This is a genomic window from Francisella persica ATCC VR-331 (assembly GCF_001653955.1).
Classification (GTDB): Bacteria; Pseudomonadota; Gammaproteobacteria; order Francisellales; family Francisellaceae; genus Francisella; species Francisella persica.
The window spans coordinates 115344-346029 of the sequence record NZ_CP013022.1; the positions used below are offsets into that span (position 1 = coordinate 115344).

A 230686-nucleotide genomic window follows, 5' to 3' on the forward strand; every position below is an offset into this window, starting at 1 on the left:
TCATGACACCATTACACAAGCTTTTGAAAAAAGAGAATTTGCAACTGCAGTAAGAATGATAATGTCACTTGCTGACAAGGCAAATCATTTTATTGATTACCATAAACCATGGCAATTAGCAAAAGAACAAAATCAAGAACAAAAGGTACATCAAGTTTGCTCACAAGGCATAAATATGTTTAAGGTTTTAGCTGCCTACCTTAAACCTATCATCCCTACTATTGTTGCTAATGCAGAAATTTTTTTAAATACGGAATTAACAAATTGGAGTGATGCATCAAAGTTTTTAATAAATCATAAAATAAATAAATTTAAGCCTCTTGCAATTCGTGTAGAAAAAGAAAAAGTCTATAAAATTTTAGAGGAAACAGAGAAAATGCTAAAAAAACAGTAAATTCCACAATAAAAACAAACTCATAAACCAGATATCGCTGCAGAATGTAGTTTTGATAATCTTATGAAAGTAGATTTACGCATTGTAAATGTAGTTGAAGCGACAGATGTTGAAGGAGCAAGCAGATAAACTACTTAGGCTAATATTTGGGACCTATGTGGTGTTACAAAACAAATTTTCGCTGGTATAAAGTCTGCTTACAAACCTGAAGATTAAATTGGCAAGCACACTGTAATGGTAGCTAACCTAGTGCCTAGAAAGATGAAGTTTGGTATCTCTGAAGGAATGGTTTTAGCCGCAGGTGATGGTAAAGGTATATATACTTAAACCTCATCTGGTGCTCAAGCAGGTATGCGTGTAAAGTAAGACAATTACTAAAAAACTTACTACAATATATCGATAATTTTATTGCTATTCTTTCTAGCATTATTAAACTATCTTGATCGCTTTATCTGAATATCTCTAATACTGAGATTGCAGTAGCATTTAACTATTAGTTCTATTGAAATTGATATATTACTTTCAGCGTTTATGTGGTCATATGCTTTAGCTATCCTACCAGCTGGATACCTAGTCGGCCTGGTTGGTATAAATAAAGTGATGTTAATAAGTATGATTACATGGTCATTAGCATGTGTGCTTGTTGACTTGTTAGTAAGTTTATATTCAATTCTCATTTAAAGGCTATTATTAGATGTTGCTGAGGCACCTTTTTTATAGTTGCTACTAAAATGATTCAAAACTACACTTCCCAACTCTTCACAACGCTAGCTTATATCATCTATAGTAGCACTTGATCTGAGGATGGCTAATATTCTAGTCCTATATTAGTAAGGGCGCGGAATGTTTATTAACTTGGAACGATTGGCTTGTTTGTTGCCGTTATATAGTGGTTTATATATAAAAACAACGTATAGAAACAAACATAATTTATAGAATAATCCAAAAAGTATCAATAACAAATACCCTTTTTTTAAAAAAAATAATCCTTTTATGTATTGGCAATCTTCGTTCTTCTTATGCTTACTTGCTATTTCTGACTTGGCTACCTTTTTATTTCATAAAGTTAAAATAAGCTTATCCGAAATGAGTATAGCCACCTTAGTATCATTTATCTCTACTCTATCATTGCTTCAGTAATGATTGGTGGTATAATTTCAGACTTAATGGATTTAAAAAAGATTTTCTACAATTACCTCACGCTTAACTCCGATCATAATAGGTTGTCTCATAGCTTCTGTATCAATATTAGCAATACCTTTTATGATAATATTTTTCATAATTGTATGTGTAATTGGCATTACTATTTTCTGTCTTGGATTAAGAATTTCACCAACATGGGCTCTTGTGACAAATATCTCACCTCCACAGCTTTAGGCACCATTGATGGTGCTCAAAATTTTGCCAATTTTATAGGTGATGGCTTAGTTCCATTAATCACTGGAGTCACTCTTGATGTCATAAATAATAATTTTCTTATAGTATTTGTTTTTAGAATAAAATATATTCCTTTTAAAAACCTAAAGATCTATTTCACCAGCTCCCTGTCTTAGAATTTGATATGGTAATTCTAATAACTCTACAACAGTTGTTGGCTCATAGCCACAGTAGTCTGATTCAACTACAGCATCTAGATAATTCATTATTTGATTATCAACCTCAGCACAGTCTGTGACAACATACTGATAACCAGGTATTATAAAGCTACTGATAACTAACGGTTCACCAATTTCTGCAGATATTGCTTTTGGTACATAATGCTCACTAAATCTAATACCAACCGTATTTTTAGATTTAGTAACTAGTAATGATGATACCTTTTTTTGTCGCATTTAAAATAAAAGTATGTGGACCAGGTGTATACCTTTTTAATAATCTATAGGTATTATTATCAACTTTTGCATATTCTGATATCTCAGATAAATCTTTACAACAAAGCGTAAAGTTATGACTACTATCCAAATTTCTTATTTTGATAATTTTGTCTATACCGTTCTTTGATTTCATCCGACAAGCTAAAGCATACCCTGAATCAGTTGGTATAGCTATAACACCATCATTATCTAAAATATTAGCAAGCTCTTTTAGTTTAGAAAGATTATTACCATAACTATATAATTCGATTAACCTCTTCATAATTTCTACAACAACCGTTATACTTACTAAAATCAGTATACAAATACTTAGTATTTAATATCAAAATGAATAAAGTAATTAATGATTTGCTTCCTGCAATTGTATTTTTTGGTGTTTATAAGATATATGATATTTTTTTTGCGACAGCAGCACTAATCATAGTAACACTAGCACAAGTTATTTGGGAATGTATAGCTCACAGAAAAGTTGCTAAAACACAAATTTTTATAGCCATTTTAGTCGCAATTTTTGGTAGTGCTACCTTATATTTCCATAATGAAGAATTCATAAAATGGAAAGTAAGTATAATTAACTGGTTAATGGGTATTGGTCTAATAATTACTACTTATACAATGAAAGAAACACCTATGCAAAAAATTCTCAAAGATACCATTGATCTAAAACAACACAAATGGAAAGAAATCAATAATATGTGGGGAGCTTACTTTACCATTCTAGGTACACTTAATCTATTTGTAGCATATTTTTTCTCTACATATATTTGGATGAATTTTAAACTTTTTGGTCTTTTAGGCATAACTTTTGTATTTCTGATAATACAATCGATCTATCTATCAAAACATATTAAAAGATAATTTTAACATTTAGTTTGCAAAGCAATATTTCATAAATGTATAATTAGTGCACGACAGCTACAGAAGCAAAAGATGAGCGAAGAAACTCTAAATATTGATACAACCCCTTTAGTAAAAAATAAAGCCTACTCATATAAAAACATATTACGCTGTATTTGTTTAGTAATTATCCTTGCGATATTTTGTATTAGTGAGCTTGCGATACTATCAGCTATTTTTATAATATTCACTATTTCTTATGTTATTATCGCAAGCTTTGGAGCTATATATCTATCAGCACTAGGTATTAAAAATTTATCGAAGTACTATCAAGAAAAAAATAAAAATATCAGCAACAACTAAATTACTTTACTAACCCAGCTGCATAAGTACGTGCACCTATTAAACCGACATCAGTATTCACAATTATATGCACTGGAAAGTCTTTCATCACGTTTGACATTCTACCTTTGTCTCTAAACTTCTCTAAGAATTTACTCTCTTTTATTTGTTTGATAAGTCTTGGCGCAATACCTCCGGCGATGTAAAGACCTCTAAAAGGTAAACTTGTAAGTGCTAAATTACCAGCAACTGAACCATATATACTTAAGAATATATCTATCGTTCTCAATGCTGATGGTTCTCTATGTTCAATAGCATACTTAACAATTACTGCTGCCTTATCAGAATCTGAAACACTAAATAGCGCTCTACGTAACTCCATACATTCAGGTTGATCATATAAAGGATGACGCACTACATACTTATAGATATTATAAATACCATAGCCACTACAGAATCTCTCTGGAGAGATACGATGAAAAGTCTTACGCATAAACTTAAATAACTCAACTTGCTCATCATCAACAGGTGAGAAATCAACATGTCCTCCCTCTGTTTTGTAAACTCTTGGTTTATCGTATTTATCATAGCTGACCAAACACATTCCTAAACCTGTACCAGCACCAACTACAGCACATAAGTTGTCATCATCTTTTTTACCTTGTTGGAGTGTGATGATATCTTTTTCTCTATCGAGAGATTCTATACCATAACCAATCGCTTCAAAGTCATTGATTACTTTAACCTTAGTTTTGTCTATACCAAGACCTTCTGATATATATTGCTCAGAAACCATCCATGGTAGATTAGTTACCTCAACCTCACTGTTAGAGACAAAACCAGCTACAGCTAGACAAACAGAATCTATCTGATCTACCAAGTCTACCTCAGATAAAAACTTATTGATGATATCAGATAAACAATTGAAATTCGCTCCTTTATATTTTCTTATTGCTATACTTTGTGTCACACCACTCTCTAAAAGAGAAACTTCTAATCTAGTGTTAGTCCCACCGATATCTCCAGATAATATATACATCGTTATACTCCCTATTTAATGGTATCTTGCCGATACAAATAATTGATATTCTGCTATAATGAAATAATACTCAATATTACAATCTAGTTTAGATGCCTAAAGGAAATAAAACAACAGATTTTGGCTTTACACAAGTGCCTTGGGAAGAAAAACAAAAAAAGGTAGCTAGAGTATTCCATTCAGTAGCGGCTAAATACGACTTGATGAATGACCTAATGTCATTTGGAATTCATCGCATCTGGAAAAAACAAACTATTGCTAAATCTGCTATTCGTAAGGGTGATAATGTCTTAGATCTTGCTGGTGGTACTGGTGATTTAGCATATAAATTTTGTCAAATGGTTGGCTCACAAGGTAAAGTAATCTTGAGTGACATTAACTCTTCAATGCTTGAAGTAGGTAAAGAAAAGCTAACTAACAAGGGTTGTGTTGGCAATATTGAATATGTCCAAGCCAACGCTGAATGCCTACCTTTCTCTGATAATTATTTTGATTGTATTACAATATCATTTGGGCTTAGAAATGTTACAGATAAAGATAAAGCCCTAGCATCAATGTGCCGCGTTCTAAAACCTGGTGGGCGCTTACTTGTACTAGAATTCTCTAAGCCTATCATATCTTTGCTTTCTAAAGTTTATGATGAATACTCTTTCAAAGCTTTACCTTTTTTAGGTAAAATTATTACTAAAGATGCAGAAAGCTACAAATACCTAGCTGAGTCAATTCGTAAGCATCCTGATCAACAAACACTAAAACAGATGATGTATGATGCTGGATTTGATAATGTCGAATATCAAAACATGACTGGTGGTATTGTAGCACTACATATTGGATATAAATATTAAAATGCTAAAACTAGTAAATATAGCCTTAAGTCTTCTGCCTAAACTTGATCCTCAGGCAAGTGCTCTGCTATTACCTATAAATGGTAAAACTTTAAGTGTCAATATCGTTGATATTGATTTAATGATTACGCTTAAAGTAGAAGATTCTAAAATACATGCTAACAACGAGCCTACCAAAAACATTTTAAAAGGTAACTTAGCTTATATTTTAGAACTTATTTTCAATAAAAATCTACAAGAGTTAATAATAGCTGAAAAACTTGATTATCAAGGTAGCCTAAAAGATCTTAATGCTTTTAATAATTTTTTGAATGCTGTTGATATTGATTTAGTTTATAAAATATCTGAACTTATCAGTCCTGAATTTGCTGGAATTGTTGCCAAACCTTTTCAAAAAGTAAAACAATACTTTAAAACCTCACTACAAGAGACTATTGTCGATATCAAAGACTTCCTAACAGAAGAGAAAAAAACTCTGATATCTCAAAATGAGATTAATATCTTTTATAGCCAAGTTCAAAAGCTAAAGCAGACCACTGATAGAATAGAGGTAAAGCTAAAATTATTACAAGGCTTAAAAAATGATTAAAAAATTTCTAAGGCTTATATACATTTTTTATATTATAAATAAATACTGTCTACTCAATGAACCAATTAAAGCGACAAAAATAAAAACTCTAAGAGTCTTATTATTTCTGAATCCATTTTACTATTCTCCAAGAATAAGTAGACTCGAGCATGGTGTGCGTATTAGAGAAGCTTTAGAAAAACTTGGACCTATTTTTATCAAATTCGGACAAGCTTTATCAGTTAGAGCTGGTTTACTACCTCCAGATGTGATAAAAGAAGTCTCAAAACTCCAAGATAATGTCCAACCTTTTGATAATAGAATAGCTGCTGAACAAATTCAAAAAGCTGCAAAAAAACCTATCAACGAGATTTTTAAAAGCTTTGAAAGCTCTCCATTAGCGTCTGCATCTGTAGCGCAAGTGCACGCTGCTGTATTACAGAATGATGAAAAAGTGGTAGTGAAAGTGCTGCGTCCTGGAATTGAGAAAATTCTTAAACTGGATACTTCCTTGATGCTACTATTTGCAACTTTACTTAGTAAAATCAAAAAAATACGAAGATTTAAGCCTGTAGAGATTGTCAAAGAGATAAATCAAAGTTTTTTTGATGAGCTTGATTTAGTCCGCGAAGCGGCAAATGCTTCTCAAATTCGTAGAAATTTTGAAAACTCAACCATACATTATGTTCCTAAAATATATTGGGAATATACTAGTTCTACTGTGATGGTAATGGAGAGAGTTGGTGGCATAAGAGTTTCTGATATAGAAACCCTAGATGCCTTAGGTGTCGATCGTCGTCTATTAGCACAGCGTGGTGTAGAGATTTTTTATTCACAAGTATTTGATGACTGTTTTTTCCACGCTGATATGCATCCTGGTAATATGTTTATCGATGTGTCTAATCCAACTGATCCAAAATATATTTCAATAGATTTTGGTATCGTTGGCACTCTTAATCGTGACGATCAGCGCTACCTTGCAGGTAACTTCTCGGCTTTTTTAAAACGAGACTATCGTAAAGTTGCTGAGCTACATATAGAATCCGGATGGGTTCCAAGTGATACGCGTGTTGATGTACTTGAATCAGCAATTAGAACAGTGTGTGAGCCAATCTTCGAAAAGTCTATGAAAGAGATATCACTAGGCTATACTTTGATGCAACTTTTTGCAGTAGCTCGTCGTTTCAATATGAACATCCAACCTCAACTTACACTGTTACAAAAAACTCTTTTTCATGTTGAGAGTCTTGGACATAAACTTTGCCCTGAATTAAATATTTGGGAAACGTCTCGACCAATCCTAGAAAAATGGATGAAAGAGCAAATGGGTCTAAGAGGTTTCTACCATCGCTCAATGGAAAATATGCCTAGAGTTAGTGATAAACTACCAGAATTACCACGCATGGTTTTTGATATATTACAACAGGCAGAAATCAACCTAAAAAATGCTACTTCATCTGTACAAATTAATGACTTTAAAAAGCCTAAGAAAAAATATCGATTTGCTTTAAGTTGTGGAATAGCTTTGACAACCGTCGGAGCAATATATACTTTGAATAAAGATACAACTCCACTAATTAAACTACAAAACTTTATTAGTAATCACAGTACTAGTTTTATAGTTATAGGAGTTGCATGCTTGATTTACTATAGTTTTAAAAAGGAGAAATAGGTGCTAGATTGTATTTTTTGCAAAATTATTAATGGTGAAATACCATCTAAAAAAGTTTATGAAGATAAAAACGTTTTTGCTTTTCATGATATCAACCCAGCTGCTGATGTGCATGTCCTTGTTATCCCTAAAAGACACATTGCTAGCTTAAATGATCTAAACGAACAAGATCAAGAGCTTATGGGTAAATTTATGCTTAGTATTCCCAAAGTTGCTAAGCTAATGGGATTAAATGGTTTTAAGACTGTATTTAATACTGGTAAAGAAGGGGGACAGATGGTTTTTCATATTCACGCTCATATCTTAGCAGGTAGAATTAAATCTAAACTTCCAGAATAATTAATTTTAAAAAACCAAAATTCTTAAACTAGATCGCTAAACTTAGAACTGGCGATGGAAAAGAGTTATTTGAAAAGCTATTTACATGATGTAAACCTTATGCAAAACTCATAGTTGATAAACTAATAACCACTACTACTGATAATTTTTAGTCATCTACTCTATAAATCTTTGTAATCTTTATTTGATTATTATTACAAAGCATTATTAATAAGATTTATTTATAATTAGACTATCTAAGTCTTACTAGTGTGATTATAGTTTTTTGAATTTTACTTTTTTTGAAATAGTCTCAATAACTCATTAAGTGTAGAACTGGTAGTTCAGACATCATAAAATACAAGTAAATTCTTTGCTTATAATTGGTTTGATTAAGCAGCATCTACATTTTTGAAATGCTGCTGTACCATACCATCATCCCACAAATGCCTAGTCAATTTGAAAAAATCTCACCAGCTAACAAATCTTTATTAAACTTAAATCTCTGCAGCAAGAACCTAACTTCTGAAGAATTTAAGTAAATAAAAATAATTAAATCTTGAATTAAGCTCTATTTGTTGTTTTAGTTGTTGTAATAAACTCTCAAATCATTAGCAGATTACTTACATAATAGGCAGTTTTGATTAGAGAGTATTTTGATGGTTTTTGTTATAATTTTCATAATTTAATTATAAAAGAAGTTTTTATATGTTCAATTATAATCTTTTTCTTAATAGACTATCAAAGAGAAAACTATATTCTCAATCTTTTATCAAAAATGAAATTGCCCAAAGACTACTCAAGCGTTTGGAATTTATAAAGCTAGATCCTAAAGATATCTTAGTTACTGGTTATAGTGATAATGATTATTTTGAGAAATTACACAAACGATTTCCTAATGCAGATATTCATACCAATCAAAACTTTAAGCAACAGTTTGATATTATTCTCTCAAACTCTATTATTCACTTAACAGATAATTTATCTCAAGAGTTAGATAATTATTATCAGCTGATTAATGATGATGGTATTTTACTCTTTTCAACTTTTGGCAATAAATCATTTGCGACACTGAAAGAAGCTTTTGCATGTGTCAGTAACCACAAGCATACAAATAGCATGATTGATCTTATAACTTGGGGGAATATGCTACAAGCTAGCCAATATAAAAGCCATGCTATTGAGTCAGATCTTATCACATTTACTTATGAGAATATAAATATTCTTTTTGAAGATATAAGACACCTAAATGAACCACTAGCTGATACGAATATGCAATTTGGCTTAACTGGTAAAAATATGTGGTATAGTTTTATTAAGAAATTTAAACAAAATTTACAGTTAGAAATAGAAGCATTGTACGGTTATGCCATATGCAAGTCTCAAGATAATGCTCTAAAACCTCAGGTAAACCCAAATAGAATAAGCTTAGAAGAGCTAAAAAAACAAATTACTGATTTTAAGAAAAATTCTCTTAGCAATACATAACAGGCATAGTAGATAATTGCTGCCAATCGTAATTAGAACATTTTATTGGCTTTTTTAGTGGCTGACAATATGTTCTCCATGTACCACCACCATAAGTTTTCATAATCAAACATTTTTTAAAACGCTGCTGTTCACCACTTAGCAACCCTACAGTAGTAATTTGCTCGATAGAATAACCATCCGATAGTTTATACTTAAAATGCTGGCTATTTTCATCGTTATCTATTTGCTCAAATGTTTTATCTATTTCTTCAGGGGTACTAACATTATTTAAAAGACTTTTATAATTTTTTAATTTATATTCGTCACTATATTTTTTGACATTCTCATCAATATAATCTTTAGCTGACTTAACTTTATAGTAACTTTGCAAGTTTGTAAAATCTTGATCAATATTATAATTTTCTTTAATCATATTACGCGCCTCAGTTAAGACACGCGCTGCTGATTTTTTAAGTTTTTGCTTTTCATGTTTAGCTTTAGTTGCAAGTTCAAGATTGAAAGCATCTATCTTTTTTTTAGTTTCTGATGGAGCATTATCTTTTATGATCTCTTCAGCTTCAGCTAAAAGCTTTTCATAATTATCATCACTAGTATAAACAAGACTACTCAAAGCATCACCATAATCATTTGATTTTGGCGCTTCATTTTGTTTAATAACAGAACCAATAGTCATGTGATTTTGAGTTAACAAAGCAGAATCATTATTTATAGAAGTTTTAGAAGAATACTGACGTAGTGTGGTGGTATCTTTACTACCAATATTGACTGCTGGTTGAGCATTAGTAGTAATTGTATCAGCTATAGAAATACCGCAATACAATGACATAATTATCAAAGAAGATAAAACTTTTTTTTTCATAATTTGTCAAAAAAATTTTTCCTATGCAAAGTATAATAGATATTATACATATAAGAAAGAGCTTTTATCTAAAGCAATTTAAATAACAATTTGCTCCTCGTGTAACTTGATATTATAATGCTCTAAAACCTGTTGTTTTATAAACTCAATAAGGTCTAAGATATTCTGACCGCTAGCATTACCATTATTTACGATAATGCCTCCGTGTTTTGGTGATATTTGCGCATCACCAATTTGCTTACCTTTTAACCCTAGCTGCTCTACCATAACACCTACTGGCATATTTGCTTGTGGTCTCTTAAAAACACTACCAGCCGTAGGTTTTTGTGGTAAATTAGATAACCGGCGTGAATAAATATAATCTAGTTTTGCTTTTATCTCTTGTTTTAATTTGTGCTCAAACTCAAACTCTGCTGATAAAATACAAATATCTTTTATATACTTAAAAATTGAATATCTATAACCATATTCAATATCTTTTTTTGGATATTTTTTTATCTGTTTGGTATTAAGGTTAAGTATTGTGACACTTTTGACACAAGTGTATATCTCATCACCATATGCACCAGCGTTCATAATCAATGCTCCACCGACACTAGCTGGCACATCATAAAAAGTCTCAATACCACTTAAGCCAGCACGATAGGTAGCTAATGCAAGATCCTGTAATAATACTCCAGCTTGGACATTAGCATAATTATCAATAATATTAAAAGAGTTGAATTTTTTAGTGAAAATCACAAATGCTACATTATCATAATACTCTTTAGAAAAAATGACATTACTACCGTTACCAAGGAAAAATAATTTCTGATGCTTATTAATAATATCTAATAGTTCTTGGTTATTAGTAGGAAAATAAACATATTTAGCAAAAGACTTAATACGATATGTATTATATTGTTCTAAGGATATATACTCTGACATTAGTCACCTAAACATTATCATTTAAAATCTCTATTTGCATAAAATGAGACATATTTTCTATAAGATTATTATATCCTCTAAATATCTGGTGAGCATTATTAATAATCGAAAATTCATCTAATAATGATCCAGCCATCAAGCATGCCATACCAGCGCGCAGATCTTTGACACTCATCACCGCTGGACGTATATCATCTAGATTTTCAAGTGGCTTGATTTTTATAAGAGTATTATCAATAGATATATTAAAACCCATTTTACGAATTTGATAAACATAATTTATACGCTCAGGGTAAACCATATCTTGAATAGTACTAGAGCCATTTGCCATAAATAACATCACCACGTATATTGGCTGTAAATCAGTAGGAAAATGTGGAAAAGGTGCAGCAATTATATCAACACCTTTGATACGACTATCCTTCCCAAAAAACTTAATACTGCAATTAGCTTGGTCATACTCCCATTTAGCTCCAGCATTGACCAATTTTTCTAGCGGTTTTTTGATATTGTATATATTTTGGGTATTAATATTTGTAATTGTAACATTTGTTTTATACAAATATGCCATAGCAGCATAAGTCATAGCTTGAATACGGTCAAAAATAATTTCAAACTCACAGCCGTTTAATCTCATGACACCTAAGATTTTTATTTTTCTGCTATCCGCATTAAAATCGATATTTGCACCACATTGATTGAGATAGTCTATTAATGTAACAACCTCAGGTTCTAAAGCAACATTTTTAAGTATAACCTCAGAGTTACCAGTTACAGCATACATTATCAAATTCATAGTTGCCCCAACTGAAGGAAAAGGCATCTTAAACTCTGCATTTTTTTCTTCTTTGTAAATAACTTCTATATGATCATCAGTCAACTTGACTTCAGCACCTAACGCTTCTAAACCATTTAGATGAATATCAAAAGGCCTTTTTTCACTAAAACTACAACCACCAGGAAAACCAATCTTAACACGACCTTTTTTCTTAAGTAATGATCCTAAAAGCATCAAAGAACAGCGTGTTTTAGATGTCATATCTCCACATAGTTCTAAAGTTTCATTTGAAATGCCAGTCGTATCAATAGTTATATTCTCACCCTTTTCGATAACTTTAGTACCAACACTTTCTAAGATCTCTTTAGCACCTTTATAGTCTAAAAGAGTCGTTGGAACATTAGTAAATTTTGTTTTAGTATCTGGAATTAAGCTTGCAAAAATTAAATGTAACAAAGCATTTTTAGCACCACTAATATTAATGGTTATTTCATCAGCAATCTTACTTAATTTTTTTACTCTTACTGCCTTCATCTTTTGATCTCTTATTTTTTCTATCTGCAAAAGGGTTTTCTGATTGCTTAAACTCAAATACTATTGGAGTACCACGGAAATCTAAAGCTTCTCTAAAGAAATTTTCTAAGTATCTTTTATATGAGTTTGGCAATCTACTTACTTGGTTACCATGTATCACGATAACCGGCGGATTGTGGCCTCCAACATGGGCATACTTAAGTTTAATTCTAAATTTACCTACCATTGGTGGTGAATGCGCCTCTACTGCAAGCTGCATTAAACGCGTAGCATCAGCTGTAGTTATTTTTTTATTTGCACAAGTATAGGACATGTCGATTGACTCAAAAATATGACCAACATTAGTACCATGTAATGCTGAGATAAAGTGTATATCAACATAATCCTGTAGGAAAAAAAGCTTTCTTTTAAGGTCTTGTTTAACCTGCATACGATCATCTTCTGTCATACCATCCCATTTATTTACAGCTAAGACTAATGCTCTACCATTTTTAATAGCAAAATGTATCAAACTTAGGTCCTGATATGAGATACCCTGCCTTGCATCAACTACTGCAACTACAACATTTGAATCTTTTATTGCTTGTAATGTTTTTATTACTGAAAATTTCTCTAAAGTTTGTTTTACCTTACCTCTTTTGCGCACACCAGCTGTATCAACTATAGTATACTTCTGACCATGGCGCTCAAACGAAATACTGACACTGTCAATTGTAGTGCCTGGCATATCAAATACCACAACTCTATCTTCACCAATCATTCTGTTTGTAAGTGTCGACTTACCAACATTAGGTCTACCAATTAATGAAAAATGGACACCTTGACGTTGTTGTTCTTTATGCTCTTGTGTTTGAGTATAATCTTGATAGTATTCGTTTAATGGTTTTTTCAGAAACTTATCAACTAGCTTTTGTGTGTTTCTACGATGTGCTGCAGATATTGCAAATACTTTATCAAAGCCAAAACTATAAAATTCAGCCATTGCTCCTTCTTCTTCGGTACCATCAACCTTGTTCACCACAACCACTACTTTCTTATCTTTCTGGCGTAAAAGACCGGCAACATACTCATCTCCAGCTGTCAATCCAGCCCTACCATCAACTACAAAGAAAACTAGATTTGCCTCATCTATAGCGACTTGTGATTGTTTAGTCATAAACTCATCAAAGCCTACATCTTTATCTGAGATACCACCAGTATCAACTACTAGATAATCCAAACCATCGTATTGTGCTTGCCCATATTGACGATCACGCGTTACACCTTCAAAGTCAAATACTAAAGCATCACGCGAGTTTGTCAATACATTAAAAAGAGTAGACTTACCAACATTAGCTCTACCCACAATTGCAACTAAAAAAGACATTGTTACTAGATAATTTCATAATTTATAATATTTACCGATAATCTTACTCTATTTCAGAATTTTTATAAAGCAAATCACTTAAGGTAAAAAATAATTTGCAATTTAGAATAATAATTATGAATCTAGAGTTACAGAATATGTAATCTTTGAAGATGTAACGATAAGGGGTTATAATATCCTTATCAAAATTACTAATAAATTATCTTCACTTTTATAACAACTATACTGAGCATCAATTTTAACATGAACATCCCAGTAGCTAATGTTATTTCAAAACAGTTTTTTTTTGCTTTACCTGATTGAATATAATAAGCAGTATTTCCCTCAAATGTTGCTTTATAACTAAGCTCTTTAGACATTTTCACATGCATCACAGCATTAGAATTATTTTGGATTTTAAATTGAACACTAACTTGTGTTGCATACATAGTTGAATTAACTGCTAACATACCAAATAAAATAATATTTTTTATTTACTTACCTTCCCAATTATTTATACAATTACCTGAAGCCATTATGATTTCATTATTAGTATGGTTTCCTCTTTGAAAGAAAAAACATTGATATTTATTCAAACAGCTACTTTTTTATACATGTACTCCTTATTACCTCCTATGTTTCTATCATGATCATAATTATTTGACATGATAATAAATATTTATCAATATGAAAATATCAATAAGTTATTTAAGAGTATATTTAATATCAGATTTGTCATTATGAATATATTCGCAGACAAGTTTTATGATGAATATAGAGAGACTATAGTAAGCATTTGCAGACATACTCTAAAGTATATTTACTATCACTCAGAGAGCTAATTCATAAACATATGGCTTGTAATAGTAAATTATGTTTTACCTAGTAATTTCCTAATCTTCGCAATTAGTTATTAGTTAGTAAAATAGACTATCTAAGTACCACTCCTAGATATAAACCGAAATATCTAGTGTAAGTGTATTAATCCGCTGCCCATTGTACAAGCTCTGCCATGAATACTCTGGACCAATAAGAACATTGTCATCAAAGAATGATCGTTGCGTAGATATTAGAATTTGATCCTTAATCCCTGAAGGTGCTAGAAAAAAGCTCCCTCCAGCAGATAACGGCATTGGAATGTTATCGGCATTATAAGAGTGGCCATAACTAGCGTTAATATTCTGACCGCTACCAAATAATCTAAAAGTGTATGCTGCTTGTACTGTAAAAGCTCCTGCAAATGCATTACTACGACCATTCAACTGTGTGCTTTGAGTTGTAGTAGTTGCCCAGCCAGCACCAATATTTAAATTTCCTGGTAAGAAAGGAATACTCTCAAAGTTTATAGCTGTATCAATATTAAACTCTCCGACACGCTTATCAATAAAGTTAAATTTATTATTAGCACCACGAATATCATGCATATAACCCAAATTAAAACCTACTTGGGCTAGATTTGGAATACTTACAGCATCAAAATACGCTACAGAGAAAGTCGCATGGTTTTTTGCATCAAAAACAGTAAAGTTAGCATTTAAGGTATCACCGTGATAGTTAATTGCTGCATTGGTAACCCTAAGTGGTCTAAACATATTCGCAGTGATACCACTTGTCCAAGGGCCACCACCTCCAAACGAGCCAACTGAAGGCCTATATTTACCAACAGATATAAATATTGGTGTTGTATCAAGATTACCAAAAATTACAAATGCATCCTGCAGATTATAGTTATTATTCTGGTTAGCAACAAAATCCAAATTAGCTGTGACATAATGACCAAGATTCGCCAAAAAGTATAGCGTCGCACTAGTTAAGTATATATTCTCGCCATTAGCTGGAAAATTTCCACCATTTCTAGTTGTAATATTAGTACCATTCCAGATTTGTACATCAGCTTGTATAAATCCACCGAAGAAAATTGAGTAATCATCAAGGAAAGCTCTCTGCCTTAGGATACTTGAGGCAAAAAGGTTACTTGGTAACTGCCCAATTGGTACCATATTATTACTCGAGAATGAACCAACATATGAGACCTCACCTTGGGTGGTAATCTTAACCTGATTACCAACATCTACCTCTCTATCACCATCAGGTAAGCTTAAAGTTACTTGTTGCTGTAAATATCGTTCTCTAACTTTTGTGCTTTTGTAGAAATCATTAAACTGATCACTAGAGACTTTTTTCTGTGAACCTAGTCCCACAACAGTATCATCAGTTTTTTTTTTTGATTATTAAGTTTAGATATCTGAGCTTGTAAGAGCCTAATTTTATTAGCCAGTTTAGTAATTTCTGTAGCATTTAATTGCGAAGAGTCACTAGCTTGATTAGCTGTTACATAACTAATGTCTAAGAAAAAAAATAATAATGTGATAATGACTAAAAGCTTTTTTTTAAGCATTCATACAATATACTTTTTTTATACATATACAGACATATCTAGCGTAATTGTATTCATATGCTCACCAGTATACAGTCTTTGATACGCATATTCAGGGCCAAACAAAACATTATCATCAAAGTAAGCACGCTGAGCAGAGAAAATAAGCTGTTGTTTAATACCTGCTGCTGTTTGACCGAAACTTGGCGAGGCATTTGCTGTCGCCATTGGAATGGCTGCAGCATTATATGATTGTCCATACGTAACGTTAAAGTTAGTATTTCTACCACCAAGCACTAATGAATAGTTGGCCGCCCCATACCATGCACCAGCTAATACATTGCCTCCATTACCATTAAAATCTTCTTTATTTGTTGTACTTGCCCAACCAGCACCTAAGTTTAAGAACCCATCCCAAATTGCATAAGTTAAGTTACCATCGACGTTTAAAGCACCAACATTATCACCACTACGATTTATTTTTTTCAATGAACTTGCGATCGAAGGATTATCAGCTCCTGCAATATTAAAGACATAACCAATGTTAAAACCAACTGCCAAATTTGGTGTCCAACTATCAGCATAGAATAAACCGGTTGAGAAGTTTGCATGCTTGTCATCTGAACCAAATACTGCAATATTGGCGTTCCAAACTTGGTCTTTATAGTCAACAGATACGTTGGTAACGTTACCTGGTGATAAGAATTTTGTGATACCACTTGTCCAGGTACCACCACCACCATATGTACCGACTGAAAGTTTATTTCTACCAGCAGTTACGAAGAATGGGGAAGTATCTAAGTTACCAAAAATTACAAAGGCGTTACCTAAACTAAACTGCCCTGACTCGTTAGTATCAAAGTCAAATTGTGCTGTTACGTAGTGACCTAAATTTGATAAGAAATAAAGGTTAGCATTAGTCAAATATATATTTTGACCATTACCAGGATAAGAATTTGCTTCAGATCTAGTTATGCTACTACCAAACCATGCTTGTGCATCAGTTTCAATAAAGCCACCAAAGAATACTGAATAATCATCAAATTTTTCTCTTTGACCTAATAATGTTGAAGCAAAAAGGTTAGAAGAAATCTGCCCGATTGGTATACTATTGTTACCAGAGTATGAACCTAAGTAAGTAACTTGACCTTGGGTTGTAATTGCCGGAGCTCCACCTACGTCAATACCACCTTTTTGGTTAAATACACCTCCTAATGCCTGATTGCCTAGGTTGATGATTGAGTTACTCGCATCGACATTCTCCATAATATCTGATGAAGTCTCACCACCAATTAAAGCCTGACTTAAATCTCTACTTTCACCATTTCCGCCAAGCGTACGAGGGTTTTTATTACCATCAACCCTTGAACTATAAGTTGTAAACTGTGAACTACCACCATTAGATGTATTTTCTAATCCACTACCACTATTGCCTTGTTCTTTAAGCTGCTGCAACTGTAATTGAAGTTGGTGTACTTGTTGCTGTAACTTTAATAAAAGTTCTCTATCATTTAGATTTGATCCTGTAGCTCGTGCTGTTGAAGGTACTGCACTAGCATTTGGATCTGGCTGACCTAATGTTTGATCACCAATACTAGTAGCTCCAAAAGGACCTCCTTGTGAAACAACTCTAGGAAAATCTTCAGAAGAAGCTAAACCAGTACAAGCTAATAAGCTACTAACCAACAAACAGGCTTTTTTAAATTTATGCACCACAGTAAAACTTCCCCTTAATAAACCAGCAAACCAAAGAAAATCTCGCTGAGTTTAGCACAATTATGTGCTTGGTTTCAACAAATTTTGCACCTTTTAAAAAGTAAATTAATAGCTAAATATTAATATATTGTGTAAACTGTTTCTAAGTCTTAGAATCACAAACTGATTTAGATTGGCATATATGGTGCATATGTTGGTGTCCATGATGATAAATTAATTAATCTCTCAATCTCTTCATCAAGCTCGGTCTCGGTTAGATCTTCTAGATCTATATCAACGCCATGCACACCCTCTAAAATTGCCTGCTTAGCTACTGCTTTTGTAATCTCTTTAGTAACATCAACTAAATCTGTTATCCTAGCTAGTAATGGTTGAGTAATATCCTCATGGATTACCATTGGTGATAAATCACTTAATTTGTAGCAAGCTGCTCTAATCATACCTTTTGTAAGAACTCGGGCATGTACAGCCACAGAACCTAAGCCTAAACCTGGGAATATAAAGGCATTATTTCCTTGAGAAATACGATATTCACGACCATTATATGTCACATCAGGGAATGGGCTACCCGCTGCAATTAATGCATTACCATTTGTCCATTTAATAATATCTTCAGGTAATGCTTCACAAAGAGATGTAGGGTTAGATAAAGGCATAATAATAGGGTAATTATTATTTTTTGCCATAGTTTTAATAATTTCTTTAGTAAATGACCCAGGCTGACCAGAAGTTCCAATTAAAATAGCACATTTTGTATTTTTAACTGTTTCTTCAAGTGTAATATAATTAAAGTCTTCAACTTCCCACTTATCAATTTCTTCGCTAGTTTTAACAAAAGGCTTCTGCTCTGGTGTAATTCTCTTTGCTCTTAGTCTATTACAAACTAGACCATATCTATCTACTAGATAAATACTGCTTCTAGCTTTCTCAATAGAGACTCCAGCTCTGTCAGCGATTACATCAGCAAGCTGCCTAGCTATCCCACAACCAGCACTACCAGCACCAAAAATAACTACTTTAATATCACATATACCACTTAATGCTTCTTCAGTGGTTATTTCACCTGCATTTATTCTTATGGTGCTTGCCGTTTTGACAGCAGCTATACAGTTAGCTGCAGCAACAATACCTGTACCTTCAATATCATCATTAAATGTACATAGCTTATCTTTATATTTTTCTAGAATACGCGTAGCATTATCGCGACCTAAATCTTCCCAGTGTAAAAACACATTTGGAAATCTAGCTTTAATTTGAGTAACAAACTCTTCAATAAACTCATCATAAGTTTCACCAGAGACTCTTGGTAAACGTATACCCAAGTAACCTGAAGCACTTAATAAAACATCGTTATTTGTACCCATATCAAGCTGTATGGGTAAAACTCTTGCTGGATCTATACCACTTGCAGCTACGTAGACCATAATCTTACCAATACTAATATTCATACCACCGATGCCTTGATCGCCAATCCCAAGAATTGCCTCACCATCTGTAACAAGTACTAGATCAATACTATTGTACTCATATCGCTCTAGTATTCTAGCAATATGTTTTTTATGACTTATAGAGATAAATAAACCGCTTTGTTTTCTAAATTGACTACTATACTTTTCAACTGCCTCACCTACTGTTGGTGTATATATAACCGGCATTATTTCTTCTAAATTCTCACGCACAAAGTGGTAAAATAGTGTGGTGTTTAAGTCATGAAGCCTATTTAAGAATACATATTTTTCAAGAGAGTTAGGTTTCAAGTCAAGCTGTCTTCTTACTCTAATAGCCTGCTCTTCGAGACTTTCGACTTTTTCTGGTAGGTAGCCTATAAGATCAAAAGCAATTCTTTCTTCTTGACTAAAAGCAACATCCTTATTTAAAACCCTATTATTTAAAAGCTGTCTACCTGTAAGATTAGTTTCTATTGCAAAAACTTTACCGCTTTTATTTCTTAACTTTCTTATTCTTTTTTCACGTCTTTCCATGACCCAGACCACTTATAAAATTTTACGTTACACTATAACAAAAACATCTAACAAATTAAGTATCTATCAGTAGTTGCTTTTTTTCAACAAAAAATGAATACTATACGCTATTATACATTTTCAAATGTAATTTGCTTTAAACCCTTCTATTAATCATAATGAAAATTATTACAGACTTAAATAAAACCAAAGATCCTTCACCAAAAGCAATAGCTATTGGCTCTTTCGATGGCATCCATCTAGGTCATCAAGCAATCGTAAAAAAACTCTTAACTATAGCTAAAGAGAATAACCTAGTACCCTACATTTTATTCTTTGAACCTTTACCTAAAGAGTTTTTCTTAAAAGAAAGAGCTCCGTTAAGAATATATGATTTTAGAAATAAAATAATCAACTTACATAAGCTTGGTGTAGAGTATATAATTTGTCAAAAATTTAATACAAAATTTGCAAATATTACTGCAAAAGAATTTATCGAAGAATTTCTTGTCAATAAGCTCAATACCAAATATATAATTGTTGGTGATGACTTTAAATTTGGCAAAAACCGTGGTGGTGATTATGAACTTCTAAACCAATACTCACAAACCCATGATTTTAGTGTTGATAAGGTTTCTACCTTAAATCTAGATAATCACCGTATTAGTAGCAGCGATATTCGTCAAGCTATTACAAATCATGATTTGGCAGAAGCCAACAAGCTCTTAGGTGCATCAATAAAAATTAACTCCCGTGTCATACATGGCAAAAAAAATGGTAGAAAAATTGGCTTTAATACTGCCAATCAGAAATTACCTAAAAATTCGGCTCTCAAGGGAGTTTATCTAACCAGAATTTTTATCGATGATGAGGTTTTCTATGGAGTGACTAATTCTGGTACTAGGCCAACTATCGATGGTAAGAATAATCTTATTGAGACCCATATCTTTAATTTTAATAGGGATATTTATAGTAAACATATCACCACAGAAATAGTAGGTTTTATCAGGACAGAAATGAAGTTTAATTCTTTTGAAGAATTAAAATCACAAATATTCAAAGATATTAAAACTGCAAAAAAATTAATAACTACATTATAGACTATTAACATAATCAGCTTTGTACTTTATAATTTAACTTTAAGTAATTTTAAATTTCTCAATATAAACTTATTATTTAATACCTAAGGAATAATCCACATGAGTGACTATAAAGACACCTTAAATCTCCCAAAAACATCTTTTTCTATGAAAGGTAACCTAGCTAATAAAGAACCAATCATTTTTAACAAATGGGAAAAGCAAGGTATTTATAAAAAAATTAGAGAACATTTTGCTGGGCGTGAGAAATTTGTCCTTCACGATGGTCCACCATATGCTAATGGGAATATTCATGTTGGCCATGCAGTAAATAAAATTCTTAAAGATATAATTATCAAGTCAAAGACCCTAAGTGGTTATGATGCTCCTTATATTCCTACTTGGGATTGCCATGGCTTACCAATTGAGTTACAAGTTGAGAAAAAACATGGCAAGGCTGGACAAGGTATATCTGAAGAAGATTTTAGAAAAAAATGTCGCAGATATGCTAAAAAACAAGTAGAAATCCAAAAAAAAGATTTCAAGAGACTTGGTGTTCTAGGTAACTGGGAACATCCATATCTAACTATGAATTTTGATTATGAAGCTAATATAATTAGAACATTAGCTAAGATTATTAATAATGGTCATCTAAGCAAAGGATTTAAACCTGTACATTGGTGCACTGATTGTGGTTCAGCACTTGCTGAAGCTGAGGTTGAATATGCTGATAAGGTTTCCCTTGCTATCGATGTCAAATTTAAAATCAAAGATAAAGACAAACTTGCACAAGCTTTTGGTTTAGATTCGTTAAATCATGATGCTTTTGCAATTATTTGGACAACTACTCCTTGGACACTTCCTGCTAACCAAGCAATTGCAGTAAACAACCAACTAAACTACAGCTTAATTAAAATTGATGATTTTTATATTATCTTAGCTGAAAATCTAGTTGAACAAACACTGAAAAGATATACCATAGAAAATGATCAAATAATTGCTACAACAACTGGCGATAAACTAACTGGAATTATAGCTGAGCACCCTTTCTACAGTCGTCATGTGCCAATTTTACATGGTGATCATGTCACTGATGACGCTGGTACAGGGATAGTACATATAGCTCCTACTCATGGCGTTGAGGATTTTTACCTAGGGAAAGAGCATAACTTATCTATGGACATTTTTGTCAAAGGTAATGGTTGCTATAGCGAAAATACCAAACTATTTGCTGGAGAATTTATATTTAAAGCTAATAATAGAATTATCGAACTTCTTGGTGAGAAAAAGCGCCTAATGAATTCTAATAAGATCAAGCATAGCTATCCTCACTGCTGGCGGCACAAAACTCCTCTTATATTTAGAGCAACGCCACAATGGTTCATAAGCATGGAAAAACAAGGATTGCGTGATAAAGCACTACAAGCTATCAAAGAAACTAGCTGGGCGCCTAGCTGGGGGCAAGCACGTATAGAAGGCATGGTTAAAGATAGACCTGACTGGTGTATATCACGCCAAAGAACTTGGGGAGTCCCGTTACCTTTATTTATCCATAAGGAAACTGAAGAGCTACATCCAAACACTATTGAAATACTACACAAAGTCGCTGAGAAAATTGAAAAAGGTGGTATTGAAGCATGGTTTAATGCTGATGAAAGCGAATTCATTGCAGAAACTGATCAGTATAAGCCTGTCAAAGATACCTTAGATGTTTGGTTTGATTCTGGCTCATCTAGTATGTGTGTACTAGACATAGACAAACGCCTAAGCTATCCAGCTGATTTATATTTAGAAGGATCTGACCAACATCGTGGCTGGTTTCAAACATCGCTTTTAGTAGCAATATCTGCTAAAGGTAGCCAACCGTATAAAGAAGTTTTCACTCACGGCTTTGTAGTAGATGAGCATGGCCGTAAGATGTCTAAATCTCTTGGAAACGTAACATCTCCTCAAGATATCTATAACACTCTTGGCGCTGATATCTTACGTCTCTGGACAGCTTCAACTGACTATAAGAGTGAAATGGCGATATCTGATCAAATCTTAAAAAGAACTGCGGATACTTATCGTAGATTGCGTAATACTGCTAGATTCTTACTTTCAAACTTAGATGGGTTTAACCCAGCGACTGATATTATTGAATTTGATAAATTAGTTAAGCTAGATCAATGGGCAATAGCTAAAACCAAAGAATTTCAGGATAAAATCATTTATGCTTACAATAAATATCAAACTCATACAGTCGCGCAGCTAATACATCATTTCTGCTCTATTGAAATGGGAAGTTTTTATCTAGATATCATCAAAGATAGGCAATATACTACAAAAACTAATGGACATCCACGCAAGTCTGCCCAAACAGCTATTTATCATATTGTCCATGCTCTTGTAAGATGGATGGCACCTATACTTTCATTCACTGCTGATGAAATCTGGGAAGCTACACCAAAGACTACTGACCTACCAATCCAGCTTTGTGAGTGGTATACAGAACTTAAATATTTTGACACAGATTCTGAACTAGATCTAGAATACTGGGCAAAAATCCAAGAGATACGCTCTGAAGTAAATAGAGTACTTGAGATTAAAAGAAATGAAGATGCTGTCAAATCATCTCTAGAAGCTGAAATTACAATTTATGCTGATAAGGATAATTATAAGTTACTAGAAAAACTTGGTAATGAACTTAGGTTCTTACTAATATCTTCAAAAGCAAACCTAAAAGTAATTGAAGAAAAGTCATGTAAGTCAATTGCTGCTAATATCCCTGGCTTATCTATTGAGATAACTAAAATTGAAGAACCTAAGTGTGAAAGATGCTGGCATCGCAGCCAAACAGTTGGAGAGAATCAACAGTATAAAGATATCTGTAGTCGTTGTGTCGAAAATATAACTACAGCAACTGGAGAGTCACGTGAATTTGCTTAAACCAAAATTGAAATATTTTATCTTAGCAATTTTGATTATTTTAGCTGACTTATACACTAAATATTTAGCAAATACACATATAGAGTTTGCTAAATCTGTAAAAATAACTAGTTTTTTAAATCTTACGTTGTTATATAATCATGGTGCAGCATTTAGTCTTCTAAGTAATGATCAAACATCATGGCAGATGATAACGTTTTCAATAATTTCACTGGTTGCAGCAATTGTTCTTATTTACCTAATTGTCAAGCAACCAGTTACTGAGAAACTTAATCTATTTTCTTTTGCACTTATTCTAGGTGGTGCTCTAGGCAACTTTTACGATCGTGCTTTTCAAGGCTATGTAATTGATTTCTTAGATTTTCATATCGGCAACTATCACTGGCCATCTTTTAATATAGCTGACTCAGCTATTACATGTGGAGTTATACTCTTGATAACGGCATCTTTGTTTACTAAAAAGAAATCATAATGACTTTTTATAGTCAGTATATAATTGGCGCGCTTTGAATTCATTGCCGCCATAAGATATATTGTAGATTGTTTGACCCATTTTTGAATCATGTTCCATAATAATACCAACATATTTTACATTAGGAAGAGGCTTATTAACCTCGGCAATAATCGTAGCTATCAAAGGTAATTTTTCATTTACCATAATTGTATAGCCATTAGTTTTTAAATAGCTGACTAACTTATTATATCTATTATTAAAATCAACACCATCAAGACGAATAATTTGATCTGGATAATTTGCTACTAAGAATCTTACTCCATCGATATCATTTGTATGCTTACTAAAATCAATTTGTTTAACCACACTATATCTTGTTAGTTTCTCATAATGGGTAATATTATCCTCTAAATCACTTTTTATAGTACATGAAGCCATTACCAAACTTGCCAAACAAAAGGGTAAAATTTTCTTGGACATATTTAGACCTAATAACCTAAAATATTCAATACTGTAATTATAACCACAAAGTAGCTATTTTATAAGCTTTTCAAATATACAACTAACAAAACATAACAAATCTTTATTTATTATAAAAATATCCATACAATATATAAAAAATAATTAGCTAAATAAATGTCTAAAAGTTCTAGTACTAAAAGATGGCTACATGAGCATACTTCAGACTACTATGTCATCCAAGCAAATAAGCTTGGTTACCGTAGTAGAGCAAGTTTCAAAGTCATTGAAATACAATATAAGTATCAATTATTTAAACCAAATATGTTTGTCGTCGATCTTGGTGCAGCTCCAGGTGGCTGGTCTGAGCAAGTGATAAAATATATAGGTAAAAATGGTAAGTTTATTGCTCTAGATCTATTAGAGATGGCTCCAATAGCTGGAGTAGAATTTATTCAAGGCGACTTCTCTAGTTATGAAACTTATCAAAAACTCAATACTCTTGTTAACAATCAAAAAATTGATTGTGTTATCTCTGATATGGCACCAAATCTAAGCGGTAATAAAACTTCAGATCAAGCAAAATCAATATATCTGCTTGAGTTAGCTTTGGATTTTGCCAATATGAACCTTAATAAAAATGGTTGTTTCGTTGCGAAAGTTTTTCAAGGTAAAGGTAGTGATGAATATCTCAAGCTAGTAAGAGAGTCTTTCAATAAAGTTATTCAGTTTAAACCAAAATCTTCAAGAGCAAAATCACGAGAGTTCTATATAGTTGCAACTGGATTTAAGGATTAATTTATCTTTAAAACATATGATTTAAAATAGAGTTTTAAGATTGGTTTACTTTAATAGTTTATTTTTAAAAATCTCCTACAAAGTTTTCTTCAAATTTGTCAAGTAGATAAATTATATAATTTTGGCGCTATTTCATTTAAGTATTTATTTCTTTCTAAGATTTTATCCATAGTAATACCATAATTTTTCCATGTACCTCCATTATTATTAAAATTTTGTATTTGCTGGAACTAGTCTGCGAGCTATCAAACCCCAGCTATAGCTGCTATAGCTTTTGTCCTTGAGATCAGTTAAAACTTTAGCTATTTTTTTGAATTGCAGTAAGTTCATTTTGTCTCTATGAGTGTATATGACTACAGCAAACGCAAAAGTATCGCCACTATGCATCTTGATAGCTTTAGCAATATCTAAACTGACATTAGCATACTCCGCCAAAATGTTAGCAGTCATGGCAACTTGCCAACTTTGTTCGGCACTACCTTCATGACGATTGCTATTACATGGCGACTAAGTTTGGCGATAAACTTTTTTTAGTTTCTCAAGTTCACTAATAAACTCAAGCTGAGCTATTAAATTTTAACTCATCATGTTTCCATAAATCAAACATTTTACTTGCAACCAACCTATTAGCTTTTGCTGTTGGATGGCAATAATCCCAACATAAATACTTCTCTGGATCACCCATTATCTCTATATCATATTGAATATTACCTAATGAATCCGCACCACCATAACTATCGACACAGGCATCAGTAACATTTTCAAATCCATATTTAGCTGGGTTCTCAACACAATCATTTAATAAGCTATAAAAATCAAAAAGCTTAAGATTTATATTTGGAAAAATTGCTTGTAATTCTGCAACACGATTCATTAATAAACCATTCTGTAGATTAACATTTATTTGCATATATGATTTAAAAAATTTACCCACCCAGTTAGATAGATAGTCTTTATATGCTGGTGCCTTAGTAACATCTGGAATATTCCACAATATTATATTCTTAGCTCCCATTTTTATAGCTTTTCGGACAATCTTATTAAGATCCCGAGCTACTCTAAATTTTGGTACTAGGTTTATATATGGAATTTCATTGTAAAGCATAAACATAAAGTTATTCGCCCCACCGTTTATAACGACAAGATCATCATCAGCAAACCTACCTTCTTCATTTTCAAACTTGACAATTTGTTCAGATACAGCAAAAGAATGATATCTTAGTAATGATGATGGGTTCGTACCATGTGTCAAAGCACCTCCTATCGCATAATTTTTATGCTTGATCTCTGATAGCTTCTGATCTTTGGCAAGCATTTGAGCTAAAATCTCTGTTGAGACTAGTCCATTTGAAAATCTGCCATCGTGATATGGCTTACCTGGTATATCTAGTGTTTTCATGATATTACCATTATCTAAAAGACTATCTCCAAAAACTACCAGCCTATTTATTTGTCGCATATTTAATCCTTGTACTCAAAAAAAATTAACCATCCAATGGGATATTATTAAACTATTATTTCTAATCCTTAGGCTTTCTAAAACCTGATGAAACTCATTTTTTATATCATTTTGATATTTTTTGATAAGTGTATGGGTATGAACCTTAAGCATTTCTGGATGAGTCTGTATGCCTAGAATATGATTATTTATACAAAACATTTGAACTTTACAGTAATCGCTCGTACTTATAAGTTCAGCTTCCTGCGGTAATTTTAAAACCATATCTTGATAGTAAAACAACAAACTTAAATAACTATGAAATGGCTCCATACATGACTTTCTAGTTAAAATATAAACATTATGCACACCCACTGCAAACCATTTAGGTCCTCGTTCAAATCTACCACCTAGGGCTTGAGCTAAAATTTGATGTCCAAAACAAATACCTACGATCTCCTTGTAACTATCATGAAGTTTAACTATTGCTGCTTTTAACTTAACAATCCAAGCTAGATTATCAAAAGCTGTAGCTTTACTTCCAGTTATGATAAAACCATTGTATATATTATAGTCTTGGGGATACTCCTGTATAGTTATATTAAAAATATCAAAATCAACCACTACAGACAACTTTAAAAAAAATTAGCAAACATTTCTGTATAATTACCACCAGCAATTCCATGACGATGTTCTTGGATATGGTCTGTTTGTAAAATTGCTATTTTCATGTGATTTTTTATTATTAATTTATTAATGCATCAAACAGTATTTTTTTGAACTCTGGTGTTATTTCAAAAGTATATGTATAACTTTTCGTTCCACAACGTGAACCTTTTATTTTTATGAGGTTACCATCTTTAGTGATATCTTTGATAGTTATAATATCGATTTGTGTACTATCTAAAATTTCGGTTTTGCGCTTCCAATTATCTCTATAACGAGTAATTGCACTACGATATGAACCTGATATCTTATTCTCTAGAGCTTTTTTGACAAACTCTTGGGCCCCTTGTGGTATCTCTTCAGCAAACTTCTTAAGTTCATACAAAGTTCTAACATCTTCAATAATACCTCTATTTGATAGCTCACGAATATTCTCATCAGCATCAGCTATCTTTAGGCGCATAGATATCCAGCTGTTATCTCTACCTAATACCTTAGCTATATCAGATTTTTTGACATTTTTATTCTCTATCAAATATCTTAAGGCATCAGCCTCTTCAAATGGGGAAACATTTTCTCTTTGATCATTTTCTAAAAGCTGTAATAGCACAATATTTACATCAGACTCTTCTTGTCTAACTATGCATGGTATCGTTGTCAAACCAGCTTGCTTAGTTGCCAAATATCTTCGTTCACCAACTATTATATAATGAATCCCATCAGCTTTTTTATCTGTAACGATGATTGGCTGAATTACACCATTTTCTTTAATACTATCTGCTAGAGAATCAATATTTTTGAATGTTTTGCGTGGTTGATTAACATCTGGTTTTACTATAGTCAAAGGTAACTCAAAAAGCTGACCAACCTTGCTTGCCTGCTCATTTAAGTCTTGTAACTGCATTGCTCTGAGGATATCTTTTTTCTCTTGAGCGATAGTATCATGAATCTTTTGATTAATTTTACGGTTCATTAAAGAAACTTTTTTAGCCATTATCCTCTCCAAAGAACTCAACTATTTCTCTTGCAAGTTTTTTAACCTGTATATGAACTTTGCTTTGCTTAGCATAGTCACCGACATAAACACCTTCAGCTTCAGCTTCTATAAACTTAACACTTTGAGAAACATAAGCATCAAAGAAATTACCATCTTGTTCAAAAAACTCCCATAAGCTTTTTGCCATATTTGATTGGATTTGTACTCTGTTAGCAAAGAATTTATAAGGTTTTTCAGCAGTTATAGCCAAGTCTTTTGCCTCTATAAGACCTGATAAGTCCATACCGCTAGGTGAACATGGTATAACTACCAGATCAGATAATAATGCTGATTTTAATGCGGCAGTTTGGAAATTAGGTGGTGTATCAATTATAATAAAATCTAAGTCTTGCTTAAACTCAATAACTTTTTCCCGCACATTTTTCTCATCAAGACTATAGACAAAATTACCTAGTTGATCATTTTTAGCCATCCACATGTAAGCATCAGGCTTATCCTTATCCATATCAATTATGGCAACTTTATAGCCAAGTTCTTTTAAACCACAGGCGATATTAATTGCTGTTGTAGTTTTTCCTGAGCCACCCTTTTGCTGTAGCAAAGAAACTACTTTTGCATTTTTTTGCTTCATTTTTTTTAAACCTTAAAATGTACAAATTATTTTATTTATATAAAATACTTAGCAAATTATAGTCTATATTTGTCTGCTATAAAACTAACTTTTGTACATTAACTATTGATAAGCTGATTGTTTTCTTATATTTTATTAATTCATTATTGAGTATTCACACAAATACTCTTTTTATAAAAGATTATCTCAAAGGTTTAAAATGGCAAAAAATTTAGTAATTGTAGAGTCTCCAGCCAAAACAAAGACTATAAAAAAATATATTGGTAGTGAATTTGAAATATTAGCATCATTTGGACATGTACGCGAAATACCCTCCAAAGATACCTCTATCGATGTAAATGATAATTTTAAAATTAAATTCACAATTAGTGAAAAAAGCAAAAAACATTTAGATGCAATAAAAAAGGCGGCAAAAGGTGCGCAAAATATCTATCTTGCTACTGACCCAGATAGAGAAGGTGAAGCTATATCATGGCATGTACAAGAAGTATTAAAAAGTGCATGCTTACTTAAAGACAAAAATGTTTATCGTGTCACGTTTAACGAAATCACAAAATCAGCTGTGACAAATGCTATAGCAAATCCAAAAGAGTTATCTATGGATTTAGTTGATGCTCAAAAAGCTCGTCAAGCACTAGATTTTCTTGTTGGTTTTAATCTCTCTCCATTGTTATGGCGTAAAATCACAAGTGGTCTATCAGCAGGGAGAGTACAAAGTCCAGCACTAAGAATGATTGTTGAGCGTGAAATAGAGCGTGAAAAATTTGTCAAACAAGGCTATTGGAGCCTAAGAGCAGATACTTTAAAACAAAAGCAAATATTTGCAAATCTAATTGAATTTAACAATAACAAAGTTGAACAGTTCACTTTTACAACTGCAGAAGCTGCCGATAATGCCAAAGCTAGTATTCTAAAAGATGCTAATGGCTTTTTGATAGTTGATGGTATTACTGAGAAAAAAACACGCAGAAGCCCATATCCTCCTTTTATAACATCAACGTTACAACAAGAGGCTTCAAAAAAACTTGGTTTTACTGCTAAAAGAACAATGTCTACAGCACAAAAGTTATATGAAGGTATAGATCTAGGCAATGGTGAATCTGTTGGTCTTATCTCGTACATGAGAACAGACTCAACAAACCTTTCTAACGATGCTGTCGATGATATAAGGAACTTTATTCAAGCAAAGTATGGCAAGGATATGTTACCAGCTAAACCAAGAGTTTTTGAGAAAAAATCACAGAATGCTCAAGAAGCGCATGAGGCTATCCGTGTCACATCTGCAAATAAAACTCCTAAGTCAATAAAGCAGTTTTTAACTGCTGATGAGTTTAAGCTCTACAGCCTAATTTATAATCGAACTATTGCATGCCAAATGAAGCACGCAACTTTAAATAGTACATCAGTAGATTTAATTACCAAACATGCTCAACATAAGTTTAAAGTTACTGGTACAGTTATTGTCGATGCAGGATTTTTGAAAATCTACAATGTTGAGAAAGATGAAGATGACAAAGATGATAATGAGGAAATAACTCTACCAAAATTTGAAAAAGGTGAAAAAATAACACTAAATGATGTTATTATAAAAGCTCACTCAACAGAGCCGCCACCTCGCTATACAGAAGCATCTTTAGTTCAAGCATTAGAGAAATATGGTATTGGTAGACCTTCAACCTATGCAACAATCATCTCAACTTTACAACAAAGAGAATACGTTGAAGTAGAAAAACGCCGTTTTATCCCTACAGATAAAGGTCGTATCGTAAATAAGTTCCTAACTGAATATTTCAAAAAATATGTTGAATACTCTTACACGGCAGGCTTAGAAAAAAAGCTTGATGATATTGCTCATCACAAAAATGATTATCTAAGTGTGCTAAATAACTTCTGGCACCCTTTCATTGAGAGAATTAATAAAATTTCTGAAGATGTATCACGTAAAGATGTTGTGCAAGAAAAGCTTGATGAAGACTGTCCTGAATGTGGTAGTAAGTTATCACTTAGGCTTGGGAAAAATGGCAGATTTATTGGCTGTACAAACTACCCGACTTGCAAATATACTCGCCATATAGATATTGATAATAAAGAAGTTGATAAAGAGGAGCCTATAGTTGTAGAGGATAGAAAATGCCCTAAGTGTAGCTCTGATTTGCATATCAAAAAAAGTCGCTATGGTAAGTTTATTGGTTGCTCAAACTACCCTGAGTGCAAACATATGGAACCTATTGAAAAACCTAAAGATACTGGTGTGGTTTGCCCTAAGTGTAATAAAAATCATATTGTTGAGAAAAAGTCTCGTAAAGGTAAAGTTTTCTACGCTTGTGCAGGATTCCCTAAGTGTAAAAATGCTTATTGGTATCTACCAATAAAAGAAGAGTGCCCTAAATGTCACTCACCAATACTGTTACACAAAACAACCAAAAAAGATGGTGAGCAGAAAGCTTGCCCTAATAGCGAGTGTGACTACGCTGTACCATTTGAAACTAAATAAAAATATACTTTCGAGCTTAGATCCTATCGATATCCCATAAATTAAAATAACTTATCATATCCACAAAGGTGGAAATATAAGTGGTAAAATTGCAATACAAAATTATACTAGCAAATATTGATAATCCAAATACTATATAGCTTGAACTATTACACCTATATATTGTCTAGGCTGCTTTACAAAAATAGATAAACAAAACCAAACACAAAGACATAACCAAATAAGCCTAAAGATGTTTTAAACATTGCATTTATCATCCCATCAATCATTCCAGCTGTGAGCATCATCACAAATATACATTGATAAGGATTCAAGCATATTTCTAAAAATTTTTTGTATAAGTTTTTAAGAGCTGTAATAATAACTACAGCAGCAGATATAAATACAGGAATACCCAACTGTGACCATATTTCTAATAACAGATTATGTGGATAACCACCTGGGCGTTTAGTAATTGCTATATAATTCCACTGTCCTACCCCCAAGGATGCTCAACTCCTACCCCAAAATTCTTTCCACAGAGGAATTCTACCACTAAAGCCTACTCTTATAAGATCTGCTGGGGATTTAACATTTGAAATATCTGCAATAGCTATAAAATAATTATAGAATAACTCTAGCAAACTACCACAAACTAAAGTTAGAACAAGTGTTATAAACGCTATTTTAAAATAGCTTCGCGCAAAAACATAAAGCAATGGCAGTATAACCACATACTCTGCAAATATTGTTCTAAAAGTATGATTTATTAAAATAAACCATGCTAGAGTTAAAGCTATAAATGAACTGAGTTTATATATAGGTTTTAAATCAATAAACCAAGGTAAAAGTAGCAATGACATAAACCAGCTAAAATAATTATCTAAAAAGCGAGGATTTAGGCAGTTATATATACAATAAAACTTTTTGAATATTACCAGCAATATATGATCCATATATAGAGTAGTTAGCTAATAAAGATAATTGTAAAAATAAATATCCACCAAAGAATATTAAAGATAGTCAAATAATTGTATTTAGAATTATCCCTAATATAAACAGCTATAAATTAGAAGGTGATATCGCAAAAGCCGATGATATAATCCCTAATATGAAGAATAAAGCTATTGCATATCTAAGCACGCGACTAAAACTACTAAATAACTTGATCATCTCAGAAAATATTTTTTTATGTATAAGAACAGTTACACTAGCGGTACAAAGTACTGTATAGAAAATATAATATCTATATATAAATAAGTAAATATTAGCTGTTAATATATCGTTAAAATAGCGCTAACAGTACTATCTGATGATATTTTAACTAAATTCAATACAGTATAATGCATAAAAGGCATTTTAAAAAACAAAGAAAATTGCTAGAGTTAAAAAATAGAAAATACAATCAGCGTAATATATTTTTTTAGGTAATTTCTCACTAATTACCACACAAGGTTGAAACTTAGTTATGATAGTTTAGTAAAAATATCAACTTAGTTCTTATAAAAAATTATTTTACTTCGAAAGAAGCCTTAGCAAGCTCTGAATTATCTGACTTATTGACTACCATTGCTGTCCATGTACCATCACAGACTTTATCATCACTAAGAACACTTTGACTATCAATAGTATAATCCTGGGTTTCATTAAATTTAGTAATAGGAAATGATGTGTTATAACAATTAGTATCTTTAGGTGCTACCCATGTTAGATATATAGTTCCCTGTGGTGCGCCATTCCAGTTTGTTATTATCATAGCATCAATTTCATGTGTTGCAGCTTTATATTTTAATTTTAGTGTAGCTGTTGGCTTATCCTCAGAAATAACTTCACCATATTGATCTGGATTATCAAGATTATCATCAGGGTTAACCTTTATGGAATTATCAGAATCATAAAGCTTATCAATAAAAGCATTATATTTACTACAGCATGATAAAGTTACTGTCATTAAAGTAAAAAGTAAAATTTTTTTCATTTGCATTACCTATTATATTTGTTTTATTGAGTTTGTCCTTGATCAGCACCAATCTCTTTTTTTATTTCTTCAATTTCTTGAGTTGTTTTCTCAACACTTTCTTGAGTTTGCTTTGCTTTCTCATCTAGTTGTTGAGATTTCTCTTTATAGATATTTGCATTCTTAATATAGCGCTTTAACCTTTTTTGTAAATGTACCGAATCTTGAGCACCCCTTATAAGCTTTTCTAGAATAACTTTTCTAGCTTGCAAAGTTTCATCTTTATTATTTGTATATGCAGATTGAAGCTGATTAAATTCTTGTTCTTTCTGTTCTAAAATGTTTTTATATTTGTCAGTAAGTTTTTCATACCTTTCTGCTCTTTGCTTAGCTTCATTTGCCTCTTTCTCAATAGTAGTCATCTCTTTTTGCATCTGCTGTTGATTTTTTTCTAACTCATTTAGCTTTTCGCTTTTTGATACACAACCAGCTAATATAAAGCTAATAAGAGTAACTATTATTAACAGATAAGTGAAAATATTCTTTTTCATAAAATTAAACTCTATTAATAGATAAGCTTATATTTTAACAGCTAGAGTGTCTAAGTAAAGAAGATTAGTATCATAATAATAAAAATAATTGTACTATTTAACTTGTAACTTTAACTCACTAATTTGCTGCGATATTTTTACTGCTTGATTAGCTTGTTTTTGTTAAATTGCTTTTAAAGTATTCTGTGCCTGATAATCATTTACTAGTGTTCTCTATTGGTTTACTTTATCATCAACATTGACATATTTGCAGGGTTCTTTGAATTAACCCTTTACTGACAGCTATACACGATCACTATTATGATATTTAAAATTACTATATAGTCTTTAATATTTGCAATATCATCTGCTAAGCTATTAGACTATTTTTGTATTTGATCCGCTTCAGTTCGATATTTGGCAATTTTTGTACGTAGACTATCTATCTTTGTGAGATTTTATGATGCTTGATTATTTAAACCATTTTGTGTTTGCTGTAGTGCTGTATCTGCTTAGCTGTATTTAATGCACATGAACTAAGTCAAATTAGCATAGATAATGTCACTACTAAGAATATAATATTTTTTTAGGGAAAAGCCAAAATTATAACTAAAAATTAGGTTCCATGAACAAAAATTTATAATTAGTGGCTAATAATGTAGTTAGACATAATTTTCGAAGTTAAATAAATCAAGCACAAATAAAATACCATATTCCTGAATCTAATTACTCACCTATATTACTTTTTTTTACAAGTTCAAAATCTTATATATACAAAAACTTAGGAACATTTTGTGAGGCTGTATTATTATGTACTTAAAACTGGTATGCAATCTTCATTGAGCGTAAAATAACGCTTGTATTAGTGTGGTTAGGAATTAATGGCAATGCCAACAATACCTTTTAGAAATAACTATACTAAAGAATATAGTATTGATACTGCCTTACCTAATAAATCGATAGAAAACTTCTTTTCTAAAATTAAGCACTTTATATGAGTAATTATCTAAATCTGATAAACCTTACAGTGCTTTCTTAGGGTATTATAGCTCCTGCTAATAAATTTATTCAACTTAGGTAAATTTTGTTCACAGAACCTAATTATAATATTATTTATTTGAGAAAAAGAATTTTATATTTCAAGAAATTAAACATTTATTGAGTCAGAAGCTATTACTTCTTTATCATAAACTACATTAGCTGTCCATTTACCAACACAGTAATTGTTGCCTTGTTTAACTGTCACAGTTGCCCAAGTCTTATCATTCTTCTCAGCGTACTTAGTGATTGGGAAGCTAGTATCATGACATTTAGAACCTTCAGGAACTTGCCATTGTAATCTTACACTTCCTTGCAGGTTATTGTTATATGTTGTATATACAGTTGCTTTTATTTTATCCTGACCAAGTCTTTTTAAATTTATTTTTGCAGTTGGTTTAGCTAAAGCTGTTGACGTAGCTGCTTGTTCAGCAGTATCTTTAGCTGGTGCTTTTGAATCATCAGAACAATATAAACCTAAAATAGAACAGCTAGATAAACCTGAGATTGACAAAGATAAAAGACTAAACTTGATTATTTTTTTCATATGGACACTCCTATTTTTTGCACATTCATATATACTCAAGCTTGAGTATAACATTAATTACAATAAAATAAATAACTGTTTATTAAATGATTATACAGCTAACATTACGATTTTCATTGACAAGTAAGTTATATGTCTTACAAGCAGTATCACTAGCCATAAAATCAACACTTTTACCTTCTTTTGCAATTTGATTAATTATTTCAATAGGAGGTAAAAGTTGTTTTTCACCAGTACCTATCAATATTATTTCGGGATTAGCCGCTAAGATAATGTCAAGATGACTTTTTTTGATACTTTGGATATCATCAATTCTATCTTGATACGCTAGCACTTGTGTAGCTGATAGAATCAACGGATGGTTATACTCACCTATATTAAGTATAAACCTACCTTTGATATATTCTTTAAAAAAAACTGGTGCTTGTATTTTTTCTTCTTGTAAAGTCATCATAGCAAAAAAACCTTGATTATAATAATATAGTTATATATAAGATTATAAATTATCAATAGTATACACTAAACAATATTTTGAAGCGACTATGAATTCTATAATTGAAGACTCTAACTTACCTAAACTTGCTGAATTTAAAGTAGATGAAGTAAAGCCTGCAATAGACTATCTCTTTAGCAAAGCAAAAACTAACCTTGAAAAAGTACTACAAACTCAAAATCCTAGTTGGCAGACATTACTAAGACTAGAAGAAGATAATGAAAAAATAAGCCAAGCATTTTCAACGATCTCACACATGAATGCTGTTTGTAATTCCAAAGAGCTGCGTGAAAGTTATGAATATGCTATAGCTAAGCTTACAGATTATTATACCAAGTTAGGACAAAACAAGGATTTATATAACCTCTACAAACAAATACAAAAAGATAATTTATCTAGTGAACAAGCTCAAGCAGTGCGTAAAGCTATTATCGGATTTGAACAATCAGGTGTGAATCTTGATGAAGTTAAGAGAAAAAGATTACAACAAATCTCTCAAGAACTAGCTCAACTAAGCACCAAATTTGAAAATAATGTACTAGATGCAACTATGGATTGGCTCTATACTACTAATGATGAAAAAGAACTTAAAGGTCTATCAGAAAATACTATAGAATCAGCAAAAGCTAAGGCTAAGCAAAAAAATATCGCTGAAAAATATGCTTTAGGTATAGACATCCCAACATACTTGGCTGTAATGCAACAAGCAGATAATCGAAAACTTCGTAAAAAATTCTACAAAGCATATTGCACAAAAGCTTCAAAAGAAGCTGATAATAAAAGATTTGGCAATGATGAAATTATTGAAAAAATCCTAAAATTACGTATCGAGAAATCTGGAATACTTGGCTTTGACAGTTATGCTGAGAATTCTCTTTTTACAAAAATGGCTGAAACTCCTGAACAAATTTTAGAGCTATTAAATAAGCTTCTAGAAAAATCTCTACCTCAAGCAAAAAAAGATCTCAATGAATTGCGTAGATTTGCCGAAGATGCTGGACTTGTTGATACACTGCAACCTTGGGATACAGCATACTATTCTGAAAAACTCAAAAAAGCCAAATTCAACTTTACAGAAGAAGAGTTAAGAGAATACTTCCCACTAGAAAAAGTACTAGAAGGATTATTTAAAATACTTAAGCACATATATGCTTTAGAGATAAAAGAAAATACTCAATATGCAAAATATATAACTGAGCAACAAACTTTTGATTTTTATAAAAATGATGTATACATTGGTAGCATAATTTGTGATTTCTTTGCTCGCGATAACAAACGCGGTGGAGCATGGATGGATGGTTCTCGTACTGCCTTTATTAACTCTAGTGGTTCAAAACAAAATCCAGTTGCCTATGTTAACTGTAATTTCATGCCAACATCAAAAGATGGTACAAATCTAACTCACAATGATGTTGTGACACTCTTTCATGAATTTGGTCATGCTTTGCATCATATACTATCACAAGTAACTATCCCTTCTATATCTGGCACAAATGGTGTCGAGTGGGATGCTATTGAGTTACCAAGCCAATTTATGGAAAATTTCTGCTGGTGTGAAGAGGGATTAGCACTTATATCAGGATCACGAGATGGTAAAACACTAAGTAACAAACAAATAGACAAACTTGTAGGTACTAGGCACTTTCATTCAGCGTTGATGATGGTTAGACAACTTGAATTTAGTATATTTGATATGAATATTCACCATAAAAAACTAACAACCATAGCTGAAGTACAAAAAGAGCTAGATAATATCAGAGCAAAAATAAATCTACTACGGGTACCTAATTACAACAGATTCCAAAATAGCTTTTCACATCTTTTTGCTGGTGGCTATGCTGCGGGCTACTATAGCTATAAATGGGCGGAGATCTTATCTTCGGATGTATTTTCGCGCTTTGAGCAAGAGGGAATACTTAGCAACAAAGTTGGTAATGATTTATTAGAAAATATTATTTCTAAGGGATCATCGCGTGATGCCATGGATAACTTTGTCGCATTTATGGGTAGAAAACCAAACGAAGAAGCACTACTGAGACATAGTGGCATTAGTTAATTTATTAATTTTGTGCCATCCTTAACTTGTTTGAGGATCTCACAATACAGTGAACTGATCAAATTTTTATTTAAAAGATAGAAACATTCTATCACTATTAATAAATCATGCAGACAACAAAAATTGGTAACAAAGCTAAATTAAAAGCGTGTAAATTTCTGCAAACTCAAACAATACAAATTCTAGCTCAAAACTTCAAAGCTTTACCGTATGGTAAGATAGATATAATTGCCTTAGATAGGGGTACATTAGTATTTGTTGAAGTAAAATATCGTAGCAAAACTAAGTTTCCTCAAACTGAAGAAATGCTTACCTATAGTAAGCATCAAAAACTTATAAACAGTGCAAATATCTTCTTACAAAAGAATCAACCAATTTCAAGATTACCAATGTTGTTTTGATTTAATAAGCAATAAATGAAAATGGTATTAATTGGATAAATGATACTTTTGATATTAATTATTAACCTAAAAGGCTGTTGCGGATGTAGTGCTAGATATATACAAATTATCAAACATTATTGAAAACACCTCTAAACTTTAAAACTGCCAGTCTAAAAATTTCAAAAAAATCAATCAAAATATAATTACTTTGAGTAGTATTTCACACCTCTTTTAATTTTCTCTTTACCATTTTGTTGACGCCAATTATTAGTATCTCTCAAGCTATATGCACAACCACAATATTCTTGCTGATAGAACTGTTCTTTTTTAGAGATTTCTATCATTCTGTATGACCCTCCCTGTTTACGCCAGTTAAAGTCCCAATAATAGATATCACCAAAAAGATCTGCTGCTTTTTTACCAGATTTATTTATCTGATTCATATCTTTCCACTTAGATATCCCTAATGTACTGGATATTACAGAAAAACCATTTCTACTAGCATATTCAGCTGTTTTAACAAACCTCATATCAAAACACATTGTACAGCGAATACCTTTTTCTGGCTCATTCTCCATGCCTTTAGCTAGCTCAAACCACCTATCTTTATCATAATCAGCATCAACAAAAGGCATACCAAGTTTCTCAGCAAATCTTTTATTTTCTTCTTTTCTGATCATATACTCTTCCTTTGGATGTATATTAGGGTTATAAAAATATATTGTAACCTCTAAACTAGAAGCAGCCATTGCTTCCATCACTTCACCAGCACAAGGTGCACAACAAGAGTGTAATAATACTTTCTTACTTTTATTAGGAGTTTCAAGAACTGGTCTTTTATAATTATCTAATAGGTAATTTTCATTCATCATGATTTTAAATTCCTTTTATAGATTCTCAGATAATGCAATTAACTTTTTAGCTTGCAGTAGCTGATATTCATCAGTTTCATCATTTAAATTAAGGTTTAAATGACCAACTTTACGCCCTTTGTGGGGTGCTTTATTATAACTATGAATTTTAACTCTATCTAAAGCTGCTAGATCTTTTGTCGCTGGCATTGCACCAATGCAGTTTAGCATAACTGTCTTACGACTAGTTGTATCACCTAGAATCAATCCAGTAATAGCACGCACATGATTCTCAAATTGTGATGTAACTGCTCCATCAATACTCCAGTGACCACTATTATGCACACGCGGCGCTATTTCATTGACAATTAGCTCATCACCCTTGACAAAAAACTCAATCGCTAAGGTACCAACATAAGCAAACTCCTTGACTAGAATTTTAGCAATTTGCCGTGCTTTTTCGACAAGTATGCTATTTTCAAAAGGAGCTTCAGATTCAACAATAATACCTTGTTTATGAGTATTTTTAGCTAATGGATAAAAGGCAAGATTACCATTAAGATCAGCTGTACATATTTGTGAAACTTCATAATCAAAATCAACAAAAGCTTCATAAATAAGTCCATGTGGTGCATCCCTGAGTGCATCCCATGCTTTAGTGATATCCTCTTGAGATTTAATCATAAACTGACCTTTTCCATCATAGCCAAATCGGCGTGTTTTAAGTATAGCTGGTAGGCCATATTCACTAATAGCGCTTTCAAGTTTTGCCAAACTATCAATATTGATAAACTTTGCTGTAGCAATATTACGATCCTGCATAAAAGATTTCTCAAGTAAACGATCCTGAGAAATAGCTATAGCCTTAGCTGATGGATATACATTTACATCATGATTTATCGCTTTGATAAGTTCATAAGATATATTTTCATTTTCAAAAGTTATCACATCAAACTGCTTTGCCCAAGCTACAATATCATTTACCTTTGTTAGCCCAATATCTGTGACAGTTTTGACCACTTCTTCGGCACAGTCTCCTGCCTTACCAAGGCAATGAAATTCTAAACCTAAAGACGTACCTGCTAGACTTAACATTCTTGCAAGTTGCCCAGATCCGATAATACCTATTTTCATTATTAATGCTCCCTAGGATCAGGATTATCCAAAACAAATTGAGTTTGCTCAGCTCTAAACTCAGCTAATGCTTTTGCAATATTTGCATCTGTATGTTGCAATATACTCGCAGCAAAAAGTGCCGCATTTTTTGCTCCTGCCATACCAATTGCAAAAGTAGCTACTGGAATGCCAGCTGGCATCTGTACTATTGATAATAAACTGTCTTGTCCATTAAGTGTACTTGATTTAACTGGCACCCCTAATACTGGTAAGGCAGTTTTTGCAGCAACCATTCCAGGTAAATGTGCGGCATTGCCAGCTCCTGCTATTATAACTTTAAGACCTCTATCTTTAGCAGTTTCGGCATAAGTAAACATCTTATCTGGAGTTCGATGCGCAGATACTACTTCACACTCATAACTAATGCCCAAACTATCTAAGATATCACAACACTCTTTCATTGTGTTCCAATCAGATTTAGAGCCCATTATTACACCAACATCTACGCTCATTTTTTATTTCCTCTTAGGCTAAAAAATATGTTATCCTCTATATTCCTAGAATATCAACTAATCATTAATACTCAAAACATATTTGCGATTAAAGCTATTATCAAATATTAACACTTGTTTGAGCGTGCGATCTTTGTAACTACCAATATTTGAGAATTTAGCGATAACATATCTAGCATTTTTATATGTTTTTTTTACAATCAAAAAGTATGTCATCAAAACTTACGCTATTAAGTGACGAAATAGTGCATAAACATTTAAATTCATTCTTTTAAATGCCAATTTCTAATAACTTCAACCCAAGCTTCACTCTCCAAAGCTTGCACCTTAGCCTTTAGGCTCTCGGCAGTATCATCTTTAGTAACATCACACTTAAGCTGTAGAATAATATCGCCACCATCAACCTCTTCAGTTACTTGATGAATAGTACACCCAGAAACACTATCACCAGCAGCTATTACCGCTTGATGTACTGCCAAATCCATTAATCCAGCATATTTCGGTAATAATGATGGATGAATATTTAAAATTTTACCTTTAAAAGCTTTGATAAATATAGGGCTTAGAATACGCATAAAACCTATCAGTAAAATCAAGTCAGGATTGTACTTATTGATTTCGCTTACAAGCAGCTCATCATACTGCTCTCTAGATACGCCCTTAGATATTATAAGCTTAGTTACGATATCGTGCTGTACTGCTCTTTGTAAAATATAAGCATTTTGCTTATTTGAGATTACTATGCTTATCTGAGCATTTAGTTGCTTATTTACTATCGCATCTATTATAGCTTGCATATTAGTTCCACGCGTAGAGCCTAATATAACAAGATTTAGCTTAGACATTATTTATTTAAGCTCCTGATATTTATTACCACGCAGCAAATTCATGTGTTTGATACGCTTATTGATAAGCTCTTTGGTACCAATATCTGGACGATGAAATAGTTTACCGTAAATATTTTTAACAGCATTTTCTGCTTTTTGTTCAGCTTCAGCAATCGTATCACCTAAGCCAAGTACAGCTATTGCTCTAGAGCCTGTACCAATTAGCTTGCCATCTTTATAATCAACAGCACCCAACAAAAGCTCAACATTATCAGGGCATTGCGAAATATCTATATCAAAGTTCTTAACTGATTGATTTGGGTAACCAAGAGGTACTAGATACTTACATACGCTCGCTTGATTTTTAAACTTAGCTTTTACTGTATCAAGTGTACCTTGTGTAATAGCTTTAGCAATCTCAACAAAATCTGTCTCTAATAAGCTAAGTAAATTCACAGCTTCAGGATCACCAAAACGCGCATTATACTCAATCACTTTAGTAGCATCCTTAGTTGCCATAAAGCCGCCATAGAGGATACCTTGATATGGTTCACCAAACTTATCGGCTAAAGCTTTGATAATTTTTTCATTGATTTGTTTTGCTGTTTCAATATCAGAATCAGATAAAAAAGGTAAACTGTGATTAGCATCAGAATAAGTACCCATACCGCCGGTGTTTGGACCTTTATCACCTTCATGTGCACGCTTATGATCTTGCACTGCTGGCATATGAATAAAATTTTTACCATCAGTAAATGATATTAGAGAGAACTCCTGACCAACAAGTTTCTCCTCTATAACAAACTCTTTTCCTGCATCTACTAATGACTGACAATGTCTAATAGCCTCATCAAGGCTATGTAAATGATCACCCCATACCAGTACACCCTTACCACCACACAAACCATCAGCTTTTATGACAAATTTATTTTTATACTCATTTAGAGTCTCTTCGACTCCATCCATTGTCGAGAACTTTTTAAAGAATGGATTAGCGCCAATACCATAGTCACGGATCAAATCTCTAGTAAAACCTTTCGAAGTTTCAATTTGCGCTAATTTTTTGGTTGGTCCAACTACACCAATCCCCTCTGCCTTGAGTACATCTGCTAGACCTACTTCAAGTGGTGCCTCAGGACCGATAATTGCAATATCAATATGCTGTGATTTTGCATACTCAAGCACTTGATTACAATTACAAATATCATCGAGATAGCCTTGTGCTAACTTTTCTATCCCAGGATTAATCGCTGTGCTTATACAAAAAAGCTTATTTGCAATAGTGCTTTTGTTTATAGCTTCTGCTATCGCGTGCTCTCTACTTCCTGATCCTATTAGAAGAATATTCACTGTTTTCTCCATACTCAAATAATCTGTAACATTTTTAACAATACGCTGATTTACATTTTCTAAATCTCTAGGCACTTCAAACTTTTGCCCTGTTATCATTTCAAAAAGAGTTATATATTTTTGTGATAATTCTACAACTAGCTCTTGTGGTGCTTGTGGTAAAACTTCATCATTATATGGATCACAGTTTTTTGCAAACCATAGTCTAAAAAATTCCTTATCGATATTTTCAGGTTCTTGACCTTTGGCAAACTTCTCGGCATAGCTATCTTTTAGCCAAAATCTTGAGCTATCTGGAGTGTGAATCTCATCGATTAAAATAATCTCCCCAGTTTTCTCATCAATGCCAAACTCATACTTAGTATCTGCCAAGATTAAACCATGTTCTAAGGCTTTTTTTTGCCCGAACTCAAAAAGTTCTAGAGCTTTTTGTGAAGAAAAATCCCACTGCTGTTGAGTTAACCAACCCTCTTTGACTATATCCGTTGCTGAAATTAGGCGATCATGATCTTGCTCTTTTGTTGTCGTGGTTAGAATATTATGCGGTAACTTTTGATTCTTCTTTAAACCTTCTGGTAGGAAATTTCCACAATATTCGCGACTACCATTTTGATAATGTGTCCATAAAGATGTCGAAGTCGAACCAGTTATATAACCTCTGACTACAAATTCTATCGGTAGTACTTTTGCTTTTCTCGCGATGACAACATTTGGATCTGGAGAGGCTATGAAGTGGTTTTTGACAATATGCGCAGTTTCCTTGAACCACCACAATGAGGATTGCGCAAGAATTTGCCCTTTAAATGGAATAAAACCTAAAGATCTATCAAAAGCAGATTGTCTATCTGTAGATATCAAAATACTCTTGTCATCAGTAAAGTACATATCTCTTACTTTACCTATATATTTATTTTTAATATCAAGGTTTGTTGATTTTAGAACATTTTTTATATTATTAGCAATGATTTGTTTATCAAGCATTAGATAATTTCTACCTTCCCTGAGTTTGTGATTTTACCAATTTGATATAGTTTTGTATTAGTATGCTTTTTAGCTAAATCTTGCATCTTGTCAAACTGATCTTGGCTAGCCATTATAGCCATACCAATACCCATATTAAATGAGCGATACATTTCAAACTTGCTAATATCGCCTATTCTCTGCATTAGCTTAAAAATAGCTGGCGTTTCAAAACTATCTTTGACAATTTCAGCACCTAATCCTTGTGGTAATACGCGTGGAACATTCTCAATAAACCCACCGCCAGTTATATGTGCCATACCTTTGATACCAACACCATTATCCAAGAAATCATTAATAATATTAGTGTAGTTAATATGTGGCTCAAGTAGCACATCACCAATAGTTCTACCCTCTAACTCTGGATAGGTATCAGTATGTTTGTTAGCCGCTACATCAAAAAATAGCTTACGTGCAAAAGAATAACCATTTGTATGCAGTCCTGATGAGCTAAGACCAAAGATAATATCACCCTCTTTGATATTCTCACCATTAATAATCTTATCTCTATCAACTATACCCGTGATAACACCGACCATATCAATCTCACCAGCTTGATATACTCCAGGCATCTCAGCTGTCTCACCACCTATTAAAGAGACACCACACTCAGCACAAGCTTTTGACATTCCTTTAATAAGTTCTTCCATAATCACATGGTCAAGCTTATCATGCGCGACATAATCTAGAAAAGTAATTGGCTTAGCGCCCATTACAACGATATCATTCGTTGCTGCTGAGAAAAGATCATAACCAAGATTCTCAAACTTGCCACACATTATTGCAATTTTTGTCTTAGTACCAACCCCGTCTATAGACTGTACTAGTACAGGATCTTGATAGTTGTTTATGATATTTTTTAGTGAATATAAAGAACCAAAGCTACCTAAGCCTGTCAAAACATCTTGGGTAAAAGTCTTTTTGACATGATCCTTCATCATTTCTATAGCTTGATTGCCATATTCGATATTTACACCAGCATCTTCATATTTTAGGCCTGCCATTAGTTTGATTCCTCGTTTTGCTCTTTGCAACATTGAAAAGTATTATATAAAAGTTCAGTAATTGTCATTGGTCCAACCCCTCCAGGTACTGGAGTAATTGCTACGACCTTATCTTTGACAGCGGCAAAATCAACATCACCAACTATCTTACCATCAACATGGTTAATACCAACATCGATAACTACAGCACCCTCTTTGACCATATCAGATGTGATAAAATTAGGCTTGCCAACTGCAACAATTAGGATATCTGCTTTTGTAGTATGTGATTTAAGATCAGTTGTAAATCTATGACAAGTTGTCACAGTAGCTTTAGCATTTAGTAGTAGCTGTGATACTGGTTTACCTACAACGTTACTTGCACCAACAACTACTGCATAGGCACCTTCTGTTTTTATACCATACTCTCTTAGCATAGTCATGATACCTTTAGGTGTACAAGATTCTAGGCATTTTTTATCTCTAAGCTGTAGCCTACCAACATTTGTAGGATGAAAACCATCAACATCTTTTTCTGGTTTTATACTATATATCACATTGTTTTTGTTGATATGTGCTGGCAGTGGTAACTGCACTAAAATCGCATGAACACTACAGTAATTATTTAGCTGATTAATCAGCTCCAAAAGCTCTGATTCTGTCGTATGCTCTGGCAGTGTAATCACTTGTGAATCTATACCAACTTGGGCACAAGCTTTTTCTTTCGAGGCAACATATGTCTTACTCGCCAGGTCATTACCAACAATTATTGCGACCAGTTTTGGAGTTATTGCTGTATTATGCTTATATTCTTGGACTTTATTTGCTAATCTCTCTCTAAGATCCTTTGAGAGAGACTTACCATCGATTAAAATCATTATGTGATAACTTATCGTATATACTAAAAATGATAGTTAATATGATAACAAATTTTAGGCTATCTTTGGGATTTTTTTGAGGGTATTTTCTACAAAATATCTTTAATTTTTTAAAAAAATAAGCTATTAGCTGCTTTAGTTGAAAAACTAAGTAATTTCTCTGTTTTTCATCCAATAGTAGATATATGCTGTACAGTAGCAACCAAAAACAACCCCAAAAATTACATCGCTAGGGTAATGTGAACCAACTATGATTCTACTACCAGCAAATATAACAATTAGCACATACCAAAGATACCTTAGTTTAGGGAAAATATAAAAAAATGCTATAAACATCGCCCCAACTGTGATTGAGTGTCCTGACGGCATACTTGCAAAATCATAACCTGGTGCATGAAAATGTTGAAAGTAATGTGAGCCATACTCCAAGAAAAATTTAGGACGTGCTCGCCCTATTATCATCTTAAGTATCTGTCCCAAAATACCACTAATAGCTACAGTCGCTAATATAAAGCCAGCGTGGGCTGATACCTTATTAAATAAAGTTCTAGCGCTAGTAGATAATTTTTCACTATTGCTAAACAAACGTGCTAACACTATCACGCCGCAAATTATCAAGATATACTCTGCCTTACCAACATCAGTAATTTTACCAAAGATTACACCGACAACACTTGGCATAGAACGCTTGATATAGTTCTCAACCGGTGTATCTAAATTATAGTACGCAAAGATTACCAAAATTAATAATGGTATAAATGTATACTTTAACTGTAGATATGTAGGCAATTTATCATTGTGTAGCTTTGGTTTTCTAAAAATATCTTTGAAGCCTTGAAAATTTGCTTGTAATCTTTGTCTGAGCATATATAAATAGTTTCCAGTTAATAGATAGTTACAAGCTTAGTATAACAAAATAATATTATTTCACTAGTCTACAGCTAATCCATCATTAATAGTAGTATAAAAATTTACTATATTAAAATTACTGTGAAATCAATTACTCAGCATAATCAAAATAAAAATCTTCAATAAAATCAATAGTTATCATGAAATACTTAAATAAATTCAGCAGGACTTTTTATGCTTGATGAACTACTATTGATTAACTACTATATCAAATCCTAGTTATAGCTAATACGCAAAGGTTATGATTATATCATCAATGATGTTTTTTATATTTAAAAGGCAATTACTAATGGTTGTTTTTTGTATCAATTCCCTAAACTTTATCTTTTAAAACAACCCAAGAGCCTGCTCCTACAAAAAATTATAATTATAGAATTATTAAGAAACACCTAATCAGTGTTGTGATCGTCTCTTCTTGCAAATAATAAAAGTAAATTTTAATCATAATTTATTTTTATTAATTAATTATAAATGTTTTACTATGCTTATAATTTATAAATATACTAAATCAGTAACACCTCTATGTATAAAATTATCATAAAAATATAGTCAAATTTAAAATAAATCACTTGCATGATATATTTTAAAGAATATAATTAAAGGCATATGGTAAAAGTGTCTTTATCGTATTATTTAGATATATAAACAATATAGAATAAGGAAAACAAACTATGAAAAATAAAATGCAAAAAGGTTTCTCACTAGTTGAGCTAATGGTAGTGATCGCGATTATCGCTATCCTAGCAGCTGTAGCTATTCCAATGTATTCTAACTACACTATACGTGCTCAACTTGGTGCAAGAATGGCACAGCTTGGTGGAGTTAAAGCAGAAGTTGCTGAGGGGATTGCAAATAACAATGGCTCAGCAACTGGAGTAACTGCAGCAAATCTTCCTTCAGGTGCAAGTGTAGCTGATGGAGTGATAACACAAGTTACTTCTGATATAGTATCAGGCTCATCAATCACATTAACACCTACTGTTGGTAGCGGCGCAATTACTTGGGCTTGTAATATCTCAGGAGTTACTTCATCTCAGGCACCATCTAGCTGTACTACAAACTAAAAATAATGTTTGGTGTAAGAACTCTAGTCACCTACGTGGTTCTTTTTTATATTTAAAATCTTGTCCTAATTTCTATTTTGATCTTTTTCATATAATCATATTTGGTGTATTTTTTAGATTTATTACAAACTATGCAAAGACAAAAGCAAACAGGTTTCTCACTAGTTGAACTAATGGTAGTTATCGTGATAATTACGATCTTAGCAGCAGTGGCAATAACAATCTACTCAAACTACAAAGAACGTGCCGTAATTATTGAATCTATAAATATTATTGGTAATGTAAAAGCTAATATAGAAGATGATATTAACAATAATTAGAAATATATCACAGCAAATTTATATGACACACCTACTGGAATTAGTGTAATAGGTAGCTCATCAGGCGCTACTATTGATATAAACCTAAATCAAACTTAACCAAAATATTTTACTGATAATAAGGATGTCATAAGATTAAGTGGTACAGTTATTGGTAGCATTTTCAATGGACTTGCTCTCACAATGCAAATGCATCAACATTAACAACTAGTAATGTTCCACACACCTGTGCAAGTACTTTTAGCACTTAGATTTTTATACTTATTCTAGTCTTCTCTCTAACCTAAGAATAAGTAGTCATGCGGAATTTATTTCAGTAGCACATTAAGTATTTAGTATATTGAGATCTGTCAAACTAGTTGAAGATGATTGGTTTGGAGCTGATTGTATCACTTTTATAGTGAATTAGCGAAATTCAATTCAAAATTTCTGATATAAATTGTATATGGGAGATTATATATCTACCCTATATACTAAAGCGCCTAAATAAATTCGAGCCCTAACTGCATAAACCACAAACCAACAGACCCATGTGTCATAGCACACAGATGACAAAATCCTACTTTTCTATTTATTAGAATATGACTAGATTAATATTATCAATCTGGCAATAGCTGATTTTTTTTATTAAAAATAGCTAAAATTCTCTAGCTAATATTACTTAATTGATAATAAAAATCATTAAGTGAATTTGCTATCTTCTTAATATATAAGATTAGTTTTTTATCAAATGTAAGCGTGTGATAACTGCAAAATACAAAAAAGCTTTTCACTTACAGAATTACTTATAGTTATAGCTATTATAGGTGTTTTGTCGATAATGATTATCCAAGCATATTCAAATTATGTAACCAGAACTAGGTTTAACAGAGGCACTGATACTTTTCTATGGTTATAAAAAGACTATCAACACAAAACATACCAAATAGCTCTGACTCCAAGGATAGAAGGCAGCACATTTAATTGGTCATGCTCGGGATACTATAGTTGAAGAAGAAGCTAGCTATGATAACAATTATAATGGTCAAGTTTTTTGGATTTGTTGATATTAATGAAGTCCTATGCCCTAGCAGTAGCTTACTCCCAACAGGCTGTAATGGCTACAGATAGCATCAAAATACTGAGCATATAAATCTCAAAGAAAAACATTAGATAATAAGCTTATAAACAGTCATAACAATGCTCTAATTACATAGCAACATAGAACAGCTGAAGCAAGTAGCTCAAGATCAAATACAGATCTAAGAAATAATATGGAAACTGCTGAAACTAAGGCTGATAATATTTTTAGTACTATAAAAACAATACCAAAATATGGCTAATTATTATAACACATAGATTACTATCAAGACCTAATAAATAGTGTCCAATATTCACTATCTAGCCAAGCTGATATTGATTAATAATAGCAACGCCCAAGAAGCAGCCACCTTATTCAATTAAAAAAATATCTATAACCAAAATAGAGAAAGTGCTAACCAAGACATAGCGCACTACAAGATCATCAGAGAAATGCTACCAGTTCGATTAATGGTATTTGATGCTGACTACAATAACGCTTATGAGCAATATAACAACACAATTGACCAGGTACAATAATATATTAAAAAGAAATTGAAACAAAGCAAACTGAAGATGATAAAACAGGTGGTTTCAGGCAAATTAATGACAAGTATATTTAGTTGATTTAATAATTACTATAAAACAAGTTCTTGAAATAGTAGCAGTTGCAACACTAAATGAATGGCATTTTTATATAAAATCAAGTCCATTTATAATAAAACCAAATCATCAACTCTAGCAAACTCTTTGGTATTGTTTGTAACTAATGGAACATTTAGAAATTCTACATACGCTATCGATGATATACCAATATCACCAGTTTCATATTTAAGGAAATATTTCTAATTTAGTTAATATATGTACATATATATTACATTACTTTAATTTTAAAAGTCTATCTAAATTCTAACTTTGGTTGATCAATACCACCTTCCAATATATCATCGCTAAAATCTTCTAACCCAGCAAAGACCTTCTGTCAGTTTTTTGGTGGCTCTGTAATTATTATTGAATTACCGATACTTCTTTTACATTAAGCTGCATTTCTTTAGATATTCTGACAGCTTAGGCTATCACCATTTCTAAAAAATTTTGTTAGAATTTTAATCTCCCTCTTTTATTACGTTATACATTTGAATAACTAATACTCAAAATGTATTTTAATCAAATTATCGCTATAGATTTAAAATCTTTCATTCTACAACTCGATCACAGAATTGATCAAAAAAACTACCACACCAGGCTTACGAATGCCAATCCTGCATATACAAATATAATTTTGTTTTAGAGACCTAGCAATTCTCTAGCATGCGATAGAGCATTTTCTGATATATCTACACCACCTACTATCTTAGCAATCTCTACTATACGCTGCTGTTGATTTAGCTCTATAATCTTGGATTCTGTAGTATCTTTGATATATTTCTTAGATACATGTAGATGTATCTGTCCTTGAGCAGCAACTTGAGGTTGATGTGTAATACATAGGACTTGTAACTTTTCAGATAATTTCTTAAGTAGCTTACCAACTATCTCTGCAGTGGCTCCAGAAATACCAACATCTACTTCATCAAAAACTAGAGTTGGGTATGATCTTTTCGCTGCAGATACTGCCTGTATTGATAAACCAATCCTACTTAGCTCACCACCTGATGCTACTTTTTTGATAGGAGCTAATTGTTCACCAAGGTTAAAATTAATCATAAATTGGCATTCATCTATGCCCTTTGAAGTTTTTGCTTGAGCTGGTAAAATCTGCACTACAAAACTACCTTTAGGGATATTAAGTGAACGAATATTTTTCTCAACTTGCTTTGAGAATTCCTTAGCAGCCTGTTTACGTGCTTGACTAAGCTGACTAGTATATTCGCTATATTGCTGTTGTAGGTTTTGGTTTTGCTCATGTAGCTGCGTTAGTCGTGCACTATCTTGACTAAAACTATCTAACTTAGTCTGCAACTCTTGGATATACTGATACATATAGTTAGGCTCAATCTTATGCTTGCGCGCAAGATCATATATCTGGCTCATGTGTTGCTCTACTTTTGCTAATTCCTCAGGATCATGCTCTAATGATTCTAGTTGGTTTTGTGCTTCAGCATAGCTTTCTTGGGCATACACTTTGGTTTGAGATATCAGCTCTTGGAGATTTCTAAATGACCCTTCATCTAGCTTTGCTACTTCTTTCTCAAGTTCTGTCAGCATTGCGATTATATTTATCTCATCATCATACAATAAACTTGAAATATGATTAAGACTATAGCCAATATCATCAACACTTGATAAACTCTTTTGGCGTTGCGCTAACTGCTCAAATTCATTTTCACTTAGCTCTAGAGTAACTAGCTCATCTAGCTTATACTCAAGTAGTTCTCGCTGACTATTTTGCGTGGCTATGCACTCTTGTAATTCAGCTATTTCAGAATTTATTTTTTGTAGCTGGTTAAATGAGTTTGTGACTTTTTTTAGCAGCTCATCATTATTTGCAAAGCTATCAAGCAAGCTTAACTGTGATTTAGGATCAAGTAAATCTTGATAGGAATTTTGACTATAGATGTTTATCAGCTTATCTGAAACTTTTTTGACATATGCAGCCTTAACAACACTACCATTTATAAATAAACGACCCTGCTTAGATTTATTAACCACACGCCTAAAGATACACTCCTCATTTTCATAATCAATAAAAAGCTCATCTAAAAGGCGTTTTGCTTTTTGATTATCCTTGATGCAAAAAGTAGCGGAAACTTCTGTTACCTTATCATCTTGTAGAAATGTCTTTTCTAATCTTGCACCAAGCACAAAACTAAGCGCATCAAGAAGAATCGACTTACCTGCACCAGTTTCACCAGTTAAGACTGTCATTCCCTTTCTAAAATCAATTTCTGTAGATTTTATAATCGCAAAATTTTTGATTGATAAATGTAGTAGCATAGATCTGTATATGATTAATATTACAACTAGTTTAATATATATGCTCTTGTCTACTTATACAAGTAATAAACTGACCATTTTATATTTAAAAACTAACATAAACCTTGAACTTTATTTTGAGAAAAATAGTTTTGGAGCTTGCTGATGTAATTGTGACTTAAACATAAGTATTTTTTAGTTTCTATAAGTTCATGTAAGTCTAAATACATATCTATAAACATAAAACGTCTAGATTGAGTGGTTTTGATATTCTCAACCAATAAATAACTTTCTGCAACTTGTTTTGCAATTTGCCTAATTTGGTTTCTAAATTCAATATATGGAGCAGCATCTAGTAAATGCGAATATGATTCTTTAGTAAGCTTTATTGGATTTATAATATACAACCTATAAATATTGCCACTTAGGGTCAACATATAAAGCTAACTTGATATAACATAATTCTTCTAAAATAAAACCTATAGATATATTTAAATTAGTTACTCCAATTCCTAATAACGCATCAATTTTCCACATTAATACATCACAAAACAAAATCTTTGCACTTGTTTTTTTAGCTATTTTATTAACAAATAAGAACATAAAAATACATACAATAGTGTCTACTATTTCTAATGAATAATGATATTTTGGTTTTATTGAGTAAAAATATATAAATATCTCTATAAGAATAACACTAAAAGCGATAAGTATACAAACCAAGATTAAAGCATAATAAATATAGGCTCTAATCTATAGTAACCATAGTGATAGTATTTATTTGCAAGTTGGTTAATCTTTCTTAAAACATATATTGATACAGCATAAATTAATATTGATATAACAGAGTAACTAGTAGTACTGTCAAATATTGAGCGTCGTACACTGTATATTATATAAAATAAAGCATAAATAGAAGCAGCTATCAAATCTGTTTTTAAAGTTGTTTTTCTCTAATTTCTCATTAAAGGTCATAAATATTTTATTATCTATAAACAAGATATATCAATATTTGATTATAAACTTAAGTTATAACTGATTATTTATTTAGTATTAGAAAAGTTAATAACTACAGCAATAAATTAAATATTAATAAATTAAATATTTTTTACCTGAAAAAAATATATTATAATCAGTTGTGGCCTATTTGACTAATATAAAACATAGAAGGATTTATTAGATGCAATTATCAAGAAGAGTCAAGGCAATGCAAGCCTCTCCAGTACGTAAGTTAGTGCCGTATTCTATTCAAGCAGAGAAACAAGGTAAAAAGGTGTATCACCTTAATATTGGTCAGCCTGATATCAGAACTCCTAGTGAGTTTATGAATGCTATTAGAGCTTACGATAAGGAGACTATAGCCTACTCTATAGCAAGTGGTGAGCCACGCTTAATCAAAGCTATCTCAAAATACTATAAAAGATTTGATATGGACTTTACCGATGATGAAATCTTAATTACTAACGGTGGTTCTGAAGCGCTAATATTTGCTGCTATTGCTACTTGTAATGCTGATGATGAGGTACTTGTACCTGAACCTTTCTATACAAATTATAATGGTTTTACAACTGCGGTTGATGTGTCTATCAAACCAATTACCACAAAAGCTGAGGAAGGTTTCCATCTACCATCAAAAGATGAAATCCTAGCATGCGTAACTGATAAAACACGTGCTATCATGATCTCTAATCCTGGTAACCCTACTGGTGTTGTATATACAAAACAAGAACTAGAAATTTTAGCAGAAGTAGCTAAAGAAAAAGATCTATTTATCATCAGTGATGAAGTATATAGAGAGTTTACTTATGATGGGCTTGTATGTACATCTTTTGGTAATATTAAAGGTGTTGAGAACCATGTGATTATTGTTGACTCTGTATCTAAGCGCTATAGTGCTTGTGGTGCTAGAATTGGATCACTTTGCTCAAAAAACAAAGAGTTTATCAAAGAAGTTACTAAGCTATGCCAAGCTAGACTATGTGTGCCAACCCTTGAGCAAATTGGCTCAGCTGCTCTTTATGAGGTATCACAAAACTACATAAAAGAAGTAAATACAGAATACCAAAAAAGAAGAGATATCACCTTTGAAGCTCTTTCAAAAATAGATAATGTAGTTTGTAAAAAGCCTACTGGCGCTTTCTATGTGATTGCTAAACTACCAATCGATGATACTGAAAAGTTTGCACTATGGTTATTAACAGACTTTGAAGATAACCGCGAAACTGTTATGATTTCTCCTGCTGCTGACTTTTATGCGACTAAAGGTCTTGGTAAAGATGAAATAAGAATCGCTTATATTTTAGAAGAGAAATCACTAAAAAGAGCTCTAGATCTTTTAGATAAAGCTATCAAAGCTTATAACAGTAAATAATTACTCTTTTCAATATTGCTTTTTAAAAATATCTTTTAAAAAAATCTAAAAAGTAACAACAGTTCTAATATTGTTGTGCATTTCGGCAAAACCTTTATTAATATCACCAATCTTGATATTTACCATAATAAGATTATCAATATCAATCTTACCATCCATATAACAATCATTATGCCACCAAATGCTGAACTTTTCCATGTACACCATGTCACAATCTAAACTGGTCAAGTAGATATCTCTTCGCCAACATCTGTAACTATAATAATCACACTAACTCCCCAACATTTATATTCTAGAGCTTGACGCATTACTTTTATATTACCGATACACTCAAAGCTATAATTAGCACCACACCAAGTCAAGTGGATAAGACGTTGGACTAAGTCTTCATCAATTTCATTAGGATTAACAAAGCCTGTCATACCGTACTTTTCTGCTAATCATATTGTTGATATATACTCCAACTATTTGTCCTGCACCAACAAGTTTAGCACCTTGATTACATTTAGGCCAATACCTCACCCTAAGCCAAATACAACGACACTTGAGCTAGCTTCAACATTAGCTGTCTTAACTACAGCACCAATACCAACACCACAGCCTATATAGCAAACTTTATCTAAAGGCGTATCTTTACGAATTTTAGCAACTGCAATCTCTAGTAATACCGTATATAGTTTGAAAATGTCGAACAACCCATATAATGATAAATCTCTCTGCCATCTTGAGTAGTAAATCTTGAGCGCTACCATCTAAGCATAACTCATCTACCTTGAGTTTGTCTAATTGATTGGCATAGATTATTTATGGTTAAGTTAATACTCACACTCTCTACACTCAGGTGTGTATAATGCTATGACATGATCACCTGGTTTGACAGAGGTGACATTTTCCAACTGCTACTTACCTCTCACCAGAACCTTCATGAACTAATATAGCAAGAAAAAACCCTTCGGGATTTCTACCTGATAATGTATATGACACCAGTATGGCAAATTCCAGTTGCTTTGATCTTAACTAAGATTTCATTATCTTTGGGTAAGGCACATGTACAATCTATACAGAAAGTTGCTCAGATGCTTTATAAGCTATAGCAGCTTTAGATTTTAGCATCATAAGATTCTCTTAAATACTTTGAAAAAACTTCTACTAAAAATATTGTAGATGATTAGAGTAACAATGAATATTTTTTTACGGTTTGGAAGGATTAATTACGGTTATAAATATCTTCTAAACGTACAATATCATCTTCACCAAGATAATCACCAACTTGCACTTCTATAATCTGAATATCATTATCTGTGAAATTCTCAAGCCTATGTATAGCCTCTTTAGGTATAAATATATACTCACCAACATTATATTCACGCACATTATCATCTACTGTAATAGTTGGCCTACCAGTTACAACTACCCAGTGCTCTGCTCTCTTGAAATGCTTTTGTAATGAAAGTTGCCCTTTTGGTTTTACAGTAATTATTTTTGTTTGGCTTTGGTTAGTAAAACTAATTGTTTGATAAGTTCCCCATGGGCGCTCATAGACCTTGCCTAGTTGATTTATTGTAGACATTTCAACCTTTCTTAGTTAATGTAATTCGATTTCGATATCATTATACAAATAAATATTTGATAAATTCAAGTAGGCAAAAAGTACATTTTTTGTTGACAAAGCAAAACCAAGTCTATAATTCGCTTACCTTAGCTGCTTTGGAGTAAATTATGGCACTTGCTAAAACTCTAAAACCTCGCCATATAGAGCTAATAGCTTTAGGTTGGTATTATTGGCTCTTGTTTATTCTTAGGTACAGGTTATGTCTTATCAGAAGTTGGACCAGCTTTTTTTTTTAGCTGATATTCTAGCTGGCAATTATCGCACATGTGGTGACTTTGTGCTTAGCTGAGCTAACAGCCAATTCCCCAAATTCTGGATCATTTATTTACTATGCTGCTAAATATGTATAGCTATCTATAGCATGTGGCATGTGCTGGTCGTGTTGGCTTAACTAGATAATTTATATCCCTTTGTATTACTGACGGAATAATTATGCATACATTTCCTGCAGTACCTACCTATATGTGAGCTACTTTGTTTGGTTTATTTATAATAATCATAAATCTTACTAAAGTGAAAATTTTTGGCGAGATTGAATTTTGGCTGGCACTAGTAAAAATTATAGTTCTTGGTTTATTTAGTATAGTTGAGATACCGATATTTTTTGACATCATCAAAAATAATACCGGTAGCGCACTAGAGACACTTATATAGTTGGAGAAGGTGTTTTTCCCCCTAAAAACAAACTTATCTTAATAACAACTATGGTGGTACTACTATTAAATTTCCAAGGTTCAGAAATTATCTTATTAGCTACAAATCTGATAACTACGATAAACAAATGCTAAGAATAGCCAAGCATATTGCAATAAGAATAGTTGGCCTGTATGTAAATCTCTTCATGGCAACAGGTGAACTTAAGTGATTCTGTGTTTGCTGCAGAGCTGCAATTATCATTTAGATAAATTTGGCCACAGTATTTGTATTTGTGGTTCTTATAGCTGCGTTTTCTTGTGCTAACAGTAGTTTTTATGTAGCTGTTCGCTCATTATAATTATATGGCTTATCTAGAGTAAGAATGGCTCAGAGCATATTTAGAAAGCTAAATTCAGTATTGCATCACACTATGCAGTTTATATAAGTAAACTAGCTGTATGGACATTTTTGATACTTTCGTTTAAATTATCGGCTTCTTGCTTTTACCAGCCTACTAGCAATGTCAGGATTTACGGCGATAATTTGTTGGATTTGTATATGCTTGTCGCAATATAACTTCAGAAAACAGCTTATACAACAAAATGCTACTAGCAAGATGCTATTTAAAGCATATCTATTTTCTTATATTTCATTTATTCGGTATATGGTTTTATGCTTAATATTAACATAAGAGGTGCTTTATTGGTGTTCCAGTAATGATTATACCTTGTTGTATATATTTTTCATATCTAAAAAGAAAAACACTAAGTTAATTGAGGGTTCTATTTCCTTTAAAAAAGTATTTTAAGCATACTGATAAGGTTCTACGTCTGCTTATAGTTTGTAACTCACTTAAGCCGATATCTATCTGAATATGACCTTTCTTAGGATGTACTAGATAAGTTTCCATAAGCTTATCACACTATATCAAATTAAAACCGCAATTAGAATTTGTCTCTTTTGGAATAGTTGAATGATGAACTCTATGCGTATCAGGAGTAACTATCATTAGTCTTAAAACTCTATCAAACCAAAAACGAATATTACCATGATTAAATAAAGAATTACCATTTAGTATAATCTCAAAAATGATCACTACTAATGCTAACGCTCCAATAAGACAAATAGCAGTAAATTTCAACATTGAATACTATTTAAAGGTTGAAAACACAATCTAGTAGTCACATCATAGTCAAAATCAAGATGATGCACCTTGTAAAATCGCCATAACAATGGTAAGTAGTGAAATAATACATGCTGAAGGCATTATTATAAAATCCAAAGCTAAAAAAGCTATCACTACTTTAACCCACATTGGTATAGTTATAATTTAGTAAGCCAAAATTATAGTGTTGACAAAATACTACACACCAACAGCAGCAATAGAAAATGACAACCTCAATAACATCGTATTTAAAATAATAAGAAGTAAGTTATTAACCCAAATGAGTTTGCTTAGAAATCTAGCTTACGCATTGGCGCAAGCAGCCCACAATGATACTATAAAGAGTATAAATAAGAAACAACCTAAACATGCTAATAATTCATAGTTTAGTATGCTATAACTCCACACCACATTCTAGCACCACCACCGCCTAAAGATTGTGGCTTATCGGAGTAATTATCTCCTCCTATATGAATCATCAAGCTATGACCAACCAGTTCATTTAGAGAATCTAATCTTGGTGCTACGACAGGCTCAGTTGCTGTACCATCTACATTGACAACTAATACAGGTAAATCTCCCTTATGACCATTCTCATTATATGGGCCAAGGTGTTTTTGAGTATTATCTGGATCCCAATGCCCACCTGCTGCCATGCCATTATTTTTACAACTAGGATTGATATGTATATGCATACCATGAGTAGTACTAGCAGGTAAATTATATAAATGTGGTGTAATCAACATTCCTTCTTGCTTATCATCATGAATATATGGTGATATTGTAATTGTACCAACTGCTTTATTAGTACTAACATCTCTCATATGTACAATTAGCTCACCACCATGAGAGCGATCATAAGATTTATTTGCTGACAAAATTGTACAGTCTGCTAATACAAATGTAAGCATACTTAGACCACACAACTTATAAAAATTAGTCATTTCACCCCCCACCAAAAAAATTTAGTCCATAGGCAACTTAATCATACAAATATTTTAAAATATTATCTATATTTAAAACGCAATTAAGCGCTAACTATTATCTGCAAATCTAATCTATCATGCTAAAATATTCATAATCATTAGTCTTGAAGATTATAATCTTATGAAAAAACTTATACTCGTAGCTTTATTTATTCCGACTATCGTATTAGCCAATAATCAAAACTGGCAAAATTTTGATAAAACACAAGCATTAGGTAAACTAACTAGGCTCCAATGTTATGTAACCCAAAAAGGTGGAACTGAGAGAGCATTCAATAATAAATATTGGAATAACCATAGACAAGGTATATATGTCGATGTTGTTTCTGGAGAACCACTTTTTAGTTCTACTGATAAATATGATGCAGGAACAGGTTGGCCAAGTTTTACTAAACCTATTGATAATTCATTTATAAAAACAAAAACTGATAATAGCTGGTTTATAACTCGAACAAAAGTTCTCTCAAGATATGCCAATTCACATTTAGGTCATGTTTTCGATGATGGACCTCAACCTACTGGTAAGAGATACTGTATGAATTCTGCAGCTCTTAAATTTATACCTAAAGAAAATATGAAAAAAGACGGCTATGGCAAGTACCTATATTTATTCAGTGAGAAAAATTCAGACAAAAATTGACAATAGTTGTCAAAAAACTAATACATGGTATCATTAAATTAACTTATCAAAGCTGGAGCTAAACTATTAATACTCAACTTTTTGGACAAATAATACTTAATGCTTTTTTTGTGCTTTACTCTGTTCAGTTTGTTCCACAAATTATACATAACTTCAAAAATAAACAAGCCTTGTCAAATATTAGTATTTTGACACAGTTTGGTATTTTTATTACAGTCTTATCTAATATTATTGAAACTATCGGCTTTGGCTATGATTGGCAATATGCTGTCGTTGCTATTATCTACTTACTTGGAGTCTGTATACAGCAGTTACAAATATCTATCTTTTACAAAAAAATGCCTGAAATAGTAAATATCAGTTTTATTATATTATTTGCTATAGCCATGCTAGCAATGGGCTCAAACTATCATATAGTTTATCAGTTCGCTGACTATATTGGTTTTGTAGTTAATACCCTATACTGGATTCCACAAATCTTTAAAAACTATAAACAAAAAAGATCCGATGGGTTTAGTTCAGGATTTATATTAATTGCATTCATTGGAACATGTCTTTACATAACTAGTAGTTTTTTACTTTCATGGGATTTAATCTTCAAGATAAATGCACTTATAATGTTTCCTATTATAACAGTCTTAGTAATTCAAAAATTTTACTATAGGTAAAATAGCTATCTCTTAATCTTAACAGTTATACGTTTGTGCATTAATAATGTTAATAATAAATCAATTATTTGTAAAAATCAACAGTAGATAGCAAAAAATTGCTGAGTATTTATGTTATTATAAAAAAACAAACTACTTATAATTATCAATAATGTCAGGAAATACTTTTGGTAAAATTTTCACCATAACAACTTGTGGCGAAAGCCATGGTAACTCACTTGCAGCTATTATTGATGGCTGTCCTAGTAATATACCTCTTTGCGAAGCAGATATTCAAATAGAGCTAGATAGACGCAAACCATGTCAATCAAAATTCACCACTCAGCGTAAGGAGCCTGATGAGGTTAAGATAATATCTGGCGTTTTTGAAGGTAAAACTACCGGCACACCTATCGGTTTAATAATAAAAAATCAAGATCCAAAATCAAAAGACTATAGTGAAATCAAGGATAAATTTCGCCCTGGGCATGCTGATTATACCTACTTCAAAAAATATGGTATTCGTGACTATCGCGGTGGTGGTAGATCATCAGCAAGAGAAACAGCAATGCGTGTTGCATCTGGTGCGATTGCAAAAAAAATACTCAAGCATCATGGCATCGAAATTTATGGATTTTGCTCACAAATCGGCAGTCTTAAAATAGATTTTATCGATAAGGATTTTATAAATCAGAATCCTTTTTTTATCGCAGACAAAAATGCTGTTACAGCTTGTGAAAATTTAATTAATAGCATTCGCAAACAAGGTGATTCTATTGGTGCTGGAGTCACTGTAGTAGCAACTGGTTTAGAAGCAGGGTTAGGTAGGCCAGTTTTTGATCGACTTGATGCAAGTATTGCTTATGCGATGATGAGTATAAATGCTGTCAAAGCAGTTAGTATTGGTGATGGCTTTGACTGTGTTGCACAAAAAGGTAGCCAACATCGTGATGAAATTACTCAAGAACAAGGTTTCTTATCAAATCATGCCGGTGGTATATTAGGTGGTATATCAACAGGCCAAGATATAATCGCTAAATTAGCATTCAAACCAACATCAAGTATTCTACAACCAGGTAAAAGTATCGATATGCAAGGTAATGATACCACTATTATCACCAAAGGTAGACATGACCCATGCGTTGGTATTAGAGGTGTGCCAATAGCTGAAGCAATGCTAGCATTAGTTTTAGTAAATGAATTACTAATTACGCGATCTTATAGGGATTAAGTATGAGTGAAAATGAATTTTCGAGCTTACTAATTGATTGGGGATATATAGCTATCATGTTAGGGGTATTTATCGAAGGTGAAATATTTTTGATTATGGTAGGCATCGTAACTGCAGCAGCATTATTTAGCTATCCTCTAGTGATTATAGCTGCAACCTTTGCTGCGATTTTACATGATAACGGTTTATTTATATTCTCTAAATTCATGGGTAAAAAAGTCTTTGAGAAAAAAGTATCATGGCACTATACAGCCCCAAAATCACTAAAAATTTTAGATAAATACGAATCTTTAGCAATTCTCAGTATTAGATTTTTATATGGATTACGCACTATCACTCTACTTGTGGTTGGACTTAGTAAAATAAGTAGAATTAAATTTATCTGTCTAGATAGTCTCAGTAGCCTTATCTGGTCAACAATATATATTTCATTAGGCTATCTATTTGGTAATACTATTCTAAAATTTGTTGATAATAGTTATATAAAAGATTGTATATCACATAATAAACACTTATCAATATTTATACTTATCTTACTTTCAAGTATTATATATCTTAGCCATAAAATATTACGATCACAATCAAAGAGGCGTATTAGATGAGCAGATTAGATCTTCTAAAAAAAGTAACTCCACAGAGTAGTAAAAAACCTCAAAGTTCAAACAAAAGAAATCCTCGTGGAGGAATTCTATCTGAGAAAACCCAAAAATCACAACAGCACATGGATGATTTAAACGATGGTAATATTAGCTAAAGATAATTTTGAGAATGAGCTAGAAGATGCTCATATCACCCAATACCAGATAGATAATGATATAGATGATGGAGAATCTCAAAAAAATATCAACGTAATTGAAATTGATCTTGATCAAAGTGAAGGATTAAATATAGATCCAACTTTGATTAATGAAGATTATAACTATAAGCAAAAATCATCACCAGATTACCATTATACTGATGGTAGTGATGTTGATTATGAAGATAGTGGTATAGTTGAAGGTAATATCAGTGTTTACTATAGTGAAGAAGATATAAAGCTTGAGCTTGAGTACTCGTTTGATCAGCGTGAACAGCTCTATAACCATTATGTTAAGTTAATCAAAGATGGAGGCATGGAAGTTAGTAGCTCAAAAACACTCTATTTACATGATATTATCAGAATATCTGTAACTTTAACTGAGCTTAAAGAACAAGTAGGATGTGAAGCAAGAGTTATCTCGGTATTTAATCAAAGTATTACTTCATCAATTGAACAAAATAATGACAAGTACCGTCATATTGTACAATTTATAGGCCCTAATGCTCCAGAAACCGAAAGAGTACTTTCAAAGTATTTATTAGGATATAAACCAAAGTAAATAAATTATGGCTAAACAAAAAACAGTTTTCATATGCCAAGAATGTGGCGCCATATCTCCACGCTGGCAAGGTCAATGCCATAATTGTAGCCAATGGAATACTTTTGTAGAAGAACTTAAATCAGATCCTAAAAAAAAAACACCAAGCTCTCGTGCTGGATTTGCTGGGAGTATTTCTAAAGCAACTTCATTATCAGCTATTAAAGGTAAAGAACATTCTCGAGTACCTACACATATCGGTGAATTTGATAGAGTGTTAGGTGGTGGTATTGTCAAAGGTTCAGTAACTTTGATTGGTGGTGATCCTGGTATAGGCAAGTCTTCGATACTAATACAAATAATGTCTTTTTTATCCTTGCAAAAAAAAGTTCTATATGTCAGTGGTGAAGAGTCTCTCGAGCAGATAGCACTTCGCGCTGAGAGACTAAATCTTGCTAGAGATAACCTACTGGTAATGTATGAAACTAATATCGAACAAATAGCTAGCTATATGGTAGAGCATAAATCAGAAGTTGTAGTAATAGATTCAATCCAAACAATGTATAATCCAGAGATTCAGTCAATGGTTGGTGGTGTTTCTCAAATAAGAGAATCAAGTGCTTATATCACACAAATTGCCAAACAATATGAGATAGCTGTGTTTTTAGTAAGTCATGTAACAAAATCAGGTGAAGTTGCAGGACCTAGAGTGCTAGAGCATATTGTCGATGCAGTGATATTTATAGAGTCACAGGATAACGGTAGATATCGGATGATGCGTGCAATTAAGAACAGATTCGGTGCTGTCAATGAGATTGGTGTGTTTGTAATGACTGACAAAGGTATGAAAGAGGTAAAAAACCCCTCTGCAATATTTCTAAACAATGGTCGCACTAATCTGATTGGCAGTGTGGTAGTTTCGGTATGGGAAGGAACTAGACCATTGTTAGTTGAACTACAGTCACTTGTAGTGGATAAAAATATAAATCAACTGCCACATAGGTTATGTGTCGGTATCGACAGTAATCGCCTAATGATGATATTAGCTATTATACAACGCTATATGCATATTGATTTATATGATAAAGATGTCTTTCTAAATGTAGTTGGTGGTATAAAGATTAATGAAACTAGTATCGACTTAGCACTGATCTTAATTATCTACTCTAGTATCAAAGAAATAGAAATTCCTCATGACATGCTTATAATGGGAGAAGTTGGTCTATCTGGTGAGATTCGCCCTATTCCGTATGGTGTTGAGAGAATAAATGAAGCCAAAAAGCATGATTTCAAGAAAATTATTGTGCCACAGGCAAATGTTTCAAAATCACTAAAAACCGAAGATATTAAAATTATTGGTATAACCAATTTAAACCAAATAAAAGATATAATTATAGGTTAACAAAATGGAATTTCTAGCAAACCTTAATTTTTTAGATATTTTGTTAATAATAGTCATCTTAATATTAAGCCTATTTGCTGCTGTTAAGGGACTATTTAAAAATATTGTATTATTAATACTTATGGTATTTGCTGTTATTATGGCTGAAATCTTAGCGCAAAAAATCCAGCAAGTATATACCAGCTCAATAATTGAAGATCCAGGCACATCTTATGTAGTATCATTTGTTTTGGTTCTATTGTGTGCTTACTTGATAATTTTTGGAATTATGAAAGTGTTTCTGCGCAATAATAAGGAAAAAGAAAGTCTCTCAAATACCTTATTTGCTTTTTTTATTGCTCTAGTGCGCTTTAGTTTCGTATTTGCTATAGTTTACTCAACGCTAAACTCTTTTGATACTATCAAAGATAATTCATTATGGCAAAACTCTACTTTAGTTCAACCACTTGTAAAGGCCGGTAATTATGCTTTTAATACCAAAGTCAAAATGCAACAAAACAACCTTAAAGTATTATGTACAAAAACAATTACAGGTGATTAATTAATTTTCATTTTTTAGCTGGCGAGTCATAAGCTCTTTGACGATACCTCTAGGATAAGCAGCTTGATACAAAACTCTATAAGTAGCGAATACTAAAGGCATCTCAACATTGTGCTTTTTAGCAAGGTTATAAACTGCTTTTGTAGTGAAATAGCCCTCAACAACATTATTTACTTCTTTTAACGCTTGCTGTATAGTCATGCCCTGACCTAAATAAAGTCCAAACCTACGATTACGCGACTGATTGTCTGAACATGTCAACAATAAATCTCCTAAACAACTAAGCCCGATAAAAGTTTCTGAGTTTGCGCCTAACTTAAGTCCTAACTTTTTTATTTCAACAAGACCACGAGTAATTAGTGCAGCACGAGCATTAACACCAAACTCCATACCTGCAGCAATCCCAGCTGTAATTGCTAAAACATTTTTGACATTACCACCAATCTGAGCGCCGATGATATCAGTAGTTGTATAGCATCTAAAATTCTCATTACTAAAAATCTCTTGAACATAGCGCGCATAATCAATATCTTTTGAGGCTACTAATACAACTGTTGGGAGTTGATTAGCCAACTCTTTAGCAAAGCTTGGTCCTGTTAATAAAGCAAACTTTGTATTTGGTAAGATATCTTCAGTTATTTCACTTAATAACGCACAACTATCATGGCAAAAACCTTTTGTCGCACTGATAATATATTGCTGTGGTAAAATACACTCTTTTAACTCTAAAATAGTATCCTTAAAACCAGAGCTTGGAGTCGCAATTAATATATTATCAAATTTACTAATACTAGCTTGCCAATCTTGAATAGCTTTTAACCTAGCAGGAAATTTCTCTATACTTGGTAGATATCTATGATTATTATTATCCTTTAGCATTTGCTCGTTATGTTCAGCTTTCCATGAGTTAATTCTTACGTTATGTCCTCTATAAGCAAGCTGTAATGCTAATGCTGTACCCCAAGCCCCTGCTCCTAAAACAAGTATATTTTTTTGCATACATTAAATTCGTCAACTCCTTTACTTCTTAATATATTCTATAGTTGCTAAAGTGTAAACACTTCTATTTTATAACTTTTTATTATCATATAAATAAAATTAATATATTTAACTTCAGTAACATAAATGAAATAATACTTATAGCTATTTTTATTAAACATTATTTAAGAAGGTCAAAATAAAAAATTATATTAGTAGCAATGACAATTTTTAGCATTATTTTAGTATCATACTGTTATAAATTACAGCCGATAAATAGCTTCTCTGTTCAATATTTTCTAGAACAGGTATTAATTATTATCTTCATAATTTTTTCTAATATACTTTAAAAAATAAGTTACTATTTGACTCAAATTCATAAGCTAAAACTCAGTATGCAAATAAATAAACATAAGTGTCTACAAGGAATATATCTGATTTAAGTAATCATATCTATCTCTATAATTTTATTTATATTAACTGCTTTTCACTTTTAATCTCCTCATCTATTATTAATAACACTCTTGCAGACAAAAAAGTTGAACTTATAGATGTTTTAGTTAGAGAATCGAGGAATATTCAATATTTAGGTTTTTTACAACTCATGAAGTATGGCTTTTCCTCAAAGTGATGTTGATGGAAATCTAGATTTAATTAGATTTGAAGCAAGCAATACTGATTTTGATATATCTATTTCAAAAGAGACTAAAAGAGCTAACCAAGACTAACACCATTTAAAATAAAAACCACTAGTAAATAATATACTTTCCAACGAAATTAAAATACAACATAATTATAGATAGAATATTGTTTTTACCAATAAATATAGTCGTGGTCTAAATGTTGTTGAGCTTCTTGTAGCAATGACTATAAGTCTTATAGCATCTTCTTAAAAATGTTAAAACTTTTTATAGCAATTCGGCTCAAAGAGTAAATACTGATATAAATGAGATGACTGTTAAACAAGCTATCTATGATAGTACTGTAAACTCTGGATTATCGTATGCATATGGTACAAATACTCAAATATATATCAACAATACTTGGGATGATTTATCTGAACATAAATTTTTTATAGATTCATCTAATACAAAGATTGGCAATATATCTCCAAATATTTCAAACTATCTACAGACTTGACTTAGGTACTAGCTGTTTTGGCACCTGTTATCAAAGTACCGTTATATTATGATAAAAGCTGAAACATCATCTAATAATTTAGTAAACTTAACTCTTTATCTTGACTCTACTAACAGTATTAATGCTAGTGACTACTTAACATTATTAATAATAGTGGTCAAATTGATTTAATCAAAGTTTCAAATGTAGGTGAGTCGAATGATATAACATTATCTCAGCCTGCTACTGGTCAATATATCGTTGATGATTATGTCGGCAAATTTGATAGATTTTAACACCATTTACAAAAAAATTAAAATCTGGTCTGGTGTAACAAATTGACAAGAGAATTTTTTAGTAATATTATTTCGTCATTTAGCAAAATATAGTTATAAAAATGAAATTAGCTCATATTGTCGACTTACAAAAAGCTTTGGGAGATGAAACTAGGATTAGAATTCTCATGGTTGTTTATCAACATCAGTTATGCCTTTGCCATTTAGCACATATTTTAAAACTTGCTAACTCAACCATATCAAAACATCTAGATATACTTAGGCGTAGTGGTTTTATTCACAAACGTAAACAAGGTAGATTTCACTATTTCTATTTTAATTCTACCTACCAGCAACAATTAAACTGGCTTTTAGATATCCTTGCAGATGATGAGACGATTCAGTCTGATCAAAAACTCATAAAACAGCTAATAGCTCAATAACTTGAGTACCTCTACCAGAGATACATGCAAAGGAGAATATCCTATGAATAATACACAACAATATTTGAACTTCAAGGTATATGGTTTAGATTGTATCGAAGAAGTCAACATCATAAAAAAAGCGTTAGGTAAGAAAATCGCCGATCAGCATATGCAGTTTGACCTACTTAATGGCAAACTTTCAATCAATTCTAGCGATATCTCTACAAAAGAAATTATAGCTTTGATAAACAAATCGGGACTAAAAGCATCAACATGGGATGAATATATTTCAAAAAATCACGATACTAATTTTTACAATAAATATTCAAGATTAATTACAACGTTAATTAGTGGTATCTTTATTGTTTTTGGTTATATTTATCATGGTTTATCTAATGGTTTTATATATGCTTTTGTTGCTAACTATAGCTCTACGCAGCTAACTCCTTTCATATCACAAATATCTTATTTACTAGCTATAGTATTTGGTAGCTGGTTTGTTATACCTAAAGCTTTAGCATCATTTAAAATACTTAGTGCCGATATGAACCTATTGATGCTAATTGCTATAGTTGGTGCGATAATTATTGGTCAACTCTTTGAGGCTGCTGTAGTGAGCTTTTTATTTGCCTTTTCACTTTTACTTGAATCATGGAGTGTCAATAATGCTCGTTCAGCAATCACCAAACTTATGCAACTAACTCCAGATAAAGCTTTAGTTTACTGCTGCCACAATAAGCAATTTGAAGAAAAACCCATAGCAGATATAAATTTAAATAAAAGGGTTATGATAAAGCCAGGTCAAAGGATTGCTTTAGATGGAGTTATTATCAGAGGTAGCAGTTATATAAACCAAGCACCAATCACTGGTGAATCAATTCTAGTGGAGAAAACAATCAATGATGAGGTTTTTGCAGGAAGTATAAATGGTAGCTCTACTATTGAAATAAGAACAACAAAAACTACTGATAATTCATCAGTTGCAAAAATAATCCAAGCTATTGAACATGCTCAATCAAAACGCTCTAAAGCTGAAAAATGGGTCGATAAGTTTGCGAGAATTTATACACCTACAATGATAGTATTAGCTTTACTAATAGCCATCTTACCACCTTTATTGCTAGGGCAAGCTTGGCTTAAATGGATATATCAAGCATTAGTTATACTTGTAGTAGCTTGCCCTTGCGCATTGGTAATATCAACACCAATTTCTATAGTTTCAAGCTTAGCAAAAGCTGCTAGAAATGGTATTTTGATAAAGGGTAGTGAATTTATAGAAATACCAGCTACACTTAAAGCTATTGCTTTTGATAAAACTGGTACATTAACTCTAGGACAACCTAGTATTACTGAAATAGTCGTAGCTGAGAACTTTTCTAAACAATACTTAATCACTATAGCAGCAAGTCTTGAAAGCACAGTTGATCACCCAATATCTAAGGCTATTTTAGACTATGCTAATAACAATAATATAATATTCACACAAGCCAGTAATACTCAAGTTATCAGTGGTAAAGGTGTAACTGGAAAAGTTGATAATAATAGTTTTTGGCTTGGTAATCATGCTTTTGCCCATGAAAAACAGCTTTGTAATAATAGCCTGTTACACCAAAAAGCTACAGAACTTAGAGATAACGGTTTGACACTTACATTTATCGGTAATAGTAAGGATATAATTGGTATTATAGCTATACAAGATAAGATAAAAGCCAATATTAAGAGCTGCCTAAGACAATTAAAAAGTCTAGGAATTAAACAAACAATTATGCTTACAGGTGATAATACTGCTACTGCAAAAGCTATTGCTACACAAGCTGGAGTTGATAGTTTTTACGCTGAACTACTACCACAAGATAAAGTTATTAAGATTGATGAGTTAGTTAATGACTATGCCAGTGTTGCAATGGTTGGTGATGGTATTAACGATGCTCCAGCTCTAGCAACAGCAAACTTGGGAATAGCAATGGCTGCTATTGGTAACGATATCGCAATAGAAACAGCAGATATTGCTTTGATGACAGATGACATCTCAAAGCTTGCTTGGCTTATCAAACATTCAAAGAAAACATTAATGATAATAAAACAAAATATAAGCTTTGCTATAGCCATAAAAGCTATTTTCATATCTTTAGCTATGCTTGATTTAGCTACTTTATGGATGGCGATAGTTGCTGATATGGGTGCTACCCTAATTGTGATAATAAACTCACTGAGATTACTAAAATAAGTTATATATCATACTTCAGCTATAATGGTAAAAATGTCTAATATCTTTCATAAATTTAAATAAAATAAGCTAACATTTTAGCTCAACATTACTATTAGGATCAGTAACTCTACGTGTAAAAGCTATATCTACGCCAAAAATCTCCATAGCAATCCAGTAGTAGGATAATATATTCTCACATCAATACCATCAACACTAGGCACTAGTTGCTCAAAACCTACTGCATAGATAACTTTGTTATACTTGTATAGATGTTTATTTATCTCTTTATCTATTGATAGGTATCTTTAAACCCTGCTATCAAGATTTTGAGAAATATTCTCTCTAACCCATTTAGCTATCTCACCCTTTAAACCAGAATTATCATACAAGATCCAACCTCCATATTAATGGCATATCTTAAAGGTTGACAATAGAAATTTGCGACATCATCAATTCCAATTTCAAGTAAGTTTCTAATAATTATAATTGCTTAATGAGATGAACCAAAAACTGTAACATTATCATCTTCGAGAAGTCATTTTTTAGTTTAGAAGATGCTAAAGCCTTAGAAAAAGAGGTATTTCTTTGGTAATCTCAAAATTATGGGTATTTAAAGATTTCGCTCAAAAACTTGTAGCTAGGATAACTTTCTTAGCCATATAAATTTCTCTCTTACCATATACCAAACGCCTTGAGCTATTTCCATATCACTAATAGTGTCAAAACTATAATCAATCTCTTGCATTAGGTTATTTGTAATTCACTGTAATGGTTCGCTAACATCTTAATTAATTGCGTAAATTCTTGTTTAGAATAATCATTAATAGCAAATTTCTGGTTTTTTGCATATTCAAAAGCTTGTGTTTAATTTTAAAAAATTAAGAAATATCAAAATTACCGACACTGAAATTTAGATCTAACCAAAGTACATCTTAGCTTTTATGCCATTATCTAAAAGCTGGCCATCAACAGCTATACCAGCAGGACCTGCACCAACTACAGTCCATTTGTTATTATGAGATTTTCATGCAACTTATCAATATTTTTACCTAGAGACTATTTATAACCAAGTAATTTAATAAGTGCTTAAATAAATACTTAGTAATATTGAATATCAGAAAATCTTATAATAGAATCATATAGCATAGGCTTTACTAAATATATAAAAATGCGTATCACTCTAAAACAACTTCAAGTCTTTGTCAATACTGCAAAATCAGAATCGATTAGTGCTGGCGCAGAAAAATGTTTCATTTCTCAGGCAGCGGCAAGTATGTCACTGTCACAACTTGAAAACATGCTTGACACAAAACTATTTGACCGTGTTGGTAAGCGTATGAAGCTAAATTCCAATGGTAAAAGTCTCATAGCTAAAGCTATTAAGATTTTAGATGAGATAGAGGAACTTGAAGCATTTAGCGCTAACAACACCCAACTATCTGGGAAAATAGTTATTGGCGCAAGTACAACAATAGCTAACTATATTTTACCTAAATATATTGCTATGTTTAGAAAACTTTATCAAGATACTGATTTTGAAATTCTCTCTGGTAATACTAAAGAGATTATCAATAGCGTTGAATCACTAAACTGTGATGTTGGTTTTGTTGAGTGTGAGTGTAATAGTCAGATAATAGCTACAACTTTATGGACAAAAGATAACTTAAAAATAGTTTGTCGTGCTAATCATCCATTATCTAGCAAAAAAAATCTAAACATAAAAGATTTACTAGAATACGAATGGGTTACGAGAGAACAAGGCTCTGGCACATTTGAGATATTTTTAAATGCTTTAGCAGATAAAGTTTCTAGTATAAAAAAAATAATAACTTTACGCAGCTCAGAAGCGATAAAACAATATATCGCCTATAGTGACTGTTTAGCCTGTATATCTGCAGTTATTACAACCCAAGCTTTAGATACAAATAAATATAGTATTCTTGAGACCAAAGATCTTGATCTAACAAGAAATTTCTACAAATTACTACATAAAAAGAAATATCATACTGCTCTAACACAAGCATTCTGTGATTTTATAGAAGAAGATATTAAATAGTTGCGATATAAAGCTTGAAAATTTTAATATTTAGCGCCATCTTTAATAAACAAACATATTAAATCTAAACCTAAGGAGATAAAATGTCTATAGGAATAATTCTACTTATAATAATAGTTATAATGGCTGTATATGTTGTTATGACGTACAATAAGCTAATTACAGAGATTGAGACTGTTAAGAACTCTGAAAAACAAATAGATGTTCAACTAGATCGACGTGCTAAGGTATTTGACTCGTTAGTTAATGTGGTCAAAAAATACATGGATTATGAGCAAACAACCTTAAAACAAGTAGTAGCGCTAAGAAACCAAGCTAACCTTGCCAAAGAAAATGGTGATATCCAAGAAAGAATAAATGCCGAAAATAAGATTTCTGATCTTGCTAAAGGTATAAATGTACAGTTTGAAAACTACCCAGAATTAAAAGCTAACCAAAACGTAATTCAGTTACAAGAAGAAATTACTTCTACTGAGAACAAACTTGCTTTCGCTAAACAAGCACTTAATGACTCAATAGAAATATATAACGCGCATAAAAAGTCTTTTTTTGCTGGAATTGTAGTTAGTATATTTAAAAAGCTTAATGAAGACTTTATTTACTGGAATATTTCGGAAGAGAAAAAACAACAACTAGAAGATTCAAGAGTGAAACTATAAAAAATGTCGGCTGCTAATAATTTAGAATATGGCTCTGTAAATTGGCGAGAAATTGTACGTAAGAATACTTATCGCACTTATTTTGTAATCGCAACATTCCTTGTAGTATTTTTCTTGTTAGGAATCTTTGTCGATACAATATGGCGCTATGGTGAATTTGTAAATACTTACTACAGTAGATATGGTATTGAATTACCCATATCAAAAGTATTTTGGGCACTGGCAACATTTCAAATACCTCCTTACGCTACTATGATAATCTCTGCTGTAGCAGTAGTTTGGGTATTTGTTACATTTAGTCTGTATGACAAAATAATGCTCTCAGGCACAGAGTATCAAGAAATCACTGCGAATAATCAAGATCCTCTCGCGAGGCGTGTCTATAATGTAGTTGAAGAGATGAAAGTAGCTGCTGGAATGCGATATATACCGAAAGTGTTTCTAATAAATGCTAATTATATGAATGCTTTTGCGTCAGGATACTCAGAGAAATCAGCAATGGTAGCTATCACTACAAAACTTGCAAATGCGCTTAATCGTGATGAATTACAGGCTGTTATGGCACATGAGCTAACCCATATTAGAAACCAAGATATCAAACTAAATCTATTTACTATTGTTTTATCTAATATGATGCTTATTATTATGGATTTCTTATTTTACTCAGTGCTTTTCTCAGGTAATAGTAATAATAACAACCGTAATAATACTGCATTTTTTATAATAATTATGATTTTAAGGTATGTGTTACAGATCTTCACTATATTTATGATGCTATTCTTAAGTCGTACCCGAGAATACATGGCTGATGCTGGTGCTGTTGAACTGATGCGTACCAATATGCCAATGGCAAATGCGTTGATAAAGATCGCAAACGATAGTAAATCTGTAGAAGTTCAATATAGCTATAAACATAATACAAATGAAAATCTACGTCGTGCATCATATATTTTTGATCCTCTTAGTGCCGGAATTAGCAGTGGTGATATGTCTGATTTGTTTTCTACTCATCCATCTATTGGTAAAAGACTCGCTTCCATTGGTGTTAAACTTAGATAAGACAAGTATAGTTTACCATCAATAAAAAACCTCTTAATACCTAGTTTAGCCTGCCATTAGCAGAGAAGTACGCTATAATTGAGTATGTAAAAAACAGGTTTAGATATGGTTAGAAAATATATTTAAAGCTTTTACAGAAAATTTAAGGAGTAACAATTTCTGAGCTTGTAATAGCTTTGACTATAAGTTAGTATTTTAGCGGTATTTGCAACTTCTATCTAATCCAAACTATGCAATTAGAATAAATATAGCCAACCAAGTATCTTTAGTAACTGCATATGCTCGTCAAGTGTATGATCTAAAATAAGATGGCAAGGATTTTTACCTAGACTTTGATCATCCTATGATTAATGATTATGGTGCAGTTACCAAAAATATAGGGTAAATCAGGAGCTAATATCATTAAAGTGAATGCTGAAATTATGATACGCCCAGAAGCAGTAACCCCTGATTCGGTACGCTAACGCTGTATTTTCTATGGTGATGATTTATGAGAGTCAAGCATACCTAACCAGTGTATATTAGGCTCAAATGTTTTCTTTAGAACACTAAAAGATAACAATACGATTAGCGCTGAGGAAAATTTTGATTTGAATAATAACCCTCCTATAGCTAATAATTATTTAGGTATAATTGATAAAGATCACTCCTGTAAAGATTGTTTAAGCTATAATTTCTAGTTGAAATATACTATAATGGCTAAGAATTTTTACTCAAAACTATATAATTCCAAACAACAAACATTAACAAACCACTAAAGAAGTAAATAAATGTCAGAACAAAAACCACGTAAAAAACTATCATTAGGCGATAGAAAAAAACCATCTACAACTAGAGTACCTAGTCTTAGTGCTAATCTTAAGACTAAGCTACAAATAAAAAAAGAAGATAACATCCAAAACTTTTTTAAAAATACTAATAAAGAGTTTAGCGATCTTTATCAACAAAGACAAATTCTTGAAGAGCAAATCAAGCAAATAGAGCAGCGACTACTGTTCGCTAAGAGTGAACCATTACAAGATTTTTTATTTGAATTAAAATCAAAAGATTTTGAGCTACTTATAAAAATTAATTCTTTTATAAATACTCTCTAATTTTTCAATTAGTAGATTAAATGGATTGCAACTTTTATAGATTAGAATACTGTTGCAAAAATCTCCTTGATACCTTTTTTAGCAAGTCCAAGCATTTTTGCAAACTCTTCTTCAGAGAAATCTTTGCCTTCTGCAGTACCTTGAATCTCAATTATGCCACCATTTGAATTCATCACCACATTCATATCAGTTTCTGCGTTTGAATCTTCATCATAATCAAGATCAAGTACTGGCTCGTTATTGTAAATACCGACAGATACTGCCGCAACTTGTGATAATAGCGGATTTGTATATTCCTCTAGCATAGCATTTTCTTTCATATATTTTATCGCAGCTGCTATAGCTAGTGATGCTCCAGTTATCGATGCAGTACGCGTACCACCATCAGCTTGGATCACATCACAATCAACCTTAATAGTATTTTCCCCTATAGCTTTAAGATCAACACTAGCACGCAATGCTCTACCTATTAGGCGCTGAATTTCTTGAGTCCTTCCAGATTGCTTACCACGCGCTGCTTCTCTATCCATACGAGTATGAGTTGAGCGCGGTAACATCCCATATTCTGCTGTTAGCCAACCTCCTCCACTATCTTTTTTAAATTTTGGTACACCTGCTACTACAGACGCTGTGCAGATAACTTTAGTATCACCAAACTCAATAAGGACTGAGCCCTCTGCATGCTTTGTAAAATTATGTGTAACTTTTAGATTGCGTAGTTGATCATTATTTCTACCACTTGGACGCATTTTAGAATCCTTTTAATTTAATTTCCTAGCCTTATAAGTGTATAATTATACAAATCGAAATTAAAATAAGAAACCCTAACTTTAAGGTATTCCTAATATATGAATATTATTAATAAATATAATTTAACCAAACAGCAAAGATATTGGCTTAGTGATGCTAAAAACCTAGTTAAGAGCTTATCTAAATTCTATGGTGAGATTAAACTAGATCAAATTTCACAACAATTTACTGATTTAAATGCTTTCGAACTATCTCTCTTAGCAATTCAAAGCGCGCTAGTAAGACAAATTACCCTTTCAAGTATTAATCAAAGCTTAGTTTTTGCTAGAACAATTATTCCTGATAATACTTATAAATATTTTACTCAAGAGTTAGATAACCTTGGTACTAAACCTATTGGTGACAATTTGCTCTTTGATAAAGATAAATTTGCTAGATATGAATTTATAATTCGTGAACTAACAGCTGAAGATTTTTATAATGAAACTTGTAGAAATATAACTGAAAAAATATTCTCACGCAGCTCTATATTTGAATATAAAGATAACCCAAAACTTAAATTTTTGATTACAGAATATTTTCTAGTTTTACCAGAGCAATACTGATTATGAATCAACAACAACTAAAAGCATATTTTATACTGATGCGGCTACATCGCCCTATTCCGATATTATTGATTTTATGGCCAACACTTACAGCACTAGTCTTAGCAAGCCGTGGGATACCAGATATTAAGTATCTAGTTATTTTCACTATTGGTGCTGTAGTGATGCGTACTGTAGGTTGTATTATTAATGATATAGTAGATATAGATTTTGACAAACATGTAGCTCGCACCAATACTCGACCTATAACAAGTGGGCAACTAAGTATTAAAAATGCTATTTACCTTTGCCTAATTCTCATATTAGTTGCTTTTATTTGTGTGCTTTTTTTAAATATCTTTACAATCTTATTATCTTTTGTGGCTTTGTTTTTAGCTATTCTTTATCCTTTTTGTAAGAGATTCTTCGCTCTACCACAGTTAGTACTCGGCTTAGCCTTTAATTTTGGTATTTTTATGTCGTTCTCAGCTATACAAAATAAAATACTCCTAGAAGCCTGGATATTTTATCTATCAACAATTTGTTGGACTATAGCTTATGATACTATTTATGCACTAGCAGATAGAGAGTTTGACCTAGAGATAGGTATAAAGTCATCTGCTGTTTTATTTGGTGATAAAGTATTTAAATATATCTTCTTATTTAATTTTTTATCTTTGATTCTTCTAATAATTCTTAGTATTTATTGTAATTTTAATATATTTTTTTATCTAGGTGTTGTTGTTTGCAGTTTATTTTTCATGAGAAATTATCTTTTATACAAAAAATTAGACATCACTAACTGTATCAATGCTTTTTCTGCTAATCACTGGGTTGGTTTGGTAATTTTTATTATTGTATTAGTACAGTATCTTAAATAATTTTTTCAAAAAATAAAAAAGGCTAGAATTAATTTAAATCTACCATAGTACACCTTAGTTACCTAAGTCAGCTTTTTTTTTATTAGTGTTTAAACCATATGAAAATATTATTAACCTTTGAACAAAAAACTATAGTTGGATATAAACAACTATTTATGAAGTAGTTTTAAAGTTATATATTTCTTGCTTACTTTTCTAAGTAATCCTAAAAATTTAAAATAAAAACTAGGAAGTACTGATACATAAAGTTACAAATTATAAGAAAGTTATTGTTAGAGCTACTTTTTTTTCTGTATTATGAATTATGATAATATTACTTGTAGCTTCAAGTATCATCAAATTACCAGCTATAGTACTAGCCTCTGCTGCTAATACCATAATCTCTTTGTCAGTTGCACCTAAGTGACTAAGCAGTGGTAAATAAATAGCTACTAATGGCACATTTGAAATTAACTGACTCAGCACAACACTTACCACTAATATGATAGGAATATAAACAAGGTTTATATCAAGGTTATTTATATATAGCTAATTTAAAAAATCAACTTTTCCACACACTCGCCATTAATACAAACATTGCTGCAAAGAAAATTAAACTATGCCAATCTACTTTAGTTATTATCCCATAACTCTGCTTTTACTAAAAAGTAAAATCGGTAAGGCTACAATAACAGTAATATAAACTAATTAATTTGTATTTGAAGATGTAGAGATGTCAAAATAATTTTAATTAAATATTAAACTATATTCAAAGATACTTTAGCTAATAATGCTAATTTTAGATCTTTATTAATTCGTATACGGGATTAAGTTGATAGTTATTATTAAAGTTGTTTTTTGTAGAAAATTTTTATCAGCAGGAATGCTGCAAACAAGTTTATCGATGTTAGAATACAAAAAAAGTTATAAATGAATTATCTAAATTAGCTTATGTCACAGTAAGGTAATTTTGCGTATTACCCAGAGGATTCATCACACTACCTATTGTCATAGCAAATGCTAATGTCAATAAAAGTACTTTGAGATTAATAATAGTCAAATTACCATTCGTAACAAGTGCTGAAACTAAACATGCTCTAAAAAAATATATAATAGTTGATTAATGTTTTTTGTTCTTTAAAATATTTTATAAATACAAATAACTAATATAACCACTCTCCTTAAATACCATACCAATCTCACAAACATACTAAATAAAAACATCATTACATCTAAATTTATCGACTTCAAGGCATTAGCAATAGAAATTTGGTGTGTGATTTAAGATAATAATTGCACCTAAAAACATTATTTGCCAGATTTAAGCTTTATATTACCAATTTGTCTAATTGCAATAAGTAATAAAAACACCAATTAAAACTATTACAATGATTATAATGTTATTTTATAGCCTTTTAATATTTATTAATAAAATACAATAGACGCAATATAATAAAAATGGTGGAGAGGAAGAGATTCGAACTCTCGATAGCCGTCAAGCTATACACGCTTTCCAAGCGTGCTCCTTTAACCACTCGGACACCTCTCCAAATAAATATTCAGTATACAGTAAAAGCCTATATTTTCAACTTTTAGATAATAATTACTCCACCAGAAACAAACATCAACGTTATAAATAAATTCTTTAACAGTTCGGTGAGATTATCCCTAAGTAGTTGACCACTAGAAGACTACCAGCAAAGCAAATATACCAGATTATAGCAGTAACGGAATATTTAAATAACCAAATGTTGATAGTACATCGATACTAACTCCATAGGTGAGTACAAATGCTGCAATTGACGAGTTTATAAGCATATAGACATATAGACACTAGTTATAGCTATAGTTTTTTATAGCTGTACCAATTTTTATAAAAAACATTGTTGCAAGTGCAGTTGAGATTGCTAAGACACTTTAAACACCGCAAAAACTAAAAATACTATATCTAGCACTTCTCGATAGTTTTACAACCTTATTAAATTATGTAATATTATCTAGACACGACTACCAAACAACAATATTGCAAAGACTACGTTTTAAAGATCAGTGTTTAACTAATGCTCCTATTGATAGATATACTGGTAACATTTCAACTCTTCCAAATGCATATTACCATTACAATAGTGCTTGTAGCTATTAAACTTTTAAATATAGACATCCCACAACAAGCATAGCTATTTGCATAGTAAATTCAAACCACTATGATAAAATAAAATGTGGGAATAGCTAATCAAACCATGCTCCAACACAAAGTAACTTAGAAATAAAACTAGCTACGAAACCAACAATTACCCATAATACAATTAACATATATTTTCCTTATGATTTATTTAAGGTAGTTATAGACAGTAGCTATACTAATTATTTAGTGCATTAGCAATATATTTAGCATTTTTACCATCTAACTCACCTTATTTATTTTTTCATAAAAAGTATCTCTAAACATGCTTAGTTTCTGCTGTGACATTTGCATATCATTGTTTTTTTATAAATATATTTATTAAGTTTTGATATCTACTACACATACTCAAAAGTATCTTGAGATATCACAAGCAGCTCTTTAACTCTAACATTTTTTAGCTTTTCGGCTTCTGATATTGTCGGTGGCACGGCTTTTGATTTTGCCACGAATATCTGGAATGATATAAAAAGTACAAGTATTGTTATAACCTCCTGAAATTTTCAGATATGAGTAATGTCTTGGAGTTAGCTTAATACCTTGTGGTGGTACTAAAGATACAAAATCATTAGCAAAAACAGGTGCATGAGTATATACCAGATTCGATTGGATTTTCATAATTTTGATAACCTGCTTCTGGATGTTTTTCTTTAATTAGATCTGCCTTATTACCTAAACAACAGGTTACCAAAACTTTATCCATTCTAAGCAACTGCTTCATCAATAACTTCTAACAACTCATCAATATCATAGTTTATAAATCCATAAGTATTAACAACCATATTAGCGTTATCATAGCTATCAACTAGGTTGAATGCTCAGCTTTAAAATTAATTATAATACGCTCCCCAGAGTCAACAAGGTTTTTATGGCAGCCAAGTTGACAAAACCAATTTTATGGATTTTAACCATAATACTTAATTCAAACAAAAAATTATAAGACTATTTTAGAACAATTTAAGATAAAAAATAGTAAATAAGTTTAGATTTAGATTAGTGTTTAATTTGATAATTGCTTTCATCACATTTAGCACCAAAATCAATCTCTGTTCTTCTATCTAAGTAAAAAGCTTTTTCAGATGCTTTGTACATACATGAGTCATTGACACCATCTTTACAGAACTCATCATAGAACTGAGTTGGCTCTGCAGCTAGTTTCAACTTACCATAGCTTACTACACAGATTTGATCTTTATTAACATTCTTATCTAGTAAGTAGTTATATACAGCTTCAGCACGTTTCTGACCGAGGTTAAAGTTATATTTCTCACTACCTCTTGGGTCAGTATTGCCAGATAGCTTAATTGGCTGATCCGGATGAGCTATTAGATAGTCTGCTGTTTTATTAAGACACTCTTTAGCATCATCAGTGACATTATAGCTATCAAAGCCAAAGTATACTGATCTACAGTTAATGTTCATAAGTTCTTTTTTCATTTGCTCAACCTGATCTGAGCTCATCTTATCAGAACCATAAATCTGCGAAGATATCTCTAGAGCTTGTGAACTATCTACCCCAGAATATTTACCTTTGATTAAATCACTATCTGGTCTCATACTAAAGCAACTTGTCAAAATAAGCATGGAACCTATAACTGCTAAGTTCATAATATTCTTTTTCATAATTTTTAACTCCTCTTATTTTTTAACTATTATCAAAACCTGAAACAACATAATTACTACCACCATCAGCAAACACTATATTACTTACACCATAGTTATCAGCTGATTTAAATGTACTAATAAAACCACCACTACTTTCATTAAGAGAAGAACCGTCTAAGCTAGCATTTGCATTAGGCATTGGTCCCTTATACCATGCACTAACTGTGACTAACAAAGTGAAAAGCTAATCAAACATATCTTAACTTAATATAAGCTAGCACATTCATCACTTAAAAGTTTTTTGGTGACCAACTTGGTGATTGTATTAGAATATTACCATTATCAGCACTTTCAATATTAAAATGATTATCACCATCTAATGATACCATATCTAACGAGCTATAACCTCTAGGGTTGGTTGATATATAAGTAATCATATCACCATATGGCGAAACTATCGGCGAACTATCTGCTTTGCCAGTTGTCAATGTAGTAATATTTCCACTAGCTAAATTAAAATCAGCAATTTGTGTGCCACTTGAGCGTGAGCTTTGGTTCATAAATACTATATTTTTGCCATCTGGAGTATAGTTTGGCTCATATGCCTGATATATTTTTGTACTTAATATTGATGATTGTGGATATTTTGAGTTTACAGAGGCTACATAAATATTTGGTCGACCATCTCTATCAGATGTAAACACTATGCTTTGACCATTTGGAGAGAATTTTGGTGCTGTGTTTATACCATTTATAGTGATTCTCTTTAATTCTTTTGTAGCTAAATTCAAGATGTAGATATTAGTTTGATCAGAATATCCTTCCGATAGCGCTAAAGCGATTTCTTTACCATTTGGTGAGAACGATGGTGCACTATTTATACCTTTGTAATTAGTTAAACACGTGACTTTACCAGTTGCTATTTCTAAAGTATAGACACCCATACTACCACCACTATAACTTGAGTAAACGATATATCGACCATCATTTGACCATGATGGCGTTGCTATTGGATTATCAGTTTGTCTTAGCACAACATGCTTATTATAACCATCATAGTCAGATATAATAAGCTCATATAATCTACCATATCTTGCATAAGGATTACTTACCTTCACATATGCTAACTTAGTTTTAAAAAAACCCTGCTCACCTGTAAGCTTATGATAAACATAGTTAGATATCTCATGTGCTAATGTTCTCATTAGAGCAACATTTATGTTTTTATAAGTAATTGCTTGGAAATAACTTGTGTCATTTCTCTTAAGTATTTGTACTTCTACAGTATAATTGTTATATGAGTTCTTTGTATATTTTGTTAAAACAACATAGTCAGATTTTAGGCTCTTCCAAGGAATATATTGCTTTTGCTTAATTTCATACTTAATCGTATCATTACCTTGTAATTTAGCATTATGGTTTAAGTCTGCAACTATTACAGAATTTACCTGCTGCGGAAACTGATCGACAACATTATCACTAACAACTGTAACTAGCGGCTTTTGAATTACTCCAGTAGTTACCTCTGCAACAAGATCGGCATAGAGATTAGAGATAAAAAAAACAAATATCGAAAAGCTCACAATGATTTTTCTCATACTATTCCTCTTTAACTTTGTTTAAATATAAAACTTATATTTTCTTTTTGTATAGTTTTTCTTGCCACATTATTTGTAATCACAGGCGGTGTGGTATTCTTAATTGCATCAATTAATGATTGATCACATCTATAATTACCAGATGTGCCTGTAAGATTAATAAATTTACCATTTCTAATAATTGCTCGAGGTAAATCATAAATTCCTCTACAAGAATCTTTAATCCAGTTAGCACCAACTCGATCTTGATACTCAGTAATATAGCTAGAAATAGCTGATTGCGCCTGATTTTGCTCAATTTGTTTCCTAGCAGCGGCTTCTGCTCTAGCTTTTGCTAATATCTCTTGACGAGCTTTTTCTTCAGCTTGTTGTTTTGCTTTACGCTTTTGTTCAGCTTCTTTTTGCTTTCTTTCTTCTGCTTGGCGTTTTGCTGCTAAAATAGCTTTTCTTTTAGCTTCAAGTTTTACTCTTTTTTCAGCTTCAGCTTTTTCCTTCATCTCTTGCTGATGACGCTTTAAAGCTTGTAATTTAGCTTGTTTTATATCTTCTTTTGCTTGTTTTAATTCTTGCTGATGACTTTCATAAGCAGAGATTTGTTTATTTAACTCATTGCTACTTATTGAGGTGGCTTGGATAATCTCAAATTTCCTTGGCATATTTGAAACTTGCGCACTCAAAGATGCCTGTGTTGATTCAAATCTTAGGCTGCTGACAAAAGATAAAATATACAACAAAATTATCAAAACAATATGGATTAATATAGCCTTAACTAAAAATGGATTCCCATCTATTTGCTTGTTACAGAACCTTAAGAATTTATGATAATTAAGATTTGCCATCTTCTGTGACTAACCCTACTTTATCAACGCCCACCCTTTGAATAAGAGCCATAGCTTTTACAACTTCACCATAACTTGCACTAGTATCCCCTCTCACATAAACAGGCTTACCATGATTTTGCTGTGACAAACTCACTACTGCATTTGCTAATGCTCCTGAACTTAAAGGTGTCTTAGGATCATTAACTCCTTGATTGATAAAATACTCACCATGTTTATTTACTGTAACAACTATTGGCTTGCTATCGTTTAAAGGTATCTTTTCTGATTGTGCTTTAGGTAGATCAACCTTTACACCTTGAGTTAAAATAGGTGTTGTAATCATAAAAATTACTAGTAGTACCAGCATAACATCAATGTAAGGTACTACATTGATTTGGACCATAGGTCGCTGTTTTCTAAAAAATCTTTTATTTCTTTTTTTCATAAGCAAAAGTCTTTATTACAAGCTTTCTTGATTTTGATGTTGTATTTCATCTCTGTGTGCTTCTTTTAGAAGTAAAATACACAAATCATCTTGAAATGACTCATAGCTTGATAAAATATCATCAACTTGGTTAGATAATTTACTGTGACCAATAACCGCAGGAATAGCAACAAAAAGACCTAATGCCGTAGCTATCAAAGCTTCAGCAATATGTGGTGCAACTACCGAAATTGTTGCTTGCTCAACGCCACCAAGCGTGTTAAACGATGACATAATACCCCATACAGTTCCAACTAGACCGATATAAGGTGCTACTGCTCCTATTGTTGCTAGTGCTGGAAGCTTTCTATCTAGCTCTTTTGCTTCTTGTGATATTGCTATACCAACGGTCCTTTCCATACCCTCTAGTATAGTATCACCTCTTAACATGCAAGTATCTTTAAGGTTATTAAACTCTCTTAAACCAGAACAAAATATTATTGATTTACCAAAAATATTTTCTTTATGTTGTAAATAATAATCGTATAACTTTTGGATATGATGTCCAGCCCAAAATAGCTTATCAAATTGCACCTGTTCATTTCGGTACTTTTTAACACGATTATTAACTTCAAACATGATTGCCCATGAGTATACTGACATTATAACTAAAGCTAACATAATAAGTTGAACTATAAAGTTTGCATGTAGTACTAGCTCAACTAAAGAAATAGAATTATCCATAAAATATTCCCAAAAAACTATAATTATTTATTTTCATAAGTACACTGCAGTTAATTATACGAAAACTACTATCAATTATAAACCATTTAATGCATCTAAAAATATAAATCTGTTATTATATAAAGCACAAAACTTTATAACATATATTATGAAAAAAACGTCTTTATTAACTTTAGCTATAATTACTACAGCTTTAATATCATGCACAAGCTTACAAGACAATTCATTTGGTTATGTAGCTCCACCACCAACTCAACAAGACATAGAATCAAATGAGTCAGGCCATATACAACAACCTTGAGGTGTATCAGCTGGGATTATAGCTGAACAAGCCACCCAAGCCATGATGCTTTTATTACGATCAAAGAATAAATAACTACTTCTCAACGTCTATTATTTTTTTGCCATCAACTGATGACTCTTCATTTAGATTACTATTTTTAATCTTAGCTTTACATCTATAATGAGATATAGGACCTGATAAAGCATAGCCTATCATAATCAAATAAAGTAATTTATCAGGCATCGTAAATAACATAAGAATAATTAAAATAAAACAAATCACATACAACTTACTGATATTACCTTTACCATCACTATCTTTAAAACTTCTGAACTTAATGTCACTAATCATCATAAAAGCAAGATATAATGCTGTAAATGTAGTTAAAATAACTGTTATAAAAGCATAATCACCAACAAATGTTCTTTGCCCCATCCAGATTAATCCTGATATAGTAACAGCACCAGCTGGGCATGGCATACCATAAAAGTATAAATGATACTCAATTATACTTTCCTCTGAATTATCGCCAGCAGGCATAGTATCAAACTTAGCTAACCTTAATGCTACAGCAAGTAAGTATAAAAACGAAATAGCGGCACCTAAGGCTCCGATGTTATGCAAACTCCAAAAATACATAACTAAAGCTGGAGTAGCTCCAAATGAAACCACATCTGCTAAGCTGTCTAAAGCAGCTCCAAATTCAGTTTGAGTGTGTGTATATCTGGCTACTCTACCATCAAAGGCATCTGCAAAACCTGCTAAAAGCATATACATCGCAGATGAGACAAAATTACCATTAAAAGCTGCTATAATTGCTAAGAAAGCAAATAGTAAACTAGCACTAGTAAATAAACTAGGTAGTATATATTTTGATCTTTTCATATCTATATTTTCTAATAACCACATAATCTTTTACCTTATATTTGTCTTAATAAATCAGGTCTTAACACTTCTGCTCCACGCAAGTATATATGTTTAATATCTACTTGAGTTTTTCTAGTATTATATGTCAACATAACTCTAATACAATACTCTAAAGCTCCATCACACATCATCTGCTGGCAATCTATTAAAGGAACATCAACCAAACCAAGCTCACGCGCTGCAACAGCTGGAAACTCTGATTTGATGTCAGTAGTAGCGGTAAACACAATATTTACAATATCATTAGTATTAACATCATTATGTCGAATAATTTGTTGCAAAAGCTCTTTTGTCGCACTTATGACATCTTGTCTAGTATCTTTATCTATAGTAGTAGCTCCTCTGATTGATCTTTGCATATTATTCTATCTTATCTGTGCCAACCTTTTGCTTTAAAAGTCTTGGTAGTGGAAAATAGACTTCTTCTTTAATACCCTCAAATTCCTCAACCTCAACTTCTGCCGAGCAAACTTTTGATATCTGGCTAATTATTTGCTGAACAAGGTATTCTGGCGCAGAAGCACCAGCACTGACACCACAGACTTTTTTATTATCGAACCACAACTTATCAACATCTAAAGGATTATCGACAAGATAAGCATCTATGCCTTCTAATGTAGCCAACTCTTTTAATCTATTAGAGTTAGAACTATTTTGTGAGCCTACCACAACTAAAACATCAATACGTTTGAGCATTGCTTTTATAGCTGTTTGACGGTTTTGCGTTGCATAACAAATATCTTCTTTTTTAGGTCCTTTAATATTTGGGTATCTGTCTTTTAAGGCTTGTATCATTCCCTGTGTCTCATCTACCGACAAAGTAGTTTGAGTCGCATAGTAAAGGTTATCTGGATCTTTTATTTTTAGTTCAACAAGCTCTTCTTCACTTTCTATAAGATAAATTGCACCTTTTTTGCTATGATACTGCCCCATAGTACCTTGAACTTCTGGATGACCTTTGTGACCAATTAAGATACATTCAGCATCATTCTTACTTGCTAAACGCACTCCTCTATGTACTTTGGTAACTAAAGGACATGTTGCATCATAAACTACTAGGTTCTTCTTAGCTGCATCTTCTTCAACTTTAGAAGAAACTCCATGAGCACTAAAAATACATACAGCATCATCTGGCACTTCATCAACTTCTTTGACAAAAATTACACCTTTATTCTTAAGAGAATCAACAACAACCTTATTATGAACAACCTCATGACGCACATAGATAGGTGATTTTTCAACTTCTAAGACTTTCTCTACGGTCTCGACAGCACGACTTACACCAGCACAAAAGCCTCTTGGGTTAGCTAGTAATATCTTCACCTAAATCCTCCTCTTTGTCTGCCACATCTAAAATCTTAGCTTCAAACACGATTATCTGACCTGATAGTGGATGATTAAAATCTACAGTGACATCTTGATCATTAATTTCTGTAATCAATCCTGGTAACTTAGAGCCATCTTTTTGGCTAAAAGAAACTATAAGACCATCCTCTAACTGCATATCTTTAGGAAACATATATTTTGGTACCGAATAGATACTTGCAGGATGTTTCTCACCAAAAGCTTCTTCTGGCATTAGAACCACTCGTTTGGTTTCACCAATTAATGTTCCAACAAGTTCATTTTCTACTTTCTCAGTAAAACAGCCTTGCCCCATCTCAAATACAAAAGGTCTGTTATAATTTTCGGTATCTTCAGCAATAGAGCCATCTTTAAGTCTAAATTTAAAGTGCATTTTTACAAAACTATCTGGTGTGATTTTCATGCTATTTACTTATATACTTTTTACACTACAAGATACCATATTTAGGTGGTTTAGTCATCTTTTTGTTTGCATCGAGACTAGTTTTTTATATCTCAATAGATTATTAAATTTAATTAGAGCTACGACAAATATCTACTCACACTCACAAGTTTATAGTAAACTTAAAATTATAAAATATTAATTTTAGGTTTTATGACATGAAAAAATTACTAAAGCTATGCTTAGTAGTGTCATTATTTACAACACTTTTAGCCTGCCAAACACTAGATGGTGATAAAGATAAAAATAATGGTTCGCTAACATTTCCAACCTTAGAGCCATGTACTGCTGAGCTGCTTCAGTCAAGTAAATCATTTATATGTGTAAAAGAGCAAACAGGACCAAATCTGATTGAAACAAATATAAAATTTGAGGCTGATAGTTATACCTTAAACGCCCAAGCTAAAGAAGTTCTAAATAAGCTTTTTGCCTACTTAAAATTAACTGATGCAACAAGATTTACAATTAGAGGCTATGCTGGAAAAGTCGAATCAAAAATTTTGACAGATCAAAAAATTTTAACCGACTACAATATCAGATTATCAAAAAATCGCGCGATTAATGTTGAAGACTATCTTGTAAATAAAGGTCTTAATTCTAGTGATGGAATTACTATCAAAGCTCTAGGCTATCAAGATCCTATCGCACCAAATGATTCAACTTCAAGTAGAGCTATAAACCAAAGAGTTGAAATCACTATAAAAAATAGAGCTATTGAGCAAATTGACAATATTGAAAACCATTTAGAGCATGTCAAACCTGCTGAATATATAAAATTCTTCTCAAATGTTTACCTACTTAATGATGATCAATTAAACAATGTTTCTAGAATATATGATTCTAGAGAGAAACGTCCAATACTAGGGATTAACTTTAAAATTTTTGCCGATAAACAATATACAGCAGCCAAAGATAACAATAACTTCATAATAATATCTGAACCAAAACCAATATCTGCATTTAATGCTGATAAAAAAGTTTATAGATTAGGTACAGCAAAATATGATTATACTTTCAAAGGTATAACAGCGATGACAATATCTAACCTTACTCGTGAAGCTAGTGTCGGTGATTATGTAATACCTAATGATATTGTTTCACAAAAACTACCAGAACAAACTTTTAAAATGAAAAGTAAGGTAACTGCTAATATACTTGAAGATGTAATGAACACAAATACATTCTCATCATCTTATAACAGTATACTATTGAACAAAGGTGAAGCCGATGGCTTTAAAGTCGGTGCTGAGGTTATTTTATATGAGCCAGAAACTAGAACTGACGGTTTTCCAGTCCCACCTAAATATATTGGCTATGGTTTTGTCTATAGGGAATCTCAACACTATTCTATAGCTCTAATTATAAATTCATTACAAGAAATTACAAGTAATTCAATGGCCACAACTATCTTATAATGATTTAATAATTACTACCAAAAGCTTAATTACGCTTCCTATTACACTTTACTTTGATAATATAAGATTCTTTTAAAAGCTAGAGAAAATACTTAGAATATTTATGAGTGATTAGCTTCTAGCAACAAAAATCAAATAATCACGTATATAGATAGTCGTTATCAATACAACCTCAGACATATAAGCAACCCTCATTTGATACTACATTGTAGAGGTAGTCAGCAATTAGCCATAGTTGGTGATATCTAGCTACAGCAAAAATGTCATAGCAAAATGTGCAGAACTCAAAGATTCACAGCTGTCTATAATATCTGGTCTAGCGTATGACATAGACACTCTAGCTCATAAATATGCTATAAATAACAACTAACACTATTGCTTTAGTAGTCACTGGTGTAGATGTTGTAATATATAAATTCAAATAGAGAGCTTTATAATAATCAACTCTGACGGACTGATCTGATAGTCTCAGAATTTCCCTTAGGAACAGGTGTATTACGCTATAACTTCTCCACAGAGAAATCGTATAATCAGTGACTTATCTAGAGGAGTAGTTGTAGTAGCCGCAAGTAAGAGTATTTCTTTGACAACTGCTGAACTTGTATTAGAGCAAAACAAAGAAGTTTTTCCATACCTGGTAGTATCTTTAGCACTACTAGTCAAGGCTGCAATCAACTTATAAAAAAAGGAGCTAATTTTGTTTGTAACATTAATGATATCGAAGAAATAAATATAATCTCAAACACTTCACAAATATCAACTACTGACAACCAAAATAACAAAATCATCTCCCTAAGTGAATCTAAGAAAACAATTTTAGATAGCATAGATAAACTAACTACAGTTGATAAAATCATTATCAAAATCAAAACTTCCATATAATCTAATTAACATCAATTTTATTTGAGCTATAGCTTAAACCATTAATTGAATCTATTCCTGGCGGGTATATAAAAGGATTTGGTAAAAAATTAATCACAATAAGTAAAGGAAGTATAAATATAAATGTATAACAGTATAGTAGGTAAACAAGTAAGGCCTAATGCTAAAATACACAAATGTCCTAATATTTTGTAAATTACAATTAGACTATGGAATATATAGGAATTTCGATAACTAAACCTACAAAAGCCTTAGAACTTGTAAAAGCAGCGATAAAAACCTAATCACATCTCTAATTGTTACCAATAAAAAGCTTGAGGCACTAGCTAAAATCCTTCAAATATTTCGGGAAACTATTGTTGTTACAGACTAATTAACAAATATTGAAAAACTAAACACGCTTGGAGAGCAACTACAATATGCTTATTGATATTGATGCTGTTTACCCGTACAGGTATAAGTTTTACTGTCGCTTTAAAACTTGCTATAGAGAGTAGCTATCGAGAAAATTATTTACAGATCAAGGGAATACAATGCTATTCTGGTCAATTACAACACATCAAATATATGCAAAAATTAGTACTACAGAACAACTTTTAAACAACGCTGGTCAGCTAAAAGCACAAATAGAAATACAGGTCATCTAATACAATAAGGTTCTGGAACCGGCACATATGAAATCGACTACGATATAAAAAATGTAACTGGAGTACAACCTGTTATAGAAATGATAGTGCCTTACTGTGATCCAACTATTAACCTGTATGATGGGTTTTATGTTATTGAGAATGATATAGTCATTGATACATAGGATATAACTTTGCGTGGCAAAGTAAAATAAATAATCAAAGTAAATAGACTTTTTTACTACTAATCTCTAGAATATAACTTTTAGCTATTTAGCTAAAATATTGTGTTATATAACATAGAGTCATTTTAAAAGGCACATAATGCATCGATATAAAAATATTTTTAGCTGGATTATCCTCATTTTAGCAATATATTAGATCATCGTCGTTAATCTCAAAATCTTAGCAACAACATGATGCCTATTAATAAGCTAGTTACTAGTACGATTCTAATCTCTGCTTTTAGCAAGTATAACAATGTGATTATTTACTCGCTCTTTTGTAATTGCTCCTGGAATGGTGATGAATATTTTCTTAGTATATACCCCATCTAAGTTACCACTTACTATGGCAAACTATTTTAGTAGCAACTTTCTGATCAGGAATAATATTTAGGTGCTGGAATTGGACTTTTTATCGCCTATATTATTGTCTTTATAAATAGTGGTTTTAACCTCTAATAAGGTCTTATTAACCCTTAATAGCTTAAATGTACATACATTACTGTTTATAACATGTTTAATTATACTGATAATATTTATTTATCAAAAAAATTCCTGCGCCTATTATTAGTTATTATTCTTGGATACATGCTTTGCTTACCTTTAGAATATTTTTCTCAGCAAAAAATAGTATCTTTACCTACACACATAATAAGCCTATCTGATTTCTCTCTTATTGACAAAATCGATTTTATTGAATGGTTAAAATTTGCTATTTTACCAACGATTTTTACATTTTGTTTCTTAAGCTTATTTAAGTACTGGCAGTATATAAAATCTATATGGTAGTATGGGTAAAGAACATAAACATCAGGATAAAGAACTCAAAAAAACTTTTCTAGCTGTTGCTACAGAGTAAAAAGTAACAAAGGTTAGGTTATTCTAACTCCATTTTTCTTCATATTCTTTCTTATTCCAGCCAGTTCTAGCGTAGTTACCATCTACAACTAACGGTCTTTTGAATAATAAAGCATCTGTAACTAGAAGTTTAAATGCTTCTTCTTCTGATAAACTATCAAATTTCTCTTTAAGACCCATTTCAGCAAAAAGCTTACCGTTAGAATTAAACAGATCAATAGTTTCAAAACCACCAATTTGTTTTATTTGCTGCATTTCTTGCCAGGTTGGTTTTTCTTTGTTAAGGTTAACATACTTAACTTTTTTACCCTTTTCTTCAAAGAATTTAAGTGCGTTTCTAACACTAGTGCAATTATTTATTCCAAATACTTTTATCATATTTTACCTCCTCACTACTATTCAAAATATATTGTATCTTGTTTATATGCTTCTAAAGCAATATCAAGCTCTGTTTTTGTAAGCTTATGTGATAGCTTTGGTAACTTATCAATTTCAAAAAAATCAACTTTCTTAACTTCAAAATTTGGCTTATTTTTACCACCAATAATTTCTGCTAAAAATACCAGACTATAAACGTTATATATCTCACTTTGAATATATTTATTTCTATCCATTAAAGCTAAAAATTTGACTACCTTAATATCATAACCGGTTTCTTCTTTGACTTCCTTGACACATGTTTCAACTGGTGAAAGATCAATATCACACCAACCACCTGGAATGGTCCATTCATTTGGAGTATCAACATCTTCAGTCATCATAAGTTTATTATCTTTAAATATAACCACACGCACACCAGGTTGTGGTGTAGGATAATACATCTCCCTATAGATATTATAAGGCTGGACATCTGATTTAATATATTGATGCAGCATTTTTGAGCTTAGCTCTAAAAGCTCATGGTAATTATCTAAAGCATATGGACACTTTGAATAAACAACTCCTACATGAGCTATTGCTTGGACTTTTTTTATAAATTCAAATATTTTATCTTTCATAATAACTTAATTAGTATATACAAAACTCTTACCTATCCAGGATTATTTACACTTGATATTTGATAATTATCACCAAGTAATTGTTTAATAACCTTAAGCCAGAATTTAACTGCATAATTAGCAACTTTTATTTGCCTCACTTGCCAGCAACCTTTATAACTTTGAATAACACACTGCGCAAAGACACTACTAATTTTTCCTTCTAAAACTAGATAATATAAAAAATTCAGTTTGAACTGTATTACAAACCTTGCTGATTAGTCATTTTAGCAGTTAAAGGAGCAAATTCTGCTTAATACAATTTGTGGATAAAGTTATAATAAATATGATTATTACTTTGATCTATTTCTATAATATCCATTAAGCACTCACATTTTAATATTAATATCTATAATAAATCAAATATCATGATTTTTATCTTGATACTATCTTATCTTGCTTAGGCTTACCAATAATTACTGCTATCGTGCCTAGTACAGATACTGCTAAATCAACAAAAAATATTTTTATAATAAATACCAAACCTTGCATAAAGTTATTAAAATTTATTTATCTCAGCGATTTTGCTTTCCAAAGTTTAGGACCCTGCTGATGAGCTGAAACTCCAAGAGAGTCAACAGCAACTGTTACTGGCATATCCTCAACTTCAAATTCGTAAATTGCTTCCATACCAAGATCCTCAAAAGCAACGACCTCAGCTTTTTTGATAGACTTAGATATCAGATAAGCAGCACCACCTACACCCATGAAGTAGATAGCTTTATTTTTCTTGATTGAGTCAATAGTTGCCTGACCTCGCTCTGACTTACCTATCATCCCCATAATACCAGCTTTCTCAAGCATAAAAGGAGTGAATTTATCCATTCGTGTAGCAGTAGTTGGACCAGCTGGACCAACAGCCTCATCATCAACTGGATCTACAGGACCAACATAGTAGATCAACCTATCTTTAAAGCTTACAGGGAATTCTTCTCCAGCGTTATACATATCTTGTAAACGCTTATGTGCAGCATCACGACCAGTTAAGATCTTACCACTAATCAAAACATTATCTCCTGACCTTAATGCCTCAATTTCTTCTCTAGTAACTGTATTAAGATTTATTCTCTTAACATCATCATTTTGTGTTCGTTCGATCACTGGCCAGTCTTCTATCTTAGGGGCTGGTAAATCAACAGCGCCAGAACCATCTAAAACAAAATGAACATGACGAGTAGCCGCACAGTTTGGAATCAAAGCAACCGGCTTACATGCAGCATGTGTTGGATATTCTTTAATCTTAACATCTAAAACGGTTGTTAAACCACCTAGACCTTGAGCTCCTATACCAAGAGCATTAACACAATTATAAATATCTAGTCTTAATTGCTCTGTTTCATTTTGTGGACCATTTTTGATAATATCTTGGATGTTAATCTCTTCACTAAGAGATTCTTTAGCCAAAAGCATTGCCTTTTCTGCAGTGCCACCAATACCAATTCCAATGATTCCAGGCGGACACCAACCAGCACCCATAGTAGGAAGCATTTCTTCAACCCAATCAATGATGCTGTCACTAGGATTTAGCACTTTAAATTTAGATTTAAATTCAGAACCACCACCCTTTGCAGCGATATCAACCTCAATTTTATCACCATGAACTAAATCAATATGTACGATTGCTGGAGTATTATCTTTGGTATTTTTTCTAGCTCCATGGGGAGGAAAAACCATAGATGCTCTTAATGGATTATATGGATCATTGTAGCCTCGACGCACACCTTCATTAACAAGTTCAGTAATCGTTCTATCCGTTTTATCAAGTTTAGCATTCATACCAACCTTGACAAAAGCACATACCATCCCAGTATCTTGACAGATCGGACGCTTACCGATTGCTGACATCCTTGAATTTATTAGAATTTGCTCCATCGCGTCTTTTGCTGGTTTTGACTCTTCACGCTGGTATGCTTCATACACAGCATTAATAAAATCTTTTGGATGATAATAAGATATGTATTGTAATGCTTCTGCAACACTATTTATTAGGTCTTTTGCCTTGATAACAGCCATTTATTAAATCCTCTTGTTTTAAAACTGATTCTCATTACTTATTATAACAGTAATAGTATAATTTTTAAGCTAGTTTATCTTTTAGCATAAGCCAATAAAATTATGGTTATTCTGGTTTGATAAAAGATCTAGTTAAGCATTACATTCGTATGTAATAACAATCACCAATAACCATTGTAACTTATTAACTAGACAGCATAATGCCGCTAGCAGGATAATCAAGAATATTATTAAGTAGGTACATTTATGCAAAACTTAATTAAAGTGATAATAAAGCGTTGATATTAATATTTTTTTAAAATAAACTTAAACTTCCATATAATTTACTCTTTTATCAAACCAGCGTTTAATTAGTTTATCAACTAGCTCTGGATAATCTTTCTCTATCAAACTAGCAAGTGTTAGAACTTTATCATAATTATCATAATACTCATTAATATCAAAAGTTTTAAAAGTTGATATTCCTGACTGTTCCTTACCAAGGACATCACCAGCACCACGAATTTCTAGGTCTTTTTCTGCTAAGTAAAACCCATCTTGAGATTCTCTTACTAATGACAATCTCTTTTTGCCAACCTCGCTAATTCTATCACTATAAAGCAGAATACAATAGCTTTCTTTAGTTCCTCTACCAACTCGTCCGCGAAGTTGATGAAGTTGTGATATACCAAGCCTTTCAGCATTATCTATTATCATAATAGTTGCATTTGGTACATCAACACCAACCTCTATAACGGTTGTTGCCACAAGTACTGCGTATTTTTTAGCCTTAAATGCAGCCATTTCCTCTATTTTATCTTTAGATTTCATACTACCATAGACAAGACCAACATTTTCTTTACCCAAAGCTTCAATTAATTCTTGATATAAGGTTTTGACATCTTGCAAAAAGTCCATATTTTCAGACTCTTCAACTAATGGACACACCCAATATACCTGCTCGCCGCGTGATACTGCTTGTTTAACCTTTTTTATTAAATTCTGTTTTTTAGCTCTATTTAACACAATTGTAACTATTGGTTTACGCTTAGGTGGTAACTCATCTAAAATCGATAGTTTGAGATTACCATATAAAGTCATTGCTAAAGTTCTAGGAATAGGTGTTGCTGATATTATTAATTGATGTGGTGTTAGATTGCTAGTAGTTGATGATGACTTATTTATTAATGCTAAACGCTGCTCAACACCAAATCTATGCTGTTCATCTACAACTACTAAACCTAGGTTGGCATATTCTACTCGCTCTTGAAAAATCGCATGAGTACCAACAATCACACAATATTTTTCATGCTTGATTTTCCCTAAACTTTCGCGAGTTTGTTTTACTGATAATTTACCTAATAATGGGACGACCTTTACATCAAAATTAGCTAGAAATTGAGAGAGAAAACTATAATGTTGCTCAGCTAAAATTTCAGTAGGCGCCATTATAGCAACCTGATAACCAGATTTAACTGCAGCATATGCTGCCATAGTTGCAACAATAGTCTTACCAGCTCCGACATCACCTTGTAAAAGTCTATTCATCGCTTTAGGTTGTTTAATATCATCAAGAATTTCTTTGATTGCTCGCTGCTGAACACTAGTTAGTTGATATGGTAACTTTTTATAAAATTCGTTTTGCTGTATTTTCGTTAAATATAGTTGTGGTGCTTGCGCTTTTACAGTGTTTTTACAAATATTTTGCTCAGCTAGTTTATAAGCAAGCATCTCTTCAAATTTAATAGAAAATCTCGCTGTGTTTAAGTGTCTCTCATCAACAGAATTTGTCAAAGCGTGGACATAATACAAGGCATTATAAAAACTGATTAAATTAAACCTGCGCAACAGCTGTGCGGGGATAATATTTGTAACCTTATTTTCTTGCAACATTTTCAAAATAATCCTAGAAATCAATCTATCAGGAATATTTTTAAGACGATAAACGGCTGAAAATCGTAGTTTCAAAGCACTTTCACCATCTTTGACAATAGCCCATTCTGGATGAACCATTTGTGGATTTAAAGATAATTCAACCTTACCATAACAGCGTACATACTTAGACTTCTCAAGTATCGTTATCTGATTAGTGTAAAATCTAAATAATATTACACTACAAAAACCTGTATTATCGCTGACATTAAAGCGCAAAAATTTTTTACCAATTTTTTTATATGTAACATTAGTAACTCGTCCTTGGATCAAACTTTTCTTACCTGCAACAAGACAATTAATAGGCGTTATAACACGGGTATCTTTATAGTCTTTTGGGAAAATAGTTAATAGATCATTTGGATTATGTAAATTATATTTAGATAATGCCTTGATAGTTGCTTCACTGACCCCACTAAAATTAACAAACCTCATAAGATTTATCTAACAACAAGTAAACTAATTAAAATTTTAGCATTTTAGTGTTTTAAATACATAATTTAAATTGCCAAATCAAACATTTATTGTTAAATTCTAAGTTATCAATACCTTTATTATTTATTATCTAAGTTATGAACAAACAATTTGTTGCAATCTCAATAATAGCGGCAATTTTATTACTCAGCGCATGTGGTCAAACCGGCGATTTATATCTTCCTAAAGAAACAAACCTCAAATCAGGATCAACTCTTGCAAAATCTGATTCTAGCACGATGAAACAAAATCAACAAAGTAGTTCTGATTAAGCAAATGATAACTATAATGATTCGAAGTTGATAATGATACAACACCTTCTTGTACGCAATAATAATCCAAGCCCTAGTGAACTATTCGAAGGAGATAATAACTTCAGCTATAACAACATATATTCAGAAATCTATGACAAAACAACAAAACTTATTTTAATATCACTGGTTTACTTTTAAACCAAAAAATAATAAAATCGTTGAGATATTAGTGTAAAAATAATAAAATTTGCCCAGGGAGGGTTTCTAAATGTCTAAAGTTTGTATAGTTACGGGTAAAAGACCGGCTACTGGAAATAATGTTTCACATGCTCAAAACAAAACAAAAAGAAGATTCCTACCAAATCTTCACACACATAGATTTTGGGTAGAAAGTGAAAACAGATACATAAAGCTAAAAGTTAGCTCTAAAGGTATGAAAATCATCGACAAGAAAGGTATTGAAACTGTTCTTAGCGATCTTAGAGCTAAAGGTCATAAAATTTAATAAAAGCTTTTTAATAAGGAAAATACCATGAGAGAGAAAATCAGATTAGTTTCTTCTGTGAAAACAGGACATTTCTATACTACTACAAAAAACAAAAGAGAAATGCCTAACAAAATGGAAATCAAAAAATATGATCCAATAGTTCGCAAGCATGTAATGTATAAAGAAGCTAAAATAAAATAATGGAGATAACCTGCTTAATCTTAAGGCCTTACATATGAAGCAAGCTTTTCATTTTAAAGGTGGTAGTTATACTATCAGTGCTATTAACATTAATGTAACTGAATTTACTCAGATTGAGAGTTTATTGAATTCAAAAATTTCTCAATCTAAATCATTTTTTCATAATACCCCTTTTGCTATTGATATTCGCGATATTGATCAAAATGAGAAGTGCTCAGTTAACTTTTTAGAAAAAGTAATCGCCACCTTTAAAGCTAACGGAATGATTCCTATAGGATTTGTTGTTGGCAACAGAGAACTAAAAACAAAATTAGCTAAAGCTGGCCATAATATTTTAAAAAGTGGTAAATCCAAAGAGACTAATGTCGACGAGGACAAAAATTTTACTGCTGCTAAAATTGTTACTACCCCAGTACGTACTGGTCAATCGATAAATGCACGTGACTGTGATGTTATTGTTACTGCAAATGTCAATAATGGTGCTGAAATTATTGCTGATGGCAGCATTATTGTGTATGGTAGAATTGGGGGGAGAGTAATTGCTGGTAGTTCTGGTAACAAAGATGCTAGAATAATTTGTAAGGACCTAAGAGCAGAACTAGTATCAATAGCAGGTAAGTATGTCACACTAAATAATGAAAGCATACCTGTAGAAAATACTAACACTGATGGATATATAGTCTATCTACAAGACGATAAGATACATATAGAAGGTTTTTAATTTTTTTAAAAAAATTTAAATGGAAGAGGTTTAGGCTAAAATGAGTGAAAAAAAACAAGGCAAGGTATTTGTAGTTACTTCTGGCAAAGGTGGTGTTGGTAAAACTACTTCAAGTGCCGCTGTTGCATATGCTTTTGCTAAAAATGGCCTTAAAACAGTGGTTATTGATTTTGATGTTGGTTTAAGAAACCTCGATCTTATAATGGGGTGCGAGAGAAGAGTTGTATATGACCTGATAAATGTTATCAGAGAAGAAGCAACTATCAACCAAGCTATTATCAAAGATAAAAGAATCGATGATTTATACATTATTCCAGCATCACAGACTAGGGATAAAGATGCTCTAACTGAAGAAGGCGTTGATAGACTCATTGAAGAATTAAGGAACTCTTTTGATATCATTTTATGTGATTCTCCAGCAGGTATTGAGAAAGGCTCACTAATGGCTATGAGATGTGCAGATGCTGCAATTATAGTAACAAATCCTGAAGTTTCATCTGTTAGAGACTCTGATAGAATATTGGGTATGCTTTCTAGCAAAACTCTTAAAGCTCAAAGAGAAGGTGAATTTAAAGAGATTCATTTACTTCTTAATAGATATGATGCAGCTAGAGCAAGAGCTGGTTCAATGCTTAAAGCTGAAGATGTTAGTGAAATACTATATACGCCTATCGTTGGTATTATTCCAGAGTCTAAAGACATACTAGAGGCTTCAAATAGTGGTCACCCAATCACACATTTCAATGATTCTATTGCCGCCAAAGCATATTTCGATGCTGTAGACAGAATGCTTGGTAAAGATGTACCAATGAGATATACTGAACAAAAAACCAGTTTCTTCAAAAAATTGATAGGTAAATCATAATATGCTAACTAAACTTTTTGGATTAGGTAAAAAACAACAGAGTGCTTCAGTAGCTAAAGAAAGGCTACAGATCATCGTTGCTCACCAAAGAAATGAGTTACATCCAAGATCTTCTAAGATAAGTAGCCACTTACTTGCAGAACTAAAAGATGAAATAATTGAAGTTGTTAAAAAATATGTTGCTTTATCTGAAGAAAATATTAGAGATATTGATCTAAAAGTCGAAGATAGTAGCAAAAATTCAACCATAGAAGTTAATATTCCTTTTAACTAATACTATTTTTGATAATGTGTAATATTAATTTCAAAAATGTCTCTTTTTATAGAGGTAGCCACTGCATTTATGACAATATTACTTTTACAATTCCTGCTAACAAAATAACTACAATACTAGGACCTTCTGGTGCTGGTAAGACTACCATATTGCAGCTCATAGCTGGACTAATTAAACCAGCATCTGGTAAAATTTATATTAATGGTACAACTATTGAGAAAAACACTAAAGAAACCCAACTAGAAAAACTACGTTGCAGAATGGGCTTTCTTTTTCAGTCAGGTGCCCTTTTTACTCATTTGAGTGTTTATGACAATATAGCTTTTCCATTACGTAAAAATACTAATCTTGATGAAAAACTTATAAGAAATATTGTACTACTAAAGCTTCAAGCTGTCAGATTAGCACATACAATTAATATGATGCCAAGCGAGCTTTCTGGTGGTATGGCGCGTAGAGTAGCTCTTGCAAGATCAATTGCCATGGATCCTGATATTATGATGTATGATGAACCTTTTACAGGGCAAGATCCAGCATCATTTAATAAATTACTAGAATTGATATCTACCTTAAACGAATCTTTAAATATGACTTCATTAATAGTTTCACATGATATCCAAGAGTCTTTGAGCATATCTGATCACATTATTATAGTAGGCAATAGAAAAATTATAGCTAGCGACTCGCTGAAAAATATAAAAAACAGTAAAAATCAACAGATACGAAATTTTTTATTGGATCATAATTATGATAACCATAATGATTTAGAAGATTTTTTTTTAAAAAAAGAGCTTTTAAGGAGATAGTTTGTGACAATATTCAGCAAAGTATATATTCTTACACTCTCTTTGATATATAACTTAGTAAAATCTCTTAGCTTAATAATTAGAATACTTATTAGTAAATTAATTATTAGAGATTGTATTATTCAAATAAAGGCTGTTGGAGTTAACTCAATTATTATTATATTTACATCTGGTGTCTTCATAGGATTAGTTTTAAGCTTACAGGGCTACCATACCCTATCAAAATTTGGAGCCCATTCGTTATTAGGAGTTATGGTTGCACTTAGTGTGCTTAGAGAACTTGGACCAGTAGTTACAGCGATGCTTTTTGCTGGACGAGCATGTAGTTCAATAACTTCAGAAATTGGACTAATGAAGGCTACCGACCAAATCAATAGCCTCAAGGTTATGAATGTTAATCCAATTAGATTTATATTATCTACAAGGTTTTGGGCTTGTATGATAAGTGGTCCAATCTTAGCACTTATCTTTGCAACTGTTGCTATACTTGCATGTTTCATACTTGCAGAGGCAGCTTTAGGAATTAGCTACGGAGAGTTTTGGAGCAATATACAATCGTCGGTTACAACTTCAGATATATCTAATGGAATTATAAAAAGCGTTGTTTTTGCTTTTATAACTGCATGGATAGCTTTATACCAAGGTTATTATTGTATACCAGACTCAAACGGCATAGCTAAAGCTACTACAAAAACCGTTGTTTATTGCTGTATGAGTGTTTTGGGTGTAGATCTTATTTTAACATCGATTATGTTTGGAGGAGTTTGATGAGGAACAAATATTTTGAGACCTCAGTAGGAATTTTTATAATAGTAGGAATACTGTGTCTATTATTTCTAACACTCAAAGTCAGTGGTACATCATTTAAGACATTTAATACACATGAATATACCATTACAGCAGAATTTAAAAATGTAGGTTCATTACGCACAAATGCTTCTGTAAAAATAGCTGGAGTAGAGATTGGCAGAGTAACTAAAATCACTCTTGAAAAGAACTATAATGGCTTTATGGCTGTTGTGACTATGGCAATAAATAGTGACAAAAAAATCCCTGCTAATTATTCTGCATCAATTGCTATGTCAGGAATCTTAGGTGATAATTATGTTGCCTTAAGCTCACCTAGTGAAGATATAATGGCTATAGCTAGTATAGCTGATTCTAATAGATCCTCAGAGCAAGGTAAATATCTACATCAAGGATGTGTAATACCATTAGAAAATACTGAATCAGCAATTGATTTAGGATCTTTAATTAATACTTTTGTTGCAGGCAAAGATGATGATAAAAACAAAGAATAATAAACTACCGCTTTATAAATATATTTTTTGTTTAAATCTAGGGCCATAAATTAACTTTGAGAGCTTTCGGTTATGCTACGTAAAATTTTGGTTTTTTTATCTTTAATAAGATTAACAATTTCAAGTGCTTGGGCAATAGAAAACCCTGTTGATATGCTTAACAAAACCATTGTAAAAACCCAAAACAAACTTATAAAAAATGTCGATGAGTATAAACAAAATCCATACAAGCTGCTATGCCTTGTTGATCGCGAAATCATTCCAGTAGTTACTCCTAGTGTAATTGCTCAGCTTGTTGTTGGAACTCCAAAATGGAAAAAAGCAACACCAAGGGAACAAAAACAGTTCATACATTCAGCTACAGAGATGCTGGCATTCATGTATGCTAAAAATGTTGCATATGCTGGTAAATATAAACTTACATTATTACCTTTTAATAAAAATGATATAAGCTGGGAGAACAAGCCAATTGTTATCGTAAATGGTAAAATTACAAACATATATAATAATCAAAGTTCAGATTTTGCTGTAAAAATGTTCCAAAAAGATGATAAATGGCATATCTATGACTTTGATGTAGCTGGTGTTAGTATCCTAAAAACATATCAACAACAATTCGCACAATATCCAAATATTGTTGAAATGATAAAAGCTGCTGAAAAAGTCACAACTAGGATTAAAGAAAAAACATATCCTAAACTTTTAGATGGAAACTATAATCTTCAAAATATACAATGATAACTGTAGATAATAATAAATGGACTATAGAAGCAGATTTAACATTTAAAACCGTTGCTGATATATATAGACATTTTAGAAAAAACTTAAAAAAATTAGATAAAACTTGGATTATCGATTTTGCCAAATGTGATAGGATTGATAGCGCAGGCCTATCACTTATAATTGAATATATAAAATATGCTCAAAAAAATAATATACAAATCATATTTAAAAATATTGACCAAAAGACACTTGCTTTAGCAAAGGTACATGGTGCTAAAACTATTTTAGAAGAATATATTGATTAATATATCAGGAGAAAAAATGACAAAGGAACAACTTAAGGATATCTTAGAGAATTCACTAAAAAACTGTACAGCAGATGTTCAAAGCGATGATAATGTACACTTCTCAGCAACTATAATTGCTGAAGAGTTTAATGATATGCCTAGTAAAGTTAAAAGACAACAATTAGTCTATTCAAAAATAAATAAATATATCCTTTCTGGTGAGCTACATGCTATAGCGATGCAAACTATAGCTACTAATGAAGCTAAATAAGTTTTTTATTTTTTTCTTCCTTATTTTCTATCCTTGATTTTTATAGAGCTAAAATACTACTAATATAAACTAAAGATACGCTATATAAACTTTACTTAGTATGTGAAAAATTTTTTTTGAATATCAATAAATCAAAAGCTAACCCTACTCCGCTAAAGTTTAAACTGCTGATGCTGGGGAGTCTGCATCTGGAAGGTCTGCTTTGGCGTCTCTGACTTCTGTTTTTAGCTCAATAGCCTTACTTTGTGTTGTATCATCATTATCAACATTAGCTAAGGCTTCTTCAACTTGTGAAGCTTTATTAATCTTACTAATACTACTCTTTAATATAACTGGAGGCTCTGAAGATTTGACCTTAATACCACCTGTAGTAGCAATTTGTGCATTGACATTATCACTATCTAATCCTAGTACACCTAATACTGCTTGGTCAGTCTGAATAGTTGCATTATCTTTGTTTAACTGTTGTTTTAGTACTTTAGCCAAACCATAATCGTAGTTTTGTAGATAAGCATTTCTCATCGCTATATAAGGATCTATAGATACTTCTTTCAGATTTAAATATGATGGCAAATAAGATACTCCTTGGTTAACATAATATGCACCTGTTGTACCGACACTTACTCCCCAAGCTATCGCAGGAGCTACAGGAGCAAAGAAAAATATATAAGTTAACGGGTTAAATAAAGCATCAACCCCTGTAGTAATATCCTCTAATGTACCTGGACCAATAAGAGGCCACACTACATAAGGTGATGTTTCATTATCACTATATACACCCCATTTATGCAATGTAACAGCAAAACTTTGATGATATCTCATCGGTTTATTAAACCAACTATCAGCAACATCAAAATAACCTGCTATACCTAAAGTAGTATTTATCAAGAATCTAAAACTATCATCACCAGCATAATCCCATTCACATTGGAACATATCATTTACAACTCTAGCAGGTTCAGCTAAGTTTTGGAATATATTGAATATTCCACTCTTGAAAGAGTCAGGAACAACTTTATCGTACGCATTAGCAGCAGGAGTCAAAGTCTCATAAACCTTATCATTAAAAGCATAAATTGACCTATTATAACTCTCAAAAGGATCACGATTATCAATATTAGTTTTCCAGCTCGAACAACTACTCAAAGTCGCACTTAATACTGATAATAGTAAAGCAGACTTAGCACTTAGTTTCATCGAAATTATTCTCTTATTTAGGTTTGCAAAAAATACAAGAACTATTATAGTAAATTAGTGTATAAAACTCTAATAAAAATTTTCTTAGTAGTTTATCTTTGATATTATTTAGGGAATAATATTACAACTCTCAAAATTATATGAGAAACATAGATAATAATGAAGTTGATAAATTCTCTCGTTTAGCTAGTAGTTGGTGGAATCCTAATGGTGAATTTAAAACTCTACATCAAGTTAATCTACTAAGATTAGAATTTATCAAGAAATTTACCGATCTTAATAATAAAAAAATTATCGATATTGGTTGTGGTGGCGGTATACTTAGTGAGTCACTCGCAAAAAATAGCAATGATGTTTATGGTTTGGATGCATCTTCACAAGCTATAAGTATAGCCAACGAGCATTCTAAGCAGAATAAGCTCAAAATTAACTACATAAACTCAACTGTAGAAGATTTTGTCATACAAGGCAATTTAAACTTTGACATTGTAACTTGTATGGAAATGTTAGAGCATGTTCCAGACCCAGAGAGTATCATAGCTTCGATCGCAAAGCTAATAAAAAAAAATGGTTTATTTTTTGCCTCTACTTTAAATAGAAACCTTAAATCATATCTGTTATCAATCGTTGCTGCTGAGTATATTCTGAAAATGGTACCTCAAGGCACACATCACTATAACAAATTTATCAAACCTTATGAACTAATAAAAACAGCAGAGAAATATGGTTTTACAGCACTAGAGATAATAGGTGTGCATTACAACCCACTTACAAATAATTTCAAACTCGGTAGTGGCGCTGATGTTAACTATATTATAGCTTTTAGAAAGATATAAAGATGCAATACAACTATTTAAACTATCCATAATGATCTCCCTCCTTCATTATAATCTACTTTGCATACCGCAAGTTAGCTACTGGTAAACAGCAGATAATTTATTTACTCGATCAGTTTAAATCACAAATAATTTTATGTACATAACTTTATAACAACCTTGAAGTAGCTAATGGTAAAATTAATTGGTGGTTAAATGAAGTAAATAAAGTCAATAAAAATAATATATTTTCTCCACAGCTAAAAAAATTAACAGAAGTTTTTGACCAAGCAATTCTCTAAGCCTTTCTAATAATAACAGTAGTGCTACACAAATAGACTTCAACCAAAATTTCTCAAAGAATTTCTTAAATATTGAAACTCTCAAGGCTTTATACCTAAATGATTTTGCAAAAACTGATAATATCAAAATAGAACAAAATGCTAATAATGAAATAGTTAGACATATTTTCTGTATGCCTAAGCATTTTTATAATCAAATCTGCTTTGATCATAAAATCTCATAAACTATGTCTAGTAAAGTTTTCAAAGACATAATTACTCAGTGGCTAGCGCTTTATAAAAAAACAACTCTTGATAAAAAACTTAAACCATTAGAAATGGTTAATAAAATCCATTATAAAGTAGTGACAAAATCATCTTAAGAATATCGATAATCCTTTTAGGGAAGCTCTCAAATTTTCTCCTTTGAATTTACTTTTTTACTCAATATAAAAAAACTATACTTTTTGATATTCTTTTTTAGCTTTTTACAGCTTTCTGCTACGACGATATCTAATAATTATAATTTTAGTAATCCTACACCACCATATTTAGTTAGCATTAATTTCTATCCTAGTATCAATACTAATCTAAAAATCGAGCCTAAAAATAAACCTAATTTTAAGACTCAAGCTCAGAATTAAATTCGTTATTAACATGACCAGTAGCTTGTCTTTTAAAACAATAGTTTTAAAAGCTATTTCGTAAATAATTAATAGGCCTCAATAATATATTTATCCTAAAGCTAGAATATTCAAACTACTAATTTCTTTAGTATTTTTAGCTAGAGATTATATTGCCAATCAGGACTACTTATGCATGTAGTTAAATTATATCGGTATTTTAAATATAGGATTTTTTTATAATAAAAATTAAGTGCAATCCTTATTGGTGTGACATAAATGGTTGGATTCAGGCTGGCTATTTAGCGCACAACTTACAGCAAAAACAGCAGGAAATTGGGCTTCCCTAGCTTAGATATTAGCTGCGATTATGATTAATGATGTGGTCGGATTATGTTTGGTGAAATTAGCATCAGTATTTCCAGTAAGAGGTGCTACAACAAGATCAAGCGTGTTATAACATAATATATCTTTGCAATGCTATTTGCTTGTGCTAACTGGTTTGTGGTATCTTGTTAATGATATCTACAGAAGCTCAAGCAACAGCACAATATCTTGCTGGAATTAAAGTTTTTTAATGGCTAATTCATAATAGCATTATATCAACTTACGGAATGTTATTATCTTTATTTACATAATTATTAACTTCTATAGAGTCCAAACTACTTGCAAGTGTAAATAATTTGTATAACAGTCTTCAATCTTTATTGTATTGCTTTCACTCATAGTGCCAAGCATCTTTTAATTTGTGCTGGCTCCTTAATGTTTTCTGACAACTAGCCTGCTCTGATACTTATTGTGACATGGTTTAATATTATTGACTATATGACAGCACTGATTAGTATGGGGAAGATTGCTCCTAAAGCAAGAATATTTGGTATGATTGTGTTCGTACTACTAACCATGCTACTAATACTGTTGAGGTGGAGACTAATATTCATCTAAATATAATTCTTGTTATTCTTATGTAGAGCTTCGGTGCTTTTGAGTATTGTAGAATTGGTTTTAGGAGTTTAATAATTCTAGTTATGCCTTTCATAATCTTTACTATATATCATACACCCTATTGATCATACACATTTTGAAGATCTAATTGGAAAGCTGTCTTCTATCTAATAGTTACAGACAAACTCTATGTAACTTATTGTACTTTTAAATATCAATAATTTTAAATATTACTATTAACAATGGGGGCACTATTATTAAAAAGCCAAAAACAACTTGGTTACTCAAAGTCACAGTTGAAACAAGCAATAATGAAACACAGTTGTGACAGCTATTTGTATAAATCCAAATATCGCTGATGCTACACCTACCTAAATGTTAATGTCCATTTAAGCATATACCATATGTAGCTGTATACTGAAAATTTACTACAAAATACTAATAAAAAGCACACAATACTAAGATAACTAGAGTATTTAGGCCAAATATAAAATATGACAAAGCAAGTCATAAACCACTTAAAACTGATAAACAACCACAACAAATTATAACCTTATTTATATATGATCTACTGATTGCATTTTTAAATAATATTAAAAATATTGCTGAAGGTATAATTACTTCAGCAGATAATAAATGAATATTCAACAGCAGAAAAACCTAGTTTAATCTGAAAGAAGAAAGGGGAAAGTGTTGCAAAGATAAAAACCAATTATAATGCTAAACTACTAAATATAGCGTTTAGAACAAAAACCTTATAGGTTAAATACTCCTTTTGTATGCTTCTAAGACTTTATAATTACTTTTAGAATAGCTTTTTAAAGATGTAAATATTTTACAATTTAAACTGTAATAGTTAGCACCATTATTGAGTGTAAGGCAAAATTACCACGCCAACCAATAGTTACTTGAATGATACCTCCATTAATCGAACGTTTCATTGGGAAATTATACACAAAATACTTGCAACACAAAAAACTAAGTACCCAGCCAATAGCGCCAGCTTATGCCCATACTTATCTGATAAGTAACCAAAGCCTAAACATCAAGCAGGTCATATAAAAGAAATATACTCCTACTATTAGCTTAATATCTTTAGCGGATGCTTGAAAATATTCAACAATATGTGGCACAATGATGGTATAAAGCTATCTGTAGAAATTGCGACATTACATCAAAAAGATAGATTATTAAAACGACTGTTTCATCAGAGAATATCTTCTTAAAAGGATCATTAGACATATGCTAAGTTCAGTAATAATAGATTCTGGAAAGATTATAATATAAATTTTATTTTTGGAAATATTTTTTAAATGAATCTTTATACCTGACTAACTCAGCATAAGTAAGTAAAAATACTCCATCACCACCATCAGCAAAACTTACCCATGTGAATGGAATATCTGGACACATCTCCATTAGTGCATATTGACTATTACCAACCTCAACTATCAAAATACCTTTTTCTGTCATATACTGATCTGCCTCTAGAATGATTCTTTTTGCAAGATCTAAACCGTCATCTCCAGATTCCAGAGCAAGCTTAGGCTCATAATGATATTCCTGTGGCATACTATCTAAATCTTGTTTATCAACATAAGGAGGATTTGAAACTATCAGATCAAACCTTTGTCCTTGAAGGTTATTGAATAAATCAGATTTAACCGCCTTGACTCTACTATCACTTAATTGGTGCTTTTTGATATTATGATTTGCTACTGCTAAAGCACCATCAGAGATATCGACCAAAGTTATGTTCGCCTCTTCAAAAACATTACTACAAGCAATACCTATACAACCGCTACCAGTACATAAATCAAGCACACTTGTGACATCATCAATATCGTTAATCCATGGTGAAAATTCATTGCGTATAAGCTCAGCTATTGGTGATCGTGGAATAATAACTCTCTCATCAATATCAAACTCCATACCAGCAAACCAGGCTTTTTTAAGAATATAAGGTAGTGGCTTACGCATACATGCTCTTTGATAAACATAGTCGATAATTGTTTTTTTCTCCTCTGTAAGAAGTCTTGAATCAACCATATTGCTATCAATATCATGTGATACATTTATAGCACTAAGTACCAAATGCACAGCCTCATCCCACGTCGAATCTAAGCCATGTCCAAAATACACATGATTTGCTGTCATCTCAGAAATTGACCAACGGATATAATCTCTGATCGTATGTAAATTATTTATAATATCTTGTTGTTTTTCTTGACTATACATTTATTAACCTTTCTTCCATATAGTACCAGTTGCACTATCTTCTAATATTATTCCTTGCTGTTGAAGCTGTTTTCTTATCTCATCAGCTCTAGCATAATTTTTGGCTTTTTTAGCTTGAGCACGTTCAGCTATAAGCTCTTCAATTACACTAACATCGACACTATTACCTTGCTTAAAATATTCTTCGATATCAGTAAATAAAATACCCAATACATCACAAAGCTTACGTAATAAGAAAGCATAGCCGCTAGCTTTATATTTATTTGTTGTTTTAAGAGTATTTATCTCTTTAGCTAAGCTAAATAAAACAGTCAAAGCTTCTGGAGTATTGAAGTCATTGTCCATAGCTTTGATAAATTTCTCTTCATACTCACTAGCATCATCAGGAAGATTTACCTCAATTGGCTCGATATCTCTAAGAGCATTAAATAATCTCTCAACAGATGCTCTTGCATTATCAAGATTCTCTTTTGAGTAATTAATCTCGCTTCTGTAAACAGTTGAAGCTAAGAAGTATCTCACAACTTCAGGGTGGTACTCTTCTATAACATCATTAATTGTAAAGAAATTATTCAAAGATTTAGACATCTTCTCAGCATTAACTCTTACCATACCAGAATGTAACCAGTAATTAACAAAAGTACATTCATTGCAGGCTTCTGATTGAGCTATCTCATTTTCATGATGCGGAAATCTAAGATCAGAACCACCAGCATGGATATCAAAAGTATCTCCTAAAAGTTTCTTAGCCATTGCAGAACACTCTATATGCCAACCAGGGCGACCTGCTCCCCATGGTGATTCCCAAGCTGGCTCACCTTCTTTTGACATTTTCCAAAGTACAAAATCCATTGGATTTTCTTTTTCTTCTACAACACCTACTCTTGAGCCCTGCTCTAGTGCTTCAAGATTTTGCTTACTTAACTTACCATAATCAGCAAATTTAGCCACTCGATAAAAGACATCGCCATTTACTCCTTGATAAGCAAAGTCTTTCTCCACAAGAGTTTCAATCATAGCTACCATTTCAGGAATAGTCTGTGTTGCTCTTGGTTCTTTTGTTGGGCGAAGAATATTAAGCTTATCAAAAGCGTCATACATTGACTTAATAGTCCTCTCCACTAACTGGCTAATAGACTCACCATTTTCATTAGCTCTTTTGATAATCTTATCATCAATATCTGTGATATTTCGCACAAAAGTGACATCGAACCCACGGTACCTAAAATATCTATTAATTACATCAAAAGCAATATTTGTTCGAGCATGTCCAATATGACAATCATCATACACTGTAATACCACAAACATACATTTTGATTTTTTTAGGTTCAACCGGTTTAAATTCTTCTTTTTTGCCAGATAAAGAGTTATAAAAAATCATAAAGTAAAAAGTCCATCTTTTGAATTTTATAATTATAAGCTACCAGTATAACCAAATTTTAATATTTTTTGGAAAAAATCTTAGTGCTGAAAATTTTTATAGACCTAATTAAAATATTGCTGAATATTATTTAAAACATCTAAGGCTACTACAACTGCTATGAGCAGCACAGCCATAGTCAAAATAAATCCTACGAATACATATAGTGGACTTTTTTCTAAAGTATAACTTGAATCTAGAGCTTCGACATGAAAAACATCATCAAGTTTTCCTAAATCATTTATAGCATCTTTTACTGAAGCTCTATAAATTATTATTAAAGTTGTCATACTCAATATCTTCTACAATTATGCTAGTTCTACAAGCACTATCATTACGCCTTGATAATACAACTAAACTTGGCTGTAAATTATCATGCTGATAATACAGCTCAATGCAACAATATTTACTGGTGAATCAACAACCTCTACAGGTGTCTATAAATCTAGTATCGCCCTTGTTAAAGTTATTGATAAACTCATTAAGTGTCATCTTTAAAATATATAAATCTCACCATAACATATAGCTAATAATAACTGTCAACAACCTTTGTTAAGTTGTCAATCAATATTAATTTTATAATCCTTAGCTATATTAAAACCACCTAACTTATAACTTTGGGTTTACCATCATTTAGCGATACTAATATCAAATCATATTCTTTCTCGATAACACCAATAAATCCACGCTGATTATTGCTGATTTGTTACTCTTGATTTAGGTGATAAAACTGCTGTGTATTATTCATCTTTAGTTATATCAATATATGGAACATCAATTGGTACAAACTCCAAATCATAATTAATCAATTGAATGCTGAGGTAGATCTTTATAGATAATATCTTTTGTTAACTTAAGATTGCCTTTATAAAAATAATCTATGGATTATATCGTTACTTATAGTAGAAGGTTATACATTATAAAGTAAAACATCAACATATGTATTAGAGAAAATAGCTAAGCTGCTTTTAAATAAATTTTCAAAAAAATGCCACAATATTATGTTTTATCTATGTTGATTGAGCATTTGGCAAATATATCTTAGATATATTATTGCTCTGCTGTTATCACAGCTTCTTGTTAAGTTAAACTTTTGATACCTAAAAAACCACATAGACAAAACTTAATACAGTTACTAAGACAACAAAACTAAATATCATTATAGATGATAAGTAAAAAACCTAATAGTTTTGTGGATTTTTTTAATTTCATATTCTCTATAACAAAATTATTTCATTTAATCTAAACGATATTTTCAGAGCTTTAGTTTTTAAATAATCAAGATCTGTATCTAAAGTTATATATCTCAAAGCTAAGTTATCTTTATCAATTAGCGCATAACTTATATTAAGATCATACACTCCATCTACAAGTTGATATGCCACAGCAGCAGCGGAACCTTCTCTACTAATACCATATACAGTTAATAAATTTATTTTTTGTGAAACTTTGAGATCATGTGTTGCTGCTATGTAGAATATCTGGATACTAAATTTACCGACATAATCACCTCTATCAAATTAATTAGCAGGGGCAACAATTACTAACTCTATTTTTATCTTTATCAATCACGATACCTTGACAATATAAACATAATCATTATTACAAAGTACTAAATAATCACTGCTATGCAATCGCTAGTAGCTAAAGATAAATTCAAATTTATCGCCCTTGAAGAAGCCAAGCTTGTGAATGATTTTTCACTCTTTATCGATTATATAGTTAGTATCATATTGATACAAAAAACCTTTACTTTTCATCCAAAGTGTCTTTGATAAAATTTGTTATTTCAGAGATTTTGCCTATTCTAATATCTGAACCACTACAGATAAAATTAGCATTTTCTTGATTATCTGCTGTTGTATTTATATATTGTTGTTTTATTTAACCATACTTACATGATAGTTCCGGATTGATTATCGCATCATAAAATATTTTTTGGTAACTAATATTTAATATCTTGTTCCGTCTCTTGATAATTATGTTTTGCTGAGAAACAAATATTTACAGCGGTAACTATTGACTATAGCTGATATAGTAACTGCTCCCATAAGCTCTACTAAAGTAAAACCTCTAGTAAAACTACTGATAATTTTTAGAACATTGTGCCATATTTTATTACTTCTTTATAAACCATAATTCCAAAGTTTTTATTTATACCAACAAACTTAACTAGCTTTGAGTTTGATGATTTTGCTTGTAAAAAGTCACTAATTACCTACAGATATATGATTAAATTTTCCTGTCAAAATATATTGAGATATTTTTTATCTAGCTGCTGTACTAGCTTAAATCTTCTTCTCAACTATAACAAATATCTTAATTGCTGCATTTTATAACTAAAAAAGATGAAAAAACGCAAATAATATTAAACAGGATGAAATTATATTCTCTAGCCAAAACCTAGCTTTTATAACTTAAAAATTAAAACTTTTGCAATATAGTATTATACTTTTTTGCTAAATAACTTTTGCTAGTTATTATTTTTTATCTTTTAAGCTACCATTATCAAATCAATACGTCTTAAGTATAAATTTATCACGCTGCCAGACAGTATTAGTAGAGATTTCCTCAGCTAAAACAGTATCAAGCAGGATATTCTGATAAATCTATATCTACTAATCTTTCTATCGCATATACTGGCAAGTTAGCCTTTATCAAAAATATATTAATGGCTAATGTAATCCATAGCTCTTTTACCAAATGAAACTCATCATATATTCTACCGATCGATTAGTATAGCAATAGATTATCTAGAGTGATAAAGCCAACAAGTTGATTTTTCTTATAAACTAAAGCAAAGTGTAGCCTACCTTGTTGGAATTTGTGTAACACATCTATTAAGCAATCATGGTATGATATTTTTAATATTGGACGTAAATCTTGTTTTGCTAGCTTTGGTATTTAAAGCACATAAAATATCTTTTGTATGAATAAAACCAATGATATTTTTGTCTTTTTGATAAACTAAATATCTTGTATATCAAAACATCTTTGATAATCTAAAGTTTATCACGATTAGATAAATCGTAATCTATTCCGATCATTTCTTTGATTAGTAACATTTTATATATAGAATGTAAATGAGCAAACTCAACCATTCTTAGCAAAATATCTCAATGTTATTCTGTTAGAGGTTTAAGATAGCTACTTTTTAGAATCACTTTAATTTCATCTGTAGGGTATAACCATACTCAGCTTCGGCACTGAGTCTAGTTTTAAAAGCTCTAAAAGTCTATTGTAGCATTTAAATACTCATATAAATGGGGAAACAGCACCCAATAAAATATGTACAAAAAATGCATGTCAGTAATGATAATCTCTCAGTTTGTCTAATCGCCATATATTTTGGCATAAGCTCACCTATGACTATATAAAAAATGATATAAATGCAAAATATGTCTTAAATGCAATAAATGTTGAAAGTTTTAGTGATGCAATATCTAAAAATACCCGCAATGGTTCGATAAGCCTAGAAAAGTTAGCATCACCTACACAGCCAAGCCTAGTGAAGCTACAATGTAATCCAGAGCATGCAAGCAGAAAAATAAATATTAATTATAATATATCTTATAAGAATTTTACCTTTGTAGTGTTTTTTTATTGCGTAAAATCTCAACTTGCGAACTTCTAAGATTAACTAATGAAAATTTAGCTATAACAAAAAAAGTATTTAATAGTACAAATCCAAAAGCTATAGTGATATAAATTATATTATCGTAGCAAATCATAATAATTTAGCTAATATTTTGCTCTACCTAATACCATAATACATAAGACAGTATTTAAGAAAAGTAAAATACTTGGCAACATACATAATAAATACATATAAAAATCTGGCTGCGAATAAAATTTACAAACAGAATATACAGCCACAATCAAACCAAATACCGAAAAGCTTAGCTTGCCGATATTATCATAAATAACTTTTGTCCAACCATCTACTTTATCAAAAACCTTACTTGTTGGTTTCCACCCTTGCGGATTATTAAGATAATAGTTTATTTCTGCTTTAATACCACACCAAAACACAAATGATGACAGCATAAACATTGCCATGTAAATTTGTGAGATTTTACTCAAAAAGTTGCCCTTTATATCTCCATATAAATAATACCAAAAACTTAAAATAAATAATGGCAAAAGTGTCACATTGACAATTGATACAAAAGCTGAGTTGCTTCTTGGGAAAAGCACCAATAATAATGCAAATATTGGAAATCCAGATGCGACAACTTTGAACAGCAGATATAGCATATCTAACTTTACCCTAAAGCATAAGTTTGAAGAACTAACAATATTTGACATATATTTATGCATTACTTGCATACCACCAAAAGACCATCTTAGCCACATCTTCTCAAACTCTTTGAGAGATGTCGGAACCCATTCTCCAGTTTTGAGAAATACTGGTTTACTGATAAAACCTGCCTCATAACATCTAAATCCTGCAGCAATATCTTCAGTCACCATTACTTGGGATCTGTGGCACTCTTCCCACTTAGATATTGCTTCTAGAGCCTCTCTACTCCATATACCATTATGGCCTTGATAATTACAATAACCATACTTACCAACAAACTCATTGAAATAGCGAATGGTATTTTGAAAGATACTTGCAACTTTGGTAACTAAATTTGTACTATAATTAGTACTTTCTATCAAAAAACTAACGAATCCAAGTTTATAATTTTGTTTAAACTCAGGCAAGGCTACTTTTAGAGCATTTTTGGGTAATGTCGAATCTGCATCTAAAAATAATATATAATCAAAACAAACATGTTGCATAGCAATATCAAGATTACGCGGTTTAAAACCTTCCATACCACTTCTATGGATAAACTTACAGCTGATTCCATCAAGCATATTATGTTGGTTGACATATTGTCGCCATCTAACAAAATCTTGATGATTTAAATCACTATTATCAACAACAACTATTTCTAGTTTTTCTGTTGGATAATCTAAATTATACGCCGAATCAAATGTTAATTTACAAACATCAAAAGGCTCATTGCGTGTCGTCATAACTATAGAACATTCAAGCTCAGCAGCCTGCTCGACAAAAGTTTTTTTTGAAGCTAAAAGACTATCAATAAAACAATGAATACTTAAAATTATTCGATATCCCAGTAAAAAAAAAGTTGGCAATAAGATAAATAAGATCAGTATTGATATAAATGGATGGTAGTCAACACTCAGTAATACTTTTGTGGCACAAACTACAAAGGCAAAACTTAGCACCACATAAATAATAGTTATAAAATTAAACTTTCGAGATTTAGAGGTGATAAATAGATAAAAAACAAGGCATAATAGTAACAATAACATAACTATTCCAGCAAAAGCCTCACCAGCTACGGAAAAGCAATACAGTACTAGCATAGTCAATACAAATATTAGTGTTTTTTTCATAAAAGATGATTAAGGTCAAATGATGAGAATTTTACTTGAAAAAAATTAGACTAACAATAACAATTTTATAACGATTGTTTGTATTTTTGATACTCTAGCTGAACTGATTCTTCTGGCTTAGAAGTTAACAAGCTAAATACAATTATGCATATACTACTTAGTGCAAAGCCAGGGACCATTGCATATACCTGAAAACACCCACCTAAATGCTCAAACAATGGCCATATTAAAACAGCGAGTGAGCCTGATAATATTCCTGCTATAGCTCCACTTTTGTTCATCCTTGACCAAAACAGAGAAAAAATCATTACAGAGCCAAATGAACTACCAAGACCAGCCCATGCAAAGCCAACTAGGTTTAAAATAGTAGTATTCGGATTATATGACAAAATAATTGCCGCTATTGTTACTAAGAGTACTATTAATCTACTAACATTTAGCAGCTCTATGTGACTTGCTTTATTACGAACTTTAGTATATACATCAACCGAAAAGGCGCTAGATAATGATAGCAGTTGTGCTGAAGAAGTACTCATTACTGCGGATAATACTGCAGCTAATAAAACACCTTCCATCCATGGATTAAAAAATCCTGCTGATAACTTCAAAAATACAGATTCTGGATTTGCAATTCCATCTTTATAATATGCTGCTCCTAAAATACCAACACAAGCAGCGCCAAGCAATGCTAAAATCATCCATGTCATACAAATAAACATCGCCTTTGAGGTTTTACTCGGATCCTTTATCGCCATAAAGCGTACTATAATATGTGGTTGACCAAAGTATCCTAAACCCCATGCCAAAAGAGAGATAATCATAATTAACGGTACACCTGATTTAACGTCGTAAAATCCCTTGATATCAATATTTGATAATACCAACCCAATATTGGCACTACCAATATCAAAATACACTACAATTGGAACAACAAGCAAAGCTAATAGCATCAAACTGCCTTGAAAGAAATCAATCCAAGATATTGCTAAAAAACCACCTACACATGTATAAATAAATATTATTGCTGCCGTAAGTAATAACGCTTGATGATATGAAATACCAAACATTGAACTAAATAATACTCCACCGGATACAAAACCTGCTCCGATATATATAGTAAAAAATATTACCACAACTACAGCAGTTAATGATCTTATTATCCCTTTGTTATCATGAAACCTATTTTCAAAATATGCAGGTATGGTAATAGAATCTTTTGCTATTTGAGTATATATTCGTAATCTTCTAGCGATAACACTCCAGTTTATAAATGCCCCAATTGTCAATCCCAACGGTAGCCATATTTGGTTAATACCTGATACCATAAAAGCGCCAGGAAGTGCCAATAATAACCATGATCCCATATCAGAGGCTCCAACACCTAGTGCAGCAATTGGTGCGCTTAGAGAGCGTCCACCTAGCATATAATCTGAGACTTTTTTAGTTTGGAAGTATGAGTATACACCTATAGCAAAAATGATTATTATGTATATAATAAACGTGATCCAAAGTATGTTATTTTGACTCATTAGTAGATTTTTCTTAAAAGAAGAATTACTTCAATTTAACATCTTTAGAAGCTTTTTAAAAGTTTGTTTAGGAAATTTATAAGAACTTTTTATCTAAAAAATTATAAAAATACTAGCTAAAGTTTTTCATCTAACTATCATGATTATTGACTTACCACACTAAACAACTAAGTTGTAAAAAACTAAAGCTATTGACTATCACATTATGACATAAACTTTTCGATACCATCTTTGAAGTCAAAGCTGTGTTCTGCGGTTATATGCCTGATTGTTTTTGTTGTAGAACGCATAACTACACTATGTGTAACTGCATAAGAACCTCTGCGTGTGCTATTAACTCTTTTGACACCTTGAAGCATATTACCATCAGTTACTCCAGTTGCAGCAAAAACAATATCTCCAGATGCTAAATCATCTATATCGTATTTTTTGTTAAGATCAGTGATACCAAGACGATGTGCACGTTTTATTTCTTGATTATCATTGAATACTAATCTTGCTTGCATTTGTCCCCCTAAGCATTTAAGTGCTGCTGCTGCAAGAACACCTTCAGGTGCACCACCAGTACCAATATACACATCTATACCAGAGTTTTCTGTTGCTGTAGCTATTACACCTGATACATCACCATCATTTATAAGTATCACCCTAGCACCACATTCACGAGCCTCTTTGATAATATGCTCATGTCTAGGCCTATCCATAGTACATACAACTAATGCAGACATATGTACACCTTTGAATTCAGCAACCCTCTTTAAGTTATTTGTTACAGAATCATCTAGGTTGACTATACCCTTAGGCGCATTAATACCACCAACAGCAATCTTTTGCATATATACATCAGGAGCATTTAAAAAACCACCTTTGTCTGCCATGGCTAAAACTGTAAGTGCGTTAGCACCACCCTTTGATGTAATTGTAGTACCCTCTAGAGGGTCCAAAGCAATATCAACCTCGCAGCCACCTGCACCAACTTTCTCACCAATATACAACATTGGTGCTTCATCAAGTTCACCTTCACCAATCACAACTGTACCATCAATATCAACCTCATTAAGTGCTTTTCTCATTGCATCAACGGCAGCTTGATCAGCAGCAATTTTATCACCTCGACCCATCTGGCTCCATGATGCTAATGCTGCTAGCTCAGTAACTCTGACTGCTTCAAGTGCTACTTTTCTATTCATTTATTTTGGTCCTTTTTGTTTAAAGTTTATCGACTATTGGTGTTAAGAAGTTTTCTATTACTGTCTTAAGCTCTATAAGCTTACCATTAAAAAAATGTCCTACCTGATTCATTTTAACCAAAGTTAAATCAGATTTGATAGTTTTAAGAGTAAAATCAAAAACAGAGTTTGGATTAACTATATCATCATCTACACCCTGTACCACAAGCCATGGAATATCTCGTGGTTGAATAAATTTAGTTAGATCAAACCTATCTACAGCTGGCGCTATTGTAATTAGGCTTACAAGATTATCTAGACTACCTAAACCCTTATAGGCTATAGCACCACCAAATGAGAAGCCGCATAATATTATTTTTTTTGCTATTGTATTGTGTTTAACCCAATCACATACTGTAAGCAAGTCTTCTAACTCACCAACTCCATCACCATACTTACCTTGACTCTCGCCAACACCACGATAATTAAATCTATAAGACTCTATATTAAATTTTTTCATTGCTCTAGCAATGGTGGTGACAATCTTATTATGCATGCTACCTTGAAATAACGGATGAGGATGACATATCACGGCAACAATGTCTTTTTTGGCATCTTTGACTTTATCGTGAGCTGCTTCAATACGACCAGCTTGACCTTGAATAAAAAAAGTGTTCATAATGTTATAATATTAAGATTCTCTAGTAAGGTAGCAATCCTCTAGTTTTATCAATTTTGTCTTCTTAATAAACTTATATGCAAAATATAGTATCACAAATGCAAAGAAACCTATATAAGTTGATACAAACTCTAATATTACACTAACCCAAGTTCTACCTTCCATAGTTAACATTGTGATACCTTGACCAACAATTACCATACTTACCATAACTAAGGCAATAATAGGCGCCCATGGAAAAAACTTTGCCACATAAGGCAAATCTTTTAAGCTTTTACCTTGCTTGATATATGCTCTTCTGAAACGATAGTGGCTAAGCGCAATTGTAAACCATGCGATAAATCCTGCCAAACTTGAAACATTCACTAACCATGTAAATATATACCCACTACCAACAAAAGATACGAAAAAAAATGACGAACCTATAACTGCAGTAACCAAAAGAGCAATCATTGGCGTACCTTTTGAATTCGTAGTAGCAAAAAACTGAGGGGCTTGCTTAATTTTACCTAAATGCCATAGAACTCTTGTTGCACTATACATACTTGCATTACATGCTGATATTATCGCAGTTAAGATTATCACATTCATAATAGTAGCAGCAGAACTTAAGCCAACATTTTCAAAAACTATTGTAAATGGGCTAACAGAAACATCATTACTCATCCCAGCTTTTATCAAAGATGGATTATTGTATGGAATTAAAAAACTAATAATCACTACAGCAAGTATGTAGAATATAAATAAACGCCAGAATGTTTGTTTGATTGCATTTGGTATTGATGTATTTGGATCTTTAGCCTCACCAGCAGTGACACCTATAAGCTCACTTCCTTGAAAAGAAAAGCCTGCAATCATAAATACTGATATAAAGCCCCACCAGCCATTATGAAAAGGAGCATCTCCAATATGCCAATTTTCAAAACCAACACTTGTATGATTACCTACTAGACCAAGTATTGACAAAAAGCCAACAATTATAAATATAATAACTGTCGAGACTTTTATAAAAGACAACCAGTACTCAACTTCACCATATATCTTTACTGAAAATACATTTAAAGCAAAAACTAATACAAAGAAAAAGCCACTCCATAACAGAATTGAGCTGTCTGGAAACCAATATTGCATAATTAACGCTGCAGCAATAACCTCTGTAGCAACTGTAATAGCCCAATTAAACCAATAGCTCCAACCAGTACTAAAACCTAATGCTGGATCAACATAGCGTGTAGCATATTCACAAAATGTTCCACTAACAGGACTATGAGCAGCCATTTCACCAAGACTCGCCATCAAGAAGTAAACCATTATAGCTATGATTACATATGCCAAAACAGTTCCTCCAGGACCGGCATCTGCAATTGCTCCACCAAGTGCTACAAATAAACCAGTACCAATACAGCCCCCCAGAGCTATCATTGACATATGGCGAGTATATAAGTCTCGTTTAAGTTTCTGCGACATCTATTTTACTTCCCTCCGAAAGATATTAATCAAAAAAATAAAGAGCTCAGTATATTTAACTCTTTACAATTCAGGTAAGCTTTGGAGAAATTGAGAAATAAATTTAAGTGACAAAATAGGACTAGACTAGAGGATTAAATCTCTCTCTACATATTCCAAATCTCCGCCATAAAAATAAAACCCAAATCCATTACAATACCTTTGTTAATATATTCAACTTTTAATTATCTATGTTTATGAGATATAAATCAATACTATTTTTTATGATACATTAGTGCATAAACCATCCATGTGGAGATATACACAAATATGCCACAGAAAACAACATCACTAAAAAAGTGTCCCCCCTGAGACATTCTCATCAGTCCTAAACCTCCACCAGCAAATAATGCAGCTACAAATACAACAAGCTTTTTTCTCCTTCTAGCTACTAGTGGCATAAATGCAAAAAGCCAAAATCCCATTGAAGCATCACCACATACAAACGAGCAGTTTTTGTCACATTGTGAAGATATAAAAAACGGCGGTTGAAAAATTTTATCACCCTTAAATTGCTCAACCATCACTGGTCTTGGGCGCCCCCAATGATCTTTAAACACATAATTAACAACAAAGCCTGGACCTATCCATAAGCACACCGCTATAAATAATATAGCTTTTCTATGCTTAATCTTAAACTTATCGATAAATAGAGATCCTAAAAGAAATAAAATCACTATGATTGAGAAAAATATTGGGAAAAATCTGGCAAACCAATGCAAAAAACCTAAAAATCCATCATAGCCACCAATAAATTGATGTGCCGATGAGTTATAAAAATATCCCTCTAATTGTATATCTAGATTTGGAAACATAAGAAAGAATAACCATGCAAAAAAACAAACAACTAAACCTAATATGATATGAAATCTTGCCAAAATATACCCCTTTAAAACTTCAAGCTTAATAAATTTAGTAGTATAGTCTAACATTTTTAGATTTTTTTTTGTTAAAATTATCAATTGGTTTTACTCATTAAGTATAATTAATTTTAGAAAAATATGGCAGATAACAACATAAACAAAATAAATCATGCTGTTGGTAGGTTAAAGGTAACTCTAGTAGTTATTTTAACAGCTAGCATAATATATCTTTTCATCGCATTGTTTAGCTTTAATATTAATGATCCAGGCTGGAGTAGTGTTTCATCTGAAACCACAATAAAAAATTACGCTGGTCCAGTTGGTGCATACATAGCAAGTTTTATACTCTCAGTATTCGGTGTTATCGGCTTTATTTCACCATTTTTGCTTATTGATTTTGTCAGAATTCTCCTCATCAAACGAAAACAACAAAGTCTTAGCTATCTTTTATTTACAATAAAAACTGTTGGAATTATTGTTTTTATACTATCTTGCTGCGGACTTGCTGAGCTTTATCTTAGTTTTGCTAACTACTGGGTGCCTCAGCGCTCAGGTGGCATTCTAGGTTATGAAGCAGTTAAGATCACCATTAAATATTTAGGATCAGTAGGTGGCAGTTTTGCATTATTAATAGCATTATTCGTAGGTCTAACGCTATACTCAGGTACAACATGGATATACATTTTCAAAAGCTTAGTAGTATTTGTTGCCAAAGTATTTAGTTATATCACAAAAGCAAAACCTAATAATGATAAAAGTATCCCAGATATAAGTAGCTTTGAAACTTTTGAAGGGAAAAGTAGCCTAACAAGTTCATTTAGCAAAGATAATAAAGCAACATCAATCGCATTTGAAGATAATCAACAAACTCATAAAAAAGATATTTTTAGAGAAGTATTAGATAATACAAAAGTAACAAATGAGCTTTCATTCAAAGATCCTAAAGCTGAACCACTACAAAAATCAGATTTAGAAATAGCATCATATTCAGATTCAATCTTAGACCTAGATGTCGACTTAGATCCAGAATTACCATCACAGTCAAGTAGTAAGACTAAACCAGCAATGACAAAAGAGCAACTGAAAGAGATAACAACGACATCTCCCCCAACAAGCTCAAGTGCTAGTAAAGCCCTCAAGAAAAATATGCTCCCATCATTAGATCTACTTATAGAACCAGAATCAAAAAAAATTGTTATTTCTCAAGCACAGCTTGATGAGACATCTTCACTACTTGAACAAACTTTAAATGACTTTAATATTAATGCAAAAGTTGTTGCAGCATACCCAGGGCCAGTAATCACAAGGTATGAGATAGATCTTGCAAGAGGTACAAAAGTCAGCAAACTTACAAATATTGCTCAAGATTTAGCTAGAGCTCTATCTACTACCTCGGTTAGAGTTGTTGAGGTAATTCCTGGTAAACCATACGTAGGCTTAGAACTACCTAACCTAACTAGGCAGATGGTGCGTATCAAAGAGGTACTGGCATCACCTGAATTTATAAAGTCTAAAGCCACTACCCTAATGGGAATAGGTGTAGATATATCTGGTAAACCGACATTTGCAGAACTTGCAAAAATGCCACACCTTTTAGTAGCTGGGACAACTGGTTCAGGTAAATCTGTTGGTGTCAATGCCATGATTCTTAGTATGCTATACAAATGTAGTCCTGATGAGCTTAAATTCATCATGATTGATCCAAAGATGCTTGAACTTTCAATCTATGATGGAATACCCCATCTATTAACACCAGTTGTTACAGATATGACAGAAGCTGCTAACTCTTTACGCTGGTGTGTCAAAGAAATGGAGCGGCGCTATGCTTTAATGTCAGCAGCTGGAGTAAGAAATATTGCCTTACTAAATGATAAGATTGAACAAGCAGAGAAAGCTGGTAGGCCTCTCAAAGACACCATGTTTATCAAAATGAATCCTGAAAGAGCTCATGAGGCACCATTACTGACAAAAATGCCATATATTGTTGTTGTTGCAGATGAGTTTGCTGATATGATTATGGTTATTGGTAAAAAAGTTGAGGAATTAATTGCCAGACTTGCTCAAAAAGCTCGTGCAGCTGGTATTCATATAATTCTAGCTACACAAAGACCTTCAGTTGATGTTGTAACTGGACTAATTAAGGCAAATATTCCCACTAGGATGTCTTTCCAAGTATCATCAAAAATTGACTCTAGGACAATACTTGATCAACAAGGTGCAGAAGAACTTCTTGGGCAAGGTGATATGCTTTATCTTAAACCAGGTTTTGGTGCTCCTATGCGTATTCATGGTGCTTTTGTTGATGATAATGAAGTCCATAGGGTTGTAGAGTCTTGGAAAGAATATGGTGAGCCAGAATATATTGAAGATATCTTAGAATCATTAGAAGAGGCTGAAAATGGAACTTCAGCAAATAGCGGTAGTAGTGATGACCCACTCTATAATGAGGCAGTAGAAATTGTTATTAAAACTCAGAAAGCATCAATCTCTGCGGTACAGCGTAAGTTAAAAATAGGCTACAATCGTTCAGCAAGATTAATGGAGGAAATGGAAGAAAATGGCATTGTTTCAGAGATGAATCAAAACGGTATGCGTGAAGTTCTAGTAAAGAGAGACTCTTAAATGAAAAAAATAATTATATGTTTGATACTTATTTTTAGCATAAGTATTAGCTTTGCTGATGCAGCTAGTAATCTTATAGAAAAGATAAAAAATATTAACTCTATGACTGCCAACTTTAATCAAAAGCTCATAGATGGACAAACTAGCAATAGTCTTAACTCAAAAGGCAACATGAGCCTCAAAAAGCCGCAATATTTTAAATGGGTAACAACGTCTCCAAATAACCAAAAAATTGTCTCTAATGGTACAAAGCTGTGGATCTATGATGGTGATTTAGATCAAATTATCATAAAAAAAGTTTCTAGTAATAATATTTCTCAGTTTCCTTATCTAATTCTTTTATCAAAAAACACCAGTAATATCAACAAACTCTTTACTGTCAAAGAGCAAGATAACACTAGCTATATTCTAAAACCTAAAAATGATCAAATGATTAATAGCATAAAGATTAAGTTTACCCCAAATAATCAACTTAAATATTTAGAGATTTCAACCTCACTAAATCAATTTACCAAAATTGAGTTTACCGATGTAAAAACTGATGTATATATAAGTGATACAAGTTTTGATTTTAAAGCACCTGAAGATACTGATGTAATTGATGAAACCAAATCTACATAAAGGTTTATCTACTCGAACATATAAGCGCTATCAGCTCCACTAGCAGCTAACCAAATACAACTATTTAGCGATATAATTAATCCAACAACTATTAATAATATATATTCTTAAACAACAAACTAATTAGCAAATAGATTAACTTATAAATACACTTATGCTAATAACTTATAACAACGCTATTTAACTTATAACTCTTTTTTTTAAAAACATAAATATTTTAAAAAATATCTTGTTTAGCATTAATTATAACCATATATCTTTACAAGCTATCCAACCTTCATACTTTTCATTTATATAATATTTAATAGGAAGTATCAGATATTATAACTAGCGAGTTCTTTATAATAAGCAAGACAAAACAGTAGTAGAACACCAACAAACTGTTCATTATAAAGCCAATTATTGCACTAGTAAAAAAAGTTTACTTAGGATAATTAATTAGATAATGGTAATAATGCATAGCCACGCATATGTTGAATAGTTGTAATCTTCCAAAATAAAGTACCAACCACACCTTTAGGAAAGAACATTAAAGTAACTAAAACAACATATTAGAAAGTATTTAGAAACCGTGTAACACACCTTAAAACTATAAATTATAAAATAAAAAGAGAAAATATCCTAAGGTCAACAAATTAATAAACCAAGTATTTAAAGATTTTTTCTACATAAGGAAGTTAAAGCTCTGAAATAAATGGTTGCATATTTTACATACCATTTAATTTCTGAATTGTATTTAGAAATACTTTTTAAACAATAACTTAAAAAATAAATAGTAATACACCACAAGTATTAGTGGAAGAGAAAGAATCCATACAAAAGATAGTACCTGCGACAAACTATGTATTCTAATAACATCTAAGAACTTAAAAAACAATGTACAGTTCTGCACTCTGGCAAAAACATAGGTATATATTACAACTCCAGCAAAAAAAGTTATAATAAAAACACCAAGCAATAATATTTTTATGAAAAAAGATTTATTTATCATTTCTATATACATCCAAATTTAACATACTGTTTTACACGTAACATTCTTAAAGCCGTAAAAATCAGCATAAGCCTGATTATTATAAACATTTTTATCTGGTGTAATATCATCAACAAATACCGTTGGTGATATATACGCGGATATACATGGTAAGTTAAGATCTGTTATTCCTATTTGTTTATATTGAGAAACTAAAACATTTCGCTTTTGTTCAAACTTATAGAAACACAAGCTTATATTTAAAATCAGATATAATTGAATAATAAGCATTATGACAAAAACAAGAGCTAATTTATTTAAAGCACGATATAGATAATTAATAAATAAACTACTATGATTATAAATAAGCATATAGCTAGCTATAAAAAAGATAGTATTGTAGATAATTAATACTCTTTGATTTAAGTCATAAGATTTCGCAACTGGAACCAAAACAAATAAAGATAGTAGAAGGGTAACTGAGTATATTATTGCTGTTATTTTTTTGACATTTTTGTTAGTAAAAACCAATATAAAAAAAACTATTATCATCACCAACAATATAAGTGTGTATTGTGGAGTAAATATTATTTCATAAATTAAACGTAGAATATTTTGTAAAAGTGAAGAATGAGTTCCTGAGGATATATGTTCTAACCTAGCATAATTTCCAGGTGCTGCTACCAATATAATCCCGCCAATTGCACACGATACAAAAAATGCAACAACAGTATCATTTATAACTTTCTTACTAGTCACTCTTTCAAAAAAATATGCTAAACAAAGTAGGATGCTCACACATACAAATATTTCATTATATAAACCAATGATTGATCCAACAAATATTCCTAGAACTAAGCTGCTTTTATTCTTCACTATTGAAAAATAATAAACAATAATTAGCAAAGTTAATCCCCAAAAATACTGAATTGCTCCTGTTTTCCATAATATATTAGCTATAAACCCTGTTTGATAAAAAACAAAAACAAAGAAAAAACTAAATACTATAAAATCTTTTGATAATATATTGCCACGGTCAGAAGTAACTATTTTAAAACTAAGTAACATAAACACATAGAATGCTATAGAATTAATAAGATTAACCAAAAACAAAGATAATCCTATATATTTCTTACTCATCAATAGATAAATTAGAGCTTGAGCAGAGACCCTACCTGTCCAAGTCATATAGTCAACTTGAATAGAGTGAACCATAATTATTAACCCTTTTGCTAAAGTATCTGTATTAGCTCTACCAAAATCATCTGCTCTTAGAGGTTGCAAATAGTTTAATAGCAGAAAAAATGCAACTGTAAAAAAAGATATAATAACAATCACAAAATATTTTTTTTTCATAGATTTTATAATTATGTTTAGATATATAAGTAGTATTATATTCTATATAATTAATAAAAGTTGATTTTTGAAATACCAATAAGAAATGAAAATTTTTATAGAATCTAGATTGAGCATAAATTATGATAACTACTCACTATCAAGAAAACTAGCTTTTGGCTTTGCTTCTCTATTGAAAATATTTCGATGCTTCAATATTTCTTTCTTTTGTGACTCAGATTTCTGTGAATTTGCTTTATCAAACTCTTGTAAAAATCTATCTACTTCACTCACATACGCTCTATCTTTTTTATTATCAAACAAATGAGCTAAGCGCAACACAAGTTTCATCATACAATGACCTCTCTTAGATACTAATTATAAATTGCCTTTTAGCTTATGAGTAATTATACTAAACTAAACATCAAAGTCACCCATAAAAATTAACTTTTAAGTATTAGTAGATTATGTTAAGTCAAAAACCAAAAATAATTGGTATATTTTTAATGTTCCTCAGTCTTACCATGCTTAGTCCTTTATTGGTTGACTATATATATGATGAAGATAATGCTTATCCATTTGTATTGAGTCTTACAGTAACATTTTTATGTGGTTTTTTGCTTTGGTTTATTTCGCGTAAATCAAATAAGAAACTGTCAAATAGAGATGGTTTCCTTATAGTTACACTCGTTTGGATGTTTGTAACAATTTTTGGTGCAATACCATATATGTCATTTCCCGGTCTAAATCTATCTTTTACTGATGCAGTATTTGAGTCTGTTTCTGGATTTACCACAACTGGTGGTACTGTGATTGAAGGACTTGATAAACTTCCTCATAGTATTTTATTTTATCGTCAACAAACTGAATTTTTCGGTGGTATGGGTATTATTGTTCTATCAGTAGCAATTCTGCCTTTACTAGGTGTAGGTGGTATGCAGCTATATAAAGCAGAGGTATCAGGCCAGTGGAAAGATGATAAAATTGTACCTAAAATCTCAAGTACTGCCAAAGTACTTTGGATGGTATATCTATTACTTACCTTTTTATGCTTTATCTCTTATCTACTTGTTGGTGTAGAACCGTTTGACGCAGTATGCTATACATTCTCAACAGTATCAACTGGAGGTTTTGCACCTTCAGATGCGAGCATGACCGACAAACCATTTGGAATGCTTGTTGTATGTGCAATTTTCCTTTTTTTAGGTGCTACTAGTTTTAAAGCTCACTATATAGCTCTGTCAAAGTTTAAAATAAGTCACTATTTTAGAAATATTGAGTTTAAAGCATATTTCTATTTCTTGTTTTTTACTTCATTTATTGTATGTATTACCATGATTGCCTATACAAATGATCTTTCAAATGTATTCTCTATAATTACAAATAGTATCTTTCAAGTAATATCTATCAGTTCAAGTGCTGGCTTTGTTGCTGATAATAACTATTACTTATGGCCTAGCTTCTTGCCGATTATGCTAATGTTTATTGCTATAATTGGCGGTTGTGGCGGTTCTACTGCTGGTGGTCTAAAGATGATTAGAGCAATTCTATTCAAAGAAAAAGCTATACTTGAGGCTAAACGCATAATCCATCCACAAGGAGTTTTTACTGTTAAACTAGGTAATATCAATATATCAGAACAAGCTCTTAATAGAGTTTCAGGATTTATTTCTGTTTATATTATAATTTTCGCTGGTGGTTGGCTAGCTTTGCTAGGTTGTGGTCTAGATATCACCACAGCGTTCTCAACAATTGCTACTACTTTGTCGAATGTAGGTCCAGGACTAGGTGATATCGGCTTAAATTTCAGAAACCTCCCTAAAGAATCACTATGGATATGTGACTTTGCGATGATTGCTGGGCGTCTCGAGATATTTACAATCCTAGTGTTGTTTATGCCAGATTTTTGGAGAAAATAAATAATAATTAAAGACATCCAGACTCAACTATAATAAGATAAGCTACCAACCCTATCATACTCAATAGCATTTGCATATGTGGTAACTTTGTAGTCTATATTAGAATCTTTACCTTTACATTCTAGCTTTAATAACTCATTTCTACCAGATAGATAAGATGTGAATGAACTAGTTTGGGTAATTTCGCCTTGCTTACCCTTCGTATCTGCAGTATAGATAAATTTACAGCCTTGGTTATCACCAATATATATATTTACAAGAAATTCAGTTGGTTTTTCATCAATAACATTAAAAATTCCGCGTTTCTTAGTATCATAACGAAATCCAAAAATATTGTATGCGGTTAACTTCTTTTTTGAGTAGCCATGCTTTAGCAAAGGAAGTTCTCGAGCTTGATAACTATCAGTTGTGCAACTAATCACCAACGAAATCATAAACATGGCTATAACTATTTTTTTAGAAAAAACTACTTTTGTTATTTTTGAACACATAGCTATAACAGAAATTTTAAAGATACTAGATAAAAGAATAAACTTAAAAAAACTAAGAGGCAATAAATTTTAATTTATAGTGATTTTTATTGATTATTCCTAAGTATCAACTTTCTCTTGTTGTTGCTGTTTCTTATACTCATAGTAGTCTTTCATTGTTAAGCCTTTAGCTCTAAATTCAGCTTTCTCAGCTATCTCATCTAGACGCTTCTTGGAGTACTCAACATGCTCAGAAGAATAGTCCTCAACTGGCTGACCCTGCAGGTTAAATCTTTGTTTAAGCTCAAAAACTGCCTTATGATAACGCGTATCACCAACATAACGGCGTAATACATTTCTAAGCACCATCTTATCAACTGGCGCAAAGTGCTCATTTTGGTAAATTATTTCCATTTCTTCGCTTATACCAATTTTAAGTGGTTTTTTATTAATCGGATCAAAACATTTTGGAAAACGATGGCATAACCATTTAAATAATTTAGCCTCTTCTTTCTGTCTTTCTTTCTCAATATCAACGATTACTAAGATTTCTTGAGTATCTTCAAGTTGTGGGTTTTGAAGTTCATTTACTATCTTATTATTTATTTTATGACCATACTGTGGAATACGAATAAAAGAAGTATCTATCTCTTCAATTTTCTTAGCCGCTGCATACTTAGGAATACTCTTGTTCTTTGAAATATTTTTATCTCTAGCTTGCTTCATTCTAGAAGTTTTTTCTTCTATATTAGAAGAGCCACCCAACAAAGATTGTAATAGTGAAAAATCATTTAATTTATTTCTACCTTCAGACATTTTTATTTTTATGTAATAGTTATGTAGGGAAAATCCTTTTATACACTTAAGTTATATCGTACTACAAAACTAATATATTTAGCAAGCAATAAAACATCACCAATAATTTTTTTTACTATCAATATTAATTAATATTGACAATTTGCATAAATCACATATAATACCAGTCATCTTTTGTGGCTATGTAGCTCAGTTGGTTAGAGCACAGCATTCATAATGCTGGGGTCACTGGTTCAAGTCCAGTCATAGCTACCACTTATTTTCTAGATTCAAAAATTGACTAGTTTTAAGATCAAGTTTGTTTCTTTAGTTCCATTTAATAGGACCAGTCTAAAAATAAAAAAATTATTAATAAATTTCAATAACCATTGAAAGTAATTTTCCGCTTCTCATTTCCAATAGCCTCATAACACTTTATAGCTGATATATTAAAATCAAAAACTCTAAGATTTATCTTTTCTAAATTAAGGTTAATTTTAGTATATTTCAGAAGCTCTTGTATCATAAGCTTTCCAAATCCTTTTCTTCTCTATGTTTATTAATTATTAGCAACCTAACAATACTTGCGTGACGTTTCTCTAAATCTTCCTTCATCATCTAATAATATTTAAAGAGTAAATTATATTTATTTACCATTATATTATTTAACTGATTTCTATCAAGTGTATACCTATAATTAATCCCAACAAATTGATATAGAAATCTTATATATTCACCACTAAACTCTGATAAAAGCTGAAATATCGCTCTCTGTGATTTTTCTAATCTATCATAAATTTCTTTTATTCCTTAACCGAAGGCAAAGCATTTATAATTTCAGAAGTTAGATTATTAAAACCTTTTAGCGAATTCGGTGTAAATATTACTTTTGATTTGCCTGATTTTGTCATATTCTCTAGTGTATCTAAATACTAATATATCATAACCAAAGATGAAATGTATTCAGAAGAAACTCCTTTTCCTGTACTTTGTTTGACATTTTACTATAGATAACGTAAGCCTCTAGCTATTGCTTTACGTTGCTCTGCAATACCCTCACTAAGGAGTTTCATTGATTCTTTTGACCTTCTGCCCCTTTGATTTTGATAAGCTTCTCAGTTTCAGCTTTTGCCCTTGTTGACTCAAATTACCTTTGTGTGGCATTAATCTAATTCATATAGCGTTTAACGTTCTCTTCCGGATAAACAACAAGTGATTTAATTATCGTATAACCATAAGTACTCATATCTTCAGCTAACTCTTTTTTAATCATCCAATGCTATTGCATTTTTATATTCTCAAAAAAATTATCTAAACTCATACAAGGCAATGATGACCTAATCACATCAAACGCATATGATTTCATATAAGCCCTGGTATTCGTCAGTTTATAAAAAGCATCTACAGCTTTTGACTCTTCAACCAAAAACTGTACAGAAACTTTCATATATACAAAAAAATTGTCTCTAATTTTCGTCTCAGCTACGATATCAAGCTGCTGAACTCTTAAACTCACTCTTCCAGCTATTCTCTCGATAAAAGTTAAAACCTGCTCTTTGAATTCTCACAAACTTACCGAATCTTTCAATTACATTTACAGATTATGTTTCACTATACTTACTGAGAAAGCCAGTAAAAATAGATATTAAAAAATATTAACCAACCCATAGACATTCTCCTATCTCCTCATACTATTTTAAAATCTAATACAGATAAAATTGTTATATCTTTCTTTAAAACCTGTAGGCTATTATCAAACGGTTGAAAACATTCAAAATGCAAAACAATTTTATGATGAATCTTTCTAAACTTTTTGGTAAGTTTAAGCTTAAAGTTATCCATACCACCCCATTTTGAGTTTTGTATATCTACACTCTCATGATTATAGCTATCATCATCAATGTGATCATAGTCTGGTTGGATTTAAAACATCTGTAACCATATGTAGAGTCTACCGGAAGCTCTATATTAAAAGTATGTTGTTTACTACTTTAAACAACTGGCTTTGTATAAAGTTTATCAATTTCTGCTTGAGTTATAGTTCAAGGAAAAAATAACAAAAAAACTAAATATTCGTCGCATATTTCAAATACAAACTTATCATCTAGATAAAATTATTATACAATTACAGCTGTTACAAATATTACATGTTAATTTTTCATAAAATGGTACTAGAAAAATTTGAACTTGAATTAGTATCCTTTAAAGATATTACGGACAAAGTCAGACACTTTGTTTTCAAAAGAACAGATGGTAAACCTCTTAATTTTATCGCAGGACAGTTTATTACTTTCTTACTTACGGATCAAGAAGGTAACATAAAGCGTAGAAGCTACAGCTTAGGCTCATTACCTTCTGAAAATATGTTTTTAGAGATAGGTATGACTTATGTTGATGGAGGTATCGCAACAGATATTTTTTTTAATATGAAAGCTGGTGATACAGCAGCTGCGATGGGACCAGCTGGTAGATTAATCCTAAAAGATGAAAAAATCAGAAAACTGATTTTAGTTGGTACTGGTACAGGTATTGTTCCATATAGAGCAATGTTTCCAGAGCTATTAGCAAAAGCTGATAGTACTGAAATATATATTCTTTTAGGTGTGCAATATCGCAAAGATGCACTTTACCAAGATGATTTTATCAAGTTTGCTAAAAAACATCATAATATTAACTTTAAACTATGCCTAAGTAGAGAAACTCAAGATCTGAAAGATTATGAAATTTTAGGATATGTGCAAAACCAATTTGAGAAAATAGGTTTAGATCCGGGAAAAGATGTTGTTTATGTTTGTGGTAACCCAAATATGATTGATGAATCATATGAAATGCTTACACAAGCTGGCTTTAACGCTAAAAATGTTCGCCGTGAGAAATATATTTCTTCGAATTAAACTTGATAGTGTGGATTATTTAGGCTAAAATCGTTGTGCTATTCTACTAAAAAATTACTAAAAAATGTGGTGCTTAGATGATAGAGTATAAGTGGCGATGTCAGATTATAAAAATAAGGAAACTATAAAATGAAACAAGAAATTCATCCAAAGTATGCTGAAGTAACTGTAACTTGTAGCTGTGGTAAAACTTTCATTACAAGATCAACAATTGGTAAAAAAGAAATGAGCATCGATATCTGTTCAGAATGTCACCCGTTCTATACTGGTAAGCAAAGAATAGTTGACACTGCTGGACGTGTTGATAAGTTCAATAAAAGATTTGGCGGCATGAAAAAAATATAATTTTTTTTCATTTATCGTAGTAAACTAAGCCAGTCACGTGCTGGTTTTATTGTTTTTTATCTCAAACCTAAAAAATAGTATTGATTTTAATATTAACAAGCTCATTAAACAGTTGTCGAAATGCAAAACCAACTTGTTTTATAAAACTTTTATTTATTAATCAAGAGTCTTTTGAAAGAGTATTTAGCTAAACCACTATAAAAGCAATATAAACAGCCAATAATAGTCATTAATAAACTCGTTTGAAGAATCTATTAATAACTTATATTGAGATACTTTACCTTGCTTACGAGATTTCTATGATGGATTATCTATAAAACCATATGTGATAGTAGAATTTTTATCAAAATTACACTCTAACTAGTAATAACCCTTTGAGGATTCATAGTATTTATTGATATATTCATCTAAAGATAGTTTATCATTAGCGACTAATTCTTTTTCTGTAGCAATAGATTGACTAGCTTGCTCTTTTAACTTAGTTGTAACTGCAGATGAAAGTTCATAACTTCTAAATTGTTGCGATACTTGGCGAGATATATTTAGGACAAAATTTTTATAACCATGCTGTCTAGCTAATTCTATTATTCTAGCTGAAGGCGTTTGCCATACATCTAATACTTTACGCTTTTGTATTTCAACAGCATCTAAGTATTCTTTAGGCATCTTCTTAGCTACTGTCTCAATTTTATCAAATAGTTCTAAAGCATAATCTTTTAAAAGTATTTCACTATTATCATCAAGTTTTTTAAGCTTAAGCCGTGGATTACGCCCATTTATTGCAACTGCAGTTAAATTTTGTTTTGCCTGTTTAATAATATTTTTATGATATCTTTTGGCATCTTTTTCTAGACAAGCCATCAACATTGCCTCAACGAAAAGCGCTGTATCTTTACTTATACCCACTGGCTCAAATGGATCGACATCTAGAACTCTAACCTCGATATACTCAACACCGCGGTTATATAATGCACAAGCAGGTCTCTCACCTCTTTTGGTAATTTGCTTAGGTCTAATTGTGCTGTAATATTCATTTTCTATTTGTAAAATACTATCATTTAGCTGTATCCTTTGTCCTTGAGAATTATAAAGACCTATACGTTTATAATCAGAAAAGACATCATCAGTCGCTTGTATTAGATCTTTGACGTATGCCTTAACATTATCATATGATATTGCTAAATCTTTTTGTGCTGGGCTTGTATAGCCAAGATCACTCATTCTCAAGCTAGTAGCGTATCTACCGATATAAAACTCATTATCTAAAGCTAATAAATAATCAGTTTTATTATTAATAGAAGTTTTAGCACATATAGGACTAGCACCGAAAAGATACGGTAAAAGCCACATACACTCAAAATAGTTATTAAGCACATCAAAATAAATATCAGATGTTGATATTTGCTTTTTAGCAGCAATATTAGTAATTAAATCTTTATCAAAAGATAAATTATAATGTACCCCAGAAATTATCTGCATTATTTTACCATATCTAGCAGATAATCCTTTACGATAGACACGCTTCATTTGCCCTGAGTTTGAGCTACCAAAATCTGCTTCCTGTATATCATTAACATTAACAGACAACGGCATACTAGTATTGAGAATAATTTCTTCACTGGGCATATTCTCTAAAGTAAATGCTGAAAGTTGATATAGTTCATCAATTGCATTGTCTACATTATAATGCGGTTTAGTTATTAGCTCAAGCAAATTTTCAGAAAAATCAACAGTAATACTGCTATTAGTCAATTTATGACCTAAACCGCCAGGATGATGAGAAGTTGCGAAGCTACCACAATTAGTAACTCTTAAGGTTTCTCTTTCTATTCCACGTAGATTATTTATTTTTTTAAAATCGTACATTATTATCCTAAATAAGTTTTTCACTAATGATTATAAACTAGTTAATAAATTATTGATCTAGTGTTTTTAAAGATTTCATCCCTCCTAATAGCAGCATAGTTACTAAGTAAACACATATTCCTATAAACACTATCAAAGCTATACTCTTGAGTCTACCAAACATTGATAATGTAATCCAATAACTATCACTTAGATTAAATAATTTTAATACCAAAACCATAGATGCACTGGCAACTATAATTTTAATAATTGTCATAAAAGGTAAATAAGTTACAATAAATAGTTTAAAGTTAAAATCGCAAAGTACCCAGAGTTGGATAAATAAATTTAGTAACGCCATAGATGAACTAGCTGATGCCAAATAGATAAAAGCATATTTATCACCACTAAAAAAATGCACAATAAATATATCTAAGCATATTGTCGTTATCAAACATATTAAACTTATGTAGAAAACTATTGTTGTCTTATTTTGTGCATAAAGTGCTGAGACAATAACTCTAACCACTACAAAACAAAATAATGATAGTAAATATCCAAGCATTGCTAAATAAGTAAAATCAACATCATTTAAACTAAATTCACCGTAATAAAATAATGAAATAACTATAGGCTTTGCTAGTACAAATAAACCAACTATAGCTGGGATTGTCACTAACAGTGTAAATCTTATAATCCATGCCAAAGTCTTAAAAAACTTCTGTTTATACCTTTTGCAATCGATTAAATATGGAATCATTACCGTAGCTATTGCCGTACCAAAGACACCATACAAAAACTGATTGACTCTATCAGCATAATATAACCAAGCTAGACTTCCCGAGAATAAAAATGATGCAAAAAATGTCTCAACAAGCCCATTAACCTGTAGTATTACAGTACCAAGAAAAGCCGAAGGTAGTTTACGCAAAAAAATCTTTGCGCGATTATCTTTAACTAAACAGATATTACTACTAAGATTAATTTTACCTATTAATTTTATAAGGCTATATCCACCAATAGTCACTTGAATAATACCTGCTAACAAAACAGCATAAGCAACACTATATATAGGTATACTACATTTTGGTGATATAACTATTCCTAAAATCATCACCACATTCAGAACTATTGGCAATAATGATGATACAAGATACCTACTGTAGCTATTTAAAATTGCTGATATTACACCCATCACACCGTTAAAAAGTAGGTATGGTATCATTATTACAAACATACTTTTTATTAACGTCAAAACACTCTCATCATCAACTAGACCATATGCATAGATACCAACCCAGATATTACTAAATACTATTGCTAATAGTGTAACAACAAGCAAAAACAATGCTATAAAATGTAAAATCGTTATAATAAAGTTTTTGTTTCTCTGATTAATCTTTCTATTTAGAAATGGATTAATAATTTGTGTTAGTGTTCCAGATGATGTTACTTTACGCATAAACTCAGGGAATCTAAAAGCTACTAAAAATGCCTGTAACGCTATACCACTACCAAAAAAGCTTGCTAATAGTAAATCTCTAACAAAGCCAAGTAGTTTTGATAAAAATAGAAAAATTAAAACGATTAAACTATTATAGAAGAATTTTTTCATTTTTTATTAAAATAGATAAGCTCTATTTATAATCTGTCTCACTCTTCCAACTACTTCTCAAATTTTGTTGCTCTTTAGTAGCTAGCTCTAACTCTTGCTTTGATAATTTAATTTTAGATAATTTCTGTTGTGCTTGTTTAAGACCATTATCAGAAATATCTGGCATACAGTACTCATTAAACTGGCTCCAGAATTTAAGTGCTGGATTTTTATATAGCTCAACAGCTTCTGCTAAATAAGCATATTTATTTATTTTATTATCTGTCAAGTCTGCGATTACGACGAATGCCGGAGCATATGGCTGTTTTATTGCCTCGCGAGCATACTTATAAGCAAGTTTATTATTACCTTTTGCCATATATGCTTTTGCTAGACCAGTTTCTACAGGAGAGATATGGTCTAGCTCATATGCTTTTTGATACCATTCTATCGCAAAATTGGAACTCTTTGGTAAACCTGCCAAACCACTTAAATACGTATCACCAATTAACGCTCTACCAATCGATATACAGTATGGATAGTTTTCTATAAAGACTCTTTCATTATGTATTAGAAAAGCACTACGTGCATCTAGACTACCATTGGCAAGAGCCAACTTATACCACTTATAAGCTTTAGCAAAATTTGGTCCTGGAACATTACCTGCTCTGATATAAAGGTTACCTAGCTGATTTTGCGCAATGTCATATCCCAAATTAGCTGATTTTATGATATACCTCATACCTTTTTTCTGATCTACATTAACATCATCTGCACCAAAGAAATATAACTCACCAATTAAATACACTAAATATGAGTATGATCTAGCACCTTCTGGATCTTTTGGAGTACCATTTTTTTGATAAAAATTTACTGCCCATAGTGCATCTTCTAGAGCTACTTTATCACTTGAATCAAGCTGAACATTTGCTTCTGCTAGAAGACCTGTTGCACGTGCGTCAGTTTTCAAATATGGTTTACAAGACTCCAAAACTTTTTCATAATCTTGATTTACACCATCTTTATAACATTGCTCTAAAGTTGCATATGATGAACTAAAAAAAAATATTAATAAAAAAGCAATTATAAATCTAGCTTTCATCTATTTCTCCTGCAATACAAAAACATCAAGTGTCACATTTTAAAAAGTATAATACACTTTTACATAATATTTACAGGGATTTTTAGTAAAAATCGACTAGCCTACTACCTTGAGATAAATATTTTATATGTATCTTAGTCGTATTTAGTGGTAAAAAACCTTTACCTTTGTCAGGCCATTCGATAAAACAGATACCATTTTGATTAAAATAATCACACACACCTATCAATTCTAACTCTCCTGGATCAGCTAACCTATATAAGTCAAAATGATAAATATAAAATTTGTCGAACTTATAACTCTCAACTAGGGTATAAGTAGGACTTTTAACGTTTCCACCATAGCCAAGCGCCTTGAGTATACCTTTGACAAATGTAGTTTTACCTGCACCTAAATCACCGTACAAATAAATAATTTGGCCAGGCTGTAGCTGTTTAGCATACTCTTTGGCAAATTGATACATTTGATCTTCCCCATTTACTAGTATACTTTTCATAATGTCTTATAAACTCTCCTGCTAATACAAAAGATCCAAATACTACCGTGGCTGTATCTTTTTTTGATAGATAAACACTGTTTAAATCTTTGTTATAATCTACACGAATTATCTGTTGTAATTTAAATTCTTGTTTTATCTTTTCAAGGTCAGCTGCTCTTTGATCTAAATATTTAAGGTCTATCACATCCCACTTATAGATATGCTCTTTAGCTATATTAAGCACTTCGCGTATATCTTTACTTGCTAAAATACCAAATATTGCCTCATAACGAATATTTCTATCTGCAAACTTACTCTTTAAAAGTTCGAACAAATGACTAACAGAAGCGGGATTATGGGCAACATCAACAACAACATAACTGTTATTTAACGAATCATGCTTTAGTATTGCGAATCTTGCTCTTGCTCTTATACCCTCAAGATTTGGAATATATGCTATCTGCATTCTATAAAAAAGATATTCTGCTATCCCCATGGCAATATTATAACTATGAGCAAAACACTGTTTTGAGCTATACTCATAGCTATTTTGATAAATTATTGCGCCTACTGTTTGTACATACTCATAAACACTTTGTGGCATTTGTGAACCTAGAAAAAGCGGAACTTGTGACCTTGATATTCTAGCCTTCTCAAAACCTATATTATCAAGAGTATCGCCCAATATCTCACAATGATCAAAATCAATATTTGTAATAGCTGTTATATCAGCATCAATTATATTTGCTGCATCTAATCTACCACCAATACCAACTTCTAAAATAAGATAATCAAGCTCTAATCTCTGCGAGTAGATACAAAGGCATAAAAAAGCAATCTGATAATATGAAAGGCGATATTTAGGTGTTAATTCTTCTAATCTCTCTAGTATCTCTAAAAGAACACTATCACATATTGGTTGCTTGTTTAATGATATTCTTTCATTAAATTTTAAAACATGTGGTGAAGTGTGACTTAAAACATTCTTATTATTTGTTACAAGAAGCTCTTCTAGCATAGCTACTGTCGTACCTTTACCGTTAGTACCAGCTATAGTTATAACTTTAAACTTCTTAGCAAAATTAAAGCTATCAAGAATTAGTGATAAATCAAGAAGATCGCAATAGCGAGCATCAGGCTTAGCCATTAATTTAGCTATTTTAATTTCGACGCTCATTTTTTTGATTATGAATTAAACTTGTTGTTCGGACTTATATTCTAAAGGTTGAGAGTAGTTTATTTTTTTAAGGTTAGGCACTAGCTTATCTATTAGTTTAGCAACTTCGCTTCTTAAGTTTCTACGATCAACAATCATATCAACCATACCTTTCTCTACCAAAAACTCACTTCTCTGGAAACCTTCAGGTAGTTTTTCTCTTACAGTTTGCTCAATTACACGTGGACCAGCAAATCCAATCAAAGCTTTTGGCTCTGCAATATGGATATCACCAAGCATTGCAAGTGAAGCCGACACACCACCAGTCGTTGGATCTGTCAAAACCACCAAGTATGGTAGTTTAGCTTCTGCTAATTTTTGTAAAGCTGCGCTCGTCTTTGCCATCTGCATTAGCGAAAACAATGATTCCTGCATTCTAGCACCACCACTTGCTGTGAAACAGATAAATGGTACTTTTTTCTCAATAGCAAGCTTGACACCTCTAACAAACTTCTCACCCACTACTGAACCCATAGAACCACCTAAGAACATAAAGTTAAACGCCACAGAAACTACAGGAAAACCTTTCACTGTGCCTTCCATTACTACTAAAGCATCTTGTTCTTCAGTTTTCTTCTGCGCCTGAGCTAACCTATCCTTATAAGTTTTTGTATCTTTGAACTTAAGCATATCGACAGGTGAAACATTTGCAAAATGTTCTTTTGTACTATCTCTATCAAAAAATAGGTTGAGTCTATGTCTAGCAGATATTCTATAGTGATAATTACAGCTTGGACATACTGACTTATTGTTATGTAGCTCTTCTGAATACAGAGTTACACCACAGTTAGGGCACTGACTCCAAATCCCAGATGGCATATCTTTTTTCTGTGCTTCTAAACCAAGACTCCTACCAATTACTCTAGTTAACCAACTCATTCTCAATATCCTCCTAAATATTATTAGACTAGATATATCTTAGCCAAAAATCTCAGTATAACTAAAGAAATATCTTATCTCTTGTGCTGCTGTATCTTCTGCATCTGAGCCATGGACAGCATTTGCATCAATACTATCAGCAAAATCAGACCTAATAGTGCCTGCTTTAGCTTCTTTAGGGTTTGTTGCCCCCATTAATTCACGGTTTTTTGCAATAGCATTTTCACCTTCTAAAACCTGTATCATCACAGGACCAGAAATCATAAACTCAACAAGTGCACTAAAAAAAGGCCTATCTTTATGTACAGCATAAAAGCCTTCAGCTTCTGCTTTTGACAAATGTTTCATTTTAGCTGCAATAATCTTTAATCCTGCTTTCTCAAAACGGCTATAGATCTCACCAATTACATTTTTCTCTACAGCATCTGGCTTAATTATAGATAAAGTTCTTTGTTTAGTCATTTTAAATTATTCTCCAATATTTAATTAAGTCAAATTATAACACTTTTATTCATAGAAATATCAAAACTAGTAATTAATTATTAGAATTTTCGGTAGCTGCCTGAATATAGGATTCAAATAATTTATGTCCATATCTTGGTGTAGAAGTAAACTCCGGATGTGCTTGACATGCTATAAACCACTTATGCTGAGGAATTTCGATAAGCTCCATTAATTTATTATCTTCAGATCTTCCTGAGAAAATCAAACCTGCTTCTTCAAGACGCTCAACATAGTTACTATTTACCTCGTAGCGGTGACGATGTCTTTCGATCACTTCATCAGCTTGATATATTTCTCTAGCACGCGAACCTTGCTTTAAGACACATTTATAGCTGCCTAGACGCATTGTTCCACCTAAATCTGAATTATGTGTTCTTTGATGAACTGTACCGTCTTCTTCTTGCCATTCTGTTATTAATCCAATTACTGGATTTGCTGTCGTTGGCTCTAGTTCACTAGAGTGAGCATCCTTTATGCCTAAAATATTTCTAGCATATTCTATAACAGCCAACTGCATTCCTAAACATATTCCCAAAAAAGGAACCTGATTTTCTCTAGCATATTTTATTGAAGTTATCTTACCTTCAACACCTCTACTACCAAAGCCACCTGGCACTAAAATAGCAGCAACATCTTTGAAGTACGATTCAACATTACTCTCAATAACATCTTCAGAATCAACAAATTTTATTTTTACTTTGACACCTTTTTTATAGCCAGCATTATAGAGCGCTTCATTTAGTGATTTATATGCCTCTGTTAATGAAACATACTTACCAACCATCGCAATAGTGACTTCACCTTTGACATTTCTAATAGTATTTACAACACTTTGCCATTCAGATAAATCAACTTCTTTAGTATGTAAGTTTAAAAGCTCAACAAGCTTTGCATCAAAACCCTGTTGATTATACTTAAGCGGAACTTCATAAATAGTATCAACATCTTCTGCTATAAATATACAGTCCTGATCAACATTGGTAAACAGTGCAATTTTACGCCTTTCACTATCATCAAACTTCTTCTCACATCGACAAACTAGTACATCAGCCTGAATTCCAATACCTCTTAACTCCTTAACAGAATGCTGTGTTGGTTTTGTTTTGAGCTCACCAGCAACTTTTATATAAGGTAAAAGAGTTAAATGCACAAATAGCGTTCTACTTTTACCTAACTCTATTCTTAGCTGTCTAATCGCCTCTAAAAATGGCTGTGACTCGATATCACCGACCGTTCCGCCAATCTCAACAATAGCAACATCGACATTATCTGCAATCCCACTACAAATACGTCTCTTGATTTCATCAGTGATATGTGGAATTACTTGAACAGTAGCTCCTAGATAATCACCCTTACGCTCTCTTTTTAAAACACTTTGGTAGACCTTACCTGTTGTGAAATTATTTGCTTGAGTCATCTTATTGCGAATAAAACGCTCATAATGACCTAAATCAAGATCAGTCTCTGCACCATCTTCGGTTACAAAAACTTCACCATGTTGCAAAGGACTCATAGTGCCAGGATCAACATTGATATATGGATCAAGCTTCATCATTGTTACATTAAGACCACGACTTTCTAAGAGAGTAGCCAAAGATGCCGATGTTACACCCTTACCAAGCGAGGATACCACCCCACCTGTGACAAAAATAATTTTAGTGTTAGAATTCATTTGGATACATGAAAATATAAAAAAATCATGGAAGATAATTATAACATTTTTAGAAAAATGTTGCCATTTAAAATACAGTATTATTAATTAACTTTTACTAAATGATAAAATAAAAGATCACCTTTATATCATTATAACTAGACTACCATAACTTAGAGTCCAACCTCTATCAAAACAAATAGGACAACTATAAAGCAAAACATTTTTAAATAGTATTTTAAAAAATATTCAAGTAATGATGTTTTTATACTCATTTGCTAGCAAATACTGATAATCTAAATACACAACTCAATAAATAAATTTCACTAATGAGAAGTTTCAGAGAATAGTTACTATCTTATGGTTAGTATATGTTGTTGTAGAACTTGGTTATTAACATACTAAAGACTGTAACAATTTTTACAATCCTAGAGATTTAAACTAGTTTGTTTGCAGTAATTGATAAAATAAGTTGATTGATACTATCGAAACTATCAGAACTATAACCAAACTCACCTTAAACTGTTGAAGGGGTAGCAACCTCTTTAGGTTGATGGGAGTTCTTAACCAACATTAATAAGTCAAGTATAGAATCTTTATATAGCTAACATCTAAAAAATATGTCAATCCAAGAGGTTCCGGATCAAGTCTGGAATGACTATTTTGAAAAAAATTCCCCTCCGCTAGAGGAGTCCCTATAAGATTGGAGGAATCAAAGATAATTGAAGAGGAATCAAAGATAATTGAAGCATTAGAAACCGTTAAAGTTTATAGCATAAGCTCACTTTGACAAGCTCTGTGGACTGATAAGTTTTAATATCAACTTTTTAATAAAAATTATTTAGAATTTATAGAATTAAGAAACAATAAAAGAAAAACTTACTTGATATACTTATTCATCAACTTAACAAAAGCCATTGGATCTTCTATCTTAGCACCTTCAACAAACATTGCTTGAAGAAGTAATAAGTTAGAGATATCTACAAAGATTTCTGTATCAGCTTCATCTTTTAGCTTCTGCACTAAATTATGCTCAGCGTTAAGCTCTAATATAGGCTTCATACCTACACCAGGCATAAATGTCTGCCCAGCTTCTTCCATCATCTTCTGCATGTGTAGACTCATGCCATAGTCATTAACAACCACGCAGCTTGGAGAATCTGTTAGACGCTTAGATAGGCGTACATCATCGACCTTATCTTTAAGAACTTCTTTAATCTCTTTTAGAACCTTCTCAAAGTCTTTTGACTCTTTCTCAAATTTCTCTTTGTTCTCTGGAGTTTCAAATTTATCAATATCAATATCACCCTTGATAATTGACTTCATATGCTTACCATCAAACTCAGTTAGAGTAGACATCATCCACTCATCTATTCTATCAGACATTAGGATTACTTCGATACCCTTCTTCTTAAATGCTTCAAGTTGAGGATTATTCGCAGCAGCCTTATAGCTATCAGAAGTGATATAATAAATAGTATCTTGACCTTCTTTCATGCGTGAAATATAGTCAGCTAATGATACTGTTTGCTTAGAGTCACCACTTTCTGTGGTAGCAAATCTTAATAGACCAGCAATCTTCTCTTTATTTGAGTAGTCATCTGAAACGCCTTCTTTAAGAACCTGACCAAAATTATCCCAGAACTTTTGGTATTTTTCTTTATCTTTACTAGCTAGCTTCTTGAGTTCGCTTAGAATTTTAGTAGTTATCGCTTTTTTAATCTTATCGATAACTTTATTATACTGTAGTATCTCGCGTGATACATTTAGCGGTAAGTCAGCAGAATCTATTACGCCTTTTACAAATCTTAAGTATGGAGGTAATAGCTCCTTATTCTCCATAATAAATACTCTGCGTACATACAGTGATAAACCGTAGTCCTTATCTCTATTCCAGAAATCAAAAGGTTTATTTTGTGGAATATATAGTAAGCTATTATACTCAAGGTTACCTTCAACTTTATTATGTATCCACACTAGAGCATCAGCAAAATCATGTGAAATATACTTATAAAACTCCTGATATTCTTCATCAGTTACTTCATCTTTTGATCTTATCCAAATGGCTTTAGTATTATTTACCGTTTCATATTCATCTTTGATAGTTTGTTTGCCATTCTTATCATACTCAACCTTTTTCATCTGAATTAGTGTATTGATACAATCTGAGTACTTATTAACTAAACCTTTAAGTACATGATGTTCTAGCAAGTCTAAATGCTCTTTTTTGATATGAAGGATTATCTCTGTACCACGTTTTTCTTTAGTTATTGTTTCTACTGTAAAGCCATTTTGTGCATCAGAAACCCACTTAGTAGCTTGCGCTTTATCTTGACCAGCTTTTCTAGTTTTAACAGTAACCTTATCAGCAACTATAAATGATGAATAAAAACCAACACCAAACTGACCAATAAGCTCATTATCTTTGCTTTTATCACCAGTTAGGCTTTCTAAGAATTTCTTAGTTCCTGACTTTGCAATTGTACCAAGGTTTTCGATAACCTCCTCTTCAGTCATACCTATACCATTATCGATAACAGTGATAGTTTTAGCAGACTTATCAAAATCAATTTTGATTGCATAATCAGTATCACCTTCACTTAATTCTGTATTATAAATACTCTCATATCTAAGCTTCTCTATGGCATCTGAGCTATTAGATACTAGCTCTCTTAGAAAGATTTCACGATTTGAATATAGCGAATGAATTACAAGATGAAGTAATTTATCTACCTCAGTTTCAAAAGTATATTTTTTTTCTGACATTTATATAACCCTCTCTTGTTATACATTTATAAAGAACTCTAAACAAGTAACTATATGAGAGTTGTAGCTAATTTTTCAAGTATTTTTTTACATTTATATTTACACACAAACATGTAAAAACTAGAAAAATTTATCAAAACAAAAGAATTATTTTTAAGGAATGAAACTTAAATAAAATACAAAAGAACTACTCTTCGTCGGCAGCTTCTTCAACTTGTTGTCTATCTACTAATTCGATATAAGCCATAGGTGCTTTATCACCGAATCTGTAGCCACACTTAAGAATTCTAGTATAACCACCAGCTCTTTCTGCGTAACGGGCACCAAATTCTTCAAAAAGTTTAGTAACCGCAGCTTTATTTCTTAAGAAATCAAAAGCCTGTCTTCTTAAAGCAACTGATTGAGCTTTGAACTCATTTGAGCTAGTGTTTAGTTCGTTTCTTAACTTATGCTCTCTCTTAGCTAAAGTTACTAAAGGCTCAATGATTGTTCTTAATTCTTTAGCTTTTGGTAAAGTAGTTTTGATAACCTCATGATTAATCAAAGAAGCTGACATATTCTTAAACATAGCTTTTCTATGACTACTAGTTCTACCAAACTTCCTACCTTGCTTGCGATGTCTCATAGTAATTACTCCTTTATAGTTAATATTATATGATTACTATATTGTTTATTTTCCTTCAACTAGATCTCTGAAATTGTCGATTTGAACACCTAGAGATAAGTTATTATCTATTAAAATTTGTTTGATCTCATTAAGAGATTTCTTACCTAAGTTAGGTATCTTCATAAGCTGTGATTCTGTATACTGTACTAAATCACCAAGATATTTGATGTTCTCTGCACGTAGACAGTTAGACGATCTAACAGTCAGCTCTAAATCATCAATTGGCTTAAGAAGAATAGGATCAATATTAGAACCTATTAATACATCACCTGTTTTACCATTACTAGGAACTCTAAGAGATACAAATACTGATATTTGCTCACAGAAATACTCTAAAGCTTTCGTAACAGCTGCTAGTGGCCCTACAGTACCATTTGTCTTTACAAATACTTCCAGAGTTTCACTATTACCATTATCAAAAACCTCAAAGGCAACTCTCTTAATAGGATTAAAATCAGCATCTACAGCTATATCACCAACTTTCTCAAGTTCTGTTGGTATAGCAGATAGTATTCCTACATTTCTACCTACACTTACAGTAGCAGTTAAGCTAAATGCTCGTGGGTTTGTCAAAGTAGCTATTGGCTGCTCTTTATTTATTATTTCTACACCCTGAGTTGTCTTAAAGTCTCCAGCGGTAACTACGCCTGATTTATTTACGTATAGTTCCAAATCTAGTCTATCTATACCTTTATCAAGTTTTATCGCAACTTTCTTCAAATTAGAAACAATTTCAACAACATCTTCTTTGACATCTTCTAAAGTAGAGTACTCATGCAATACATTAGCGATGTTTAATTTAATTATAGATGCACCTGATAGTGAAGATAATAAAACCCTTCTAATAGAGTTACCAAGGATATGAGCCATACCTTTTTCTACAGGAGAAAGTTGAACTTTATAACCAAAAGCTCCTAAATCTTCTTTAAGCTGTATATTAGGTACAAATTCCTGCTTTGAATTATTATTACTCACTAAAAAATCTCCTTGATATAAGGCTATAAACGAGTCAATAAAAAATAATAATAAAATTACTACTTAGAGTAAAGCTCGATGATCAATTGTTCATTTATGTCTGCTGGTAACTCAGATCTATCTGGTGAAGATGTCATAGTACCTTCTAATGAATCAGTATTAACATCAATCCAAGAAAGCTCTTTTCTATGTCTAGCAAGTTCTACAGCATTTTGAATTCTTAGTTGTTTTTTAGCTTTTTCTCTGACTGCAACTACATCACCAGCTTTTACTTGAGCAGATGGAACATTGCAAATATGTCCATTTACCATGATACCTTTATGAACTACTAACTGTCTTGCTTCTGCGCGCGTAGCCGCGAAGCCCATTCTGTAAACAACATTGTCTAATCTCGACTCTAACAGCTCTAACAATGTAGCACCAGTGTTACCTTTTCTTCTGCTAGCTTCGATATAGTATTTTTTAAATTGTCCTTCTAAAACACCATACATACGACGCACTTTTTGTTTTTCTCTTAACTGTAAACCATAGTCAGACATACGCGCTCTTCTTGCTCCATGCTGACCTGGCGCAGTATTAATTCTACATTTTTCATCGTTAGCTTTTATACCACTTTTTAAAAATAAGTCAGTACCTTCTCTTCTAGAAAGCTTACATTTTGGTCCTAGATATCTAGCCATTATTAATTTCCCTTTTAAATATTAAACACGACGTTTCTTAGGAGGACGGCAACCATTATGAGGTAATGGAGTCACATCTGTTATGCTTGTTACCTTTAAGTTTTTAGCATTTAAAGCTCTAACAGCAGAGTCTCTACCTGAACCTGGTCCTTTTACTAAGACATCTACGTTTTTTACACCATACTCAAGAGCCATATCAGCAGCTCTCTCAGCTGCAACCTGAGCAGCGAAAGGTGTACTTTTCCTCGAACCTCTAAAGCCACTACCACCAGAAGTTGCCCAAGATAAAGCATTACCTTGTCTATCTGTAATAGTTACTATAGTGTTATTAAAAGATGAGTAAATATGAGCAACTGCATCAGTAACTACTCTTTTTACTTTTTTCTTTGATGATCTAATAGACTTAGCCATATAATCTACCCTTTAATCTTATAATTATAATTGTATTTACGCCTTAATTGGCTTTCTTGGACCCTTACGAGTACGTGCATTAGTCTTTGTTCTTTGTCCTCTTACAGGAAGGCTACGACGATGTCTTCTACCTCTAAAGCATCCTAAGTCCATAAGTCTTTTTATGTCCATAGAAACTTCACGGCGTAAATCACCTTCTACCGTAAATTTAGCAACCTCTGTTCTTAAAGATTCAACTTGCTCTTCAGTCAAATCTTTGACTTTAACAGTTGGATTTACATTGCAAGACTGGCAAATTTGTTGTGCTCTTGTTTTACCTATTCCATAAATTGAAGTTAATCCTATCACTGTATGCTTATGAACAGGAATATTAACACCAGCTATACGAGCCATCTACTTCACTCCTAATAATTATTCTTAATTTTGTTGCTATCTAATGCAATTTCTAACTTGCTAGGATAACTTTTAAAAAACAAATAATCAAGCTTTATTTAAACTATGCTTGACTGACTAACCTTGTCTTTGCTTATGTCTAGGTTCTGTGCATATCACACGAACTACTCTATTGCGCTTGATAAATTTACAGTTTCTACACATTTTTTTAACTGAAGCTCTAACTTTCATTACAATTTCTCCAAAATTATTTCTCTATTTTTTCTTACCACTAAGATTTGCTTTTTTAAGTAAAGAATCATATTGCGTTGACATCATATGCGATCTAACTTGAGCCATAAAGTCCATTATAACAACTACCACAATCAGTAAAGACGTACCACCAAATGTGAATGATAATCCTTGAGCAAAGAACTTCACTACAAAAATTGGCAATAAACATATAGCTGCAATATACAGTGAACCAACCAAAGTTAATCTAGTCATAACTGCATCTATATACTTAGCTGTTTGCTCACCAGGTCTCACACCAGATATGTAAGCGCCTGATTTCTTTAAATTATCTGCTGTCTCTTTTGGATTAAAGACTAATGAAGTATAAAAGAAACAGAAAAATATAATTGTCGCAGCAAAAACTACTGTATAAACTATACTGCCTGGTTGCAGCATTTCCGCAACATCTGCTAACCAGCTAAGTGAGTTATAGTTAGATAACCACCCAAACAACACGCCAGGAACCATCAATATTGATGATGCAAAAATCGCTGGAATTACACCTGCCATATTTAGTTTTAATGGTAAATGACTAGTCTGAGCAGCAAACATTTTTCTACCCTGCTGTCTCTTAGCATAGTTTACTGTAATTTTTCTTTGAGCACTTTCCATAAATACTACAAATGCAATAACTAATAGTAATAAAATTAAAAGCACCCATACAGACAAATAAGATATCACATGCTGACTTGCTTGAGATAGAGTGTTTGAAATTTCAAATGGTAAGTTAGCAACAATACCTGAGAAAATTAGTAGTGAAATACCATTTCCAACACCTCTTTCAGTAATTTGCTCACCTAACCACATCAAAAACATACTACCTGTTGTAACAGAAACAATAGTCGTCAAATAGAATAACGCTATATTGTTTGTAGTTACTAAGCCATCTTGATGTAATACAAATGCAACAATACCAAATGATTGTACTATAGCTAAAGTGAGAGTTAAATATCTTGTGTATTGAGTGATTTTCTTTTGACCAGACTCACCTTCTTTTTTTAGCTCTACAAATTTCGGATATATAGCGGAAAGCATCTGAAAAATGATAGATGCCGAAATATAAGGCATCACACCCAATGCAAAGATACTCATTTGGGTAAGAGCGCCACCAGAGAACATATTAAACATACTTATCAAACCACCAGACGATGAGTGTTGATTTGAAATAATCTCCACCAACTTAGTAGAATCTATATTTGGTATAGGAATATACACTCCAAGTCTAAATACCAAGATAGCAATAACTATAAAAAATAGTCTAGATTTTAATTCACCTGTTGTACCAGAAACACTATTACACTTTGACATATCTTTAATCTTACTCTACTTTACCACCAGCTTTCTCGATAGCTTCTTTAGCGCCTTTTGTACAAGCTATACCTTTTAGGCTAGCCGCTTTTTTGATCTCTCCACCAGCTATTACTTTTACTGTCTTGATATCTTTTCTAATAAGACCAAAATCTTTTAAAGTATCTAATGTAATCTCATCAGCAACGACATTATTTAATTCATGAAGTCTGATCTCAGCAACATATCTTTTAGATGCAGAAGTAAAACCAAATTTTGGTAGTCTTCTTTGTATAGGCATTTGTCCGCCTTCAAAACCTACTTTATGATAGCCACCTGAGCGCGCTTTTTGACCTTTATGACCTTTACCAGAAGTTTTACCTAAACCACTTCCGATACCACGACCTAGCCTTTTTGGAGCGCTTTTTGAGCCAGCAGCAGGAGCAAGTGTATTTAATTTCATTATTATACTACCCCTCTATCTTAACCATATAATATATTTTGTTAGCCATACCACGATTCTCAGGAGTATCTAGCACTTCTACTGTGTGATTGATTTTTCTTAGGCCCAAACCTCTAGCTGAAGCTACTTGGTTTTCTTTACGACCAATTAGGCTTTTTACTAAAGTAACTTTAAATGTTTTTTGAGTCATTTCTAATTACCCCTGAATCTCTTCAACAGAAAGACCTCTTTTCTCAGCGATCTCTTCTGGTGATTTAATTTTTGTCAAACCTACAATAGTTGCTCTGACAACATTAGCTGGATTAGTTGAGCCATATGTTTTTGCTAAAACATTGTGTACACCAACTGCTTCAAAAACAGAACGCATAGCACCACCAGCAATAATACCAGTACCAGCAGATGCTGGTTGCATGAATACCCTAGAAGCGCCATGATTAGACATCACAGGATACCACAATGTATCATTGTTTAAGTTTACTGATACCATGTTCTTTTTAGCGTTTTCCATAGCTTTTTGGATAGCAGCAGGTACTTCTCTTGACTTACCTCTACCAACACCAATTCTACCTTTACCATCACCCACAACAGTTAAAGCAGCAAAGCTCATAATTCTACCACCTTTTACTGTTTTTGAGTGTCTTTTAACACTAACTAACTTTTCAACCAGCTCTTCGTTTTTTTTCACTTCATTAGACATAATGAATAATCATCCATATTTTATTTATTAAAACTGAAGACCATGCTCTCTAGCAGCTTCTGCTAAAGCTTTAACACGTCCATGATACTTATATCCAGATCTATCAAAAGCAACCTGTGAAATACCTTTTTCTTTAGATCTATTAGCAATGATTTTACCGACAATTGCAGCAGATTCTACATTACCGGTATATGTACATTTTGCTTTAATATCTTTCTCTACAGTAGATGCAGCAGCCAATACAGTAGAACCATCACCAGAAATCACCTGTGCATAAACGTGTCTTGGTGTTCTATAAACACAAAGTCTAGTATGACCAAGCTCTCTTAATTTAATTCTAGTACGCTTACTACGATTTAAACGAGCAGTTTTTTTATCCATAATTATACTATCCCTTACTTAACTACTTCTTCTTAGCTTCTTTCTTCGCTACATATTCATCTTCGTAACGAACACCTTTACCTTTATAAGGCTCAGGCTTTCTAAATTCTCTTATCTCTGAAGCTACCTTGCCTAAAAGCTCTTTATCAGCACCTTTTAGAATAATTTCTGTAGGAGTTGGAGTCTCAGCTGTTATACCTTGCGGCAACTTGTATACTATAGGATGTGAGAAGCCTAAAGTAAGATTAATCTCGTTACCTTGTGCTTTAGCACGATAACCAACACCAATAATTTTAAGCTTTTTTTCAAAACCCTTGCTAACGCCTTCAACCATGTTACTAAATATTGCTCTTGAAGTACCAGACTGCGCAATAGCATTTTTACTGTTATCATTTGGTGTTATAGTTGCAACATTATCAGCAATGTTAAAAGTCACATCAGTAGAAAAAGTCTTGCTTAAAGTTGCTTTTGCACCTTTAACTTCAACCTTGTTACCAGCAGCAACATTGATCGTAACACCGCTTGGGATAGTAACAGGTTTTTTACCTATTCTTGACATATCAATCTCCTTCCAAACTTAAGCCACGTAGCCAATTATTTCGCCACCCACACCAAGATCTCTAGCCTTCCTATCGCTTACTAAACCTTTTGATGTGGAAATAATAGCAACACCATAACCACCATATACCTTAGGTAAGTCTGCGTGTGACTTATAGATTCTCAAACTTGGTCTAGAAACTCTTTTGATCATTTCAATAACAGGAGCACCTGCATGATACTTAAGTTCTATTTCAATAGAAGGATGACCAGCTGCAGTTGTAACTTTTAAACAACTTTTAATATAACCTTCGTTAACTAAAAAATTCGCGATTTCCATTTTCATCTTTGAGAATGGTACAGAAACAAATTCTTTTTCAGCAGAAAGTCCATTTCTGATTCTTGTAAACATATCCGCAATAGGATCTTGCATACTCATAACTTAAATTCCTTATTACCAACTAGCTTTCTTCAAACCAGGAGCATCACCTGCCATTGCATACTCTCTAAGCTTATTACGACATAAGCCAAATTTTCTGTATACAGCATGTGGTCTACCTGTAACCTTACATCTTCTTTGAACTCTAGAAGCTGATGAGTTTACCGGTAACTTTTGCAGTTTAATTTGAGCTTCCCATTTTTGTTCTTCAGTAGAATTTATATCAAGAATAATAGCTTTAAGCTCAGCTCTTTTTTGAGCATATTTAGCTACTAATTTTTCTCTCTTTAATTCTCTCTGAATCATTGATTTTTTTGCCATTTAAAAACCCCAATTTAAATTAAGACTTAAAAGGAAAACCAAATGCTTTTAGCAAAGCTCTTCCTTGGTCATCATTTTTAGCTGTAGTAGTTATCGAAATATCCAAACCTCTTATAGAGTCAACTTTATCATAATCAATTTCAGGGAAAGAAATTTGCTCTCTCATACCTAAGCTATAATTACCTCTTCCATCAAAAGACTTAGTACTTAATCCCCTAAAATCTCTAATTCTAGGGATAGCAATTGTTATAAGTCTATCTAAAAATTCGTACATACGATCACCACGCAGTGTAACTTTAGCACCAATAGGCCATCCATCACGAATTTTAAAACCAGCAATTGATTTTTTAGACTTAGTAACAACTGGCTTTTGACCAGCAATAGCTGTCAAATCATTCAATGCAAAAGTCATAATTTTCTTATCTTTTGCAGAATCACCCACACCCATATTAAGAGTAATTTTCTCAATAGTAGGTACTTCCATTATATTATCTAGCTTAAGCTCAGTTTTTAACTTAGCGACAAGCTCTTTTTGATAAAAATCTTTTAATCTTGCCATAAAACCTAGTCCTATAAGTCTACAAGCTCGCCACTAGACTTGAAATAGCGAACCTTTTTCTCATCAACAAACTTATAACCCACTCTATCTACTTTCTCAGTAGCTGGGTTAAAGATAGCAACGTTAGATGCATCGATAGGAAGCTCTTTTTCAACAATACCACCTTCGATACCTCTATTTGGGTTAGGCTTAATATGTTTTTTAACAACATTTATACCTTCAACCAAAACTAAAGAACCGCCTCTAGCAAATGACTTAACAACTCCTCTGCGTCCCTTATCTTTACCAGCGATAACTATTACATCATCGCCTTTTTTTAATCTATTCATTATCTACACCTCAATAAATAACTTATAATACTTCTGGTGCTAAAGATACAATCTTCATAAACTTCTCCGTACGAAGCTCCCTAGTAACAGGGCCAAAGATACGAGTTCCAATCGGTTGTCCGTTAGCATTTAGAAGCACGGCAGCATTGCTATCAAAATGAACTTTAGAGCCATCCTTTCTACGTACACCTTTAGCTGTTCTAACAACGACAGCATTATATACAGATCCTTTCTTAGCCTTACCTCTTGGAGAAGCTTCTTTCACAGTTACTTTAATAACATCCCCTATAGATGCATATCTTCGATGAGAGCCACCCAAAACTTTTATACACTCCACCCTTTTAGCGCCACTATTATCAGCAACTTGGAGTTCTGTTTGCATTTGAATCATACAAATAACCCTTATTTATTATTAATATAAGACTGCAGAGTAATTTTGCAGTCTGATAAATATATCAATAAACAAAAATAAAATCAAATTTATTATTTTTCTCTATGGATAATACCGACTAAACACCACTTCTTAGTTTTTGAATATGGTCTAGTTTCTTTGAACTTAACAACATCACCTTCTTTACATTCATTATTTTCATCATGAACATAATATTTTGTAGTTTTCCTAACAAACTTACCATACAAATGGTGCTTAACATATCTTTCAGCTCTGACAACTACAGTTTTATCCATAGCTACACTAGAAACTTTACCTTCTAACAATCTAATTTTATTGCTCATCTTTCAAGGCACCTATTTACTCTTTTCTGATATTATTGTATTTATACGAGCAATATCTCTTTTTGCACTTTTAAATAAGTGATTCTTTTTTAATTGCCCTGTACCCTTCTGCATACGAAGAGAAAATAATTGTTGCAATAACTCAATTTTCGCTTCTTGCAATTGGTCAATACTTTTACATCTATAATCTTTTAAAGTATCTTTTCTTTTCATTACATCACCTGCTTTCCAACAAAAGTTGTTGATACTGGTATCTTAGCTGCTGCCCTTGCAAAAGCCTCACGAGCCAACTCTTCTTTAACACCAGTAATCTCATATAGTACGCGACCCGGTTGAATTTGAGCCACCCAATATTCAACTGAACCTTTACCTTTACCCATACGAACTTCAAGCGGTTTCTGTGTTATAGGCTTATCTGGGAAGATTCTAATCCAAACTTTACCACCACGCTTGATATGACGATTAATCGCTCTTCTCCCTGCCTCAATTTGTCTAGCAGAGATTCTACCTCTAGATGTCGCTTGAAGACCAAACTCACCAAAGCTTACTTTATTACCTCTGTGAGCCAAGCCTCTATTACGCAACTTCTGCTGTTTACGAAACTTTGTACGCTTAGGCTGTAGCATCATTTAGCTCCTTTTTTATTATTTTTCTTTTCAGCGATTTGACCTGGAAGGATTTCACCCTTGTAGATCCAGACTTTAACACCAATAACACCATATGTTGTTAAAGCTTCCGCTGTAGCGTAATCCACATCTGCTCTAAATGTTTGTAGAGGAACTCTACCATCTCTAGCCCATTCAGAACGAGCAATTTCAGCACCACCTAAACGACCACTAACCATGACCTTGATACCTTTAGCACCTGATTTCATAGCAGCTTGCATTGCTTTTTTCATTGCTCTTCTAAACATCACTCTTTTCTCTAACTGTTGAGCAACGCTATCAGCAACTAATTTAGCATCGATTTCAGGCTTACGCACTTCTTCAATATTTATCTGAACTGGAATACCAATCAGCTTGTTAACTTCAGCACGTAACTTCTCAACATCCTCACCCTTCTTACCAATTACAATACCAGGTCTAGCTGTGTAAATTGTAATCTTAGCATTCTGAGCAGGTCTTTCAATCTGAATCTTACTAACTGCTGCTGCTGCAAGTTTTTTATGTAAAAACTCTCTAACCTTAATATCTTCATTAAGCTTAGTAGCGTAGCTAGAAGAGTCAGCATACCACGTTGAACGCCAGTTTCTTATATAACCTAAGCGAATACCATTAGGATTTACTTTTTGACCCATTTTTACTACACCTCTTATTTTTTCTCAGCAACTTTAACAGTTATATGTGAAGTTCTTTTTAGAATACGATTACCACGACCTTTTGCTCTAGCTTCAAAACGCTTCATTGTAGGACCTTCATCAATGAAGATAGTTGACACAACTAAAGAATCAACATCCATACCATCATTATGTTCAGCGTTAGCAACTGCAGAGTTTAAAACACCTTTGATTAATATAGCAGCTTTTTTATTATTAAAAGTCAAAAGATTAATAGCTTGCTCTACAGGTAGATCCCTGATCTGATCAGCAACTAATCTACATTTCTGAGCTGAGATTCTTGCAAATTTTAACTTAGCTTGTACTTCCATGTATCTTAACTCCAACTATTTCTTCTTAGCTTTTTTATCAGCTGCATGACCATGGTAATTACGAGTAACAACGAACTCACCTAGCTTATGACCAACCATTTCTTCAGTCATAAGAACAGGTACGTGCTGCTGACCATTATGTACAGCTATAGTTAAACCTATCATATCTGGCACAATCATTGATCTTCTTGACCATGTTTTGATTGGCTTTTTAGAATTACTTTTTTGCGCTTCAAAAACCTTCGTTAAAAGATGATGATCCACAAAAGGTCCTTTTTTTAATGAACGAGGCACAACATTCTCCCTAATTTACTTAAGTTTTTGAACAATCAACTTATTAGAACGCTTATTTCTACGCGTCTTATAACCTTTAGTTGGGACACCCCATGGCGTAACTGGATGTCTACCACCAGAAGTACGTCCCTCACCACCACCATGTGGGTGATCTACTGGGTTCATAGCCACACCTCTTACAGTAGGCCTTATACCTCTCCAGCGCTTAGCACCAGCTTTACCTAAAGATCTTAAGTTATGCTCAGAATTAGATACCACACCTATAACTGCTCTACAGTCTAAAAGCACTCTTCTCATCTCACCAGATCTTAGACGAATAATCGCATACGTATTATCCTTACCAACCAACTGAGCAAAAGTACCAGCACTTCTAATCAACTGTGCACCTTTTTTAGGCTTCATCTCAATATTGTGTATAACTGTACCTAAAGGTATATTTCTAAGTGGCATACAGTTACCAACAGTAACATCCACTTTCTCACCAGACACTACAGACATATCCTTCTTTAAACCTTTTGGCGCAATGATATATCTTCTATCACCATCAGAATAAAGGACTAAAGCAATATTTGCACTACGGTTAGGATCGTACTCAATTCTCTCAACCTTAGCTATTATGTCATCTTTATTTCTCTTAAAGTCTACAATACGGTAATGCTGCTTATGACCGCCACCTTGATGACGAACTGTAATTCTACCCGTATTATTTCTACCAGCTTTACTTTTCTTTACCTCTACTAAACCTTTAAATGGCTTACCTGTGTGTAATTCTGTATTCTTTACGCTCACTACGTGGCGACGGCCAGGTGAAGTAGGTTTAGCTTTTTTTATTTCAATCATGATTTATAAACCTTCTTTAAATTACTCTGCACCAACAAAACTGATATCATGCCCTTCAGCAAGCTTCACATAAGCTTTTTTCCAAGCCTTTGTCCTACCTTCAACACGACCAAATCTACGCGCCTTACCCTTAACGTTAAGGATATTTACTGACTCAACTTTAACCTCAAACAGCTGTTCTACAGCATTCTTGACATCTTGCTTGTTTGCAAATCTAGCCACTTCGAACACTACAGTTGAATTTACATCTGAAAGACCATAAGTTTTATCAGTAACATAAGGTCTTATAACAGTTTTTAATATTTTTTCTTGAAAACTCATACTAACTTCTCCTCTATTTCTTTTATAGCTTTTTTAGTGAAAACAACGTTCTCAAAGCATATTAAAGAAACTGGATTAATTTCTACAGAATCACATACTGCCACACTCTTAAGGTTTCTAGAAGATAGGTATAAATTCTCACTAAATTCTTCCACGCCAACAACAAAAAGTACATCTTTAACTCCTAAAGAGTCAATCACTGATTTGAACTCTTTTGTTTTTGGAGTTTCTAATATTAACTCTTCAACAACTGTCATTCTGCCTAATCTTAATAGTTCAGATAAGATTGACTTAACCGCACCTGAATACATCTTACGATTAATTTTCTGCTTATAACTCTTAGGCTTAGCCGCAAATGTAACACCACCTTTTCTGAAGATAGGTGAACGGATAGTGCCAGCTCTTGCTCTGCCTGTACCTTTTTGTCTCCAAGGCTTAGCACCTCCACCAGAAACTTCTGATCTAGTTTTTTGAGCTTTTGTACCTTGACGAGCGCCTGCCATGTAGGCAACAATAACCTGGTGAATTAAAGCTTCATTATAGTCAGCTGCAAAAACACCTTCTGCAACACCTACAGATCCAGCCTCTTGACCAGCTAAAGATTTTATATTTAAGTCCACAACAACTCTCCGGTATAATTAATATTTATCTACTAATTTTTGATAGCTGGAGTAACGATAACATCTCCACCAACTGAACCAGGAATACCACCTTTTAAAAGCAATAAACCATTTTTCGCGTCCACTCTCACAACTTCAAGAGACTGAATAGTAATGTTCTCGTTACCTAAGTGACCAGCCATCTTCTTGTTTTTAAAGACTCTACCAGGTGTTTGATTTTGACCTGTAGAACCATGAACTCTGTGAGATAGTGAGTTACCATGAGTAGCATCTTGAGTTGCAAAGTTATGGCGTTTAATACCACCTTGAAAACCCTTACCCTTTGACACACCTCTTACATCTACCTTTTGTCCTGCTTGGAACATAGTAGCATCAAAAAATGAACCAACTTGATACTCAGCTGTTGCATCAACAGTAAACTCCCATAAACCTCTACCTGGTTCAATACCAGCCTTTGCATAGTGACCAGCCATAGGCTTATTTACATTTGAACGCTTTTTAAAACCAGTAGTTACTTGAACAGCGCTGTAACCATCCTTCTCAACAGTCTTAACTTGAGTAACTTTGTTAGGCTCAACTTGGACTACCGTTACAGGAATAGAAACACCATCTTCAGTAAAAATACGAGTCATACCACATTTGCGACCAACTAATCCTAAAGACATTATTATATCCTCTATTATTATTATACCAACTCTGCGATTACGATTGACCACAGAGACCTATATTTTTAAAGCAACATTATATTAGCTTAAACTGATCTGAACATCAACACCTGATGCTAAATCTAGCTTCATAAGAGCATCTACAGTCTTATCTGTAGGTTTAACAATATCGATTAATCTCTTGTGAGTTCTAATCTCATATTGATCTCTTGCTTTCTTATTTACATGTGGAGAAATAAGAATTGTAAATCTCTCTTTGCGCACTGGTAAAGGAATAGGTCCTTTAACTTGAGCCCCTGTTTTCTTAGCAGTATCAACAATTTCTTGTGTAGAAACGTCAATCAACTTATGATCAAAGGCTTTCAATCTAATTCTGATACGTTGATTATTTATAGCCATTTTAATTAATCCTTAAAAAAATTATGAGTTACGTGACTTGATGATTTCATCAGCAATGTTATTTGGTACTTCAGCGTACTTCTTAAACTCCATAGAGAATGAAGCTCTACCTTGGCTTATAGAACGTACATTAGTAGCGTAACCAAACATTTCTGCTAAAGGAACTAGAGCGCTGATAACTCTACCACTTGGGTTCTCATCCATACCCTCAATAATTCCTCTTCTTCTGTTTAGGTCACCCATAATGTCACCTAGGTAATCTTCTGGAGTCACAACCTCAACTTTCATGATCGGCTCTAGGATACAAGCATTAGCCTTCTTAGCACCTTCTTTAAGCGCCATAGAACCAGCAATCTTAAACGCCATTTCAGATGAGTCAACATCATGATATGAGCCATCATATAAAGTAGCCTTAACGCCAATCATAGGATAGCCCGCCAGAACACCATTATTCAACTGCTCTTCTATACCTTTAGCAACTGAACCGATATATTCTTTAGGAACGACACCACCAACAACTTCATCAACAAATTTGAAGACTTTAGCTTCACCATTCTCATCAACTTCATCCAAAGGTTCAAACCGAACAAAAACGTGACCATACTGACCACGACCACCAGATTGACGCACGAATTTGGACTCTTGCTCTACTTTTGATCTAATTGTTTCTCTATATGCAACCTGTGGATTACCAACATTAGCTTCAACTTTAAACTCACGTCTCATACGATCAACAATGATATCCAAATGAAGCTCACCCATACCAGAAATAATTGTTTGACCATTTTCTTCGTCAGTTCTAACTCTAAACGATGGATCCTCTGCTGCAAGCTTACCTAAAGCTATCGACATTTTCTCCTGGTCAGCTTTTGACTTAGGTTCTACAGCAACAGATATTACTGGCTCTGGGAAATCCATTCTTTCTAAAATCACTACATCTTCTTGATCACAAAGAGTATCACCAGTTGTAACATCCTTTAGACCAATACACGCTGCAATATCACCAGCACGCACTTCTTTAATCTCATCACGTTTATTAGCATGCATCTGTACGATGCGACCCACACGCTCCTTCTTACCTTTGACCGGATTATAAACCGCATCACCAGACTTAAGTACACCTGAATAAACGCGGATAAATGTTAGGTTACCAACAAATGGATCGGTAGCAAGTTTAAATGCCAATGCAGCGAAAGGCGCATCATCAGATGATGGTCTAGAAGCTGGCTCACCATCTTCAGTTTCACACTTAATAGCTAGAACCTGGTTTGGCGCTGGAAGATACCTAACAACACCATCAAGAACTGCTTGAACACCTTTGTTCTTAAATGCTGAACCGCAGAATGCAAGAACAATTTCATTATTAAGAACTCTAATGCGTAGACCTTGGTGGATTTCATCCTCAGAAAGCTCACCATCCTCAAGATACTTTTCCATAAGTTCTTCAGAAGACTCAGCAGCTGCCTCAATCATCTCCATACGTAATTTTTTAGCCCTATCCTGAAGCTCTTCAGGGATATCAATAAGCTCATAAGTAAGACCCATGTCTTCCTCATTCCACATGATCGCTTTCATTCTGATAAGATCGATCACGCCTTTGAATTCTTCTTCAGCACCAATGTTTAACTGCACAGGAACAACATTTGCTTTTAATCTTGTTCTGATTTGACCACAAACTCTTTCAAAATCTGCTCCTGATCTATCCATCTTATTGACAAATACGATTCTAGGTACCCCATACTTGTTGGCTTGACGCCAAACAGTTTCTGATTGTGGCTCAACACCTGATGAACCACAGAATACTACGACCGCACCATCTAGAACACGTAAAGAACGCTCAACTTCAATTGTGAAATCAACATGACCTGGAGTATCAATAATGTTGATACGATGCTCATCAAACTGCTGATCCATACCAGACCAGAATGTTGTTGTAGCAGCAGAAGTAATTGTAATACCTCTTTCCTGCTCCTGCTCCATCCAGTCCATAGTAGCAGCACCATCATGCACCTCACCGATCTTATGCGATAAACCAGTGTAGAAAAGAATACGCTCAGTAGTAGTTGTTTTACCTGCGTCAACGTGGGCGCAGATACCAATATTTCTATATTTCTCTAAAGCTGTCTTACGAGGCATCTCCTATTCTCCTATTACCATCTAAAGTGAGCAAATGCTTTGTTAGCTTCAGCCATCTTATGAGTATCTTCTCTCTTCTTGACAGCAGCGCCTCTACCCTCTACAGCTTCTAGAATTTCTGCAGCGATCCTATCACCCATAGTATTTTCTTTTCTCTTACGCGCTGCATCAATAATCCATCTCATACCCAAAGTTTGACGACGCTCGGGTCTAACCTCTACAGGAACCTGATATGTAGCACCACCCACACGGCGAGACTTAACCTCCACCATTGGGCTAACGTTTTCTAATGCTTTTTCAAAAACTTCCACTTCATTAGCTGAAGCATCTTTTGCTTTGATCTTATCGAATGCTCCATATACTATTTTTTCTGCTACTGATTTTTTACCACTTAGCATAATATGGTTAACAAACTTAGCAACAACCTGACTCTTATACTTAGGATCAGGTAGAATATCTCTTTTAGGAGCTCTATTTCTTCTAGACATTTTTATACCTTCTTCAAATGTTAAATTTTAAACACAAACTAAGACTTAGGACGCTTTGTACCATACTTGGAACGACCGTGCTTACGATTATTAACACCTGAAGTATCTAAAGCACCCCTAACAATGTGGTAACGCACACCTGGCAAATCTTTAACCCTACCACCCCTGATAAGCACAACACTATGCTCTTGCAGGTTGTGACCTTCGCCACCTATATAGCTTGTCACTTCAAATCCACTCGTTAATCTTACACGAGCCACTTTTCTAAGTGCTGAGTTAGGCTTTTTAGGGGTTGTAGTATAAACCCTAGTACAAACACCTCTTCTTTGAGGACATGCCTTTAACGCAGGAACCTTAGACTTAACAACCGATCTCTTACGAGGGTTGTTCACCAACTGATTTATAGTTGCCATTAGTTATTTATTCTCCATTTTTTTTATCAGTTTTTATATCAAATCAATCCAAACACCTGATAAGAGCATTTGCTATACAAAAATAACATTTAGAAAATAAATAATAACAAAAAAGCAAAAAAAAGCAAAGAAAAAGTAATTAATTATCAGAAGCACCAAAAACTGATTTAAAAGCTACATAAAGATAGTTACACATAGAATAAATCGTTAGTATAACAGCAATATATAGCATCAAGAATCCTAAAAATATAAACCAAGTATTGAAACTTGCATAGTCTATGGAATGCCTAAAATCTATAGCTGGTTTGATTAAAAATATAAATAATGCTGCCATTTGTGCCGTAGTCTTTACCTTACCCCAGATACCAACTTTAACAACACTACGCTGCCCTAGCTCAGCCATCCATTCGCGTAATGCTGAAACAAGAATTTCCCTGCAGATCATCGCAATAGCAGGAATAGTAGCCCACCAATAAGGATACATCTCTATAAACAAACAAAGTGCAGTAGCAACAATAAGCTTATCAGCAACAGGATCTAAAAACGCACCTAGCTTACTAGTTTGTTCCCATTTACGCGCTAAGTAACCATCTAACCAATCAGTCGCCGCTCCAAGTAAAAATAAAGTTGCCATAATACCATGATGATGTGGGAAATCAAAATAGTAACATATAACTATAAAAGGTATTAATACCAAACGGCCAAAAGTCAGAATATTAGGAATATTAAAAAACATAAATCAAACCCCTGTATGTCCAAAGCCACCAGCAGCACGTGCTGTCTGCTGTGAAAACTCTTCGACAATCTCAAAACTTGCTTGTATTACAGGAACAATAACTAATTGTGCAAATCTCATCAATGGCTCTATTTCAATAACCTCTTGCGCGCGATTAAAACAAGAAACAATAATCTCACCTTGATAATCAGAATCTATAAGCCCCGTACCATTACCCAATACTAAACCTTTTTTATGACCTAAGCCAGATCTTGGCAAAATCATTGCTGCATAATTTGGGTTAGCAATATTAATAGCTATGCCAGTTGCAACAAGTTTACATTCACCCGGATTAAGAAAAACACTCTCAGAAATGCACGCTCTTAAATCAATAGCTGCTGAACCTTCGGTCTCATATCTAGGTAGTTCTTTTATAACTTCTTTATCTAAAAATTTTAACTCTATTTTCATACCCTCCCCCTAAAAAACAAAAACCCCAGCTAAGTAACCAAGCAGTACAAATATTGGTAAAGTTGGCATATATCCATCTAATCTATCAAGCACACCACCATGCCCAGGTAAAACGTTACCACTATCTTTGATACCAGCTATACGCTTCATCATACTCTCAAAAACATCACCAACAACAGATAACACCATAATTAAAGCGGATACTATCACCATATAAACGTACTGACCAAAACTTAAATTCATGTAGATAAGAAAGATCACCGCAACGACAACAGCACAAACCAAACCACCCCAAAAGCCTTCAATAGTTTTATTTGGACTAAGTCGTGGCAACATTTTACGTCTACCAATAGTCTTACCAATAAAATATGCACCACTGTCAGCGGCAGCAATCACCAAGATAAACATAAATATCCACGTAACGCCATTAGCATGCAAAACATACAATGATGCTACAAAAGGCGATATAGTAAACAGTCCCATAACAAGCATTTCATTAGTGGTTATTGTATCAATTTTCTGATGCTCATAGCTAGCTAACTTATAGATCGTATATAACCAAAATATTGGGAAAATATATTGAAGATATACAAAAAATTGCGCAACCACAAAAACCACTATCGTGAATATAATAAGATTCTTAAGTATTGCCTGCTGATCAATCTTTGTAAGTTTTAGCCATTCATATGCTGATAGCAAAGCAACTAGAAATACACCAACGCCAAATAAATAGTCTGATGCAAAAACTAAAAAACTAAAAACTACAGCGACCAAAACTATACCAGTCACAATTCTTTCTTTCATATACCCCTCTTAATTAAATCTGCTCACCACTTTTGCCAAATCTTCTTTGACGAGAATAAAAGTACTCAACAGCCTTGCTTAACTCTTGCTTAGAAAAATCTGGCCACATAATGTCTGAAAAATACATTTCTGCATAGGCTAATTGCCATAACATAAAATCACTTAGACGCACCTCTCCGCTTGTACGAATAAGTAGATCAACAGGCACATCACCGCCAGCCAAATACCTAGCAAAATCCTGCTGATCGATTTCATCAACACTAAGTCTACCAGCATTGACATCTCTAGCTATAGATCTAGCAGCCTCAACAATATCCCATCGTCCAGCATAATCAACAGCCAGCCTAAGTTTCAAACCTGTATTTGTCTTAGTTAATGATTCACTATACTCAATCATACTAATAAGTTTATCAGATAGTCGTGTTCGGTCCCCTACAACACTAAGGACAATGTTATTATCATGCAACTTTGTGGTTTTATCTCTTATAGTTTTGTAAAAAAGATCCATAAGATCAGTGACTTCTTGAGCTGGTCTTAACCAGTTATCTCGACTAAAAGCAAAAAGAGTAAGCATTTCAATATTGTTTTCGACACAGTATTCTATTGCCGCATCAACACTCGATATTGAATTTCTATGACCAAATATTCTCGGCTTTAATTTACTCCTTGCCCATCGACCATTACCATCCATAATAATAGCAAGATGCCTTAGAATATTTTCTTTAGCCGATGTCATAAACACTATGAAATAAAATTAAATTAGATAAATGATAAGAAAGAATAAGAAAAAATACAAGTTATTATTGGGAAATCTAAGTGAATTACACAACCATTAGATCTTGCGCTTTTTTAGCAGCAAGAGCATCAGCTTGGGCAATCATTTTATCAGTAATCTTCTGAATATCATCCTCAGCTTTTTTAGCTTGATCCTTTGTAATTTCTTTTCCTTTCAGAAGTTCTTTGATATCACTATTAGCATCACGACGAATATTTCTAATAGATACTCTACTTGCTTCTGTTTCAGATTTGACTAACTTAACCAACTCTTTTCTTCTTTCCTCATTTAAAGCGGGCATAGGAACTCTTAGTGAATCTCCTAAGTTAGTAGGGTTAAGTCCAAGATCAGAAGTTAAAATAGCTTTTTCAATCTTGCTTGATAAACCTTTTTCCCAAGGAGTAATTCCCAAAGTTCTAGCATCAAGTACAGTTATATTAGCCACTTGAGATATTGGTGTCTCAACTCCATAATAATCTATTGTAACATGCTCCAATAGATCTGGATGTGCTCTACCAGTTCTAATTTTTGCCAAATCATCAGCTAAAACTTCTAATGATTTTTTCATTCTATTCTCAGCATCTTTTAGAGTATCACTTATCATAAATAATTCCTTTTTCTTTAATTAGTCTAAAGTAACCCAAGTGCCATATTTTGATTCAGTAACCGCATCAACCAAAGCATCTGTCTGATTTAAATTAAATATATATATCGGTATACCAAAATCCCTACACTGTGTGAAAGCTCCTAAATCCATAACATTTAGTCCTTTACTCACAACTTCTGCATAGGTAACTCTATCAAAACGTTTTGCATCAGGATACTTATTTGGATCTTTATCATAAACACCATCAACAGTCGTAGCTTTCAATAAGGCATCTGCACCAATCTCAACAGCTCTAAGGCTAGCTGTAGTATCGGTAGTTACAAATGGATTGCCAGTGCCACCAGCAAAAATTAAAACCTTTCCAGCATCCAACAATTGGTTAAACTCATGCGCACTTGCCACCCTAAGTAAACCATCGACTCCTTTTGCTGAAAAAGCTTCTGCCGCAACACCTTCACTGATAAGCATATCACGCAAAGCTAAAGCATTGATCATCGTAGCTATCATCCCCATCGAATCTGCGGTAGTTCTTTTTATTTTGTCACCAAAGTTTGCCCTACCACCTCTAAGAATATTACCTCCACCAACAACTATAGCAATTTTTATACCCTGATGAGTAAGAGTTTTAATTTGATCAATTATAGTTTGAGTAGACCCAACATTTATACCAAAACCTTGAGCTGCTGATAAAGACTCTCCACTTAACTTAAGAAGGATTCGCTTAAGTTTTGATTTTTTTTGAGAACATTCTGACAAATCATTAGACATATATTAACCTTTAATTTGACTCATCACCTCAGCTGCGAAGTCTTCTTCTTTCTTCTCGATACCTTCACCAACATCTAATCTGATAAAGTTAACTACTTTAGCACCTTTATCTTTAACTAGCTTTTCAACTTTTATGGTAGGATCTTTAACAAAATCTTGACCTAGAAGAGCAACTTCATCTAAGAATTTACGAATTCTACCAACGATCATTTTCTCAATAATCTCAGCAGGTTTACCACTCTCTTTAGATTGAGCTGTAAAGATCTCTTTTTCTTTAGCAACAATGTCAGCTGGCACTTGATCACCAGATACAACCATAGGGTTTGCAGCAGCAACATGCATAGCAACGTCTTTAGCAAGATATTCATCACCACCTTCTAATGCAGCAACCACACCAATCTTACCACCGTGAATATAAGCACCTAAAGTGTTAGCTTCAACAGTCTTAACTCTACGCACTTGGATATTCTCACCAATTTTAGCAATTAAAGATTTTCTAGCTTCTTCAACAGTTTCACCATTTGAAGTCTTAGCAGCTAAAACCTCTTCGATAGTCTTAGCGTTAGCAGCATGAGCAGCTTTTGCAACTTCTTGAGAAAATGCTTTGAAAGTCTCATCTCTAGCAACGAAATCAGTCTCTGAATTGATCTCAAGCAAAATAGCCCTACCATCAGCAACATAAACTTCAATAACACCTTCAGCAGCAACGCGTGAAGCTTTCTTATCAGCTTTTGCTTGACCAGAAATTCTCATTTCTTCAGCAGCTTTTTCAATATCACCAGCAGCTGCTACTAGAGCTTTTTTACACTCCATCATACCTGCACCAGTTCTTTCTCTAAGTTCTTTTACTAATTTAGCAGAAATATTTGACATTGTTTTATCCTTGTTTGTTTCTTATGCTTGAGCAGCTTCATCAACTTTTGATTCAACTATTCTATCTAGACCTTGAGCATCAATAACAGCATCAGCAAATTTTTTCATATAGAAAGATATTGACTTAACAGCATCATCATTACCAGGAATCATGTAATCAATACCTTCTGGGTTTGAGTTTGTATCTACGATTGATACAACTTTGATACCTAGTTTTTGAGCTTCTTGAATAGCAATATACTCTTTGTTGCTATCAATAACAACGATTGCATCAGGTAAACCACCCATTTCTTTAATACCACCAAGAACTTTCTCTAATTTTTCAATAGTTCTGATATTTTGTAGCATCTCTTTTTTAGTTAAAGATTCTAAAGTACCATCTTCTCTCATTTTTTCTAACTGAGCTAATCTCTTGATAGATTGTCTAACTGTTTTGTAGTTAGTAAGCATACCACCTAACCATCTGTGGCTCACATACGGCATACCACATCTTTTAGCTTCAGCTTCAATGATATCTTGCGCTTGTCTTTTTGTACCAACAAATAGAATTTTTCCACCATTAGCAACAGTTTTACCAACGAAGTTAACTGCAGTTTGGAAAAGTGGAACTGTTTTCTCTAAGTCAATAATATGTACACCATGGTTAATACCAAAGATGTATTCTTTCATTTGTGGATTCCAGAAAGCTTTTTTGTGCCCGAAGTGAACACCAGCAGATAACATTTCTTTCATTAAAGACATTTTTATTTTCCTTATTTGGGTTATATTTACTAGTATCTTAGTTATGCCAAACATCCTTAAGGACACCCTTTAACATAAACATTAATCAAGATACATGATTTATTAATTAAACATCACTTATACTTAAAACATATAGTACAAGCTGTGAGATTCTATCACAGTTGATTTATAAATTACAAATGGTATTTTATCTTATCTTTTAGGTGCTAAAATATCTCAAAATAAATAATTTAAATTATAAAGTAACAAAAATGATTTCACTAATAGTAGCATATGACAAAAACTATGGTATCGGCAAAGAAAACACTCTAGCGTGGAAACTTTCTGATGATCTTAAAAATTTCAGAAAGATAACTGAGAATAACTATATAGTAATGGGAAGAAAGACTTTTGAATCAATTGGTCACCCTCTGCCAAACCGTAAAAACATCATATTGACAAGAGAAAAAAATTATAAGCATGATAAATGCCTTATCGTTAACAGTACTCAATATATTCTAAATTTTGCTAAGTCAAAATCTCACTATGAAATATTTATAATCGGTGGTGCGCAAATATATAGAGAATTTTTGCAGTATGCTGATAGATTGTATATTACAGAAGTTGCTGCTGAAATGCGCAATCTTGATGCTTTTTTCCCACAATGGGACAAAGCAAAATTCAAGCGTATTGGCCACAAAAAATTTAGTAAAGATGATAAAAATGAGTTTGATTTTACTTTCAGTGTATTTGAAAAGATTAAAGATTTGTAATTTAGTCAGCTTGTTTCAGTAGAATTTTAAGCAAAAATAATTTAAGTTGAAATTACATCTTAACTTTTAAATCATAATGTCAGCTCAAGTTTCAGATACCGTCTTAATGATTTATCCAGAATACTTTACCTTTAATTCAAAAAAAACAGATAGTGATGATATTTTTATAAGATCAGTTAATAAATGAGAAAGCCATCCATGCTTTAGCTCTAAATTAGTCCTATAAAATGGTTAATAAGATCTATAAATATAAAAGTCAGTATCATTAAATAACCAAAAATACAGCTGATGCCATATTCACAAACGACTCTTTTTACACATATAAATCAACGGTTAAGGATATATTTTTATATACCAGATGTATTTAGAGAGTCGTAGATACGAAGTATAACCACAACAACTTTTGTAAACTCTAGAATTGTAACTTAAAGTAAAATATAAGCTTAAAGATTTTCATGGCGATCACTCAAAAGTACTTGAGGACAATGCTGCAATAGTTTAGAAGTGAAAAATAAAAAAGTAAAATATATTTTTACTTTTTTATTTACCAACAACAACATATATGGAACTTATCGAATAGCAAAAATAACTTATAGATCTCCACTGTACAATACTTCCATGTCATGTAAAAACTACTGAAGATGTGGTGGTACTACTAGATGTATGATAGCAGCGATACTAAAACTATAAACTAATACACACAAACCTCAAACTTTAATGTTATTTTTGTTATTTATTATGATTGTTTGGTATCCCGTAGGGGATTCGAACCCCTGTTGCCGCCGTGAAAGGGCGGTGTCCTAGGCCTCTAGACGAACGGGACTTAAGACTTAAATAACTGCTCCAGCGATATATTGTGTATTATAATGACTTTTATAGTTTAGTCAAGAGCTTTTGTAAAAAAAATAATTAATTATTACACTCACAAAACTACTATCACGATTATGATCAACAGTAGTTGATGAATAAATTTTACTGTCAGCTTCGATATAATTGTCTAAAGAAGCCGAATATATTTTAGCTGTAGGTAATTGATCTATGACACTAGTTATCAGAACATTCTCCATCTATCTAAAATTAGATATAAATTACCACAATTTACTTTGCTACTTTAAAACCATAATAATTATCGTGAGATTGATATTGCATAGATAAACTTGCTTGTATCTTTTTGATGCAATATAATATGGTCATAAGTCTAAAATGATCAGCAAAATTTATATCTTTTAAATATGAAAGCAACATTTGTATCATTAATATTTGTCGGATTTCCTGATAATTGTGGGTATAGCTCACCATCAAAATATACACCGTAACCACCACTATGATTTATCAGATCAGTATTAGAATAGCCAAGCTTAGCAAATAAATTAATTGCTGTTGAAAACCCCAAGCACAAAAACAGCATTAATAGGTTCTACAGTGTAACTTTGTGTTTGGGCTACACCATTGATAATATAAATATTTGGCTCAACGCCAATATACCCATGCCGCTGTAATATCTTGAGGCAAATCCGGTTTGTTGTAGCTACTGATCATCGATTTACCTATAGCTGGCAAAGAATTTACCAATTATTATCTAGAGGTAAAATTACATAATTACGCTTGGTGGTATTAAATCGAATACTCTATGAGTAGTTTTTAGTTTGCTTTGATCATTATTCTTGATTAATTTATCTTTCCAATTTGCTGTATGTATATTGCAAATTTATTGGATCAAGGCTTAAACCAACACAGTCAGCTAAGTTATTACCAATAATGGTTATTTGCATAACTTGCTGTAGCAAGCAAAAAAGCTAAGTTTTTTGATTTTTATCACTTGCATAACTCTTTAATTGCTTTAGTAAGTCTAGCTACTACTTTATCTTTACTAAGAAGTTTTAGAGTAATACCAATATCTGGTGATTGCCCAGAACCAGTAATAGCCACACGTAACGGCATGCCAACCTTACTCATATCAACTTGGCACTGCTTGGCTGTTGTACTAACTACATTATGTAAAACATTAGTATCTTGCCATTGCTGAGAATCTAAATAGCTAAAGTTAATCAAAAGTTTGCTAAAGATCTTAGCTGTATCTGCTTTGATATATTTTTTTACAGCATTTTCATCATAACTGATATCATCATTATAAAAATAACTAGACTTTTCTGCTAGCTCAACTAATGTATCAACTTTTTCTGCCATCACAGCTACAAGCTCTTTTAAAACTGGACCATTGCTAATGTCTAAACCAGCCTTAGCAAAGTGATACTCAACTTCTGTTTGAATATCATCAAATTTAGACTTTTTGATATAGTGCTTGTTCAGCCATTTAAGTTTTTCAAAATCAAAACGTGATGGTGATGCACTAATATGCTCTAAATTAAAAGCTGCTATCATTTCTTCGATAGCAAAAATCTCTTGATTGCCATGTGACCAACCAAGTCTTACTAGGTAATTAAGTATTGCTTGTGGCAAATAGCCATCTTCACGATACTTCATAATATTGACAGCGCCGTGACGCTTAGAGAGTTTTGCTCCATCTTGACCAAGTATCATTGGTATATGGGCAAATACTGGCACATTAGCATTTAGCGCTTTGTATATATTGATTTGCTTAGGAGTGTTATTAATATGATCATCGCCACGAATGATATGTGTAATAACCATATCAACATCATCAACGACAACACAGAAATTATATGTCGGTGAGCCATCTGCTCTTTGGATAATCATATCATCAATATCATGATTTGAGATCACAATTCGACCTTTAACTGCATCATCCCAACTAACCACTCCATCTTTAGGGTTTTTGAAGCGTACTACAAAGCTCTCACCCTCTTGTGGAATATAGTTTGCATCACGACACTTACCATCGTAGCCAGTTTTGAGATTATTTGCCTGTTGATACTCTCTTAGCTCTTCTAGTCTTTCTTTAGAGCAACTACAGTAGTATGCTTTACCATCTGCGATAAGTTCTTGAATCACTTCTTTATATCTATCAAAGCGCTTTGTTTGATAGTAAATTTCGCCATCATTTTTTAGCTTCAACCAATTCATGCCATCTAAAATAGCATCCACCGCTTCCTGGATAGATCTCTCTAGATCAGTATCCTCTATTCTTAAAATAAATTTACCATTGTTATTTTTTGCATATAACCAGCTGAATAATGCCGTACGCACACCACCAACATGTAAAAATCCTGTCGGGCTTGGCGCAAATCTTGTTGTAATCATAACTTAAACACCTCAGAAATAAAATTGCTTAAAGATTAAACTAAAAAAATAATTGTTTCAAGAATTAAAATTAGTGAACAAAAATAGTGATAATTTTATATTAGCATCTTGGTTATTTATTAAAAACTAACTTCTATAATCTGCCACCTTTAGCCATTTTATAAGGATCAATAACTTTATCAAATTCATCTTTTGACAAAAATTTAAGCTCCTCATTCGCCTCAGCCAAAGATATATTTTTTTGCTCGGCATAATGAACCATTTTTGCTACCTTATCGTAGCCTATAACAGGACTAAGCGCTGTTACTAACATTAATGAGTTTCTAAGAAAATAATCAATTTTTTGTTTGTTTGGTTGCATCCCAACTAATAAATACTTAGTAAAGTTTTTACAACTATCTGAGATTATCCTAATTGATTGTATAATATTAAAAATCATTAATGGTTTATAAACATTCATCTCCAAATAGCCAGCACTACCAGCGATACCAACTGCAACATCATAGCCTATTACCTGTGCAGCAACCATTGCCATAGCTTCACATTGAGTGGGATTAACTTTACCAGGCATAATTGATGAGCCAGGTTCATTTTCCGGAATTAATAACTCATGAAAACCAGCTTTTGGACCGCAACTAAGTAAGCGAATATCATTAGCAATCTTAAATAATGAATTAGCTAAAGTTTTAAGCTGACTCATAACAGCAACTAAAGCATCATGTGAGCCTTGTACTTCAAATTTATTGGTAGCTGAAACAAAAGGCAATCCAGTAATCTTAGCAATATTACTAGCGGCAATCTCTGCAAATCCTACTGGAGCATTTAAACCAGTACCAACAGCTGTACCACCAAGAGCAAGCTGATATACATATTTCAATGTTTCTTTGATTCTTTGAATATTATTTTCTAATAATGCTACATAACCAGAGAACTCTTGACCTAAAGTTAGTGGTACTGCATCTTGCATATGTGTCCTACCGATTTTGACAATATTGTCCCACTGCTTTGTTTTTTCAGCTAATTGTTGTTGCATATACTCAACAGCAGGTAAAAGTCTATTATTTATCTCAACTGCAGTAGCAATATACATTGCACTTGGAAAAGCATCATTTGATGATTGAGACATATTAACATCATCATTTGGGTGGATAGGATTTTTACTCCCTTTTTTGCCACCTAGAAGCTCTATGGCTCTATTTGAAATCACTTCATTAACATTCATATTTGCCTGAGTTCCACTGCCTGTCATCCATACATGTAATGGAAAATGCTCATCAAGCTTAGATGCAATTATCTCATCAGCAACTTCAACGATAATTTCTTTTTTAGCTTGTGCTAAGATACCTAATTGATGATTTGTCATAGCTGCGGCTTTTTTGATAATTGCCAAAGCTTTAATAACTTCAACAGGCATCAGATCATTACCTATAGAAAAATGCTCTATAGAACGCTGTGTTTGTGCACCCCAATATTTGTCATTGTCAACTTCTATTTGACCAGTACTATCTATCTCCACTCTACGCAAAACTTATCTCCTTAAAACCCTAACTGTATAGCATAGTAACTTATATAGCTACTAGAGCTAGCTAGCTAAGATAACATTCAAAAGGTATAAAAACAAAATATCATATCACAGCAAAATCTAGCAATTGCAGCAATCAATTGTTTTAACTAGATTTTAAATTAAAAAATATTAAGTTCTTTTAAAAACCATCTAGCAATACCCTCAATCACAGCTGGAGCCATAAATTAAGTATTATCTAAATCAAACCATTTTATCGATAATATTTCCGCATATGGTATTAATTCGTTGAGTGAATTTCACCAGTATAACAGTGAACAGATACAGTATCTGTTCTATCATGATTATCTGTAACAACTTCACCAAGGTAGTGTCTAGATCTGGTTGTTGCATTTGTATATTTAGCTCCTCATTAAGCTCACAAATAATAGCTTGTAATAGTTTCTCCATCATCTATCTTACCACCTGGAAAATACCAAATAGTATTATCACGTACTCTTACAAGAAGGATTTTATTATCCTTGACACAAACTAAATCCGAAGTTTTTATACTTTTTTTTACTATTGTATATTTTTGAATATTAATGATTACAAAAAAATAAAAATATCTCTAGCCTAAAAAGCATTGTTAAAATTTTTTCTATAAATATATACTGATTGAAATTTTAAAGATTTTATTTTTAATATGAATATAGTCGAATTGCTAAAAGCCGTTATACAACAAAAGCTTATAATCCAACAAAAAAGTTAACAGCCTAACTCATTCAGCAGATAAAAGATATCCTTAGATTTACATCATCAAGTGTAAACTCCCAACCTTGGCACTTTATCCTAGCGACTTCTGATCAAGCAAAAGCTAAAATTGCAGAAGCAGCTGAAAATATTCATCCTAAAAATGTAGCTAAATTTTATAACCTAATTAGGTCACAATAAATTACTTAAAGATTAAACTAAAAAATTAATTGAATATTAAATAATTAGTTAGATGGCTTGTTATAAACGAATATTGTGGAAGTATAGAAAGATAAGTTTTATCATTAAATTCTCTTAAAATATAAGAGAGTGTCTTAGTGATCCAATCTTTTGGAGCCACTTGACGCTAAACTTTGGATTCTTTTTACTTTCTTATATACTTGGCGTATTTCATACAATCCTTGCGCGTCAAGTAGTGATATATTTGATATCTGGATCAAATTCAGCATACTCAATAAAATCATCTATAAAATTAGAATATTCCTCTTATCTAAGTACTTAGGCTTTTCAATAACTGCAACATATATTTTTTAATAGTGGCAAAAGTTTTTTTTCCTTAAATTTTATAATGTTGATAATCAATTAAGTTTATTTTCATGATATTCCTTCAACTTTTGAATATTTCCTTAGTAATATTACTTACCAAACAACTCTGTCTTATGACTGTCAGTTGAAACTGATGTATCCATTATAATTTTATAGATAGGCCAGGTTCATTAATTCATGACATATAGTAAAAATAGCATCGATTTTGCATAACTTTCTATTATTTGGATCAAACTTTTTATTAGATGATTTATACTTTTCTAGTTTATGATTTTCTTTGTAATTATACATTTTATATCTTCTAAAACTGCAAATTTTCCTCCTACTAATTCATCTAGAACATCTCTGAATTCTTCTTTTGAAAGATCTTTTAGAAAAAAAATTTCCATCACCAAGAGAAAAATTTGTTTTTATTACATTCCTCATAAAACTTATATATCCTCAAAATTATCATCTATATTTTCTCCTAATATTAATAAATTAATATTAATAAATTTAGGCAGATATTCTCTTGTATCATCATAAGCCCAAAGTGCAACTCTCTGAAAAGCTTCATCTTTATCAAGAATATTAGGTAAATCAATAATATTACCACTCTTTTAAAGCTCTACCATAAACTCAGCTTGATCATCGGAAAAAGCTTTTTTAAAATTCTTTCCTATAATCAATATTGTTAGAAAAAAAGATTTTATACACAACCATCTTATTTTTTCCAATTTAGAATCTGTAATGATGTAATAAATAGCAAAACTTTGCCATAAAAAATTTGCACTGAAAAACATAGGTATCATTAGGCTTGCCATTAACATTTTCACGTAAATACCCAACTAATCTTTATATCGAAAACTTTTTCTTTAAGAGTCATTATAGTATCTCCATCTTAAGAAGATTCAGTATAAGCATCTCCAAAAAAATTATATATCCTTCGAATACTATATTCTCATCAGAATTTAAATGATATATTACTAAGATATTTAAGATTTTCTTCCTTTATAATTAAGTTCATATCTATTCCTTAGGTACTCTACATATTTTTGTATCAAAGCATTAATAATTACAGGAGTATCTACATATTCTAAACTTTTCCACGTAGCATATTTTAAATCTCTATCAGCACTACCTGCATTTATCTTACTAACCTACATACCTTTTATTTTTTTAATTGAATCTACTATAGGTAGAGCATCTACTTACAAAGACCTATTTATATTATTAATATAACCAGTCTCCATGCTTAATAGCTACATATTTTATATCTTCACTCCAAGTATTATATTGCCCAGTTCCTACTATTTTATCTAAAGTGGATAACTAGTTTTTAACATTAAATTCTCTATTAAATATTCCACCATACTTAAGTTCTTTTTAAAGACGATATGGTTTTAAAATGGTTCAAATTTGGCAATCGTTGTATAAATCTAAAAGCTGGCTAAATTCTTTTTGTTGTTCCTCAGGAATATATTATAATTACCGTAAAAAAATTCCTAACTAAATATTCTGCAGTTATCATAAGTAAGTCTGGATAATATACCTTAAATTAAAAAATAAAAGAGAATATTACGTAGAAATTACTATAGGTTTGTTAAAATCTAGACAAAATACCATATATAAAAAAATAGTATAGATAACCTAACCCAAAGCCTCTTTCTTCTCTAAAGTCTTAGCATAAAGCTCTTGATACTTAGCAAGCTTTTCTTGCTCTGCAGCAACTACAGCCTCTGGTGCATTTGATACAAATCTTTCATTAGATAGATTCTTTTTAACTCTAGTTACTTCGCCTTTTAGCTTGTCTAGCTCTTTATCTAATCTTGCTTTCTCAGCTTCAATATCAACCAAACCTGCTAATGAGATATTTAGTTCAAGCCCCTCAACAATTTGTGATAAAGATGTTGGTGGATTATCATTAAACTCAATATTATTTACTCTCGCTAAAGCTTTTATAAATCCTTCAGTTTGCGCTAGATACTCTTTATCCTTATCTGCAACATCTTTAACAATTAGAGAAATCTCTAAAGATGGCTTGATACCCACTTCACTACGCATATTACGCAAAGTAGTTACAACATTTTGTAGCCATGTGATAGTTTTTTCAGCTTCTGGTGCCTCTAAATCTTGATTAGCTACAGGATAAGATACATCCATAATTGTATCTTTAGCATCATCTAAGTAGGCTTTTAACTGCTGATAGATACTCTCTGTAATAAATGGTATAAGTGGATGCGCTAATGCTGAAATATTCTCTAAAACCTTAGTAAGTGTATATTTAACACCATTTTTTTGGCTTTGAGATAGTGACTCATCTTTCAAAGCAACCTTAGCAAACTCTACATACCAGTCACAGTACTTATTCCATACAAAGTCATAAATAGTATTTGCCACCAAATCAAAACGATAGTTAGCAAGGTGTCTATGTACATCTACAATTGCTATGTTCAAAACACTCCAAATCCACTTATCAGCAATACCTAACTCATAATCATCACAAATCTTATAACTATCAAGATTCATCATCACAAATCTTGAAGCATTCCAAAGTTTGTTACAGAAATTGCGATAACCCTCAACTCTCGCAGTATCAAAGCTAATATCACGCGATGTAGAAGCTAATGCTGCATAAGTAAATCTCACTGCATCGGCACCATAAGCATTAATACCTTCTGGGAACTCTTTCTTAGTCACTTTCGCAATCTTTGCTTTCATTTGTGGTTGCATTAGACCCTTAGTTCTCTTCTTAAGTAACTCATCTAGCGAAATACCATCTATCAAATCTACAGGATCTAAAACATTACCTTTAGATTTTGACATCTTCTGACCTTCGCTATCACGGATAAGACCAGTAATATAAATATCTCTAAACGGCACATCATTCATAAAGTACATGCCAAACATCATCATTCTAGCAACCCAGAAGAAGATAATATCAAAACCTGTTACCAGCACACTTGTTGGATAATATTTTGCAAGCTCTGAAGTCTCCTCAGGCCAGCCTAGAGTACTAAAAGGCCATAGTGCCGATGAAAACCATGTATCAAAGACACCTTCATCTTGCTTGATAGCTACATCATCATTTAGATTATATTTAACTCTAATATCAGCTTCATCCTCACCAACATATATATTACCATCTTCATCATACCATGCTGGGATTCTATGCCCCCACCATAGCTGCCTTGACACACACCAGTCTTGAATATCTCTCATCCAAGCAAAATAGGTGTTTTTCCAGTTATCTGGCACAAATCTTACATCACCCTTCTCTACAGCTTCGATAGCTGGTCTTGCAAGTACATCAGTTTTGATAAACCATTGTTTAGTTAAATATGGCTCTAACACTTCTCCTGTTCTATCACCTGTTGGTACTTTAAGCGTATGTGGCTCAATCTTATCTAAAAGACCTAAAGCTTCCATATCAGCAACTATTTGTTTACGCGCTTCAAATCTATCTAAGCCTTGGTATTTTGATGGTACATTGGTATTTAGAGTTGCATCATCAGTTAAGATATTTAGCACAGGTAGATTATGTCTTTTACCTATTTCATAATCATTAAAATCATGAGCTGGGGTGATTTTGACACAACCTGTACCAAAATCTTTCTCAACATAATCATCAGCAATAATTGGAATCTGTCTATCTGTAAGCGGTAGATTTATCATCTGACCAACTAAATGCCTATATCTCTCATCTTCGGGATGAATTGCCACTGCCATATCACCAAACATTGTCTCAGGACGAGTTGTCGCAATTATGACTTTCTCATCACTATCAGCTACCGGATAGACAAAATACCAAAGCGAGCCTTGTTTATCTACTTGAGCAACTTCTAGGTCTGATACCGCTGTCTTTAGCTTAGGGTCCCAATTTACTAGTCTCTCACCACGATATGCTAAACCATCTTCATATAGTTTGATAAAACATTTCTTAACCGCATTAGAAAGACCTTCATCCATTGTGAATCTCTCACGATCCCAATCTGGAGATGCTCCAATTCGACGCATTTGCAATGTTATAGTGCCACCTGATAGCTCTTTCCATTCCCAAACCTTGCTAACAAAATTTTCACGCCCTAAGTCATTTTTTGAGATCCCTTGAGCATTAAGCTGTCTTTCAACAACCATTTGTGTAGCGATACCTGCATGATCAGTACCTGGTTGCCATAGAGTATCTTTGCCAGACATTCTGTTATAACGGATAAGGATATCCATAAGTGTTATCTGAAAACCGTGTCCCATATGCAAAGTTCCTGTGACATTTGGAGGCGGTAACATTATTGTATAAGTATCTTTTGAATCAATATTGCCACAAGCAAACTTACCTGTTGTTTCCCAGTTTTGGTAGTTTGACTGTTCAATTTCTTTAGGATTGTAATTTTTATTAATTTCTTGAGTCATTTATAACGCCGTAAATATCTAAGTTTATAGAAAAAATTAATGTCAATAATTTTAGCAAAGTTATTTTAAAAGTACTATTATTGACTAATTAAATAATATTAATTGTGTGTTATTAATAATCCTCTTATAGCTTACTAACTATATTATCTTGAATGGTAGTTATCTCTAGATTAGATTTTTTATAGTAAACATACTTTTTACGCGAAGCTTGCAATGCTCTATCTTCTTGATATACAAACTCTTTTAGCTCTTTGACTTTAACTCGCTGTGGATCGACAGCTACTTCCATAATATTGATTAAAACATCATACCCTGTTGTGATAAATAGATTATCAGTAATAAGTATTGGAATATTTTTATATTGGTTATACTCTCTAGCATTTATAGCACAATGATGCGGTATAAAAGAGTCTTGCCCATCTTGCCATAGTTTATCATCAAGTTGTTTCGCAATACCTGTAGGCGCTAAAATTGCGATTGTCTTTTGCAAACTATATTCTTTGACAACTACGACAATTAAGACATCTAGGATTTGATCAATATTTTGTGTTTGTAAAACTCTAAACTCTACTTTCATCGTAAATATAGTTACTCCAAAAAAATTAAATTTAATCAAAAATATTATTTGTGATACTTAAAATTCTACTTTTAATTTACTAATAAACTCACTACCTAAGACAAAGAAACTAGCTATAAGCATCAATTACCGCTTTACCTAAAAGCATCACAGACACTACAAATATTCTTTCTGCACTAATAAGTAATATTGATGAAGCAGCTTGTAGATAATACCATAAAAGGCATAATAGTGAAAACTACTATATAATGGAACAAATGATAAAATAAACAGTAATATCCCTAAATAATATTTCCTGTTTTTTTTCATAAAACTACCTATTGCTTAGTTATAGATGTTTGTATAGATATTTTTAATGCTTGTGCAGTATCATCAGTACTCATACTATAGGCATATCTGTTTTGTATATAACCTGCTGTAGTACTTATGGTACATGTATAAATCCAGCTATTTAGGATATTCTTTGCTGAGTATTTCTAGTAGGTGATACTTACATAGAAACGTATATACCAATCTGTATTTAGATATATATGTTGGAATACATTGTACTTGTATTGCCACTTGAATTTGATAAATTGGTAGCTTAGAGAAATAAGCATTTTCACCAGTTGCTGATATCTTGATATTTTTAGGCTGATAGTTATCATTATGAGCAAATCCTAGCATCATCAAACTTTATTGCTACTCTTTCAATAGATATTGCCGCTCAACCACTTGCCTCACTAACAGCAATAATCACATCATGGTTATATTCTTTAATTAAGCTGTCCAACCTATCAACAGAGTCCTTAAATGAAACTGGAAGTTGTTTTTTGATGATTTTAGCTCCATCTATATTATTAGGAATTTGCTTAACTGCTCGCCATGGGTTTATCTTCTAACCATCAAAAGAAGCAAAACCTGTTATAAGTACAGTTTGTTTGCTGAAACAGCAAAAGCTAATAATATAATTGCTTAATAAAAATTTTTTCATTATCACCTACTCATATAAACCTTTAACTAAATTATCAGATTTTGTTTTAGCACTTTTAGTTATATTTCTGATTAAATTTAGTAGCTCATGATAGTGATTAAAATCTTTTGCAGCATATATTGCAGCATTTAGCTCTTTTAAAATATCTTTTAGCTGTGGAAATACTTCTGCAACCTCAAGTAATGAAAATATTTGCTTATCAACTTTAGTATTTGCCCAGCCAATAATTGCTCTTTGTAGCTGAATATTGTCTTTGTTAGTACAAGCTGTTTTTATCTCTTTTAAGACAGTAACTTTTTGTTGTAGCTCAGCTTGCTTTTCACCAGCTTTAGTAGTGACTTTTTTTGTGACTTTACACTTTATAAGCAATATAAATGTTATAAACCATAAGATAAAAAGCCCTATGGCAACATCACGCCAAAAAGTATCTTTAATGATCTTTTGTACAACTTGTAAAGATAATGGCTGACCATTAGCAACAAAACTAGAGCTTGGAATATTACCTTTTTGAACATCAAAAGTTTTAGCATCTATACTGGCTACTTTTGATTTATGATTGTCAACATCAAACCACTTAAGCTTGATTGCTGGAATAGTTGCTTTGCCTTGTTTAACTGGCATATAACCAATTTTATAGGTAGCAATACCAGTTAATTGACCAGCCTGCTCGATATCTTGTAGCTCTGGCTTTTCAGGGTAGACATTAAAATCATCAGAGGATTTGAACTCTAGCTTTGGAATATCATTACTTAAGACGCCTCTTGCTTTAATATTGACAGTTCTAGTTAGAAGCTCACCTTCTTTTATATTTTTGTCAGTAGACCAATTATCTCTAACTTGCACATCAGCTGCTGGAAACCAATCATTGATACTTATGTCATTTGGAATCGGTTTAACCTTGATAAGTTTTGCCTCTGTCGAGAAATATTTTACTCGAGTACCTAGCTGCCCGAAAGTATTTGGAATTGTTGCTTCCAAAACAATAGCTGGCACACGTATAGTTCCTGTAGTATTAGGGATTATCAAAAAGCTTTCTTCAACAACATCATAAATCTTACCATTAATACGTTTTTGATAAGTTTTTCTATGATTAGTTTGTTTTATCTCAGAATTTTTTATATCAAACGGCTTAGGTTGCAGGCTTAGAATAGGTATTGCATAATATAGTCTCAAAGTATATAAAACTGGAAAATTAACATAAGTTTCATCTGTAGCTAATGAACTTATAGCAAACAAATCCTGATAATTACTCTCCTCATCATTTGAGAGCTTGTTATCAACCTCTATACTTATCGGCTTTGTAATTTGGTCACCAACTTTGATTTCTGGTATTGTTAGCTCACCAGTTTTATTTGGCATAAGAGTTACAATCATTTCAAATTGAGAACTCTGTTGGCCATTGATAATAGTTGTTTTACTACTAGTTCTAGTGTTATAGACGGTAAAATCTTTATCTAAAACATCTAAATCTGGCTGTGTATCAAAGTTATCCAAATGCAACACTAATTCAAATGTCTCACCTTTTTCAAGATGAGTTCTATCAACACTGGCTGAGACATTAGCATAAATTAGATTCAAAATAGCTACTGATAATATAAATACACTTATTAGTTTAAACAACTTAGTTTTCACACTTGTCTCCTATCATTCTCTGGTAGTCACGTGCAAATTTATTTTTAAGAAGTCCACCAGGATCATCATCTATCATTGATAAAAGCTTATTTGCTTCCTTATTATTAAGGTCTTTTTGGCGCTGATCGATTTTAGCTTGCTCATTCTTGTTTTGTTGTTCTTGTTGATCCTTATTATCCTTATTATCCTTATTATCCTTATTATCCTTATTATCCTTATTATCCTTATTATCCTTATTATCCTTATTATCCTTATTATCCTTATTATCCTTATTATCCTTATTATCCTTATTATCCTTATTATCCTTATTATCCTTATTATCCTTATTATCCTTATTATCCTTATTATCCTTATTATCCTTATTATCCTTATTATGTAAATTCTGCTGTTGTTTTTGCTGTTTTTCTAACTCTTTAGCAATCTCTAAATTATTTTTTGCATCTTCAAAATCTGGTCTTTTTTCGATAGCTTGTCTATAAGCATCTATCGCCTTGGCGTACTCTCCAAGATGAGTAAGTGAGTTTCCCTGATTATATAACCCCTTTGCTGATCTGTCTTTTTTAAATTCTTCATAAGCTTTTTGATAATCTCCAGCTTTATAATAAGAAACTCCTTTCCAATTACTATTTTCAAAAGCATGAACAGCCTTTTTAACATCACCGTTATTATAGTAATTCATACCCTGTTGATCTTTTGTCAACCATAAATCACCCCACTTAATTGCTAGGCAAATACTTGGCACTAGTAACAAAATAACCATTAATTTTCTTAACGACATACTCTTTCCAAAATACCTCTTCTAAAAAGAAATATACTCAAAATAGTCACCAACCATATAAAATATATACCCTCATCTTGCCAAAAAATATTTGCTGACTGCTCTTTTGACTCTTTTGTGCTGCTTACTTGCTGTTCTGATAATAAGCTTTTAATATCACTATTACTAGCTGTTAGCGTCACTAATTTTCCAGACCCTGCCGTTGCTAAAGTTTCAAGCTTATTTAAATCAATACCAAAGTATTGAATATTCCCATGACTATCTTTTAGATAATTACCTTTTTCATCCTTAGCTATCCCTCCCATAGGAGTTCCTATCGCATAGACATCAGTTTTTATTCCTTGTTGTGCAAGCTGCTTTGCTGCACTTACTGCTTGTGGAGATGGTGATGAATCTGTTATTAAAATTATTTGTCCTCTCTGTGCTCCAGCTTGGTCAATTAGCTGCGCTGATTTTTTAAGAGCTTTATAGATATTATGCCCTTGTACTGGAACTATATCTGAGTTAATTACCGTAACAAGAGCTTCAATAGTATTAGCGTCTGAAGTAAGCGGTGATACCACAAATGGCTCACTTGAGAAGACTATCATACCGACTTGTCCTTCCTTTATCCAACGCAGAATGTCAAATATCTTATACTTAGCTCGCTCTAGTCTACTTGGTGAAATATCTGTAGTATCCATAGATTGCGAAACATCTAATGCTATAACTCTTGATATGTTTTTTTGGTAAACTGGCACATCCTTATATTTCCAAGTTGGTCCAGCTAAACTAAAGATAGCGACAACCCAAATAAACAAAAATATCAATGGTATAAGTGTTTTTTTAAATGCTGATTGCTGACCAACTAGTATATGCTCTAATAAATGGCTATCACAATATTTAGCCCAGCCGTTTGCTTGTGATGAATGCTTCAAAAGCAATATCACAAAGATCACGGCAGGAACAATAGCTAAAAGCCACCAAGGTCTTAAAAAATGAAAAGTCATTTTAATATACTCTCCTGCGTTTTAACCATATAGTTGCCATAATAAAACTCAAAATCAATGCTAGACCAAGACTCCATGGATACAAATATGTCACTTGTCTAACAACAGTTTTATCGGATTCTATTGGCTCAAGTTTATCTATTGACTCATATACTTTCTTAAGATCACTACTATTTTGTGCTCTAAAGTATTTACCTCTAGTCATTGCAGCAATTTTCTCTAATACAGTTGTATCAAGGTCATCAGAAGTATTTATCAATCTTTGGCCAAAAGTAGTCTCAACAATCATTTGACCACCACCTAAACCAATAGTATAGATCTTTATATGATATTGTTTAGCAATTTCTGCCACTTGCAGTGGTTGTAGTGTACCAGAATTATTCTCACCATCAGTTAGTAAAATTAGAGCCTTAGAATCACCAGGATATTTTTTGAGATGTTTAACCGCTAAGCCGATGGCATCACCAATAGCTGTCTGTGGTCCAGGTAAGGCAATACTAGCATCATCAAGCATTTTTTTGACTGTAGCAATATCAAAAGTTAATGGCGTTTGTAGATATGCTCTAGTTCCAAAAAGTATCAAACCAACTCTATCACCCTTTCGTGTATTGAGAAACTGATTAGCTACACGTATCACTAGATCAAACCTTGACTCCATTTGTCCATTAGGTTTTTTCATATCTTGGATAGCCATACTTCCAGATAAATCTATAGCCATGATTAGATCTCTACCACTTCTAGGTAAACTAATCGGTTTACCTAACCATTGTATACCTGACCCTGAGATAATCAAAAGTATCCAAATAGCGCTTAGTAGATACTTAAAATAATTTGCCATCTTGAAATTATATTTACTAGCATGACCAATTTGAGATTCTAGTTGTTCAAAAAATGGCGTTTTCAAAGCTAACTGTTTATCTTGCCTTGCTCTTGGGAGTAACCAATAAGCCAAAAGTGGTAAAATAATAAGAGCCAAAAAACATGGATATTCTATATTTATCATAGAACTCTCCTTAACCACTGTTCTGCCACAGCCATAATTTCATTTAATGTCGCTCTATCTAGCTCAACTGGTTTATAGCTATTCTCAAGCATATTAGCTTTAGTATTTTTGAAATTTTGTTGCTTAAATTTTGCATCTAAAAATTCAAGCCACTGCTGACCATGCAAGGTTTTAACTGATTCATTAGAAAACTTTTGTAAAGCCACTCTTTTTAGATATACTGAAATATCTTGTAGAACTTCTCTAGGCTTTTGCTGATAAGTATTTTCTATAGTTTTTCTAAAATCATTTATTACTGAATCTTTATACTGCTTTATTTTTTTGCGCAAATGTAAAAATACCACACTAACTATAATAACCAAGATAACTATTGCTAAAAGTAGCCACCAACCATAGGCTAATGGCCACCATTTAGAAACTTTGTCTGGCAAATAAATATCCCTTAATTGCTCTAAAAGATTATTAGTTTGCATAACTAGCTATCCCATAATTTATTGTTTTAATTAAATCATCATTTGTTGCTACTTCAATAAAGCCTGTTTTATTATTACGCGAAAAATCTTTTATCTCAGTATATCTATTTTGATATATTTTTTTATAAATCCTACTTTGCTGCTCACTAACACTATCTAGAGCAACTCTTCGCTTACCATCACTGAAATAATAGGTATCTAAGGCAGGTAATTCTTTTTCTATAGGATCATAACTAAAAATATTGATTATGGCATTTTTAGCACTTAAAAGCTTAAGATATTGTTTTGCCTCTTGATTAAAACTACTAAAATCGCTAATCACGATAACAACACTATTACTACGAATTTTTGCATAAAGAAACTTTATAACATCTGCAAGCTTTTTATCTGAATTTAGCTGATACTGTTTGGTATCACTAGCAACAAAATTAAACATTTTCACTAAAGCTGACTTATCTTGTTTAGCAGCATAAAAGTTATAGCCTTTATCATCAAAAATAATACCGCCAACTTTATCATGCGCACCTAAAGCTCCAAAGCCAAGCAAAGCTAAAATATTTGCCGCCTTAACACTTTTAAAGCACTCTTTAGTACCAAATTTCATTGTAGTATTTTGATCTAAAATAAAATAAAGGTTACGCTCACGCTCCTCATGGTAAACTTTGGTATATGGTTTACCAAGTCTTGCAGTCAAAGCCCAATGCATCATACGGATATCATCACCTGCTTGATAATGCCTAACCTCATCAAAATCCATGCCACGACCTTTAGCCTTAGAAATATTATTGCCAACATTAGTGGTGTTTACCCTTTGATTGGCAAATAGTTTTAGCGCTTTAGCTTGGTAACGATAGCTTAAAAGCTCCTTTATATAAGGCTTAACACCTTTATAACTTTTCATCTAGGCAACCTCTAAGGGATAGGCACTGCCTTTAGTAATTCAGTAATAACATCATCACTAGTTACACCATCAACATCAGCTTCAAAAGTTAATAATATCCTATGGCGTAGGACTTCATAAATTACCGCATGAACATCACTAGGAGAGACATAATCATTACCTGAAAGCCACGCGTGTGCTCGTGCTGCTCTATCTAAAGCTATAGTACCCCTAGAACTAGAGCCAAATGCAATCCATTTTTTGATATTTTGATTATATTTTGCAGGATTTCTGGTTGCTAATATTAGCTGAATAATATATTGTTCGAGTGCCTCAGAAACTTGGACATTTAACACTTCTTTTTGTGCTTTAAAGATAGTTTCTTGGTGAATATTAGGATGTTTTAGCTTATGTCCTAGCGCCTCACCGCGACTTATAGCCAAGATTTTTGCCTCTGTTTTAGGATCTGGATATTCAATCTTAACAAACAGCATAAATCTATCTAATTGCGCTTCAGGAAGTGGGTAAGTTCCTTCTTGCTCAATAGGATTTTGTGTTGCCATAACTATAAACAAATTAGATAGTGGATAGGTTTTCTTACCAACTGTTATTTGCTTCTCACCCATTGCTTCAAGTAGTGCAGATTGCACCTTGGCAGGAGCCCTATTAATCTCATCAGCAAGCAATAAGTTGTGAAATAATGGCCCGGACTGAAATTCAAAGCTTTGTTGTTGTGGTATATAAATTTCTGTACCTGTCAAATCCGCAGGTAAAAGATCAGGGGTAAATTGTACTCTATGATATGAGCAATCTATACTCTCCGACAATGTCTTAATAGCTGTTGTCTTAGCTAATCCAGGTGCACCCTCTACAAGTAGATGCCCTCCTGATAATAAAGCGATTAATAGCCGATTATTAAGATTTTCTTGACCAACAACACGATTGTTTAAAAATTCTAATAATTCTTGAAAAAGATTATATACCGACACAGATTTCCTCCAAAATCTTAAAGTACCTTCTTAGAATATAGAGTCTGTTATTAGTTTTTCAAGAGCTTAATTCTGATATAGTTAATTTACAAAGACTAAATACTATTATAAAATCTAAACATTAAACATATAAATGAAACAAGATAATGGAAAAAATTAAACTTTTAGCTACCTATATATTAGCTACATTTGCTCTAGCTAGCTGCTCGAATAACGCTAGCTTTTCTAATGATTTAAGCTCTGCTGGTGATTCTATTGTCAGATTCGTGAACGGCACATTCTCTGCTGAACTTTATAATACTAGTTTACAAAGCGTTTATAACGCTACGCTACTAGCACTAAATAACAGCAATATCTATAGCGTAAAGAATAATACTATCAATAGTCAAGATGCTGAAATCACTGGTACTTATGCTACAGACAAAAATTTCTTTAACAAGTCCGGGGAAGATAGTTTTGCTATTAGACTTGTTAAAGGGAACCAAGACACTGTCAACTTATTTATCAAAATAGGTAAGCTTGGTGATAAGCAAGCATCGGTTGATCTACTTGCAAACATCCAAACTAGCTTAGGTATATAATTATCATGTCTTCTAAAATCCCTAAAGTATTATCTATTCAGTCACATGTTGCCTATGGTTATGCCGGTAATAAAGCAGCAGTTTTCCCAATGCAAAAGCTTGGGATAGAAGTCTCACCAATATATACAGTACAGCTTTCAAACCATACTCAGTATGATTTTTATAAAGGATCTTTCTTTAGTTCTGAAGATATCCAAAATGTTATAGACGGTATGATAGTAAATGGTTTTTTAGCGCAACAAAATGCCATCTTATCTGGGTATATTGGTAATCTAGGAATTGCCCAGGTTATTGCAAATACGGTTGTAGAGCTTAAAAAATTAAATAGCAACAGCTTATATTGCTGCGATCCTGTCTTTGGTGACAAGTATGATGAAGATGAAAACGGGCATATTTTTGTATCTGCTGATCATCCTAATATTTTTTTAAGCCACTTATTACCTTTAGCCGATATTATTACGCCTAATCTATTTGAGCTTAGTGTTTTGAGTGATTTTCAGATTGGCAATTATGATGATATTATTACAGCTTGTAAAAAACTCATTAGCAAAACAGGTAACTATAACCAAGTAATAATCGTAACTAGTGTTTCGTTTAGTAACGATAAAACCGGTATAGCTATATATCAACATGATAACTTCTCATATCTTGAATCTCCTAAATACAAAGTTCAATCTAAGGTTAGTGGCTCCGGTGATATAACAGCAGCGATGTTTTTAAGCTATCTTTTAAAAGGTAAAGACCTAGAAGAAACTCTTAAAGCAGTAACACAATGCTTAGATGGCCTTTTTAGAGTAACTCAAGAATTAAACACCAATGAAATAGCCTTAATTCAGGCACAGGAGTATATTAGATAATGGATCGCTATAGTAAAATCACAAATGTACATAACTATAAAAGAGAGATCGTCCTGCTTAAAAGTCGTCCTTGTGCTTATGGCAAATGTACATTTTGTGACTATATTTTAGACAACTCTAGAAATATCGATGAGATCAATGCTATAAATTTTGAAGTTTTAGAAAACGTTACTGGTGAGTTTGGCATATTAGAAATAATCAATTCTGGTAATGTTTTTGAACTTCCTCAAGTAACCAAACAGCGTATCAAAAAAATAATAAATAAAAAAAATATAAAGCTGCTTTTCGTTGAAGCACACTGGATGTATAAAGACCATCTACATAAAATTAAAGATATATTTAAGACTGACATCTTTATAAAAACAGGCTTAGAGAGTTTTAATAATGATTTTAGGGAGAAACTCCTTAACAAAGGTTTTTATCATGATTCACCCCAACAATTAAGTCAACTTTTTGACTCTGTGTGTTTATTAATAGGTGTCAAAGGACAAACCAAAGAGATTATCAAAAAAGATATTGAAATTGCTAAGAGATACTTCAAACACACTACTTTGAACCTATATGTAAATAACACTACTGACATTAAAGCTGATGAGGAACTTAAAATCTGGTTTTTAGAAGAATATAAACAGCTATTTCAAGATCCTCAATTTGAAATACTTGTCAGTAATACTGACTTTGGTGTCGGTGGCTAAAATTCAAAGATTGCTGTAAAATATCTTCTAATCTGCTATACTTTATCAATGCAATTAAATTTTGGAGAAAGTGTTTGCAATACACTCTAAAACAAATATCTCAGTATTTAGATGCAAAAGTAATCAATGAGCCAATTGGCGAAGTTATTATTTCAGGGCTTAATTATGCTGAACAAGCAAAAGAAAATGATCTAACTCTTATTGATAAACAAGAACATATTAAGCTCTGGCAAAACTCAAAAGCTGCTGCTACTATTGTAAGTAAAAAAATCAGTGATGAATTAGCACAAGTAAATGATAAACCTCTAATCGTAGTAAATAATGCTGATTTAGCTATGGCTAAAATACTAGAGCTTTTCTCTGTACCATACCCAGAACAAAACGGTATCCATGAAAAAGCTGTAATAGATCCAACTGCTATAATTGGTAAAAATGTCTCTATTGGTCCAGGTGCGTATATCGGTAAAAATGTCGAGATCGGAGATAATACTATTATCTATGCCAACGTGTGTATCTACAACGATGCAAAAATTGGTACCAACTGTATTATTTGGCCAAGTGTGACAATCCGCGACAGAACTATCATAGGGCATTTTTGTAGGTTATACTCAAACTGCTCAATCGGTTCTGATGGTTTTGGCTATAGGCCTTCTGAAGAAGGTAGAACAATTGTTAGGATTCCACATATTGGTAATGTTGTTATCGGTAGTTTTGTTGATATTGGTTCAAATACTTGTATTGATAATGCTAAATATGGCTCAACTATAATTGGCGATTATACCAAAATTGATAATCTTGTTCAGATAGGTCACAATGTAATCATTGGCAAAGGTTGTATGATTTGTGGACAAGCCGGTATTAGTGGTTCAGTAACAATAGGTGATAGTGTTATAATAGCCGGTAATGCTGGCATCAAAGATCATACAAATATTGGAAATGGCGCGCGTATTGGTGGTAAAGCTGGAGTTATGTGGGATGTTCCTGCTGGTGAAAGCCATATGGGCTATCCTGCCTACAAAGACAGTGAACTTGCCAAACAATGGATTGCAATTAGAAAGCTTCCAGAGACAACGAAAAAACTCAGAGCTATTGTTAAAAGCTTAAACATAGATCTTTGAAATACCTATCTTTTAAAAGACTATTTCTAGTCGCTCAAGTTTAAGTCTGTCCAAATGGATTCCTCTCGAGCTTTGCAAAACAAAGTTTTAACTCTACTCAGCTGGCTTTATTTTCTTATATATCGATAATCTTTTTCAATTTGCAGATTACCAAAGCCTAATTTATTGGCTTTTAGAAAGATATTTATGAGTAAATATTTTTAAGTACAACTTTTTTTATTCATTAAATCAACTATCACTAACCCATAGTCAGACAAACAGCTGTAATAACAATTATAGATAATTTAAATACAGTTTTAGCAAAAATTCTGTCTGTATCTTTTCGATAAGATAGAAAAGATTTATATAACCAAAATAGCGATACAAGCATACATACAACAAACGATAACAAATCTGCACTACCAATCAGTGCTGGTAAAGCGCATGAAACCACAAATAGCACTAAATAAAATATCATAACTTTTTTAGTATATGTTATGCCTTTAACTAGATGAAGCATTAGCAACTTAACTTTGCTATAATCATCCATATATAGCATTGCTATAGCATACGAATGCGGAATCTGCCAAAAGAATAGGATTAAAAATAAAAAGCTAAAGCGTTGTAGTCAAAAGTATTAACTACAGCTGTATAACCAGCTACTGGAGGGATAGCTCCTGAAATACCGCCTAAAACTGTAGCATGATGTATGGTTAAGCGTTTTGAAACTGTATAGACACCAACATAGAATATAAAACCTATGATTATAATCCATAATGTCAATAGATTTACTAAGTAATATAAAACTAAACAACTTAATATAAGCAGTAGAGACCCATATATAGTTGCTTGAATTACAGAAATATCTCCAGTAATTAAAGGACGTTTTTGCGTGCGTGTCATACTAGTATCAATATCTTTATCATAAATATTATTAAAGACACAGCCTGCCGCAATCATTAATGCAACACCTATCATTACATAGACAAACAAAGGCAAATATTCAAAACCTATTTTTCGATGCGTAGCTAATAAAAAACCACCTGTAAGAGTAATAAGATTACCAAAAATAATACCTGGCTTAGCCAATTGAAGATATTTTTTGAAATACATGGCAAGAAAAATATTTTTAAGTAAACTACATCATCATGTCATATAAGTCAAACATGATCCACATAGTACCAGCAACTACAATTAGAACTATGATAATTGCAAACAATACACTTACTAGGTTCCAACGTGCTTCTGAATCTGTGATTAAATGCAAGAAAAACATTAATTGTACAAAAAGCTGTATTACTGCTAATATTGCTACAGCTACACATAAAGCAACTGGCGATAAAAGCTTAAATCCAACTAAGGCAAAAGCTATTGTAGTAATAACTACAGATAACACAAAGCCTTGTATATAGCTTTTATGAGTACCGTATGCAGCACCCGTGTCATGATCATATAAGTGCTCTTTAGCCATATTATACTGCTCCTAATAAGTAAACAATTGAGAATACAAATATCCATACAATATCTAAGAAGTGCCAGAATAATCCTAAGTAAGTAAGCTTAGTCTTACCATAGGATTCATACCATACTTCTTAAGCTGGAATATCATACTCACAATCCATATAAGACCAATACTAACATGCAAACCATGAGTTCCTACCAATGTAAAAAATGATGATAAGAATGCGCTTGAAGACCAAGTATGACCTTCGATAGCTAACTCATAAAACTCATGTACTTCCATTAATATGAATACTAAACCTAAAAAGAAAGTAATCCATAAATACTTAATCACATGATTAATATTTTTAGAGTTACGATTAAGCATAGCTAAACCAAATGTAAAACTACTTATTAATAGTAGCATTGTTTCAACAAATATATATGGTAGGCTAAATAACTCCTGTGCACCAGGGCCACCAAAAGTGTGCTTATGAAATACTGCAAACACTGCAAATAATGTCGCAAAAAGCGCGCAATCACTCATAATATATATCCAAAAACCAAAAACATTCTTTGAACCATCATAATGATGTGCGTGATGATAGTTATGTTCTGCAGTTACTGTACTCATACTTGTAACTCCCCTTTTTGATTATATCTACCTTCAACTTCTCTAACTTCATCAGCCTTGACATAGTAGTCGATATCATAATCAAATGATCTATACAACACAGTACCAATGATACCAACAACACCTACAACAGCGAGCCACCAAATATGCCACACTGCAGCGAAACCAAACACAAAACTGAACGCTCCAATAATAACACCTACAGCTGTTTTTTTTGGCATATGTATATCTTCATATTTTTTTCACAGTACCTACTAGAGTATTATCTATATTTAGACCTTTTTGTTTGTGATCCCAATATGCATCACGTTCTTCAACTACCGGATCATGAGAAAAATTATAGAAAGGTACTGGTGAAGGTATACCCCACTCTAGCGTACGGCCATACTCCCAAACATCAGCACCAACACGATTTTGGTCTCTCTGCTTAATACTTACAATAATTTGAAGCACTTGGAAGAAAATACCTAAACCAATAATTAAAGCTCCCATCCATGCAACTATCAGTAATGATTGGTAGCCTGTAGATGTATCATAATGATACAATCTTCTTGTCATACCCATAGTACCAAAATATATAAAGGCATGAAAGCTACGAAGAAGCCCACTAGCCAACACCAGAAAGCGTATTTACCTAAGCATTCATTTAATTTGAAACCAAATATTTTCGGAAACCAGAAAGTAAGACCAGCAAAAGCACCAAATACAACACCACCTATAATCACATTATGAAAGTGTGCAATTAAAAACACACTATTATGCATTTGGAAGTCAACGCCCGGTATAGATAGTAGCACCCCTGTCATACCACCAACAGAGAAAACTATCATAAAGCCAATCAACCACATCATTGGTGTTGCAAATGTAATACAACCTTTATACATTGTAAATAGCCAGTTAAATATCTTAACGCCTGTAGGAATTGCAATAATCATTGTCATAATTCCAAAGAAGGCATTAACATTTGCACTTGCACCCATTGTAAAGAAATGATGTAACCACACAGTAAACGACAAGATAGTAATAACTATACTTGCCCAAGCCATTGTTGTATAACCAAAAAGTGGTTTCTTCGAAAAAGTTGCAACAACTTCCGAAAACACTCCAAACATAGGTAACACAAGAATATAAACTTACGGGTGACCCCAAATCCAAATTAAATTAACATACATCATTTGGTCACCACCACCTGAAACAGTAAAGAAGTGAGTACCAAAATATCTATCTAAAGTTAATAAACCTAAAGTCACAGTTAAAACTGGAAAAGCAGCAATTATAAGGATAACCGAACATAAAGAAGCCAAAGTAAAGATAGGCATCTAAGTAAAGATAGGCATCTTCATAAGAGTCATACCCTTGCAACGCATTTTGATAATAGTTACAAAGAAGTTAATACCAGTCATTAGTGAACCAATACTTGATATTTGCAGACCCCATATATAGTAGTCAGTACCTACTTGTAGGGCTATATGTCATTTCTGAGAATGGTGGATAAGCCAACCATCCAGCATGCGCAAAATCACCAACTAATAATGAAATATTTATCAGCATCGCACCGACAACAAACAACCAGAAACTCAAAGAGTTCATATACGGGAACGCAACATCTCTAGCACCAATCTGTAGAGGAATTACCCAGTTCATTAGTGCAAATATCAATGGCATCGCCACAAAGAAAATCATAATTACACCATGAGCAGTAAAAATTTGGTCAAAATGCTCAGGAATTAGATACCCAGTACTATCACCAGCTGCTAATGCTTGTTGTGTCCTCATCATCGCAGCATCAACAAAGCCACGAAACATCATAACCAACGCAACTATAGTGTACATTGTGTCTATTTTCTTATGATCGATAGTAGTAACCCATTCGCTCCATAAGTAACTCCATTTTCTAAAATATGTAATACCACCTAATAGTGCCACACCTGCAAATACGATACCAATAAACATTGACAATATGATTAATTGTTGGTTTACTGGTTCATATAGATATGGAAACACTAAATGTGGATTACTTAGTTTTCCAATTAATGCTTCTAGCATATTTGTCTCCTATTTTAAATTACTACTTATTACTAAAACTCTACATATTGTTATTCATATGCATACCCATGCTAGACATATTATTCGCCATAATCTCCTGGCTTATAATTTGGCATCATGTAGTACATAACAATATCGTTAAATAAGTTCTTATAAACATGAGAATAGTATGCTACTGGATTATTTATAGAATCTTTGACAAGATAGTTCCAGAAGTAATCCCATGTTAAAGACTGATGTTTACCATTTTTAACTTCTTTAACCCATTTATCAAAATCAGCCTGACTCGTAACTTTTGCATAAAACTGCATTTCAGCGAAACCTATACCAGTATAATTTGCTGAAAAACCTCTATACTTACCTTCATGAATTGCTATCAAATGTAATTGTGTAGTCATACCAGTCATCGCATAAATCTGTCCAGCTAACTCTGGTATAAAAAATGAGTTCATCGGTGCTGCCGAAGTTATCTTAAAGTTAACTGGACGATCCTTAGGAATCTCAATGTAGTTAACAGTAGCGATATCATACTCTGGATAAACAAACATCCACTTCCAATTTAACGCTACCACGTCTATCTCAACAGGCTTTTTGTCAGACTCTAATGGTTTATGCGGACTTAACGAATGTGTAGTTTTCCATGTAACAATTGCTAGTATAAGAATTATTATAAATGGCACACCCCAACAGATTATCTCTAGCTTATTACTATGACTCCAAGTTGGTCTGTACTCAGAGTTAGCACCATCGCGGTACTTCCAAAGCAAACCAAAGAGTCAAGATTATAACCGGTACAACTACAAAAAGCATAAGAACAATTGCAAATATAAGCAATTGTTTTTCTTGTGCTGTAATGACACCCATCGGATGCCATATACCCCCTTTACAACCAGATAAAGACATAACTCCGATTACACTAGACAATATTAGCAAGTATTTTTTCCAGTTCATTGTGAATGCATTCCCTGTAAATTTAAAACTAAAATATAACCTTAATATTTAAGAGCATACTTTACCAATCTAGTAGATTTATATAGTACAATTACATAGTAGATATCAAAAAAAACTCTCATTAAACAATGTATTATTATGTTTAAATGTAAAAAAGTATTAGTTATACTCAATCCTAACTAAATCAATTATACTACAATGTACAGCAACGAACTTAAAATAACAGTAAATATATCACTAATATACAGCTTTAGAATGATTGGTTTATTTATAATATTTCCTATTTTCAGCTTGTATATAAACTACCTAGAATATGCTACACCATTTTTAATAGGACTAGCGCTTGGAGTATACGGACTAAGCCAAGCTGTGTTACAAATTGTGCTAAGCATCCTATCAGACAAATTTGGACGTAAACCAATTATATTTGTAGGATTAATACTTTTCATAATTGGTAGTATAGTTGCTGCCTGCTCAAGCACTATATATGGCATAGTCATTGGTCGAGCAATCCAAGGAGCTGGTGCAATAGGCAGCACCTTAACTGCTCTTGTGGCTGACTCAACTAAAGAAGAAAATCGCCTCAAAGCAATGTCTTTAATAGGTATGTCGATTGGTTTCTCATTTTTAGTAGCAATGATGTTTAGCTCTATCCTAAATAGTATTATAGGTTTATCAGGAATTTTTTGGCTTACTGCAGTATTTGGTACTATAAGCATTTTCATGCTTACAAAGATACCTACACCAAAAGCACCAAGCTTCAACCATGAAGCAAAACCAGTTTTTAGACTAATCAAATATGTAATTTTCCACAAAGAATTACTTAAACTTAACTATGGCATATTCAGTCTTCATGCCATTAGTAATTCCGCCAATCTTGACAAATATTCTTAACATAGCTGCTAACTATCAATGGTTAGTATACTTACCAGTTTTAATTATCTCTTCTAGTTTAATGTTCCCTTTTGTGATGATTGCCGAAGTACAACGCAAAATGAAAAAGTATTTTATTATTGCAGTGGCACTACTAGGGATATGCCTAGTACTTTTAGTGGTTAGTTACAAACATACTTTTTTGCTAGCTATTATCCTGATATTTTTTTTGCTGCATTTACTTTTTTGGAGTCTTGTTTACCTTCATGGGTATCAAAAATAGCTCCTATTGGTAGTAAAGGTACAGCAATTGGAGTATTCTCTAGTTGTTAATTTTTTGGTATTTTATCGGTGGTATAATTGGTGGTATTGCTTATCATCACTTTGGTATTACCGGTGTGCTTATCTTCTGCACAGTTATATCAGCATTTTGGTTTATGATTAGCTTGATAATGGCTGAGCCAACTTATTTAAATTCAAAATGTTTATAAGCTAGGTACACTAGACCTAAAGAAAATCTAAATCAGATACCCCGCAAACAAAAAGGTATATAAATAATCTATTTATAGGAAAATGCTTATTTATATCAAAGTCAATAAAAAAGAATTTGATGAAAAAGATCTTATTGAAAAAATTAATTTAAAAAAATGTTAGAAAAATTAGAAGATTTATTTTCAACAAATACATTCATTTGGTCATAAGACTATTACTTTAACATTACCAACTAATATTAAATAACGTATAAAAACTCTATTAATTTGATACAAGAAAGACTGTTGAGAAAATAAATATTCTAAAATAACTGAGCTACTATTAAAAAGCATTATAACTCCATAAGTAGCTTATTTACAGATGATCAAAATTCAAAACATGTTGTTTAAATAAACTATTTTAATTGGTATGATTGTGCAACCCTTTAATATCTCAGCTAAATATATTATAATTGCTTATAATTAGACATTTTAGATTTACCCTTCTTAAGCAAAAAATATAATATTGGACAAGAATATAAAACTAAAATAGAACCAAAAACTATTCCCATCACTAAAATTGTTGCAATTTGAAATCTACTATTAGCATAATTCCCATTATCAAAAAATAGAGAAATTAATCCTATCGACATAGCTAATGTAGTTATCATAATGGCTCTAATTCTAGACTTTGAACCACTTATAATAGAGCTTATGAGACTAAACCCAGATTTTTGGCGATTATCTATTGCACTACATAATAAAACACAATGTTTTGTCATTAAACCCATTAGAGTAACCAATGATAAAATCGTATAAATATTAAAACTACCAGCTATTAAATATAATCCCCATAAACCAAAACTTATACAAACAGGCACGCTACCTAGGATTATAACAGGCATTAGGAAACTATTAAATCTAGCATACATTAACAAATAAAGACCAATTAGTGCCACTAATATAAACAAAGTGAAAAATTCTGATAACTCTATTAAAGTTTTTGTTTTTTCAGAATATGAAATACTTGAACCATCAGGTAAATTATCATTTATTTCTTCAATAAACTTAATGGCTTGGCTTAGTTCAACATTCGGTTTAGTAACTGCATGAGCATTTAGAGAAAACTGCTCGTTAAACCTAAAAATACTACTAGGAGCACTTGATTTAAAAATACTACAAACTTGTCTGAGTTGTACGTTACTTTCACCATCTTTTTGATTTTTTATACTAATTGATTCTATTTTAGACAAATCTTTTGAAGCACTATCATCTAATCTAAATACTATATCATAAACATTATTTCCTTCTTCAAAAACTTCTATTTTACGTTGATTAAGAAATATATCCAAAAGATCAGCAAAATCTTTTTCAGTTATCCCGTATTTGAATAATTTATTTTTATTACAATTGACTCCAATATCTTGGACAATTCCTGGTGCAATTGTATAAAAGTCATCAAAAGTATTCATCATTTTTTCACTAATAATAGATGGAACTATCTGTAGATTTTTGGGAGATTTGGAATTATTAATGTAAAAATCTAACTCATAAGACCCTGATGCACTTCCAGCGTTTTTATTCTGAGCAATTTTAGCAGAAACATCTCCACCAACAGAAATGTTAGCTAGCTTGTTATTTATATTATCTAGAGTTTCCTCAGATTTTGATCGATCCTGCAAAGTTAACCAAATTGTTGAAACAGGCGACTCTTCTATCATTAAAGATGATTTAATATTATGATCTGATTTTATAGTATTAAATATTTTCTGCATATATGTATGAATATATTTTAAACTTGTATTTGGTGAAAAAGTATTCTCTATAATAATCATATCTTTTTTTTCAAAAGGCTCGACTTCTATTCTCAATTTTGTTTTTGCAAAGTAGAATCCCAAAAATGTAATTACAAAAATCATGAGTATAAATAACAATGGTTTTCTTATAGCTTTTATCAAGGTTTTAAGATATAATTTAGTTATTAACTTAAATAATGTATTAATAACTTTAATTACAAAATTGTGACCAGGTCTTTTTGCTAATTTTAAAAAAAGTACTGGAGTTAAGGTAAAAGCTACTAGAAAAGATATAAGCATTGAAGATACAATAGTTAAAGCAAATTCTTGTAAAATTCTTCCTATTTCTCCCTGCATAAATATACACGGTATATATATTACAACCAATGTCAACATCAAGACTAGCACCGATACAAATAAATTTGAAATAGCTTTGCTTATACTATCAATTGCATTATTTTTTTTATTATAATAATGTTCTGCATTCTCTATAACAACTATTGAATCATCAACAACTAAGCCAATAGCTAATACCATCGCGAGCATAGTAACGTTATTAATTGTATAACCAAATAAATAAAGTGCTATAAAGCTACCTGATAAAGACACTGGTATAGCAAGTATAGCTATTGACGAGTAGCGCAAAGACCCAATCAACAAATACACTATCACTGATACTAATATAATTGCTTCTATTAAAGTATGGGTAGTATCATCAAAAGCTTTCAATACATCCTTACTCTCATCAATAATTATTTCAAACTTTATATCACTATTTATTTTAGAGTAATTTTTAATGAATTTATTTATATTTTTTGAGAAGTCTACAGGGTTAAAACCATTTTTAACAAAAAGTCCTAGCAATACTACCTTCTTTTCATTACCATAAGCAAAACTAGATTCTTCTTTGTCTTTAAACTCTATTTTAGCTATATTTTTTAGTTTAACCGCTACTCCATTACTATCAATTTCAATATTATCAAAATCTTCTACAAGATTGACAAATCTGTTAAAAGAAATATATTCAGTTTTATAGTTATTAGAAACTTTGCCACCAGAAAAATTAGAATTTGCCTGTGACAAATCAGCCATCAACTGATCAACAGAAATATCATATTTAAATATCCTATCAATTAAAGCACTAACATAAAGTGTTTTTTCTCTATTTCCAAAAATAAGAGCTTTAGAATAGCCATCTACATATTTTAATTTTTGTTTTATATTAACAATCTCAGAATTTGATATCTCTTTACCATTACAAGAGTATATAGAGACATACATGATGGGCTTAGATAAAAAACTATCAGTTGAAACTATAGGCTCTTTAGTACCCTCAGGTAAGATATTCTTATTCTTAGAAATTAAATCCCTAACCTCATTGACTGAGTTCTGGATAGCTTTACCAGATTTAATATTTAATTCTATTTTACTTTCACCAATTTCACTAAATGAACTAATTGATTCAAGACCGTCTACGGTAGATAAAATTTCCTCTATTGGTTTTGTTATTTGTTTTTCAATAAGCTGAGCTTTTACTCCAGGATTATTAATTGTCACATATATACTTGACACTGGTAATTCAGGGATTAATTTAATCTTTAACTTCGAATAACAATATATACCAAGCAAACATATAATTAGATTAATTACAATGAAAACACTACCATGTTGTATTGAAATTTTCATAATTTTTCTAAACTTACTTTAGCACTTGGATATAATCTTCTACTACTAGCAACAATAACTTTATCATTTTTACCTAGCGAGGATGATATTTGTAAATAATCATTGTAAGACTTATTTACTTTTACAAAAACTTTTTCTGCTTTACCATTATTATATTTATAAACAAAATATTGATCATCATCCATAAATACAGATTGTTTAGGTACTAACATCATTTTATTTTCATCTAAAAAAAATACTCTGATCTTGACAAATAAACCAGGAAGTAATTCTCTATCAGAGTTAGGTACCACACCTTCAATGTGCACTGAATGGCTACCATCTTTCGAGATTTCAGAAGATTCAAAAACGTCTACATTAATAAATTTATCTATAGACTGAACATATGCTTCAATAATAGCTTCTTTACTATTTTTAAATTTTCTATAATCATCCTCTTCCATATCAAAAGAAATTCTAATTTTGTCAATATTATCTATAGTAGCAATCTTATCTTTAGTAGCTATATACTCGCCTTCAGATACCGATTTAGATTCTACTATACCATTAGTAGGCGACAATATATAACTTTTTTCTTTTTCATCTAACAGTTCATAATATTTTTGTTTATTATTCAAATAATCTAATCTAAACTTACTATATTCAAGATGGCTAGCAGCACCTTTATCTACTAACTTTCTCATTGCTTCAGCTTGTTTATATTTAGTTTCATATATTTCTTTTTGTATTTCTATTTTAGAATCAACTAATTCTGTATCAAAAGATAACAATAAATCTCCTTTCTTCACAAAAGTCCCGAGGGAAAAAGTAATATTTTGAGCTACTCCTGATGATTTAGCTTTTATAGTAAACACCTCATAAGCACTAGTTTTTCCAAATAAATCTAATTCATGATATGAGTCTTGTTCTTTAATACTCTCAACTTCAACAACTATCGGTAATTTATTTTTAGAATTTTCTCTCCCTTTTATAGCTGTAACATGATCTGACTTTTTAATGTAAAAAAATACAGATGCTAGAATAATTACACCAATAAAAATAATACTACTTTTCTTTCCCATATTTAAACTTAATATTTTTTTAATTCATTACTTAATTTTTTTACTGGAGTAACCGAAGAAATCTTCTCACCATATCGTATATTTTGATCGCTTTGCCAATCCCTAATAGGTTTACATATATTGTTTTCTAAGGAGACCTTACCTTGCTTAGGTTTCGTTGTGTAACCAAATTTATCAGCATCCCCAAATAACTCAGCTAGACCAAAGCTTTTTGTATTCTGATTTCCTGACATATTTAATGTTTTCAAACTACTTTTATAATCATTTTTTTGTAAATTTTTATGTAATGAGTCTAAGGTTTTTAACTTACTATTTATAGAGCTTGGCTTGCTATCTCCTATACCTAACAATTGTGCTTTTCCATAATTATCTCTAAGTTTATTTAGTTGCCTTCTCGCTTCTTCGATAATTTGTTCTTTTTGTTTCATCTCAGCTTCTATCTTAGCTAACAGCTTTGCTTCTCTTGCAACAATACCTTTTTTAGAATTTACCTCTTGCTCCTTCCTAGTTAATTTCTTAAATTCACCATCAACAATACCTTTTTTAAAATTTACTTCTTGTTCTTTCCTAGTTAATTTCTTAAATTCACCATCAACAATACCTTTTTTAAAATTTACTTCTTGTTCTTTCTTAGTTAATTTCTTAAATTCACCATCAACAATACCTTTTTTAAAATTTACTTCTTGTTCTTTCTTAGTTAATTTCTTAAATTCACCATTAACAATACTTTTTTTAAAGTTTACTTCTTGTTCTTTCTTAGTTAATTTCTTAAATTCACCATCAACAATACCTTTTTTAGAATTTACTTCTTGTTCTTTCCTAATTAACTGTTTTACCCCTCTCTCAATAGCTTCTCTTCTCAACTTTATTTCAGTTTCATGCTTAGCTAATTGCCTTGACTCTTTTTCAATAATCTCTTTTCTTAATTTTATATCAATTTCCTGTTTAGCTAACTTTTTATCTATTTTTTCTAAATTTTCTTTCTCGTTTACAGCCTTCTTACTTGAATTTCCTTTTGGATCATTGGATCTCTTCTCTAAATCAGCTAAATGAGCCTTTAATTCAGATGATTCATTATTAAGTTTATCTAACTGGTATTGCAATTCATAATGCTGACTACGTAATTCCTTATATTCTTCTAGTTGATTCTCTAAATTAGATCTCTCTTCTTGAAGATCAGTCAATTCATCTTGTAATCCTTGTGAATTAGCATTAGATTTTTCCAATTCATCTTTAATTCGCTTAACTTCTAATTCTGAATTACCTAACTTCTCTTCTAATTCTTTTGACTGATCATTAGCCATAGCTAACTGCTCTTGTAATCCTTGTGAATTAGCATTAGAAGCTCTTAGCTCTTGCTCTAACTCAGTCAATTTAGTATTAGCATCTTTTAGCTTCTCTTCTAATTCTTTTGACTGATCATTAGCCATAGCTAACTGCTCTTGTAATCCTTGTGAATTAGCATTAGAAGCTCTTAGCTCTTGCTCTAACTCAGTCAATTTAGTATTAGCATCTTTTAGCTTCTCTTCTAATTCTTTTGACTGATCATTAGCCATAGCTAACTGCTCTTGTAATCCTTGTGAATTAGCATTAGAAGCTCTTAGCTCTTGCTCTAACTCAGTCAATTTAGTATTAGCATCTTTTAGCTTCTCTTCTAATTCTTTTGACTGATCATTAGCCATAGCTAACTGCTCTTGTAATCCTTGTGAATTAGCATTAGAAGCTCTTAGCTCTTGCTCTAACTCAGTCAATTTAGTATTAGCATCTTTTAGCTTCTCTTCTAATTCTTTTGACTGATCATTAGCCATAGCTAACTGCTCTTGTAATCCTTGTGAATTAGCATTAGATTTTTCCAATTCATCTTTAATTCGCTTAACTTCTAATTCTGAATTACCTAACTTCTCTTCTAATTCTTTTGACTGATCATTAGCCATAGCTAACTGCTCTTGTAATCCTTGTGAATTAGCATTAGAAGCTCTTAGCTCTTGCTCTAACTCAGTCAATTTAGTATTAGCATCTTTTAGCTTCTCTTCTAATTCTTTTGACTGATCATTAGCCATAGCTAACTGCTCTTGTAATCCTTGTGAATTAGCATTAGATTTTTCCAATTCATCTTTAATTCGCTTAACTTCTAATTCTGAATTACCTAACTTCTCTTCTAATTCTTTTGACTGATCATTAGCCATAGCTAACTGCTCTTGTAATCCTTGTGAATTAGCATTAGAAGCTCTTAGCTCTTGCTCTAACTCAGTCAATTTAGTATTAGCATCTTTTAGCTTCTCTTCTAATTCTTTTGACTGATCATTAGCCATAGCTAACTGCTCTTGTAATCCTTGTGAATTAGCATTAGAAGCTCTTAGCTCTTGCTCTAACTCAGTCAATTTAGTATTAGCATCTTTTAGCTTCTCTTCTAATTCTTTTGACTGATCATTAGCCATAGCTAACTGCTCTTGTAATCCTTGTGAATTAGCATTAGATTTTTCCAATTCATCTTTAATTCGCTTAACTTCTAATTCTGAATTACCTAACTTCTCTTCTAATTCTTTTGACTGATCATTAGCCATAGCTAACTGCTCTTGTAATCCTTGTGAATTAGCATTAGAAGCTCTTAGCTCTTGCTCTAACTCAGTCAATTTAGTATTAGCATCTTTTAGCTTCTCTTCTAATTCTTTTGACTGATCATTAGCCATAGCTAACTGCTCTTGTAATCCTTGTGAATTAGCATTAGATTTTTCCAATTCATCTTTAATTCGCTTAACTTCTAATTCTGAATTACCTAACTTCTCTTCTAATTCTTTTGACTGATCATTAGCCATAGCTAACTGCTCTTGTAATCCTTGTGAATTAGCATTAGAAGCTCTTAGCTCTTGCTCTAACTCAGTCAATTTAGTATTAGCATCTTTTAGCTTCTCTTCTAATTCTTTTGACTGATCATTAGCCATAGCTAACTGCTCTTGTAATCCTTGTGAATTAGCATTAGATTTTTCCAATTCATCTTTAATTCGCTTAACTTCTAATTCTGAATTACCTAACTTCTCTTCTAATTCTTTTGACTGATCATTAGCCATAGCTAACTGCTCTTGTAATCCTTGTGAATTAGCATTAGAAGCTCTTAGCTCTTGCTCTAACTCAGTCAATTTAGTATTAGCATCTTTTAGCTTCTCTTCTAATTCTTTTGACTGATCATTAGCCATAGCTAACTGCTCTTGTAATCCTTGTGAATTAGCATTAGAAGCTCTTAGCTCTTGCTCTAACTCAGTCAATTTAGTATTAGCATCTTTTAGCTTCTCTTCTAATTCTTTTGACTGATCATTAGCCATAGCTAACTGCTCTTGTAATCCTTGTGAATTAGCATTAGAAGCTCTTAGCTCTTGCTCTAACTCAGTCAATTTAGTATTAGCATCTTTTAGCTTCTCTTCTAATTCTTTTGACTGATCATTAGCCATAGCTAACTGCTCTTGTAATCCTTGTGAATTAGCATTAGATTTTTCCAATTCATCTTTAATTCGCTTAACTTCTAATTCTGAATTACCTAACTTCTCTTCTAATTCTTTTGACTGATCATTAGCCATAGCTAACTGCTCTTGTAATCCTTGTGAATTAGCATTAGAAGCTCTTAGCTCTTGCTCTAACTCAGTCAATTTAGTATTAGCATCTTTTAGCTTCTCTTCTAATTCTTTTGACTGATCATTAGCCATAGCTAACTGCTCTTGTAATCCTTGTGAATTAGCATTAGAAGCTCTTAGCTCTTGCTCTAACTCAGTCAATTTAGTATTAGCATCTTTTAGCTTCTCTTCTAATTCTTTTGACTGATCATTAGCCATAGCTAACTGCTCTTGTAATCCTTGTGAATTAGCATTAGATTTTTCCAATTCATCTTTAATTCGCTTAACTTCTAATTCTGAATTACCTAACTTCTCTTCTAATTCTTTTGACTGATCATTAGCCATAGCTAACTGCTCTTGTAATCCTTGTGAATTAGCATTAGATTTTTCCAATTCATCTTTAATTCGCTTAACTTCTAATTCTGAATTACCTAACTTCTCTTCTAATTCTTTTGACTGATCATTAGCCATAGCTAACTGCTCTTGTAATCCTTGTGAATTAGCATTAGAAGCTCTTAGCTCTTGCTCTAATCTACCTTTATCTTGATTAACTTTTACTAAATCAATTTGAGCTCTCTCAACTTCTTTTTCTTTAGATTTTAACTGCTCATTTAACTTAGTCGATTCCTTAGCTGCTTCATCCAAACCTCCAGAACCTCCAGAACCTCCAGAACCTCCAGAACCTCCAGAACCTCCAGAACCTCCAGAACCTCCAGAACCTCCAGAACCTCCAGAACCTCCAGAACCTCCAGAACCTCCAGAACCTCCAGAACCTCCAGAACCTCCAGAACCTCCAGAACCTCCAGAACCTCCAGAACTTCCAGAACTTCCAGAACTTCCAGAACTTCCAGAACTTCCAGAACCTCCAGAACTTCTAGAAAAGCTAGCTTTTACTGAACTTTGAAGTTGTTGAGAATTACTATCTAAAATATTATCACTAGAACTATCGGTTGAGTCTCGCACATAATCCTTAGTTTCAAAACTATCATGCCCATTTTCATATTCCTTATATTGTGCTAAAATTTTTTCTAGATAACTTTTATTTGCTTTTAATTTATTAATTTTTGCTCCTTTATATGTATTGTCTTTAATTAAATCTGAAACATTATATTCCTTGGAAAAAATTTCACCAAAACATAATAGGAAAATAAATATAAGAAAACTTCTTTTCATTTAAAACTTAACTTAAATAAAAAATTAAATTTATAGCGCATAATAACATAAACTAATATAAATCTAAAGCGTATTATTCAAACAATATTAATCTACACATTTTAGTACACTAACGGTCTTTTATTTATCAATGCTTTCAGCAGAATTTATTTTTTTGATTTATGTAATTAATGTGTTATAATTTGAACTGCACAATTTAAAGGTGAGAAATAAGTAACTACAACTAAGATCAACCTTTTTTCTCCCAACTTTATTTTTAGAAAAATTTAATAACGTTTAGTTACTCGTGTATAAGGAGAAATAAATATGTTACCAACACTCATGTCTGTTGACTTAGCAAGATTGCAGTTTGGTTTAACAGCATCATTTCACTTCTTATTTGTTCCGCTAACTTTAGGTCTGACGTGGATCATTTTCACAATGGAGCTAATGTACATAAGAACAGGTAAAGAAGTTTATAAAGATATGGTGAAGTTTTGGGGTAAATTACTCGGAATAAACTTCGCTTTAGGTATTATTACCGGTCTAACCATGGAATTTGAATTTGGGACTAACTGGTCATATTATTCTCAATCAGTAGGTGACATTTTTGGTACGCCTTTAGCTATTGAAGGCTTAGCAGCATTTATGCTTGAATCTACATTTGCTGGCTTATTTTTCTTTGGTTGGGATAAGCTTACAAAAAAACAACATTTACTATCAACATTTTGTCTAGCAATTGGTTCAAGTTTTTCAGCTTTACTAATCTTAGTCGCAAATGGCTACATGCAGCATCCCGTAGGATCTGAATTTGTTGCTACGACTATGAGAATGGAGACAGTTAGCTTATTAGATCTATTCCTTAACCATACAGCTCAAACAAACTTTGGTCATGTTATGACTGCTGGATACACTACCGCAGCTATCTTTGTAATAGGTATAAGTGCATTTTACTTGATTAGGGGTCGCGATGTAGAATTTGCTAAGAGATCTATTGCTATCGGTTTAGGTTTTGGCTTAATTACATGTTTAGTTGCGATTATTTTCGGTGATGCAAACGGTGTTGATGCTTTTAGAGTACAACCACTAAAAATGGCAGCTATCGAAGCAGAATGGGATACATCTAAAGCTCCAGCAGCCTTTAGTGCCGTGGCACTACCAAGTCAAAAAAATCAAAAAAATAATTTTGATGTCCCTATCCCAGCTGTATTAGGTGTGATCGCAACTCACTCAACAGACACAGAAATTCCAGGAATCAAAGCTATACTTTATGGTAAAAAGACAGCTAATGGTCAAAGAGACCCAAATCTTGCATACTACAGAGACATCAAAACAGGACAAACTGCTGATGTTTCACCTCAAGCTGCAGCTGCAAACCCAAGCAAATATGAAAAAGTACCTTCTGCTTTAGTAATGATCAAAGAAGGTGGTCTTGCATATGCAGATCTTCTAAAATGGCGTGAGACAGGTCATAGCGGTGATACTCCTGACAGTAGCTACACTAACTACAACAACCCTACTTATCAGAAATATATAGGCTTTGGTAAAATGTTAGTACAAGCTGCTCAAGAAAAATATGGTGTAGCTGACTCAGCAACAATTACTAAAGTTGCAAATGATCCAGAATTAGTAAGAGCTGTTGCTACTAATATGGTTCCAGATGTTGCTAGTGTTTTCTGGAGCTTTAGAATAATGGTATTCATAGGTTTCTTTATGTTTACCTTAATAGTTGTTGGACTAATTCTACTTGCTAGAAATGCTCTTACTAATAACGCATTCAGTAGATTTATTCTAAGAGTAATGATTTGGTCAATACCATTACCTTATATTGCGTGCATTGCTGGTTGGTATGTAACTGAGCATGGCCGTCAGCCTTGGACTGTTTATGATCAATTACCTACAAGTATTAGTTCTTCAGCATTAACTGCTGCGGACGTCGGAACATCAATGGCGATATTCTTCCTAATAGATACTGCGCTATTTGCTGTGATGGTGTTTTTAATGTTCAAATATGCAAAACTTGGTCCTAGCTCTTTAGGTACTGGTAAATACCATTTTGAACAAAACAATATAAATAGTAAATAAGGAGAGATAAATGTTATTGAATGCGTTACAAATTATCTCTTGGCTAGTTGTAGGAGTGCTAATATTTTTGGTAGCGGCTACAGTTGGCTTTGATTTTGGTGTAGGTATTCTTGCGAAATTCGTTGGCAAAGACGACTATGAGAAAAGAGCCATTATAAATACTATAGGGCCTACATGGGATGGTAGCCAAGTTTGGTTTATCACCGCTGGTGGTGCTATATTTGCTATATGGCCTCAAGTATATGCCACTAGCTTCTCGGGATTATATATTGCAATTTTAATAGTACTATGGGGACTTTTCCTTAGACCTCCTGCTTTTGAGTATAGAAAGAAAATAGACAATCATAAATGGCGTAAATTCTGGGATTGGATGCTTGTACTTGGAAGTATAATCCCTATAGTTGTGATGGGTGTAGCTGTTGGTAATCTTTATTTAGGTTTCCCAATCTCTTATGATGATACTGCCAGACTAATTTATGGGACAGTAACAAATGGCAAATATCAGTCGATGTGGATCACATTACTACATTTACTAACACCATTTTCACTATTATTTGGTATATTTGCACTAAATATGGCGTTAATGCATGGATCTGCTTATGCTAAGCTTAGAACTAGTGGCGTTTTACGTGGTAGATTTAGAAAGATTACTAATGTAACAACAACTGTATATATAGTTTTATTTATAATTGCTGCAATTTGGATATCTTTTATACCTGGCTATCAGTTTACTCCAGATGCTGGCTTAGCTCATCTATCAGATGCTTTAAACCATGCTTTTACAGCTGGTAAAGTAACTACTGATCATTCATGGTACTATAACTTCAACAATTCGCATATATGGATGTGGTTTGCACCTATACTAGCTTTTGTTGGAGCTATATTTGTCATTATATTTAACAATCAAGACAGAGATGGTGCTGCATTCTTAGCTAGTATGGCCTCTTTACTTGGTGCGGTACTAACTGTTGGCTTTACTTTATTCCCTTTTATCATGGTTTCTAATATTGGTGACCATATGTATAGCCTAACAGTCTACAACGCAAGTAGTAGCCAAACATCACTGATAGGTATATTATGTGCATCAGCTATTATTCTTCCAATCATATTTAGCTATACTTTCTTTGTCTATAAAAAAATATGGGCTAATGGGCGAAGAATATCAGCCGAAGAAGTTAAAGCTAACTCACATGAAATGTACTAGATAAGGAGAAAACTATATGTATTATTTAGCGTGGATTATATCAGCTGGTCTAGCAGTTACAGTAGGTTGTTTTGTAGCTACTATGTTAGAAAAAAAAGAAGATCAATCTCAATAAAAATTTATCTAAGTTATTCTATTTTCTGCTCTTTGATATAAAATCTTATCAGCAAAAACCATAATTTTAAAAATCATGAAAAAATTCATATTCGCATTTACAGCTACTATGGGAGTTATGGTTCCAAATACATATGCTGATATTATTTGTAGAAACAGTTGCGATTATGCACCATTTTCTACAATCCCAAAGGTAACAAATATTCTGGTAAAGATATCAAATTCATAGAAGCTTTTGTAAAAAGCAAAAAAAGAACGTGGCAAGTTTATTAAAACTTCTTGGGTAACATTTAAAAATAATGTTTTTTTTTGGAGGAGAATGACCATAACCCCTAAGCATCAAAAAGAATTTGTCTTACCACGCCCACTAATGTTATTTAATAAAGCTACTATGGCTGCTTGTAAAAAGTTAAATAAGTATCAAACTAGTGATATTGATAATCCAAAAATATTGGTTATCAAAAATAGAGGTGGTACAAATCAGATATTTGTACTACAAAAATTTTAAAATGCTAAACTGCTAATAATAAGTAATAATAACCAAGCTATAAACTCTCTATCATAAAAGGTATTTATATATACACCCAAATATTATGTTTACAGATACTTTAGTATGGCCTATTAACACTCTAAGAACCCTAAATTCTGTAAAATAGCTGTAAAATGATAATCAATACTACAAAACTTTTATATTTAAAATACACTTATATTTAAAATACACCACAAGGCAAGAAAACTGCTAAAGAGTTTGACAACTGGCTAAACAGTAATCCAGATATCCTTAAAAAAATATACAAAGTCCTAAATAAAACTTTGTAATTATCATTTTATTATAAAAAATATCTTTATAATCTATTATTAAATAAACTCTAAATACTTAAAGCATATCGTATATAGCCTTGATTTTTAGTGGCTTGATTGTATTATACAGCACTAATCTAGGTTGATTTGATCAGTGCATCCTTAAGCCCAATCAAAACTAATTTTGAAACATCTCAAGCATTACTTTAAAATAGCGTAGTAATCTATATGCTCATCATAGATATCTTCAACCACCTTATCGATATCTAAGTGAGAGGTATCTGCTGTAAAAAAACTTTTATTAATTATCATTATCAATAACAATTCTAGATGTTTTGATATCAGCTTTTACTCAAGGACTCATTTTCTTATTATAGGTAAAATTGTAACTGCGATTGGTAGTGCTATCTGTAATTAAGTAGATCAATAAATGCTAATATTTAACATAATCCTAAGAGATTAAAAATCATTTTCTTTATATGCCCTGGCTAGTCAGCTATAACCACGTATGTGCTAGAGGTGTATTTATACAATCAGTTAGCTCATGGAGATTTTCTTTAATAACTTTAATGCTAATAAATATGATGGTTTTCTTATTAATCTTGTTAATAATGCCTGACACCTCAAGAAGTCTTAAATATAAAATAAACTATAAAACTACTTTAGATAAGATATTTGTATTTTTCAAAAATCACTAGTAATTTATTTTTCAACATATACAGTAATTCCCACTCTAACTCAATGAACTATTTTGTAGCAGTACTATCAAACTTTTACTTCAACGCTTATGCTAAGTCAATAGGATCAATATCAAAGTACATTTTTACTGAACTTGATATATTTATAGCAAATTTATTATTAAGCCAATTAACTATAGAATTAATTTCCTTACGCGTCTTTGCTGTTAGCAATAAGCTATATCTGTAGACATTATTACGTTTAAGGTGTAATGCTGGTAAAGGCTTAGAGACTTGGATATTTACACCGCTAGATATGTTTGAATATATATCATTTAGCAACGCTAGAATTTGCTCTTGTTTTTTTGATTCTGCAATTATTTGAGCTTGATATGCATAAGGCGGATAACCAGCATATTCCCTTTGCTGTAAAAGATAATTTAGAAACTCTAAATAATCGCTATTTACTAACAATTGAAGTAGCTTATTTTCTGGTTGATAAGTTTGTAATATTATTGTTCCTGGTTTATCTGCCCTACCTGCTCTACCAGCAACCTGTACAATCAGCTGTGCTGTTCTTTCAATAGCATTAAAATCACTACTATATAAACCAACATCAATATTTATTAAGCCAACTAAGGTAATATTCTCAAAATGATGCCCTTTTGCAATCATTTGTGTACCAACAATAATATCAACTTGATTTTCATTTATCATCTGGTTAATAGCATGTAAATCAGTTATAGTTTTGATATTTGTACGATCAAAACGTATAACTCTATTGTAAGGAAATTTTGCTTCTATTAGAGCTTGGATTTTTTCAGTCCCACAACCATAAGGAAATAACTCTTGTGCTCCACAGCTAGGGCATACTGTAACCAAGGGCTTACGCGAACCACAAAAATGACACTCTAAATACTGATATGGCTGCGTGTGTAGAGTGTAAGGTTTATCACATTTTTTGCATTCAACAACCTCACCACAACTTTTACATACTAATGCTTTAGCAAAACCTAGTTTATTGATAAAAACCAGTGATTGCTGATGAGATTGAATATTTTTTTGTAAAAGACTAAAGAGCTGACTACTAATGCCATTATCAACGATAGTTGATTTTAAATCCAAAAGTTTAATTTGATTTTTATGCGAGTTTAATGCTCTTTGTGTTAGTTTAAGCAGTCGATATTTACCAGTAATACAATTGTGATAGCTTTGTAGCGATGGTGTTGCACTTCCTAATATTACCGGTATATCAAGCTGTCTAGCTCTAAATATCACGACATCTCGAGCATTATAGCGGATAGTAGTAGTTTGCTGCTTAAATGAGCTATCATGTTCTTCATCAACTATAATTATTCCAAGATTATCAAAATCAGCTAGAACACCACTACGTGTCGCAATTACAATATCAGCTTTGCCTTGCTTTATCTTTAGCCAATTAGTTAAACTTGCTTTATCACTTAATTTAGAATGTAGCGCAACAACATTTTTATCTACAAATCTATTTTCAAATCTCTTGATTGTTTGTGGAGTAAGATTTATCTCCGGAACCAAAATCAACACCTGCTGAGACTTAGATAAAAATTCAGCTATTGTTTGTAAATATATTTCGGTTTTACCACTTCCAGTAATACCATATAACAACGATACATTAAAATTTGTATTAGCCAATATTTGCTCTAGAGCATATTGTTGTTCTTGGTTAAGAGTCTTAGCTTTATCAGCATTCAGGGTATTTACACTTTGCTTTAGCTTATAAGTTTTATTAAGAATATTTTTATCAAATAACTTATTAATAACATAGCTTGATGCTAACTGTTTTAGATCTTCTAATTTAATTAACTCTCGTGTAGCAACAGCATTTATTAAATCTTTCTGCTTTGCTGTTAGTTTATGTTGTTGTAGACTTACTCGATCGATATATACATATGTATCTTGTTGTGGCTTAAGCTGTTGTAGCTTTAGGAAGTCATTTGGTAGCGCTAAGCGTATTGCACTGTATATATCACAGCAGTAGTATTGCGCTAGCCATAATATTAATTTTTGTATTGGTATACTAATCGGTTTATCAAGAGTTCTTATAATAGCTTTAATCTTTTCAGGTTCATAATCAATCTTGATATCTTTTGCTATGATAAAACCAATCAGCTGACGCTTGCCTACTTGAACCAAGACCCGCTCAAATAGCTCTACATTTTGGCTATCAACAATATAGTCAAGCATATAACTAGGTGGTACTGGTAAAGCTACCTTAACAATCATTTGTTAGCTTCCACTACCATAGTATTGATATACCAATAGTAAAAACCATAAACAGCGGTAATAAAAAATATGAAATTTTGCAGAACTTGACCATATAACTGTTGTTGGTACATCACAACAACAAAATATAAATCAGAAATAATCCAAACTATCCAGTTCTCCATAAATTTCTCTATAGTCATAATAATTGCAGTAAAAGTAATCCCAGTGAGAATACCGGTAGAAATAATATCCGCAGAAGCTGTAATATAGTTTAAACCAATACTAAATATACACAAAACAATCACATAGACTAAATAATGAAGGTAATCAGTAAACTTCATCCACTTGACAATTTTATGCTCGCCATCAACACCTTGAGTATGCCATTTATACCAACCATAACTGAAAAATATTACATATACTATCTGTAGCAATACTAGCGAATATGTACCTTTCATAGCAAATAAGAATAATAGTAACACAGCACCAACAATACCTAACGGCCACGACCAGACTTTTAATCTAGCCAAATAGATTGTATATAAGACATTTATAATCAATGCCAAAAAATCAAGAATTTCAAATAACATTAGTCAACCTTAAAGATTTTTAAAACACTCGTATAATTTTATATCAAGTTGTTTGTATAGCTGAGATTTTATAACATTAATTTTTCTAATAGAACTAGTTTTAAAATTAATTATAAGATTAAAAGCTAAATAAACTTTATGTAAGCTTATATCAAAAACATCACAGTTTAAGTAGCAAATATCTTAAGCTGAAATCCTAATTATATTGGCTGTTTCTAAAGCATATAGAATTCTTTTAATCTTATCATAATCTGCTACTGAAGTTTTTTGATATAAATCATTAATACTCATACCATTTTGAGCTCTTTTTGCGCATGATACAACTCTTTAAGCATATTAACACTTATACTAAGATCATCTCTTTTAAGTTCTTTTTAAAAATCTAAAGTTACCTTCATATACCGCATTGCACGGATTATCACCACACTCAAAAGTGTAATTTGCCAAGTAATAAAAACCCAAAGAATAGATATTGGTATTAATGGTAATGATCCATAGATCACAGAATATGTAGGTACATAAAACATATATAAGGCAAAAATCTTCTTAGTAAGAGTAAAGACAATTGCTACTAAAAATGCTGCTAATAAGGCAATTTTTGAACTTATTGTTGTATTAGGTAATATCTTGTAAACAACAAAAAAAACCTACTGTTTAAAAAATAAGTGATAAGCCATTCAAAAGATATTGCTCCATATCAATGTCTTTAACAAACCACGCCATAGTATATAAGATAAGTACTCGAAATAAATACAAACCCCATCAATAGTGGTCACATTGTCATTAATGCCCAGTATACTAATAGACTTTGAAGCATTGGACGCTGCCTATTTGCATAAAAAGATTCTATTTAAAGTAATTTCTAATCTTTTTATCATCAAAAAGATCACCATAAGTAAGACCTATAACTGATGTAATAGTAAGGAAGTCATTTTATGAGAAATCCTAGTAATATACTGCTGAACAGCTGTTACTGTTTCTGGAAGCATATTTTCAAAAAGAAAATTTTGCAGACTCTCAGAAAGAGAACTAAAAGCATCTAAAATATTTATTATAATGAAAAAAGCTGGTACGATAGCAAACAAACTCGTAAGAGTTATTGAGGCAGCTACTGTTGGACAGTCTTTATGGAGATATTTTTTAAAGACCCAGATCCAATGTTTTTTTAAATATTAGCAAATATTTTTTGTACAATCTAATATCAAACATAGATATAATTATAATGAAAAACATACTAATAATATACTACAGCCAAGGTGGAAGTACAAAGAAAATGGCGCATACTATAGCCCTTGGAGTTGAGGCCACAGGAGCAATAGCAACTATCCGCACTGTACCAAATGTTTCTGCAAAAACCGAACAGCTTGAGCCTTTAATTCCAGATGATGGTGACCTCTATGCAACAAAAGAAAATTTAGCTAATTGTGATGGTCTAATAGTTGGAAGTCCTGCGTATTTTGGTAATATGGCATCGCCACTTAAGTACTTTCTAGAAATACACAGTGATCTATGGTTTAAGGGTAGTCTAATCGGCAAACCAGTAGGTTTTTTCACCACCGCATCAGGAATGCATGCAGGTCATGAGAGCACTTTATTATCAATGATGATCCCTTTTATTCATCATGGTTGCTTGATAGTTGGTGTACCGTATAGTGAACAAGCCTTAGAACATACTCGTACAGGCGGTACTCCATATGGAGCTTCACACTTAAATACATTCTCACCCAATAAGACCATGTCTGATGATGAGATAAAGATATGCAAAACACTAGGCAAACGAGTTGCTGAAATCGCCAATAAATTATACTGCTAGGAGAACATAAATGAGAAAATTTATCTGGATTTGTCTTTTATCATCATGCTTTTTGTTGACAAATTGCTCTAGTTCTGCGCCAAGCTATTCAGCTAATTCTGTAGGTCAAGTATCTCAAGTTGAGCATGGTCAAATTATTGATATCCAACAAATCAATATCAAAGGCTTTGATAATATCGGTGTAAGAATTGGTGGCTTAGCTGGTGGTATTGGTGGAGCTTTAGCAGGAAGTGGCAATGTCTTTACAAGTGTCGCAGCTTCAATAGGTGGTGCGATAGTAGGAGGAATTGCTGGTGGGGTAACAGAAGATGCTATAACATCGTCAAAAGGCTATCAGTTTACAATAAAACTTGATAGCGGAAGAACCATAGCAGTACTCCAAGAAGATAAGCATGATCTTAATATTGGTGATCAAGCGACTATATATATGTCTGGAAATAATACTCGAATAGTGCCTGCAAGAACTCAAGCATAAAAATTTAAAATAAGTAAAATTTGTTTTCATAATTAATTATTGTTTAGCATATAAACGTGCTATTCTCGAAAAGCTATCAATACTCCTAATGCTTAGTTGTTAAAAAATAGGAATTTAGTTAAATGTATAAGACAAGAATACTACATTTAGTATTTGGTTTATTTGCGCTTTATTTAAAGCCCTTGAATACTTTGTAAGGTCTTCAAACATACGTCTCTTACTCGATGATTTTATGAAAGAATCTTATAACCTTAGTATTGCCTCAACAGTATTGTTTAGCTCATCTTTTTTATTGGAGCTATATAGTTTTACAAATACCAGCTGGTATAATAGTTGATAAATTTGATGTCAAAAAGATAATCAGAAGTTAGCAGCGCTATATTTTCTGTAGTTATGCTTATTGCAACTATAGCTCAGTCTAAACCTATTCTGCTAATATATAGAAATTATAGCAGGATTTGGTGGTGTTTTTGCTATTCTATGCGCGATCAAATAAATAGCTATTTGGTTAACAAATAGATTACTTCCAGCATTTACAGGTCTCGCTCAGTTTGTATTATATAATTGGTGCGACACTTTCTGCTGCTCCTTTAGTTTTTTGTCTAAATATCTTAGTATCTCACAAATTATGGCTTTGATTTTTATGATCTCTTTTATACTATTTATTTGTTTAGTATTTTTGTTATCAAAACTCACCCTTATTATAAGAAAAATAAACATAACAGTAAAACAAAGCCAAACATTAAAAGATATTTTAGCGGTATTTTAAAACAAACAAATTTGGTTCAATGGTTTATTCTGTTTTACGATATATGGTACTACTGTGCTACTTGCAGATTTATGGAGTATAAGGTATCTGACTTTATATGGTTTTACCTAAAGTCAAGCAGGATTTTGTACTTCACTAATCTTTACCTATTTATGTATCTTTAGTCCAATTTATGGAGTGATAGCATCTACAGTAAACAGCAAGAAAAGATTTCTTTTAATTTCACCCATATTCGGTTTTTCATCGTAACTTACTTGTTATTCTTTAATCAAAACATTATTATTGCATATATCCTCTGCGTTTTATTTGGTGGTGTTCATGGCTGTTACATGTACTTATTCTGAGCTAAGAAACACGATATCAGCAAAACAAATAGCTACTGGATTAGCAGTTGTAAATATGTTTTTACCATTAAGTGGTGGAATATTACAGCCGATTACTCTTGGAGAGATGATCTCCTATCTCAAAGAAACACATCAAGTACTCTATGCTTTCCAAACAACATTGGTAATCATTCCTATTTTGATGCTTTTCTTCTTTTATAATTGCTATATTTATCAAAGATTCTAATAGCTAAACTATATACTACTTTACTCCGGCTTTTTTTTACTCTATCATTTGTTGTACAAAAATTTCAATACAATATGAATTATGAAAAAATATATACTAGTAGCTTTAGCAACTGTTGTGATTGTAGCTTTAGTAGCTATAAATCTTTTAGCTGAAAGTGATAAGCCACAAACAACAAAAGGTAGACATGACATATCAGTTGTCGCTGCTGAAAATCAGTATGGTAGTATCGCTAAGCTTATTGGCGGTAGTAATGTTAAAGTTACTAACATAATCAATAATGCCGATGGTGATCCACATACTTTTATCTCTTCTGTAAAAAATGCTAAGCTTTTAGCTGAAGCAGATGTAATTATCTATAACGGTGCTGATTATGACTCATGGATTACACCAATACTCAAAAGTAATAAAGATGCTGAAATCATTAAGGTACAAGACCTGATAAACTATAAACAAACTTCAAAATTTGGAATTAATCCACACCTTTGGTATGATCCTGATACATTCCCAGCTTTAGCAGCTAAACTGAAAGATATTTTTTCTAAGCAAGATTCCGTCGATAGTAGCTTATTTGAAAAAAATCTTGAAAACTTTAACCATAAGTATCAAAAGGTTTATGATCTAGTCAAACAAATAAAGCAGTCGAGCTCTGGGACACTTGTAACCGCTACAGAGCCATTATTTGGTTATATGGCTAATACCTTAGGATTAAATATGAAAGGTCTTGCATTCCAGTGGGTGATAATGAATAACTCTGAGCCTAGTCCTAAAATGATGATTGATTATCAAAAACTCTTTAATGATAAGCAAGTCAAAGTACTTTTCTATAACAAGCAAGTCACAGATAATGTTACAAATAATGTATTAGAACTTGCTAATAAAAATAATATACCAGTAGTCGGCATTACTGAGACTATGCCTACAAATGATGATGCTATCAGCTGGATGATCAAAACATTACAGGCAACTGCTTCAGCATTGGATAAAGTACAAAAATAAAATGATTAAATGCTCTAACCTTGTAATTGGCTATAATACGCCAATTACATCTACGCTAAACCTAGAGATTCCAACAAATTCATGGGTTGGTATCGTTGGCAAGAATGGTGTTGGTAAATCAACATTTTTCAAGACATTATTAGGTAAAATACCAACTATCTCTGGTTCAATAACTATTAATAATAACAAAATAGATGTCAATACTATTAGTTATATTCCGCAAGAGCGAGAAATAAACTTTGAAGAAAAAACTTCAGGCTATACGCTTGTTAAATATAGTTATAAACCGAAGGCATGGGGGCTACCATTATTTAGTAAAAGATTTAAAGAAAAGCTAGAATATCTTATAACATTAACACAAACCCAAGACTACATTCATAAACCATTCAAAAACCTCTCAGGTGGGCAAAAAAAACGCGTCTATTTAGTGCAAGCGTTGATTAATGAGCCAAAAATTCTTCTTTTAGATGAACCATTATCAGACCTTGATCCAGATGCAAAGCAAAGATTCTTAGCTTGCTTGAAAGAAATCCATAAAAAAGAAAATATCACTTTATTAATAATATCACACGATATGAAAGAGATTAGCACTCAACTAGATGCCTTTATCCATTTTAAGGATGGCCAATGCCATTATTGTAATGAGCTACCTTGTTTACAGGATGATATTTGTGTTTAATTATACTTTTATGCTCTACGCGTTCATATCTGGAACAATAATAGCGATTATCTGTGGCATTATTAGCTTTTTTGTTATAATTAGAAGATTATCATTTGCCTCACATGCTTTAGGGCATATTAGTCTAACAGGAGCATCTGGTGCCGTGCTACTTAATCTATCAGCAATGACTGGACAACTTGTGATAAATCTTGTCGCTGGGTTACTTATGGGTGCTTTTGGTGATAAGATTAAGAAAAATGATATTGCTATCGGTATTGTACTAACTTTTTTCTTAGGTTTAGGGACTTACTTTCTATTCTTATACCAAAGTGGTTATTCTGGTTCTGTAATGTCTATTCTTGTTGGAGATATACTCACAGTTAATCTTGAGCAAATATACATTATTTTAGGTTTAGCAATATTTACAATAACATTACTGATAATAATTACTCGACCATTATTCATATCATCGATAGATCCGGTATTTGCCGAGTCAAAAAAAGTACCAAACAAGCTTTTATCTATCTTACTTTTTATATGTATTGCAATAACTGTATCTATGGCTTGCCAAGTTGTCGGTATATTACTAGTATTTTCACTTTTAATCGGACCTGCTGCTATTGCAACTCAATGGGTTGATGGTTTCTATAAGCCTATTGCTCTAAGCACTTTGATTTCAGTTTTGACAGTGTGGTCAAGTATAGTAGCTGCGTATTACATTGATGTGCCAATTAACTTTTTTATTACAACTACTATCTGTATCTTATACCTAATAAGTATACTAAAAAACAAGTTTTAGTAATTTTCACTAATATATAATTACTTGATTATACCAAACTAGCTTTATATTTATAATTACGCTAATTCTAAATAATTACATTGAGTATAGTAGTGATGGTGGCTTTTGCGCATATCCAGAGATAGAGGCGCGCACATAAGACATGGGTAGGTAGAGATGATTTTGCCTGTGCAGGCAATAACTAGGCTAGAAAAGGCTATCTTGGTTTTGCTATAAATATATATAGTAACGCAAAGGTAGGTAAATCTAAATAAGAAAATTTTACCCTTATGAATAAATCTCTTAGGCGAAAAATATGCTTTAATGACAAGACTTAGAACAGCATAGAATGCCGAGCAAATATAGCTGCAATAGGTTTTTGCTTTGGTAGCAAATTTAGATAAGACTAGGTCAAATTTCGAGCGTAAAGCGGTGATTGGCTTTCATAGTTTACTAGAATCTAATATAGCCAAAAGAACAAAATATCGATACCAAAATACTCGTTCTACATGGTTATAATGATCCAATGGTACCACCAAGAGCAAATCAATAAATCTCAGTAAGAAATGGATAAGCAGATTGGCAGCTACATACTTTTCATAATATTTATAATTCTTTCACAAATCATAATATTAATTTAAGTTTAGCAAGGTATTTAATAAACTCTTAAATAATATAGTTTGAAAATTAGCTGAAGATTTTTTTAGAGATTTTTTTTGCGAGTAGCTATTACTAAGTTAATTTATAAACAAAATTTATTTTAAAATACCAATATACGGTAGTTCACGATATTTCTCATCGAAGTCTAAGCCATAGCCAACAATAAATTTGTCTTCTATTTCAAAGCAGACATAATCAAGCTTAACATCTCTTTCAAGTCTTGCTGGCTTAAACAATAAAGTCGCGAACTTTAGTGTTTTAGGATTATACTTACCGATACCTTGCATTAACCTATTATAGGTATGTCCTGTATCTACTATATCTTCAATTATTATGATATTTTTATTTTTGATATACTCTTCTTTAAATGAAGTCTCTGTCAAAGTCAAAGTCACAGCACCAGAACTAGTAGTACCAGAACCATAGGAAGATGCTGTAATAAACTGCGTCCTTAGATCAATGCGTAGCTTTCTAACAAGATCGGCAAAAAACATAAAAGACCCTTTTAAAACGCACACAAGCGTAACTTCTTGGCCTGAGTAGTCTTGATTAATCTGTTCTGCTAATTTAGTAACAGCTTGTTCAAGTTGTTGGCTTGTTATATAAACTTCGGTATTTTCTGCAGAATAAGTCATAAATTAATCCTTTTTGAAATAATCCTCAAAGAATAAAATTTGTTCTCTAGATGGTCCATATGCTAATGAAGATATTGGAATACCTATATGATTATATATAGTCTTTAGATATGTCTTAAGTGATGCTGGCATATTATCTTTTGTTATAGTTTCATCAATAGAAAACGGCTCCATATCAATAAGAATTGGCTCAACCTTGTAAAGATCTATACCAGGATAAGCACAATATATTTCTCTACCTTCATACTTATAACCAATACAAACTTTTAGTGACTCCATATCAGATAAAACATCAACCTTTGTTAAGGCTATTGATGTTAAGTTTGAACATTTTGCTGAGTATTTTAAAAGAGGTAAGTCTAACCAGCCACATCTACGGATTCTACCTGTTGTTACACCTATCTCACCACCCTTGTGCTGAATAAATTTACCAACATCATCAAAAAGCTCCGTTGGGAAAGGTCCTTCACCAACTCTTGTCGTATAAGCTTTTGTAATCCCAATCACATGATCTAAAATATGCCCAGCAGTTGCTGCCCCAGAATATACACCCGCAACTGAAGTATTAGAAGATGTCACAAATGGATAAGTACCATAATCAACATCTAAAAGCACGCCTTGTGCGCCTTCATAAACAATATTTTTACCTGCTGTAATTGCTTGATCTATTATTGAAAAAGTATCTGCTGTATACTTAATAAGCTTTTGTCCTAAAGCAAAAAGCTTATCAAGTTCTTGTTCTAACGTTGGATATTCGACTTTATATAAATCTCTAAATAAAGTTTCTTTCTCTACTAGAGAGATTGCTAATCTTGATCTTAATATATCTTTATCAAATAGATGCTTAAACTTGGTACCTTTACGCGATACCTTGTCCTCGTATGCTGGACCAATACCTTTACCAGTTGTACCTATTTTTTCACTAGTACTACTTTCTCTAACAGCATCTAAAAGCTTATGATAAGAAGTAATAATTGTACAAGATTCAGAAACAAATAAATTTTCTGCTGAGATTGCTATACCTGTTGCTTGTAAACGTGTAATTTCCTCATCTAAGGCAACAGGATCTAAAACCACACCATGACCAATTACACATTTTGTATGCTGATGTAAAATCCCTGAAGGTATCAGATGAAGAAATGTCTTCTTACCATTTACAACCAATGTATGACCAGCATTATTGCCACCTTGATAGCGTACAACAAAATCTGCTTTCTCAGCTAAAGTATCTACTATTTTACCTTTACCTTCATCACCCCACTGAGCACCTACGATTACGATATTTGACATATTAAATTGAATACTATTAGATTAAAATTTTGATAATAAATATTAATATATTAGTAGCTAATTTGCTAGTCTAATATTGATTAATAAAAGCTTTTAAACTAAGAATTTATAGTTAAAATTGCTATAATGATTACATAAAATCTAATTTTAAATACATCAATAACAAGGAATAAATATGTCAAAAATAAAAAGGGTATTAATATCTGTATATGATAAAACAGGTATAATAGAGCTTGCTAAAGAGTTAAGCAATTATAGCATTGAAATACTTTCAACAGGTGAAACTTCAAAAACCCTTAAAGATGCTGGAATAAATGTAACAGATGTTTCAGAGCATACAAAATTTCCAGAAATAATGAATGGCCGTGTCAAAACTCTACATCATCTTATTCATGGTGGAATTTTAGCTGATAGAGATAATCCCGAGCATATAGATGCAATGCTAAAAAATCGCATTGGGCAAATAGATATGGTAGTAGTTAATCTATACCCTTTTGTAAATACGGTTAAATCTGGCGCTGAATTTGATACTTGCATTGAAAATATTGATATTGGTGGACCTTCTATGTTACGCTCATGTGCAAAAAACCACAAACATACTACTATTGTTACCAACCCTAATCAATATGCTCTAGTTATCCAAGAAATGGCTGAAAATAATGGCCAAACAACATTACAAACTCGTCGTGAGTTTGCCAAAGAAGCTTTTGCTCATACAGCTGAATATGATAGTAATATTGCAAACTGGTTTAGTAAAGAGTTAGCTGAAGAATACCCACAAAAGCTTTTTTCAGTAGGTACTCTTAAGCAAGTCCTAAGGTATGGCGAAAACCCTCACCAAAAAGCTGCCATATACTCTATAGACAAAGATAGTATTAGTATTACTAATGCCAAACAGCTACAAGGCAAAGAATTATCATATAACAACCTTAATGATGCTGATGTGGCTTTTGAAATGGTTTGTGAATATTCTGAACCTTCATGTGCAATCATCAAACACGCTAATCCTTGTGGTATTGCTTCTGGTAAAAATGCTTATCAAGCTTGGCAAAAAGCTCTTTCTTGTGATCCAATTTCAGCATTTGGCGGCATTGTTGCATTTAACTGTGAAGTTGATAAAGAATTTGCCGAATCTCTTGGTAAGATGTTTTTAGAAGTAATAATCGCACCATCTTATACCCAAGAAGCTTTAGATATTTTGGCAGCCAAGAAAAATTTACGCGTACTAGCAACAGGCAAAGTTTTTGATACTAAATCATCGCGGATGATAAGTAAAAACATCCATGGTGGTATTCTGTCACAATCTTATGATAATGGTAGTGTTGAAATAAATGACTGTAAAGTTGTTACAGATAGAGCTCCTAGTAATAAAGAATGGACTGACTTAATGTTTGCATGGAAAGCTGTTAAATATGTCAAATCAAATGCGATTGTCTATGCTAGAGATAATCAAACAGTAGGAATTAGTGCTGGACAGATGAGCCGAGTTGATTCTGCGCGTATTGGTGCTGAAAAAGCGCAAGCTCACCAAGGCACTAAAGGCTCAGTAGTTGCTTCAGATGCTTTCTTTCCTTTTGCTGATGGTTTAGAAGAATGTATCAAAGCTGGAGCAACAGCGGTAATCCAACCAGGTGGTTCAAAAAATGACCAAGAAGTTATCGATACTGCTAACAAAGCAAGTATTGCTATGGTCTTTACTGGTATGAGACACTTTAGGCATTAGTCAAACTCTTCTTTTGCTAGTTCTTATATAGATAATCCAGTATAAATAACATAAATAAATTTAACCAGTTCAGCACGATAGTCTTATAGTTGATTATAGCTTTATCATATTTAGTTTTTTATAATACAGTAATCCGAAAACAATATATCATCATCCCCACGACTTGATCAGTAAAATCGATTTTCTTATTAGTGTTCTACTTCAGAAAATCCTACGCTACCACTTCGATTTGGCTTAGTTAATAAATAGGTTGACAAAAGATAGTTTTTCTAAAAATTACATAATATAGTCAGATTAGTCATATATAATTTCTAAGATAATGCAGAAGTCAAAAGTGGTGATATCACTAATATAACTCCAACAAAAATAACAAAATAAATACTTTTAGTACGACATCTCTCTAGCTGTGGTATTTTAAAAACAATATATGATGGTACTAAACAGCCTAATATACCAAATACAGGACCAGATAAAGGCACTAGTTTATATACTGGTGCATCAAAAACTATTGAAAGCCATGTTAGTAGAAAAATTATAACTACTATAAGTGTATTTAAGCTTAAGATATGATTAGTATCATCTTTTAGACCTAGTCTTATTGCAGTTTTTCTCAATACTCCTTTTAAGGATTCTTCCATACCTGCTAAAACACTCAAAAACGAAGTTAAAATAGCACACAAACTAATAACAATTCCACATATATACAACACACCATTGGATAAGCCTTGTTTTTCTAAAAGAATAAATGCTGACTGATTATGTTGTGTAGCTTCTAGCGCATATGTTTTTGGAATAACTAATGAAAATGAAAGAATATAAAAGCCAATAATAACAACTAAGATAACAAATGCTAAAGTCATTGTAGTAACAGTCTTAGCTAAAACAAAGTTTTTGTCTTTTTTACGAAAATGTAGCCTATAACCTATTACCATAGGACTTAATGACTGAATAAATAAAATCGATGTCAAAGAAAATGGTAGCATGATAATACTTTTAGAGATAAACTCGCCACTATCAACAGGTAAATATAAAACATTATTAAATGACCATAGTGGCATTAAAAAAACCGATGCAAAAATAATTGCTACAATCAAAATAACTACTAAAAAAGTTGATACTCTGACAAAAAGCTTTTGACTTTTCATACCTATGAAAATTAGTGCTATCATCAAAATTGCGCCATACAAAGCATTATGCTCAAGATGTGGATTAGCAGTAAGTTTAAACATATATAAGTAAGCTGCTAGAGACTTTGCTACAACTTCAGCATAGATTACAGTCCATGTTAGCATCATTAATAGATACAATGCCCCTAAAAAAGTCGCCCACTTACCACCTAATAACTCAGCAACAGTTTCCTTATATGGCCTTGGCTCTTTAGAAGCAAATAAAGTCTCTATATACAGCTTCTGAAGAAGATAAATACCTGGATATGCTATAAGTATCGATACTACAAAGACTGCAAAGCCAACTACACCAACACTTACCGGCACCAAAACTATCCCAGCACCAACAGCCATCCCAATACTGACAACTAGCCAACCAAAATCAAAGCTACCAAAATTATGTAAACTCTTCATCTAACAAATAATATACACAAATATATTTTATATTTTAGCCTTTAAAAGGCTAATTAAAAATACCTAAATAACAACAATTTCAATTTATACTTAAAGTGATTATTGATAAAAAACCAACCAATCGATCATCATAGTTTAGACATAATAATAATTTACAAAATCAAACTTCGTTTATTAGATTAGTTTTTTATGTTTAAATCCTATCTTGTTGTTTACTGTTTAATCCAAACTAGTTTATCAGTATCGTAACCTAAAGCTTTTGCTCTGTTGATAAAGTCATCTTTAATTATTTTGTGGCACTGTTTGTGTTCGAGCAAGTAGCCATAAATAATCTTTATCAGCACCGGCCACATAGGCACATTTATAATTATCATCAAGCTTAAATACTAGGTACGCACTATAGAAAGGTCCAAAGAAAGATACTTTAAGGTAGCCAATATTTTTATTTTCAACAAATTTAGTAACACCTATAGCATAGCTTCTCTTACCAGTTGATGGATACTACTATTTACTACCTTTATAGTTCCATCAAGGTTTAAACTATACTCAGCATAGACATTTGTCATACCCTTTATCAAACCTTGCTACCTCATACCATTTACCAAGATATTTATCTACTTGAAAGTTTTCAACGGGTATTATATTTGCTGGTTTGGTTACACAACCTGACAGCAATATTAGTGTGCTGTTGTTAACAGTGCTACAGTTAATTTTTTCATAATTAAACCTCTTTTGATTTTTTATATGCTAAACAGTATAGTAAAATAACTATGATATATAACAATAGTTTAAAGTTATTAATAATATGGAATTAAGTTATTTTGATCTACTACAAAAAAATGATCTCACTGCCCACAAACTTTTTATCATAACAGGTGACGAACCTCTGCAGAGACACAATACTATTGAAAAAATAATTAATCAGTTTAAAGCTAAAGGTTATGAAATCAGCTATTATGATTTAAGTGAACAAAACATAAATGTTTTGTATAACGAAGTTGATTGTCTTAGCTTGTTTACAATCGATAGATTTATCCAATTTAATTTTGATAAACCTCCACAAAAAAAACTCCAACAAGCATTGGTTGATAAGCTTATAAATGATGATGGTAATGTTTACCTGCTTGTTTTCAATGGTATAAAAAAGCAAAACACCACAGCAAAATGGTTTCAAAGCTTAGAGCATAAGGCTATTCATATTCGTATTTTTCAACCAAGTTTAGATAATGCCATAAGTATTATAAATTATGAAATACAACAGCTTGGCTTAAACCTTACAAAAGAAGCAACTCAACTCTTAGCACTAAAGACAGAGGGTAACTTGATAGCAACAAAACAAATCATAAAACTACTCTCGCGCCAAGATAGTCAACTCTTTGATGAAAATACAATTCGTCCTTTTCTTCATGAGCATGCTAGTTTTGATGTATTTGATCTTTCTGAAGCAATTCTCTCTCAACACAAAAGCAAAGCACTAAAGATACTTAATAGCATTCTAAACGAAAATGACAAGCCACCTCTTGTGCTCTGGGCTCTAAAAAGAGAATTAAGAATACTCTCTCAACTTAAGAACACTCAAGTAATTTATCATCAAAAGATATTTAAAGATAATAATATCTGGCCAGCTAAACAGAAGTTTTATACTAGTTTAGCAAATAAGCTTAGTTCTAAAAAAATTTCAGCAGGATTGGAAAAATGTCTTGATACTGATCTATGTATCAAAGGTGTGAGAAAAGGAAATATACAACTTAAGCTTAATGAAATTGTTTTTGATATTTTCTAAAATACTAGAAGAATTTTTCTAAATTTTAATTGCAACTGTGATAGCAGCATTTACTTTTTTCAGACAATTGATATCATTAAACAGAATTAACCAATGTTAAGGAATATAGTAAAGATATGAAAGTAATAACTGCAGAATACATATGGGTTGATGGTTCAGATCCTGTGCCTCATCTTAGATCTAAAGCAAAAGTTTTACCGTTTAAAGAATTTGAGAATCCAGATGACTTCCCAGAATGGAGTTTTGATGGTTCTTCAACAAACCAAGCTACAGGAGATAATTCAGATTGTATTCTTAAACCTGTTAACTTTGTAATTGATCCACTAAGAGACTATGGTTATTTAGTGTTATGTGAGGTTTATAACCCTGATGGACAAACTCCACACACGTCAAATAATCGTGCCAAGCTAAGAGCCCTTTTAGATAGTGCTGAAGATCATCAGATGTGGGCAGGCTTTGAGCAAGAATATACAATGTTTAAAGATGGTCGTCCATTAGGCTGGCCGACTACTGGTTTCCCAGGGCCTCAAGGACCTTACTACTGTAGTGCTGGCGCAAACAAAGCTTTTGGTCGTGACTTAGTTGAGACTCATATGCAGGCATGCCTAGAAGCAGGAATTTTATTCTATGGTATAAATGCCGAAGTTATGCCAGGGCAATGGGAGTTTCAAATTGGTTATAGAGGTGCAGATAATGAGGACGCTGGTATACTAAATGTCGCAGACCATACTCACATTGCTAGATGGTTATTAGAGAGACTCAGCGAAGAATATGGTATTACCATTTCATTTGATAATAAACCTATTAAAGGCGATTGGAATGGTGCTGGACTTCATACAAACTTCTCAACGAAGAAAACAAGAGATCCTCAAGATGGTAGGAAAGCTATTGAATATATAGTTAAAAACCTAGAGAAAAATCATAGTATCGATATCAAAAATTATGGTTTTAATCTTCATGAGCGCTTAACTGGACTTCATGAGACATGTGATATCAACACTTTCAAAGTTAGTGATGCTGATAGAGGCTCTTCTATTAGAATCCCAAGACAAGTAGCCTTAAAAGGTTATGGCTACTTTGAAGATAGAAGACCAGGAGCAAACTCAGATCCATATTTAGTGGCTATAGCTCTTGCAACAGCTACTATTAGTTAAGCAGATCTTATTTATATTAAATCCTCTTTTTTTTCTGTAAAATAACCTAATATTATTTTTTGTTAAAAACTATATTTCTCATGAAAACAATAATGATTAAAACTACATCTAGCGGCAAAGATTATTATAAAAATATTTTTAATGCTATCTGTGATAAAGATAACTTTATGACAAAAACAGATATTATAGATATCTTAGTTGAGTCAGGTATTAGCAATGATGATCATCGCATCACTAAATTAATCAGCAAATTAGATAAGCTTTCTGATATTGAAAAGATTGATTTTGATACATTTCAAGAAATTACCTTTGAAAACATAGGTCTTATCGAAAAAGCTGTTAATAAAGGCTTTATAATTCCTAATTTTAATGATTTTAAAAAAGAAATCGAAGCCATATATAATGAAACTAAAAAAAATGAAACAGGTAGAAACGCAAACTATATTCCTCAACTAGCAAGGGTTGATCCTAATCTTTTTGCTGTGGCTTTTTGTAGTGTCGATGGTCAAATGATTACCTTAGGAGATTATCTACAACCATACTGTGTGCAGTCGACTGCAAAAACTATTACATACTGTATAGCTACTGAAGAAAATGGCGAAGATAAAGTTCACCAACATGTTGGTAGAGAACCAAGTGGTATTACTTTTAATGCTATAGCATTAAACAAGTACGACCTGCCTCATAACCCGATGATAAACTCTGGTGCTATCATGATGTGCTCACTAATCAAACCAGAGTGGAATCTTGCTGATAGATTTGAACACATTACTAATGTTTGGCAAGATCTAGCAGGTGGCGAACCTATCGGCTTTGATAACGCTGTATATCATTCAGAAAAAGAAACTGCAGATAGAAATTATGCTCTAGCTCATTTTATGAAAGAAGTAGGTGCTTTTCCAGAGGGTACAAATATCCACACTGCATTGGATTTCTACTTCCAAACTTGTTCTATCCAAGTTAACTCCAAAAAAATGGCAA

The 230686-nt window shown here is 32.2% G+C and carries 196 protein-coding genes, 3 tRNA genes and 47 pseudogenes (2 of these 246 only partly in view); 85 read left to right on the forward strand and 161 right to left on the reverse strand.

Annotated features, from left to right (window positions below):
* Positions 1-760, forward strand: a pseudogene (gene metG / locus FSC845_RS00620) (methionine--tRNA ligase); it begins 1262 nt to the left of the window's first position.
* Between the two features lie 27 nt (positions 761-787).
* A pseudogene (locus FSC845_RS09475) lies at positions 788-1887 on the forward strand (MFS transporter); the annotation flags it as partial.
* 27 nt (positions 1888-1914) lie between these two features.
* On the opposite strand, the pseudogene FSC845_RS00630 reads toward FSC845_RS09475, so the two are convergent.
* Positions 1915-2530 (reverse strand): annotated as a pseudogene (locus FSC845_RS00630) (L-threonylcarbamoyladenylate synthase).
* A 65-nt stretch (positions 2531-2595) separates the two neighbouring features.
* Here FSC845_RS00630 and FSC845_RS00635 point away from each other — a divergent pair.
* Positions 2596-3126: a septation protein A gene (locus FSC845_RS00635; RefSeq protein WP_064461326.1), complete on the forward strand. Its 531-nt coding sequence runs from the start codon at positions 2596-2598 to the stop codon at positions 3124-3126.
* A 72-nt stretch (positions 3127-3198) separates the two neighbouring features.
* The gene (locus FSC845_RS00640) at positions 3199-3468 is read left to right on the forward strand and encodes a hypothetical protein (RefSeq protein ID WP_064461327.1); all 270 of its coding nucleotides are present in this window, start codon (positions 3199-3201) and stop codon (positions 3466-3468) included.
* A 1-nt stretch (position 3469) separates the two neighbouring features.
* Here the strand turns inward: FSC845_RS00640 and glk are convergent, their stop codons facing one another.
* The gene (gene glk / locus FSC845_RS00645) at positions 3470-4486 is read right to left on the reverse strand and encodes a glucokinase (protein ID WP_064461328.1); all 1017 of its coding nucleotides are present in this window, start codon (positions 4484-4486) and stop codon (positions 3470-3472) included.
* Between the two features lie 92 nt (positions 4487-4578).
* Between glk and ubiE the strand changes: the two genes are divergently transcribed.
* The 4 genes from ubiE to FSC845_RS00665 are packed head-to-tail and all read left to right on the forward strand — an operon-like array spanning position 4579 to position 7910.
* A complete protein-coding gene (ubiE, locus tag FSC845_RS00650) occupies positions 4579-5331 on the forward strand; it encodes a bifunctional demethylmenaquinone methyltransferase/2-methoxy-6-polyprenyl-1,4-benzoquinol methylase UbiE (protein WP_064461329.1) in 753 nt (250 codons plus the stop codon).
* 1 nt (position 5332) lies between these two features.
* Positions 5333-5920 (forward strand): ubiquinone biosynthesis accessory factor UbiJ, encoded by a 588-nt coding sequence (locus tag FSC845_RS00655; protein ID WP_064461772.1) that lies wholly within the window; start codon positions 5333-5335, stop codon positions 5918-5920.
* On the forward strand, positions 5913-7571 hold the full coding sequence (ubiB, locus tag FSC845_RS00660) for a ubiquinone biosynthesis regulatory protein kinase UbiB (protein ID WP_064461330.1): 1659 nt from the start codon (positions 5913-5915) through the stop codon (positions 7569-7571). The genes FSC845_RS00655 and ubiB overlap by 8 nt, the downstream gene beginning before the upstream one ends.
* On the forward strand, positions 7572-7910 hold the full coding sequence (locus FSC845_RS00665) for a histidine triad nucleotide-binding protein (RefSeq protein WP_064461331.1): 339 nt from the start codon (positions 7572-7574) through the stop codon (positions 7908-7910).
* Positions 7911-8287: 377 nt separating this feature from the next.
* On the opposite strand, the pseudogene FSC845_RS09480 reads toward FSC845_RS00665, so the two are convergent.
* Positions 8288-8571, reverse strand: a pseudogene (locus tag FSC845_RS09480) (ComF family protein); the annotation flags it as partial.
* 26 nt (positions 8572-8597) lie between these two features.
* Between FSC845_RS09480 and FSC845_RS00670 the strand changes: the two are divergent.
* Positions 8598-9377 (forward strand): methyltransferase domain-containing protein, encoded by a 780-nt coding sequence (locus FSC845_RS00670; protein WP_064461332.1) that lies wholly within the window; start codon positions 8598-8600, stop codon positions 9375-9377.
* Here FSC845_RS00670 and FSC845_RS00675 read toward each other — a convergent pair.
* The 8 genes and pseudogenes from FSC845_RS00675 to FSC845_RS00710 form a co-directional block, all read right to left on the reverse strand.
* The gene (locus tag FSC845_RS00675) at positions 9364-10239 is read right to left on the reverse strand and encodes a hypothetical protein (protein ID WP_064461333.1); all 876 of its coding nucleotides are present in this window, start codon (positions 10237-10239) and stop codon (positions 9364-9366) included. The genes FSC845_RS00670 and FSC845_RS00675 overlap by 14 nt on opposite strands.
* A 78-nt stretch (positions 10240-10317) precedes the next feature.
* Positions 10318-11166, reverse strand: a complete 849-nt coding sequence (murB, locus tag FSC845_RS00680) for a UDP-N-acetylmuramate dehydrogenase (protein WP_064461334.1) — start codon at positions 11164-11166, stop codon at positions 10318-10320.
* 7 nt (positions 11167-11173) lie between these two features.
* Positions 11174-12478 (reverse strand): UDP-N-acetylglucosamine 1-carboxyvinyltransferase, encoded by a 1305-nt coding sequence (locus tag FSC845_RS00685; RefSeq protein ID WP_064461335.1) that lies wholly within the window; start codon positions 12476-12478, stop codon positions 11174-11176.
* Positions 12447-13844: a ribosome biogenesis GTPase Der gene (der, locus tag FSC845_RS00690; RefSeq protein WP_064461336.1), complete on the reverse strand. Its 1398-nt coding sequence runs from the start codon at positions 13842-13844 to the stop codon at positions 12447-12449. The genes FSC845_RS00685 and der overlap by 32 nt, the downstream gene beginning before the upstream one ends.
* A gap of 225 nt (positions 13845-14069) precedes the next feature.
* Positions 14070-14293, reverse strand: a pseudogene (locus FSC845_RS00695) (hypothetical protein); the annotation flags it as partial.
* Between the two features lie 477 nt (positions 14294-14770).
* Positions 14771-16221 (reverse strand): annotated as a pseudogene (locus FSC845_RS00700) (DUF3573 domain-containing protein).
* 18 nt (positions 16222-16239) lie between these two features.
* On the reverse strand, positions 16240-17916 hold the full coding sequence (locus tag FSC845_RS00705; RefSeq protein ID WP_064461338.1) for a DUF3573 domain-containing protein: 1677 nt from the start codon (positions 17914-17916) through the stop codon (positions 16240-16242).
* A gap of 167 nt (positions 17917-18083) precedes the next feature.
* Positions 18084-19898 (reverse strand): NAD-dependent malic enzyme, encoded by a 1815-nt coding sequence (locus FSC845_RS00710; RefSeq protein WP_064461339.1) that lies wholly within the window; start codon positions 19896-19898, stop codon positions 18084-18086.
* 158 nt (positions 19899-20056) lie between these two features.
* On the opposite strand from FSC845_RS00710, the gene ribF reads away from it, so the two are divergent.
* From ribF to lspA, 3 genes are all read left to right on the forward strand, one after another.
* Positions 20057-20977, forward strand: a complete 921-nt coding sequence (gene ribF, locus FSC845_RS00715) for a bifunctional riboflavin kinase/FAD synthetase (RefSeq protein ID WP_064461340.1) — start codon at positions 20057-20059, stop codon at positions 20975-20977.
* Between the two features lie 99 nt (positions 20978-21076).
* Complete coding sequence (gene ileS / locus FSC845_RS00720; protein ID WP_064461341.1) at positions 21077-23884, forward strand: isoleucine--tRNA ligase; 2808 nt, start codon at positions 21077-21079, stop codon at positions 23882-23884.
* Positions 23871-24356: a signal peptidase II gene (gene lspA / locus FSC845_RS00725; RefSeq protein WP_064461342.1), complete on the forward strand. Its 486-nt coding sequence runs from the start codon at positions 23871-23873 to the stop codon at positions 24354-24356. Before ileS ends, lspA begins: the two co-directional genes overlap by 14 nt.
* On the opposite strand, the gene FSC845_RS00730 is transcribed toward lspA, so the two are convergent.
* On the reverse strand, positions 24351-24818 hold the full coding sequence (locus FSC845_RS00730) for a hypothetical protein (RefSeq protein ID WP_064461343.1): 468 nt from the start codon (positions 24816-24818) through the stop codon (positions 24351-24353). The genes lspA and FSC845_RS00730 overlap by 6 nt on opposite strands.
* 156 nt (positions 24819-24974) lie before the next feature.
* Here FSC845_RS00730 and rlmE point away from each other — a divergent pair, with 156 nt between their 5' ends.
* Positions 24975-25595 carry a 23S rRNA (uridine(2552)-2'-O)-methyltransferase RlmE gene (rlmE, locus tag FSC845_RS00735; protein ID WP_064461344.1) on the forward strand — a complete coding sequence of 207 codons (621 nt, stop codon included), beginning with the start codon at positions 24975-24977 and terminating at the stop codon, positions 25593-25595.
* Between the two features lie 64 nt (positions 25596-25659).
* Here the strand turns inward: rlmE and FSC845_RS09870 are convergent.
* The 5 genes and pseudogenes from FSC845_RS09870 to FSC845_RS00760 all read right to left on the reverse strand — a co-directional run bounded on the left by FSC845_RS09870 (position 25660) and on the right by FSC845_RS00760 (position 29327).
* Positions 25660-26165 (reverse strand): annotated as a pseudogene (locus FSC845_RS09870) (HD domain-containing protein).
* Positions 26152-27054: an SGNH/GDSL hydrolase family protein gene (locus FSC845_RS00745; RefSeq protein WP_064461346.1), complete on the reverse strand. Its 903-nt coding sequence runs from the start codon at positions 27052-27054 to the stop codon at positions 26152-26154. Before FSC845_RS00745 ends, FSC845_RS09870 begins: the two are co-directional and overlap by 14 nt.
* A gap of 2 nt (positions 27055-27056) precedes the next feature.
* Positions 27057-27764: pseudogene (locus FSC845_RS00750) on the reverse strand (glutamine amidotransferase-related protein).
* 14 nt (positions 27765-27778) lie between these two features.
* Positions 27779-28693 (reverse strand): ParB/RepB/Spo0J family partition protein, encoded by a 915-nt coding sequence (locus FSC845_RS00755; RefSeq protein ID WP_064461348.1) that lies wholly within the window; start codon positions 28691-28693, stop codon positions 27779-27781.
* Positions 28686-29327 carry a ParA family protein gene (locus FSC845_RS00760; protein ID WP_064461349.1) on the reverse strand — a complete coding sequence of 214 codons (642 nt, stop codon included), beginning with the start codon at positions 29325-29327 and terminating at the stop codon, positions 28686-28688. Before FSC845_RS00760 ends, FSC845_RS00755 begins: the two co-directional genes overlap by 8 nt.
* Before the next feature lie 199 nt (positions 29328-29526).
* Here FSC845_RS00760 and topA point away from each other — a divergent pair, with 199 nt between their 5' ends.
* Entirely contained in the window at positions 29527-31821 is a 2295-nt protein-coding gene (gene topA / locus FSC845_RS00765; protein ID WP_064461350.1) for a type I DNA topoisomerase, read from the forward strand.
* A 54-nt stretch (positions 31822-31875) separates the two neighbouring features.
* Here the strand turns inward: topA and FSC845_RS00770 are convergent.
* The 6 genes and pseudogenes from FSC845_RS00770 to FSC845_RS00790 all read right to left on the reverse strand — a co-directional run bounded on the left by FSC845_RS00770 (position 31876) and on the right by FSC845_RS00790 (position 36326).
* A pseudogene (locus tag FSC845_RS00770) lies at positions 31876-33249 on the reverse strand (O-antigen ligase family protein).
* Between the two features lie 61 nt (positions 33250-33310).
* A complete protein-coding gene (gene lpnB / locus FSC845_RS00775; protein WP_064461351.1) occupies positions 33311-33778 on the reverse strand; it encodes a TUL4 family outer member lipoprotein LpnB in 468 nt (155 codons plus the stop codon).
* Positions 33779-33801: 23 nt separating this feature from the next.
* Positions 33802-34308 carry a hypothetical protein gene (locus FSC845_RS00780; RefSeq protein WP_064461352.1) on the reverse strand — a complete coding sequence of 169 codons (507 nt, stop codon included), beginning with the start codon at positions 34306-34308 and terminating at the stop codon, positions 33802-33804.
* A 93-nt stretch (positions 34309-34401) separates the two neighbouring features.
* Positions 34402-34795, reverse strand: a pseudogene (locus FSC845_RS09485) (hypothetical protein).
* A gap of 639 nt (positions 34796-35434) precedes the next feature.
* Complete coding sequence (locus tag FSC845_RS00785) at positions 35435-35872, reverse strand: TUL4 family lipoprotein (RefSeq protein ID WP_064461353.1); 438 nt, start codon at positions 35870-35872, stop codon at positions 35435-35437.
* Positions 35873-35954: 82 nt separating this feature from the next.
* Positions 35955-36326, reverse strand: coding sequence for an Mth938-like domain-containing protein (locus FSC845_RS00790; protein ID WP_064461354.1), 372 nt, complete (start codon positions 36324-36326; stop codon positions 35955-35957).
* Positions 36327-36414: 88 nt separating this feature from the next.
* On the opposite strand from FSC845_RS00790, the gene FSC845_RS00795 reads away from it, so the two are divergent.
* The gene (locus FSC845_RS00795) at positions 36415-38421 is read left to right on the forward strand and encodes a M3 family metallopeptidase (RefSeq protein WP_064461355.1); all 2007 of its coding nucleotides are present in this window, start codon (positions 36415-36417) and stop codon (positions 38419-38421) included.
* A gap of 107 nt (positions 38422-38528) precedes the next feature.
* Positions 38529-38887 (forward strand): annotated as a pseudogene (locus FSC845_RS00800) (YraN family protein).
* Between the two features lie 120 nt (positions 38888-39007).
* Here the strand turns inward: FSC845_RS00800 and FSC845_RS00805 are convergent.
* The 9 genes from FSC845_RS00805 to lpxE form a co-directional block, all read right to left on the reverse strand.
* Entirely contained in the window at positions 39008-39676 is a 669-nt protein-coding gene (locus FSC845_RS00805; protein ID WP_082343470.1) for an epoxyqueuosine reductase QueH, read from the reverse strand.
* Positions 39677-39691: 15 nt separating this feature from the next.
* Positions 39692-40789, reverse strand: a complete 1098-nt coding sequence (locus tag FSC845_RS00810) for a 5-(carboxyamino)imidazole ribonucleotide synthase (RefSeq protein ID WP_064461356.1) — start codon at positions 40787-40789, stop codon at positions 39692-39694.
* A 2-nt stretch (positions 40790-40791) separates the two neighbouring features.
* Entirely contained in the window at positions 40792-41283 is a 492-nt protein-coding gene (gene purE / locus FSC845_RS00815; protein ID WP_064461357.1) for a 5-(carboxyamino)imidazole ribonucleotide mutase, read from the reverse strand.
* 57 nt (positions 41284-41340) lie between these two features.
* Entirely contained in the window at positions 41341-41499 is a 159-nt protein-coding gene (locus FSC845_RS07965) for a hypothetical protein (RefSeq protein ID WP_169815252.1), read from the reverse strand.
* 47 nt (positions 41500-41546) lie between these two features.
* The gene (gene purN, locus FSC845_RS00820) at positions 41547-42128 is read right to left on the reverse strand and encodes a phosphoribosylglycinamide formyltransferase (protein WP_064461358.1); all 582 of its coding nucleotides are present in this window, start codon (positions 42126-42128) and stop codon (positions 41547-41549) included.
* 3 nt (positions 42129-42131) lie between these two features.
* Positions 42132-44441, reverse strand: coding sequence for a phosphoribosylaminoimidazolesuccinocarboxamide synthase (locus FSC845_RS00825; protein ID WP_064461359.1), 2310 nt, complete (start codon positions 44439-44441; stop codon positions 42132-42134).
* The gene (gene purM / locus FSC845_RS00830) at positions 44441-45484 is read right to left on the reverse strand and encodes a phosphoribosylformylglycinamidine cyclo-ligase (protein ID WP_064461360.1); all 1044 of its coding nucleotides are present in this window, start codon (positions 45482-45484) and stop codon (positions 44441-44443) included. Before purM ends, FSC845_RS00825 begins: the two co-directional genes overlap by 1 nt.
* Positions 45484-46341 (reverse strand): bifunctional methylenetetrahydrofolate dehydrogenase/methenyltetrahydrofolate cyclohydrolase FolD, encoded by an 858-nt coding sequence (gene folD / locus FSC845_RS00835; protein ID WP_064461361.1) that lies wholly within the window; start codon positions 46339-46341, stop codon positions 45484-45486. The genes purM and folD overlap by 1 nt, the downstream gene beginning before the upstream one ends.
* Positions 46342-46488: 147 nt before the next feature.
* Positions 46489-47208: a lipid A 1-phosphatase LpxE gene (gene lpxE, locus FSC845_RS00840; protein ID WP_064461362.1), complete on the reverse strand. Its 720-nt coding sequence runs from the start codon at positions 47206-47208 to the stop codon at positions 46489-46491.
* Positions 47209-47921: 713 nt separating this feature from the next.
* On the opposite strand from lpxE, the gene FSC845_RS00845 reads away from it, so the two are divergent.
* The 4 genes and pseudogenes from FSC845_RS00845 (at position 47922) to FSC845_RS08420 (ending at position 49532) form a co-directional block, all read left to right on the forward strand.
* Positions 47922-48314, forward strand: coding sequence for a pilin (locus FSC845_RS00845; RefSeq protein ID WP_064461363.1), 393 nt, complete (start codon positions 47922-47924; stop codon positions 48312-48314).
* Positions 48315-48487: 173 nt separating this feature from the next.
* Positions 48488-48733, forward strand: a pseudogene (locus FSC845_RS09875) (hypothetical protein).
* 101 nt (positions 48734-48834) lie between these two features.
* Positions 48835-48885, forward strand: a pseudogene (locus tag FSC845_RS09880) (hypothetical protein); the annotation flags it as partial.
* Between the two features lie 536 nt (positions 48886-49421).
* A complete protein-coding gene (locus tag FSC845_RS08420) occupies positions 49422-49532 on the forward strand; it encodes a hypothetical protein (protein WP_407637684.1) in 111 nt (36 codons plus the stop codon).
* A gap of 1448 nt (positions 49533-50980) precedes the next feature.
* Here the strand turns inward: FSC845_RS08420 and recN are convergent.
* Together recN and FSC845_RS09885 are read right to left on the reverse strand one after the other, a co-directional pair.
* Complete coding sequence (gene recN / locus FSC845_RS00855) at positions 50981-52630, reverse strand: DNA repair protein RecN (RefSeq protein WP_064461364.1); 1650 nt, start codon at positions 52628-52630, stop codon at positions 50981-50983.
* A gap of 85 nt (positions 52631-52715) precedes the next feature.
* A pseudogene (locus FSC845_RS09885) lies at positions 52716-53584 on the reverse strand (cation transporter).
* Positions 53585-53789: 205 nt separating this feature from the next.
* Between FSC845_RS09885 and FSC845_RS00865 the strand changes: the two are divergent.
* Positions 53790-54980, forward strand: coding sequence for a pyridoxal phosphate-dependent aminotransferase (locus FSC845_RS00865; RefSeq protein WP_064461365.1), 1191 nt, complete (start codon positions 53790-53792; stop codon positions 54978-54980).
* A 45-nt stretch (positions 54981-55025) separates the two neighbouring features.
* Here the strand turns inward: FSC845_RS00865 and FSC845_RS09890 are convergent, their stop codons facing one another.
* The 4 genes from FSC845_RS09890 to FSC845_RS00875 all read right to left on the reverse strand — a co-directional run bounded on the left by FSC845_RS09890 (position 55026) and on the right by FSC845_RS00875 (position 56550).
* A complete protein-coding gene (locus tag FSC845_RS09890) occupies positions 55026-55178 on the reverse strand; it encodes a hypothetical protein (protein ID WP_227806609.1) in 153 nt (50 codons plus the stop codon).
* Between the two features lie 26 nt (positions 55179-55204).
* Positions 55205-55402 (reverse strand): hypothetical protein, encoded by a 198-nt coding sequence (locus FSC845_RS09895; protein WP_227806610.1) that lies wholly within the window; start codon positions 55400-55402, stop codon positions 55205-55207.
* Between the two features lie 96 nt (positions 55403-55498).
* The gene (locus tag FSC845_RS09900; RefSeq protein WP_227806611.1) at positions 55499-55675 is read right to left on the reverse strand and encodes a hypothetical protein; all 177 of its coding nucleotides are present in this window, start codon (positions 55673-55675) and stop codon (positions 55499-55501) included.
* Between the two features lie 512 nt (positions 55676-56187).
* Complete coding sequence (locus FSC845_RS00875; protein ID WP_064461366.1) at positions 56188-56550, reverse strand: phosphomannose isomerase type II C-terminal cupin domain; 363 nt, start codon at positions 56548-56550, stop codon at positions 56188-56190.
* 149 nt (positions 56551-56699) lie between these two features.
* Between FSC845_RS00875 and FSC845_RS00880 the strand changes: the two are divergent.
* Positions 56700-58036: pseudogene (locus FSC845_RS00880) on the forward strand (amino acid permease).
* Between the two features lie 114 nt (positions 58037-58150).
* On the opposite strand, the gene FSC845_RS08450 reads toward FSC845_RS00880, so the two are convergent.
* Both FSC845_RS08450 and FSC845_RS00890 read right to left on the reverse strand, forming a co-directional pair.
* Positions 58151-58372, reverse strand: coding sequence for a sterol desaturase family protein (locus tag FSC845_RS08450; RefSeq protein WP_227806612.1), 222 nt, complete (start codon positions 58370-58372; stop codon positions 58151-58153).
* A 407-nt stretch (positions 58373-58779) separates the two neighbouring features.
* Positions 58780-59337, reverse strand: a complete 558-nt coding sequence (locus tag FSC845_RS00890) for a superoxide dismutase family protein (protein ID WP_064461367.1) — start codon at positions 59335-59337, stop codon at positions 58780-58782.
* 163 nt (positions 59338-59500) lie between these two features.
* On the opposite strand from FSC845_RS00890, the gene msrB reads away from it, so the two are divergent.
* The 7 genes and pseudogenes from msrB to FSC845_RS00925 all read left to right on the forward strand — a co-directional run bounded on the left by msrB (position 59501) and on the right by FSC845_RS00925 (position 65177).
* A complete protein-coding gene (msrB, locus tag FSC845_RS00895) occupies positions 59501-60019 on the forward strand; it encodes a peptide-methionine (R)-S-oxide reductase MsrB (protein ID WP_064461368.1) in 519 nt (172 codons plus the stop codon).
* A 65-nt stretch (positions 60020-60084) separates the two neighbouring features.
* A complete protein-coding gene (locus tag FSC845_RS00900) occupies positions 60085-60687 on the forward strand; it encodes a PQ-loop repeat-containing protein (RefSeq protein ID WP_064461369.1) in 603 nt (200 codons plus the stop codon).
* A gap of 151 nt (positions 60688-60838) precedes the next feature.
* Positions 60839-61897, forward strand: coding sequence for a chorismate synthase (aroC, locus tag FSC845_RS00905; protein ID WP_064461370.1), 1059 nt, complete (start codon positions 60839-60841; stop codon positions 61895-61897).
* Positions 61898-61899: 2 nt separating this feature from the next.
* A complete protein-coding gene (locus FSC845_RS00910) occupies positions 61900-62499 on the forward strand; it encodes a DedA family protein (protein ID WP_064461371.1) in 600 nt (199 codons plus the stop codon).
* Positions 62496-63255: pseudogene (locus FSC845_RS00915) on the forward strand (PilZ domain-containing protein). Before FSC845_RS00910 ends, FSC845_RS00915 begins: the two are co-directional and overlap by 4 nt.
* A 7-nt stretch (positions 63256-63262) precedes the next feature.
* Positions 63263-64636: a DNA repair protein RadA gene (gene radA, locus FSC845_RS00920; RefSeq protein ID WP_064461372.1), complete on the forward strand. Its 1374-nt coding sequence runs from the start codon at positions 63263-63265 to the stop codon at positions 64634-64636.
* A gap of 4 nt (positions 64637-64640) precedes the next feature.
* A complete protein-coding gene (locus FSC845_RS00925; protein ID WP_064461373.1) occupies positions 64641-65177 on the forward strand; it encodes a CvpA family protein in 537 nt (178 codons plus the stop codon).
* Here the strand turns inward: FSC845_RS00925 and FSC845_RS00930 are convergent, their stop codons facing one another.
* Positions 65178-66176 carry an NAD(P)H-dependent glycerol-3-phosphate dehydrogenase gene (locus tag FSC845_RS00930; RefSeq protein ID WP_064461374.1) on the reverse strand — a complete coding sequence of 333 codons (999 nt, stop codon included), beginning with the start codon at positions 66174-66176 and terminating at the stop codon, positions 65178-65180. It abuts the gene before it with no gap.
* Between the two features lie 930 nt (positions 66177-67106).
* Between FSC845_RS00930 and FSC845_RS00935 the strand changes: the two genes are divergently transcribed.
* The 7 genes from FSC845_RS00935 to FSC845_RS00970 all read left to right on the forward strand — a co-directional run bounded on the left by FSC845_RS00935 (position 67107) and on the right by FSC845_RS00970 (position 75051).
* The gene (locus FSC845_RS00935; protein WP_064461375.1) at positions 67107-67295 is read left to right on the forward strand and encodes a hypothetical protein; all 189 of its coding nucleotides are present in this window, start codon (positions 67107-67109) and stop codon (positions 67293-67295) included.
* A 376-nt stretch (positions 67296-67671) separates the two neighbouring features.
* Positions 67672-67992: an ArsR/SmtB family transcription factor gene (locus tag FSC845_RS00940; RefSeq protein WP_064461376.1), complete on the forward strand. Its 321-nt coding sequence runs from the start codon at positions 67672-67674 to the stop codon at positions 67990-67992.
* Between the two features lie 43 nt (positions 67993-68035).
* Positions 68036-70201 carry a heavy metal translocating P-type ATPase gene (locus tag FSC845_RS00945; protein WP_064461377.1) on the forward strand — a complete coding sequence of 722 codons (2166 nt, stop codon included), beginning with the start codon at positions 68036-68038 and terminating at the stop codon, positions 70199-70201.
* A 1150-nt stretch (positions 70202-71351) separates the two neighbouring features.
* Positions 71352-72239, forward strand: coding sequence for a LysR substrate-binding domain-containing protein (locus FSC845_RS00955; RefSeq protein WP_064461378.1), 888 nt, complete (start codon positions 71352-71354; stop codon positions 72237-72239).
* An 83-nt stretch (positions 72240-72322) separates the two neighbouring features.
* On the forward strand, positions 72323-72898 hold the full coding sequence (locus FSC845_RS00960) for a LemA family protein (RefSeq protein WP_064461379.1): 576 nt from the start codon (positions 72323-72325) through the stop codon (positions 72896-72898).
* Between the two features lie 3 nt (positions 72899-72901).
* The gene (gene htpX, locus FSC845_RS00965; protein ID WP_064461380.1) at positions 72902-73957 is read left to right on the forward strand and encodes a zinc metalloprotease HtpX; all 1056 of its coding nucleotides are present in this window, start codon (positions 72902-72904) and stop codon (positions 73955-73957) included.
* Between the two features lie 770 nt (positions 73958-74727).
* Complete coding sequence (locus FSC845_RS00970) at positions 74728-75051, forward strand: hypothetical protein (RefSeq protein WP_064461381.1); 324 nt, start codon at positions 74728-74730, stop codon at positions 75049-75051.
* A gap of 41 nt (positions 75052-75092) precedes the next feature.
* Here the strand turns inward: FSC845_RS00970 and rph are convergent, their stop codons facing one another.
* Positions 75093-75800 carry a ribonuclease PH gene (gene rph / locus FSC845_RS00975; RefSeq protein WP_064461382.1) on the reverse strand — a complete coding sequence of 236 codons (708 nt, stop codon included), beginning with the start codon at positions 75798-75800 and terminating at the stop codon, positions 75093-75095.
* Positions 75801-75899: 99 nt separating this feature from the next.
* On the opposite strand from rph, the gene FSC845_RS00980 reads away from it, so the two are divergent.
* Entirely contained in the window at positions 75900-76406 is a 507-nt protein-coding gene (locus tag FSC845_RS00980; protein WP_064461383.1) for a chorismate--pyruvate lyase family protein, read from the forward strand.
* Positions 76407-76408: 2 nt separating this feature from the next.
* A complete protein-coding gene (gene ubiA / locus FSC845_RS00985) occupies positions 76409-77266 on the forward strand; it encodes a 4-hydroxybenzoate octaprenyltransferase (RefSeq protein ID WP_064461384.1) in 858 nt (285 codons plus the stop codon).
* Positions 77267-77524: 258 nt separating this feature from the next.
* Here the strand turns inward: ubiA and FSC845_RS00990 are convergent.
* From FSC845_RS00990 to tolQ, 11 genes and pseudogenes are all read right to left on the reverse strand, one after another.
* Positions 77525-78644 (reverse strand): annotated as a pseudogene (locus tag FSC845_RS00990) (SLC13 family permease); the annotation flags it as partial.
* 60 nt (positions 78645-78704) lie between these two features.
* Positions 78705-78794, reverse strand: a tRNA-Ser gene (locus FSC845_RS00995).
* Positions 78795-78837: 43 nt separating this feature from the next.
* Positions 78838-79558: pseudogene (locus tag FSC845_RS09495) on the reverse strand (sulfite exporter TauE/SafE family protein).
* A 16-nt stretch (positions 79559-79574) separates the two neighbouring features.
* A pseudogene (locus FSC845_RS09500) lies at positions 79575-79779 on the reverse strand (helix-turn-helix transcriptional regulator); the annotation flags it as partial.
* A pseudogene (locus FSC845_RS01000) lies at positions 79772-80339 on the reverse strand (30S ribosomal protein S12 methylthiotransferase RimO); the annotation flags it as partial. The pseudogenes FSC845_RS09500 and FSC845_RS01000, both read right to left, overlap by 8 nt.
* Before the next feature lie 81 nt (positions 80340-80420).
* On the reverse strand, positions 80421-81053 hold the full coding sequence (locus FSC845_RS01005) for an OmpA family protein (RefSeq protein WP_064461385.1): 633 nt from the start codon (positions 81051-81053) through the stop codon (positions 80421-80423).
* Between the two features lie 19 nt (positions 81054-81072).
* Positions 81073-81267 (reverse strand): hypothetical protein, encoded by a 195-nt coding sequence (locus FSC845_RS01010; RefSeq protein WP_064461386.1) that lies wholly within the window; start codon positions 81265-81267, stop codon positions 81073-81075.
* A gap of 55 nt (positions 81268-81322) precedes the next feature.
* The gene (locus tag FSC845_RS01015; protein ID WP_064461387.1) at positions 81323-82630 is read right to left on the reverse strand and encodes a PD40 domain-containing protein; all 1308 of its coding nucleotides are present in this window, start codon (positions 82628-82630) and stop codon (positions 81323-81325) included.
* Positions 82631-82641: 11 nt separating this feature from the next.
* Entirely contained in the window at positions 82642-83469 is an 828-nt protein-coding gene (locus tag FSC845_RS01020; protein WP_064461388.1) for a cell envelope integrity protein TolA, read from the reverse strand.
* Positions 83456-83896, reverse strand: a complete 441-nt coding sequence (tolR, locus tag FSC845_RS01025; RefSeq protein ID WP_064461389.1) for a protein TolR — start codon at positions 83894-83896, stop codon at positions 83456-83458. Before tolR ends, FSC845_RS01020 begins: the two co-directional genes overlap by 14 nt.
* 15 nt (positions 83897-83911) lie before the next feature.
* Positions 83912-84619: a protein TolQ gene (gene tolQ, locus FSC845_RS01030; protein ID WP_064461390.1), complete on the reverse strand. Its 708-nt coding sequence runs from the start codon at positions 84617-84619 to the stop codon at positions 83912-83914.
* Positions 84620-84767: 148 nt separating this feature from the next.
* On the opposite strand from tolQ, the pseudogene FSC845_RS01035 reads away from it, so the two are divergent.
* Positions 84768-84991, forward strand: a pseudogene (locus tag FSC845_RS01035) (hypothetical protein).
* Positions 84992-84995: 4 nt separating this feature from the next.
* Here FSC845_RS01035 and FSC845_RS01040 read toward each other — a convergent pair.
* Genes FSC845_RS01040 through FSC845_RS01055 form a run of 4 tightly spaced genes read right to left on the reverse strand, consistent with a single transcriptional unit; the run spans position 84996 to position 87597 of the window.
* Positions 84996-85811, reverse strand: a complete 816-nt coding sequence (locus FSC845_RS01040) for a CDP-alcohol phosphatidyltransferase family protein (protein WP_064461391.1) — start codon at positions 85809-85811, stop codon at positions 84996-84998.
* Between the two features lie 11 nt (positions 85812-85822).
* Entirely contained in the window at positions 85823-86188 is a 366-nt protein-coding gene (aroH, locus tag FSC845_RS01045; RefSeq protein ID WP_064461392.1) for a chorismate mutase, read from the reverse strand.
* Position 86189: 1 nt separating this feature from the next.
* The gene (ispH, locus tag FSC845_RS01050) at positions 86190-87152 is read right to left on the reverse strand and encodes a 4-hydroxy-3-methylbut-2-enyl diphosphate reductase (RefSeq protein WP_064461393.1); all 963 of its coding nucleotides are present in this window, start codon (positions 87150-87152) and stop codon (positions 86190-86192) included.
* Entirely contained in the window at positions 87133-87597 is a 465-nt protein-coding gene (locus FSC845_RS01055) for an FKBP-type peptidyl-prolyl cis-trans isomerase (protein WP_064461394.1), read from the reverse strand. The genes ispH and FSC845_RS01055 overlap by 20 nt, the downstream gene beginning before the upstream one ends.
* A 197-nt stretch (positions 87598-87794) precedes the next feature.
* Between FSC845_RS01055 and FSC845_RS01060 the strand changes: the two genes are divergently transcribed.
* Together FSC845_RS01060 and FSC845_RS08455 are read left to right on the forward strand one after the other, a co-directional pair.
* Positions 87795-89051, forward strand: a complete 1257-nt coding sequence (locus FSC845_RS01060; RefSeq protein ID WP_064461395.1) for an OmpA family protein — start codon at positions 87795-87797, stop codon at positions 89049-89051.
* 238 nt (positions 89052-89289) lie between these two features.
* Positions 89290-89733, forward strand: a pseudogene (locus FSC845_RS08455) (DNA-processing protein DprA).
* Here FSC845_RS08455 and FSC845_RS08460 read toward each other — a convergent pair.
* A complete protein-coding gene (locus tag FSC845_RS08460; RefSeq protein WP_236940290.1) occupies positions 89723-89878 on the reverse strand; it encodes a hypothetical protein in 156 nt (51 codons plus the stop codon). The pseudogene FSC845_RS08455 and the gene FSC845_RS08460 overlap by 11 nt on opposite strands.
* Before the next feature lie 1062 nt (positions 89879-90940).
* Between FSC845_RS08460 and FSC845_RS06820 the strand changes: the two are divergent.
* Positions 90941-91636, forward strand: a pseudogene (locus FSC845_RS06820) (NCS2 family permease); the annotation flags it as partial.
* 29 nt (positions 91637-91665) lie between these two features.
* Here FSC845_RS06820 and FSC845_RS01070 read toward each other — a convergent pair.
* The 4 genes from FSC845_RS01070 to FSC845_RS01085 form a co-directional block, all read right to left on the reverse strand.
* The gene (locus FSC845_RS01070; RefSeq protein ID WP_064461396.1) at positions 91666-92019 is read right to left on the reverse strand and encodes an arsenate reductase family protein; all 354 of its coding nucleotides are present in this window, start codon (positions 92017-92019) and stop codon (positions 91666-91668) included.
* Between the two features lie 17 nt (positions 92020-92036).
* Complete coding sequence (locus FSC845_RS01075; protein WP_144416510.1) at positions 92037-92639, reverse strand: NUDIX hydrolase N-terminal domain-containing protein; 603 nt, start codon at positions 92637-92639, stop codon at positions 92037-92039.
* Positions 92640-93188: 549 nt separating this feature from the next.
* The gene (locus FSC845_RS01080; RefSeq protein WP_064461398.1) at positions 93189-94691 is read right to left on the reverse strand and encodes a fumarate hydratase; all 1503 of its coding nucleotides are present in this window, start codon (positions 94689-94691) and stop codon (positions 93189-93191) included.
* A gap of 306 nt (positions 94692-94997) precedes the next feature.
* Positions 94998-97037, reverse strand: a complete 2040-nt coding sequence (locus FSC845_RS01085; protein WP_064461399.1) for an ATP-dependent DNA helicase RecG — start codon at positions 97035-97037, stop codon at positions 94998-95000.
* Positions 97038-97174: 137 nt separating this feature from the next.
* Here FSC845_RS01085 and lptM point away from each other — a divergent pair.
* From lptM to FSC845_RS01140, 12 genes and pseudogenes are all read left to right on the forward strand, one after another.
* Positions 97175-97337, forward strand: a pseudogene (lptM, locus tag FSC845_RS08465) (LPS translocon maturation chaperone LptM); the annotation flags it as partial.
* Between the two features lie 261 nt (positions 97338-97598).
* Complete coding sequence (rpmB, locus tag FSC845_RS01090) at positions 97599-97835, forward strand: 50S ribosomal protein L28 (protein WP_064461400.1); 237 nt, start codon at positions 97599-97601, stop codon at positions 97833-97835.
* Positions 97836-97862: 27 nt separating this feature from the next.
* Positions 97863-98018 (forward strand): 50S ribosomal protein L33, encoded by a 156-nt coding sequence (rpmG, locus tag FSC845_RS01095; RefSeq protein WP_064461401.1) that lies wholly within the window; start codon positions 97863-97865, stop codon positions 98016-98018.
* Between the two features lie 34 nt (positions 98019-98052).
* A complete protein-coding gene (gene minC / locus FSC845_RS01100; protein ID WP_064461402.1) occupies positions 98053-98739 on the forward strand; it encodes a septum site-determining protein MinC in 687 nt (228 codons plus the stop codon).
* A 40-nt stretch (positions 98740-98779) separates the two neighbouring features.
* Positions 98780-99604 carry a septum site-determining protein MinD gene (minD, locus tag FSC845_RS01105; RefSeq protein WP_064461403.1) on the forward strand — a complete coding sequence of 275 codons (825 nt, stop codon included), beginning with the start codon at positions 98780-98782 and terminating at the stop codon, positions 99602-99604.
* A 1-nt stretch (position 99605) separates the two neighbouring features.
* Positions 99606-99878, forward strand: coding sequence for a cell division topological specificity factor MinE (gene minE / locus FSC845_RS01110; RefSeq protein WP_064461404.1), 273 nt, complete (start codon positions 99606-99608; stop codon positions 99876-99878).
* Positions 99879-99892: 14 nt separating this feature from the next.
* Positions 99893-100684 carry an ABC transporter ATP-binding protein gene (locus FSC845_RS01115; RefSeq protein WP_064461405.1) on the forward strand — a complete coding sequence of 264 codons (792 nt, stop codon included), beginning with the start codon at positions 99893-99895 and terminating at the stop codon, positions 100682-100684.
* 3 nt (positions 100685-100687) lie between these two features.
* A complete protein-coding gene (locus FSC845_RS01120) occupies positions 100688-101452 on the forward strand; it encodes an MlaE family lipid ABC transporter permease subunit (protein WP_064461406.1) in 765 nt (254 codons plus the stop codon).
* Positions 101452-101985, forward strand: coding sequence for an outer membrane lipid asymmetry maintenance protein MlaD (gene mlaD, locus FSC845_RS01125; protein WP_064461407.1), 534 nt, complete (start codon positions 101452-101454; stop codon positions 101983-101985). The genes FSC845_RS01120 and mlaD overlap by 1 nt, the downstream gene beginning before the upstream one ends.
* 72 nt (positions 101986-102057) lie before the next feature.
* Entirely contained in the window at positions 102058-102723 is a 666-nt protein-coding gene (locus tag FSC845_RS01130) for an MlaC/ttg2D family ABC transporter substrate-binding protein (RefSeq protein ID WP_064461408.1), read from the forward strand.
* On the forward strand, positions 102720-103013 hold the full coding sequence (locus FSC845_RS01135) for an STAS domain-containing protein (protein ID WP_064461409.1): 294 nt from the start codon (positions 102720-102722) through the stop codon (positions 103011-103013). The genes FSC845_RS01130 and FSC845_RS01135 overlap by 4 nt, the downstream gene beginning before the upstream one ends.
* Positions 103014-103029: 16 nt before the next feature.
* Positions 103030-103266, forward strand: a complete 237-nt coding sequence (locus FSC845_RS01140) for a BolA/IbaG family iron-sulfur metabolism protein (protein ID WP_064461410.1) — start codon at positions 103030-103032, stop codon at positions 103264-103266.
* Positions 103267-103425: 159 nt separating this feature from the next.
* Here the strand turns inward: FSC845_RS01140 and FSC845_RS01145 are convergent, their stop codons facing one another.
* The gene (locus FSC845_RS01145; RefSeq protein ID WP_064461411.1) at positions 103426-104463 is read right to left on the reverse strand and encodes an MlaA family lipoprotein; all 1038 of its coding nucleotides are present in this window, start codon (positions 104461-104463) and stop codon (positions 103426-103428) included.
* Positions 104464-104603: 140 nt separating this feature from the next.
* Between FSC845_RS01145 and ubiG the strand changes: the two genes are divergently transcribed.
* The 3 genes and pseudogenes from ubiG to FSC845_RS09505 all read left to right on the forward strand — a co-directional run bounded on the left by ubiG (position 104604) and on the right by FSC845_RS09505 (position 107348).
* Positions 104604-105299 carry a bifunctional 2-polyprenyl-6-hydroxyphenol methylase/3-demethylubiquinol 3-O-methyltransferase UbiG gene (ubiG, locus tag FSC845_RS01150; RefSeq protein ID WP_064461412.1) on the forward strand — a complete coding sequence of 232 codons (696 nt, stop codon included), beginning with the start codon at positions 104604-104606 and terminating at the stop codon, positions 105297-105299.
* 2 nt (positions 105300-105301) lie between these two features.
* Positions 105302-106012 (forward strand): annotated as a pseudogene (locus tag FSC845_RS01155) (hypothetical protein).
* 428 nt (positions 106013-106440) lie between these two features.
* A pseudogene (locus tag FSC845_RS09505) lies at positions 106441-107348 on the forward strand (hypothetical protein).
* Here FSC845_RS09505 and FSC845_RS09905 read toward each other — a convergent pair.
* From FSC845_RS09905 to lpxF, 12 genes and pseudogenes are all read right to left on the reverse strand, one after another.
* Positions 107335-108369 (reverse strand): annotated as a pseudogene (locus FSC845_RS09905) (MFS transporter). The pseudogenes FSC845_RS09505 and FSC845_RS09905 overlap by 14 nt on opposite strands.
* 48 nt (positions 108370-108417) lie before the next feature.
* Positions 108418-109365 carry a 50S ribosomal protein L3 N(5)-glutamine methyltransferase gene (gene prmB / locus FSC845_RS01160; RefSeq protein WP_064461413.1) on the reverse strand — a complete coding sequence of 316 codons (948 nt, stop codon included), beginning with the start codon at positions 109363-109365 and terminating at the stop codon, positions 108418-108420.
* Between the two features lie 3 nt (positions 109366-109368).
* Positions 109369-110748: a cysteine--tRNA ligase gene (gene cysS / locus FSC845_RS01165; RefSeq protein ID WP_064461414.1), complete on the reverse strand. Its 1380-nt coding sequence runs from the start codon at positions 110746-110748 to the stop codon at positions 109369-109371.
* A 188-nt stretch (positions 110749-110936) separates the two neighbouring features.
* Positions 110937-112008, reverse strand: a pseudogene (locus FSC845_RS09910) (hypothetical protein); the annotation flags it as partial.
* Positions 112005-112901: pseudogene (locus FSC845_RS08475) on the reverse strand (PilW family protein). The pseudogenes FSC845_RS08475 and FSC845_RS09910, both read right to left, overlap by 4 nt.
* Before the next feature lie 399 nt (positions 112902-113300).
* Positions 113301-114518 (reverse strand): annotated as a pseudogene (locus tag FSC845_RS09510) (CNNM domain-containing protein).
* A gap of 10 nt (positions 114519-114528) precedes the next feature.
* Complete coding sequence (locus FSC845_RS01185; protein ID WP_064461415.1) at positions 114529-116202, reverse strand: glycosyltransferase family 2 protein; 1674 nt, start codon at positions 116200-116202, stop codon at positions 114529-114531.
* 65 nt (positions 116203-116267) lie between these two features.
* Positions 116268-117731 carry a sodium/proline symporter PutP gene (putP, locus tag FSC845_RS01190; protein ID WP_064461416.1) on the reverse strand — a complete coding sequence of 488 codons (1464 nt, stop codon included), beginning with the start codon at positions 117729-117731 and terminating at the stop codon, positions 116268-116270.
* A 203-nt stretch (positions 117732-117934) separates the two neighbouring features.
* Entirely contained in the window at positions 117935-118921 is a 987-nt protein-coding gene (gene glpX, locus FSC845_RS01195) for a class II fructose-bisphosphatase (protein WP_064461417.1), read from the reverse strand.
* A gap of 19 nt (positions 118922-118940) precedes the next feature.
* Entirely contained in the window at positions 118941-119579 is a 639-nt protein-coding gene (locus FSC845_RS01200) for an alpha/beta hydrolase (protein ID WP_064461418.1), read from the reverse strand.
* 12 nt (positions 119580-119591) lie between these two features.
* Positions 119592-121046 (reverse strand): amino acid permease, encoded by a 1455-nt coding sequence (locus FSC845_RS01205; RefSeq protein ID WP_064461419.1) that lies wholly within the window; start codon positions 121044-121046, stop codon positions 119592-119594.
* Positions 121047-121300: 254 nt separating this feature from the next.
* Positions 121301-121963 carry a lipid A 4'-phosphatase LpxF gene (gene lpxF / locus FSC845_RS01210; RefSeq protein ID WP_064461776.1) on the reverse strand — a complete coding sequence of 221 codons (663 nt, stop codon included), beginning with the start codon at positions 121961-121963 and terminating at the stop codon, positions 121301-121303.
* 123 nt (positions 121964-122086) lie between these two features.
* On the opposite strand from lpxF, the gene FSC845_RS01215 reads away from it, so the two are divergent.
* A complete protein-coding gene (locus tag FSC845_RS01215) occupies positions 122087-124570 on the forward strand; it encodes a DNA translocase FtsK (RefSeq protein ID WP_064461420.1) in 2484 nt (827 codons plus the stop codon).
* On the forward strand, positions 124571-125191 hold the full coding sequence (lolA, locus tag FSC845_RS01220) for an outer membrane lipoprotein chaperone LolA (protein ID WP_064461421.1): 621 nt from the start codon (positions 124571-124573) through the stop codon (positions 125189-125191). It begins immediately after the preceding gene.
* 1009 nt (positions 125192-126200) lie between these two features.
* On the opposite strand, the gene FSC845_RS01225 is transcribed toward lolA, so the two are convergent.
* Positions 126201-127517: a DUF6056 family protein gene (locus tag FSC845_RS01225; protein WP_064461422.1), complete on the reverse strand. Its 1317-nt coding sequence runs from the start codon at positions 127515-127517 to the stop codon at positions 126201-126203.
* A 129-nt stretch (positions 127518-127646) separates the two neighbouring features.
* Positions 127647-127850: a CBU_0585 family protein gene (locus FSC845_RS01230; RefSeq protein ID WP_064461423.1), complete on the reverse strand. Its 204-nt coding sequence runs from the start codon at positions 127848-127850 to the stop codon at positions 127647-127649.
* Between the two features lie 110 nt (positions 127851-127960).
* Here FSC845_RS01230 and FSC845_RS01235 point away from each other — a divergent pair, with 110 nt between their 5' ends.
* The gene (locus FSC845_RS01235) at positions 127961-129415 is read left to right on the forward strand and encodes a potassium transporter TrkG (RefSeq protein WP_144416511.1); all 1455 of its coding nucleotides are present in this window, start codon (positions 127961-127963) and stop codon (positions 129413-129415) included.
* A 7-nt stretch (positions 129416-129422) separates the two neighbouring features.
* Here FSC845_RS01235 and FSC845_RS01240 read toward each other — a convergent pair.
* Positions 129423-129969 (reverse strand): annotated as a pseudogene (locus FSC845_RS01240) (FTL_1709 family lipoprotein).
* Positions 129970-130005: 36 nt separating this feature from the next.
* The gene (locus FSC845_RS01245; RefSeq protein WP_064461425.1) at positions 130006-130701 is read right to left on the reverse strand and encodes a ProQ/FINO family protein; all 696 of its coding nucleotides are present in this window, start codon (positions 130699-130701) and stop codon (positions 130006-130008) included.
* A gap of 178 nt (positions 130702-130879) precedes the next feature.
* Here FSC845_RS01245 and FSC845_RS01250 point away from each other — a divergent pair.
* Positions 130880-130956: transfer RNA gene (locus FSC845_RS01250), tRNA-Met, on the forward strand.
* A gap of 103 nt (positions 130957-131059) precedes the next feature.
* Here the strand turns inward: FSC845_RS01250 and FSC845_RS09915 are convergent.
* From FSC845_RS09915 to FSC845_RS09925, 3 pseudogenes are all read right to left on the reverse strand, one after another.
* Positions 131060-131218 (reverse strand): annotated as a pseudogene (locus FSC845_RS09915) (hypothetical protein); the annotation flags it as partial.
* Between the two features lie 265 nt (positions 131219-131483).
* A pseudogene (locus FSC845_RS09920) lies at positions 131484-132354 on the reverse strand (SPFH domain-containing protein).
* A 12-nt stretch (positions 132355-132366) separates the two neighbouring features.
* Positions 132367-132719: pseudogene (locus FSC845_RS09925) on the reverse strand (hypothetical protein).
* A gap of 126 nt (positions 132720-132845) precedes the next feature.
* Between FSC845_RS09925 and FSC845_RS01265 the strand changes: the two are divergent.
* Together FSC845_RS01265 and rpmE are read left to right on the forward strand one after the other, a co-directional pair.
* A complete protein-coding gene (locus FSC845_RS01265) occupies positions 132846-133574 on the forward strand; it encodes a ferredoxin--NADP reductase (protein ID WP_064461778.1) in 729 nt (242 codons plus the stop codon).
* Positions 133575-133703: 129 nt separating this feature from the next.
* Positions 133704-133919, forward strand: a complete 216-nt coding sequence (rpmE, locus tag FSC845_RS01270; protein ID WP_064461426.1) for a 50S ribosomal protein L31 — start codon at positions 133704-133706, stop codon at positions 133917-133919.
* A gap of 360 nt (positions 133920-134279) precedes the next feature.
* Here the strand turns inward: rpmE and gshA are convergent, their stop codons facing one another.
* The 48 genes from gshA to rpsB all read right to left on the reverse strand — a co-directional run bounded on the left by gshA (position 134280) and on the right by rpsB (position 168678).
* Positions 134280-135785, reverse strand: coding sequence for a glutamate--cysteine ligase (gshA, locus tag FSC845_RS01275; RefSeq protein WP_064461427.1), 1506 nt, complete (start codon positions 135783-135785; stop codon positions 134280-134282).
* A gap of 49 nt (positions 135786-135834) precedes the next feature.
* Complete coding sequence (murJ, locus tag FSC845_RS01280; RefSeq protein WP_064461428.1) at positions 135835-137379, reverse strand: murein biosynthesis integral membrane protein MurJ; 1545 nt, start codon at positions 137377-137379, stop codon at positions 135835-135837.
* Between the two features lie 22 nt (positions 137380-137401).
* Entirely contained in the window at positions 137402-138460 is a 1059-nt protein-coding gene (locus tag FSC845_RS01285) for a tetratricopeptide repeat protein (protein WP_064461429.1), read from the reverse strand.
* Between the two features lie 82 nt (positions 138461-138542).
* Positions 138543-138956 (reverse strand): tRNA (adenosine(37)-N6)-threonylcarbamoyltransferase complex ATPase subunit type 1 TsaE, encoded by a 414-nt coding sequence (gene tsaE / locus FSC845_RS01290; protein WP_064461430.1) that lies wholly within the window; start codon positions 138954-138956, stop codon positions 138543-138545.
* Positions 138895-140115 carry a bifunctional folylpolyglutamate synthase/dihydrofolate synthase gene (locus FSC845_RS01295; protein ID WP_064461431.1) on the reverse strand — a complete coding sequence of 407 codons (1221 nt, stop codon included), beginning with the start codon at positions 140113-140115 and terminating at the stop codon, positions 138895-138897. The genes tsaE and FSC845_RS01295 overlap by 62 nt, the downstream gene beginning before the upstream one ends.
* A gap of 15 nt (positions 140116-140130) precedes the next feature.
* Positions 140131-141033, reverse strand: a complete 903-nt coding sequence (accD, locus tag FSC845_RS01300; protein WP_064461432.1) for an acetyl-CoA carboxylase, carboxyltransferase subunit beta — start codon at positions 141031-141033, stop codon at positions 140131-140133.
* 39 nt (positions 141034-141072) lie between these two features.
* Positions 141073-141495 (reverse strand): nucleoside-diphosphate kinase, encoded by a 423-nt coding sequence (ndk, locus tag FSC845_RS01305; protein ID WP_064461433.1) that lies wholly within the window; start codon positions 141493-141495, stop codon positions 141073-141075.
* Positions 141496-141568: 73 nt separating this feature from the next.
* The gene (locus FSC845_RS01310; RefSeq protein ID WP_064461434.1) at positions 141569-143209 is read right to left on the reverse strand and encodes a CTP synthase; all 1641 of its coding nucleotides are present in this window, start codon (positions 143207-143209) and stop codon (positions 141569-141571) included.
* Between the two features lie 858 nt (positions 143210-144067).
* On the reverse strand, positions 144068-145954 hold the full coding sequence (gene htpG / locus FSC845_RS01315; protein ID WP_064461435.1) for a molecular chaperone HtpG: 1887 nt from the start codon (positions 145952-145954) through the stop codon (positions 144068-144070).
* Between the two features lie 187 nt (positions 145955-146141).
* On the reverse strand, positions 146142-146579 hold the full coding sequence (rplQ, locus tag FSC845_RS01320) for a 50S ribosomal protein L17 (RefSeq protein WP_064461436.1): 438 nt from the start codon (positions 146577-146579) through the stop codon (positions 146142-146144).
* 45 nt (positions 146580-146624) lie between these two features.
* Positions 146625-147596, reverse strand: coding sequence for a DNA-directed RNA polymerase subunit alpha (locus FSC845_RS01325; RefSeq protein WP_064461437.1), 972 nt, complete (start codon positions 147594-147596; stop codon positions 146625-146627).
* Between the two features lie 59 nt (positions 147597-147655).
* A complete protein-coding gene (rpsD, locus tag FSC845_RS01330) occupies positions 147656-148276 on the reverse strand; it encodes a 30S ribosomal protein S4 (RefSeq protein WP_064461438.1) in 621 nt (206 codons plus the stop codon).
* 21 nt (positions 148277-148297) lie between these two features.
* Entirely contained in the window at positions 148298-148687 is a 390-nt protein-coding gene (gene rpsK / locus FSC845_RS01335) for a 30S ribosomal protein S11 (RefSeq protein ID WP_064461439.1), read from the reverse strand.
* 36 nt (positions 148688-148723) lie between these two features.
* On the reverse strand, positions 148724-149080 hold the full coding sequence (rpsM, locus tag FSC845_RS01340; RefSeq protein WP_064461440.1) for a 30S ribosomal protein S13: 357 nt from the start codon (positions 149078-149080) through the stop codon (positions 148724-148726).
* A 117-nt stretch (positions 149081-149197) separates the two neighbouring features.
* A complete protein-coding gene (rpmJ, locus tag FSC845_RS01345) occupies positions 149198-149311 on the reverse strand; it encodes a 50S ribosomal protein L36 (RefSeq protein WP_064461441.1) in 114 nt (37 codons plus the stop codon).
* A 24-nt stretch (positions 149312-149335) separates the two neighbouring features.
* Entirely contained in the window at positions 149336-150661 is a 1326-nt protein-coding gene (secY, locus tag FSC845_RS01350) for a preprotein translocase subunit SecY (RefSeq protein WP_064461442.1), read from the reverse strand.
* Positions 150662-150671: 10 nt separating this feature from the next.
* Positions 150672-151103: a 50S ribosomal protein L15 gene (gene rplO, locus FSC845_RS01355; protein WP_064461443.1), complete on the reverse strand. Its 432-nt coding sequence runs from the start codon at positions 151101-151103 to the stop codon at positions 150672-150674.
* Positions 151104-151110: 7 nt separating this feature from the next.
* Positions 151111-151293: a 50S ribosomal protein L30 gene (rpmD, locus tag FSC845_RS01360; RefSeq protein WP_064461444.1), complete on the reverse strand. Its 183-nt coding sequence runs from the start codon at positions 151291-151293 to the stop codon at positions 151111-151113.
* A gap of 6 nt (positions 151294-151299) precedes the next feature.
* Complete coding sequence (gene rpsE / locus FSC845_RS01365) at positions 151300-151800, reverse strand: 30S ribosomal protein S5 (RefSeq protein WP_064461445.1); 501 nt, start codon at positions 151798-151800, stop codon at positions 151300-151302.
* 27 nt (positions 151801-151827) lie between these two features.
* Positions 151828-152181 carry a 50S ribosomal protein L18 gene (gene rplR / locus FSC845_RS01370; protein WP_064461446.1) on the reverse strand — a complete coding sequence of 118 codons (354 nt, stop codon included), beginning with the start codon at positions 152179-152181 and terminating at the stop codon, positions 151828-151830.
* Positions 152182-152203: 22 nt separating this feature from the next.
* On the reverse strand, positions 152204-152740 hold the full coding sequence (rplF, locus tag FSC845_RS01375; RefSeq protein ID WP_064461447.1) for a 50S ribosomal protein L6: 537 nt from the start codon (positions 152738-152740) through the stop codon (positions 152204-152206).
* 18 nt (positions 152741-152758) lie between these two features.
* Positions 152759-153157: a 30S ribosomal protein S8 gene (rpsH, locus tag FSC845_RS01380; RefSeq protein ID WP_064461448.1), complete on the reverse strand. Its 399-nt coding sequence runs from the start codon at positions 153155-153157 to the stop codon at positions 152759-152761.
* A 15-nt stretch (positions 153158-153172) separates the two neighbouring features.
* Positions 153173-153478, reverse strand: coding sequence for a 30S ribosomal protein S14 (gene rpsN, locus FSC845_RS01385; RefSeq protein WP_064461449.1), 306 nt, complete (start codon positions 153476-153478; stop codon positions 153173-153175).
* A 19-nt stretch (positions 153479-153497) separates the two neighbouring features.
* Positions 153498-154037 carry a 50S ribosomal protein L5 gene (gene rplE, locus FSC845_RS01390; protein WP_064461450.1) on the reverse strand — a complete coding sequence of 180 codons (540 nt, stop codon included), beginning with the start codon at positions 154035-154037 and terminating at the stop codon, positions 153498-153500.
* 11 nt (positions 154038-154048) lie between these two features.
* Entirely contained in the window at positions 154049-154366 is a 318-nt protein-coding gene (gene rplX, locus FSC845_RS01395) for a 50S ribosomal protein L24 (RefSeq protein ID WP_064461451.1), read from the reverse strand.
* 22 nt (positions 154367-154388) lie between these two features.
* The gene (rplN, locus tag FSC845_RS01400) at positions 154389-154757 is read right to left on the reverse strand and encodes a 50S ribosomal protein L14 (RefSeq protein WP_064461452.1); all 369 of its coding nucleotides are present in this window, start codon (positions 154755-154757) and stop codon (positions 154389-154391) included.
* A gap of 92 nt (positions 154758-154849) precedes the next feature.
* Positions 154850-155101, reverse strand: a complete 252-nt coding sequence (rpsQ, locus tag FSC845_RS01405) for a 30S ribosomal protein S17 (protein WP_064461453.1) — start codon at positions 155099-155101, stop codon at positions 154850-154852.
* 12 nt (positions 155102-155113) lie between these two features.
* Positions 155114-155314 carry a 50S ribosomal protein L29 gene (gene rpmC, locus FSC845_RS01410; protein ID WP_064461454.1) on the reverse strand — a complete coding sequence of 67 codons (201 nt, stop codon included), beginning with the start codon at positions 155312-155314 and terminating at the stop codon, positions 155114-155116.
* Positions 155314-155727, reverse strand: a complete 414-nt coding sequence (gene rplP / locus FSC845_RS01415) for a 50S ribosomal protein L16 (RefSeq protein ID WP_064461780.1) — start codon at positions 155725-155727, stop codon at positions 155314-155316. The genes rpmC and rplP overlap by 1 nt, the downstream gene beginning before the upstream one ends.
* Entirely contained in the window at positions 155727-156398 is a 672-nt protein-coding gene (rpsC, locus tag FSC845_RS01420) for a 30S ribosomal protein S3 (RefSeq protein ID WP_064461455.1), read from the reverse strand. Before rpsC ends, rplP begins: the two co-directional genes overlap by 1 nt.
* 14 nt (positions 156399-156412) lie before the next feature.
* Positions 156413-156748 carry a 50S ribosomal protein L22 gene (gene rplV / locus FSC845_RS01425; protein ID WP_064461456.1) on the reverse strand — a complete coding sequence of 112 codons (336 nt, stop codon included), beginning with the start codon at positions 156746-156748 and terminating at the stop codon, positions 156413-156415.
* 15 nt (positions 156749-156763) lie between these two features.
* Positions 156764-157042 carry a 30S ribosomal protein S19 gene (gene rpsS, locus FSC845_RS01430; protein WP_064461457.1) on the reverse strand — a complete coding sequence of 93 codons (279 nt, stop codon included), beginning with the start codon at positions 157040-157042 and terminating at the stop codon, positions 156764-156766.
* A 15-nt stretch (positions 157043-157057) separates the two neighbouring features.
* Positions 157058-157882, reverse strand: a complete 825-nt coding sequence (gene rplB / locus FSC845_RS01435; RefSeq protein ID WP_064461458.1) for a 50S ribosomal protein L2 — start codon at positions 157880-157882, stop codon at positions 157058-157060.
* A 21-nt stretch (positions 157883-157903) separates the two neighbouring features.
* Positions 157904-158203 (reverse strand): 50S ribosomal protein L23, encoded by a 300-nt coding sequence (rplW, locus tag FSC845_RS01440; protein WP_064461459.1) that lies wholly within the window; start codon positions 158201-158203, stop codon positions 157904-157906.
* Positions 158200-158823, reverse strand: coding sequence for a 50S ribosomal protein L4 (rplD, locus tag FSC845_RS01445; protein WP_064461460.1), 624 nt, complete (start codon positions 158821-158823; stop codon positions 158200-158202). Before rplD ends, rplW begins: the two co-directional genes overlap by 4 nt.
* Positions 158824-158855: 32 nt before the next feature.
* The gene (rplC, locus tag FSC845_RS01450; RefSeq protein ID WP_064461461.1) at positions 158856-159488 is read right to left on the reverse strand and encodes a 50S ribosomal protein L3; all 633 of its coding nucleotides are present in this window, start codon (positions 159486-159488) and stop codon (positions 158856-158858) included.
* Positions 159489-159569: 81 nt separating this feature from the next.
* A complete protein-coding gene (rpsJ, locus tag FSC845_RS01455) occupies positions 159570-159887 on the reverse strand; it encodes a 30S ribosomal protein S10 (protein ID WP_144416512.1) in 318 nt (105 codons plus the stop codon).
* Between the two features lie 21 nt (positions 159888-159908).
* Entirely contained in the window at positions 159909-162023 is a 2115-nt protein-coding gene (gene fusA / locus FSC845_RS01460) for an elongation factor G (protein WP_064461462.1), read from the reverse strand.
* Positions 162024-162037: 14 nt separating this feature from the next.
* Entirely contained in the window at positions 162038-162511 is a 474-nt protein-coding gene (rpsG, locus tag FSC845_RS01465) for a 30S ribosomal protein S7 (protein ID WP_064461463.1), read from the reverse strand.
* 38 nt (positions 162512-162549) lie between these two features.
* Positions 162550-162924, reverse strand: coding sequence for a 30S ribosomal protein S12 (gene rpsL / locus FSC845_RS01470; protein ID WP_003035357.1), 375 nt, complete (start codon positions 162922-162924; stop codon positions 162550-162552).
* Positions 162925-163063: 139 nt separating this feature from the next.
* Positions 163064-163660, reverse strand: a complete 597-nt coding sequence (gene pgsA / locus FSC845_RS01475) for a CDP-diacylglycerol--glycerol-3-phosphate 3-phosphatidyltransferase (RefSeq protein WP_064461464.1) — start codon at positions 163658-163660, stop codon at positions 163064-163066.
* Between the two features lie 3 nt (positions 163661-163663).
* On the reverse strand, positions 163664-164110 hold the full coding sequence (dut, locus tag FSC845_RS01480; protein ID WP_064461465.1) for a dUTP diphosphatase: 447 nt from the start codon (positions 164108-164110) through the stop codon (positions 163664-163666).
* 9 nt (positions 164111-164119) lie between these two features.
* Complete coding sequence (locus FSC845_RS01485; protein ID WP_064461466.1) at positions 164120-164914, reverse strand: phosphatidate cytidylyltransferase; 795 nt, start codon at positions 164912-164914, stop codon at positions 164120-164122.
* Positions 164915-164927: 13 nt separating this feature from the next.
* A complete protein-coding gene (gene uppS / locus FSC845_RS01490) occupies positions 164928-165650 on the reverse strand; it encodes a polyprenyl diphosphate synthase (protein WP_064461467.1) in 723 nt (240 codons plus the stop codon).
* A gap of 85 nt (positions 165651-165735) precedes the next feature.
* Positions 165736-166293 (reverse strand): ribosome recycling factor, encoded by a 558-nt coding sequence (gene frr, locus FSC845_RS01495; protein ID WP_064461468.1) that lies wholly within the window; start codon positions 166291-166293, stop codon positions 165736-165738.
* Between the two features lie 21 nt (positions 166294-166314).
* Positions 166315-167064: a UMP kinase gene (gene pyrH, locus FSC845_RS01500; protein WP_064461469.1), complete on the reverse strand. Its 750-nt coding sequence runs from the start codon at positions 167062-167064 to the stop codon at positions 166315-166317.
* A 3-nt stretch (positions 167065-167067) separates the two neighbouring features.
* Positions 167068-167937, reverse strand: coding sequence for a translation elongation factor Ts (gene tsf, locus FSC845_RS01505; RefSeq protein WP_064461470.1), 870 nt, complete (start codon positions 167935-167937; stop codon positions 167068-167070).
* A gap of 21 nt (positions 167938-167958) precedes the next feature.
* Positions 167959-168678 carry a 30S ribosomal protein S2 gene (rpsB, locus tag FSC845_RS01510; protein WP_064461471.1) on the reverse strand — a complete coding sequence of 240 codons (720 nt, stop codon included), beginning with the start codon at positions 168676-168678 and terminating at the stop codon, positions 167959-167961.
* Between the two features lie 251 nt (positions 168679-168929).
* Here rpsB and FSC845_RS01515 point away from each other — a divergent pair, with 251 nt between their 5' ends.
* Complete coding sequence (locus tag FSC845_RS01515; RefSeq protein WP_064461472.1) at positions 168930-169430, forward strand: dihydrofolate reductase; 501 nt, start codon at positions 168930-168932, stop codon at positions 169428-169430.
* A 747-nt stretch (positions 169431-170177) separates the two neighbouring features.
* Here the strand turns inward: FSC845_RS01515 and FSC845_RS01520 are convergent.
* From FSC845_RS01520 to FSC845_RS01540, 5 genes and pseudogenes are all read right to left on the reverse strand, one after another.
* A tRNA-Glu gene (locus FSC845_RS01520) sits at positions 170178-170253 on the reverse strand.
* Positions 170254-170314: 61 nt separating this feature from the next.
* Positions 170315-171255 (reverse strand): annotated as a pseudogene (locus FSC845_RS01525) (hypothetical protein).
* Positions 171246-172652 (reverse strand): glutamate--tRNA ligase, encoded by a 1407-nt coding sequence (gltX, locus tag FSC845_RS01530; protein ID WP_064461473.1) that lies wholly within the window; start codon positions 172650-172652, stop codon positions 171246-171248. Before gltX ends, FSC845_RS01525 begins: the two are co-directional and overlap by 10 nt.
* 133 nt (positions 172653-172785) lie before the next feature.
* Positions 172786-174177: a class II fumarate hydratase gene (fumC, locus tag FSC845_RS01535; protein ID WP_064461474.1), complete on the reverse strand. Its 1392-nt coding sequence runs from the start codon at positions 174175-174177 to the stop codon at positions 172786-172788.
* A gap of 224 nt (positions 174178-174401) precedes the next feature.
* Positions 174402-174724 (reverse strand): annotated as a pseudogene (locus tag FSC845_RS01540) (NUDIX hydrolase).
* Positions 174725-174859: 135 nt separating this feature from the next.
* On the opposite strand from FSC845_RS01540, the pseudogene FSC845_RS06860 reads away from it, so the two are divergent.
* Positions 174860-175077: pseudogene (locus FSC845_RS06860) on the forward strand (nitroreductase family protein); the annotation flags it as partial.
* A gap of 2025 nt (positions 175078-177102) precedes the next feature.
* On the opposite strand, the gene FSC845_RS01550 reads toward FSC845_RS06860, so the two are convergent.
* From FSC845_RS01550 to FSC845_RS01595, 11 genes and pseudogenes are all read right to left on the reverse strand, one after another.
* On the reverse strand, positions 177103-179862 hold the full coding sequence (locus FSC845_RS01550) for a valine--tRNA ligase (RefSeq protein WP_064461477.1): 2760 nt from the start codon (positions 179860-179862) through the stop codon (positions 177103-177105).
* Positions 179863-179986: 124 nt separating this feature from the next.
* Positions 179987-180439: a DNA polymerase III subunit chi gene (locus FSC845_RS01555; protein ID WP_064461478.1), complete on the reverse strand. Its 453-nt coding sequence runs from the start codon at positions 180437-180439 to the stop codon at positions 179987-179989.
* A 118-nt stretch (positions 180440-180557) separates the two neighbouring features.
* Positions 180558-180748, reverse strand: a pseudogene (locus tag FSC845_RS06870) (transporter suffix domain-containing protein); the annotation flags it as partial.
* 8 nt (positions 180749-180756) lie between these two features.
* Positions 180757-181412, reverse strand: a pseudogene (locus FSC845_RS01560) (pyroglutamyl-peptidase I family protein).
* Positions 181413-181418: 6 nt separating this feature from the next.
* Complete coding sequence (locus FSC845_RS01565; protein WP_064461479.1) at positions 181419-183044, reverse strand: BatD family protein; 1626 nt, start codon at positions 183042-183044, stop codon at positions 181419-181421.
* The gene (locus FSC845_RS01570; RefSeq protein ID WP_064461480.1) at positions 183034-183822 is read right to left on the reverse strand and encodes a tetratricopeptide repeat protein; all 789 of its coding nucleotides are present in this window, start codon (positions 183820-183822) and stop codon (positions 183034-183036) included. Before FSC845_RS01570 ends, FSC845_RS01565 begins: the two co-directional genes overlap by 11 nt.
* Positions 183813-184811 carry a vWA domain-containing protein gene (locus FSC845_RS01575; protein WP_064461481.1) on the reverse strand — a complete coding sequence of 333 codons (999 nt, stop codon included), beginning with the start codon at positions 184809-184811 and terminating at the stop codon, positions 183813-183815. The genes FSC845_RS01570 and FSC845_RS01575 overlap by 10 nt, the downstream gene beginning before the upstream one ends.
* A 1-nt stretch (position 184812) precedes the next feature.
* Complete coding sequence (locus FSC845_RS01580; RefSeq protein ID WP_064461482.1) at positions 184813-185814, reverse strand: vWA domain-containing protein; 1002 nt, start codon at positions 185812-185814, stop codon at positions 184813-184815.
* Positions 185811-186287 carry a DUF4381 domain-containing protein gene (locus tag FSC845_RS01585; protein WP_064461483.1) on the reverse strand — a complete coding sequence of 159 codons (477 nt, stop codon included), beginning with the start codon at positions 186285-186287 and terminating at the stop codon, positions 185811-185813. Before FSC845_RS01585 ends, FSC845_RS01580 begins: the two co-directional genes overlap by 4 nt.
* The gene (locus tag FSC845_RS01590) at positions 186277-187188 is read right to left on the reverse strand and encodes a DUF58 domain-containing protein (protein ID WP_064461484.1); all 912 of its coding nucleotides are present in this window, start codon (positions 187186-187188) and stop codon (positions 186277-186279) included. The genes FSC845_RS01585 and FSC845_RS01590 overlap by 11 nt, the downstream gene beginning before the upstream one ends.
* Before the next feature lie 11 nt (positions 187189-187199).
* The gene (locus FSC845_RS01595; RefSeq protein WP_064461485.1) at positions 187200-188156 is read right to left on the reverse strand and encodes an AAA family ATPase; all 957 of its coding nucleotides are present in this window, start codon (positions 188154-188156) and stop codon (positions 187200-187202) included.
* A 146-nt stretch (positions 188157-188302) separates the two neighbouring features.
* On the opposite strand from FSC845_RS01595, the gene FSC845_RS01600 reads away from it, so the two are divergent.
* The 4 genes from FSC845_RS01600 to lpxD all read left to right on the forward strand — a co-directional run bounded on the left by FSC845_RS01600 (position 188303) and on the right by lpxD (position 191407).
* Positions 188303-188737, forward strand: a complete 435-nt coding sequence (locus FSC845_RS01600; RefSeq protein WP_064461486.1) for a DUF3568 family protein — start codon at positions 188303-188305, stop codon at positions 188735-188737.
* Between the two features lie 5 nt (positions 188738-188742).
* Entirely contained in the window at positions 188743-189594 is an 852-nt protein-coding gene (pdxY, locus tag FSC845_RS01605; protein ID WP_064461487.1) for a pyridoxal kinase, read from the forward strand.
* Positions 189594-190289 carry a hypothetical protein gene (locus FSC845_RS01610; protein WP_064461488.1) on the forward strand — a complete coding sequence of 232 codons (696 nt, stop codon included), beginning with the start codon at positions 189594-189596 and terminating at the stop codon, positions 190287-190289. The genes pdxY and FSC845_RS01610 overlap by 1 nt, the downstream gene beginning before the upstream one ends.
* A gap of 74 nt (positions 190290-190363) precedes the next feature.
* Complete coding sequence (gene lpxD, locus FSC845_RS01615; protein WP_064461489.1) at positions 190364-191407, forward strand: UDP-3-O-(3-hydroxymyristoyl)glucosamine N-acyltransferase; 1044 nt, start codon at positions 190364-190366, stop codon at positions 191405-191407.
* Positions 191408-191645: 238 nt separating this feature from the next.
* Here lpxD and cyoE read toward each other — a convergent pair.
* The 5 genes and pseudogenes from cyoE to cyoA form a co-directional block, all read right to left on the reverse strand.
* Positions 191646-192499: pseudogene (gene cyoE, locus FSC845_RS01620) on the reverse strand (heme o synthase).
* Positions 192500-192524: 25 nt separating this feature from the next.
* Complete coding sequence (gene cyoD / locus FSC845_RS01625; protein WP_064461490.1) at positions 192525-192857, reverse strand: cytochrome o ubiquinol oxidase subunit IV; 333 nt, start codon at positions 192855-192857, stop codon at positions 192525-192527.
* 1 nt (position 192858) lies between these two features.
* Positions 192859-193460 (reverse strand): annotated as a pseudogene (gene cyoC, locus FSC845_RS01630) (cytochrome o ubiquinol oxidase subunit III).
* A pseudogene (gene cyoB, locus FSC845_RS01635) lies at positions 193457-195506 on the reverse strand (cytochrome o ubiquinol oxidase subunit I). The pseudogenes cyoC and cyoB overlap by 4 nt, the downstream one beginning before the upstream one ends.
* 40 nt (positions 195507-195546) lie before the next feature.
* Positions 195547-196457, reverse strand: a pseudogene (cyoA, locus tag FSC845_RS01640) (ubiquinol oxidase subunit II).
* Positions 196458-196655: 198 nt separating this feature from the next.
* Here cyoA and FSC845_RS01645 point away from each other — a divergent pair.
* Positions 196656-197984, forward strand: a pseudogene (locus tag FSC845_RS01645) (MFS transporter).
* 283 nt (positions 197985-198267) lie between these two features.
* On the opposite strand, the gene FSC845_RS01650 reads toward FSC845_RS01645, so the two are convergent.
* Genes FSC845_RS01650 through FSC845_RS07715 form a run of 3 tightly spaced genes read right to left on the reverse strand, consistent with a single transcriptional unit; the run spans position 198268 to position 207121 of the window.
* Positions 198268-201282 carry an efflux RND transporter permease subunit gene (locus tag FSC845_RS01650; RefSeq protein WP_064461491.1) on the reverse strand — a complete coding sequence of 1005 codons (3015 nt, stop codon included), beginning with the start codon at positions 201280-201282 and terminating at the stop codon, positions 198268-198270.
* Positions 201279-202343, reverse strand: coding sequence for an efflux RND transporter periplasmic adaptor subunit (locus tag FSC845_RS01655; protein WP_064461492.1), 1065 nt, complete (start codon positions 202341-202343; stop codon positions 201279-201281). Before FSC845_RS01655 ends, FSC845_RS01650 begins: the two co-directional genes overlap by 4 nt.
* Before the next feature lie 8 nt (positions 202344-202351).
* Positions 202352-207121 carry a hypothetical protein gene (locus FSC845_RS07715; protein WP_068594342.1) on the reverse strand — a complete coding sequence of 1590 codons (4770 nt, stop codon included), beginning with the start codon at positions 207119-207121 and terminating at the stop codon, positions 202352-202354.
* A 306-nt stretch (positions 207122-207427) separates the two neighbouring features.
* On the opposite strand from FSC845_RS07715, the gene FSC845_RS01665 reads away from it, so the two are divergent.
* The 4 genes from FSC845_RS01665 (at position 207428) to FSC845_RS08485 (ending at position 211011) form a co-directional block, all read left to right on the forward strand.
* A complete protein-coding gene (locus tag FSC845_RS01665) occupies positions 207428-209185 on the forward strand; it encodes a cytochrome ubiquinol oxidase subunit I (protein ID WP_064461495.1) in 1758 nt (585 codons plus the stop codon).
* Positions 209186-209195: 10 nt separating this feature from the next.
* Positions 209196-210389, forward strand: a complete 1194-nt coding sequence (gene cydB, locus FSC845_RS01670; protein WP_064461496.1) for a cytochrome d ubiquinol oxidase subunit II — start codon at positions 209196-209198, stop codon at positions 210387-210389.
* 16 nt (positions 210390-210405) lie between these two features.
* A complete protein-coding gene (locus FSC845_RS01675; RefSeq protein WP_068594344.1) occupies positions 210406-210504 on the forward strand; it encodes a CydX/CbdX family cytochrome bd oxidase small subunit in 99 nt (32 codons plus the stop codon).
* 318 nt (positions 210505-210822) lie between these two features.
* On the forward strand, positions 210823-211011 hold the full coding sequence (locus FSC845_RS08485; protein WP_227806617.1) for a type 2 periplasmic-binding domain-containing protein: 189 nt from the start codon (positions 210823-210825) through the stop codon (positions 211009-211011).
* 1078 nt (positions 211012-212089) lie between these two features.
* Here FSC845_RS08485 and priA read toward each other — a convergent pair.
* From priA to FSC845_RS01695, 3 genes and pseudogenes are all read right to left on the reverse strand, one after another.
* Complete coding sequence (gene priA / locus FSC845_RS01685) at positions 212090-214243, reverse strand: replication restart helicase PriA (protein ID WP_064461497.1); 2154 nt, start codon at positions 214241-214243, stop codon at positions 212090-212092.
* On the reverse strand, positions 214240-214815 hold the full coding sequence (gene pnuC, locus FSC845_RS01690; RefSeq protein WP_064461498.1) for a nicotinamide riboside transporter PnuC: 576 nt from the start codon (positions 214813-214815) through the stop codon (positions 214240-214242). The genes priA and pnuC overlap by 4 nt, the downstream gene beginning before the upstream one ends.
* Positions 214816-214824: 9 nt before the next feature.
* A pseudogene (locus FSC845_RS01695) lies at positions 214825-216024 on the reverse strand (YhjD/YihY/BrkB family envelope integrity protein).
* A gap of 7 nt (positions 216025-216031) precedes the next feature.
* Between FSC845_RS01695 and wrbA the strand changes: the two are divergent.
* The 7 genes and pseudogenes from wrbA (at position 216032) to FSC845_RS09515 (ending at position 221564) form a co-directional block, all read left to right on the forward strand.
* Complete coding sequence (gene wrbA, locus FSC845_RS01700) at positions 216032-216628, forward strand: NAD(P)H:quinone oxidoreductase (protein ID WP_144416537.1); 597 nt, start codon at positions 216032-216034, stop codon at positions 216626-216628.
* Positions 216629-216638: 10 nt separating this feature from the next.
* The gene (locus tag FSC845_RS01705; protein WP_064461500.1) at positions 216639-217103 is read left to right on the forward strand and encodes a hypothetical protein; all 465 of its coding nucleotides are present in this window, start codon (positions 216639-216641) and stop codon (positions 217101-217103) included.
* Positions 217104-218190: 1087 nt separating this feature from the next.
* Positions 218191-218442, forward strand: a complete 252-nt coding sequence (locus FSC845_RS08490; RefSeq protein ID WP_227806618.1) for a hypothetical protein — start codon at positions 218191-218193, stop codon at positions 218440-218442.
* 81 nt (positions 218443-218523) lie between these two features.
* Complete coding sequence (locus FSC845_RS01715) at positions 218524-219441, forward strand: metal ABC transporter solute-binding protein, Zn/Mn family (RefSeq protein WP_064461501.1); 918 nt, start codon at positions 218524-218526, stop codon at positions 219439-219441.
* Position 219442: 1 nt separating this feature from the next.
* On the forward strand, positions 219443-220120 hold the full coding sequence (locus tag FSC845_RS01720) for a metal ABC transporter ATP-binding protein (RefSeq protein ID WP_064461502.1): 678 nt from the start codon (positions 219443-219445) through the stop codon (positions 220118-220120).
* Entirely contained in the window at positions 220062-220901 is an 840-nt protein-coding gene (locus tag FSC845_RS01725; RefSeq protein WP_144416514.1) for a metal ABC transporter permease, read from the forward strand. Before FSC845_RS01720 ends, FSC845_RS01725 begins: the two co-directional genes overlap by 59 nt.
* A gap of 55 nt (positions 220902-220956) precedes the next feature.
* A pseudogene (locus FSC845_RS09515) lies at positions 220957-221564 on the forward strand (dienelactone hydrolase family protein).
* Between the two features lie 71 nt (positions 221565-221635).
* Here FSC845_RS09515 and hpt read toward each other — a convergent pair.
* Both hpt and FSC845_RS01735 read right to left on the reverse strand, forming a co-directional pair.
* Positions 221636-222175 carry a hypoxanthine phosphoribosyltransferase gene (hpt, locus tag FSC845_RS01730; protein ID WP_064461504.1) on the reverse strand — a complete coding sequence of 180 codons (540 nt, stop codon included), beginning with the start codon at positions 222173-222175 and terminating at the stop codon, positions 221636-221638.
* 3 nt (positions 222176-222178) lie between these two features.
* Positions 222179-223465 (reverse strand): adenylosuccinate synthase, encoded by a 1287-nt coding sequence (locus FSC845_RS01735; RefSeq protein ID WP_064461505.1) that lies wholly within the window; start codon positions 223463-223465, stop codon positions 222179-222181.
* A gap of 175 nt (positions 223466-223640) precedes the next feature.
* Here FSC845_RS01735 and purH point away from each other — a divergent pair, with 175 nt between their 5' ends.
* Positions 223641-225188, forward strand: a complete 1548-nt coding sequence (purH, locus tag FSC845_RS01740) for a bifunctional phosphoribosylaminoimidazolecarboxamide formyltransferase/IMP cyclohydrolase (RefSeq protein ID WP_064461506.1) — start codon at positions 223641-223643, stop codon at positions 225186-225188.
* 311 nt (positions 225189-225499) lie between these two features.
* Here purH and FSC845_RS01745 read toward each other — a convergent pair whose 3' ends face one another.
* Both FSC845_RS01745 and FSC845_RS01750 read right to left on the reverse strand, forming a co-directional pair.
* Entirely contained in the window at positions 225500-226768 is a 1269-nt protein-coding gene (locus tag FSC845_RS01745) for an aromatic amino acid transport family protein (protein WP_064461507.1), read from the reverse strand.
* 212 nt (positions 226769-226980) lie between these two features.
* A pseudogene (locus FSC845_RS01750) lies at positions 226981-227487 on the reverse strand (lipocalin family protein).
* 86 nt (positions 227488-227573) lie between these two features.
* Here FSC845_RS01750 and holA point away from each other — a divergent pair.
* The 3 genes from holA to glsA all read left to right on the forward strand — a co-directional run.
* Positions 227574-228551, forward strand: coding sequence for a DNA polymerase III subunit delta (gene holA / locus FSC845_RS01755; protein ID WP_064461508.1), 978 nt, complete (start codon positions 227574-227576; stop codon positions 228549-228551).
* A 116-nt stretch (positions 228552-228667) separates the two neighbouring features.
* The gene (locus FSC845_RS01760) at positions 228668-229705 is read left to right on the forward strand and encodes a glutamine synthetase beta-grasp domain-containing protein (RefSeq protein WP_064461509.1); all 1038 of its coding nucleotides are present in this window, start codon (positions 228668-228670) and stop codon (positions 229703-229705) included.
* Positions 229706-229785: 80 nt separating this feature from the next.
* Positions 229786-230686: the 5' portion of a glutaminase A gene (gene glsA, locus FSC845_RS01765; RefSeq protein WP_064461510.1), read on the forward strand. Its footprint extends 638 nt past the window's final position; 901 of the gene's 1539 nt are visible here — the first part of the coding sequence; it begins with the start codon at positions 229786-229788; its stop codon lies beyond the right edge, outside the window.

Coding starts and splice junctions, on each gene's coding strand:
- FSC845_RS01570 (WP_064461480.1), bottom strand. CDS start 183,822: ATGTCGTTAAGAAAATTAATGGTTATTTTGTTACTAGTGCCAAGTATT.
- FSC845_RS01745 (WP_064461507.1), bottom strand. CDS start 226,768: ATGAAGAGTTTACATAATTTTGGTAGCTTTGATTTTGGTTGGCTAGTT.
- FSC845_RS00780 (WP_064461352.1), bottom strand. CDS start 34,308: ATGAAAAAGAATATTTTCACTTATCTGTTAATAATAGTTACTCTTATT.
- FSC845_RS00890 (WP_064461367.1), bottom strand. CDS start 59,337: ATGACTAATTTTTATAAGTTGTGTGGTCTAAGTATGCTTACATTTGTA.
- FSC845_RS01185 (WP_064461415.1), bottom strand. CDS start 116,202: ATGAAAAAAACACTAATATTTGTATTGACTATGCTAGTACTGTATTGC.
- rplV (WP_064461456.1), bottom strand. CDS start 156,748: ATGGAAGTACAAGCTAAGTTAAAATTTGCAAGAATCTCAGCTCAGAAA.
- FSC845_RS07715 (WP_068594342.1), bottom strand. CDS start 207,121: ATGAAAAGAAGTTTTCTTATATTTATTTTCCTATTATGTTTTGGTGAA.
- FSC845_RS01550 (WP_064461477.1), bottom strand. CDS start 179,862: ATGACTCAAGAAATTAATAAAAATTACAATCCTAAAGAAATTGAACAG.
- rpmG (WP_064461401.1), top strand. CDS start 97,863: ATGAGAGAGAAAATCAGATTAGTTTCTTCTGTGAAAACAGGACATTTC.
- ubiA (WP_064461384.1), top strand. CDS start 76,409: ATGAATCAACAACAACTAAAAGCATATTTTATACTGATGCGGCTACAT.
- secY (WP_064461442.1), bottom strand. CDS start 150,661: ATGTCAAAGTGTAATAGTGTTTCTGGTACAACAGGTGAATTAAAATCT.
- pdxY (WP_064461487.1), top strand. CDS start 188,743: ATGTCTTCTAAAATCCCTAAAGTATTATCTATTCAGTCACATGTTGCC.
- purH (WP_064461506.1), top strand. CDS start 223,641: ATGTCAAAAATAAAAAGGGTATTAATATCTGTATATGATAAAACAGGT.
- tsaE (WP_064461430.1), bottom strand. CDS start 138,956: ATGAAAAGTATACTAGTAAATGGGGAAGATCAAATGTATCAATTTGCC.
- tsf (WP_064461470.1), bottom strand. CDS start 167,937: ATGTCAAATATTTCTGCTAAATTAGTAAAAGAACTTAGAGAAAGAACT.
- FSC845_RS09890 (WP_227806609.1), bottom strand. CDS start 55,178: ATGGAAAAGTTCAGCATTTGGTGGCATAATGATTGTTATATGGATGGT.
- rlmE (WP_064461344.1), top strand. CDS start 24,975: ATGTCTAAAAGTTCTAGTACTAAAAGATGGCTACATGAGCATACTTCA.
- rpsC (WP_064461455.1), bottom strand. CDS start 156,398: ATGGGTCAAAAAGTAAATCCTAATGGTATTCGCTTAGGTTATATAAGA.
- rpsN (WP_064461449.1), bottom strand. CDS start 153,478: ATGGCAAAAAAATCAATGATTCAGAGAGAATTAAAGAGAGAAAAATTA.
- accD (WP_064461432.1), bottom strand. CDS start 141,033: ATGAGTTGGTTAACTAGAGTAATTGGTAGGAGTCTTGGTTTAGAAGCA.
- FSC845_RS00785 (WP_064461353.1), bottom strand. CDS start 35,872: ATGAAAAAAATAATCAAGTTTAGTCTTTTATCTTTGTCAATCTCAGGT.
- FSC845_RS00930 (WP_064461374.1), bottom strand. CDS start 66,176: ATGCAAAAAAATATACTTGTTTTAGGAGCAGGGGCTTGGGGTACAGCA.
- FSC845_RS00670 (WP_064461332.1), top strand. CDS start 8,598: ATGTTCAATTATAATCTTTTTCTTAATAGACTATCAAAGAGAAAACTA.
- prmB (WP_064461413.1), bottom strand. CDS start 109,365: ATGTATAGTCAAGAAAAACAACAAGATATTATAAATAATTTACATACG.
- FSC845_RS01215 (WP_064461420.1), top strand. CDS start 122,087: ATGGCAGATAACAACATAAACAAAATAAATCATGCTGTTGGTAGGTTA.
- FSC845_RS01230 (WP_064461423.1), bottom strand. CDS start 127,850: ATGATGAAACTTGTGTTGCGCTTAGCTCATTTGTTTGATAATAAAAAA.
- murJ (WP_064461428.1), bottom strand. CDS start 137,379: ATGAAAAAATTCTTCTATAATAGTTTAATCGTTTTAATTTTTCTATTT.
- FSC845_RS01590 (WP_064461484.1), bottom strand. CDS start 187,188: ATGAAAAGTTATAAAGGTGTTAAGCCTTATATAAAGGAGCTTTTAAGC.
- gshA (WP_064461427.1), bottom strand. CDS start 135,785: ATGTACGATTTTAAAAAAATAAATAATCTACGTGGAATAGAAAGAGAA.
- FSC845_RS09895 (WP_227806610.1), bottom strand. CDS start 55,402: ATGACAGGCTTTGTTAATCCTAATGAAATTGATGAAGACTTAGTCCAA.
- FSC845_RS01600 (WP_064461486.1), top strand. CDS start 188,303: ATGGAAAAAATTAAACTTTTAGCTACCTATATATTAGCTACATTTGCT.
- FSC845_RS00635 (WP_064461326.1), top strand. CDS start 2,596: ATGAATAAAGTAATTAATGATTTGCTTCCTGCAATTGTATTTTTTGGT.
- glk (WP_064461328.1), bottom strand. CDS start 4,486: ATGTATATATTATCTGGAGATATCGGTGGGACTAACACTAGATTAGAA.
- pgsA (WP_064461464.1), bottom strand. CDS start 163,660: ATGTTTTTTAATATTCCTAATATTCTGACTTTTGGCCGTTTGGTATTA.
- pnuC (WP_064461498.1), bottom strand. CDS start 214,815: ATGTTATTTGAAATTCTTGATTTTTTGGCATTGATTATAAATGTCTTA.
- FSC845_RS01715 (WP_064461501.1), top strand. CDS start 218,524: ATGAAAAAATATATACTAGTAGCTTTAGCAACTGTTGTGATTGTAGCT.
- FSC845_RS00755 (WP_064461348.1), bottom strand. CDS start 28,693: ATGGCTAAAAAAGTTTCTTTAATGAACCGTAAAATTAATCAAAAGATT.
- cydB (WP_064461496.1), top strand. CDS start 209,196: ATGTTATTGAATGCGTTACAAATTATCTCTTGGCTAGTTGTAGGAGTG.
- gltX (WP_064461473.1), bottom strand. CDS start 172,652: ATGATTACAACAAGATTTGCGCCAAGCCCGACAGGATTTTTACATGTT.
- rpsK (WP_064461439.1), bottom strand. CDS start 148,687: ATGGCTAAGTCTATTAGATCATCAAAGAAAAAAGTAAAAAGAGTAGTT.
- rplW (WP_064461459.1), bottom strand. CDS start 158,203: ATGAGTTTTCAAGAAAAAATATTAAAAACTGTTATAAGACCTTATGTT.
- FSC845_RS08490 (WP_227806618.1), top strand. CDS start 218,191: ATGGCTGTTACATGTACTTATTCTGAGCTAAGAAACACGATATCAGCA.
- FSC845_RS01085 (WP_064461399.1), bottom strand. CDS start 97,037: ATGAGGTTTGTTAATTTTAGTGGGGTCAGTGAAGCAACTATCAAGGCA.
- FSC845_RS00795 (WP_064461355.1), top strand. CDS start 36,415: ATGAATTCTATAATTGAAGACTCTAACTTACCTAAACTTGCTGAATTT.
- rplC (WP_064461461.1), bottom strand. CDS start 159,488: ATGTCTTTAGGATTAGTTGGTCGCAAATGTGGTATGACTCGTATTTTT.
- FSC845_RS00935 (WP_064461375.1), top strand. CDS start 67,107: ATGACTGTTAAACAAGCTATCTATGATAGTACTGTAAACTCTGGATTA.
- cysS (WP_064461414.1), bottom strand. CDS start 110,748: ATGATTTTTTATAACTCTTTATCTGGCAAAAAAGAAGAATTTAAACCG.
- FSC845_RS00810 (WP_064461356.1), bottom strand. CDS start 40,789: ATGAAAATAGGTATTATCGGATCTGGGCAACTTGCAAGAATGTTAAGT.
- rpsE (WP_064461445.1), bottom strand. CDS start 151,800: ATGTCTAATGAAGTGAAAAAAAACGAAGAGCTGGTTGAAAAGTTAGTT.
- rpmB (WP_064461400.1), top strand. CDS start 97,599: ATGTCTAAAGTTTGTATAGTTACGGGTAAAAGACCGGCTACTGGAAAT.
- aroC (WP_064461370.1), top strand. CDS start 60,839: ATGTCAGGAAATACTTTTGGTAAAATTTTCACCATAACAACTTGTGGC.
- holA (WP_064461508.1), top strand. CDS start 227,574: ATGGAATTAAGTTATTTTGATCTACTACAAAAAAATGATCTCACTGCC.
- rplX (WP_064461451.1), bottom strand. CDS start 154,366: ATGAATAGATTAAAAAAAGGCGATGATGTAATAGTTATCGCTGGTAAA.
- FSC845_RS00960 (WP_064461379.1), top strand. CDS start 72,323: ATGTCTATAGGAATAATTCTACTTATAATAATAGTTATAATGGCTGTA.
- FSC845_RS00970 (WP_064461381.1), top strand. CDS start 74,728: ATGTCAGAACAAAAACCACGTAAAAAACTATCATTAGGCGATAGAAAA.
- FSC845_RS00955 (WP_064461378.1), top strand. CDS start 71,352: ATGCGTATCACTCTAAAACAACTTCAAGTCTTTGTCAATACTGCAAAA.
- frr (WP_064461468.1), bottom strand. CDS start 166,293: ATGATAAGTGATACTCTAAAAGATGCTGAGAATAGAATGAAAAAATCA.
- FSC845_RS01075 (WP_144416510.1), bottom strand. CDS start 92,639: ATGAAAGATAAAATATTTGAATTTATAAAAAAAGTCCAAGCAATAGCT.
- rplR (WP_064461446.1), bottom strand. CDS start 152,181: ATGGATAAAAAAACTGCTCGTTTAAATCGTAGTAAGCGTACTAGAATT.
- msrB (WP_064461368.1), top strand. CDS start 59,501: ATGAAAAAACTTATACTCGTAGCTTTATTTATTCCGACTATCGTATTA.
- dut (WP_064461465.1), bottom strand. CDS start 164,110: ATGAAAATAGAGTTAAAATTTTTAGATAAAGAAGTTATAAAAGAACTA.
- FSC845_RS00710 (WP_064461339.1), bottom strand. CDS start 19,898: ATGGAAAGACGTGAAAAAAGAATAAGAAAGTTAAGAAATAAAAGCGGT.
- FSC845_RS01485 (WP_064461466.1), bottom strand. CDS start 164,914: ATGAAAGAAAGAATTGTGACTGGTATAGTTTTGGTCGCTGTAGTTTTT.
- lpnB (WP_064461351.1), bottom strand. CDS start 33,778: ATGAAAAAAATTTTACTTTTTACTTTAATGACAGTAACTTTATCATGC.
- htpX (WP_064461380.1), top strand. CDS start 72,902: ATGTCGGCTGCTAATAATTTAGAATATGGCTCTGTAAATTGGCGAGAA.
- FSC845_RS00745 (WP_064461346.1), bottom strand. CDS start 27,054: ATGCGACAAATAAATAGGCTGGTAGTTTTTGGAGATAGTCTTTTAGAT.
- FSC845_RS01575 (WP_064461481.1), bottom strand. CDS start 184,811: ATGACTTTTCATTTTTTAAGACCTTGGTGGCTTTTAGCTATTGTTCCT.
- minE (WP_064461404.1), top strand. CDS start 99,606: ATGCTAACTAAACTTTTTGGATTAGGTAAAAAACAACAGAGTGCTTCA.
- rpsD (WP_064461438.1), bottom strand. CDS start 148,276: ATGGCTAGATATCTAGGACCAAAATGTAAGCTTTCTAGAAGAGAAGGT.
- FSC845_RS01080 (WP_064461398.1), bottom strand. CDS start 94,691: ATGGCTGTTATCAAGGCAAAAGACCTAATAAATAGTGTTGCAGAAGCA.
- FSC845_RS00790 (WP_064461354.1), bottom strand. CDS start 36,326: ATGATGACTTTACAAGAAGAAAAAATACAAGCACCAGTTTTTTTTAAA.
- FSC845_RS00845 (WP_064461363.1), top strand. CDS start 47,922: ATGAAAAATAAAATGCAAAAAGGTTTCTCACTAGTTGAGCTAATGGTA.
- FSC845_RS08485 (WP_227806617.1), top strand. CDS start 210,823: ATGACCATAACCCCTAAGCATCAAAAAGAATTTGTCTTACCACGCCCA.
- FSC845_RS01015 (WP_064461387.1), bottom strand. CDS start 82,630: ATGAGAAAAATCATTGTGAGCTTTTCGATATTTGTTTTTTTTATCTCT.
- FSC845_RS07965 (WP_169815252.1), bottom strand. CDS start 41,499: ATGACATACTTTTTGATTGTAAAAAAAACATATAAAAATGCTAGATAT.
- FSC845_RS00760 (WP_064461349.1), bottom strand. CDS start 29,327: ATGAAGCAAAAAAATGCAAAAGTAGTTTCTTTGCTACAGCAAAAGGGT.
- FSC845_RS01070 (WP_064461396.1), bottom strand. CDS start 92,019: ATGATAAAAGTATTTGGAATAAATAATTGCACTAGTGTTAGAAACGCA.
- lpxE (WP_064461362.1), bottom strand. CDS start 47,208: ATGCTCAGACAAAGATTACAAGCAAATTTTCAAGGCTTCAAAGATATT.
- rpmJ (WP_064461441.1), bottom strand. CDS start 149,311: ATGAAAGTTAGAGCTTCAGTTAAAAAAATGTGTAGAAACTGTAAATTT.
- FSC845_RS01585 (WP_064461483.1), bottom strand. CDS start 186,287: ATGCAAACTAATAATCTTTTAGAGCAATTAAGGGATATTTATTTGCCA.
- der (WP_064461336.1), bottom strand. CDS start 13,844: ATGTCTTTTTTAGTTGCAATTGTGGGTAGAGCTAATGTTGGTAAGTCT.
- FSC845_RS01650 (WP_064461491.1), bottom strand. CDS start 201,282: ATGAAAATTTCAATACAACATGGTAGTGTTTTCATTGTAATTAATCTA.
- topA (WP_064461350.1), top strand. CDS start 29,527: ATGGCAAAAAATTTAGTAATTGTAGAGTCTCCAGCCAAAACAAAGACT.
- FSC845_RS01665 (WP_064461495.1), top strand. CDS start 207,428: ATGTTACCAACACTCATGTCTGTTGACTTAGCAAGATTGCAGTTTGGT.
- glpX (WP_064461417.1), bottom strand. CDS start 118,921: ATGAATAGAAAAGTAGCACTTGAAGCAGTCAGAGTTACTGAGCTAGCA.
- ribF (WP_064461340.1), top strand. CDS start 20,057: ATGAAAATTATTACAGACTTAAATAAAACCAAAGATCCTTCACCAAAA.
- tolR (WP_064461389.1), bottom strand. CDS start 83,896: ATGAAAAAAAGAAATAAAAGATTTTTTAGAAAACAGCGACCTATGGTC.
- putP (WP_064461416.1), bottom strand. CDS start 117,731: ATGAGTCAAAATAACATACTTTGGATCACGTTTATTATATACATAATA.
- FSC845_RS01735 (WP_064461505.1), bottom strand. CDS start 223,465: ATGTCAAATATCGTAATCGTAGGTGCTCAGTGGGGTGATGAAGGTAAA.
- FSC845_RS00940 (WP_064461376.1), top strand. CDS start 67,672: ATGAAATTAGCTCATATTGTCGACTTACAAAAAGCTTTGGGAGATGAA.
- FSC845_RS01655 (WP_064461492.1), bottom strand. CDS start 202,343: ATGGGAAAGAAAAGTAGTATTATTTTTATTGGTGTAATTATTCTAGCA.
- rplQ (WP_064461436.1), bottom strand. CDS start 146,579: ATGAGACATCGCAAGCAAGGTAGGAAGTTTGGTAGAACTAGTAGTCAT.
- ubiE (WP_064461329.1), top strand. CDS start 4,579: ATGCCTAAAGGAAATAAAACAACAGATTTTGGCTTTACACAAGTGCCT.
- FSC845_RS01205 (WP_064461419.1), bottom strand. CDS start 121,046: ATGTCGCAGAAACTTAAACGAGACTTATATACTCGCCATATGTCAATG.
- rplN (WP_064461452.1), bottom strand. CDS start 154,757: ATGATTCAAATGCAAACAGAACTCCAAGTTGCTGATAATAGTGGCGCT.
- FSC845_RS01295 (WP_064461431.1), bottom strand. CDS start 140,115: ATGAGCGTCGAAATTAAAATAGCTAAATTAATGGCTAAGCCTGATGCT.
- FSC845_RS01310 (WP_064461434.1), bottom strand. CDS start 143,209: ATGAATTCTAACACTAAAATTATTTTTGTCACAGGTGGGGTGGTATCC.
- rpmC (WP_064461454.1), bottom strand. CDS start 155,314: ATGAAAAGAAAAGATACTTTAAAAGATTATAGATGTAAAAGTATTGAC.
- ubiB (WP_064461330.1), top strand. CDS start 5,913: ATGATTAAAAAATTTCTAAGGCTTATATACATTTTTTATATTATAAAT.
- pyrH (WP_064461469.1), bottom strand. CDS start 167,064: ATGTCTAATGATTTGTCAGAATGTTCTCAAAAAAAATCAAAACTTAAG.
- rpsQ (WP_064461453.1), bottom strand. CDS start 155,101: ATGAGCAATAAAATTAGATTGTTAGAAGGTAAAGTTTCTAGTGTAGCT.
- ubiG (WP_064461412.1), top strand. CDS start 104,604: ATGAGAAACATAGATAATAATGAAGTTGATAAATTCTCTCGTTTAGCT.
- FSC845_RS01145 (WP_064461411.1), bottom strand. CDS start 104,463: ATGAAACTAAGTGCTAAGTCTGCTTTACTATTATCAGTATTAAGTGCG.
- FSC845_RS01200 (WP_064461418.1), bottom strand. CDS start 119,579: ATGAACACTTTTTTTATTCAAGGTCAAGCTGGTCGTATTGAAGCAGCT.
- FSC845_RS01130 (WP_064461408.1), top strand. CDS start 102,058: ATGCTACGTAAAATTTTGGTTTTTTTATCTTTAATAAGATTAACAATT.
- FSC845_RS00675 (WP_064461333.1), bottom strand. CDS start 10,239: ATGAAAAAAAAAGTTTTATCTTCTTTGATAATTATGTCATTGTATTGC.
- FSC845_RS01760 (WP_064461509.1), top strand. CDS start 228,668: ATGAAAGTAATAACTGCAGAATACATATGGGTTGATGGTTCAGATCCT.
- FSC845_RS01515 (WP_064461472.1), top strand. CDS start 168,930: ATGATTTCACTAATAGTAGCATATGACAAAAACTATGGTATCGGCAAA.
- FSC845_RS01055 (WP_064461394.1), bottom strand. CDS start 87,597: ATGAAAATCACACCAGATAGTTTTGTAAAAATGCACTTTAAATTTAGA.
- rpsJ (WP_144416512.1), bottom strand. CDS start 159,887: ATGGCTATAAATAATCAACGTATCAGAATTAGATTGAAAGCCTTTGAT.
- FSC845_RS00980 (WP_064461383.1), top strand. CDS start 75,900: ATGAATATTATTAATAAATATAATTTAACCAAACAGCAAAGATATTGG.
- FSC845_RS01060 (WP_064461395.1), top strand. CDS start 87,795: ATGAAAAAATTACTAAAGCTATGCTTAGTAGTGTCATTATTTACAACA.
- rpsL (WP_003035357.1), bottom strand. CDS start 162,924: ATGGCAACTATAAATCAGTTGGTGAACAACCCTCGTAAGAGATCGGTT.
- FSC845_RS00655 (WP_064461772.1), top strand. CDS start 5,333: ATGCTAAAACTAGTAAATATAGCCTTAAGTCTTCTGCCTAAACTTGAT.
- purE (WP_064461357.1), bottom strand. CDS start 41,283: ATGAGCGTAGATGTTGGTGTAATAATGGGCTCTAAATCTGATTGGAAC.
- FSC845_RS08450 (WP_227806612.1), bottom strand. CDS start 58,372: ATGTTGAAATTTACTGCTATTTGTCTTATTGGAGCGTTAGCATTAGTA.
- recN (WP_064461364.1), bottom strand. CDS start 52,630: ATGCTACTACATTTATCAATCAAAAATTTTGCGATTATAAAATCTACA.
- purN (WP_064461358.1), bottom strand. CDS start 42,128: ATGTCTAAGCTAAATCTTGTTATATTAGGCTCTACGCGTGGAACTAAT.
- FSC845_RS00910 (WP_064461371.1), top strand. CDS start 61,900: ATGAGTGAAAATGAATTTTCGAGCTTACTAATTGATTGGGGATATATA.
- folD (WP_064461361.1), bottom strand. CDS start 46,341: ATGATTTTAATCGATGGTAAGTCTCTCTCAAAGGATCTTAGAGAGAGA.
- FSC845_RS00945 (WP_064461377.1), top strand. CDS start 68,036: ATGAATAATACACAACAATATTTGAACTTCAAGGTATATGGTTTAGAT.
- FSC845_RS00825 (WP_064461359.1), bottom strand. CDS start 44,441: ATGCTTGATAAACAAATCATTGCTAATAATATAAAAAATGTTCTAAAA.
- FSC845_RS00805 (WP_082343470.1), bottom strand. CDS start 39,676: ATGATGAATGAAAATTACCTATTAGATAATTATAAAAGACCAGTTCTT.
- FSC845_RS01610 (WP_064461488.1), top strand. CDS start 189,594: ATGGATCGCTATAGTAAAATCACAAATGTACATAACTATAAAAGAGAG.
- rplB (WP_064461458.1), bottom strand. CDS start 157,882: ATGATTGAAATAAAAAAAGCTAAACCTACTTCACCTGGCCGTCGCCAC.
- lolA (WP_064461421.1), top strand. CDS start 124,571: ATGAAAAAAATAATTATATGTTTGATACTTATTTTTAGCATAAGTATT.
- radA (WP_064461372.1), top strand. CDS start 63,263: ATGGCTAAACAAAAAACAGTTTTCATATGCCAAGAATGTGGCGCCATA.
- rpsM (WP_064461440.1), bottom strand. CDS start 149,080: ATGGCTCGTATAGCTGGTGTTAATATTCCTGTTCATAAGCATACAGTG.
- FSC845_RS01285 (WP_064461429.1), bottom strand. CDS start 138,460: ATGAAAGCTAGATTTATAATTGCTTTTTTATTAATATTTTTTTTTAGT.
- rpmE (WP_064461426.1), top strand. CDS start 133,704: ATGAAACAAGAAATTCATCCAAAGTATGCTGAAGTAACTGTAACTTGT.
- FSC845_RS08460 (WP_236940290.1), bottom strand. CDS start 89,878: ATGCTATCTAAAATTGTTTTCTTAGATTCACTTAGGGAGATGATTTTG.
- FSC845_RS01135 (WP_064461409.1), top strand. CDS start 102,720: ATGATAACTGTAGATAATAATAAATGGACTATAGAAGCAGATTTAACA.
- htpG (WP_064461435.1), bottom strand. CDS start 145,954: ATGTCAGAAAAAAAATATACTTTTGAAACTGAGGTAGATAAATTACTT.
- cyoD (WP_064461490.1), bottom strand. CDS start 192,857: ATGGCTAAAGAGCACTTATATGATCATGACACGGGTGCTGCATACGGT.
- rplE (WP_064461450.1), bottom strand. CDS start 154,037: ATGGCAAGATTAAAAGATTTTTATCAAAAAGAGCTTGTCGCTAAGTTA.
- FSC845_RS00865 (WP_064461365.1), top strand. CDS start 53,790: ATGCAATTATCAAGAAGAGTCAAGGCAATGCAAGCCTCTCCAGTACGT.
- FSC845_RS00875 (WP_064461366.1), bottom strand. CDS start 56,550: ATGTCTACAATAAATCAACTAGGCAAGGTCTATGAGCGCCCATGGGGA.
- rph (WP_064461382.1), bottom strand. CDS start 75,800: ATGCGTCCAAGTGGTAGAAATAATGATCAACTACGCAATCTAAAAGTT.
- minD (WP_064461403.1), top strand. CDS start 98,780: ATGAGTGAAAAAAAACAAGGCAAGGTATTTGTAGTTACTTCTGGCAAA.
- FSC845_RS01040 (WP_064461391.1), bottom strand. CDS start 85,811: ATGTGGTTATTAGAAAATATAGATATGAAAAGATCAAAATATATACTA.
- FSC845_RS01265 (WP_064461778.1), top strand. CDS start 132,846: ATGGTACTAGAAAAATTTGAACTTGAATTAGTATCCTTTAAAGATATT.
- FSC845_RS01140 (WP_064461410.1), top strand. CDS start 103,030: ATGACAAAGGAACAACTTAAGGATATCTTAGAGAATTCACTAAAAAAC.
- purM (WP_064461360.1), bottom strand. CDS start 45,484: ATGGCAGGCCTAAAATATGAAGATGCTGGTGTAAATATCGAATATGGC.
- rpsB (WP_064461471.1), bottom strand. CDS start 168,678: ATGTCTTTAATGAAAGAAATGTTATCTGCTGGTGTTCACTTCGGGCAC.
- mlaD (WP_064461407.1), top strand. CDS start 101,452: ATGAGGAACAAATATTTTGAGACCTCAGTAGGAATTTTTATAATAGTA.
- FSC845_RS00685 (WP_064461335.1), bottom strand. CDS start 12,478: ATGAAGGCAGTAAGAGTAAAAAAATTAAGTAAGATTGCTGATGAAATA.
- ndk (WP_064461433.1), bottom strand. CDS start 141,495: ATGACTAAACAAAGAACTTTATCTATAATTAAGCCAGATGCTGTAGAG.
- hpt (WP_064461504.1), bottom strand. CDS start 222,175: ATGACTTATTCTGCAGAAAATACCGAAGTTTATATAACAAGCCAACAA.
- murB (WP_064461334.1), bottom strand. CDS start 11,166: ATGTCAGAGTATATATCCTTAGAACAATATAATACATATCGTATTAAG.
- FSC845_RS00640 (WP_064461327.1), top strand. CDS start 3,199: ATGAGCGAAGAAACTCTAAATATTGATACAACCCCTTTAGTAAAAAAT.
- rplO (WP_064461443.1), bottom strand. CDS start 151,103: ATGAAATTAAATACACTTGCTCCTGCTGCTGGCTCAAAAAGCGCTCCA.
- FSC845_RS01020 (WP_064461388.1), bottom strand. CDS start 83,469: ATGGCAAATCTTAATTATCATAAATTCTTAAGGTTCTGTAACAAGCAA.
- FSC845_RS01555 (WP_064461478.1), bottom strand. CDS start 180,439: ATGAAAGTAGAGTTTAGAGTTTTACAAACACAAAATATTGATCAAATC.
- rpsG (WP_064461463.1), bottom strand. CDS start 162,511: ATGTCTAGAAGAAATAGAGCTCCTAAAAGAGATATTCTACCTGATCCT.
- FSC845_RS00730 (WP_064461343.1), bottom strand. CDS start 24,818: ATGTCCAAGAAAATTTTACCCTTTTGTTTGGCAAGTTTGGTAATGGCT.
- rplF (WP_064461447.1), bottom strand. CDS start 152,740: ATGTCAAGAATAGGTAAAAAACCTGTTACTATCCCAAGCGGTGTTACG.
- FSC845_RS01580 (WP_064461482.1), bottom strand. CDS start 185,814: ATGATAAATATAGAATATCCATGTTTTTTGGCTCTTATTATTTTACCA.
- rplP (WP_064461780.1), bottom strand. CDS start 155,727: ATGCTACAGCCTAAGCGTACAAAGTTTCGTAAACAGCAGAAGTTGCGT.
- FSC845_RS01675 (WP_068594344.1), top strand. CDS start 210,406: ATGTATTATTTAGCGTGGATTATATCAGCTGGTCTAGCAGTTACAGTA.
- rpmD (WP_064461444.1), bottom strand. CDS start 151,293: ATGACTCAAAAAACATTTAAAGTTACTTTAGTAAAAAGCCTAATTGGT.
- FSC845_RS01725 (WP_144416514.1), top strand. CDS start 220,062: ATGGCCAATGCCATTATTGTAATGAGCTACCTTGTTTACAGGATGATA.
- FSC845_RS01720 (WP_064461502.1), top strand. CDS start 219,443: ATGATTAAATGCTCTAACCTTGTAATTGGCTATAATACGCCAATTACA.
- ileS (WP_064461341.1), top strand. CDS start 21,077: ATGAGTGACTATAAAGACACCTTAAATCTCCCAAAAACATCTTTTTCT.
- uppS (WP_064461467.1), bottom strand. CDS start 165,650: ATGACATCGGCTAAAGAAAATATTCTAAGGCATCTTGCTATTATTATG.
- minC (WP_064461402.1), top strand. CDS start 98,053: ATGAAGCAAGCTTTTCATTTTAAAGGTGGTAGTTATACTATCAGTGCT.
- aroH (WP_064461392.1), bottom strand. CDS start 86,188: ATGCAAAGATCAATCAGAGGAGCTACTACTATAGATAAAGATACTAGA.
- FSC845_RS01705 (WP_064461500.1), top strand. CDS start 216,639: ATGAGAAAATTTATCTGGATTTGTCTTTTATCATCATGCTTTTTGTTG.
- tolQ (WP_064461390.1), bottom strand. CDS start 84,619: ATGGATAATTCTATTTCTTTAGTTGAGCTAGTACTACATGCAAACTTT.
- priA (WP_064461497.1), bottom strand. CDS start 214,243: ATGATTGTTAAGGTAGCTTTACCAGTACCACCTAGTTATATGCTTGAC.
- FSC845_RS01115 (WP_064461405.1), top strand. CDS start 99,893: ATGTGTAATATTAATTTCAAAAATGTCTCTTTTTATAGAGGTAGCCAC.
- FSC845_RS00925 (WP_064461373.1), top strand. CDS start 64,641: ATGGAATTTCTAGCAAACCTTAATTTTTTAGATATTTTGTTAATAATA.
- fusA (WP_064461462.1), bottom strand. CDS start 162,023: ATGCCTCGTAAGACAGCTTTAGAGAAATATAGAAATATTGGTATCTGC.
- FSC845_RS01225 (WP_064461422.1), bottom strand. CDS start 127,517: ATGAAAAAAAAATATTTTGTGATTGTTATTATATCTTTTTTTACAGTT.
- FSC845_RS01245 (WP_064461425.1), bottom strand. CDS start 130,701: ATGTCTGAAGGTAGAAATAAATTAAATGATTTTTCACTATTACAATCT.
- rpsH (WP_064461448.1), bottom strand. CDS start 153,157: ATGAGTATGCAAGATCCTATTGCGGATATGTTTACAAGAATCAGAAAT.